Origin of the sequence: Duodenibacillus massiliensis, assembly GCF_928721995.1 — a bacterium.
In the GTDB taxonomy this organism is placed as follows: Bacteria; Pseudomonadota; Gammaproteobacteria; order Burkholderiales; family Burkholderiaceae_F; genus Duodenibacillus; species Duodenibacillus massiliensis.
Genome location: NZ_OV788642.1, coordinates 1,885,175 through 2,115,860, shown reverse-complemented (window position 1 = coordinate 2,115,860; position 230,686 = coordinate 1,885,175). Strand labels below are relative to the sequence as shown.

Sequence of the window (230,686 nt, the reverse complement as noted above, 5' to 3'; positions counted from 1 at the left end):
GCTCTTCATCGCTAACGAGCCCGAGGCCCGCGATTTCCTGTTCAGGCACGTAGGCGAGTTCCTCGAGGCTGTAGATGCCGTCCTCAAAGAGCGCGCGGGCCGTGTCTTCGGAAATACCGAGTTCGCTCACGAATTCCCCGGTCGCAGCCTGCATTTCGTCTTCACGCTTCTTGTCGGCTTCTTCTGCCGTCATGATGTTGATCTGCCAGCCGGTGAGTTCGCTCGCCAGACGCACGTTCTGACCGCCCTTACCGATCGCAACGGCGAGGTTGTCTTCGTCGACCGTCACATCCATGCTGTTGGCGTCTTCGTCGGCCAAAACCTTGCTCACCTTCGCGGGCTTTAAGGCTTCCACAATGTACTGCACGGGGTTTTCGTCCCAGCGCACAACGTCGATGTGTTCGCCGGCGAGCTCGTTGGTGACGGCGGTGACGCGCGAACCGTGAATACCGATGCAGGTCCCCACCGGGTCAATACGCTTGTCGCGGCTCATCACGGCAATCTTGGCGCGCATGCCGGGATCACGGGAAGAAGACTTGATTTCCACGACGCCTTCTTCGATTTCCGGCACTTCGAGCTCAAAGAGTTTGTTCAAAAACTGCGGGCAGGCACGCGACAGAATCACCTGACGGCCCTTGGTGTTTTCTTCGACCTTGAGCACAAAGGCACGCACGCGGTCACCGTTACGGAGGTTTTCGCGCGGAATCATTTCGCTGCGGGGCAGAAGCGCTTCAAGGCGGCCGATTTCAACAATGGCGCCGTCCTTCATCACGCGCTTGATCTGGCCGTTGATGATCTGCTCGTCGCGGGCGAGGAATTCCTTGAGGATCTGTTCGCGTTCGGCGTCCCTCAAACGCTGCAGAATGACCTGCTTGGCGTCCTGGGCAAAGCGGCGGCCGGAGCTGTTGATGTTTTCAATCGGCTTTTCGATGTAGTCGCCCACCTTGATCTCAGGATAGTCGTCGATCACGTCGGAGAGCATCTCCTCGCGGTCGGGCTGCTGCAGGCCTTCGTCGCCGCTCACCACAACCCAGCGGCGCTTGGCGGTCCAGTCACCGGTGCCGCGGTCAACGCTCACCACCACATCGGCGTCTTCACCCGGGAACTGCGCCTTTTTCACGGCGCTTGCCAGAGCCGTTTCAAGCACGCCGAACACGGCAGACTTTTCAACATTCTTTTCGTTGGCCAGTACATCGACCATCTCGAGCATATCTCGGCTCATTATTTCTTCCCTCTAAAATCGAGCTCAGCAATCAGATTGGCGCGGTCCACGTCAACCAGGTCAAATTCCACAACCACAGGCGCCGCTGCAGGCGTCTTCGCGGCCTTTTTCTTATCCCGCACGGCCTGCGAGGGCGTACGGGCGATATGAAGTTCCTCAAAGCTGAAGCGCACGCGGGCTTCACTGCCCTCGCCCTCAACGGCAAGGATCTTTCCGTCAAGTTTGCGGCGGCCGGCTTCAGGAAAGCCTTCGGCGTGCATGGGCTCGTAAAGTTCCACGTGCGCGGGCGACCCCACAAAACGCTTCCAGTCACGGGCGCGCTTTAAGGGGCGCTCCACGCCGGGGCTGCTTACTTCCAGGCGCTCGTAGTCGACGCCCTCAACGGTAAAAAGATGCGTGATCTGGTCGCTCACGGCTTCACAGTCGTCCACGGAAATACCGCCTTCGCGGTCCGTGTCGATCGTGATGCGCACAAGCCCCCTGGCGAGTCGCTCGAAGTCGACAAACTCGTAGCCGAGGCCCGTGACCGTGCTCTCGATCAGTTCAGTGATTTGCGCTGTGCTCTTAGGCATTGATGCGAATCTTGTGCGGGGGGATTCCCCGAAAAAACCAAAAAAAAATGGGCACACTGCCCATCCCTGTTCCTTTCCCGAAGAAAGGGGCCTCACGACAAAACTGCCTGCCGTCAGACCTGAGTGAGTAAAGCCCGCAAAAACCGTTTCACCGGGAAACGCCTCTTTGCGCCGCCGCGCGTCCCCTTAACGGGGCCACGTGCCGGACCGCTCAGCTTCTGAAAACCGAGCGGCGCTTTGTGAAGACCGCCGCGGCCGCATGAAAAATGCGCCCCGACGTCTCCGTGCGGGGCGCATTATACGGATTTTTGTTGTTTTTTCAACAGCGAAGCGCTGTTTTTCCGTGTTTTTCAGCCAACGCTTTCCGGTTAACCGCGGTTACGGAAATTGCGCCTTCCGCCCTGATGCTGGCCGGAGCGGTTGCCGCCGCGGTTTTTGTACTGCGACTGCGGCTGATCGCCGTAGGCCGAGGGACGCCCCGCAAAGCCGCGGGAATAAACGTTCTGCGCACCGTCGAGACGGCCGCTCGCTATATAGTCCACGGTACTGGTCATCGAATCGGGCTGCCAGCTTTTTCCCTTATTGCGGGGTTTGCCGCCGAAGGGTTTCTTTTTAAAGCCCCCGTTATTAAGGGGGTTGCCGCCCTTGGGTTTATTTCCCTTATGAAAGGGCTTGGCGCCCTGCCTGGGATTGGCCGTTGCGCCCTGCGCCTCAAGGTCGCTTACCCAGGCCTTCACCCAGTCGCCCGCAAGTTCTCGCGTAGCGCCCTTGGCAAGGTCCTTCGGCAACTGCACTGCGCCGTAACGCACGCGGATCAAGCGGCTCACCGTCAATCCCACCGCTTCAAACATGCGGCGCACTTCACGGTTGCGGCCTTCATTGATGCGCACAAGGTACCAGTGGTTGAGCCCTTCGCCGCCCTTGTCGGTCAATTCAGAAAATGCCGCGGGCCCGTCTTCGAGCTCCACGCCCGACAAAAGCGCCTCACGGCCTTCTTCAGTGAGTGTTCCCGCGGTGCGCACCGCGTATTCGCGTTCAATCGCGTAGCGCGGATGCATCAGACGGTTGGCAAGATCACCGCTGTTGGTAAAAAGCAACAGCCCCTCGGTATTAAAGTCCAGACGCCCCACCGCAATCCAGCGGCCGTGGCTGATCTTAGGAAGGTTGTCAAACACCGTGGGACGTCCCTGGGGATCGTCCATACTGACAATCTGACCGGTGGGCTTATGGTAGACAAGCACTCGCGGCACGCGCTTGCCGCCGCCTGCGCTTTCGGCCTTTTTCACAATACGGCCGTTCACGCGCACGATGTCGGCGGGAAGCACACGCTGTCCGAGATGGGCGGGTTCGCCGTTCACAGAAATCCGGCCCTCAAGAATTAACTGCTCCATGTCGCGGCGGCTTCCGAGACCGCAGTCGGCGAGAACCTTCTGCAGTTTTTCACTCTGCGCAATGAGCGCTTTTTTTGCCGCTGCCTTACCGCGCTTAAAAACGCGGGGGTCAAAGACATTGTCGGCCATCATGCCGCGGGTAAGCGTCTCTTCGTCAGAAGCGGCCGGCATTTGAAGGGCCTCAGCCGGAAGTTCAGCCTGAGGATCGTCCTCAGAAACCGCCTGGGGCGCTGCGGCCGCCGGGGAGACTTCCTCTTCAGAGGGCACGTCAGCAACCGCAACAGTTTTCTCCGTCTCCGTCACCGCCGCCTTTGTGCGGGGCTTACGGGTGCCGGTTGACGCAGCCTTTCGGAGCTTGCGGGCAACCGGCTTTACTTCCTCAGCCGCAACCGCTTCGGCGGCAGCCTCAGAAGGCGCGGCATCAGCCGGTGCTCCCCCGGCAGTCTCCGCCGCTACGGTCTCTGTCTTCTTACGGCGCACCGTGCGCTTTTTGGCGGCGGGCTTAACCTCTGCCGTTTCCGCCTCTGCCGGCACAGCTTCCGGGGCGTCCTTATCCGCTTCAGCCGCCTTCGTTTCCGCCGTCTTTTTCACGGACTTTCGGACCGTGCGCTTTTTGGGCGCGTTTTCAGGGGCCGCTTCGGGCACCCCGGCTTTTTTCACGGCCGTACGGCGGCGCCTCACGGGTTTTGCGGAGGCTTCGTCCGCTTCGGGCGTAACAGCCGCGGATGCGGCTTCAGAAACTTCGACTGACTTTTTAGATTCAGGCATCTTTTTTACCTTCGTCGGCTAAAAGCGGTTTCTCTTCGGCAAGCGGCAGTTCAGGCGTCTTTTGTTCGTCCGCCTTTTTATTCTTGTCCGAAAAGTCCAGTTCAAATTCTTCGACTTTGGGTTCTTCGCCCTGTAAGGGCGGCAACTGATCAAGGCTTTTTAAGCCGAGATCATTTAAAAACTGTGCGGTGGTGGCAAAAAGTGCCGGACGCCCCGGCGACTCTCTGTGGCCAATCACTTCAATCCAGCCGCGCTCTTCGAGCTGTCTCAAGGAATTGGGGTTCACGGTCACACCGCGGATTTCTTCAATATCACCGCGCGTGGCAGGCTGCCGGTAGGCAATGATCGCAAGCGTTTCCATCACCGCACGCGTGTACTTCGGCGCCTTTTCTTCAGAAAGCCTGACGAGATACTCGCCGACCTCCGGTGCACTCTGAAAACGCCAGCCCTCCGCCGTTTCAAGAAGGCGCAAGCCCCTGTCCTGCCAGAAAAGGGCAAGCTTACCCACCTCCGTCAGGATTCTGTCCTGCGTATAGCGGTTTTCAAACAAGCGGGCGAGCTCAGCCGTGCTGAGCGGCCTGGGGCTCGTCAGAAGCGCAGCTTCGATCACAAGCCCGGGATTATTTGCCGGATTCACGAAAACAAACGGTTGAGACTGCGCCGGGCGCAGTGTTTGCTCACAAAATAGGAAAGTGTGCGGAAAAATCTCAAGGGTTCCGCCGGATTTCGGCCTCATGCCGCAAGCACAGTGCGGTTTTCCCCGCAGCGGGGACGCAAAGCTGTGCATGACGGGAGCAGACTCTGCCGCCCGGCCGGCCCGACGTTTCTTTCAACGCAGGCGGACAGATTGTAGAGCAAAGGCGGCGTTACGCCAAACAGCGCGGTAGCATGCGGCCTGCCAAAAAGAAACCGGAGAAAAAGGCGCGTCTTTCTCCGGCTTTTCGTGTTAACTCAAGGAGAACACGGAGTTACTTTTTCGCAGCGGCCTTCTTGGCTGCGGGCTTTTTGGCTGCAGGCTTAGCGGCTTTCACGGAAGCCTTCTTGGCGGGGGCCTTGGCTGCGGGTTTTGCGGCGGGCTTAGCCTCTGCTTTCTTAGCGGGAGCCTTTACGGCCGGCTTCTTGGCAATCTCAGCCTTTTTGGCAGGAGCCTTTAACGCCGTTTTGGCTGCGGGCTTCTTTGCAGGAGCCGCTTTCTTGGCGGCGGGTTTTGCAGCAGGCGCCTTCTTCACCTCTGCCTTCTTGGCGGCCGGTTTGGCAGCAGGCTTTGCCGCGGGCTTTTTCGCGGCCTTTGCCGGTGCCGCCTTCACAGTCTTCGCGGCGGGCTTGGCAGCGGCTTTTTTGGCCGGGGTCTTGGCGGGGGCCTTCTTTGCGGCGGCCTTAGCTGCGGGCTTTACTGCAGCCTTCTTTGCCGGGGCCTTCACAGCCTTTTTCGCAGCGGGCTTTTCGGCTTCTTCTTTCTTGGGAGCAGATTTCACGGCAGCCTTTTTCACCGGAGCTTTCTTCGCCGGGGCAGCTTCCTTGGCTGCGGGCTTTTTGGCGGCAGCTGCCGGCTTTGCGGCTTTCTTCGCGGCGGGCTTTTTCGCGCCGGTTACTTCCGCAACGACGTCAGCGACCTTGGCCGTTGCTTCCTGTGCAAGCACCGCACCGGCTTCGAGCATCTGACGGGCCGTGTCGTAGATTTCCTGCGTAAGGATTGTGCCGACCTTACCGCCGGCACCTTCGGCCTGTGCCTGGAACTTCGTCACGGCCGCGCTCAACGTCGCGTATGCCTGCTTAAAACCTTCAAAACTTTTGTCCGAAATCTGGATCGACATAGCCCATCCCCACGGGAAATTGTTGTAACGCTTTCAACATTAACACTGAAAAGCAAAAAACATACAAAGAAAAGGGACAGAATTTCCTTTTTCAATCAACGGCGTGACTAAAGGGCAACACCAAAGCAAAAGCTAAAAAGCGCGGTCTCCGCTCCCGCGGCACTTTGCGCCGCTACAAAGGGGCGCTGCAGGTGTTCTCAGCACTCACGCTGAAGATGGTTTGATTTCTTTATTTTCCCTTCTTTTATCAATTGAGTATTAGTCATCCGACTTACACCGAAAGCGTGTTGCTTAAAGGCTCAATAGATTGGCGGATGCACAAGCTCTACGCAATGTTCTTTTTGTTGTGTTGTTGACAGGAACCGCTGTAGTGTCAAGCCTGTAACCAAGAACTTCAAGAGCTTCGGCGATTGTCTCAAACTTGGTCGGAGCTCGGGGAGAGAGGATTCTTGAGGCTTCCTGACGAGTGATGTGCATTGAGGTTGCCAAATCCACAGGCCGCCAATTCTTCTCCACCATCGCGTTAATCAATTGGACCTTGAGAGTTTGGAGATGAGAAAAGGTCACGACTTCCTCTTTCCTTTTTCCAGAAAGGGGAGCCGGTCCTGGGAATTTTTCGTGGAATTGAATGCAATCTCCCAGGATTAGCAAGAGCAAATCTTGCATTTCCTCTTTTGCTTTTTGCAACGTGTTCCCTTCGGCGACAGCCGACGGAGAATAACATGACAACACGTAGCGCCCGGTTTCCGAGTCAATTTCGCATTCACATGGGAACAAGTAGCGCATAGCAAAACCTTTTTCGATCTGTCGAGGCATGAATTGCGGGACGGGCGGGAGACCACCCCGCCCTAGCTACTTAAGAGTCAGAGATCCCTAGAGCCTTGAGCGTCTTTTTGACAGTCAAGTTTGAATACTCTTGAGTTGGATGACGCTTGAGAGTGGTCATAGAAATTCCGCGAGGAAACCCGCGTCTTCAGACGCGGGAGGAATCGCGGCCATCCTTTCTCAGTTCAGTTAAAAACATTTTTGACGGATACCTCACGGGCTCCGTCTGCTCGACCTTGCGGTCGGTGGTGATCCTTCGCCAATGTTGGAAGGGGTTTGTTGTCTGAAGAACCGCTCCTACCTCTCAGAGCTTTTAACCGCAGACCGCAGAGCGCGGGACTAGGATCGACATCCCACGGTGCCTGTTTGCGCCCCGTCTTGCGACGGAACGGATTCCCAACCAACGGAGTCCGTCCGAAAACGGACTGAGGCTAGTCAACCAAGACTTGTTGCCAAGCCTCTGACTTCAGTCAGGGGTAGTTGACCGAGCTCTCCTTTAGTAGCTGACTCGAAGCGTAAAACAATTTGCCTGCGTTGTCAACAAAAAATATTACACGCGTAATGATTTTGGAGGTGTCATGTTGTACTTGAAGTGGGCGGCCTTTTTTTGTTGCCGTCTTTTTTAATGGAAATCGTGGGCAAGGTCGGTGCGCCGATTCTTGCCTTTTTTGTGCGTTCAGACGGGTGGTTGCCGCATTGGCTGTGGTGGTTTCAGCCCCCCGACAACAGTTGCGACGGGGACGAAGGCCACCGCGCCCGATGGCCGCGAGACGGGTGGTTTTGGGCGTGGGCGAGACGGACGGCGTGGTTGTTCCGCAACACGGCGTACGGATTCCACATTTACGTGCTCGGCATCAGCGTAAAGGCGGCCGACTACGTGGCCATCTTCGGCGACCCGAAGATCGGGGATCGGACGGGCATCAGCGGGTGGTGTCGGTGGAATGTTTACCGTGGGGCGAAGTTGATCGCGTGGCAGTTCTACTTTGTGCACCACTACAAGATTTTCGGGGTATGGAAGTGTGTGCGACTTGGGATCGGTTGGAAGTGTTGGGGCGTCAAGCCGTTCAATGCTCAGCATTGGCTTTACTTTCACCCGCTCAAGGGCTCGGGCCGAAACGGGTGATCTATGCTGGAGAGGATGCACATGACGCCGGACTTTTTGCCTGATGGCACAGAGAAAATACTAGCCGCTGCCGTGGGCGCACTCACCGGCGGCCTTTCGTTTTTTTCGGGCTCGATACCAAGCCGCTCATCATTTGGCTCGCGATCTTTGTCGCCGCAGACCTCTTGACCGGCATGTCGGCCGCGTTCGTCAAACGCGACTTTGAGAGCCGGATCGTGTCGCATGGGCTTTTGAAAAAGGGCCTGATGTTTGTTGTCGTGGGCTTTGCGCACGGCCTTGACGTGCAGTTTGCCTACACGCTGGGCTATCTCGCCGTATTCCAGGGCATTGTCATCGCGGCCTACGTCTTCACCGAGCTCATGAGCATCATCGAGAACCTCGATCGGATGGATCTCGGCGGCTGCATCCCTCCGATCATCCGCAAGGCACTAAAACAGATCAACACTCGGCTGGACGAATCAGTTGAAAAGATCGGCGACAAGCCGAAAGAAGGACCTTTACAAAAATGAAAATCAGATACTTTGACACAAAGGAGCTCGCCAGCAAGGACGGCCAGCGCTCTCCGTTCGGGGAGCAGCAGGTCAGATCAGAACTGCTCTTTTTATTGAACCGGATCCGCACGGCATGGGGCCGCCCGATTATTGTCAACAGCGCTTATCGCTCGCCGGAGCACAACCGAGCCGTTGGCGGCGTGGAGAACTCTTACCACGTCCGGGGCCTCGCGGCTGACATCCGTCCGGAGCATCAGGAAGACCTCCCGGCACTTCAGGATCTCTGTTTAGAACTTAACGCTGACGGCGGAGTGGGGCTTTATGACAGCTTTGTCCATGTTGACGCGAGAGGCTTCAAAGCTCGCTGGGACAACTGCAAAAAATGACCACGGCTGAGATCCTCAAATACGTTTTTATTTTTTTCAAGGAGTACGCCATGCACAGCGAAGACTTTCAGAACTGGCTTAAGAAAATCGGCGTGAAGGCCGAAGACCTCACGCGTGACGCCTATGAAAAACTCAAGGCCGAGAAGGCAAAAATGGACACAGAGACGCGCCGGAAGTGCAGGCTCTTTTGGGCGACCGTGTCGGTCGTGACCTTCCTCATCGGCCTCTGGCTCGGTCATTTGTTCTTCTGATGACAAAGTGGCTCTACCTCGCTGCTGGCGTGGTCGTCTTCGGCGCCGGATACGTCTTTGCTGACGCTCTGCGCACAGCGGACATCGAGCGCCTTAAAGCCGATTACGCGCAGGCCGTGGTGGAGTGCCCGCCGGCGCCGGCAGTGCCTGCGTCTCTTGTGAGCGACAAGTCGCAGAATGTCGCCGGCTTCTTGCAGAGAGTGCAGGCCTTCTTGAAGAAGGCGGCCGCATGGTCGGAGGGCTCAACGCCGACCGGGCAGCCGTCCTGGAAGCGCTAAAACCCCGGGAGGGTTTTCTGAAAATACCTACCCTATTTTGCAAAAACCCCGCGGGCTTTATGCCTGCGGGGGACGATTTTTTTGTATCCGCTGGGGAAATCGACGGGGAAACTGTGTGGGGAAACCTCGCCGAAGGCGTCATTTCCACAGGGCTCGAATCCCTCCTTCTCCGCCGAATCCTGGTTCTGAAACAACCGGACTCTTGCCTCCTGCATCGGTCTCCCTGCGCAAAGACCACCCCCTCCGAAAACGGCGTTTCTCTTTTCGCCGCTCTTTTGCTATCATGCGCGTTCTGTCCTCTTTGGGACAACCACTGTGCGGAAGGGTGGCAGAGTGGTCGAATGCGCCGGACTCGAAATCCGGTATACGGTTATACCGTATCGAGGGTTCGAATCCCTCCCCTTCCGCCATCTAATGAAAAAGGCTCGCGACTCGCGGGCCTTTGTTTTATGCGCCTTCCGCGCCTTTTCCAACACCGGCGCACCTTCCGACGATTTTCCGATCTGTTTCGTCGTGTGTCATCGTGTCTCATAATCTCCCATAAAATAGACCTCGAATCCCAGTATTCCCCACGCGTTTGGGGAAACTTTTCCCACACTTTCCCCAAAAGTCAAAAAAGTGTGGGAAACCAAAACGCGTGGGAAACAGCGTCAGGAGCGCTCTTTTTGTGGGAAACCGTCCGGAGACACAGTCAACTACCCCTGACTGAAGTCAGAGGCTTGGCAACAAGTCTTGGTTGACTAGCCTCAGTCCGTTTTCGGACGGACTCCGTTGGTTGGGAATCCGTTCCGTCGCAAGACGGGACGCAAACAGGCACCGCGGGATGTCGATCCTAGTCCCGCGCTCTGCGGTCTGCGGTTAAAAGCTCTGAGAGGTAGGAGCGGTGCTTCAGACAACAAACCCCTTCCAACATTGGCGAAGGATCACCACCGACCGCAAGGTCGAGCAGACGGAGCCCGTGAGGTATCCGTCAATGGAGAACACTTTGAAAGTTTTTGTGTTGAATATGCGCGGGCAACCGCTCATGCCGTGCTCCCCGCCCAAGGCGCGTAAGCTCCTTCGGGCCGGGAAGGCCGTGCCTGTGCGCCGAACGCCCTTTGTGATTCAACTGACGGTGCCGACGGGCGAAACCAAGCAGCCGATCACCTTGGGTGTGGATGCGGGCTACAAGCACGTCGGCCTGAGCGCAACGACCGCCAAGGAAGAGTTGTTGGCTTCTGAGGTCGAACTGCGGCAGGACGTGACGGGCTTGCTCTCGGATCGCTTGGCACTTCGCCGCGCCCGACGCAACCGCAAGACGCGCTACCGCGCACCACGCTTCGACAACCGCGTTCGATCGAAGCACAAGGGCTGGCTTGCGCCGTCCGTGGAGAACCGCATTCAGGCGCACATATCGCGCATTGAAGCGGTTTGCCGAGTGCTTCCGATCACCAAAATCGTGATTGAAACCGCATCCTTCGACATTCAGAAGATCAAGGATCCCGAAGTCGAAGGCACGGACTATCAGCAGGGCGAGCAGCTTGGCTTTTGGAACGTACGCGAATATGTGCTGTTCCGCGACGGTCACGTTTGCCAAGCCTGCAAAGGCAGATCGAAAGATCTGATTCTCAACGTGCATCACATTGAGAGCCGGAAAACGGGAGGCGACGCGCCGGGCAATCTCATCACGCTGTGCGAGGCGTGCCACAAGGCGTATCACGCAGGCAAGTTGAAGCAGTTCAGTCCCCGGCGCGGCGCTTCTTTCAGGGCAGAGACTTTCATGGGCCTCATGCGTTGGACGGTGCTCAACCGCCTGCGCGAGCGCCATCCCGAATTACCTGTCACGAATACCTACGGGTATCTGACCAAACACAAGCGCATCGTCGCGGGCTTGCCGAAGACGCATTGCGCGGACGCTTTCTGCATTGCTGGCGTCCTCGACGCAAAACGTCGGGGCGAATACCTGTTTCAGAAACAGACACGCCGCCACAATCGCCAAATCCACAAGCTGACGATTCTCAAAGGCGGTGTGCGCAAGCGCCATCAGGCTCCGTACCTAGTGCACGGCTTCAGGCTCTTTGACAAGGTGCTGTGCAAAGGGGAAGTCGGCTTTATTTTTGGCAGACGCTCCTCGGGTGCATTCGAGGTGCGCCGTCTGGACGGTACAAAGATTTCTGCCGGTATTTCCTACAAGAAACTTTCGCTTCTTGAGAAGCGAAAGACGTTTTTAACCGAACTGAGAAAGGAGGACCGCGATTCCTCCCGCGTCTGAAGACGCGGGTTTCCTCGCGGAATTTCTATGAAATCAACCATTCCGAACCTTTGCATAAAGACGTCCAAGGGCAGGCAGTATTACGTCGCCCGGGTGACGATTGACGGCAAGCGCATCGACCGCAGGCTAGGGTTAAATACCCCAGTTAGCGAGGCAACAAGCTCAACCGCAAACCCGCGCTAGACACAAAAATCCACACACACCTGCGGTGGTAATGCGGTTGCATAATTTGAAGCTGTGTGATCAGTTGAGCGAGTAAAAGGTGCCCAAAAGGCACCTTTGGCATACCCGAAAGAAATACAGAAATGAAAAGCCCGATCCACCATGGATGCGGGCTTTTTTTGTTGATCCGGCTTACTCAACCGTCAGCGTGAAAGACTTCCCCAACTTGAGCATCGCGGCTTCCACGGCGTCCACACTGGCAACGTCGTTTACCAAGTCAACCAATCGCGACGCGGCCGTAAAGGATATTTCAAGTTTTTTTGCCACATCGGTAATGCGCAGGCCTTCGCTGACCATGTAGTTCCAGAGCAGGATTTTTGCCTGAACCTTGGCCGGCATGTAGTAAGGCTCCTCGCCTTTCCGAACCTTTGACGGCAGCGGGATGGCCTTCTTTTTACGACGATAGAACAGCATCATGCACGCGGGAACAAAGTCTGCAGCAAGTTTGTCGGCTTCTTCACGCGTCGCTGCTTCGGCCTTGTAATCGGGGATGTCACGGCAGGAAACCTCAAACGACCCGCCGGACAACTGTTTGATCGTGACACCGTAAAACATATAATCCTCCTTGGAGGCGATGATGTGCGTGTGGTAGGCCTCCCCCTTGCGGGGGAGGTGGTTTTATCGAGATTTCTTAGAGCGGTTACTCGGTTTCCGCTTTTTCTCCTTCACCTTGCGGCTAATCTTGAACTTGACAATCCCGAGATTAACCGTGGCTGAGAAGCTTTTAATTACCACTTGCACATGTCATCACCTCCTTTTGTTTATGGAATAATTACACAGCAACTGTTTTAAAAAATCAAACAGCCAGTGTATTTTTATTGTATTCGGGGCCTCTCAGGCGCTAGTCACCCGGACGCATACAGCCGCAGGAAAATCCTGCGGCTTTTTATTGGGTCTCGCAATGGCAACCGCAAAGAAGAAACCGGCCGCAAAGCGTAAGACCGGACGGCCCACCAAGTACACGAAAGAGCTCGCAGACAAGATCTGCATGTTGTATACGACCAACAGTATTGAGGCTCTCAACCGTGGCGTTCGGAAGGTAGTCAAAACTCGAACCTTGTTTCCGCATGAAGAATCCGCCAAGAAGCTGATTTACTTGGCACTTCAGCGCATTATGGAAAAATGGAAGCTGCCTGTTCGTGCTTGGAGTGAAGCCATGCCGGTGTTTGCAGCCATGTACGGTGAGTGATTTGCCGCTGGGCAGGCTTAATAGCCGCGGAGTACTGAAACAGTGTTTCAGCATAGCAGTTGCAGTGTTACAACTTAAGGAGGCGAAACTGCGATTTTTCCGGTAGCGGCGCGCCGCTGCATAGCCGCCCCCATGGGGGCGGCTTGACAGCCCCGAAGTACCTGGGGTTAAATACCCCTGTTAGCGAGCCAACAAGCTCAACCGTAAACCCGCGCTAGACACAAAAATCTACACACACCTGCGGTGGGTAATGCGGTTGCAAAATTTGAAGCTGTGTGATCAGTTGAGCGAGTTAAAGGTGCCCAAAAGGCACCTTTGGCATACCTGAAAGAAACAGCAAGAGAAAAGCCCGATCCACCAAGGAAGCGGGCTTTTTTGTTGGTCACGGCTCCTTTTCAAGCGTCAGCAACAATCGGAACCCGAGCTTGCTCATGGCCTCTTCTATCGCCTCTATGCTGGCCTTGTCTTTGGACAGATCAACATACCGCTGAGCCTGAGTCTGTGTGATGTTGTTCATGCGGGCGATGTCTGCGACCCGGTAACGGTTTTCGACCATGTAGTTCCAGAACAGAATTTTCGCCTGCACGCGAGCCGGGATGTAAACCGGCGTCTCCCCGTCCTGAAGCGGGCTAGGCAGCGGGATGGCGCGGCGCTTCTGACGGTACAGAAGCTCCATCACTCCCGGGACGCACTGAGCGGCCGCCGTGACAGCTCCTTCCAGTGTCGGATCCTCGTAAGTGCATTCAGGAAGATCGCGGCAGGTGACAACGAAAACATCCCGATCAGGGGACTTGACAACTTTGATGCCGTAATACATATACTTCTCCTTGGACGGTGAGGTTTGTGGATGCCTCCCGCTTTGGCTTTGGCTTTAGCTTGATTCTGATCTTGAGCCTGATAAACACGAGATTTAAATCAGCTTCGGCCGTTATGCCTTTTACTTTCAGATCCACATATCTCACCTCCTTTATGAGATAGTATTGTACATAAAGGGCTTAAAAAGCAAAGCAAATAATGTAAAATATAGACCGGTTTATCCGGCCTTTTTTATTGGGCTACGCAATGGCAACCGCAAAGAAGAAACCGGCCGCAAAGCGTAAGACCGGACGGCCCACCAAGTACACGAAAGAGCTCGCAGACAAGCTCTGCGAACTGCTTGCCGAAGGCAAGTCGATCAACCAGATCAGCAAGATGAGGGGAATGCCCCATCGAAGCACGGTCTGGGGATGGCAGGACGAGCATCCCGAGTGTTTCGACAAGACAGCGCGGGCGCGCGCGAGGTGCGGACGTCTACGATGAGAGACGGCGTCAGAGCGCCACCCGTCTCATCGACATTGTGGAGGCCGCAGTCAAGTCGGGCATCGAAATCCCTAAAGGCGTGGTCGAAGGTCTGAACGTCGCCATGAGAGAAGACACCCGCAGTGCCGCGAACCTCAACCCGCAACGCTTCTCAGAAAAGCAGAAGATCAACGTCAATTCGACGGTGACACAGCCTCAGACAGTGTCCATCGTCAACGACCTCAAAGAGTGAAGCATGGTAGCAGCCGGACGCGCTACCTGGTATGCAAAGGCTCGCGCGGCTCGAAGAAATCGAAGACAACCGCCCTGAGGTTGATCGTCAACCTCATGAGCCACCCGGAGGCGCATGCCCTTGTGATCCGGCGCTACGCCCGATCTCTCCGCGACTCGTGCTTTGCTGACCTTGAGTGGGCCATTCACCGACTCGGCTTTGACAGCGACTGGCGCGCGACTGTGAGCCCGCTTGAGATCGTCCGGATCAGCACCGGGCAGAAGATCCTTTTCCGGGGCCTCGACGACGGCCAGAAGGTGACGTCCGTCACGGTGGCCCAAGGCGTGCTCTGCTGGGTGTGGTGCGAAGAAGCCTCTCAGCTTGAGAGCGAAGCCGAATTTAATAAGCTCGATCTCAGCATCCGCGGCCAAGTGCCGGCGGGTCTGTGGAAAGAGATCGTCCTGACGCTCAATCCTTGGAGCGAGACGTGGTGGGGAAAACGCCGCTTTTTTGACAAGCCGAACCCCGAGGTGACGGCGCTCACGACCACGTACCTCTGCAATGAGTTTTTAGACGACAAGGACTGGGCGCTTTTTGAGGACCTCCGGGTCAACTTCCCTAGACGCTACCGGATCGAAGGTCTGGGCGAATGGGATATCGCGGAGGGCTTGATCTATCCGGATGCGAAGATCGTGAGCTTTGACCGCGAGGCCATGAAGAGCCGGCGCGACCTTAAAGCCTTTTACGGCGTGGACTTCGGCTTCACCGATCCGACTGCGTTTGTGGGCGGCTTCTACGATCCGGCCCCAAAGACCGTTTTTTTGGCCTGGGAGATTTACGAGCGCGGGCTCACGAATCAAGCGCTTGCCGCCCGGATCAAAGGCTTCGGCCTCAGACGCGAGAAGGTCACCTGCAACAGCGCAGAACCGAAAAGCATTGAGGAGCTCAGGTCTGCCGGCATCAATGCAGTGCCGGCCGCAAAGGGTCAGGACAGCGTGCGCTACGGCATTCAGCGGCTCCAAGGCGTGCACGTCGTGGTGCATCCGGACTGCGAGAACGTGGCGCACGAGATTCAGAACTATGCCTGGGCGAAGGATCGGGACGGACATCCGACCGACAAGCCCGAGCACGATTTCAGCCACAGTATGGACAGCCTGCGCTACGGCGTTGAGCCGTTGTTAACAGGAGCTAGCTCAGTATGGGAGCGAAAGATGTTTTAAACCGATTTCTCGGCCACGTGACCGCCAAGCGCGTCAATGCCGCGAGCTTCATGGCGTCTCTGCCCGGGGCGCCCGGCTCCACAATGGAGTCGCGCCAGCCGCTCTCGCAGGATCAGCTCAAAAAGCTCTACCGGACGAACTGGATCGCCCGCAAGGTCTGTGACCTCTACGCCGCCGACATGGTCTCGGCGGGCGTGGAGTGGGACATCGATGCCGACACCTCAGAGCTCTTGGAGAAAGAGTTTCGGCGGCTTCAGGTGTGGGGTGCGCTTGAGCAAGCGGTTAAGCTCGCGCGCCTTTACGGTAGGTCGATCATTCTGATGGGGACGGCCGCGCCGGACCCGATGAGCCGCTCAACACGGGCGAAGCCCTCCTCGGCCTGCGGGGCTTTGACCGCTACGAAGCAAAGCCGCCCCCGAAGGGACGGCCCGTAAGCCCGGCAACGCTCAGGCGTTATTTTGCCTGCGTTCTCTGCCGCACGGTCTCAAACAGGCAGATGCCGCTTGCCACCGAGACGTTGAGACTTTCCACGGTCCCCAGCATCGGGATTTTCGCAAGCTCATCGCACCTCTTGCGGGTGAGCTGTCGTAGCCCCTCGCCTTCGGCACCGAGCACCCAGGCAAAGGCGCGCTTCTGGTCAAAGTCATAAATCGACTTTTCCGCTTCTCCGGCCGTTCCCACCACCAGTACGCCCGCTTCCCGAAGTTCCACAATGCTTGCGGCAAGGTTGGTGACGCTTACAACGGGCACTGTTTCCCAGGCGCCTGCGGCAGCTTTGGCCGCTGCCGGCGAAAAAGAGGCCGAGCGGTCCTTGGGCGCCACAACCGCCTGCACACCCGCGGCGTCCGCGACACGCAGGCAGGCGCCGAAGTTACGGGGATCGGTGACGCCGTCAAGAATCAGAAGCAGTGTCTTATCGGTGATGCTGTCAAGCAGCTCATCAAAGGTGAGCGTATTGACGATTTCGTCCGCGAGAGCCACCACACCCTGATGCGGCAGATCAGGCGCAAGGCCGTCGAGCCTTCTGGCATCGGCCTGCACAACCTTGATGCCGGACTTATTGAGCCGCGCGCAGCACTCATGCATGCGCTTGTCGCGGCGCTGCGCGTCCACATAAACCACCTTCACACTCTCGGGCTTTAATCTCACCCGGGCATTAACGGCATGAAAACCTGCCAGAACGACCTGCTTACTCATGATTTTTTCTCGCTTTATTTAGCTACGGTTTTGTTTTTGTTCTTATTCTTTTTCTTGCGTTTTTTACGGGGCTTGGGAAAGTCCTCGTCAAAGTCGAAGTCTTCCCGAAAGCTTGACCAGTCGTCTCCGTCGTCGTCATCGTCGTCGAAATCCCAGTCGTCAAACCGACGGCGCCCGAATCCGCGCGAACCAAAGCCCTCTCTTTCCCCGGTATAGATCGTAAAGTCCACGCGCAGTGTTTCGGTGTCAGCGCTTTCGACCGTGGCCTTCACGCGTTTACCGATATAAAACTTCTCGCGCCCGCTGCGCCCGGTCATGGTGTTTTCCGAGGCATCAAACTCGTAGTAGTCGGGGCCGATCTTTGAGACGTGCACGAAGCCTTCGACGTAAGGATCATCAAGCGTCACATAAAGCCCTGCGGCAATAACGCCCGTGACGGTCCCTTCAAAGGACTTTCCGCAAAACTGCGAAATGTAGCGGCATTTAAGCCAGCTGACAACTTCGCGCGAAGCATCATCGGCACGGCGCTCGGCCGCAGAGCAGATGAGCCCCAACTCACGCCAGGCTTCAAGCTGCTTTACCTGGCGCGCAGCAACCGGTGTCTCACGGTTTTGGGCGCGCTCTGCATTTTCCCGCGTGAGTTTGCGGCCGTTAAAGCCGTCCATGAGCCGCGTGAAATCCCCTTCAAAGACGGGCGAATACTTGCGGCGCGACAAAAGCGCACGGATCGTGCGGTGCACGAGAAGGTCCGGATAGCGGCGAATGGGCGACGTAAAGTGCGTGTAGGCAGGGTAATTGAGACCGTAGTGTCCGCAGTTGTCGGGACTGTAGACCGCGCGCTGCATGGAGCGCAGCATGGCGGCCTGCACGACGTCGCTCACCGGGCTCTCCTTAAGGCTTGCAAGCACCTTTTCAAAGTCAGCCGCCCCGGGTTTATCGCCGCCCCCGAGCCTCAGATGCATCGAGGAAAGCGTCGCACGTAATGCCGCAAGCTTATCGGCGGCCGGCGGCTCATGAATCCGGAATAAGGACATCGCCTTTTTGCGGCCGATAAAGTCCGCGGCACAGACGTTGGCCGCGAGCATGCACTCTTCAATGAGGCGGTGCGCGTCGTTATGGTCTCTGCGGTGAATGGCTTTAATGAGGCCCTTTTCGTCGAGCTCAAACTGCGTTTCCGTCGTCTCAAAGTCAATTGCACCGCGTCTGACGCGCGCGGCACGAAAGGCCTTATAAAGGTCGTAAAGCGCCTTAATATCTTCAAGGCTTCCGCCGCGGCCGATGAGATCGTCACTTTTTCCCTGCAGTGCCGCCCACACGGCGGTGTAGGTGAGCCTTGCGTGCGAGTGAATGAGTGCCGGATAAAACTGATAAGCCGACACCAGGCCGTCCGTACCCACCATCATGTCGCAGACCAAAACCGCGCGGTCTACGCCGGGATTTAAGGAACACAACCCGTTACTTAACTTCTCGGGGAGCATCGGTATGACGCAGCTCGGAAAGTAGACGCTCGTGGCGCGTTTTAAGGCTTCTTTATTAAGGGCCGAGCCTTCAGTGACATAGTGACTGACGTCGGCAATTGCGACCAAAAGGCGCCAGCCCGATTTCTCCGGCGTACACCACACCGCATCGTCAAAGTCTCGGGAGTCTTCGCCGTCAATCGTCATAAAGCCGATGTCGCGCAGATCGATGCGCTCATCGGCCTCTTCGGCACCGGGGTCTGAGGGCAGAGCCTCGGCTTCCTTAACGACCGCCTCAGAAAAAATGTGCGGCAGATCGTATTTGGCAAGCGCCACCTCAAGCTCACCCGAAGACGTGTCCGCGTCTTCAATCACCTTCACCACGTGTCCGGTGGGTGTGCCGGTAAAACCCAGCGGTCGCGGATCGGTTTCAACCTGGATTTTTACGTCCCTGCCGCCCGGCACCTGCCAGGGTTTGTCCAGATCGATGGAAGCCATGGTGAAAAAACGGCTCACCGGTCTCAGGGACTTCAAGGCTTTTTTCCTGAGGTCCAGATAGTCCAGGGGGCAGATATAACGTCTTGCGGGCTGCTCAAGAAGGGCGGCAATCCAAACGGTATCCGTGCGTCCGTCAGCCTCACAGGCAAGTACCCTGTCGCCCGGCAGCATGTTCTCGCAAACGTCAAGGAGCGTCTCGCAGTCCACTCGCTCACCTCGGTCATTTTCAATGAGCACGTGGTCAGAAACGTTGCTCACCGTTGCGGTAAACCAGCGCCAGCCTTCTTTGCGGAAAAACTGATTCTTTTCCCGGTCGTAGCCCACAAAGGGCATGTCCATGTACCAGAGACCGTCTTTTTCAGTTGCAAATGTCTTAAGCGACTCGGCCTCAAACCCGGTCGTGCGGCTCATGTCCGCCAGAGTCACCCCGTCTTTTGCCTGCCAGAGCACAAAGCAGATACGCGAGACAATCAGAGCCTCATCGCTGCTGCCGCGTTGCTTGCGGGGTTTGATGATTTCGAGCCCGGCCGCCTGCGGCGTTTTCTTTTTCGTTTTTGTCTGAGCCATTCGTTTTTAATTTGACAATCGGAAAATCTTCGGCATAATACGCGTCTCAGGATTTTTGCCCAAGTGGCGAAATTGGTAGACGCACTGTGTTCAGGTCGCAGCGCCGTGAGGCATGCTGGTTCGAGTCCAGTCTTGGGCACCAAATCTCAAAAATCCTGTTCCGAATGAACCCTTGGCAACAAGGGTTTTTTCGTATCCGGCGTTTGTATCGACCCAAAAGCGCGGCTGCCGGTTTTTAAAGCCCTCAGCCGATTCCGTCAACCCCGACCTTTCTCACACGTAGCGCAGGTTAACACACATCGCTCTGCGTGTCTGTTTCATTAACCCGGGGCCGCGGGTACGTATGTCACCCTGAAGCCCCCTGACAGAGCCCGGCTCAGGATTGGCTTATATGCCGCAGATTTTCCGTGATCCCGATGCAACGCCCGAGGAGCGCCGCGCAGGCGTTGTTGAGGCTTTAAAGAGCATACTCGGGCGCTATGACGTCACGTTTTCTTTTTCGGAAAGCCCTAAGACCGACGGTAAAACCGTCTGGCTCGGAAACCTCGATCCCGATGATGAAAGCTTTGAAACCTTTGCGCTCGGCCACGGCATCCACGAGATGATGCACGTCACGCAGACGGATATGAGCGCTTTTGCCGCCAAAGAGAAAACAGAACTCACCGCCGGGCTTATCAACGTCCTGGAAGACGTCCGCATCGACACCTACGGCATGCGGCTTAACCGCCTCTACGGCGTCTGGCGCAATTGTCTCGCGGAAAAACTTGAGGAAAACGGGCGTCTGGCGGCCGCTTCCTACAAGGACCTGCCGCCCGCAGCGCTTTTCTGCACGTGGCTTCATGCCGAACTCATGGCCCGGGAAAAGATGGACTGGGCCGTGAAGTTCAAAGACCTTCTGAGGGCGGAAGTCGCAAAGCACCTGCCGTCCGCGCTTCTTGACCGCGTTCTCAATGAGGCGCAGGACGCCGGAAATCTTGCCGACACCGCCGCCGTCATGGCGCTTGCCGAGAGCATTGAAAAGACGGTGCGCGCTGAACTCACTGCGGCCCCGCAGGCAACTCAGGAAGGTGCCGCACAAAACCCCGCCAAGGCGCGGTTTACCAAAACACTGCTTACTGCACAGCACACCGGAAGCGGCCACACGCACTGTCTGGAAGGCGCAGCCTCTGAGGAGCCCGCGCGCGGCAGTCTGCCGCATGTGCAGGAGGCGCTTTACCGCGTGGCAGACCCCGACGCCGTTGAACCGGACGTGGACACCCCCGAGGAAAAGAAGCTTTTCACGGAAAGCTTTTACGGAAAATTTGAGGAAATTGAAAAGCTCAGAAACGCGTTTGAAGCGCTTTTTTCCGGGCCCGCGGAAACCGATGACACGGACGCCGCTTTGGACGGTGACGACCTCACCGAGGACGCGCCCGTTGACATCCTTTTAAAAGAACCCCGGCTTTTTGCCAAACGGGGAACGCCCGTAAAAAAGCCCTCGGGACACCTCATGATGCTTTTGGACCGCTCCGGTTCCATGGGTGTGGAGCGACTCTCCTCGGCCAAAGCGGCCGTCGCCCTCATTTACCGGTCCGCAAAAAAGGTGAACGGCATCACCGTCACTGCCGCAGCCTTTCCCGGCCCCAACAAAACGGACATTCTGCCGTTGACGGCTGACGCAGCCGTCACTGCCGAAGACTTTATCCGGCGCTTTGCACCGCTTTCCTCCTGGGGCGCAACGCCGATTGCTGAAGCGATTGACTGGGCCCGCGACCAGATGGACGCCGTGGAGAGCGAGAGAAAACTCCTTCTTATCATCACCGACGGCGACTTCCCTGAGGATTTCTTCATCCCTCACGAGAAAACGCTCACCGGGCACGGCATTGAATTGGCGGTCTTAGCAATTGCGAGCGACACCGAACCCGAAGGGATCAACGCCCTTGTGGTTGAAGAGGATGCCGCGATTGCCGACACACTCATTGCGCTTATTAAAAACACCGACTTCTCGCGGGAACTCACGCAGTAGACAAACAGCAAAAAGCCCTGCCGACGATCTCGAACAGGGCTTTTTTTTCAACCGAGCAACCGGTCAGAGCGCGTCGCCGAACTTGGCGCGGCAGTTGGCGAGGTGCTTTTCAATGCCGATGTCGTCGTAGCACTCAAAGGGCTGATGAATCCAGGGGCTGTCGGTGTACTGAACGACCGAGTAGTCCGGATGAAACACCGAGCAGGCCTTCACCCAAATGACGGCCACACGGATTTCGGTGATCTGCGGGTAGTTGCGCTTTAAGTGTTCCACCACCTTTTTAATCGTGGCGCCCGAGTCACAGAGGTCGTCGACCAAAAGAAGCTTTCCCTTTAACTCCGACACGCCCGTGATGTACTTGGCGATATCGAGATCCCCCTGCACGGTACCTGCGGCTTCACGGTAGGAACTCGTCGTCATGATCGCCAGGGGCTTACTGTAGACGCGGCTGAAGATGTCGCCAGGGCGCATGCCGCCGCGGGCCAGACACAGAAGCGAGTCAAACTCCCAGCCGCTTGCGCCCACACGGGCGACAAGACGTTCGCAGAGATCGCGGTATTGGTTCCAGTCAATATGATCGTGTTGCATAGTGCGTGCAGTCAAAAGAAAACAGGCGGCCCGCTATTGAAAAACAGGCGGTTCGACCAAAATCAGAACCGCCTGTGCGAGTCATAACTTAGTATTTTAGCTGAGTTACGCGAACGGGTTATCCAAGAGAATCGTCTGGCTTCTGTCGGGGCCCGTGGAAACAAGGGCAATCGGGCAGCCGGCGACTTCGGAGAGGCGCTTCAGATACCGGCGGGCCGATTCAGGGAGATCCTCCCAGCGCGTCACGCCGAACGTGCTTTCCTTCCAGCCCGGGAATTCTTCGTAAACCGGTTCGCAGCGGGCGGCAGCGTCAGCGCCGTAAGGCATGAGATCAACTTCCTGGCCGTCAACCTTGTAACCCACGGCAAGCTTTACCTTCTCCATACCGTCAAAGACGTCAAGCTTCATGACGGCAAGCCCCGTGAGACCGTTAATCTGCACGGCACGGCGCAGTGCGGCACCGTCAAACCAGCCGCAGCGGCGCGGACGCCCCGTCACGGCACCGAATTCGTTGCCCTTCTTGCGGAGTTCTTCTCCGACGGCGTCCTCAAGTTCCGTCGGGAAGGGGCCGCTGCCCACACGGGTGCAGTAGGCCTTGGTGATACCCAAAATGTAGTTGAGACGCTGAGGACCGACGCCCGCACCTGCGCTTGCCGAACCCGCCACCGTATTGGACGACGTAACGAAGGGATAGGTCCCGTGATCGATGTCAAGCATCGAACCCTGGGCGCCCTCAAAGAGGAACTGCTTACCGGCGTCCATGGCGCGGTTCAGTTCCGCTGAGACGTCTTTGACCATCGGAGCGAGACGGTCGGCGTAGGAAAGCGCGTCATCGATCACCTTCTGGGGATCAAGCGCTTCGGCCTTGAGGTAATTTTTCAGAACGAAGTTGTGCAGTTCGAGAATCGAACGGACACGCTCGGCAAACACGGCCGGCTGATAGAGGTCAGCGACACGCACGCTGCGGCGCGCGACCTTGTCTTCATAGGCCGGACCGATGCCGCGGCCCGTAGTGCCGATTTTCTTAGACCCGAGAGCCGCTTCACGCGCGTGATCGAGCGCAATATGGTACGGCATGATGAGCGGGCAGTTACCCGAGACATGCAGGCGGGGTTCGGCATCCACGCCGTGGCTCTTTAATTCATCGATTTCACGGAAGAAAGCTTCCGGGCTCAGAACAACACCGTTACCGAGGTAGCACTGAGACGTCGGATGCATGATGCCCGAGGGAATCAGACGCAAAATGGTCTTGTTGCCGTTGATGACAAGCGTATGGCCTGCGTTATGGCCGCCGTTAAAGCGAACAACGCCGTCCACCTTTTCGGTAAGCCAGTCGACAATCTTACCCTTACCCTCGTCACCCCACTGGGCGCCGACCACCACGACGTTCTTTGACATATTCAGTTGCTCCTAACGGCGGGGCTTGATGACCCTGAGCTCAACCGAGCCCTCACCCCGCACGAGTTCGTGCGTTAAAGTAAAACGTTCGGCCGCCGCCAAGGGGCTCTCCCTGGGCAACAGCGAAATCACAATTTTGCCGCAAGCGCGCAGTTTTTCAACCTCGCGCCGGTAGTCCTTGTCCGTAACCGTTGCATCCGCGAGCACTGCTTCGGGCCGAATGTCCTTTTCCGAGGCATTCAAAACGGCGGAAAGCTCCCGCAGATACACGGTAAAACCGCAGGCCGGCCGCGGCCGGCCGAACGCCAGACCGACTCCATCATAGCGCCCGCCTCTCAAAACCGCCTGAGCATATTGCGGTATGTTCACCGAGAAGGTGGCGCCGGTGAGGTACTGATAGCCGTGCACGTCGCAGAAGTCAAAACTCACTTCGTCCGCGCCGCACGTTTTCCCGAGTTCCCGTGCTTCGGCCAGGGCCTTTTGCACGGCCCCGGAGGCGGGCAGCAGTTTCTCGAGTTCATCAATGACGGAAGCGTCCCCGAAGTGCGTCAGAAGCGCAGAAAGCGCCGCGTGCGTCGCGGGCTTTAAAGTTGCGGCCGCACTTTCCAGAGCCGTCGGATCCTTCATACGGAGCGCGCGTAAAAGCGCATGCAGTTCTTCTTCGTTTAACGCGCGGTCAGCGGCTAAAAGCGCGCGGACAATCGCGGTGTGACCGATATCGACGTGGACCTTTTCCACCCCCAAAAGCCGCAGCGTCTTCACGGCAAGCCGGATCATGTAGCGGTCGGCTTCTTCGCCCGAGCAGCCGAAAAGTTCGGCCCCGGCCACAAAGGGTTCGCGGGACGCAAGCGGATGCAGAGGCCTGGCGTGCAGGCAGGTTGCGGCGTAGCAGAGGCGGCTCACCCCGGTGCTGTTCAGAATATGCGCGTCAATGCGCGCAATCTGCGGCGTGATGTCGGCTCTTAAGCCCACCATGCGGCCGTTGGCCTGGTCCATGAACTTAAAGGTGTTGTTGTCAAGGTCGCTGCCGCTTCCCGTCAAAAGCGACGAGACAAACTCAATCATCGGCGGCTCAACCTGCTCAAAGCCGTGAGACGCGAAAAGATCCAGACACGTCCTGCGCATTTTTTCGAGCACACGCATCTGCTGCGGCAGGATGTCTGCCATGTTGTCGGGCAAAAGCCAGGTAGCCATTTCAAGTAATCTCCGTCACGGTCCAGATGACTGTGAGTGCCGCCGCAAGAATCACCAAAGCAACGCGCCGCACAAACGCCTCATCGGCCTTTGAAAGTTCCGCTAGCGACCGCTTCCATAAGTGCGGAGCAATCACCGGAAAAAGGCTTTCAAAGACCGCGGCAAACGCAAGCGCCAAAACGATGACTTTCATGGGGTCGGCAACGGACGGTCGGTACCGTTACTTATTGTTTTTGTCGTTTTTGAAGTAACGGAAGAATTCACCGTTGGTGTCGGTGACCATCACGTCACCCTTTTTGCCGAAAGCTTCGCGGTAGGCTTCAACACTGCGGTAAAAGCGCGCGAATTCCGGATCCCGGCCGAAGGCTTCGGCGTAGATGCGGTTGGCTTCGGCGTCCCCCGCGCCCTTAATCTTCTGGGCGTCACGGTAGGCCTGCGCAAGAATCACTTCACGCTGACGGTCGGCGTCGGCCCGGATCTTTTCGGCTTCCGCGGCACCCGTGGAGCGTTCTTCACTGGCCACACGCTTACGTTCGGCTTCCATGCGGCGGTAGACGGACTCGGAAATTTCCGGCGTAAAGTCCACGCGCTTTAAGCGCACGTCAACGATTTCGATACCGACGTCCTTGACGCGGGCCTGCAGGCCCGTGCTGATGTCACGCATCGCCTGCTCGCGGCCGCGGGAGGTGATTTCGTTCACGGTACGGCGGTTCACGGTCTGGTTTAAGACGTCGCGCAAAAGGGCGGAGACACGGTCTTCGGCGGCGCGTTCACTGCCCTGAAAGGACACCCAGTAAAGGCGCGGATCGCCAATGCGCCACTTCACGAAGCTGTCGATGAGAAGGTTCTTTTTTTCGCTTGTCTGCACGAGGTCGGCCTGCGGCGTGTCAAGCGACAAAATGCGCTTATCAAGGTAAACCACGTTCTGCAGGGGCGCAGGCAGCTTCACGTACAGGCCCGGTTCAGCCTGAATGTGCTTAAGTTCCCCGAGGCCGAAGACAAGTGCGTACTCACGCTCGCCCACGGTATAAAGGCACAGACGCGCAAGGCCCGCGATCACGGCAACGGCCACCACGAGTGTTGTCAGTTTTTTCACTTTTCTCTCTCCCTACTCTCAGCGGCCGCGCAGACGCAGCATTTCACGCGGATCGATATCGCGGACAACCGGCTGCTGCACTGCAGCGGGTGCCTGCACGGCGGGCGTCGTTGTACTCTGAGGCGCGGTATCCGTCACCTTGGCTTCCGCCGCGGACTTTTCCATGAGCTTATCCAAAGGCAGATAGAGCAGATTGTTGTTGGTTTTGGTGTCAACGAGGATCTTGGAGGAGTTGGCGTAGAGCTCCTTCATGATGTCGACGTAGAGGCGGTCACGCGTCACCTCAGGCGCCTTTTCGTACTGCGCGAGAATCTTCTTGAAGCGCTCGGCGTCACCGCGGGCGGCCTCGGTCACGCGGGCCTTGTAGCCTTCGGCTTCTTGGTTGAGGCGCGAAGCCATACCGCGGGCCTTCGGGATGACGCCGTTGGCGTAGGCTTCACCTTCGTTGATCTGGCGCTCACGGTCCTGGCCGGCTTTGACCGCATCGTTAAAGGCAGCCTGCACCTGTTCCGGGGGCTGAGCGTTCTGGATCGCGACGCTCATCACCTCGATACCCGTGTTGTAGCGGTCAAGCATTGACTGCATGCCCGTTTTCACGCTCTCGGCAATTTCCTGCTTGCTTTCAAAAAGGACCGAATCCATGGTCTTGCGGCCCACGACTTCGCGCATGGCGCTTTCGGCGGCATGCACCACGGACTGATCTGGGTCACGGGTCTTAAAGAGGTAGTCCTTGGCGGCATTCGGGCGGATACGGTACTGCACGTTAAACTGCACGTCGACGATGTTTTCATCGTCGGTAAGCATCAGCGCTTCCCGTAAGCGGCTCGTCGTTCCGCGGATACCGATCTCAGCCTTTCGGACGCTTGAGACGTCCACGATTTCGGCCTCCTGAATGGGCCAGGGCATGCGCCAGTTAAAACCGGCGGAGGCGTCCTTGGTGTACTTGCCGAAGGTCGTCACGACACCCACCTGCCCTTCAGGGACGATGTAAAAGCCGCTTGCGGCCCACGCGACGACCGCAACGCAGGCAAGTACGGCAATGCCGCCCAAACCGAAACCCACGCCGTCGGGCACCTTCGGGAAACGCGAACGGTTGCCGCGGCCTGAGGGCGGGTTATTCGACGGGGGTTCGTCCCCGCCGTTATCGGGCCTGAAGTCGTTTAACCCGCGGTCATCAAAATTTTTTTCCTGCGGGTTTCTGCCGCGGTTAGCCTGCCCGCGGCCGCCCAAAAGGCCGCCCAAGGCACGGTTAAAGTCATCCCAGAGCTGATCAAGGTCCGCGGCGCCGTTTTGCTGCTGCCGGGGGCGGCTGTTATTGTCGGCGCGCGGCTCTTCAGCGCGCGGCATATCCCCGCGCGGCGCCTCGGCCTGAGGCGCACCGGTCCGGGGCGCATCGCTTCCTGCGGGCTGCGTGTTTTCCGCCTCATTTTTGGGCGTCTCGCCTCCGGTCTGCGCCGGTTTTGTCTGATCGTCGCCGGTACGGCCCCAGCGGGGGTCATTAAGGGACATATCAATTCCTCTCTGAGTTTATATTCAATCAGCGGGTCTGCCGGCACAACGCGTCTCCCCGGTGCCGTCAGCTTCCGCACATCAGTTTTTCGGGTCCGAAAGGTTGTCGTTGCCGTCCAAAATTTCCGCCGCCTCGCGCTCCCAGTCTTCGGGTTCCCGGGGCAACGATTTGTTTTCCTCGGCCCAGACGTGCTTAAACTCTGCCACGGCATGACGCAGATCGTCAATGCCCTCGCCCGTTAAGGCGCTCACCGTCACGGACTTCACCGTGCCGTCGTCGCGCCTGACAATCCCGGGCGTCATCCCCGAACGGTCGATTTTATTAAAGACTGTGATGACGGGGACGGTGTCGGCCTCAATTTCACGTAAAACTTCGTTAACCGAAGCAATCTGCTCGTCTTTGAAGGCCGAGCTTGAATCAACGACGTGTAAGAGAAGATCAGCATGCACCGTCTCATCAAGCGTTGACTTAAAGGCGTTCACAAGCTGATGCGGAAGCCCCCGGATAAAGCCCACGGTGTCGCTTGCGACAATCCAGTCTTCGCCCTCAAGCCAGCAGCGTCTTGCCGTTGTATCAAGCGTGGCAAAAAGCTGATCGGCCGCATAGGTTTCCGCGCGCGTCAAACGGTTAAAAAGCGTGGACTTTCCGGCATTGGTGTAGCCCACAAGGCTCACCGTCATCGTTTCGCCTTCGCTGCGGGATTTGCGCTGCGTGTCACGCTGCTTCTGCAGTTTTTTGAGCTGATCCCTGAGTTGCTTCACGCGGTTGGAAAGCAGACGCCTGTCCAACTCAATCTGCTTTTCACCGGGGCCGCCGGTCTTACCGAGCCCGCCTCTCTGGCGCTCCAGGTGCGTCCACCCGCGCACAAGGCGCGTGGCGAGGTGCTCAAGGCGCGCCAGCTCCACCTGCAGGCGCCCTTCCTTACTTTTGGCGCGCCGGCGGAAAATTTCAAGAATGAGTTCGGTTCTGTCCATCACCGCTATGCCGCAGGCCTGCGCGATGTTGCGCTCCTGGGCGGCCGAGAGCGCCGCATCAAAGACGACGATGCTTGCTTTTGCTGCCTGCGCGAGATTTTTGATCTCTTCGATTTTGCCGCTTCCTAAAAACGTTGCGGCATCGGGTTTGTCGCGGCGGGCGGCAAGATAACCTGCGGGGACAAGACCGTCGGAGCGCACGAGTTCCGCGAGCTCATCGCCCGCATCAGCCCAAACGGTGCGGCCGATGGCGGCCGTGACAAGAAACGCGCGGGTAGGTTCGGCCTCCCGCGCGCTTTCATAACGAAACTTGGTCAAATTACTCTTCCGGAATACTCGGCATGTTGACGGCGCGGGTCGGAACGACCGTGCTGATGGCGTGCTTGTAGACCATCTGCGTGACGGTGTTGCGTAAAAGCACCACGTACTGATCAAAGCTTTCCACCTGCCCCTGAAGCTTTATTCCGTTCACGAGGTAAATGGAAACCGGAATATGTTCCTTCCTGAGGATGTTGAGAAACGGGTCTTGTAACAGCTGCCCTTTGTTGATCGTGCTCATATTTTTTCTTCTCCGGCACGGGTTTAACGACCGCGCCTTGGCAATAGTTTTTGTTGTTGGTGCCTCGGGCATACGCCCAGAAAGAAACGGCAAAGGTCTGAAAATCCCCTTTGCCGGCTTACTTTCTGTCTGCGGACGTACGTGTCCGGGGAACGGATTGGGTTATCTTATCATCACTTCAGACGGCCGGTTGCGGTGAAACCACACGCCGGCCGGAAAAAATGTACGCATTTGTCACGCAAAGACTACTTTTTGCCCTCTTCCGCGTAAGGATTGCGGCCCGTGCGGAATTCAATCCTCAAGGGTGTCCCCGCGAGATCGAACTTCTCCCGGAAAAAACCTTCGAGGTAACGGCGGTAACTGTCGCTGACGGCCTGCAGGCTGTTGCCGTGCACCACAACCACCGGCGGATTCATGCCGCCCTGGTGCGCGTAGCGCATCTTCGGACGGATGCGGCCGTCGCGGGGCGGCTGCTGAATGCTCACGGCTTCAAGCAGCGCTCGCGTCAGTTTCGGGGTCGGGAGTTTCGCAAACGCCGCCTTATGCGCGTCCACCACCGCCTTCATGAGATGGTTCAGTCCGTTACGCTTTAAGGCCGAAATGTGAATAAAGCGCGCCCAGCGCAGGAAGTTGAACTTTCGTTCGATATCGACGTCCACCATCGAGCGTTTGTAGGAATCCACGCCGTCCCACTTGTTGATGGCCACCACCAAAGCGCGCCCTGCCTCCATTGCGTAACCGGCGATATGCGCGTCGTTCGCGGACACGCCGTCCATCGCGTCAATCACCAGTACCACGACGTTACTTTGCTCGATGGCCTGCAGCGTTTTGATGACGGAAAACTTTTCAACAGCTTCAAAAACACGGCCCTTTTTGCGCAGACCCGCCGTATCGACGAGCTCAAAAGGCCTGCCGTCATACTCAAACTCGGTTTTAATCGCGTCGCGCGTCGTGCCCGGCATATCGTAGGCAATGAGGCGCTCTTCCCCCAAAAGGGCGTTGATGAGCGTGGACTTACCGACATTGGGGCGACCTGCTACCGTCACCTTGATGCGCTTAGGGGCGTCAGGATCGGTCTCTTCGGTCTCTTCTTCGTCCTGAGCGTTCACGAAGGGCTCAAGCACGGTCTGCAAGAGGCCTGAGACCCCCTGCCCGTGCGCGGCGGAAATCCGCCAGGGGTCTCCGAGACCCAATTCGTGAAATTCCGCGACGTGGCTGTCGTCCAAGCCCTCAGACTTATTGACTGCGAGGAAAATCGGGCGGCCCGCGCTTCTTAAGTGCCGTGCGATGCGCTCATCGTGCGGCGTGAGCCCGCTTCTTGCGTCACAGACAAAGATCACGACGTCGGCTTCGGCAATCGCTGCTTCGGCTTGTCCGGCCATCTCCCGCACGATGCCTTCGCTTCTTACAGGTTCAAAGCCGCCCGTATCGACAACGATATAAGCGCAGGGCCCGACCTTACCCTGACCGTACTGACGGTCACGCGTAAGGCCCGGAAAATCCGCCACGATCGCGTCACGCGTTCTAGTGAGGCGGTTAAAAAGCGTGGATTTACCGACGTTGGGCCGTCCGACAAGTGCTACGACTGGAAGCATCACGTCACCCGTTTGTGTTTTTATTTCGTGTTATTCGGAAAGCGTCAGCGCGGCAATTTCGCCATCGGCCGTCTGCACGAGCACGCGGCCTTCGCCCAACACCAAGGGAGCCACATTCACGGCGCCGGAGACCGTGGTACGGCCCACGATTTCGCCCGTTGCCTGGTCAAGGGCGTGAATCACACCGTCGTAGTCACCGACCAGAATGACCTTATTCATGGGAACCGGCGCCGAGGGCGTACGCCACTTCAGATCCTTGTTGGTCCACACGGGCTTGCCGGTTTCGTAGTCAAAGGCCTGAATGTCGCCCTGAGCGGTCACAACGTAGACGTTATGCCCGTCACTTACCGGGCCCGTGACGGCGTCAACGGGCTGCGACCAGAGAAGCCTGCCGTTTTGAGAACTCATGCAGACGATATTGCCCTGAAACGCCGCCGCGCACATCATGCGGCCGTCCACAAAGGGCGAGCCCACGACGTCGACAAGCCGCTCGACTTCGGTGATGCCCTTGGGCTGCGCAATCACCGCATCGAAAACCATCTTCCCCTGGGCGTCCAGTGCAAGAAGCCTGCCGTTAGCCTGCCCGACGAGGATTCCGGCCGGGGAAAACTTCATCTGAGCCGCAGTGCGCACGGTAAGCGCCGGAACCTGCGACTGATAGCGCCAGCGGCGCTCGCCGGTTGCCGCATCAAAGGCAGTGACACGGGTGTCGGCGGTGCGCACGACGACAAAACCGGAGCCCACCAGGGGCGGCACGCTCATTTCGCCTGAGAGCTTTACCTGCCAGAGTTTCTTACCGGTTTCATCAAAGACTTCGAGTTCACCCGAGGCGGTACCCACGGCCACAAGACGCCCGTCGGTGCCCACACCCGCGGTGATTTCGCTTTCAGTCTCCGTCTCCCAGAGCTTTTTGCCGGTTGCCGGATCCAGGAGGTAAACACTTCTGTCGCCGGCAGCATAGATGCCGCGCTCGGTGACCGCAGGCGTTAAAAGCCCGGTAAGCGACTCACCCACGCCCGCCGTCCAGTCTTCCTTAATCTGCACGAGTTCGCGGTAGTCCTGCAGTTCCGCCGGTTCATGCGGGTCCGGAGAGCCGCAGCCCGACAAAACAAGTGCCGCCGCGGCAGCTGCCGCCCAAAGTGAAAGCGTACGTTTGATTTTCACGGTAAGGTTTCCTTTTACGGAAGTGTTGGGTTTGACGTCTGTCCGTTACTTTGTCTCAACGGGCAGCGACTGCAGTTTGATGTTAAGAAGCGGCGTGACGGTACCGTCAAAGGCGTCGGCCTTGAGGGCCTTTTCCCAGGCGGCCTTGGCTTCGCCGTAGCGCTTTAAGGCAAAGTAAACGTCTCCGAGACGGTCGTTAAAACTCACGGCATCGGCTTCCAGGGGCTTAGCTGCTGTTAAAACGGAAAGCGCCGCATCGGCCTTTCCGGCATCAAGTTCAATGCCTGCAAGACGCACGCGCGCCGCGGTTTCGTATTCCGGACGGCCGCTTTCGTTAATGATCCAGTTTAAGGCCTGACGCGCTTCATCGGGCTTTTTCTGCCGCTGGGCTTCGGCGGCGCGGTAAAAACCGGCAAGACCGGCAAAGACGTTGCCGGGATACTCCTTCATAAGGCCGTCGGCAATGGAAACAACGTTTTTGGCGTCGCCCTGCACGAAGGCGTTCTGCAGCTGCACGTAGGCGATCGTCGCCTTAGAGCCCTGATAACGCTGATACCAGTTCCAGCCGTTCCAGGCGGCAAAGGCAAGGCACCCCACGGTAATCACGGAGAGAACGGCTGTTCCCCACTTTTCCCACCAGGCTTTCAGTTGGTCAAGGGACTCTTGTTCTTCCAAATCGTATGCCATTTTTCAGTGTGTCCTTTGTTGTCTTTGCAAAAATTCCGATGACAGAGGGCTGAAAACAAATCAACCCTTGACAATCCGTTCAATCACTTCAGCTTCAGGCTGCGTCACCTGGTCCTCAAAAACCTGTTCGCCCGCAGTGTTTCTCAAGTGCTTCAGAGTGAGCTTACCTTCAGCGACTTCGCCTTCGCCCGCAATCACGCACCACTGCGCAAGCGACTGGTCTGCGCGCTTCATCTGCGTCTTAAAGGCGGTGCTGCCGGCGTGCACAACAACTCTGAGGCCCTTGTCGCGGAGTATCTCACCCAGGGCGACAGCCTTGCGTTCAGCCTCTCCCTCGTGGTGCACGATGTAGACGTCGCAGTCCGCGGCCTTCATCTCGCCCTTCACTTCCTTCATGAGTTCGATGACGCGTTCGGCGCCGATTGCAAAACCGGCTGCGGGCGTGGGTCTTCCCCCGAGCATTTCGATCAGAGGATCGTAGCGGCCGCCGCCGCAGATCGTCCCCTGGGAGCCGAGCTTATCAGTAATCCACTCAAAAACGGTGTGGTTATAGTAATCGAGCCCGCGCACAAGACGGGGGTTCACGGTGTAGCTGATCCCCAGGGCGGAAACACCGTCCTCAAGTTTTTTCAGAAACGCCAGGGACTTTTCACCGAGAAAATCAAGTAACTTCGGCGCGGCGTTCACCATCTCCTGCATGTCCGGATTTTTTGTATCCAGAATTCTCAGGGGGTTTGTGAGAAGCCGTCTCTTTGCGTCTTCGTCCAAAATATCGGCGTTTTGCTGAAAGTACGCAATGAGCGCCTCGCGGTGCTTGGCTCGCTCTTCGAGTTCTCCCAGGGTATTGAGTTCGAGGCGCGCTTCAATTCCGAGCGCTTTCCAGAGACGCGCGATCATCGCGAGAAGCTCGACATCGATGTCGGGACCGGCAAAACCGAGGGCTTCGCAGCCGAACTGATGGAACTGCCGGTAGCGGCCGCGCTGCGGGCGCTCGTGCCGGAACATCGGCCCGAAGTACCAGAGGCGCTGCGGGGCGTTGTAGGTGAGGCTGTGCTCAATGGCGCAGCGCACGACGGCGCTCGTATTTTCCGGACGCAGGGTGAGTTTTTCACCGTTCATGCTGTCTTCAAAGGAATACATTTCCTTTTCGACAATATCGGTCACTTCCCCGATACCGCGGGTAAAAAGCGCCGTCTGCTCAAGAATCGGCGTGCGGATCTGACGAAAACCGTAGAGCGACGCCATACGGCGGGCCGTATCGGTGAAAAACTCCCATACAGCGCTTTCTTCGGGGAGCATGTCGGGCATCCCCTTGATGCCGGCGATCTTAATCTTTGCCATTTTGCTTTTTCCTTTAATTCTTTTTGCCGGACCAGCGCTTCTCGACGTAGTCCTCAATCATCTGTTTAAATTCCCCGGCCATTGAGTCGCCCTTAAGGCCCGCAACCTTGGCGCCGTCCACAAAGACCTGCGCAACCGGCGACTCCCCGCGGCCGGGCAGGCTGATGCCGATGTCGGCTTCCTGGCTTTCGCCCGGGCCGTTCACAATGCAGCCCATCACCGCCACCTTCATCATTTCGCACCCCGGGCGCGTCTTGCGCCACTCGGGCATGCGGCTTCTTAAAAAATCTTCCGTTTCCTGTGCGAGCTGCTGAAAAAGCGTGCTCGAGGTGCGCCCGCACCCGGGGCACGATGTCACCTGCGGGGCAAAGTGGCGCATGCCCATCGACTGCAGAAGCTGCTGCGCGACAATCACTTCCTGCTCTCGCGCCTTACCCGGTTCCGGGGTAATGGAAATGCGGATCGTGTCACCGATCCCTTCGGCAAGCAAAACCGCAAGCGCCGCGGTACTGGCGACCACGCCCTTGGTGCCGATACCGGCTTCTGTAAGTCCCAGATGCAGCGCCCAGTTGCCGCGCTTGCTTAACGCGCGGTAAACCGTGATGAGCTCGGTGACGTCGCTTACCTTCGCGGAAAGCACAATGTGGTCAGCAGGGAGCCCGATTTTTTCAGCAGCCTCAGCGCTTTGCACGGCGCTTTCCACCATGGCGTCCAAAAGCACTTCCTGCGGCGTTTTGGGGTTGGCGAGCGCGCGGTTGGCGTCCATCATGCGGGCGAGAAGCTCTTTATCGATGCTGCCGCCGTTAACGCCAATCCGAACCGGCTTATCGTAGCGGCAGGCCGTTTCCACCATCACCGCAAAATTGTTGCCGTGGTTTTCTCCCTTACCGACGTTACCGGGGTTGATGCGGTACTTGGAAAGGGCCTTGGCACACTCAGGGACTTCGGTTAAAAGCTTGTGACCGTTATAGTGAAAGTCCCCCACAAGCGGCACAAAGCAGCCGCAGGCATCGAGCCGCTCGCGGATCGCGGCCACGGCCTTGGCGGCCGCCGGGGTATTGACCGTGAGACGCACGAGTTCAGAGCCGGTTGCGGCAAGCCGCACCGTCTGGCACACCGTGGCGTCAATGTCTTCGGTCGCGGTATTGGTCATGGACTGCACGACCACGGGGTGACCACCCCCGATCACCACGACGTTATCCGCATTTCTGACGCTTACCGCATGCGTTGCACGGCGTTCTTTGTAAACGCTCATCGTTTCAACCGTTACTCTCAGTGTGAGGCCGCCGCATCTTTGACAAGAAGATCACGGGCCTCTTCCTTTTGCTGCACGAGGCGGATCGCACGGCGCGTGCGGTCGCGCACTTCGCCTGCCAACTGCCCGCAGGCTGCGGCAATATCGTCGCCGCGCGTTTTGCGCACCGTCGTGACAATACCCGCGTCGTTCAAAATCTTTGCAAAAGCCAGAACCTTCTCGCGCTCTGGCTGCTTTAAGTCCGAGTCCGGGAAGGGATTAAAGGGAATGAGATTAAATTTGCAGGGCACGGTCTTCACAAGCTTCACCAGAGCCCTTGCCTGCTCGGGCGCGTCGTTGATGCCGCCCAAAAGCAGATACTCAAACGTGATGAAGTCCCGAGGCGCCACCTTCAGATAGCGCCGGCAGGCCGCAAGAAGCTCCTCGAGCGGGTGCTTCTTATTGACGGGCATCAACTTGTCGCGCAGCGCATCGTCGGGCGCATGCAGACTCACCGCAAGTGCCACGGGCACCGCTTCGCCCAACTTATCCATCTGGCGCACAAGGCCCGAGGTGGAAACCGTCACGCGGCGGCGCGAAAGCCCGTAGCCGTTGTCGTCCAGAAAAATTCTCAGGGCCGGAATGACGTTATCGAGGTTTTGCAGGGGCTCGCCCATCCCCATCAGCACAACATTGCTGATCACGCGGTCGTTGGGGTCGGTGATGCCGCCTTCGCGCCTTAATTCCCGCTCAGCGGTCCAAAGCTGCCCCACAATTTCACCGGTCGTGAGGTTGCGGTTAAAGCCCTGCTTACCCGTGGAGCAGAAAAGGCACCCCATGGCGCAGCCCGCCTGCGTTGAAATACAGAGCGTTCCGCGGTCGTCTTCCGGGATAAAAACCGCCTCGACGGCGTTGCCGTTACCCACATCAAAGAGCCATTTGCGCGTGCCGTCGGCGCTTTTGTGTTCCCTAATGATCGATGGCGCTTTGATGTAGGCCAGGTCCTTCAACCTGGCCCGGAACTCTTTGGCAAGGTTGGTCATGGCATCAAAATCATCGCAGCAGTAGCGGTGAATCCAGCGCGCAAGCTGCGTCGCACGGAAAGGCTTCTGGCCGATTGAGGCGCACCAGGCACGGATGCCTTCGGCGTCAAGGTCCAGAAGATTAATTTTTTCCTGCTGACTGCTCTCAGTTGTCGTCATGACCGTCCTGTGTCCTTCTTAGCGCTTGCAGATCGCAAGGGTCGGGAAGAAGTAAGCGATTTCCACAGCCGCCGTTTCCGGAGCGTCGGAGCCGTGCACCGCGTTGGCGTCGATGCTTTCGGCGAAGTCAGCGCGGATCGTCCCCTTTTCGGCCTTCTTCGGATCCGTGGCGCCCATGAGTTCACGGTTCTTGGCGATGGCGTTTTCACCTTCGAGAACCTGAATCATGACGGGACCGGAGATCATGAAGTCCACGAGCGCCTTAAAGAAGGGGCGTTCGCGGTGCACAGCGTAGAAGCCTTCGGCTTCGGCACGGGAGAGCTGACGCATCTGAGCGGCAACAATGCGCAGACCGTTGGTTTCGAAACGGGAGTAGATCTTGCCGATCACGTTCTTGGCGACGGCATCGGGCTTGATGATGGAAAGGGTACGCTGAATAGCCATTTCTTCTTTTCTCTTCTTTGAGAAGTATGCGAGTCTGCGGTTAAGTCCGCCGCAGCAGTCTTTGCCGCAGACACAAAAACACATCGGCTGCGCGCGTCCTAAAAAAACGCGCAGTCGATGCCTGAAAATTCAATCCCCGGCCCTTAAAGGCCAAGGGGCGGTTATTTTAGCATGGAGCCGGTTTTTAAACGCCGTCTTCAGGCACCTTAGAGGCGGCGTCTTTTGCCGTCGTTTCAGGCGTCTGCAGGCTCTCGGCCGCAACCGGCTCCTCCGGTTTTTTCTCAGGCTTGGGACCGGGCTCAAGCACCGCCATGCTTTCGACGTGTCCGGTGTGCGGGAACATGTTCATGACGCCCGCGGCACGGATGTGCCAGCCGCCTTCATGGTGCAGAATCGCACAGTCACGTGCAAGCGTTGCCGGGTTACAGGACACGTAGACCACACGCGCGGGACGCTTGTCGGTTTTCGCAAGCACCTGCGCCAAAGCCTGCGCGCCTTCTCTCGGGGGATCAATGAGCACGCGGTCAATGCCGCCCGACCTTTCCCAGAGCGCATTCCAGTCGTCTTCGCTCCAGGTAAAGAGGTTCCGCGCGATAAAGTCGGTTTTCTCAGCAAGGCCGTTCATTTCGGCGCCGGCCCGCGCCCGGGCCACAAGCCCATCACTGCCTTCTAAGCCCGTGACGTGCGCCGCGCACCGCGCCAGGGGGAGCGTAAAGTTACCCAAACCGCAGAAAAAGTCCGCGACCTTATGCCCGGGCTTTACACCCAGAAGATGCACGGCACGCGAAACCATCGTTTCATTTAAGGCGTGATTGACCTGCGTGAAGTCCGTGGGTTTAAAGACGATGTCAACGCCGAATTCCCCGAGGTGAAGTCTCAGCTTATCGGCGTCTTCCGGGTTCATGGGATAGGCGGTCTCAGGGCCCTTGGGCTGCAGCCAAATGTCGGCGCCCTTGTCTTTGCCGAACGCAAGAAGCCTTGCGGAATCGGCCTCCGTCACCGGCTCAAGATTGCGGAAAACGAGCGCCGTATGGCCGTCGCCTGCGACCGCCACTTCAATCTGGGGCATCCGGTCACGCATATCAAGGGAAGCGACGAGCTCACGCATCGCAGGGAGCATGTCGCTGATTTTCTTCGGCAGAATCAGGCACTCTTTCATATCCGCGACATAGCTGGAGCTTTTTTCGTGAAAGCCCACGAGCACGCCGCCCTTTTTCTCAACGTTTCGGACCGTCAGGCGCGCTCTGTGGCGGTAGTGCCAGAAGGGACCGTAAATGGGCGCAAGAAGCGACTCGGCCTTCAATTTTCCGATGTGCCAGAGCGCGTCGGTTAAAACCGCCTGCTTAAAGGCCACTTGGGCATTGGGTTCAAGGTGCTGCATGGCGCAGCCCCCGCAGCTGCCCGGGCCGATGCCGAAATTCGGGCATTTGGGCGTCACGCGCAGCGAAGACTCCTTGAGAATCGTCTTCACGCGCCCGATTTCAAAGTTGGGTTTATTGCGGAAACACTCGTAATCCACGGTTTCGCCGGGCAAAGCACCTTCGACAAACGCAACCTTCCCTTCGTGGTGCCCGACGCCGCGTCCCTCGCCGTCCAGGCGTTCAATCGCAATGCGGTAAACCGGATGTTCCTTGACTTTCTTTGCTCGGGCCATTTTTTTCTAATCTGTTCTCAGAGAAATTAATCAGCCCGGCCGGCATCGGATGACGCTCGACCGGGCACGGGGTGTTTTTTTGTACGCTCCGCGTTTAGGGTTCTTTACGCGGCTCAAGATACTTCATGGGATCAAGCGGCGGCCCCTGACGCACTTCAAAGCGCATCTTGGCGCCCGTGTCGCTGTCGGAATCCCCCATCAGGGCAATCGTCTGCCCCTTGCGCACGCTTTCATTGATGCGCACAAGGATTTTGGAGGTGTTGCCGTAAACCGTCACCAGGGGCATCGCGCTCTTACCGGGCAGACGCACGTTGTGGCGCACGATCACGAACTGACCGTAGCCCTTGACGTTCTGCCCCACGTACTGCACCGTACCGTCAAGCACGGCCTTAATGGGTTCGCCGATCGTGCCCGCGATATCAATCCCCATATTGCCGGTCTGCTCGTAGGTGGCGATCACCGCTCCGGGCACAGGCCACGGGAACTGAATTTCTCCGCGGGCGGCGGCTTCACGCATCGCCCTCTGGGCTTCAATTTCGCGCGTCGCGGCTTCATCCGGCGTCTCAGGGCGCTTGGCAACTTCAACCGCCGCACCCGCTGCGGGTGCTGTTGTTGTCGCAGTCACGGTTTCGCCCCCCGCCGCAGGAACCATTTCAATGGTCTCACCCATCACCGTCGTTTCGGCGGGCTCGGTCTGAGGGATTCTGAGTTCAGTTCCGATCGAAATCGTCGTCGGATCGGAAATACCGTTTAAGGCGGCGAGTTCCCTCGGGTTCACGCCGTAGCGCACGCCGATGTTGTAGAGCGTATCGCCGGCAACCACCACGTGCATGCGGCCGCTTGAAACCGGGGCTTTTTCTTTCGCGAGGTAGGGCGAAGCCGGCACCTGCGTTGAGGAACCTTCCTCAATGGGTACGGTCGTTGCCGCACTCTCACTGCCCCGCGCGTGGTTTTCAATCGGGGCCATCGTGGTCGTGGTGGAGCAGCCCACCAGGGTTGCCGCGGCCGCTGCGGCAAAAAGAAGTTTCAGCTGCATGAATTCAGTTGCTCACAAAAATAGGTTCGGGCCGAAAACTGCCGGATATTTTACTGAAGCCATTTGGCGGCATCAGCAACGCGGTTGTGGGCCGTGAGGTCAATCTGCAGGGGTGTTGCCGACACAAAGCCGTGGGACACCGCCCAAAAGTCCGTGCCCGGTCCGCAGTCACGGGGGTCGCCCGCTGCGCCCAAACGGTAAACCGCAGGCTGCTGCGTTCCCGGCTGCAGAATGAGCGGATACGCGTTGTGGCGTCTGCCGAGGCGCGTAGCCATAATGCCCTCAAATTCGTCGGCGGCAAGGTTGGGCATATTGACGTTTAAAAGCACGGGATCCGTTCCCGTTTTACGGCTTAAAAACCGTTCCACCACAACGCAGGCCATATCCACTGCGGCATCGAGATTTTTCCAGCCCTTTTCAATCTGGCTGAAGGCAATGGAGTCAATCCCGAAGACGTAGCCTTCGATCGCCGCAGCGACCGTGCCGGAATAAAGCGTGTCATCGCCCATATTGGCGCCGCAGTTAATCCCGGAAACAACAAGATCTGGCTTATCTTTGAGAAACCCGGTGAGCGCCGTATGCACACAGTCCGAAGGCGTTCCCTTCACCACAAACACGTTTTCCGCCGTCTGCATGACCGAAAGCGTTTTATTAAGCGTCAGGGCGTTACTCGCACCGCTTTGGTTGCACTCAGGCGCAAACACCGTCACGCGGCCAAAATTACTCATCGCGTGCGCGAGCTTCTGAATACCGGGCGCGCTGTAGCCGTCGTCATTACTCACCAGGATATGCATGGCTTTCAAAGAGAAAAACAATCCGAAAACGGCAGTGTACAAGAGGCCAGGCCAAAAGACGTGCCTTCCGGCACCGATTGTGTTTCTGACGCGCAGATGACAGTTCTGTCAGAGAGTTCGTCTTTCAGATTGGGTTCAGCCCGCTCGCGCACCATTGCGCACACCGTCGGTCGCTGACCGATCCCATTTTTTCCGGAAACCTTACAAAAAATGCTGAAAAATCTGTTTACCTCCCGCGCTCTCTGCGCCGACTTCGGGCTTCTTATCCTGCGCGCGGGCCTCACGCTTTCCCTGCGGGAAATTCTGTGATTTGGAGACTGAGAACCGGCCGGTTTGTGATTACTGCACACCGGCCGTTTTCTTATTCTGCGGAGAAAAACTGACTCGCTGTCTGGAGCCACGGACAGAAGAATGAAAAAAGGAGACAACTTTCGTCATCTCCTTTCCTGGAATTGGTCGGGGCGGCGGGATTCGAACTCGCGACCCCTTGCACCCCATGCAAGTGCGCTACCAGGCTGCGCTACGCCCCGAATGAGTTGCGCATTGTACAGAGTTCGGCGCCTGTCGGCAAGAAAAATCAGCAAGCAGGCGCCGTTAAACCGTCAACGCATTGAAATCAAAGACTTCTTTATTACTCCGCAGTTTTTGCCGGCATGAGACTTTTGAGTTCATTGACTGCTGCATTTAAAACCGTACGAAGCCGCTCACACTCAGCGCGGCTGACGCGCAGTTCCTCGTCTTTGCCGGCCAAGAGCGTGTCCACCGACTGCCTCTTCTGCGCCTCTTCACTTCGGACAGCTTCAATGCGGCTTACCTCTTCGCTCTTTTGAGCAACGGTCTTCTGCAACCCCTCGATTTCAGCCTTCAGTGCTTCAATCTGGCGGGCCTGCACCTGAGCCTCATTTTCTTTTTCCTGCGTTTCGTTGCGGGCCTTTGTGAGTTCCGCGCGCAGTGAGGTCATTTCACCGGCTCTCTGGCGGATTTCAGCAGTCTGTGCTTCAAGGCTCTCACGAACCTTGATGAGGTCAGCCTCAAAGGTTGCGGCGCGGCTCTGGGAAAGCGCAAGCGCCTCCGTTTTTTGCTGCAGCTCCTGCTTAGTCTGCACGAGGTCCGTGCCGCCCGCGGTGAGTTCCGTACGCATCGAAGCCACACGCTCTTCAGCAGCCGCAAGGCGCTCTTCAACGGAAGCCAGCGCCACTTCCTTTTCATTTAAGACGGCCTTGACGCGGCGCAACTCTTCAGTCATTGCCGTGCGGTTAAGACGCAGTTCGGAGAGTTCCGCATCACGCGCGGCCAACTGCTCCTTAAGCGAGGCAAACTGGCCGGAAACGGCATCGGCCTGAGCGCGCACCCGGGCGATTTCCCCGTCGCTCACCTTCTTTGCCTGCGCAAGCGCTTCGTTTACGGCCTTGCGGGAAGCCTGAGCCACCAGCACCGACACATCGGGCTGCACGGCAGAAGGCTCATAAACAGGGGCCTGCGGCGCCACGGCAGCCGGAGCGGGCTCAGGCTGAACGGGAGCTTGAACGGGCACTTCAGGCTCTGCGGCCTGCGGCACAGTCTCAGGTTCGGCGGGCGCTTGCGGGGCGGAAGCCTCAGCCTTCGCCGCCGCCTGCTCGGTCTGAGTCTTTACGCCCACATGCGGCGCCACGATCGGAAACTTAATCTCTTCAGCGATGCGGGCCTTCGTTTCCTCAATCGAGAGGTGATCGACGTAAAGGAACTTTTTGATGCGCATCACGAGCGCTTCGTCATTGACGGTGAACCGGGTCTTGGGTGACCCGTCGCTTTCCCTTAACTGCGGGAACTGAATCTGCCAGTAACGCAGGATATAAGAGGCCAGTCCGCAACGTGCGGAGAGCTCATCAACAGAATAGGTCTGTGGGTACATTGGACTATCAAACCGGTTGCAACAACATCAATACTCATTGTGCTCAGGGCAGAAAAAAACCGGACTCAGCCGATGATGTGCTGATTCCGGTTTTCTTATTTACACCCCACGCATCATCGTCTGCTGAGTTTAGAGCAAAAGCGGCGCGCGTGCGCAGGCAATTTTCGGACTTACTTAACCGATTCCATGCCTTCGGGTTCTTTAAAGGAGGCCACGCTGTCGCGCATGTGCGGCGCGGCAAGGAACGTCACCACGCTGCGGGCGCTGATTTCGTGCGCTTCGCCGGTCTTGGGGTTACGGCCCGGACGGGCCACCTTGTCGCGGGTGGAGAAGGTCCCGAAGTTGGCAAGCTTCACGTCACGGCGCTGCACGAGGGCACGCAGAATTTCGTCAAACACCGTTTCGACAACGGCGTTGGCTTCGGCGCGCGACAGCCCCATGCGGTCGCAGAGCACTTCAACGAAATTCATCTTCGTAAGCGTTGAGTGATTTGCAGGCCCCACCGGGTACTTACCCCGCGCGGCATCGATCTGAGTCACAGGTTCCATTTTTTCGTGTTTTAACTGAACGGTTGAATTCAATAAATTGGTTTTCGTTTAAGCACGCAGGCGGCAGCCGAGCACGGAAAGCGCATCGAGCACCGCGGTCACCACGGCGTCGGCGCTTTCGTCGGACAACGCCTCTTCGCTCTTTGACGACAACGTCAGGCGGAAGGCCATGCTCTTTTCGGCCGCAGCCGCATCGTCTTTGGGGCGGTAGACGTCAAAGAGACGGAAGTCGTCGATGACGCTGCCCAAGTTCGTCGCCTTGAGTTTTTCCACCGCGGCAAAAAGAGCCGACGCCTCCACAGCGGCAGGTACCGTCACGGAAATGTCGCGGTGCATCGGCTGGAACTTACTTACGGCAACCGGATGCGGCACCAGGATGGTGGTGAGCGCATCGACGTCAAGCTCAAAGACAACGGCGGGTTTCGGCAGTCCGTATTCGTGGCACAGACGCGGATGCAGTTCACCCATAAATCCCGCTTCGCGGCCGTTAATAAGGATGCGTGCGGAGCGCCCGGGGTGCAGTGCCGGATGCACGAGCTTTTCAAAGGTGGCCTTAAGCGGCGCAATCAGCGCCTCAACGTCGCCCTTCACGTCAAAGAAGTCGACGTTGCGGGCGGCTTCGCCCCACTGCAGCGTGTGCGCGTCACCGTAGGCAAGGCCTGCGATATGGTTGGGCTGGCACACGCCCTTCACGGTAAAGTCACCGTCTTCGACGGTTTCATCCGGGAAGAACACACGGCCCAATTCAAAAACGCGGACGTCTTCGGCCTTACGGTTTAAGTTAAAGCGCAGAATGTCCACGAGCCCTGAAATGAGCTGCGTGCGCATGACGGAAAGCTGGCTTGCGATGGGATTCAGAAGCCGGATGGGCTTGTCGTTCCCCGCAAAATCCTTTTCCCACTTCTCTTCAACGAAACTGAAGTTGATGAGTTCCTGATAGCCGCGCTCGGCGAGAGCCAGACGCAGCGCGTGCTTGCTGCGGCTTGCTTCCGGAGCGCAGCGCATGCCGATACGGGCCAGGGGCGGCCGGTCGGGGAGCTTTTCGTAGCCGTAAAGGCGCGCCACCTCTTCCACGAGATCTTCTTCGATCTCGATGTCAAAGCGGTACGTGGGCGACGTGACCACGAAGTCTTCGCCGTCACGGGTAAATTCAAACCCCAGACGCGTAAAGGCCTGCGCCATGAAGTCTGTCGGAATGTCGATGCCGACGAGCTTATTGCAGCGCGCCGGACGCATGCGGACCGTGCGGACCTTCGGCAGATTCACGCACTGATCGTCAACCGGACCCACCTTCGTTTCCGCCGTGCCGCAGATGTCGAGCACAAGCTGCGTGATGTAGTGCATGTGTTCGACATTGCTGCCGTAGTCCACACCGCGCTCAAAGCGGTGCGCGGCGTCCGTGGAGAAATTAAGCTTGCGGCAGCGGCCCTGGATCTTGACCGGATACCAGAAGGCGGCCTCAATGAAGATGTCGGTCGTCTCATCGCTGATTGCGGTGGCGTCGCCGCCCATGATGCCCGCGATCGCTTCCGGACCGTTTTCGTCACAGATCACACCGTAGTAGGGATCAAGTTTCACGGTTTCTTCGTTTAAAATCTTGATCGTTTCGCCGTCCTTGGCCCAGCGAACGGTGAGGTCGCCCTTCACTTTCTTGAGGTCAAAAAAGTGCGTGGGACGGCCGAGCTCGAGCATCACGTAGTTGGAGATGTCAACGAGCGCGGAGATCGAGCGCTGACCGCTTCTTTCAAGCCGGTCCTTCATCCACTGCGGTGTGGGGGCCTTCGCGTTTAAACCGCGGATGACGCGCCCCGTGAAGCGCCCGCAAAGTTCCGGCGCCTCAATGTGAACGGGTTCGGTGCAGCTGCAGGTGGCTTCCACCGCGGGCATCGCGGGGATCGTAAGGGGAGCACCGGTGACCGCGTGCAGGTCGCGCGCGACACCCACCACCGAGAGCGCGTCGCCGCGGTTGGGGGTGAGTTTGATTTCAAAGCGGCTGTCATCAAGGTGCAACACCTTGCGGACGTCTTCACCCACAGGGGCGTCGGCGGGAAGTTCCCAAATGCCGGTATGGTCGCTTGAAACCCCGAGTTCACGGGCCGAGCAAAGCATGCCGAAGCTTTCCACCCCGCGCATCTTGGCTTTCTTAATCTTAAATTCCGGAAGCACAGCACCGATCTTGGCGCAGGCCACCTTCAGTCCCGCACGCACGTTCGGAGCGCCGCAGACAATCTGCAGAATTTCGCCGTTACCGACATCAACCTTGGTGACGTGCAGGTGATCCGAATTTTCGTGATCCACACATTCCAGAACGTGGCCCACGACAACCCCGGTGAAATCCGGGGCGATCTTCTGGACTTCTTCAACTTCCAGACCTGCCATCGTGAGCGATTCCGCGAGTTCCTCCGTCGTCAGATCCGGATTGATGTAGCTTCTCAGCCAATCTTCAGAAAAAAGCATCTCAGTAAACTCCTAAATCCGACACGTATCAGTTGAACTGGCGCAAAAAGCGCAGATCGCCTTCAAAGAACAGACGCAGATCGTCCACGCCGTAGCGAAGCATCGTGAGGCGCTCAAGGCCCGAACCGAAGGCAAAGCCGATGTAGCGTTCGGGATCCAGGCCGTAATTGCGGATCACGTTGGGATGCACTTCACCGGCACCGGAAATTTCAAGCCAGCGGCCCTTCTTGGGGCCCGTTGTAAAGGCCATGTCCACTTCGACCGAGGGTTCCGTAAACGGGAAGTAGCTCGGACGGAAACGCACGATGAGGTCATCCGTTTCAAAGAAGCGGCGCAGGAAGTCGGTGTAAACGCCCTTTAAATCCGTAAAGGAGATGTCGTCTCCCACCCAGAGGCCTTCAACCTGATGAAACATGGGCGAGTGCGTGGCGTCGCTGTCCACACGGTACGTGCGCCCCGGGGCGATGACCTTAATGGGCGGCTGATGCGTGCGCGCATAGCGCACCTGCATGGGAGAGGTGTGAGGACGCAGCGGCAGCGGCAGCCCCTGCCCGTCGTTACGGTCCACGTAGAACGTATCCTGCATGGAGCGGGCCGGATGGTTCGGGGGGTTATTTAAAGCCGTGAAGCTGAACCAGTCGCTTTCGATTTCAGGGCCGTCTGCGACATCAAAACCGATCGAGCGGAAGATCTCCTCAACGCGCATCCAGGTGCGGATCACCGGATGCACGCCGCCCGCGGGCACAACGCGGCCCGGCAGCGTCACGTCGACGGCTTCGGTCGCCAGCTTCTTTTCGAGTTCGGCGTTGGCGAGCGCCTCGCGGCGGGCCGTAAGCGCAGCATCGATGGCCTGCTTGACCGCATTAATCGCCTTGCCGCGCTCCTTGCGCTCTTCGGGCGCGAGCGCACCGAGCCCCTTCATGAGCATCGTCACGGCGCCGGACTTACCGAGGTAACGGGCCTTTGCGTCTTCAAGGGCCGCAGGCTGCGTTGCGGCCGCAAAATCGGCCTTGGCCGATTCGATCAGTTGTGTCAGTTCATCCATCGTTCAACCATCAAGAGCGCTGTTGAGAGAGGCGTCACAGACAACGCCCAAAAAGCGCACTTTGCCTTTACAGTATCGGGGAGTCCGTGATTATAGAAAAATCTACCGAAAAATCAACGTGTTACAAAATTTTCAGGCATAAAAAAAGCCCGGCCCCCGTTACAGTTGTCTGTTTTCGGAGAACCGGCGCTTTTATCCGTGCGGGGAAACCCTTTCGGATTGTCCCGCACGCTGAGTCAGTGAAAACTCAGATTAAGCCAGGGCAGCCTTGGCCTGTTCGACGAGAGCGGCAAAACCGGTCTTGTCAAAAATCGCCATATCGGACAGAACCTTGCGGTCCAGAGCGATATCGGCCTTCTTGAGGCCGTTCATGAAGCGGCTGTAGGTCATGCCGTTCGCACGGGTTGCGGCGTTGATACGCGCAATCCAGAGGCGACGGAAGACGTGCTTCTTGTCGCGGCGGTCACGGTAAGCATACTGACCGGCACGCATGACGGCCTGCTTGGCAACACGGAAAACGTTGTTGCGGCGCAGACGGTAACCCTTGGCGAGGGCAATAATCTTCTTATGACGGGCACGGGCCGTCACACCACGCTTAACTCGAGGCATTGTTCTTCCCCTCCCTTCTTATGCGTAGGGCAACATACGGTGAATGGACTTGCTGTCAGACTCGTGAATGGTGACCATTCCGCGGAGGTGACGCTTGTTCTTCGTCGTACGGTGAGTCAGGATGTGGCGCTTGGTGGCGTGCGCACGCTTGATGGATCCGCCGGAACGGACCTTGAAGCGCTTCGCAGCAGCCTTCTTTGTCTTCATCTTCGGCATTTGCCGTTCTTCCTTCTGATTTATCGGAACATCAGGCGGACCGGACGTTGATTGACTCAACCGTGCCGGCCTCTTCGTTTTGCCCGCCCCGACTTTTAACCGCGGCCGAAAATTTTTCAGCCGTAGCGTTTTGAAAGTCCGTGATTATATACGAAAAATCACTTCTTTTTCTTCGGCGCCAGAACCATGATCATCTGGCGGCCTTCAAGCTTCGGATTCTGCTCGATCTGAGCCTCCTCAGCCAGATCCGTGCGGATGCGTTCCATGATCTGGGCACCCAAATCCTGGTGCGCCATTTCGCGGCCGCGGTAGCGGAGCGTCACCTTGGCCTTGTCGCCGTCTCCGAGGAAGCGGCGCAGGGCGCGCAATTTGGTCTGATAGTCGTTCTCGTCGGTGGCCGGGCGGAATTTGACTTCCTTGACCTGCACCACTTTCTGACGGGCCTTCATTTCCTGCGCCTTTTTCTGTTCCTGATAGCGGAACTTGCCGTAATCCATCAGGCGGCAGACAGGGGGCTGCGCGTTCGGTGCGATTTCCACCAAATCCACATCGGCCTCTTCGGCCATGCGCAACGCTTCGGCTGTACGGACAATACCGATCTGGGCGCCGTCGACGCCGGTCAGTCGGACCTCAGGAACCCGGATCTCGCCGTTGATCCGGTGATTGCGATCTTGAGCTATGACACTACTCCTCAATGTTTCTTCTGAATTTCCTCCGCAGACTCAGGAGGAAAGCCGCGGCGCCGGAAATTGCTTCCGGGGCACCGCAAGGAGCCACCCTTAACCGGGCGGCTCACGCACCGGCAGAAACGGTCTGCGCCTTATTCGTCCTTATTGAGACGACGGGCATTTTCATCGGCCACACGGGCGATGAAGTCAGCCACGGGCATCACACCGAGATTGCGGCCGCCGCGGGCACGGATGCTCACGGTACCGTTCTGCTTTTCCTTGTCGCCCACAACGGCGATATAGGGATGTTTCTGCATGGTAAGCTCGCGGATTTTATAGTTGATCTTTTCGCCGCGCAAATCAGTCGTGACGCGCAGGCCCGCGGCCTTCATCTGTTGGGCAACGCTCTTGGCGTAGTCAACCTGATCGTCCGTAATGGAAGCCACAGCCACCTGGAAGGGGCTCAGCCACACCGGCATCGCGCCCGCGTAGTGTTCGATGAGCATACCGATCCAGCGCTCCAGAGACCCGAGAATGGCGCGGTGCAGCATCACGGGCACCTTGCGGCTGTTGTCTTCGGCGACGTATTCGGCACCGAGGCGGCCGGGCATCTGGAAGTCAACCTGCACCGTACCGCACTGCCAGGAGCGGCCGAGGCAGTCCTTTAAGTGGTACTCGATCTTGGGACCGTAGAAGGCGCCTTCACCGGGGAGCACTTCATAGGGCACACCGATGCTGTCAAGACTGTGGAAAAGGGCTGCTTCAGCCTTATCCCACACGGCGTCTTCACCGATTCGCATTGCCGGGCGCGTTGCAACCTTAAAGGCGATGTCTTCAAAGCCGAAGGTGTGATAGACCTCACGCACGATGCGGGTAAATTCCACGCATTCCGAGAGAATCTGATCTTCCGTGCAGAAGATGTGACCGTCGTCCTGCGTGAAGCCTCTCACACGCATCATGCCGTGAAGCGACCCCGAGGGTTCGTTGCGGTGGCACTGACCGAATTCACCCAAGCGCATCGGAAGATCGCGGTAGCTTCTCAGATCCGCATTAAAGATCTGGATGTGGCCCGGGCAGTTCATGGGCTTTAAGGCGTAGTAGCGGTTTTCGCTTTCCGTCGTGAACATGTTCGCGCGGTACTTTGCCCAGTGACCGGATTTTTCCCAGAGGGTGCGGTCGATCACCTGCGGGGTCTTCACCTCGAGGTAGCCGTTATCCTGGTAGATGCGGCGCATGAACTGTTCAACAACCTGCCAGATCGTCCAGCCCTTGGCGTGCCAGAAGATCATGCCCGGGGCTTCGTCCTGCAGATGAAAGAGATCGAGCTCTTTACCGAGTCTGCGGTGATCGCGCTTTTCGGCTTCCGCGAGCATTTCAAGGTAGGCGTTCTGTTCTTTTTCCGTCGCCCAGGCCGTACCGTAGATGCGCTGCAGCATTTCGTTTTTGCTGTCGCCCCTCCAGTAGGCACCCGCGACCTTCATGAGCTTAAAGACCTTGAGTTTGCCGGTTGACGGCACGTGAGGCCCGCGGCAGAGGTCGGTGAAGTCGCCCTGGCGGTAGAGCGAAATCGTTTCACCCTGCGGGATACCGGCGATGATCTCGGCCTTGTAGTGTTCTCCGAGGCCCTTGAAGTACTTCACGGCTTCGTCACGGTCCATCACGAAACGTTCGACCGGAATATCCTTTTTCGCGAGTTCATGCATGCGCGCTTCGATCGCGGTGAGGTCTTCGGGCGTAAAAGGACGTTCGTACTTAAAGTCGTAGTAAAAGCCGTTTTCAATGGCGGGTCCGATCGTCACTTCCGCCGTCGGATACAGTTCTTTGACAGCCTGCGCCATGAGGTGGGCGGTCGAGTGGCGTAAAAGCTCAAGCCCTTCGGGGTCCTTGGCGGTGACAATCGCCACCGACGCATCCTTTTCAAGCTTATAGGACAGATCGACGAGCTTACCGTCAACCTTGCCGCAGAGGGCGGCCTTCGCGAGCCCTGCGCCGATTGACTGCGCCACATCGGCCACCGTCACGCCCGCTTCATACTCCCGGCGCGAGGCGTCGGGCAACGTCACCGTAATCATTTTGACTCCTTTATCCGTTGCGCCACGTGACGCAGCCGATAGTGTTTTTTCAGTCCAAAAAAAAGTGCGGCCCGTGAGCCGCACTTTTTGTAGAGAAGAAGGATTCGCGCCGCCCGCAGACTTAAAGCTTACGGGTGTTTGTTGTCTCAGATATCAACAAACTGTAGGACACTTTTCCTGTCTCCTGAAAATTCTGGTAGGCACGATTGGACTCGAACCAACGACCCCCACCATGTCAAGGTGATGCTCTAACCAACTGAGCTACGTGCCTGAGAGAGATGCGAACTATACAGAGGCAAAAACAAAATTGCAAACCCGCAAACCTGACATTTTACCTTGTTTTGTTTAACCCACTGATTTTGAATGCTTCTTAATTTTTGACCTCTTACGCGCGGCGCGCACTCATCACGCCCGGAAGTTCTCTTAAGGCGGCAAGCGAGCGCACGAGGTCACTTGAATCATGCACTTCCACCGAAAACCGCATGTGGGCGTCGCCCTTCACATTCATCGTGTTCATGCCGATGATGTTCTGCTTTTCGCGCATGAAGATTTCGGAAATGTCCTTAATAAGGCCCACGCGGTCCTGCGCTACCACGAAGATGTCAACGGGATAAACCGCCTCAGCCGAGTGCCCCCAGCTCACTTCAATCATGCGCTCGTGTTCGTTGGCGGACAGGTTTTTGACATTGGGGCAGTCCATGCGGTGAATCGTCACACCGCGCCCGCGCGTCACAAACCCGATGATTTCGTCCGGAGGCGCCGGATGGCAGCAGCGCGCAAGCTGCGTCATAAGTGACCCCACCCCCACAACGAGCACGTTGTCCTTGCCGCCCTTTTTGGCGTTACGCACAAGCACGTCGGGTTCGGGCTCATTGTTTGTTTTCTGCGGCTGCAGGGCCTGCTCGATTGAGCGGGGGCTGAGCTCCTCTTTCGCGAAGGCAATGCAGAGGTCATCGACCGAGTCAAACCCGAGGCGCTTTGCAAGATCCTCAAGCTTCACGGCGGTTTTCCCGAGGCGCGCGAGTTCCTTATCGAGCCTTTCGCGGCCCGCATCGGTCTGCTCCCGCAGTGTCTGCGCGTTAAACCACTGACGCACTTTGGTACGCGTTCTCGGGGAGACGGCAAATCCGAGTTCAGGGTTAAGCCAGTCGCGTGAGGGACCGCCCGTTTTCACCGCGATGATTTCCACGGTCTGCCCGGTCACAAGCTTCGTGTTTAAGGGGACCATGGCGCCGTTAACCTTGGCGCCCCTGCAGCGGTGACCGAGTTCGGTGTGCACCTGGTAGGCAAAGTCGATGGGCGTAGCGCCCGCCGGGAGTTCCACCACCCGCCCCTGCGGTGTTAAGGCGTAGACGTGGTCGTCAGCAAGGCCCTCGGCCTTCGGAGGCTCCACGTCACTGTGCCAGGCAAGAATCTGCCTCAGCCACGCCACACGCTGCTCTTCGGCTTCCGCGCCCTTATCCTTGTTGGAGTTTCCGGTTTCCTTGTATCGCCAGTGCGCGGCCACACCAAGTTCTGCAAATTCATGCATCGCACGCGTGCGGATCTGAATTTCGACCGGTTTTCCCGAGGGGTCAGTCACCACCGTATGCAGCGACTGGTACCCGTTGGGTTTCGGGTGCGCGATGTAGTCGTCATACTCTTTACTTAAAACCGTGAAGTGCTTCTGCACGATAGAGAGGACCTGATAGCAGTGCTCCACCGTGTCCACGATGATGCGCATGGCGCGGATATCAAAAAGCTGGTCAAAGCGCAGGTGCTTACGCACCATCTTTTTGTAAATCGAATAGATGTGCTTGGGGCGGCCGCTTACCTCGGCCTGAATTCCCTCTTCCCGCAAAAGAATCCGGATCTTGTCGACGCAGTCCTGCATGAACTTGAGGCGCTGCTCGCGGGTTTCATCAAGTTCCCGGGAGATTTCTTCGTAGATCTTGGGTTCGGTAAAGCGAAGCCCCAGGTCTTCAAGCTCCCACTTCATCTGCCAGATACCGAGGCGGTTTGCCAAGGGCGAATAAAGCGCGAGCGTTTCGCGCCCGTATTCGGCGGCCTGCGGTGCTCCGGACGCCGCAAACCACCGAAGCGTCTGCAGGCGGCTTGCAAGCCTCAGAATCACCACGCGCAGATCGTGGCACATCGCCAAAAGCATGCGTCTTAAGGCTTCGGGCTGATAGACGTCCCGTTTGTCGCTTCGCGCCCGCTGGCTTACGTTCACCAGGCGCTGCAGGTCAGTGACAAGCTGCAGCACCACCGGTCCGAACGTTTTTTCAATCCACTCTTCGGAGTCATGCACGCAGTCGGCGACGTCAAAGAGGTAAGCCGCACAGAGAAGCTCATCATCGTCGCGCACCCCGCGCAGAATGTCGGCCATGCCGTCGGCGTGCGTGAGGCGGTCTTCTCCCGTAAAGAGCTTTTGCTCACGGTAAAGGGGCTCCACCAGACGGCGCGCGAGACGCCAGTCAGGCGTCCCGGTCACTTCAGCTGCGGGGGTATCAGTGGTTTGCGTGACTTCAGACATCTTGAGACTCTAATCCGGGAAAAACGCGGGCGGCCCGGGAAAATGTCGGCCGCCTGCGGTCTTGGAAAACAGATTTTTTAATTGTACCGACTCAACCCGCAAAGCTTTACTTTCTTTGTGCCCGCAGTGTTGCCGAACGTATCGGGCACACCGGCCCCCTCGTCAGAAAAACGCCCGGTAGGTAAGCGCCGCCCAGACGCCCTTCATACCGTATTGAGCGACTTCACCTCCGGCCTTAACGCCCAGCGTCCAGTAAACAGGAATGAGGTTGCCGGTGGGTTTGGCGCCGAACCCGAAAATGCCGCCCTCGGTTTCTTCAATCTGCCGGGAAGTTGCAAGTTCAAATCCCGCCGAAGCGGCCAGCCGCCACTGCGGCACACCGTTAAAAGTAACGGACGAGGTGACGGTATCGTTGGCAAGGCGGCTCGTGATATTCCAGTCAGTGTCTCCGGTATTTATTTCGGCCAAAAGTTCCGCCGAGGGCGTGAGCGTAAAGTAGCTGTAGGACCAGCTCCCCGCAGCTTTAAGCCCTGCTCTGAAGCTCATCCACTGAAGTTTCTCCGTTTCCGTTTCAAAGGCGGTTCCCGAAACAGCGGTTCCGCCGTTAATCCGCACGGACCCGTCACTGACTTTGGCGGTGTTATAGGAAACAGACGCCGCAGGCTGCCACCACAAATCCGGCGTCCCGTACGGTACGGCCCGCCATTCAAATCCCGCCGTGAGGCTCTTTATTTCGGGTTCCGTGATAAAGCGGCGCTCCACTTCGACTTTTTTGGCTTCGCCCTGAGCGGCCGTATAGGTAACGGCTGCCGTCACCGTTCCCCAGGTTCCCGCATCATAAAAAAGCGCAGCACCGGCGCCGGCCGCGGTGTTCTCCGCAGTAAAGCCGTCAATCACAAAGCCGTTGTTGTCGATATCGGCCGTAGCCGCACTCATCGCGACGGTGACGGCCCATTTGTCGGAGAAATGCCAGTCCAGGCCGAGGATTCCGCTCGTGATGTCAGCCTCATACGTCCAGTCGTAGCCCGAAACCATGTCGCCCGAATCAAAGCGGCCGGTTCTCACGTCCGCCCACCAGTATTTGTTCGTTTCGGTAAGAAGCCCGTTTTGCCTCACGTCGTGGGAAAGCAACATGTCGTGCGCCGTTGTCTGCATGCGCTGCGCGGTCTGCACGAGGCCAAAGGCCGCGGGCATAAAAGCCGAGGAGTCAAGCGCCGCCGAAGCCGCGGTCTCAACACTGTGCCCTGTGGCGCCCTTACCGTCAAAAAGATCGTTGATGTAGCTGTGACCAGCACCGTAAAGCGCGAGGTTAGCCTCGAGCTTGGCGTCCAGAATCGTCTCCACGCGTCCCGCAAGCGCCCGGGCTTTTAACCCCGCCGCATCCTTCCAGTAGCGCCGTGTAACGGCAAGCGTGCCGTTTTCGATCGTGAAGTCACCCCAGAAACGCGTGCCCGTGATGGTCACCATATCATCGGTCCAGGACTGATCAAGCGTGAGGTTTAAGGGGTTTTTACCATCCCAGCCGGTGATCACAAGGTGCGCTCCGGTCAGAGCCGTCACGCTTTTTAGGTCAGCAGATGCCCGCGTTGTTGTTAGGCCCGAAGCGTCCAGAAGCCACCGTCCGGCTGAGCCGATGCGGATCCCGGTAAAGCCCGCGTCCGTTGCCGGGTCGGTTTCAGTGACACCGACCTCCAGCGCAACCCCTGCGTCTTTGATCTGAGATTCCGCGGTGCCGTCGCTCACAAACACCGCACGGGTGCCGGGTTTGGCGAGAGCCCCCTGCGCTAAAAGACTGTTGAGGCCCTTTTGATCTTTGCCGTAGGCTGAAAGAAGACGGTCGCCGATGACAAAGACGCTGTCGCCGGTGACCGTGAGAGCCGCCGGTGCGGCAGACGGCATTTCGCCCGAACTCACGCTGTAACCCAAATCCGGCCTAGCCAATTGTCCGACAAGGACCATGGCAGGCGCGTAAAGCTCTGACGTGCTGCTCCCGGCAACATGAACCGCCGCACCGGAGTCAACCTGCAGAGACGAAACGGAATAAAACCCCTGACCGAATGTCACTTTTCCGGGGGCTGCTTCTTCAACCGCTGCGTCATTCCACACTGTGATCGTTCCCAACAGTCCGTCGCCGGTGAGATCAAGTGAACCCGATATTTCCAGGCTCCCTTCTTCGAACTCAAACTTCCCTGCCACAGAATGCGCTCCCTGATTCAGCATCAGCTTGCCCGGCCCTTTCAATGCAACGTCTCCGTTGATCGTAAGAGGGGCATTTGCAACCAGAGCATAGGGCTGCTCACCTTCAGACGCCGACAGAAACTCAACCCCCGATGAATAATCGGAACAGGCGGCTTTACTTCCGCAACTGCTCGGCTCTTTTATCTGAACTGCCGCCGTCGCCGGCATTGTCGTCAAAATCGCGCACGCTGTGATCAACGCGGCCGTGTGCGGTTTGTACTGCATGACTTTGTCTCCTTGTGCCGACCAGGATCGCTGTATCGACACATTAAAATGAAGCGGCCGGCAGGTTAGTTACCCATCGGCCGCTGAAAAACTACGGAATTTTTGTTTTTATCCGGTGGTGCATCACAGGAAAATCATATCCACGATGAAAAAGACCGGGAAGAGAATCCCCACGGACCAAAGCATGTAACCGAAAAAGCTCGGCATCTTGATGCCGCGTTCGTGCACGATCGCCACCGTCATAAAGTTCGGGGCGTTGCCGATATAGGTGACGGCACCCATAAAGACCGCACCCATCGAAACGGCCGCCAGAGTCCTTGCGTGCTCAGTCATCAGGCTCATGGGATCGCCGCCCGCCAGGTTAAAGAAGGCGAGGTAGGTGGGCGCGTTATCCAGAAACGCCGACAGCGTACCCGTGAGCCAGAAGAACATGACGTTGTTGAAGTCACCGTTATCGTGCGTCACCAGAGAGACGAGCGCTGCAAACGCGCCGTCGTGACCGGCTCTCAGCATCTCAAGCACCGGCACGATGCAGATAAAGATACCGAAAAAGAGTTTGGCGACTTCGGCAATCGGCGCCCATGTGAACTGATTGGCCGTACGGGCAATCTTGGGCGTAGTGGCAAGCGACAAAACCGCAAAGAGGATAAAGAGCGCATCACGCACAAGACCGGGAAGGGTCAGATGCACCGTGAGCACTTCAAAGTGCACGTCGCTTTTCCAGAAGCCGCTCATCAGCACCGCACCGATAATGCCGGCAAGCCAGAGGAAATTGACGGCGCCGTCAATGCCGAAAGGCACGGACTGATCGTTATTCGGTACAAACGTTCCCTCACGGACTTCCTTACGGTAGCAATACACTTCAATGGCGAGGTACACCGCCATCAAAAGCGTCAGCGTCACAAGCAGAGGCGGCAGGAGGTGCACCGTCGTCCAGAAGAAGTCAACGCCGCGCAGGAACCCGAGGAACAACGGGGGGTCTCCCAGGGGCGTAAGGCACCCGCCCACGTTAGCCACAATGAAGATAAAGAAAATGAAGGTGTGCATCTTGAGACGCCGCCCTTCATTGGCCGCAATCAGGGGGCGAATGAGCAGCATCGCCGCGCCCGTTGTCCCCATGAGGTTTGCAAAAAACGCGCCGATCAGAAGAAACGCGGCGTTTACAAGGGGCTTACCGACGAAACTTCCCTTCACATGAATGCCGCCCGCGACCACAAAAAGTGCGCCTACAAAGAGCAGAAACGGGATGTAGTCACCGAGAATGGCGTGCGCCACGGCGCCCGTGGCGGTTGACGTGCCCGCATAGATAAAAAGCGGCACCGCGCAGCAAAGCGCCCAGAAAACGGCGACCTTACCGAAATGGTGGTGCCAGAAGGAAGGGGCTAAGAGCGGAAACAGGGCAATCGACAAAAGAATGCCCGCAAAAGGCACGGCCCACCACAAGGAGAGCTCGGCGCCGTTAAGTCCGGCAGCCTGCGTGAGTGCGGGAAGGCCCGTCAGGGCTGCCGCCGTCAAAATGCGTCGCAACAATCTGTACTCCCGTTTTTGAGAGAAAAAGTCGTGCCGACGGGCCAAAACCGCCCCGCCGGAACTTCGGAGGCTTGATTTTAGCTAAAGGATGGTGCGAAATTAACAAATTGTCGCATTCAGTCCGTAATTACCCGCACAAAAGTCGCATTACGGAACGCTTTTATCCGGCATACCGAAGACCTGCCGCAGGTACGCGAGATACGTCGGATCGTCGCACATCCCCTTGACGGGGTTATCGGAAATCTTCGCCACGGGCTGGCCGTTTGCCCTCACCATCTTCACGACGATGTTTAAGGGCTGCGGCCCCAGGTCATTCATGAGATTGGTGCCGATACCGAAACCGATGCCGATGCGGCGGTGAAATCTCCGGTAAAGCTCGATGATCCGCGGAACCGTGAGGCCGTCACTGAAAACGAGACTTTTGCCGCGGGGATCACACTTATTCGCCCTGTAGTGTTCGATCATCCGCTCGCCCCAGACAAAGGGGTCGCCCGAATCGTGCCTTGCCCCGTCAAAGAGCTTGCAGAAGTACATATCGAAGTCTTTGAGGAAGGGTTCAATCCCGTAGACGTCAGAAAGCGCAATGCCCAAGTCCCCGCGGTACTCTTTGGCCCACATCTCAAAGCCGAAGACCTGGCTGTCACGAAGGCGCGGGCCCAGGGCCTGACAGGCCTGCAGGTACTCGTGCGCCATGGTGCCGATTGAGACAAGCCCGTAGCGGCGCGCGAGATCAACGTTACTCGTGCCCGAAAAAATGGGGCTTCCGAGTTCATCAATCAAAACCCGCACCACCTTTTCCTGCCAGGCGCGCGAAAAGCGGCGGCGGGTGCCGAAGTCGCTTACGCGCAGATCAGCGTTGTCCGGTTCTTTTTTCAGAAGCGCAATCTTGGCTCGTAAGCGCCGCATCCCTTCGGCTTCATCGGGCACGGGCGCAATGTGCCGGAAATAGACTTCGTTCACAATCGCCAAAATCGGGATTTCAAAAAGAATCGTGTGCAGCCACGGCCCCGTGATTTCAATCGAAAGACCAAAGTCACAGGCAGGATCCTTCGTCACCCGGATGTACTTGTCTTTCAGGTGAAAAAGACTCAGAAAATCCACAAAGTCGCTTTTAATAAAGCGCAGCCCCCCTAAGTACGCAAGTTCCGCGTCCTTAAAAGTGAGCGTACAAAGATGCATGACCTCATCGCGGATCTCATCGGCATAGGGCGAAAGATCAACGCCGGGCGTGCGGCAGCGGAAGCGGTAACTCACCTCCGCCCCCGGAAACTGATGCAGCACACACTGCATCATTGTGAATTTGTAGAGGTCGGTGTCAAGAAGCGATTCGATAATCATCGGTTGCCTTTTAATCAGGCGGTTGCGTTACCTCCGTTTTACAGGAAACGGACGCGTTTTGCCTCAAGTGAAAGACCTATTCACGCATTTTTAGCAGACGCACAAAAACCGGCGGGCAAAATCCGGGCTCTCCCTTTGGCCTGGACGCCGCCCGCCGTTCACAGAATTTCCCGCAGGAAGCCCGGGGCTTAAGCCCCGGGAGGAATGCGGGCTTTCGAAATTTTTTAATCTTGGAGCAAACGCAGCCAAACCATGCACATAGTTTTCGCTTAAGGTATATTCAGCCGCTATGAAATCGCGCACACCGTCCTTTGTCATCGAGCTGGGCCTGAAAATCGGAGAGGATCAGGAAAGTGCACTGGAGACCTACTTCTCCGATGCACGCCAGCTCTTCAATGCTGTTCTCGGAACGGCAAAGAAACGCGTGCGCGCCAAGAAAAGCACTGAAGCATGAAAGCTCCCGGCCGCGATGCCCAAGGGCAAAGACCGCAACAAGCGGTTTAAGGAAATTCAGAAGTCCGCCCTCCTTTCCGAGTATGCCCTGCATGATGTCGTGAAAGAGCACCGTGCCAAGGGCGGCTTTACAAAGCGCATCGGCATCAACGAAGCGCAGAAAATTGCCACACGTGTCTGGCAGGGCATTGAGCGCCAGCTGTTGTGTGGTGGAAGTCAGTCCCCGCAAAACTGCGCCCGAGTCAGCACGATCCCGAAACGGGAACGTACCGTAAGAAGGCTCTTTGGGAGAGAAGTCATCAGTTGGGAGACACGGACTGGTACATGGACCGCGACCTTGCGGCAGCCATGAACCTGTATTTTGCGGATCCCGCCACTGACAGCGACGATCTGAAGGCTGAGCAATCAGCGCTTGCGAGGCTCAAACAAGTCTCAGGGAACGCCGGATCGATAGTGCAGTACAAACCAGCGAATCGGCAAGACGAAGCAGACCTTCGCCGGAACCGACGGATCGGGCTGATGAAGCCCGTACCCGTAGAGCGGTTGCGTTTTAAATGTTCCTGTGGTGCAGGGGACGCCCGGGCAGACAAGGCCTCAAACACCTTGCCTGTTACGGGAAAGCCTGCACCGTGTCAGCAAACCCCGCGCTTTCAAGCGCGGGTTGTTTAGATCCGTCAGAGCTTGCCGCCTTCAACGACAAGGTCATCGGGGTTAGAAGCCGCGCCGTAGACGGGCGCGAGCGTTTCCTTATAAGCCTTGTGGAAGAACTGTTCCTTACCGAGCTTCACGATTTCAGTGTTGATGAAGTCCAGAAGCGACTTGTTCCCTTTCTGCACAGCCGCGGCAATCGTGTCGAGGTTGCCGAGCTTAGTGATCCCGACGGTAAAGCCTTTGTTCACGAGCGCCCAGGCAAGGACTTCGGTGTTGTCGGTGGAAAACGCGTCACCGCGGCCGTCTAAGAGCGCGTTATAGGCGTCGGCGTACTGATCGTACTTCTGCTGACGCACTTCCGGATGATTTTCCTGGAAGTAGGTTTCAGCGGTTGTCCCTTTGGCGATGATGAGGGTCTTGCCTTTGAGCTGCTCAACCTTTGTGATCGGTGCGCTCTCGGGCGACACAACGCCCAGAGCCACCTTCATGTAGGGCAGCGCAAAGTCCACCTTTTCGGCGCGTTCTTTTGTTACGGTGAAATTGGCCAGAATGATGTCGACTTTATCGGTCACGAGAAATTCCACGCGGCTTGCCGGATCCACGGACACGTACTTCACCTTGACGCCCAAGTCCTTAGCGAGACGGTTACCGAAATAGACGTCGTAGCCTTGATAGTTCCCCTTGGCGTCAACGTAGCCGAACGGGGCCTTATCGGAAAAAACGCCGATTACGACTTCGCCGCTTTTCTGAATTGCATCAAGCGGTCGGGCTTCAACGGAAAACGAAGCGGCCGTAAAGGCGGTGGTAAGCGCTGCCGCAGTGGCGGCAAGGCGACGGATTAAAGAAGAAGACATTTTGTTTTTCCCTGTATGTGTCAATGAATGACGATTGTTTAAGAGTCCCGGCCGAGGGGCCGGGCGTAAGACACCAGCGTCGTCATCTGCCGTCGGTGTCCGCTGAAACCTTGGTTTTTCTTTCGTAATCGAAGGTGTGCAGAAACTCCCGCGCACGCTCGCTCCTTGGGTGCGTGAAGAACTCCTCAGGCCTTCCCTCTTCCACGATGTGGCCGCCGTCAAAAAAGACGATCCGGTCCGCAACAGAGCGCGCAAACTGCATTTCGTGCGTGACGATCACCATGCTTAAGCCTTCGTCGGCAAGTTCCAGGATCACCTGCAACACTTCGTGCACCATCTCCGGGTCCAATGCCGCCGTCACCTCGTCAAAAAGCATCACACTCGGATTCATTGCGAGCGCCCGCACGATGGCCACACGCTGCTTTTGGCCGCCCGAGAGTTCCCTGGGGTAAAAGTCCCGCTTTTCCCAAAGACCCACGCGCTTTAAAAGCGTCTCGGCCGTTTTCTGCGCCTCAACTTTGGTTTTTCCGGCGACCTGCACGGGAGCAAGCGTCACGTTTTCAAGGACTGTGAGATGCGGAAAAAGGTCGTAACTCTGAAACACCATTCCGAGGCCGTTACGCAACGTGCCCGCGTACGTGACGGGTTTACCCTTGAGAAGCACCTCCCCCGCGTCGATCGTTTCAAGGCCTATGAGGCACCGCAAAAACGTGGATTTTCCGCAGCCGCTCGGCCCCAGAATCACCGCGACTTCGCCTTTGGCAAGCGAAAAATCGATGCCGTCTAGAATCGTATTGGCTCCGAAGCGCTTCACCAGGCCCTTCGTCTGCAGTTCAGGTTGCGTCATGAACGACTCCATTTCTTCTCAAAGTGCCCTGCGGCAAGCGTGATCGGCCAGCAGGCAAAAAAGTACAAAAGAAAGACGGCGGCATAAATCCAAAGCGCCGCGGTCGGAAACTGAAAGCGGTTTGCGTCAATGATCTGCTGACCGACCTTGAGCACTTCAACGAGCCCGATCAACACCACGAGGCTTGTCGTCTTGATCATGCGCGTTACGAGATTGATCGCCGGAGGCACCAGGCGCTGCAGCGTCTGCGGAATGATCACAAACCGATAGGTCTGCAGAGGCGACAAACCCAGCACATGCGCGCTTTCGTACTGATGACGCGGGATGCTCCCGAGAGCGCCTCTCACGAGGTCCCCCATTTCCGCCGTTCCCCAGGCCGTAAAGACAATGATCGAACTCGTGTAGGCCGAGAGGTTCCAGCCGAAACTGCGCGTAAAACCGAAGTAGACGACAAAAAGAAGTACAAGCTGCGGCATGATCCGGATAAATTCCAGATACGTGCGGCTTGCGATTTTGGTGACCGGATTGTTGATGCGCATCACCATGCCGAAAAGAACGCCCAAGGGAAGCGACAAAGCCACACTCACAAGGCTCACGTTTAAGGTCATCAGAAGGCCTTCCAAAAGGCGCCTCACGTTGTCGACGTTAAGAAGTACCTCATACCCCGAAGCCTGCATGACGCATCCTCCTTTCAAGCCAGGAACCGAAAAGCGACACCGGCAGCAAAATAATGATGTAGGCCACGACGAGCATTAAGAGTGCCTCGTCGGTCTTGTAGTAGTTGCCGATCAGATCCTTTGTGACGTACATCAGGTCCGGCAGCGCAATGGCGCTTACAACCGAAATTTCTTTGATGAGGAAAATGACGTTTGCGACAAAACCGGGCATTGCGACGGCAAGCGCCTGCGGCAGCACCACAAAGCGCATGGTCTGCAGGGGCGAGAGACCCAACACACGCGCGGATTCCGTCTGAATTTTTTCTACGGCCGTAAGCCCGCTTCTTAAGGCTTCGGCCATGTAGCTTGCGCCTAAGAAAACAAGGCCTATGACGGCGCACCATTCGCCGGAAAGCCGCACCCCGATTTTGGGCAGTCCAAAGTACAGAAAAAAGAGCTGCACCAGAAGCGGCGTGTTGCGGGAGAGCTCCGTGTAGATGGCCGCGGTTTGCGCGAGCACCGGTATGCGGTAGTAGCGCACGACGGCGACCACAAGGCCCGCTGCGAGCGCGAGCACAATCCCGAGCGCGCCGACACGAAGCGTTAAAAGCGCCGCGTCGGTGTACCACGGGAGGTACTTCGCCATAAAGTCCAGATCAAGCAATTTGTGTTTATCCGGAAGGCAAGGCGCGCAGGCAACAAAAAAGGACCGCACGCATTGCCGCCGGTCCCCTGTTTCGTTATGTATGACGAGCCTTACTGCAGGCTCAGGCTAACCGGAGGCAGAAAACGCACACAACACGTACAGCAACAATTGCCGTGCATCGTCATCGCGCTCATCGTCCGCCTCCTCTGAAAAAAATGTTTGAGATGTCGGGGAGAATATGGGGGTTTGAAAGGCCTGTCAAAGGCTCTTCGGTAATACCTGAGTTATGTCAGCCCGTCTGCGCCCAACCTCCTAATTCCATTGACGGAGTCAGGCGCAGAAGCAGGCACTTTCTCTTAAGGCATCATCTGCTGCAGCGCCACTTTATAAAGCGCCGTGCACTTGAGTTCGTCGCGCGCAGGCGCCATGCCGCGGGGAACGATTCTCTGCCAGCGCTCGCGAAAGTCAGCGGTGGGCCTCCACTCCAATTTTGCCGTCAGCGTATCGGCTTCTTCCGGGGAATTGCAGACGATGAGCGCATCACACCCTGCCTTAAGCGCGGCTTTGGCGCGCTCCAAAATGTCGCCCCCGGTGCCCGCGCCCTTCATAGAAAGGTCGTCAGAGAACACCAGGCCCGTAAAGCGCAGTTCGTCGCGCAAAATGCCTTTCAAAATCTTTTCCGAGTACGTGGCGGGAACGCTGTCTAAAGCCGGATAAAGAATATGCGCGGTCATCACGGAACAAAGCCCCGCGCCCATCCAGCTGTAGGGCTTGGCGTCCGCGTGAAGGATCCGGTCGGCCTCACGGTCATCCACCGGCTGCTCCTTGTGGCTGTCCGCCGAAACAAAGCCGTGACCGGGGAAGTGTTTGCCGCAGTTGGCCATCCCTGCAATAAGCATCCCCTGGCTCAACGCTCGCGCGAGCCGCGTCACCACGCGCGGATCCAGAGAAAACGCGCGCTCGCCGATCACTTCGCACTTACCCCAGTCAAGGTCCAAAACCGGCGCAAACGTAAAGTCCACGCCGCAGGCTCTGAGTTCGCTTGCCATCACGTAGCCCGCTGCGGTGAGGCTGCGGGCGGCGGCTTCGGGGTCCGCTTTCCAGAGTTCCCCATAGGTGTGCATGCTCGGGATTTCGGTAAAGCCCTCGCGGAAGCGCTGAACGCGGCCCCCTTCGTGATCCACACCGATCAGCACGTCAGGTTTCACGGCATGGATGCTGTCGCAGAGTTTTTTAAGCTGCGCGGGATTTTTGTAGTTGCGGGTAAAAAGAATCACCATGCCCACCAGGGGACTTCTGATGCGGGCAACTTCGTGGTCGGTGAGTTCGGTGGAAGCAATGTCGCAGACAAGAGGACCGGGCATGGCAGATTTCCTTTTCGTGGTGTCTTTCTGACGGTTATTTTGCAAAACGAATACGGTCGTCGGCTCTGAGAATGATGCCGTTGTACCGCCCGACGGTTTCCGTCATCCCGTATTCCAGGGCTTCGGCAATGAGGGCGTGCCCGATCGAGACTTCATCAATGTAGCGGCAGGCAACAAGCAACTCTTCGAGGTTCGCAAGACTCAGATCGTGCCCGGCGTTAACGCCTAACCCCGCTTCGTGCGCCGCCTGCGCGGACTCCGCAAAGCGCGTAAGTTCCGCAGCCGCCGCTCCGGTGCCCCGCGTAGCGGCATAGCTTTCGGTATAAAGCTCGATGCGGTCAGCCCCCACATCTTTGGCAAGTTTCATATTTTCTGGCTCGGGGTCCATAAAAAGACTCACGCGAACGCCTAAGGCCTTGGCTTCGGCAACAACCTTTTCAAAGGCCGCGCCGTCTTTTTTGAGGTCACAGCCGTGATCGCTCGTTTTCTGCGCGAGGCTGTCCGGAACAAAGGTCGCCTGATCGGGGCGGACGTTTCGCACGTGCTCCATCAGGTTCATGAAGGGGTTGCCTTCGATATTAAATTCCCGGCCGGGCCAGGCCTTAAGTAAACGGGAAAGGGCCGTGACGTCGTCGGGCCTGATATGCCGCTCATCAGGCCGCGGATGGACCGTGAGGCCCGCGGCGCCCGCCTTGAGCGCCAGGGCCCCGAAGATCACGGGGTTCGGGGTGTTGCCGTCGCGGGAATTACGTAAAAGCGCAATCTTATTGAGATTAACCGAAAGCTTTGTCGTCATGAGAAATCAAAATCCGCCGTCAAATCACTGGAAAAAGCGCGTCAGAACTGCTGCCACTGAGCCATGGTTTTTCTGACGTTAAGGCCCTTTTGGCCCACATAGTAGCCGATCAGAAGCCGCAGCACATTGCGTGCGGCGACAAGAATCGTTTCGTCACTGAAGTCCTGTGTGAAGACCGCGTGTGCCACACGTGCGGGCACAAGGGGGAGCTCAGAGGCGCGCTGCCCCGCGTCACTGACCGGAACCAATTCGCCGCCCTCCACCACACAGTCTTCGTCTTCTTTACCGGCCCGGGCACTTTGCCCCCAGCCCAGAATCCGAAGCAGGTCCACTTCAAAGATCCTCAGCGCCTGCTGCACGGCCGTGCCTTCGGCAAGAGCCTTCAGGGTCCGCGTATAGGCGTCAAAAAGCGCTGGCTGTGGGTCCGCCGGTTCCGTGAGCTTTAAAACGAGTTCGTTGATGTAAAAACCCGAAAGAAGGGCGTCACCCGCAAGCGGCGTGAGGCCCCCGAGCCAGCGCGCCACCGTGAGGTTTTTCACCTCACCCGCGCCGTTATAGTTGATGATGAGAGGCGAAAAGGGATTGATGAGACCGCGAAAACGGCCCCCGGGGCGCTTGGCCCCCCTTACCGACATCACCTGACGCCCGTGGCGCTTGGTAAAGCATTCGGCAATAACGCTTGATTCCTTCCAGGGCCAGGTGCGAAGGACAAACGCGGGTTCGTCCCTCACCTTTAAAACCTTCGCAGGTTCACCAGCCTCTTTGGCAAAAGCCTTCAGAGCCATGAGCGAGGGCTCAGTGGGCTCCGGGAGCGTGTCACTGTCGTCCGAGACGTCTTTGGTATCAGTCATACCCGAGCGTTTTAAGGGCCTTTACGTCGTCGCTCCAGCCGCGCCGCACACGCACCCAGACCTGCAGATGCACGTGTTTGCCGAGCATCTTTTCAATATCGATGCGTGCAAGCCTTCCGATTTCGCGCAGTTTTGCGCCGCCCTCACCGATCACAATCGGTTTGTGGCTTTCGCGCTCAACAATAAGGCACGCGTCAATCTGCGCTTCCTTGTCGTCCTCCTGCCAGCGCTCGATCGTCACCGCGACGCCGTAGGGAAGTTCGTCCCCTAAAAGGCGAAACGCCTTTTCGCGGATCGTTTCGGCGGCGAGATACCGCGGCGACCGGTCGGTGTAGAGATCCGGATCAAAGTAAGGCACGGACTCAGGAAGCAGTTTTTTCACTTCGTCCACCACTTCATCGAGCCGCTTATTTTTTTCCGCCGACACCGGCACAATCGCCGCAAACGGAAACTTCTGCATCGATTCGGCCATCAGGGGCAGGAGCCTATCGCGGTCCTTGACCTGATCGATCTTGTTTAACACAAGAATGACGTTTGTCTGCTTGGGGTTTAAAAGCCGCAGGACGTTCACATCCTCGGCTTTCCAGCCCTGTGCGTCAATCACAAAGAGAACGGCGTCAACTTCCGAGAGGGTATTTCGCACCGTACGGTTCATGCGGCTTAAAAGCTGCGAGTTGTAGCGCGACTGAAACCCGGGCGTATCCATGAAGATTAACTGGGCATCGGGGTAGGTGACGACACCCAATACGCGGTCACGCGTGGTCTGCGGTTTTTTGCTCGTAATCGAGACCTTTTCACCGACGATCGCGTTAATTAATGTGGATTTACCGACGTTGGGACGCCCGATCACCGCCACATAGCCGCAGTGAAAGGCGGGCTTTGCGTCTGTTTCAGACACGGGATGATTGCTTTGCGTCATCGCACTCTCCTTACGATTTTATGGCCTGCAGTTTCGCGAGCACCGCCGCTGCCGCCATCTGCTCGGCGGCGCGCCGGCTCTTACCCTCACCCTCACAGGTCACCGCCGGATTTTCAATCACGCAGGCACAGCGAAACGTCTGATTGTGCGCTGCACCCGTCGTGGTGATCACGCGGTATTCAGGGAGCTTCATGTGCGCAGCCTGCAGAAATTCCTGCAGCTGCGTTTTGGCGTCTTTGGCAAAGCGCTCGGGTGTGACGTTCCCGGCCGCAAGAATCGGCTCATAAAGCCGCAGAATCACGCGCTGCGCGGCTTCAAAGCCGCCGTCCAGAAACACCGCGCCGAAAACCGCCTCACAGGCGTCCGCAAGAATCGAAGGGCGCTTGGCGCCCCCCGTTTTGAGTTCGCCTTCACCCAAGCGGATAAAGCTTCCGATATCAATTTCAGCGGCGATTTCGTCCAGCGTCTTTTCGCAGACGAAATTGGCGCGGGTGCGCGAGAGCACCCCTTCGGTGTAGTGCTTGTCTCTTAAAAAAAGCGCGTGCCCCACCACACAATTTAAAACCGAGTCCCCGAGAAACTCGAGCCGCTCGTTGTGTTCGGCACCGAAACTTCTGTGCGTGACCGCGCGCACCAAAAGCGCGCGCTTTTTAAACGTGTAGCCGATTCTCTCTTCCAGAACCGAGAGATCAAGAAGCACACGACGCGCAGGCATCGACATAAAACCTCCCCTTCTGCGGTTAACGGAAGAAACCGATACGGCTCATATCGCCGAAATTGGCCCAGATCAGAAACGCCCGGCCCACAAGGTAGCTGTCGGGCACCACACCCCAGTAGCGGCTGTCTTCGCTGTTGTCGCGGTTGTCGCCCATCATGAAGTAGTGGCCTTCGGGAACCTTGCAGACAAAGCCGTTGGAGTAGTACTTGCAGGACTCAAGCGCCCGGTCGTAAGGGGTGCCCCTTAAGCCCATCGGCGCGCGCTCGTCAACAGCCATGATGTGCGTGACGTCACCGAGCGTCTCCTCACGCTCAGAAAGCGTCACGAGCGTATCGGAATCGACCCAGTCGCCCAGGATCTTCTGCGGCATTTCCTTGCCGTTTACCATAATCTTTTTGTTCACGTAAGTCACGGTGTCACCGGGCAGGCCCACCACGCGCTTAATGTAGTCAACCTGCGTGTCCATCGGATAGCGGAAGACCACAACGTCACCGCGCTTGGGAGTCCCCACCTCGAGAACCTTGGTGCCGAGAACCGGGAGCCTTACGCCGTACTCGTACTTATTCACCAGAATAAAGTCGCCGATGTGAAGGGTCGGGAGCATCGAGCCCGAGGGAATGCGGAAGGGCTCAAACAAAAAGGAGCGCAGCAAAAAGACGATACAAATAACCGGGAAGAGACCGGCCGTGTAATCAATCCACCAGGGCTCACGCAGGGCGCCCGCCGCAATGCGGCTTCGCTCCTGCAGCACCACGGGTTCACCCCGATCCACAGCCTCGCGGTTGGCGGCATCAAAGTCGTCCGTAAGGCGCTTAGCTTCAGCCTTACGCTTTTTGGCCCAGACAAGTTTGTCGCAGACCCACATCACCCCGGTAAAGACCGTGAGCAGAAAAAGAATGAGAGCAAAGTTCATTGTCGTGGGTCCAAATTATTTCTTGTCATCAACCTGAAGGATGGCGAGGAAGGCTTCCTGCGGAATTTCCACGCTTCCCACCTGCTTCATGCGCTTTTTGCCGGCCTTTTGCTTTTCCAGAAGCTTCTTCTTACGCGTGATGTCGCCGCCGTAGCACTTCGCAAGCACATTCTTGCGCAAAGCCTTCACGTTTTCGCGGGCAATAATGTTTCCGCCGATTGCTGCCTGTATCGCCACGTCATACATCTGACGCGGGATGAGCCCGCGCAGACGCGTCACGATGTCACGGCCGCGGCTTACCGCATTGGTGCGGTGCACGATGGAACTTAAAGCGTCCACGCGGTCGCCGTTAATGAGCATGTCGACTTTGACGACGTCAGACGCCCGGTATTCCTTGAACTCATAGTCCATCGAGGCGTAACCGCGGGTGATGGACTTCATGCGGTCAAAGAAGTCAAGCACGATCTCCGCCAAGGGCAACTCGTAGGTGAGATGCACCTGGCGGCCGTGGTAGGCCATATTGATCTGAATACCGCGCTTTTCCTGACAAAGCTTCATCACCGCGCCCACGTAATCGTTGGGGACGAAAATCGTCACGGTGTCAATGGGCTCGCGGATTTCAGCAATTTTATCAACGGGCGGCAATTTACTCGGGTTTTCCACCCGAACGACTTCGCCGTTTGTCATCAGCACTTCGTACACAACGGACGGGGCCGTCGTGATGAGGTCCATGTCGTATTCGCGCTCAAGACGCTCCTGCACAATGTCCATGTGCAGTAAGCCCAGAAAGCCCGCGCGGAAACCAAAGCCCAAGGCCTGAGAGACTTCCGGCTCGAACTTCAAAGCCGCGTCGTTAAGCTGCAGCTTTAAAAGTGCCTCACGCAGCGCGTCGTACTGGTTGGACTCCACCGGGTAAAGACCAGCAAAGACCTGGGGCTTGACTTCCTTAAAGCCGGGCAGGGGTTCAGAGGCCGGTTTCTGAGCGCTTGTGATCGTGTCGCCGACGCGCGCGTCTTTGAGTTCCTTGATGCCCGAAACGACAAAGCCCACTTCGCCGGGTTTGAGGCACTCACGCTGCTTAGCTTTCGGTGTAAAGACACCGACCTGCTCCACAAGGTGCTGAGCGCCCGTTGCCATCAGCATCACCTTGTCCTTGGGACGGATGACGCCGTTTACCACACGCACCAGGGTCACGATACCGACGTAGTTATCAAACCAGCTGTCGATGATCAAGGCCTGCAGGGGCGCGTTTTCATCGCCCTTGGGGGGCGGAATATCCGAAACAATGCGCTCGAGGATGTCTTCCACACCCATGCCGGTTTTCGCTGAACAAGGAATGGCGTCGGTGGCATCAATCCCGATCACGTCCTCGATTTCTTCTTTGGCCGCGTCGGGATTGGCGCTGTTTAAGTCCATCTTGTTTAAAACAGGGACGACTTCAACACCCAAGTCAATCGCGGTGTAGCAGTTTGCAACCGTCTGGGCTTCCACGCCCTGGGTGGCGTCGACCACGAGAAGCGCCCCTTCGCAGGCCGAAAGCGAACGGCTTACCTCGTAGGAAAAGTCCACGTGCCCCGGGGTATCGATGAGGTTTAACTCATAGGTCTTGCCGTCTTTGGCACGGTACTTAAGGGAGGCCGTCTGCGCCTTAATCGTGATGCCGCGCTCGCGCTCGAGATCCATGCTGTCCAAAACCTGCTCGCTCATTTCACGGGCGGTCAAACCGCCGCAGGTTTGGATCAGGCGGTCGGCAAGCGTACTTTTGCCGTGGTCGATGTGCGCAATAATGGAAAAGTTACGGATATTGTCCATAGCAGAACGTGTCGGTACGACACCGTCTAAAAAGATACGGCCAAAGTCTCGTGCGAAAATCCTGAGCAAGTCAGGACAGCACTTCTCGCACCAAGCTTCGGCTACTGAAAACAACTTATTTTAGCAAAGGAAACAGACGTTTCCGCAGAATCTTTCTCTGTCAAAATTCTTCAGCACGCTGAAGAATTTTGCGTCATTTTTCTTCATCGTAATGAAGATTTTTGTCATCCGACAATCTCTTTCCTCCCTCATCGTCAAAGAGCGGACTTCTGATGTCTTTGGGTGTGACCAGATAGAGATTCGCGTCCTTAAAGGCACTCAAAAATTCACTCTTTCCCTTTACAGGTGCCGTGGGCGAGAGTTTGCACTCAAAAGCATTGATTTTCTTGGGACCCACCTCCACCAAATCGATCTCCCGGGGCGAGCGGCCGGTGGTACGCCAGAAATAAACCTCAGTGAGGTCCCTTAACTGGCTATGCAGCTTAATGCGCTCCATATAGAAGAAGTTTTCCCAAAGCGCCCCCGCATCTTCGCGTGAAGACAAAGGATCAAAGTTTTTGATGACGGCGTTACGGATCCCGGTGTCGCAGAAGTAGATCTTGCGCCCTTTTTTTAAGGCATTGCCGGGATTGCGTGAGTACGACGGACAAACCTTCACAATGAAACACTCTTCAAGCAGCCTCACATACTGTTCCACCGTGTTGCGGGCAAGTCCCACTTCGCGAGCGAGTCCGTCAAAGGAAACTTCAGATCCGATGTTTAATGCAAGGTGCTTGACGAGGTTTTCAAAAGGCAACGGCATTCTTACCCCCGCCAAAGCAAAAAGATCTTTAAAAAGGAGTGAGTCCACGTAATCCGTGAGCGTATCGGCCGCCTCCTCCGGCTTGTTGCAGACTTCCGGAAAGAGCCCGTAGACCATATGCCAGCCAAGATTCTGAATGGTCTTTCCTTTGCCGCGAGACTGCGCGAGCTCTCTTAAGGACAAAGGCCAGAGCTGCCGGTTCACGAGCCGCCCCATGGCAGATTCCTTGACGCCCGCGGCAAGCGTAAGCGCCGAAGACCCGGTGACGAATATCGCCGTGGGCTCCTTAAGCGTTTCGTTCATGTCCACGAGCCGCTTTAACGTGAGTCCGATATCGGGGATGCGCTGCGCCTCATCAATCACCAGAAAGCGGGTGCGCGTGAGAAGCGCCTTGACGTCAGCTGCGGAATTCAGACGCAGCATCTCGCGGTCATCGGGTTCGTCACCCGAATACCAAACCACGTCTTCGTCTTTGAGAAGCTCCCGCAGTACCGTTGTCTTACCGGTTCGGCGTGCGCCGTAAATCACCACGGCTTTGGGCGGCGTCTGCCGCATGAGATCCTCTTCAATTGTCCGCTTGATGTAAGTCATGTCAAAATTCTTCAGTACGATGAAGATATTTTACGCAATTTCTTTCATCGTATTGAAGATTTTTTACTCCGAACCGCATCGCCGTCCGGCATCGCCCCCGGTCATCCGGTTGGTCTCCGGCATCCAAAAAGCCACAAAACCGCCGATAAAACACATCAAAAGCTATGCTTCCCCTTTTGCGCGATCTAATCGAAAAGGATTAGTCTTTTTCAGAAATTAATCCTTTTTTAACGATCCCGCCCTATCCCATTGTGCGTACCACGCCGAAGGCCCTTTCGCGGCCGATTTTCAAAAAAGTCCCGCCGTTATTGCCTATTCGGGCATCCTCCTACTGAAAAGAACTAACGTTATTCATAAAAAGAATAGCGAAAATCCTTTTAAAACATGCTCCGTCAGAACGATTGACGCTCTTCTGAAATTTCTTGAAACTAGCCGCCGACACGCGAAAAAGGGCCTTGTCTGAAAGGTCCTTTCACGCCAAAACGAATAGTGCGGACAGGCGGGCTTAACGGCACCGACCTCAGGTCCGTGCAGTAACCCTTACCTGAATTCAGGAGAGATCCATGGAACTTTCACGCAGAAGTTTCCTCAAGCGCGGACTGGTGTTCGGCGGCGGTGCTGTCGGTGCCGCCTCGGGCACGGCCATTGCCGCTCAGGAACCGAAGAAACCCTACAAGCTGCGTAACGTCAAGGAAGTGACGAACATCTGCTGCTACTGCTCCGGCGGCTGCGGCACAATCTGCTCGTCGCGCGACGGCGAACTCATCAACCTCGAAGGCGACCCGGACCATCCGGTCAACCTCGGGGGCCTGTGCTCGAAGGGCGCCGCGATGTGGGGCCTGCGTAACGTCGTCACCGAAGACCGTAAGGCAAAACTTCATCCGGACCGTGTGCTCTATCCGCAGGTACGCCGCCCCGGGAGCAAAACCTGGGAACGCTTAAGCTGGGATCAGGCTGCTGAAGAAATCGCGCGCCACATCAAAAAGACCCGTGACGCGACCTTCGTTGAAAAAGAAGGTGATGTCACCGTAAACCGCTGCGACGGTATGGCAAGCTTGGGGGCCGCTCAGCTCAATAACGAAGAAGGGTGGCTTGTGCAGAAGTTTGCCCGTTCCATGGGTATCTGCGCCATTGATAACCAGACGCGCGTGTGCCACTCTTCGACCGTGTCGGGCCTGGCGCCCTCCTTTGGCCGCGGCTCCATGACGAGCCACTGGTGCGACTTTGCCAATTCCGACGTCATCATGTCGATCGGTTCGAACAACGTGGAAAACCACCCGTTGTCTTCGCGCTGGGTGGAACGCGCACAGGATAAGGGCGCGACCTGGATCGTTGTCGACCCCCGTTACTCCCGTTCGGCCGCACAGGCTGACATCTACGCCCGCATCCGTCCGGGTACCGACCTTGCCTTCTACGGCGGTCTCATCAATTACATTCTTTCGAACAACCTCTATCAGAAGGAATACATGCTGCATTACACCAATGCCGCGTGCCTGCTGACAGACGACTATAAGTTCGATCCTGAGAAGGGCCTTTTCTCCGGCTGGGATCCGGAAACGAAGACCTATTCCAACGCGAGCTGGGGCTACGATGTCGCGAAGCACCTGCAGTGGGACACGTCCGAGGGCTCGGCTTTTGCCTGGGTAAACCGCCCGGGTACGCCCGAATTTAAGACGCCGGATCTGAAGGTTTTAAAGCGCGACATGACGCTCACGGATCCCCATTGCGTTTTAAACATTCTCAAAAAGCACTACGCCCGCTACACGCCTGAGCTCGTGCAGCGCATCACCGGTATGGATCCGGACGTGATGAAGAAGGTCTGGGAGGTTTACGCTTCCACCGGGGCGCGCGACAAGGCCGGCTCCATTCTTTACGCCCTCGGCCAGACTCAGCACAGCTACGGCTCTCAGAACTGCCGTGCGATGTGCATGGTGCAGTTGCTTCTGGGTAACGTCGGCATCGCGGGCGGCGGCATCAATGCCCTGCGCGGTGAACCCAACGTTCAGGGTTCAACCGACGTGGGTGTGTCTTCGCACCAGGCGCCGGGTTACCTCTCCTGGCCCACCGGCAAATCCCATCCGACGCTTGCTGCGTACCTTTCCAAGGAAACGTATGCCGGGGGTTACTACTCCAACAAACCCAAGTTCTGGGTGTCGGCACTGAAGGAATGGTTTGGCGAAAACGCCACCAAGGAAAACGACTACTGCTACGATCTGCTGCCGAAAACGAGTCCCAAGCTCGACTACGGTGACTATTCCACGATCATGTCCTTTAACGACATGCGTGACAACAAGATCAAGGGCTACTTCTGCTGGGGCATGAACCCGGCGCACTCCACCCCCAACGCCAAGCACGCCCGTAAATCGATGGCGAAGCTTGACTGGCTCGTGGTGGCCGACTGGTTCCAGACGGAGACGTCGCTTTTCTGGGCGGCTCCCGACATGAAGGCAGAAGACGTCAAGACCGAGGTCTACTTCCTGCCGGCAGCCCTCCTCTACGAAAAGATCGGCTCCATCAACAACTCCGGCCGCTGGATCCAGTGGCGTGAGAAGGCGGTTGAACCGCCGGGAGAATGCCGCAACGACTTCGAGATGATGATGCTCATCTGGGACAAACTCCGTGCGCTTTACGAAAAGGAAGGCGGCGCCTGCCCCGATCAGATTCTCAAGGCCAATTTCAACTACCGTATCGACGGCAAACCGGACCTGCGTGCCCTTTGCTGGGCCCTTAACGGCTACACCATCAAGGACGGGAAACTCATCAAGGGCTACGGCGAACTGCAGGCTGACGGCACCACGGCCTGCGGCATCTGGATTTTCTCGGGCTACTACAACAACGAAGCCGACAAGATGGATCCCATGAAGCAGCCCATGACCCGCAGAAGTAAGGCTGACCCCACGGGGCTCGGGCTCTTTCCGGGGTGGTCGTTTGCGTGGCCCGCAAACCGCCGCATTCTCTATAACCGTGCGTCCGCCGACCCGCAGGGCAAACCCTGGGATCCCAAGCGTGTGCTCGTGGAATGGAAGGGCGATCATTGGCTGCAAAACGACGTTGGCGACTTCGTCACAGCCGCCAAACCCAACGACAATGCGTTCTTCATGAACTGGGAACAAAATGCGCGCCTCTTTGCCTATCCGATGGTAGACGGGCCCCTCCCTGAACACTTCGAACCGCATGAGTCTCCGGTAAAGAATCTGTTAAACGGCGCCCAGGGTAACCCCTGCATCCGTTTTGCCGATGACCCGTCGATAAAGCGCGGCAATGTGAAAGACTTCCCGTTTGTCGTGACGACTTACTCCGTCGTTGAACACTGGCAGTCTGGTACGCAGACCCGCAACATCCCGTGGCTCAACGAAATCAGCCCCTGCAACTTCATCGAAATTTCCGAAGAACTTGCCAAGGAAAAGGGCATCAAAAACGGTGACGCGGTGCGCGTGTGGAATAACCGCGGCGACGTCAAGGTTGCTGCGATGGTCACCAAGCGCATGAAGCCCATGATGATTGACGGCAAACTCACGCATGTCGTGGGTATGCCCCACCACTTCTCCTGGGCCACGAACCTCGCGCGGGGCGACAACATCAACGACCTGACTCCCAATGTGGGCGATCCCAATTCCTACATTCCCGAGTACAAGGCCTTCCTCGTGAACCTTGAGAAGGCGGCTTAAGTCCGCGCCGTGTCAACTAGGAGATAAAACAACATGGCTAAAGCAAAAGAAGTTGCCATTCTGTTTGATTCATCGCACTGCACCGGCTGCAAGGGCTGCCAGGTTGCCTGCAAACAGTGGAACATGCTCCCCTCGCCGATGGGGTTAAATGAAAACAAGTTCACGGGGTCGTATCAGAGCCCGATGGACTTAAACGGCAATACGCGCCTTATCATGACCTTTGACGAAAAGGAGTCGGGAAACAAATTCCAGCCTCTGAATTTCGCCATCGGCCGCCGCTCCTGCTACCACTGCACGGATGCTGCGTGTGTTGAGATCTGCTCTTCGGGCGCGCTCTACCACAAGGAAAACGGCGTTGTTGCGTTTGATACCGACAAGTGCAACGGCTGCACGTACTGCCAGTCGGCCTGCCCCTTTGATGTGCCGCGCTTCAGAAAAACAGACAGCAGGATCGATAAGTGCACCCTGTGCTTTGACCGTCTGGAAGAAGGCGGGGTTCCGGCCTGCGTCAAGACCTGCCAGCCCGAGGCTCTGAAGTTCGGGCCCCGTGAGGAAATGATCCGCATCGGTAAAGAGCGTGTTGAGTTCTTGAAGAAGAAGGGCTTTGACAAGGCGGAACTCTACGGTGAACATGAAATGGGGGGCTTACATACCCTCACGGTCTGCAAGTACGGTCACGAAGCCTACGGGCTTCCGACCGATCCCAAGCCCAACAGCATGATCGCCACCATGAAGACCATGAAGGCCGTCACCGGTATCGGTACCGCCGCAGTGGTCGCCGGCCTTGCCGCTTCCTTCGTTGCCGCCACCGGCTACCGCCGTAAGAAAGTGACGATTGAAGAGGCCAAGGAACACTGGACACCCGAACAGCGTGAAAAGGCTGACCGGGAAGTGAAAGAACTGCTTGGCCGTGAATCACGGCAGTAACACGATCAGGAGAAACAAATGACCCGCTATATTCAGCGTCACTCCCTTCTGACCCGCGTGACCCACGGTGTTGCGGCCGTCAGCTGCATCCTTCTTGCGATCACCGGTGTCTTCGTTTTCGTCCCGAGTCTCGGGGGCGGCATCATGGGCGGCGACTTCACGTACGCCATGCGCATGCTGCACCGGATCCTCGCGATTCCCTTTATCCTGATTCCTCTCTGGGCGATCATCAAGTCCCCCAAGGGCTTTGTGCATCTCTTTAAAGAGGACATCTTCGGTAAGTGGGACAAGGACGATTTTGCGTGGGCAATGAAGTTCCCGTTCTACCTCTTTGCCCCGGGCAAGGTCCACATGCCGCCGCAGCACCACGTGAAGTCGGCGCAGAGGCTCGCTGACGGCGCTCTCGTCTTCTTCTGCTTCTTCCTTGCCGTTTCCGGCATGGTTATGTGGCTTAACACGGGGCTCTTGCCTGACGGCAGCTGGAAGGTGGAATTCAGCCCGACGACGGTTCTCGTGGCACACCTCGTGCACGACGTCTTCTTCTTCCTCACGGTCTTTGTGGGTATTGCCCACATCTACCTCGGCGCGGGCATTTTCCAGCCCTACCGCGGTACCGCCCGGATTATGTTCGGTGACGGTAAGGTGAGTGAGTCGGACGCCGCCTATCACTGGGGTTACTGGGCCAATGAAGAAATTGCGCTCGGCAAGAACGTGACCACCGTGAACGACGAAAAAGACAAGAAGTCTGCTTAAATCGCCGTTATGAAGGTACAAGGGCCCTCAAACCCCTTGTACCTTACACTCCCCTTCTCAATCAACAACACTTAAAAAAGAGAACTTTCATGACAAGCCGTCTGTCTGTACGCAATGCCGTCAACCACCTCAATACGCTCAAGGATCCCCAGCTTGAAGCTCAGGCAAAGGAGGCCGCAAAGATCCTTCTGGAAGCCTGTGATCTTGCCGGGGATTTGAGCGCCGAGGCGCCCGAATGGACGGGCGACGATGTCCTGAAAGCTCTTACCGGGGTGAAGACCCTCTTGGCAGCCGCCGCTCCGAAATCCACCGCCGAAAATTTCGCAAAGATTGCAGCGGCCTTGACGGACACCTATCTTGCGGAAAGCAAGTTGTCGGACGACCTCAAAGCCAAATGCGCGGCCTGTGACTGGAAGACGGTCACGACGGATGAGGCGCTCAATAAAGGCTTGGTGAATCCCGAAAACTTCGCGGAAGGCTTGGTTGCCGGCATGAACCCGGAAATTGAGCCCTTCACGAGCCTCATCATTCATCTCACGCTTCGTGTGATCCTGCAGGATTCGGTGCGCGAAGCCGACCGCCGCATTGCCGACAACCAGAAAGACACGATTCACTTTAACCGGCCGTTAAAGTGCCCGGTGTGCGGCGGACTTCCGGCGATTGCGTGTGTGGCGGGCACCGCCTACCACGGTAATGTGAAGCAGCTTTTCTGCGGCACGTGCGGCGCGCACTGGCCCTTTGACCGCATCCGCTGCGCGGTGTGCGGGGATCAGGCTGTAAGCGACCTCTCCTATGTGCATGATTCGGGGGACGAGAGCCGGCGTCTGCACGTCTGCAAGTCCTGCCATGCGGCTTTCCCGACGGTTTTCGTGAACGACCTCGAAAACTTCGATCAGGATGTGGACGGTATCGCCATTTCCGGTCTTGCCGCCTACTACAGTGAAGAACAGGCCAAAAAGGCCAATGCCTGAGTCAGATTCCACACAAAGGAAATTCATCATGGCGTGCGACAGCGTAAATAAGGTTTTTCACGAGGGACTCGGGTCAGCGAAGTCTGACATTGAGACCGTGGCCGGTATCCGCCGCGTGACGGTGGATAAGTTGGACTGCGTTGAAAAGCTCGAAGACTGGGTCGCTGAAGAGGTCCCCGTGGCCCTCACCTATAACGGCATTTCGCACGCCGTCATGATGTGTACGCCTCTGATGCTCGAAGAGTTTGCGGTGGGCTTTACGCTCGCAGAGCGCATTGTCCCGACGCTTTCCGACATCTACGGCGTGGAAATCAAAGACGGCTGCCGCGGCGGCAAGGTCGCCGACATCAGGATCGCAAGCGAACACTTCTGGCACTTAAAGGAACGCCGCCGCTCGATGACGGGACGGACGGGCTGCGGGATCTGCGGCGTAGAGGATCTCGACTCCGCCGTACGGATTCCGGACACCGTCGCGCACACCCAGACCTTTGACATGCGCCACTTCAATAAAGGATTGGAATACTTAAGCCACATCGAGATGCTCGGCAACCTCACGGGTTGCACGCATGCGGCCGTTTGGGTGAACCCGGACGGCACGTCTGCCGGGGGCGCAGAGGACGTGGGGCGCCACGTGGCTTTGGATAAATTGCTGGGCCTCAGAGCAATGTCGGGGTGGACGGACGGTGCGCTTTTTGTGAGCTCACGCGCCTCCTACGAAATGGTGCAGAAAGCCGCCGCCTGCAACGTGGAGATTCTCTTTGCTGTATCGGCACCGACGGCTCTTGCGATTGACGTCGCCAACCAGTGTGGCGTGACGCTTGCGGCTTTCTGCCGCACCAACCGCGCCAACATCTACACGCACCCCGAGAGGCTCCAGGGCCTTTAAAATCCCCTCCCCGAGCTTAAGCAGCGCGGTAATACATCGGAAAAGGCGCTGATTTCGAGCCCTTAACTGTTCAAAGACGCCTTAAGCCATGTAGACTGCGCCCGCACGCACAATTTGCGGGCGCTTTGCTTTTTTCCCCACCGGTTTAAACCATGGCGAACAACTTTTCTTCTGATATCACGGATATGGATGAGGCTGCTTCTGAGCTCATCCGCTACGCGCGTTTGGCCACAGAAGCCACAAGCCGCTTTGAAGACGGCGTCGTGGACACGGGCTTTGAGTCCGCGGTACGTGCGCCCCTTGATAAGGGAGAAGATGCCGTCATTGAAACGGCCCTAAACCGCCTCAAAGAAGAAGAGTCCCCGGCCTACGAGGAACTCCTTTCGATGGCCGAAGACTGCGCCCAGACGCGCGTGGACGCGAAGGGCGTGCACCTTTTGGTGCTCATCCCCATTATGTGCTGGAGCCGGTATCTGATTCCGCACGGGAAGATTTCCAACGAAGCGCTCAAAGCCACCGCAGAACTCTTTCAGAAGGGTTGGGCCACTGAAAAAGCGACCGTGCAGATCGGGGACTGCCTCTTATCGGCCGATCACCTCCCCGAGGGCCTTGCGGACGTGAGGCACCTTCTTGACCGTCTTACCAAGAAAACGAAGACCGGGATTGTTGATATCGCCAAGGTTGTGACCACGACGCCTCCGCCCGATTTTGCGGATGTCAGGTACCTCGCTTTAGGCGTCTCTGCTCCCGATACAGCGTCGCTTTTTCATCCGCTCAATCAGTCTTATGAAGAGCGCGCCCGCACCGTGATGGATTTTTGTCTGGGGGTGCGGGAGATTCTTCAAAACGACTTTATCGGCACGATGATTGACGTGCAGCCGCCCGCGAGCTTTTTCTCGGGCTGGCGGCAGGCCGATGCCACGATGCGCATCTTTGCCGTACGGTCTTTGGTCGATTACGTCTGCTGCATGGGCTACAGCCCGGCTGACCTCATTGCCACGACTGCGGTCTTTACGAAGATGGGGGGCGAGACGCACGAAGGTGACGGGGACGAAATCCGCGTGAGTATTTCCGTAAAGGACCAGCCCTCAAAGGTGGTGGCGGGGGTTGTGGCGCCCTCGATGCCCGAAGACAACGACAACAATCAGACCTTTATCGGGGCGGTGCTTGATAACTGCCGCGTGGGGCGGATTATTCCCTTGACGCAGACCTTTCCGATGGAATGGTGTGAGGAGTGCGGCGCACCCTTGTACGCCAATCCCGAAGGGTATGTGTGCCACATTGAGCCGCCTGAGGGATTGGATGAATCGAAGTTTGCGCCGACGCTGAATTGATTCTTTTAGCTCGACAATGAAGGGGGTGTTGATAAAGTCGCCCCCGAGAAACTCGCCGCAACGCATTGATTATTCGTGCAGCGGCGGTTTTTTTTCGCGAAAAAGCTTCCAGCGGGTGCAAGAACTCCCGAACCTATGTGTAGCAAGATGCCTATCACGACAAGCTTGGGGTTCCGGGAATTCATAAATGTGCCAGACGTACCCCAAAACTTCGCTCGTTTAGCGATACGTCGGTCGAGACTTTCTAGAAAAAAACAAGGGGGGTTGTCTCATCGTCAACTGACGACTTTATCAACACCCCCTTTTTGCTGGCTGCAGAGTAGAGAAACATCTGTAGCACCCCGGTGAATCCCGCATGGGATCAGCGGCGGGAACCCGCCATTTGCTGGGGCAGAAGCCCCAACAAGCATGGAATCCCCCCGCTTGAGCGGGGGGAGGATGTTAATTTGCTTTCTTCACGTCAAAGACAAAGTGATCGTCCTTGCTGTCCACAACGACATGATCCTTCGGAGCGGCCTTGCCTTCAAGAAGCAACCGCGCCACTTCGTTTTCGATGTGTTCCTGCACGGCGCGCTTCAACGGCCGAGCGCCGTAAAGCGGATCAAAGCCGACCTTCGCAATTTCATCGAGTGCCGCATCCGTGACGTCAAGCACCACGTCCTGCGCCGCCACGCGTTTGGCGAGCTTATCGATCTGGATCTTCGCAATCGCGCGAATTGCTTTGGTATCGAGAGCATTAAAGACCACGATCTCATCAATACGGTTGATGAATTCGGGGCGGAAGTGTTGTTTCACTTCCTGCATCACGGCATCTTTCACTTTGTCATGAGGTTCACCCTGCATCGCCTGGATTTCCTGGCTGCCCAAGTTACTCGTCATGACAATCACGGTGTTCTTAAAGTCGACGGTGCGGCCCTGGCCGTCGGTCATGCGGCCGTCGTCCAAAACCTGTAAAAGGACATTAAAAACGTCGGGATGCGCTTTTTCCACTTCGTCGAGCAAAATGACGGAGTAGGGCTTACGGCGCACGGCTTCCGTGAGGTAGCCGCCCTCTTCGTAACCAACATATCCCGGAGGCGCACCGATCAAACGTGCGACAGAGTGCTTTTCCATGAATTCACTCATGTCGATACGAATCATCGCGTCATCGCTGTCAAAGAGGAATTCCGCAAGGGCCTTCGTAAGTTCCGTCTTACCGACACCCGTGGGTCCGAGGAAAAGGAACGAACCGTACGGACGGTTGGGATCCGAAAGACCTGCGCGGCTTCTCAGAATCGTTTCCGTCACGCGGCGCACAGCCTCAGGCTGCCCGATGACGCGCTTACTTAAGGCGTCAGCCATATGAAGAAGTTTCTGGCGTTCGCCTTCCATCATCTTTGCGACCGGAATACCGGTGGCACGGCTTACGACCTCCGCGATTTCCTCAGCGCCCACGCTTGTGCGCAAAAGCTTCGGACGGCCCTTGTCTTCAACCTTATCCTTCTTTTCAGTCTTTTTGAGTTTTTCTTCAAGCTTCGGAAGGACGGCGTACTGCAGCTCAGACAAGCGTTCGTACTTGGCTTCACGCCTGCAGGCTTCCATTTCCTGACGCACGCGGTCAATTTCGTTACGGATGTTCTTTTCACCGAGCGCTTCGCTCTTTTCAGCCTTCCAGATCTCTTCGAGGTCGGAGTACTTGCGCGACAGCGTCTCGATCTCCGCTTCAATTGCGGCGAGGCGCTTCTTACTTGCCTCATCCGTTTCCTTCTTCATCGCCTCACGTTCAATCTTTAACTGAATCAGACGGCGATCCAATTTATCCAATTCTTCCGGCTTGGAGTCAATCTCCATCTTCACACGGCTTGCGGCCTCATCAATGAGGTCAATGGCCTTATCCGGAAGGAACCGGTCCGTAATGTAGCGGTGCGACAGTTCCGCGGCCGCGACAATCGCGGGATCCGTAATTTCCACGCCGTGGTGCGCTTCGTACTTTTCCTGCAGACCACGCAGAATGGCGATTGTGTCTTCCACACTCGGCTCGTCCACAAGGACCTTCTGGAAGCGGCGTTCAAGTGCCGCATCCTTTTCAATGTACTTGCGGTATTCATCAAGCGTTGTTGCGCCGATCACATGCAGCTCGCCGCGGGCCAGAGCGGGTTTCAACATATTGCCCGCATCCATGCTGCCCTCGGTCTTACCGGCACCGACCACCGTGTGGATTTCATCAATAAAGAGAATGATCTTGCCGTTGGAAGCCGAAACTTCTTTCAGCAGTTTCTTTAAACGCTCTTCAAATTCACCGCGGTACTTGGCACCCGCGATGAGCCCTGCCATATCAAGGGACAGCACGGACTTACCGCGTAGCGTATCGGGCACTTCGTTATTGACGATACGCTGCGCAAGGCCTTCGACGACGGCGGTCTTACCCACACCGGGTTCACCGATCAGCACCGGGTTGTTCTTCGTGCGGCGCTGCAGAATCTGCATCGTGCGGCGGATTTCATCATCGCGCCCGATCACGGGATCGAGTTTCCCCATGCGGGCCCGTTCGGTAAGATCCACCGTGTACTTCTTGATGGCGTCGCGCCCGCTTTCGCCTTCGGCGTCATCGACCTTTTCGCCGCCGCGAACTTGCGCAATCGCGGCTTCGAGCATCTTGCGGGTAACGCCCGCCGAACCCAAAAGCCTGGAGGTGTCAAGCGTGTTGTCCGTCAAGGCGAGCAAAAACATTTCCGAAGAAATGAATTCGTCGCCGTGGGCCATCGCCTCTTTTTCAGTGAGGTTCAAAGCGCGGCCGAGGTCACGGCTTACCTGAACGTCGCCGCCCGTGCCGCTCACCTTCGGGAGGTTTTCAATTGCGGCATCGGCTTCGCGCTTGACCTGCTGGGCGTTGCCGCCCGAGCGTTCAATGAGGCTTACGGTGCCGCCCTCTTCGTCAGCAAGCATCGCCGCAAGCACATGCACCGGTTCGATGAACTGGTTGTCGTGCGCCAGGGCAATCGACTGCGCCTCAGAGAGCGCCTGCTGGAATTTGGTCGTGAGTTTATCTTGTCTCATGTGTCTGAATTCCCTTCGGTTGAGTCCTTATAGCGGACCCGAACCGACGTCTAAAAGCTGTTAACCGCTATATGCGGCCGACACATCCGCTTTTCAAGGAAAATCCGAATCTGACAATCCGAATAAAACGAGTCGGGAAAAGGCTTTGCGCCTGTATCGATACAGTCTGATACAAGATTCCTGGCCTCTTATATTCGTCACTACACCCGAGCCCGGACACCCCATTTTTTTCCTGCCGTACCACCCCCCGCCTCAGGCCCTGCAAATACAGCATTTTGCATAGGCGGAAATCCCCAACCAATCCTAGAATCAACGGCAGTTTTTCCAATTTGAACATCAAAACGCCGGCTCAATCGCGTCCACTGCGAGGGTGCCGGTGCAGTACGCACGAAAGGAAGATGAAGTGGTAAACAACAACCGTCGCGCCATTCTCGGCGCAGCCCTCGCGGCACCCGTTCTTTCCTGGGCCCCGGTGGCCCTGTCTCAAACCGGCACCGGCTCCAACCCGATCCGCATTGTGGTTCCCTATCCCCCCGGAGGTCCGCTTGACGTTTCGGCGCGCGCCATTGCCGAAGCCGTGCAGAAGTCTCTGGGTAACGTCATCGTCGACAACCGTCCCGGTGCGGGCGGCAACCGCGGCGTAAGCTACCTCGCTAAGCAGCCCGGTGACGGCATGACGCTCTGTGTGGGTGCTGTGGCCACGCACGCCATCAACCCGAACCTTTTTAAGAACCTTCCCTACGATCCGGTGAAGGACTTCCGCCCCGTCACGCTCATCGCACACGTTCCCAACGTGCTCGTTGTGACGCCTGAATTTGAAAAGCGGACCGGCATTAAGTCAGTGGCCGACCTCATTGCCTACTGCAAGAAAAACCCGGATAAGTTGAATTACGCTTCGGGCGGCAACGGTTCGGGCGGCCATATGGCTGGCGAACTTCTCAAAGCCAAGGCCGGCATCCGTATGGTGCATATCCCGTACGCGGGCGCAGCCGCCGCGCAGCTTTCTGTCCTCGCGGGCCAGACGGATCTTATTTTCGATAACCTCGCAAGCGCCACCGCGAACATCAAGTCCGGAAAACTCATTCCGCTTGCTGTCACGACCACGACGCGTGCCGCAGCACTTCCCAACGTCCCCACGATGGCGGAAGCGGGCGTCCCCGGTTTTGACATTTCCACCTGGTACGGTCTTTTTGTGCCGGCTTCTACGCCCGACAAGATCCTTAACCGCTTAAACAAAGTGATTACGGATGCTTTAAAGACCTCGGCCTTGAAGGAACGCCTTGCGCGTTTGGGCGGCGAAGCAGCCCCCTGCTCAAGCGCCGACTTCGCGAAACTCATCCAGAGTGAACTCACGAAGTACGCTGAGATCGTGAAGGTCTCCGGCGCCCGCGTGGATTAACGCATCAGGCGTCAAAACAAAGAAAGCGGTTTTTCGGCAGCCCTTTGCCGGAGAACCGCTTTTCGTACAATTTCCGTCTTTTTTACGGACGTTCTCGGATAAACTCCTCCCGCTTTTCCTGAAGAACCGTCCGCAGCAGAAGTTTCATTATGTCCTTGCGCAACGCCAAAGATTTTTGGGCCGGCATTTTGTTTGCCGTCACAGGCGTGCTTGCCATTGTCACCGTCCAGGAGCACAGTCTCGGATCCGCCGCCCGCATGGGCCCCGCGTACTTTCCGACGCTTTTGGGAGGCATTCTCACCGTACTCGGGGTGATTCTCTCTTTGCGCGGGCTTTTCTCGCGTGAAGCGCTTGTTGAGCCCGACGGCGGCCGCGTCGAACCCTTTCACTGGAAGATCTTCTTTCTGGTGCTGGGCTCCGTGCTCGCGTTTTCACTGCTTCTCGCAAGCTGCGGCCTCATGATTGCGATTGCCGCGATGGTGATGATTTCAGCGTTGGCAGACAAAAACTTTCGGTTAAAAGAAACCCTCATCGTGATTGTCGTTTTGGACGTCATCGCCTGGGTAATCTTTGTTTACGGCGTCGGAATGCTCATTCCGGTCTGGCCGGCATTTCTCTAAGGAGCCGGCACCATGGATCTTATTAATAACCTTCTGGTCGGTTTTGAAGCAGCGCTGTCGCTCCAAAACATCCTCTACTGCTTTTTCGGTGTCACGATCGGAACGCTTATCGGCGTGCTCCCGGGGATGGGCCCGGTGGCAACGGTTGCGATGCTTCTGCCCGCCACCTACGCGCTTGATCCCTCTTCGGCCCTCATTATGTTGGCCGGTATTTACTACGGCGCGCAGTACGGGGGCTCAACCACCGCCATTCTTGTGAATATTCCCGGCGAAGCCGCGGCGGTTGTGACCTGTATCGACGGCCACAAGATGGCTAAAAACGGCCGCGCAGGTGCGGCTTTGGGGATTGCAGCACTCGGGTCCTTCTTTGCCGGGTGCGTGGCAACACTACTTATTGCTGCCTTTGCGCCACCTTTGACCGCCATTGCCTTTGAGTTCGGGCCAGCGGAATACTTCAGTCTCATGGTGCTTGGCTTGATCGGTGCCGTGGTGCTTGCAACCGGGTCGCTTCTCAAAGCCGTCTGCATGATTTTGGTGGGGTTACTCCTGGGCCTTGTCGGTACCGACGTCAATTCCGGGGCCTTACGGTACACCTTCGGGTTTGACGAACTGCAGGAAGGCATCGATTTCGTTGCGCTTTCAATGGGCATTTACGGCTTTGCCGAAATCATGAGTAACCTCGAGCAAAACGAGCGCAGGACGTTGATCCCGGGCAAAGTCGGCTCCGTTCTTCCGACCAAAGCCGACCTCAAGGCAAGTTCCGGTCCGATTCTGCGCGGTACGGTCCTGGGGTCACTTCTCGGCGTGCTCCCCGGGGGAGGCGCACTGCTCTCGAGCTTTGCAAGCTACACCATCGAAAAGAAACTTGCGGGTACAAAGGCGAGTCCCGCTTTCGGCCAGGGCAACATCCGCGGCGTGGCGGGACCTGAGTCCGCCAATAACGCCGGTTCTCAGACCTCCTTTATTCCGATGCTGACACTCGGGATTCCGTCAAATGCCGTCATGGCCCTGATGATCGGCGCCATGATGATTCACGACATTGTGCCCGGACCTCAGGTGATGACCTCCAACCCCGCGCTTTTCTGGGGATTGATTGTCAGTATGTGGGTGGGTAACCTCATGCTCATCATTCTCAACCTCCCCATGATCGGCGTTTGGGTGCAGTTACTCAAGGTCCCCTACCGGTGGCTTTTCCCGGCGATTCTCGTTTTCTGCTGCATCGGCGTCTATTCGATCAACAACAATGTCTGGGACGTGTGGATGACGATTGCGTTCGGTGCCCTGGGGTATCTCTTTCATAAACTCGGGTGCGAAGCCGCTCCCTTGATCCTCGGCTTCATTCTGGGCCCCATGATGGAAGAAAACCTCAGACGCGCGCTTTTGATTTCCCGCGGTGACCCCATGGTCTTTTTCACGAGTCCCATTTCCTGCGGGCTTCTCCTCGTGTCGCTTTTGCTGCTCGTGGTGGTCGCAGCCCCCGCGATCCGCAAAAAACGTAACACGGCCTTCCGCGAAGACTGATAATGTTCGGACTCAGAAACGGTTAACGTTCTGAGCCCGATTTTTTTGCCCACATTCTTCCAATGTCCGAGACCTCCTCTTTTGACGCTTTCCCGGCGGTTATCCTCCCCTCAGACACTGCGCCCGCGGGCACCCTTCAGTGCCCGAGAACGCTGCCTCCGACCGCATGGGACCTAGCGGCGAAAAACGCAGCCCCGGATTTAGCCAAGGGCGGCTTCGGCCGCATGGGGGCACTGGTGACGATCGACAATGCCGGACGCGTCACCGCGCACTACGCCTTCACGTCCCACGCAGAGCGCGAGCGCACCGTGCCGGGACCGGGCAAAGCCCGAACCGACTGGCCGCGTTTGAACCGCACCGACGTTCCGGTGCTCTGCTTTACCGATGCCGCAGGCAACTCCTTTACGCTCGCGGAGCTCCTTACCGAACTCTTTGCGCCCTTCCCGGACAAAAATCCGCTGCAGGGCGGCGCGGAACAGGAGCTCAGACGTGCGCTCTGGCGGTTCACGACGCTTGCTTCAGCGACGTCCCCCCTGGTACGGCTCGTTGCGGCCCTTAACCGCACCCGGGCTGAAAACAGCACCCACGCTTCCCGCATCATCAGCATGACCGAATGGTGGGTGGGCACTTCGCCCGCGCACGACATCCGTTTTAACGGCACCTTTTACGGGCCTGAGAAGTCAGCCGTTTATCTTCTCGAACGCCTTTTAAAGGGCGGGGAAAGGTTGCCGGAACCCTTACCGCGCTGGGATCCGGCCGTCCCCGTCACTCCTCAAATCCTCTACGAAGACCGGGACCTCATTGTGGTCAACAAACCGTCGCGCCTTGCGTCCGTGCCCGGTATCCGCGAAAAGGTGAGCGCCAAAAGTGTGTTGGAAGAAACGGTCGGGGCCCTGCACGTCGTGCACCGGCTCGACGCCGACACCTCAGGTGTCTTACTTTTTGCTAAAAATAAAGAGGCGCTTGCCGTCATTAACGAAGACTTCCGCGCCCGGCGCGTGCATAAGCGCTATGCGGCGCTTTTGGAAGGCGACGTCGCCGAAGGCAGCGGAAGCGTCGCGCTGCCGCTCGCGCTAAACGTCTTTGACCGCCCTCGGCAGTGTGTGCTCCCCGTCGCAGCCGGCGGTTCTGAGGCCCTCACGCGCTTTGAGGTGGTGCGGCGCATCTCCGGGAAAGAGAGGACCTGCACACTCATCAATCTCTTCCCCGAAACCGGCCGCACCCATCAGCTGCGGATTCACTGTGCGCATCACCTGGGGCTTAATGCCCCGATTGCCGGCGACCCGTTTTACTCACATGCCGGGTTAAAAGCCGAGGCACCCGGAGTCCGTTTGTGCCTGCATGCGGCTGAGCTCACGTTTATCCATCCGATCACAAAAAAGACTATTTGCATCGTCAGTGCCCCGCCTTTTGGTTATGATTAGGAAATACGGCCGCAGAAACACACGTTTGCGGCACCACTCTTGACAGAACACAAATGCCGGACGAACAATCTAAGCCACCTCTTGCACCCTTTGTTTTCTTTCGGGGACATCGCCATGCGCGCTGAACTCGAAACGTGGCTTCACGCCCAGTGGGCCAAGCGCGGTCTTGCCGCCTGGCTTTTAAGTCCTTTAAGCCTCATTTACCTTGCCGCGGTACGCATGCGCGCACACCGCATCCGTGCTGAAAAGCTCCCCGTCCCGGTTTTGGTTGTCGGCAACATCTATGTCGGGGGCACCGGCAAAACCCCGGTCACGATTCAACTCGTGCGGACACTCAAAGCCGTGGGCTATAAGCCCGGCGTCATCAGCCGCGGTTTCGGCCGCAAGGGGGATACGCCGCAGTTGGTGACTCCGGAATCAGACGCCCGCGTCGTGGGCGACGAACCGCTTCTGATTGCCCAGCAAACCGGGTGCCCTGCAGCCGTGGGGCGCGATCGTGTGGCCGCAGGAAAACTTCTTCTTGCTTCGCACCCCGAGATCAATGTGATTGTGAGCGATGACGGTCTGCAGCATCTGCGCCTTGCGCGTGACTTTGAACTGGCCGTGATCGGCGCGCGCGGCATCGGTAACGGCTGGGTGCTCCCGGCGGGCCCCTTACGTGAACCGCCCTCAAGGCTTGACACCGTTGACGCATTGGTTTTAAACGCCACAACGGACACCATCGCAAGCAGAACGCCGCGCTTTGCCGCAACAAGCCAGATCGGCGCCGCGCATCAGCTCGCAACCGGGGCGACTGCCCATATTGACGACCTTTCGGACAAAATCAATAAGGCGAAATCGCGCGTTTTGGCCGCAGCCGGCATTGCCTCGCCCGAGCGCTTTTTTGCGATGCTCAGGGCCCACGATATCGCCTGCGCGGAACTGCGGCTCGGTGACCACTACAGCTTTGAAGTCAATCCCTTCGAGCACTGGGACACCGACTATATTTTCGTGACGGGTAAAGACGCCGTGAAGTGCCGGCAGATTCCGGAACTTGCCCAAGACCCCCGCATCTGGGCGGTGGACCTTGAGATGCATCTTGATCCCTATCTGATTGAACTTGTTCTGGGGCGCTTAAAAGAACTCACACAAACCGCACCAAAAAACCACTAAACCCTGAAACAAAAATGGATACCCGTTTAACCGATGTTCTCGTCTGCCCCGTCTGTAAGGGGCCGCTGCACTTTGATCACGCAACTTCGGAACTTCAGTGCGCCAAGTGCGCGCTTGCGTTTCCCGTCAAAGACGACATTCCGCAGATGCTGGTGAAAGACGCGCGCGAGCTCACCCCTGAAGAAATCGAAAAAGCCCGCGTCAAGCCCGCGGAGGCCTAGATCATGTCCTTTGCCGTCATCATTCCGGCGCGCATGCATTCAACGCGCCTTCCGAACAAACCCCTCATGGACATTGCCGGCAAACCCATGGTCGTGCGCGTTGCGGAGCGCGCGGCGCTTTCCGGTGCCTCGCGCGTTGCGGTGGCAACGGATCACGACGACATCGTAAAGGCCTGCACGGAAAACGGCATTGAAGCCGTTCTCACCAAAGAGACGCACCCCACGGGAACCGACCGGCTCTCGGAAGCCGCAACGCTCATGGGCCTCGCGGACGACACGATCGTTGTAAACGTCCAGGGTGATGAACCCTTGATTCCGCCGGAGGTTGTGGGGCGCGTTGCGAAAACGCTTGAAGAGGCGCCTGACTGTGCGATTGCCACGGCCGCGCACCCGATTGAGACGCTCGAGAGCTTTTTAAATCCCAATGTGGTGAAGGTGGAATTGGACGGCACAAACCGCGCAATGACCTTTTCGCGGGCCCCGATCCCCTGGCCGCGGGACGCTTTTAAAGACGGCCAGAAGGCGCTTCCCCAAGGCTTTACGGCCCTGCACCATATCGGAATCTACGCTTACCGCGTTGCGTTTTTAAAGCGCTTTCCGGCGCTCACCCGCGCGCCCATTGAAGCAGCAGAGTCGCTTGAGCAGCTTCGCGCCATGTGGCACGGCTACAAAATCGCCGTGACGGTACTTTCTGCCAACCTCCCCGCGGGCGTTGATACGGCAGAAGACCTTGAGCGCGTGCGGCGCCTCTGGCCCGCTGCGTAAAACGCATTTTCCGTCAAAACGGCCGCCCGTGATGAGCGGCCGTTTTTGTTGCGGGCGTCTTACGGGTAGTACCAGAGGCCATTATCGTCAGCTTTCAGGTACTCACGGAACTCCTTGGACTGGTACGCCTTCACGATGTCGGAAGGTAAACAATCCCCCGTCTGAAGACGGGGGCTTTATTGTAACCGCATCACACGGCCCAACATAAGGCTGGTTTACATCAGCCCCTGTGCTGACAGCTGTCGGCACAGACCCTGCAGGTTGCGGCTCGCATTCAAGTCGCTGTGCGCAAGGTGACCACATTGGCTGCATCGGAACCCGTGCTTATGGCGTTTGCCCGGTGCCCCGCACTGTGAGCATGTCTGGCTTGTATAGCGCGGATCCAGGAAAACACACCGGATTCCAGCGGCTGCCGCTTTGTAAACAATCATCTCCTGCAACTCACGGAAAGACCAGCGGTGCAGTCGGCTTCTGATGCGTTTCCCGGCCTTGATGTGATCCCGGATATGCGTCAGGTCTTCCAGGGCGATTAACTTGATACCCCGCTTTGCGGCTTCTTGCACAATCTCTTTGCTTACAACGTTATTGACATGCGTCACATGGCGTCTTTCTCGGCCTGAGGCTTTTTTCAGGTGCTGTCTGGCACTCTGAGAGCCGTTGCGCTGAAGACGCTTTCTCTGACTCATATATCGGTCTCTTTTATCCTTTAATGCTCCTGCTTTCCAAATACGGCCCGTGCTGACGGCCGCAATATTGTTCTCGCCGACATCAATACCCATGATCTCGTCGGCTTTCAGATTCTTTAAATGCTCTTCGCCCGAACAACCTTGGGACTCCACAGCGATGTGAAGCTCCCAAAACGCTTCTTTCCGGCCTCTCCGGGGATGCAGAACAAGGTTGCACTCCTTACGCTTTCCCGAAGCCAGCAACTCTTTTTGAAAAGGGCCGGGGCACAGACGTGCCCGAATCCGACCGCTGATGGTTGAAATTGAAACAGTGCCGTCAGGGAAAAATGTCAGCGTGTTCTTGTCGACGTGAACCGAGGGGTGCCTGAACACCAGCGTCTTGAGCTTCTTGTCCTCACTTTTGAGCTGTGCCGGATGATTGGCAAGCTCCGTCTTGTAGGCTGCCGACACCGAGCGGATGACGTTACAGGCATACTGGCTGCCGAGATCCGGAAATTTTGCCTTGATCTTGTCATAAACTGCGTGATGCAGCGTGAAACGCTGCCAGAGCCTCTTCGTGCGGTCCGCCGCTACTGTCGGAACTACATAGTTACACACCTGCGCATAGAGTCTCTGCGTCGCTGCGAGCTTTTCGTGTGCTGCCGGATCGAGTAGTTCCAGCCGAACGCAGGCTGTGCGGACACACTTGCCGCTCCCCTCAACGCGTCTAACGCCGTCCGCGGATGTGTTCAGTCCTTTCGATGTAGCTTTTGCTCGTTTCTGCACTGACACTGCCTGCTGTTCCGACGTAGTAAGAAAGCGACCAAAGATGGCCTGCCCAATGTTCATTTTTGAGTTCCGGATGCCGCATCAGCAGCATCCTTGCACTGGCACCCTTCAATACTCTCACCGCGTCGGCAATGCTGACGGACGGCGGAAAACTGACCAACAGGTGCAGGTGATCCGGCTGAATCTCCAAAGAAAGTATCTCATACTTTCTTTCAGCGCATATGCTTTCAAGCAACTCACGCAGAGACTGCGCAACACCACCCCTGAGAACGGATTTCCTGTACTGGGGGCACCATACCACATGGTAAGCTGTCTGATAGACGCAGTTTCTGCTGTAAACGACGTTTAGCATAGTGCGTATGGTACCAATTTTTTAAAATAAAAACAGCTGCGATTCCTCCCGCGTCTGAAGACGCGGGTTTCCTCGCGGAATTTCTATGAAAGGCACCGAGCGCACGACGTTAACCACGCTGTTAAGAGCCGCAAAGGCCTGAGGGACGTGTCGTCCTGAGTTTTTGCCAAGCTTCTGAGAAACACCGGCGGCACACGCCCCGCCCCCTCCTTTCGGCCCATGTTTTTGCCTGCTTCTTTGGGCTAGAATGCTTGGAATCGACTGTTCTCAACGCCGCAGCCCGAAGGGTTTTGCTAACCCGTTGTCGGACTATGCCGCAGACGGGCGTCGGAAAAGAAAAACAGACTAATTTTTGGAGACGATCAAATGCGTTTGATTCTCATCGGACCTCCCGGTGCCGGTAAGGGCACTCAGGCCGCTTTCATTAAGGAGCGCTTCGGCATTCCCCAGATTTCCACGGGCGACATGCTGCGCGCTGCTGTCAAGGCCGGCACCGAACTCGGCAAGGCCGCCAAGGTCATCATGGATCAGGGGGGACTTGTGAGCGACGACATCATCATCGGTCTTGTGAAGGAACGCCTCACGCAGGATGACTGCAAGAAGGGATTCCTCTTTGACGGGTTTCCGCGCACGATTCCCCAGGCGCAGGCCCTGCAGGCCGCCGGTGTGCCGATCGACTTCGTTCTGGAAATCGCGGTTCCCGATGCGGAAATCGTTGAACGCATGTCGGGCCGCCGCATTCACCCGGCTTCCGGCCGCAGCTACCACATCAAGTACAACCCCCCGAAGGTTGAGGGTAAGGACGATGTGACGGGCGAGCCCCTGGTGCAGCGCGACGACGACAAAGAAGAAGTCGTGATGAAGCGCCTTGCGGTCTACCATCAGCAGACAGAAGCTCTAGTGAAGTTCTACAGTGACCTCGCCAAGAGCGGCGCCAAGGGGGTTCCGCAGTACCGCGCGATTTCGGGCATCGGCTCGATCGACACGATCCGCGAACGCGTTTTTGAAGCGCTCAAATAAAGTTTTACCTGTAAGCCCACGGAAATTTCCCCGATTTTCGCGGGCTTATTCTTTAACAACCACTGGAAAATCACCGGCGTACGCCTTTCCTGCGATAAAAAGGGAAAGCGACACCAAAGGAAGGTTCTATGACTACAGCTTTGTGGCTTGCCATTGCCGCCGGCATCCTAGCCGTCATCTTCGGCCTTGTCACCCGCAGCTGGGTGCTTGCCAAAGACCCCGGCAATGCCCGCATGCAGGAAATTTCGTCCGCTATTCAGCAGGGCGCTCAGGCTTATCTCACCAAACAGTATTCGACCATTGCGGTCGTGGGCGTCATTCTTTTCGTTGTGATCGCCTTTGTTCCGGCTCTTGGCTGGAAGACCGCCGTTGGTTTTGCTTTGGGTGCCGTTCTCTCCGGCGCCTGCGGCTTTATCGGCATGAACGTTTCGGTTAAAGCCAACGTCCGTACCGCCCAGGCCGCGAGCATCGGCATGAAGGAAGCCCTTAACGTCGCCTTTAAAGGCGGCGCCATCACGGGTATGCTCGTGGTGGGTCTGGGCCTTTTGGGCGTTGCAGGCTACATGGCGTTTCTCACCCAGACCGCTCCGGCTGACGCCAACCTCTACGCCACGATCAAGCCCTTGATCGGTCTTGCCTTCGGTTCGTCTCTGATTTCAATCTTTGCGCGTCTTGGCGGCGGCATCTTCACGAAGGGCGCCGACGTCGGCGCTGACCTTGTGGGTAAGGTGGAAGCCGGCATTCCCGAAGACGACCCGCGTAACCCCGCCGTGATCGCCGATAACGTGGGCGACAACGTCGGTGACTGCGCCGGTATGGCCGCTGACCTTTTTGAAACGTACGCGGTGACCCTTATCGCGACGATGATGATCGGTGCGCTCGCCACAACGGGCGACGCCATGCGTCTCGTGGAATACCCCCTCATTCTCGGGGCCGTTTCCATCATCGCAAGCATCATCGGCACGTTCTTTGTGAACTACATCCCGGGTAAGAAGATCATGACGGCTCTCTACCGCGGCTTGATTGTCGCGGGCGTGATCGCCGCCGTTGCCTTCTGGTTTGTGGGCGACTTTGTCTTCTCCGATCCGGCAATGCTCCCTGAAGGCGTGACAACGGGTGCGCTTTTCGGTACCGCCATTGTGGGTCTGGTTCTCACGGGGCTGATGGTTGTCATCACCGAGTACTACACGGGTACCGAATATAAGCCCGTACAGGATGTGGCCAAAGCCTCCACGACCGGCCACGGCACGAACATCATCGCGGGTCTTGCGGTTTCCATGAAGGCCACCGCCATGCCCGTGATCTGCGTTGTGATCGCCATTATTGTGAGCTACTGGCTCGCAGGCCTCTACGGTATTGCCGTTGCCGCGACCTCGATGCTGACGATGGCCGGTATCGTTGTGGCGCTTGACGCCTACGGTCCGATCACCGATAACGCGGGCGGTATTGCTGAAATGAGCGAATTGGACGAAAAGGTCCGCGCCGTCACCGATCCCCTGGATGCCGTCGGTAATACCACCAAGGCCGTCACGAAGGGCTACGCCATCGGTTCCGCCGGTCTTGCGGCACTCGTCTTGTTTGCCGACTACACGCACGCTCTGAAGCAGTCCTTTAACGTCGACTTCACGTTTGACCTCTCCAACCCCTACGTGATCGCCGGGCTTATCATCGGCGGTCTGATTCCCTACCTCTTCGGTGCAATGGCGATGGAAGCCGTGGGCCGTGCCGCAGGGAGCGTGGTGATTGAAGTGCGCCGTCAGTTCAAGGAAATCGCGGGCATCATGGAAGGTAAGGCCAAGCCCGACTACTCCAAGGCTGTCGGAATGCTCACCGGCGCCGCCATTAAGGAAATGATCATTCCGTCGATTCTGCCGGTGATCGTTCCGATCGTGGTGGGCCTGGCTCTGGGCCCGCAGGCTCTGGGCGGTGTGCTGATGGGCACGATCGTTACCGGTATCTTCGTCGCAATCTCCATGACCACCGGCGGCGGTGCCTGGGATAACGCCAAGAAGTACATCGAAGACGGTCACTTCGGCGGCAAGGGTAGCGATGCCCACAAGGCTGCCGTCACGGGCGACACCGTGGGCGATCCGTACAAGGATACGGCTGGTCCCGCCGTGAACCCGTTGATTAAGATCATCAACATCGTGGCACTTCTCATCGTTCCGCTGCTCTAACCGGAACTGACTGAGTAAGTTAAAAGCCCCGGACGTCTTACGGATGCCGGGGCTTTTTCGTTGCCGTCTCAAACCATTGATCAGATCGACCAAACGTTTTGTACGACGACGTCAGGCGCCACTGCGTAAGCTCCCGGTGCCGTGCTAATGACGGCAGCCGGTCCCGTCTTTACGCCCAGCCGCGCGAGCTTCAGACTCCATTTGGAGTCCGCGGGCAGCGGATGCTGTTTTGTCGTCACGGCCACCGGAAAGTACTTTCCGCCGCTTCGAATCAAAAGAGCAATTTCCATCCCGCGGCTTTCTTTGAAAAAGCAAAAGTCAGGCGTGCGGCCGTTATGCACCCAGCTCTTGAGAATTTCGGTAACCACAAACGTCTCAAAAAACTTTTCGGCCAAAGGATGCTCGGCCATTGTCTGCGGCGAATCGATGCGCAGAAGGTGCGCAAGAAGCCCCGTGTCGATGAGGTAAATTTTCGGGCTTTTAACAAGCTGCCGTCCGATCCTGCCGTCAAAGGGCGGCAGCAGATAAATGAGGCCCGTCCTCTCAGCGACCGTCAACCACCGTTTCACGGTTGTCGTGTGAACGCCCGCAAAGCGGCTTATGACGTTAAAGCGGAGCTCCTCGCCGCTGACCATTGCCAGGGCCCGTAAAAACACGCGGAATTTATCGGGCTTGGCGAGATTAACCAAGGGCCGCACATCCCGCTCGACATAGCGCGCAACCAGCGCGTCGTAAAACGCCTTCCGGGCCAGCCCGTCAGCGTCAATGACCGCGGGCCAGGCGCCCTGCCAAATCATCGCCCAAAGAGACACCTCCCTGTGCGGTGTGTCAGCGGGCTTCAGTGCCCGCGTGTGATCCGGCAGAAACGGTGTCTGGGTGAGTCCCCCGCCCTTCTCGCTCAGCGAGCGACCACGGCAGCAGATCAAGCGGCAAAAGCCTTCCCGGAAGTTTGTCTTCCAGTTCCGTCATCAGTTCGATGCGCTGCGAAGACGTCACCCAGTACAGCCCTCTCTCGGGGCTGCGGTCCGCCACAGACTTAAGCGGCCGAAAATGTTCCGGCACACGGTCAATGCCTTCCACGACGGCCGGCGCCCTGAGCGATTCGAAAAAGCCCCGGGGATCGGCTTTGGCTTCCGGCATCAGTGCATCGTCGCCCGGGAGCACCACGCGGTTTCTATCCCCGGCCAAATGCATGAGAACCGTACGCTTTCCAGACGCGCGCACGCCCTGCAGCATCACGACTTTAAAGCGCGCTGATGCAAGCGGCAGGATTTTCTCAATCGTTCGCGGGTAATAACGCTGCATCCGTCGGCCTTCCCTTTTTTAACAAGACTTTTGCTTTCTGTCGCTTTTTATCCGGTATCTATATCTGCTTTTATGCAATAGTACGCTGTAGCGTTATGCGCATGCGCTCGGAAAACGCATGATCATCGAATTTGCCTGAGGCGGCTGCCTGCACTTTTTGGAGAAACTCTGTCGTGACACTCATTGAGGACCTTCGCGCGGCGATTGGCGACGCAGCCGTTATAACCGATCCGGCGCAGTTTGCGCCGATGCTCACCGACAACCGCCGCCGCTGGCACGGACAAGCAGTCTGCTGCGCACTGCCCGCCTCAACCGATGAGGTCTCACGCCTGATGGCGGTCTGCACCAAACATAAGGCCCTCGTTTTTACGCAAGGGGGCAACACCGGTAACGCCGCAGCCGCCACCCCAGTGGTTGCTGATGCCGATGTCGGCCGCACGGTGCTTGTCAATACCGCCCGCATGAACCGGATCGAGGCCATTGACCGCGTCAACGCCACCGCGGTTGTTCAAAGCGGCGTGATTCTCAAAAACCTTCAGGATGCGGCGGCCGAAGAGGGGCTTCTTTTTCCTGTGAGCCTTGCCGCCGAAGGCACCTGCACGGTGGGGGGAACCCTTTCCACGAACGCCGGAGGCGTGCACGTACTGCGCTACGGCAGCATGCGCGCGCAGTGCCTCGGTCTTGAAGTCGTGCTTCCTGACGGGCGGGTGCTTTCCATGTTAAGAAGCCTCAGAAAAGACAATACCGGGTACGACCTCAAGCACCTTTTTATCGGCGCAGAAGGAACGCTCGGCATCATCACGCGGGCAGCGCTGGCGTTTGCCGCACTTCCTGCCGCACGCACCGTGTTTGTGGCGGCCGTTGATTCACTGCAGGCTGCCGAAAAGCTTTTTGAGACGCTTTCGAAAAACTTTTCGGCAAGGCTCTCAGCCTTTGAACTCATGCACGCCGCAACGATTGCCAAGGTCCGAGAGCAATTGCCTGACATCCCCGTGGGTTTTGAGCTCAATCATCCCTGGTACGTCCTCGCGGAAATCCGTTACGACACCACCGAAGAGTCTGAGGCCACGCGCCCTCAGATTGAAAACCTGCTTGCCGCCCTTTTTGAGTCGGATACGGTGGCTGACGCCGTCATCGGTCAGAGCGAAACCCAGAACGAAGCCCTCTGGCGCGTGAGGGAATCCATTCCTTCAGCGCACAAAAAGTCCGGGGGTAACGTGAAACACGACATCAGTGTGCCCCGATCCTCCCTTGTTGCCTTCATCACCGAATGCACGGCAGAGCTTGGAAATCGCTTTTCCTGGATCGCCCCGAGCATTTTCGGGCACTTCGGCGACGGCAACCTTCACTACAACATGGGCGTCAAACCAGGGCTTGATCCCAGACTCTGCTTTACGCACGAAGAGGCAATTCACGCCGTTGTCTACGCGTATGTTCAAAGGTTCCGCGGGTCGGTCGCTGCCGAGCACGGCGTGGGACGCATCAAGACCGGGTGGCTGCGCGTCATGCGCAGTCCCGAAGAATACGAGGCAATGCGATCCGTCAAAACCCTCTTTGACCCCGAAAACCGGTTAAATCCCGGTGTACTTTTCGATTCTTAAGCAGACAATCCGCCGTTCTCGTCTATGATGCTCAGCCACTCCATGTTGCTGAGACTTCACTCATGACGTTTACCACGATTCGCACGACAGCCGCCGCAGCCGCTGCCGTTTTGTTTTTAGCGGGCTGCGCCACAGCGCCGCAGCCCCCCACGGCCAAAGCCGACTACAAGGAATTCACGGATGCCCGGTGGCTGCCGGAAACCGCGGTGCGCGCCCCGAAGGATGCCAAAGAAGCGGCCGTGACCACCGAAGAAGCGCTTAAAAACGGGATTCACGTTTTCTACGGGCCGCATGACACGCGCTTTGCCTTAAACGCGGAAGGTAACCGCCTGCGCGTCACCGAAAGCCAGACGGCAGACAAAGAGCCGTTTCTCTCCTGGGGCGCGGGTGCGCATACGCTTTTCCGCAACAGTAAACCGGTCGCGAACACCGGCGCCGAAGAAATCCGGTTTTTGGAGGACGGCCGCGCGCTTATCCGCTTTAAGGGTGACGCCAACTACTTCCTCGCGGTCGCCGTGCGCGCCTACGACGTCTCCGGCAAACCCGTGCGCCAGTACATGCGGGACGGCAATAACCTCCCGACAGCGCTTGCCTGGTACACCGATAAAAATGCCGTCTTCCCTGAGGGGAGCCTCGTTTACCAGACAACCCGGTGGCTCGGAGACGATGAGATCGTGATGCCCGCAAAGGCCGCCTTCACAGGGGCCTCGTCACTTGAGCGCCTCACCACGACCTTTACCCGCGGCAACCTCTTTTGCCTTCCCTACGTCAACCACCAGGGTGCCAATCCCTGGGGTGTGACCTTTGACCCCGTCAAACGCGGCCGCAGGGCCGCTGAAGGCGTCTTTCAGGTGCACCCCGCCAAACGAAGCGTCTTTTGTGAGCGCGATGACGCGGCCGAACGCACTGTGCCCGCCGAAGGCGGCAAATGGAAGGTACGCACTATCCGCGGTAACCGCGTGATGGAATTGATTCCGAACGACGCGGTGGCAGCCGCCGACATCGGAATTCAGCCGGTTAACGCGGGCTCCATGGCCGTGGGCTTTGCTGAAGTAGCCGCCACCGACCCCGTCGAATTCGCGCGCCAGAGCAAAACCGTGCGCCGCACGATGCGCGTGGTGCCGGTGCGGATTTTGAAGAGCAACCAGCCGATCACGGATTTCCGGCTGCGCTACAACGACACGGCGGCCGCTGCGGTAAAGGCGGCCTCGGACAAGGCCCTCGAAGCCAAGCAGTATTGGGAAGCTTCATCCAAAAAAGTCATTTTGAAGTAAGGAATCAACGTGACTCAGATTATTGACGGAAAGGCGCTTGCCGCCTCGATTCGCGCCGATCTTGCCAAGCGCACGACGGTACTCACCGAAAAAGGCCACCGGCCGGGCCTTGCGGTTGTCATCGTCGGGGACGACCCGGCAAGCCAGGTCTATGTCAGAAACAAAATCCGCGCCTGTGCCGACACCGGTATCGAAAGTATTGAATACCGGCTTGCCAAAGACACCCGCGAAGAAGAGCTTTTAAAGCTCATCGGGGAACTCAATAACGATAAGCGAGTCGACGGCATTCTCGTGCAGCTCCCTTTACCCGAGCAGATTGCTCCGGAAAAGGTAATTGCCGCCATTGCCCCGGAAAAGGACGTGGACGGCTTTCACGTGATGAATGCCGGGAAGCTTCTCACCGGGACCGGGGGCTTTATGCCCTGCACGCCCTACGGCGTCATGAAGATGATCGAAAGCGTGGGCTACGACTTAACCGGCAAAGAGGCCGTGGTGGTAGGCCGAAGCAACATCGTGGGTAAACCCCAGGCACTGATGCTTTTGGCCAAAAACGCCACCGTGACGGTCGCGCACAGCCGCACGGCTGATCTCGCGGACGTCACCCGCCGCGCCGACGTTTTGATCGCCGCCGTGGGGCGCGCGAAGATGATCACGGGCGACATGGTCAAACCCGGGGCCCTTGTGATTGACGTCGGCATGAACCGCGATGAAAACGGGAAACTCTGCGGGGACGTTGATACCGCGTCCGTGATGGGGATTGCCGGCTGGGTTTCGCCCGTTCCGGGCGGCGTGGGCCCCATGACGATTGCCATGCTCATGACCAATACCGTGGAAGCCGTTGAACGGCGAATGAACAAGTAACGAATATGACTGAAACCAATCCTTTGATTCACCAGGCGCATCTGCTTGACTTCGCGGCAATCCGCGCCGAGCACGTGTCACCGGCTTTGGACGTCCTTTTAAAGGACGCAGCTGACGCTTTAAAAAAGGCCACGGACCCGGCAACGGCCGCAGACTGGCAGCACGTGATTGATCCGCTTGACGCGGCCCTTGAAAAACTGTCGCGCGCCTGGGGTGCCGTCGGCCACTTAATGGGCGTGATGGATTCGCCTGAGCTGCGCGATGCGTTTAACGGGAACCTTCCCCGCATGACGCAGTTTTACATCGATCTCTCGCAAAACGAAGCGCTCTACGGCAAGTACAAGGCGATTGCTGCGGGCGCGGGCTACGCAGCGTTATCCGCACAGAAAAAGCGCCTGCTTGAGCACGAGATGCGGGACTTCCGTTTGTCGGGCGCCGACCTTCCCGCAGACAAAAAGACAGAACTGAAGGCCTGCGGCGAAAAGGCGGCAGCGCTCTCGCAGAAATTCAGTGAGAACCTTCTTGATGCCACAAACGCCTGGACGCTTGACATCACCGACGAAAAGGAACTCGAAGGAATCCCCTCGGGTGACAAGGCCCTGATGGCACAGACCGCCAAGGCCGCGGGCGTCGACGGCTGGCGCATCACGCTGCAGTACCCGATTTATCTGCCGGTGATGAAATATGCCGCAAACCGCACGCTCCGCGAAACGGTCTACCGCGCCTTTGTGACGCGGGCCTCTGAATTCGGTCCCAAGGAAAAAGACAACGGCCCTGTGATTCAGCAGTTGCTCGAGCTGCGTCAGAAAGAAGCCGAACTCCTCGGGTTTAAGAATTTTGCCGAAGTGTCGCTTGCCACCAAGATGGCGGAGACGCCCGCCGAAGTCATTCATTTTCTCCGTGACCTCGCGGCCCGCGCCAAACCCTGGGCACAAAAAGACGAAACGGAACTTGAAGCCTACGCGCGCGAGAAACTCGCGCTCACCGACATGCAGCCCTGGGATCAGGCCTGGGCCTCGGAAAAACTCCGTGAGGAGCGCTACAGTTTTTCTGACGAAGAGGTGAAGCAGTACTTCACGCTGCCTGCGGTCTTTAAGGGCCTTTTCGGGCTCGTTGAGCGGCTTTTTGACATCCGCATTACGCCGGACACTGCGCCCGTCTGGCACAAGGACGTGCGCTTCTGGCGCATCAGTGACGCAAAGGGCAACCTCATCGCGCAGTTTTACACCGACCTTTTTGCCCGTGCGAGCAAGCGGGGCGGCGCCTGGATGGACAACGACCTTACGGCCTGCACGCTTCCTGACGGCACGCACCGCACGCCCACCGCTTACCTGGTCTGTAACTTCGCCGAGCCCGTCGGGGACAAACCGTCTCTGTTGACGCACGACGATGTGCAGACGCTTTTTCATGAGTTCGGCCACGGCCTGCACCACATGTTGAGCCGCGTTGAAACCGCGGGACTTTCGGGGATTAACGGCGTTGAGTGGGACGCGGTTGAGATGCCGAGCCAGTTCATGGAAAACTGGGCCTGGCAGTACGACGTGATCAAAACGATCAGCGCGAAGGATGAAACCGGAGAGCCCCTGCCGAAGGCGCTTTTTGACAAGATGCTTGCCGCGAAAAACTTCCACGCGGGGCTTTTCTGCGTGCGCCAGCTTGAGTTTGCTTTGTTTGACATGCTGCTGCACGGCTGTGGGGACGGCAAAGCCGACTTCATGAAGGTTCTTTCTGACGTCCGAAAGGAAGTTGCCGTCACCCCTTCCGTTCCCTTTAACCGGTTCCCCCAGAGCTTCTCGCATATCTTTGCCGGGGGCTACGCCGCGGGCTACTACAGCTACAAGTGGGCTGAAGTGCTTTCCGCTGACGCCTTCAGCGCCTTTGAAGAGGAAGGGCTCTTTAATCCGGCCGTGGGTAAACGGTGGCTCGATGAAGTGATCAGCCGCGGCGCAAGCCGCAGCGCCATGGAAAACTTCGTTGCCTTCCGCGGCCGCAAGCCCACGCTTGACGCACTGATGCGTCACAGCGGCATGCAGGGCACACCCGCTTAAACAAACGGTACCTGCCGTGGGTCTTACAGCGTCACTTGCCTCGCTTGCTGCGTCAGCCTTTATTTCGGCAACGCTTTTTCCCGGAGCAAGCGAAGCGGTACTCACGGCAGTGTTCGCGAACTTTCGCGAGGCCTGGCCCGCGGCGCTTCTTACTGCCGCTGCCGCCAATACCCTGGGCGCCATGACGACCTACGCCGTCGGACGCCTCATTCCGCAAAAGAAACTTCCTCAAAAGGCGCTCACGCGCCTTCAGCACTACGGTTCCCCGCTTCTGATTCTTTCCTGGCTTCCGGTGGTTGGCGACGCTTTATCGCTTGCCGCGGGGTGGCTGAAACTTAACGTCTGGGCGGCGCTTTTTTGGACGGCGCTCGGGAAATTCCTGCGCTACGGGGTGATTACGCTCATCTTTTTCGGCGTTTGGCCACAGTGAGGCTGAGGAATCGGGATGTCACTCAGCGATACCGGAACTTAACGCACTGCTTGGCTGAAAACGGTTCTGCCCGCAGGCATCAACACCGTGCGGGCAGATTTTTAAGGACTCAAAAAGCCAGGCGGCAATCAGCCGACGTAGCGCAGTGCCATCGCTTCCAGAACCTTTGCGCCGTTAACAAGATACTTCGGATCAAAGTGCATGTTGCGGTCATGAAGGCCCGGCTCACACCCGACGCCCACACCGAAGTAAGCGCAGCGCAGTTCCGGCTTCATCTGTTTGTAGAAGTGGAAGTCCTCACCGCCGCCACCGCAGTCCTTATCGAGATGCTCCTTGCCCACAACCTTCTTGATTTCTTCAGCAACCTGGGCCGTCAGTTCGTCATCGTACTCAGCGGCGGGCAAAATTCCCTGGCAGTCGATTTCGGCTTCGGCGCCCACGGCCTTGGCGGCATAAATGCCGGCGTCCTTTAATTTGGCCTGCAGCTCCGTCATCAGGGGATTGGTTTGCGCACGGCAGTCGAGCCAGACTTCCGCATGGTCCGGAATGATGTTGTGCGCGCTTGCCATGGCGTTAATCCCCGTCACCTTCACCGACCAAGTCTTTGTGGGATCAAGCTTAATGGCGCAGACAGCGTTTGTGACCAAAGCCGCAGCCTCAGCACAGTTCACGCCGAGATGCGGGCGCGAGGCGTGCGCTCCGCGCCCCTTAATGCGGATGCAGACAACGGAGCTTGAGGTGTGGCGCACAGCCGCACACATGTCCCCGGCCTTTAAGTCCTGCACCGGGCGGATATGAAGCCCGAGCGCAATTTCAACGTCATCGAAAATCCCGCTCTTATAGGATTCCACCGCGCCTTTCAGGGTTTCTTCCGCGGGCTGAAAGAAGATTTTGAGTGTTCCCTTTTTCACCTTGTCAAAAAGTTCCGCGGCAGCTGTGAGAAGCATCGCACAGTGCCCGTCGTGCCCGCAGGCATGAAGGCAGATGGGGTTGCCGGCCTCATCCTTAAAGGGCAGCGCATCCATGTCGGCACGCAGCAGCATCACCGGACCCGGCTCCGTCCCCTTTTTCACAGCAAGCACACCGGTACCCGCAATGCCGCGCGTGACGGCGTAGCCCATCTTTTCCAGCGCCGCCGCAATGTAGGCGCTCGTTTTAAATTCCTGAAAACCCAGTTCCGGGGTTTTGTGCAGGTCATTCCAGACCGCAACGGTGTCTAATTTCATATTTTTTTCTTCCTAAACAACAACCCGAAATTTATTCACCAAAGAGGCTCTTCCAGAGCGTAAGCACCGCAGTGCGCTCAGGCTTAAGCTCCTCAAAAGGCACGCGCACGGGGCCTCCTTCAGCTCCGAGAGTGAGTCTCACCTCGCGCTGAATCGAACGATAGCGCCGGTAGGCGGCAACGGCAGCCAAGGCTGTGTCTTTCGCTACAAGCCCTAGGTCCGCCGCCATTTCAAGTAAGAGAATATTCCCGAAATTGTTCACAAGCTGGGGATAGCGGTGCGCGTAGGTGAGCACCAGCATCTGCACGATGAATTCCACGTCGACCATGCCGCCCCTGTCATGCTTGATGTCAAAAAGCTCCGTGGTGTTGGGGTGGCCTTCAAGCATTTTTGCGCGCATCGCGGCCACTTCTTTTGCGACCACCGCGGGATCGCGCTCGAGCATCAGAATGTGGCGGCGTTCTTCTTCAAAAGCGCGGCCCACGTCCGGGTCCCCGGCGCAAAAGCGCGCACGCGTTAAAGCCTGATGTTCCCAAAACCACGCGCCGTTACCGTCGTCGTTACGCTGGTAGCGCTTAAACATTTCAAGGGATGAGACCGTGAGGCCGTTTTGGCCGTTGGGGCGCAGGCGCATATCGATGTCAAAAAGAATGCCGGAACTTGTCTGTACGGTAAGCCAACTCAACATCCTGCGCACGAGCTTTGAGTAGTCGGCGTCCGCCGCGGGATCCGCGTCGTCGTAAAGAAAGATGAGGTCAAGGTCGGAGGCGTACCCGAGTTCCTTGCCGCCGAGTTTCCCGTAAGCAATCACCGCAAAATGCGGTTGCTCACAGTGGTGGTTGGGAACCGACTCCCAGGCAAATTCAAGGACGAGCTCAATGACGGCGTCCGCAAGCGCCGAGAGGTGGTCTGCGAGCCGCTCAATCGTGAGGCGCCCCGCGAGGTCCGCAAGGAGCAGGTGAAAAAGCGCCCCGTGATGCGTGTCACGCAGGAGGTTCATCTGCTGCTCACGGTCGTCTCCGAGTTCAAGGAGCCCGCTTCTTAACGTCTCACTCCACTGCGACCAGTCAACCGGCGTGTAGTTGTCGATACTCTGCCCACGGCCGTCCACGAGCTCATCCAGAAGAAGCGGATGCACCGTGAGGTAGTCTGCGGCCCAGCGGCTCACGGCAAGCAATTTTCCGACGCGCGCCGCCGCGCTCGGATACTGGTTTAAAAGCGCAATGTAGGTGGGACGCCCGAGAATGACTTCCAATAAACTCAGATAGCGCTGAAAGACTTCGTCGGCGGCGACCGCGGCGCGCTGACTTGTCGCCCACTCCGGACACTTTTCAGCCGTTGCCGCCATGAAATTTGCAAACTGCTCGCGCTGCTGCGGCGTGCGCGACGCAAGCCACCGGGAGTTAAGAAGCTTCATCATCCGAGCGGCAAGTGCGTCCGCGTCCTTATACCCCAGGCCCGTCAGTTTCTCAGCGACACTTTTCTGCGCTTCATTGTCCCCGGCTTCCCAACCCACGGGCCAGCCGCTTCGGGTTTTTATTCCGCTTTCGATATGGAAAATCCCGTCAAAGGTCTGCGCGGTGAAGTGCCGCACGTCGTCAAGCCTTGTATCCAGCGCTTCACGCGTCATCCCGAGCATCGCCGCGATTTTTTCATGCGTTTCGGCGTCATCCATCAGCATCTGCGTCTGGCGGTCATCTACATACTGCAGCGCGTGCTCGAGGTTTCGCAAAAACACATAGTCGCGCGAGAGTTTTTCCGCCGTCTCTTCCGTAACGGCGCCGTCTTCGGCAAGGGCTGCGAGCATCGGAAGCGTCGAGCGGCCTCTTAACTGCGGCTCGCGGCCGCCCCGCATGATCTGAAAGGTCTGCGTGATGAATTCAATTTCGCGGATCCCGCCGCGGCCAAGCTTGACGTTGATCCCGGGCTCTTTTCCGGCTTCGCGCCGCGCAGTTTCCGCACGGATCATCTCGTGCATGCGCGTCAACGAACTTAAGGCCGAAAAGTCGACGTACTTCCGGAAAACGAAAGGACGCACGAGGCTTCTTAAGCCCTTCGTGGCTTCGTCAAAGGCCTCCGCCGTCATAAAGACGGGGTCGTTTACAACGCGGCCCTTAAGCCACGCAAAGCGCTCCCAGTCGCGCCCTTCGGCATAGAGGTACTCTTCGAGCATGTCGCGGCTTACGACAATGGGGCCGCCGTCACCGAAGGGCCTTAAGCGCATGTCGACGCGAAACACAAAACCCACGCCCTCCACATCGTTAATTGCCGGAATCACGCGTTTGGCAAGGCGCTCGAAAAACTCGTGGTTGCTCACGCTTTTGCGGGCATCGGGAAATTCGGCCGTGGGTTTGGTGTCGCCCGCCTCATCGTAAACAAAGATGAGGTCAATATCAGAACTCACATTAAGTTCCCGACCGCCAAGTTTTCCCATGCCGACCACCAAGAGGTCCTGGGGCACGCCCTCAGCGCTTGTGGGCACCCCGTAGCGGCGGGCCAGATCCCGGCTGTGCACCCGCACGGCGGCGCTTACCGTCACCTCAGCTAAGTCTGACATCGTGCGCACGACTTCTTCGAAGTCCGCGAGCCCCGTCGTATCGCGCGCAATGAGCGCAATCATCACGTCGCGCCGTAAGCGGCGCATGGCGTCGGCTAAAAACTCACCGGTTTCGCACCCGGCAAGGCGCTCGACCATCATTTCGCGCGTCACCGGCGCTTTTGTGCGTTCTTCAAGCATCGCAAGCATCCGGGCGTCGTCTGCGCCGTAGTCAATCGCCTGAAGGCTCCTTTTCACGTAAAAGGAGTACCTGGGAACCTGAGAGAGTGTGATGCGTTCCATAAACGGTCTCACCCGCAGAGAAACTGAAAGATTCGGAAAAAGATTCCTGCCGTGCCCCGGGGCGCCTTATGCTAGAGTCCTTTTTTAAGGAATTGAAGCCCCGAGAGAGCCCGGCAGGGAACCGGTTTTGCCGCTGATTTTACAGCCCGCAGGCCGTCTTCTTCTGATTTTTGCGGGCCCGCACATACTGACGCCACCCCTATGCCATCGATCGGAAAACTGCTGCCTTTGCGCCTGAGGGCCTGGTTAAGGCACCCGCGCATCCGCGGCATTGTTGTGCTCACGGTTTGGTCGCTGGTGGCTGCGTACTTTCTTCTCGCGGCCCTTATTCTCACCACCCGCTGGTATCTGCTGCCGCATGTGGCGGACTTTAAGGACGACATTGCACGCGCAATCGGTGACGCCACGGGCACTGAAGTCACGATCGGCGTGGTGGAGCCGAGCTGGGAAAAATTCTGGCCGCAGCTGCACCTTGAGGACGTCCTTTTAAAGAAGGCCGACGCCCGGCATGACAAAGACGAAGTGCTTGAAATCGGGGAAGTCAACGCCACGCTTTACTGGTACAGCGTTTTCGGAACCCCTGCTTTTTACAACCTGTCGGTAAAAAACGTCGATCTCACGGTACGGCGCACCGGAAAATCCGCCTACGAGGTCGGAGGCTTCGGCTTTGACCTTGCCGCGGGTGAGAAGACCGAAAAGGACCGTGAGAACCCCGTCATTGCCTGGCTTTTAAAGCAGCGGCGCATCAACATTTCCGACTCCACCCTGCGGCTTATTGACCTCACAAACGACACGCCGGCGGAGAGCCGCTTCACGGACTTAAACCTCACCTTTGAGCGAAGGCTTACCGAATGGATTTTCGGCGCGCAGGCCGTGCAGGAAACCAACGCCAAAAATCCGGTGGACATCCGTGCCCGGTTTGAAACGTCACTTTTCAGTCCGTCGGCCGACTGGCGAACGTGGAAGGGCGAGGCCTACGCCGCCACCCCCAACTTTGACTTTGCGCGTTTTGCGCGCGGTACGCTTTTAGCGCCCGTCGTGGAGGAAGGCACGGGAAGCCTGCGGCTTTGGGTGGGGCTTGATGAAGGCAAACTCACCTCCGCCACCGCTGACGTCGGCGTCTCCCGCGCGCGGCTTAAATTTGCGCCGCAGCTTCAACCCATGGTGATTGATGACCTCTCAGCGCGCCTTACGCAGTCCTACGACGGCAAAGACCTCACAGTAAAGGCCGCAAACCTTACCTACACCAACGCCTTCAGGCGCCGCATCGGTCCCACGGACCTTGAGGCCACGATTGCCCTTACCGCGGACGGCATCAATACCGAACGCGTCACGGTGGCGGCGTCCGTCATTGAGCTTGAACCCCTGCTGCAGATGCTGCCGCGCCTGCCGGTACCGCGTCCCCTGGCGCAACTTATTATCAAGCACCGCCCCTCGGGGCACCTGACGCAGTCCGTCATTGCCTGGGACGGGCCCTTGGATAATCCCCACGACTGGCGCTTTTCCACACACTTTGAAAACCTGCGGATTGCCTCGGGCCTTTACGGCCCCGGCGGCAAGAAAAAAGAGGGGGTGGGCTTCGGGTTTTCCCGCATCTCGGGGCAGGCCGACATTTCGCAGAAAGGGGGCGAGATGCGGCTTACGAGCACCAACCCCCGTCTGGTTCTGCCGGGCGTTTACGCCGATCCGGTCTTTGAGTTTGACAAACTCACGGGGACCGTGAGCTGGCGAGGCGCCGACACCGCGGGGACCTCGGGCACGCCCTTGCCCTTTGAACTCACGCTTAAAGACGTGCGGGCAGAAAATGCGGACCTCGCGGTCACGGCTTCGGGCACCTGGCACGACACAGGGGAAGCGGGCACCGCGGCGCTTTCAGGGACGATTGAGCGCATGAAGGCTGAGCGCGCCTGGCGTTATATGCCGCTGGCGGTGGGAGAGGCTACCGCGAAGTGGCTGCAGGCAGGCCTTGTGGGGGGGACCGCGAAAAATGGGAAATGGGAACTCACCGGTGCCTTAAACGACTACCCGTGGACGGCGCCCGGAACCAAGGGAAAGTTTCTCATTGAAGGCAACGTGGAAAACGGGGCCGTTGACTACGTGCCCAATTACGTGAAGACCGCCGACGGCCGGTTTGAAACGGGATCGGAGTGGCCGATTTTGTCGGACATTCAGGGCACCATCCGCTTTGAGGGCGCTTCGATGACGGTTGTGGCGGACGCCTCCCGCACAATGGGCGTGCCGATTGAACACGCCACGGCCCGCATTCCGGATCTCGCAGCGGGAAACGATGTCCTTCTTGAAGTGCGGGGCCATGCCAAAGCCGATCTCGGCGCCATGTTGGGTTATGTGTCCGCCAGCCCCGTCCGCGGTTACTTGAAGGACAGCTTTGAGGGCAGTCAAGGTAGCGGCACGGCTGCCCTTGAACTCACCCTCGACATTCCGCTTCTGCACGCCCGCGACACCAAGGTGAAGGGAATCGTGACGCTGGAAGAAAACGTTCTTGCCATGCCCTGGCCCGTGCCGCCGGTGACCGACCTCACCGGACGCGTCACCTTTACCGAAAAAGGCGCCTGGGCTGAACGCGTGACCGCGAAGGCCTTCTCGCGCGATGCAACGCTCAACATGCACACCGAAGAAGACGGCACCATTTCCCTGGCGTTTTCAGGGCTTGCTCAACCCCGGTCCGTCAGCTACTTCAACAATAACCCGATTCTTGCTGAGGCGCTCACCCACGTAAAAGGCGAAACAAGTTACGTGGGTGCGGTCAGTATCTCTCCCGCAACCGGCGTCTCCGTGTCCGTGCAGTCGGACTTAAAAGGCGTTTCAACCGACCTCCCCTCGCCCTTAAATAAAAGCGCTGGGAGCGTCTGGCCCCTGACCTTTGCGTTTTCCAACGCCGGAAGCGGCAAAACGGCCCGCCACCGAATTGCCGTCAACGTTGCGAGAAACCGCTTCTCAGGCATTGTTGAAGTCCCGGCTGAGGGCTCTCGCGTGAGCCCCCGGGGCAGTTTTGCCGTGGGCCGCAGAACCTATCTGCCCCGCTCGGGCTTTACGCTGGAAATTACCGGGAAGACACTCGATGCCGACCGCTGGCAGACTGCGGGTGAAGCCTTGATTGCTGCGGCGAAGAAACTCGCCGTGACCGGCGACACCGAGGGCGGCGCAACGCTTGAGCGCGTGTCCGTTGACCTTGAGGAACTGAAATATTCCGGCATGAATCTCGGCGCTGTTGAAGCGCGCGCCGACCTTATGAGCGGGAGTGAATGGCGTGTCCGCGTGGGTGGCACGAACGCCGACGGCACCGTCACGATTGACACCGAAGGGGCCGGCCGGCTTCATGCCGACTTTAAAAAACTGCACCTGCCCGCCTATGACAGGTCAGGTATTCAGACCATTCTCACCGGTAACGGACGCCGCCTGATGCCGGAAGCTGACATAGACGTTGAAGACCTCCGTTATGGCGAGATGATTCTAGGGAAAGCCTCGGTAAAGGCCAACATTGAGAAAAAAGCCGACGGTGAGCGCGTCTGGAGGCTGTCGTCACTCACAATCGCCAACAGCGGCGGCACCCTCACGGGGCAAGGCGAATGGCACGAAAAAGGCGGCAAGAACACGCATTCGCTGCACGCCGACCTCAAGGTCCATGACGCGGGCGTGCTTCTTACCGAACTCGGCTACCCCAACGTGCTGCAGAAGGGGAACGGGGAAGCGAGCGTCTCGCTTACTTGGGACGGCACGCCCTGGTCGCCGGTTGTCTCCACCATTGAGGGCCCGGTGAAGGTGTCGCTTGCAAACGGCTCTTTCCAGCAGGTCAACACGGGCGTCGGGGGTGCAGTGCTGTCGCTTCTTTCCATGCAGTCCCTATTAAAGCGCCTGCAGCTTGATTTCAGCGACCTCGTGCAAAACGGCTTTTCCTTTGACACCCTGACAAGTGAATCCAAGGTCGTTAAAGGTGTTGCCTACACCGACGGCACCAAGGTGATCGGCAGTCATGCCTCAATCATTTCCTCGGGCAAGGCTGACTTCAACACGCGTACGATTGACTACGACGTGCTGGTGCTCCCCGACATCAATGCCGCGGGCGCTTCGATTGCGCTTGCGGTTGTGAATCCCGTCGCGGGGATCGGGTCGCTCGTGGCACAGCTTTTACTGAGAAACCCCTTGAGCAAAATCTTTTCGACCGAATACAAGGTGCAGGGCTCTTTTGACAACCCAACGATTGAAAAGAAGTCGGCGGCCTCGAAAACGCTTGAAGCGGCGGAGAAATGACAGTCCCCGACTCACGGGCAGCAGACCTGTGCCCGAACACCGAACCCCGGCTTCTCACGAACGCAGATGAGGACCGAAGGCGCCAACATCCCAACCCAAAGCGTAGCCAGCCAAACATTCATCTGTCGCCTCCATCCGAACTTGTTCCAAAATGGAACAAGTTGCCCGTTAACCATTAACGGACGGTCGAAGCTGCGCTTCAAAAGCCGCTGTATTCCGGCACTTTCGATTATCCCGCAGCAGTGTCTTCACTGCATGGTTTCTCAAAAAAACGCCGAAACCGGTCCGCCTGCGCCCTCCCCTTTTGTGTCGACCTTATGCAACACCGCCTTACCGACAGCACAAGGCTTTGTCACATTCCCGATTTAAAATGGCGGATACTGTATTTCTTTTAAGACCAGGGTGACGTTTTGTTCAAATTTCAGTTGATGACGCCGATTGTCTGGCTCACGCGGCTTTTGGTCGGCGCCTACCCGCAGTGGATGGGCTGCAACCCCTCGCACAAGCAGAGGATTTACTTTGCCAACCACACAAGCCACCTCGACACCGTTGTCATCTGGACAGCGCTGCCCGGGTTACTGCGGCGCGTCACGCGCCCGGTCGCTGCAAAGGACTACTGGGATCATGGGCTCTTCCGTAAACGCCTTGCGATGAAGGAATTAAACGTCGTTTTGATTGACCGCAAGGGCGCTGACCGCAGCGATCCGTTAAAGCCTCTGAAGGAAGCCCTGGCCGCGGGCGACTCCCTCATCATTTTCCCGGAAGGCACCCGTCGTCCGCAGCCGCTGCCGAGTGAATTTAAAAGCGGCCTGTGGCGTCTGATGCGCGACTTTCCGGACGTGGAACTCATCCCGGTTTATATCGAAAACCTCTACCGCGCGATGCCCAAGGGGGTTTTGATCCCGGTTCCGACGATCTGCTCGATCCGGTTCGGGGCGCCGCTGGAACACTCCCCGGACGAACCCAAGGAAGAGTTTTTAACCAAGGCCCGTCAGGCCGTTATCGATCTGGCCCAATCATCATGATGCGACTCGGAATCAGCCTGCAGTCAGGCTACCTCATCATTCTCGCCTCGCTCATCATTCTGATGGGCGCAGGCACCATTTACGGTCTCTGGGCACAGGGACGCGCAAAGAGCCCCGAGGCCGTACAGCGCCTGGCGGTTGTGAACGCCCGCACCCGCATGGGCTGGTGGCTTATCGCGATTTTTGCGATTGCCTGGTGGTTCGGACAGGGAACGCTCACGATTCTCTTTGCGGTCTTTTCCTTTTTCCTGCTGCGCGAATTTATTGCGCTCACCCCCATTAAGCACACGGACCACTGGGTGCTGGTGGTGGCGTTTTATCTCGCGATCCCCATTCAGTACCTCCTTGTGTACTTAGACCTCTCGGCGGTCTTTACGCTTTTTATTCCGGTCTATCTCTTCTTGCTGTTGCCGGTGATTGCAGCCTTAAGCCACGACACGGACCGGTATCTTGAGCGTGTCGCCAAGGTCCAGTGGGGCGTGATGATCTGCGTGTTCTGCGTGAGCCATGCGCCCGCGATTGCGACGCTTGACATGACGCGCTACGGGTCTTCCGGACCCCTGATGCTTCTCTTTTTCCTGCTGGTCATCTTCTCAGCGGATCTTTTCTCGGTGATTGCGAGTTCCGCACTGGGCGGCAAGCCCCTGAGAATGAACCCCAATAAGACGGTGAAGGGCATGTCGCTCGGGTGCTTTTTGGGGCTTTTGGTGGGCGTTGCGCTTTACTGGCTCACCCCCTTCCGTCTCTGGCAGGCGGCGCTTTATTCGCTTGCGATTGTTTTAGCTGGCGCCATGGGCGACATCGTCATCAATTCGGTGAAGCGCAGTCTCGGCTCACGTAGCTGGGAAGGGGAACTCTACATCGGCCGCGGGATTCTCGAGCGCTTTGCGCCGCTCACTTTTGCCGCGCCCGCTTTCTATCACCTCACGATCCTCTTCTTTAAGATTCTGAACCTCTGATTCTGTGACCGCCGAGAGCTGTTAGACTCTCCTTCAAGATTTTCCCTCCGGTACGCCCCAAGCGTACCGGTCGTTTTTTCAACCTGTTTGGAGCCCGAAGATGACGCCTGTAAGCAATCAGTACGAAACCCTTTTACGGCACGTTTTCGAAACGGGCACGCAAAAGACCGACCGCACGGGCGTGGGCACCCGCTCGGTCTTCGGCTACCAGATGCGGTTTGACCTGACCGAGAGTTTTCCGCTGGTGACCACCAAGAAACTTCACCTGCGCTCGATCATTCACGAGCTTTTGTGGTTTTTAAACGGTGACAGCAACGTCAAGTACCTCCACGACAACAAAGTGACGATCTGGGACGAATGGGCCGACAAAGACGGCAACCTCGGGCCCATCTACGGCGTGCAGTGGCGAAGCTGGCCCGCTCCGGACGGAGAGAAGATCGACCAGATCTCGCAGGCCCTGGATCTCATTCAGCACAACCCCGACAGCCGACGCATCATTGTGTGCGCCTGGAATGTCGCAGACATCGACAAAATGGCGCTGCCGCCGTGTCACTGTCTCTTTCAGTTTTATGTGGCTGACGGCAAACTCTCCTGCCAACTCTATCAGCGAAGCTGCGACATTTTTCTGGGCGTTCCCTTTAACATCGCGAGTTACGCACTTCTGACCTGCATGATGGCGCAGCAGTGTGACCTCACGCCAGGGGAATTCATCTGGACGGGCGGGGACTGCCACATCTACAACAACCACTTTGAGCAGGTCAAAGAACAGCTTTCCCGCACGCCGCGCCCCTATCCGAAGCTAGTGATTAAGCGCCGGCCGGCCTCGCTTTTTGACTACAAGTTTGATGACTTTGAGATCGTGGGCTACGACCCGTACCCGACGATTAAAGCCCCGATTGCCGTTTAAGGAGACGCCCGAATGTCCGCACCCTTGGAAATGATTGTGGCCCGTGCCGCAAACGGCGTCATCGGAAACGCCGGCACCATGCCCTGGCATATTCCGGAAGACCTCAGGCACTTTAAGACGGTGACGATGGGCGCTGCGGTCATCATGGGCCGTAAAACGCGCGAAAGCATCGGGCGCAACCTCCCGGGGCGCACCAACATTGTGATAAGCCGCAATGCAGCAACGCACTACGACGGAGCCCTTACCGTACCGTCGCTTGCTGACGCCTTAAAGGCCGCTCAAAACGAAGCCAAAGTCTTTGTGATCGGGGGCGGTCAGATTTACCGCGCAGCGCTCCCCCTCGCGCAGACCTGCTGGGTCACCGAAATTGCGGCGGAATGTGCGGGTGACACGACCTTTCCGGAACTGCCCGCGTCCGAATGGAAAAAAACGGTTTTACGGGAAGTTCCCGCAACGGACACGACCCCGATGTTGACCTTCTGCCGCTACGACAGAATCTAGTCACGAAGCGCTGGCAGCTGCGGCCGGCGCTTTTTCTTTAGCCGCCACGTCGATCACGTCGGCTGCCGCCTTGGTGCTTACGCGCTCAGCGGGAAACACCACGGTAAAGGTGGAGCCCTTCCCAAGCTCACTTTCAATTATCATCTGTGCGTTGTGGTGAAGGAGCACGTGCTTTACGATCGCAAGTCCGAGGCCCGTACCCCCGGTGTTTCGCGAGCGCGACTTATCCACGCGGTAAAAGCGTTCCGTAAGACGCGGCAGATCCTTCTTGTCAATGCCAATACCGTTATCTGAGACGCTCACCACAGCCTGCCCTTCGGGCGTTACGGCAACCGTTGCGTGGATATGGCCGCCCGGCGGCGTATAGCGCACGGCGTTTGTCATGAGGTTGACGACCACGCTGCGGATTTCATCGGAATACCCGTTAAGCCACACCGGCACCACCGAGCAATCCACCGTATGGCGGTTTTTCGCGACGACCTGCATCTCTTCCGTGACCGTTGAGACCAACTCATGCAGGGCCACGGTTTCGCTCTTTTTGTCCGTAGAGCCGCTCTCAAGGCGCGAAAGCGTCAGAAGATCGTCGATTAAGCGCTGCATCCTGAGCGCCTGCTCACGCATGAGTTCCAAGTGCTGCGGCTGCAGTTCGGCTTTACCCGAGACGCCGCTTACCGCCATATCAAGAAAGCCGTTAAGGACCGTGAGAGGGGTTCTCAATTCGTGCGAGACGTTCGCGACAAAGTCGCGCCGCATGGCATCGAGCTTTTCCTGTTCCGTCACATCCCGCGCAATTAAAAGGGCGTTTTTGCGGTCGGCAACGACCACGCGGATTTCGTAGGTTTTATCCGTCCCCACCTTGGGCCAGATCAAGGGCGTCTCATAGTGTCCGGCCTTAAGGTACGCCACGAGTGTCTCATCAGGCACAAGCGCAAAGACGTGCCGCCCCACATCGTTTTCACCGCTCACGCCGAAAATCGCTTCGGCGTTGGCGTTACACCAGGAAAGCACCCAGTCGCGCTTTAAAAGAAGGATGCCTTCCGGAAGCGCTCCGAGCGTTTTTTTGTAGCGCGCTTCACGCTCTTCCAGGCGTCGTGCGTTTTTATCAAAGGCCCGGCGGGTTTTATAAACCCGCGCAAAAATGTCGGCCCAAAGGCCCATTGCGGCATCGGGCACTTCGGCCGCGTCCGCGCGCGTCACCGACACCGAGTCATCGAGCCAGTGCGCCAGCCGCGCGATGTAATTTAAGTGCATCAGGATTTCGGCAAAAAATCCCAGAATCACCACGCCCATGCCCCAGTAGGGGTTGGTAAGCCCCGCACACGCAAGGCCCAGCACAATGATGAGAATGAGCCGGAAAAAGACCGGCCCCATGAGTTGGATCCGTTTCATCGCCAAAGTCCCCGAAGGTTTTTACGCTGCCGATTCCACCGCGCGGTACCCAAGCCCGCGCACCGTTTCCACAATGTTTTTGGCGTCCGTTGCCGCAAGCTGCTTTCTGAGTCTCAGAATATGCACGTCCACCGTGCGCTCATCAAAGCCGTCGGCATCGTCCCACACACGCTCCAAAAGCTGCGCGCGGGAGTAAACGCGCCCGGGGTTGGCGGCGAGCACCAACAGCATCTTGAATTCAATCACGCCCAAGCGCACTTCATTGCCGTTAACCTTACAGCTGAAGCGCGCTTCATTCATCGTGAGCGGCCCGCAGACGATGTTCTTTTCGGCTTCACTGTGCCCGCGGCGCAGAACCGCCCGCATGCGGGCAATTAATTCGCGCGGAGAGAAGGGTTTGACGATATAGTCGTCTGCGCCGGCCTCCAGCCCCGCCACCTTGTCGCTTTCCGTGCCGCGCGCGGTGAGCATGATGACGGGTAGCCCCTGGGTTTTCTCATCGCGCCGCAGTTGCTCAAGCCACTGCAGGCCCGAGAGGTCCGGCAGCATCCAGTCAAGCAGGATAAGGTCGGCGTGATCCGCGGCAAGCAAAGACTGTGCTTCCTTTACGGTTCCCGCACGAAAAACCTGAAAGCCTGCGGTTTCACAAGCAAATCCGATGAGTTCCCGAATGGCGGGCTCATCTTCCACAACCAAAACGCGTTCCGGCATAGCTCAAACTTCAAATTTAAGTTAAGCGCATCGTGCGCACCGAATATGACAGAAAAATGACAAAGACCCAGCCAATAAAAAAGCCTGCCCGGAAACTGCCTTAAATGCGCATCCCGGTACAGGCTCCTTTGGCGTTAATCCGCTCAGAAACGTCAGACGTACTTCACGGAAATAATCGCGTAGTGAATGAGACCCTTGGGGGCCGGGCACGTCACCTCATCGCCCTCGAACTTGCCGATAAGGCTGCGCGCGAGGGGACTTGAGATCGAAATGCGGTTTTCCTTGATGTCAGCCTCATCGTCTCCCACGATCTGGTAGGACTTCGTGTTGCCGGAATCCTCGTCTTCAAGCTCCACGGTCGCACCAAAGACGATGCGCTCCCCGGCCTGCAGCGTCTTCGGATCGATGATCTGCAGCATCGGGATCTTCCCTTCGAGTTCGGCAATACGCCCTTCGATGTGGCCCTGCATTTCCTTGGCCGCATCGTATTCGGCGTTTTCAGACAAGTCGCCCTTTTCGCGTGCTTCGGCAATTGCCTGCACGACGGCGGGGCGCTTGACGCGCTTTAACTCATCGAGCTCGCGGCGAAGCTTCTCGGCCCCGGCCACGGTAATCGGAATACGTTTATCCATTGCTACTTACTTCCAATAAATTCCCAACAGCAAGCCCGCCATTTTACTCGGCCGCGGCATGCATCTCCTGCAGCGAATAGACCTGCGCGTCCTCAAGGTGCTTGATGCCCTCAACGGCTGCGCGGCCCCCGGCGATCGTCGTAAAGTACGTGACGCGGTTTGCAAGCGCCGCCATGCGGATTGCGCGCGCGTCGCTGATCTCGCCGCGCGATTCGTTGCTCGTGGTGATCACAAGCTGAATCTCGTGGTTCTTGATCTTGTCCAAAACGTTCGGACGGCCGTCGCTCACCTTATTCACAACCTTGCAGTCGATGCCGGCTTTGGCAAGCGCAGCACCGGTGCCGCGGGTGGCAACGAGCTTGTAGCCTGCGTCCGCCAATTCCGCGGCCACGACAATCGCGCGCGGCTTATCTTCGTCACGCACGGAAATAAAGACCGTGGCGCCCGCCGGAGGCAGCATGTTGCCCGCCCCCAACTGGCTCTTAAAGAGCGCTTCGCCGAAGGTGCGGCCCACGCCCATCACTTCGCCCGTGGAGCGCATTTCCGGGCCGAGAACCGGGTCAACACCCAGGAACTTCGCAAAGGGGAAGACGGCTTCCTTCACGCAGACGTAGCTGGGTTTGACCTCAACCTTCACGCCCTGCTTTTCAAGGGAATCCCCCACCATGCAGCGCGCGGCGATCTTTGCAAGCGGCACGCCCGTGGCCTTCGAGACAAAGGGCACCGTGCGGCTGGCGCGGGGATTGACTTCCAAAACGTAAATCAAGGGATTTTCAGTGACGGCATTTTTCACCGCAAACTGCACGTTCATAAGGCCCACAACACCCAAAGCCTTTGCCATCACCACCGTCTGGCGGCGCACTTCCTGAAGGATGTCTTCACGAAGGCTGTACGGGGGCAGCGAGCAGGCCGAGTCACCGGAATGCACACCCGCGGCTTCCACGTGCTGCATGAGTCCGCCGATTTTCACTTCCTTGCCGTCACTTACCGCATCAACGTCCATTTCAACGGCGTCGTCCAAGAAGTGATCCAAAAGCACCGGGCTGTCTTCGCTCACCACAATGGCTTCGTGCATGTAGCGCATCAGTTCCTTACTGTTATGCACGATATCCATGGCGCGGCCGCCCAGAACGTAGCTCGGACGCACCACGATCGGGTAGCCGATTTCTTCGGCAAGTTTCAGAGCCGCTTCTTCGGTGTGCGCCGTGCGGTTGGGCGGCTGACGAAGGCCCAATTCATTGATGAGCTTCTGGAAGCGTTCACGGTCTTCGGCGCAGTCAATCGCATCCGTTGACGTACCGATGATGGGCACCCCCTCTTTTTCCAGAGCCCGGCAGATTTTCAAGGGCGTCTGCCCGCCGTACTGAACAATCACGCCCGCGGGTTTTTCGCTGTGGCAGATTTCCAGAACGTCTTCAAGCGTGACCGGTTCAAAGTAGAGGCGGTCGGAGGTGTCGTAGTCGGTCGAAACGGTCTCGGGGTTGCAGTTCACCATAATCGTTTCGTAACCGTCTTCGCGCATCGCAAGCGCCGCATGCACGCAGCAGTAGTCAAATTCGATACCCTGACCGATTCGGTTGGGGCCGCCGCCCAAAACGACGATCTTCTTTTTATCCGAGGGCTGCGATTCGTCTTCCGTCTGGTAGGTCGAATACATGTACGCGGTCTTCGTTTCAAATTCCGCGGCGCAGGTATCCACGCGCTTATAAACCGGGCGGATATTGAGGGCATGACGGCGGTTACGGACGTCGTCTTCATGGCACCCCGTGAGTTTGGCAAGGCGCTTGTCGGAAAAGCCCTTCTGCTTTAAAAAGAACAGATCTTCGCGGCTGATATCGGCAAGATTTACGCCTTCCACGCGCTTTTCGATGTCAATAAGCTCTCTCATCTGCGCGAGGAACCAGGGATCAATCGACGTCATCTCATGGATTTCGTCGTTGGTAAGCCCCAGACGCATGGCGTCAGCCACATAGAAAATGCGTTCCGGACCGGCTTCGCTGATTTCGTGAATGATTTCTTCGCGGTCCGTGGACAAGGGCGTCAAACCGTCCTTACCGGTTTCAAGACCGCGCAACGCCTTCTGGAGCGACTCCTGGAAGGACGACCCGATCGCCATCACTTCACCCACGGACTTCATCTGCGTGGTGAGACGGTCATCGGCCTGCGGGAACTTCTCAAAGGCAAAACGCGGGACCTTGGTGACAACGTAGTCAATCGTCGGCTCAAAGGACGCGGGCGTAGCGCCCCCGGTGATGTCGTTTTTGAGTTCGTCAAGCGTGTAGCCCACCGCAAGTTTGGCAGCGACCTTGGCAATCGGGAACCCCGTTGCCTTGGAGGCCAGGGCCGAGGAGCGCGAGACACGCGGATTCATTTCGATGACAATCAGACGCCCGTTTTTGGGGTTCACGGCAAACTGCACGTTGCTGCCGCCCGTATCCACACCGATTTCACGCAGCACCGCAATCGACGCGTCACGCATGATCTGGTACTCGCGGTCCGTGAGGGTCTGCGCCGGAGCCACCGTAATCGAGTCACCCGTATGAATGCCCATGGGGTCGAAGTTTTCGATGGAGCAGACGATGATGCAGTTATCCGCCTTATCGCGCACGACTTCCATCTCGTACTCTTTCCACCCGAGAAGCGACTCTTCAATGAGAAGTTCGTGCGTCGGGGAAAGCGCGAGACCACGCTCGCAGATTTCCACGAATTCCTGCATGTTGTAGGCAATGCCGCCGCCGGAGCCGCCGAGCGTAAAGGACGGGCGGATCACCGCGGGAAAGCCCACGCGCTGCTGAACAGCCAGCGCCTCCGACATGTTGTAGGCAATCCCCGAGCGCGCGGACTCAAGCCCGATGCGGGTCATCGCTTCCTTAAAGCGCTGACGGTCTTCGGCCTTATCGATCGCTTCGGGCGAAGCGCCGATGAGTTCCACATCGTACTTTTTAAGAATACCCTTTTCGTCCAATTCCATCGCGAGGTTTAAGGCCGTCTGCCCGCCCATCGTGGGGAGAATGGCGTCCGGTTTTTCGCGCGCGATGATGCGCTCCACCACCTTCACGTTTAAGGGTTCGATATAAGTGGCGTCCGCCGTATCCGGGTCGGTCATGATGGTGGCGGGGTTGGAGTTCACCAGAATCACGCGGTAACCCTCTTCCCGGAGCGCCTTACACGCCTGTGCGCCGGAATAGTCAAATTCGCAGGCTTGGCCGATCACAATCGGACCGGCCCCGAGAATCATGATGGATTTAATGTCGGTACGTTTAGGCATGTTCACTACCCGTCTGATAATTTTTGGGATCAAGCTCACGCTCAACGAGCTCAATCAGAATATGAATAACTTTAATGTGCAGTTCCTGCACGCGGTCGGCCCAGGCGCCGCCCGGGGTGACGACCGCGATGTCGGCCAGTTTCGTGATTTCTGAGCCGGCTTTCCCTGTAAGGGCAATCACCTTGACACCCTTTTCGCGCGCCGTACGCGCGGCCTTGACGACGTTTTTGCTCGTGCCTGAGGTCGTGATCGCCAAAAGCACATCGCCGGGCTTGCCGAAAGCCTCAACCCAGCGGGAAAAGACGTCTTCGTAGCCGAAGTCGTTTGCGACACAGGCAAGGTGCGAGGCGTCTGCGATCGCCTGCGCGCGGTAGGGACGGCGGTTTTGGCGGTAGCGCCCCGTCATCTCCTCGGCAAAGTGCATGGCGTCGCAGAGACTTCCGCCGTTGCCGCAGCTCATCACCGTACCGCCCGCCTTCTGGCTTTGAGCAATCAGGTGTCCGGCCGCAGCCACTGCCTCCAGCATCGCTTTGTCGGCGATCAGGGCGTCAAGGGCCTGTCTGGCTTCAGTCAAGTCCGCAAGGACTACGTCAGCGCCCGTCATCAGCGGCGGCTCCGCATGAGTTCGGCAAAGCGGTCAAACAAGGGGGCAATATCGTGCGGACCGGGGCTTGCTTCAGGGTGACCCTGAAAGCTGATTGCCGGGGCGTCGACAAACCGCAACCCCTGCAGCGACCCGTCAAAAAGGCTCTTGTGGCTTGCCTCAACCCCTTCCGGAAGCGTCGCCGCATCCACCGCAAACCCGTGGTTCTGGCTCGTGATGTAGACGCGCTTAGTCTTGAGATCCACCACCGGGTGGTTGCCGCCGTGGTGGCCGAATTTCATCTTGAGGGTCTTACCGCCGCAGGCAAGGCCCATGATCTGATGCCCGAGGCAGATACCGAAGAGGGGGATCTTCTTTTCAAGGCACACGCGCGCCGTTTCGATGGCGTAGGTGCAGGGCTCGGGGTCACCGGGCCCGTTGGAGAGGAAGACGCCGTCCGGATTCATCGCGAGAACCTCAGACACGGGCGTGGTCGCGGGCACCACGGTCACTTCCATGCCGCGCTCGGCCATCTCGCGCAAAATGTTGCGCTTGATGCCGAAGTCGTAGGCAACAACCTTGTACTTAAAGGTTTCGGGCTTATTAAAGCCGGGCTCGCCGTCAGCGGCCTTAAGGCCCCAGAGGCCTTCCTTCCATTCGTACGTCGTCTTCGTGGAGACTTCTGCCGCGAGATCGCGCCCCACCATCGAGCCCCAGGAGGCAGCCGCCTTTTTGGCCGCTTCAATGTCGGCGTCGGTTAAAGCTCCTTCCTTTGCGGCCACAAGGCAGCCCGCCTGTGCGCCGAACGTTCTCAGGCGCCGCACCAGAGCGCGGGTATCGATGTCGCTTACCGCAACCGTCCCGGCCTTTTTGAGGTAGGAAGACAAGTCGTCGGTCGCACGGAAGTTACTCACAACGGGGGAAGCGCAGCGCACGATAAGGCCCGCGGCGGCCACACGGGCGCTTTCTTCGTCAGAGGGGTTCACGCCCACGTTACCGATATGCGGATAGGTAAGCGTCACAATCTGGCCGGTGTAGCTCGGATCCGTGAGTATTTCCTGATACCCCGTCATCGAGGTGTTAAACACCACTTCGGCCGTCACGGTGCCCGCGGCACCCAGGCTGCGGCCGCGAAATACCGTACCGTCGGCAAGCACCAGCGCTGCCTGAGGGCGTGTATCGGTTTGAATGGATCTCAAGATAGTCTCCCGCACGAAAAAATCTTAACTGTCAGTCGTCAGCGGCGCCCGGTAAAACGGTCACTTCCCCGAGCGTCGGTAAAATCGACAAATTATAGCTTTCAGCCGCGCTTTCCTCTCTTCGGGATAAGCCGAATTTTCTAGGCCGATTTAAGTAGCTCACAGCCGCTATCCCGCAACAGTTCTGCAGCTTTTTCCCGATACCGTCTCTGCAGGATTTCGGTAGGATAAAGCGAAAACAGGGAGAGGCCCTGCCCGGCAGGGTCCGATACATCTTTTACAAAAGATAAAAATGACAGACACCAAGAGCGAGCTCTCGCAGCTAAAGACCTGGACCACGGTTGTGGCCGATACCGGCGACATTGATGAAATTGCGCGCGTGCGGCCCACGGAAGCCACCACCAACCCCTCGCTCATTCTCAAAGCCGCCATGACGCCGCGGGGCGAAGCGGTTTTGCGCGAAGCCCGCCGGGCCCCGGAATCGGCCTCTGACCGCATTGACCGGGTTTTGACCGCCTTCGGCGCTGAAATCCTGCAGCACATTCCGGGGCGCGTAAGTACCGAAGTCGACGCCCGCCTCTCCTTTAATCCGCGCGCCACGGTGGAAAAAGCCCGCCGCATCATTGCGCTTTATGAAGCGCTCGGCATTTCACGCGAACGGATTCTCATCAAGATTGCCTGCACGTGGGAAGGCACACAGGCTGCGCGCGTGCTGGAGCTTGAAGGCATTCACTGCAACATGACGCTTATCTTTGACCTGCCGCAGGCCATAGCCGCCTCGCAGGCCAGGGCAACGCTCATCAGCCCGTTTGTGGGCCGCATCTACGACTGGTACAAAGCCAAGGAAGGCGCCCTCTGGGACGAAACCGCGATGGCTGGCGTGAACGACCCGGGCGTACAGTCCGTCACACGGATCTGGAAGGCACTTAAAGCAAGCGGCAGCAAAACCCAGGTGATGGGAGCGAGTTTCCGCAACAAAGGGGAAATCACGGCGCTTGCCGGCTGCGACCTCCTCACGATTGCGCCGAAATTTATCGACGAACTCAACACAACCTTTGCCCCTCTGCCCCGCGTTTTGGACGCTGAGAAACTCAAGTCCGTTGAGCCCCTCACGATCTCAGAATGCGACTTTCGGTATGCGTTAAACGCTTCGCCCCTGGCTAGCGGCAAACTTGCCCAGGGGATCCGCAGCTTTGCCGCGGACACCGAAAAACTCGAAGGCCTGCTGCATTAAGGAAACAGGGCGATGACAACGGCGGCATGGCGGGTTCTCATTGTCGAACCGGACGAAATCCGGATGCGGCACTACATGCTTGAGCTCATGCAGGACTCGGCGTTTCATCTGGCGGCAACGGCCCCCAACAAACGTCGTGCAATGCCCCTGATTGACCGCACGCCCGTGGATCTGGCGGTCGTAAACGCCCGGCTTCCGGACGGGTGCGGCGCGGAAATCACGCGCGCGGTACTTAAAAAAAATCCGGATGCCCATATCCTCATTGCCACGGACGTGAGCGAAGAAAACACCGTCATGCAAAGCGTGGAAGCCGGAGCCGACGGCTACATTCTCGTCACGAACGATGCGCCGCGTATTGCTGACAGCCTTAAGGTGATGGCTGCGGGCGGGTCGCCCGTGAGCCCCCTCATCGCCCGTTCGGTTTTGCGCGCCCTGCACTCAAGAAACACCGCGGCGCCTGCGCCCGCAAGCGACATCCTCTCGCGCCGGGAGCTTGACATCATGGGGCTCCTCGCTAAGGGCCTCACGTTGACGGCAATTGCTGAGATTCTTTCGATCAGCGAACACACCGTCACCACGCACGTCAAGAAGATCTACAAAAAGCTTAACGTCCACTCGCGCGGCGAAGCCGTTTACGAAGCGCGGCAGCTGCACCTGATTCAGTAAACCAAAAAGCGTTTTAGGACGGCCGCACAGTCAAGGGCACCCGCCGCGGCTATCATTGCGTCCATGGTTCTGTGCTTCAGATGGTTTTTCTGCCGTACAGCCTCCTTAATCAACTTTCTGTTTTTCACCATGGCCACCACTACCGCCACCAAAGAAGCCGTCCGTGCGGCGCTTGCTCCCATTGCCGCCGATATGGCTGAAGTCGAACGCGTCATCGCCGAAGAGATGTCAAGTTCCGTTGCCCGCGTGCAGGAAATCGGGCGCTACATCACGCAGGCGGGCGGCAAACGCATGCGCCCGGCGCTTCTCATCCTGATGGCGCGCGCCATGGGAGAAAAGACAAAGGCGGCACCCTTTCTCGGTGCTGTGATTGAGATTCTTCACACCGCAACGCTCATGCACGACGATGTGGTCGATGAAGGCATGATGCGCCGGGGACGGGAAACCGCCAACGCCCGCTGGGGTAACGGCCCTGCGGTGCTCGTCGGGGACTTCCTCTACACGCGCTCATTTCAGATGATGGTGAGAGCCGGAAACCTTCGGGTGATGCAGGCGCTGGCCGATGCCGCCAACCGCTTAAGCGAGGGCGAAGTCCTGCAGATGGCCAATGCCCACGATCCGGATGTCGATGAAAAGCGCTACTTTGCCGTGATCGAACGCAAGACCGCGTGCCTTTTTGAAGCTGCGGCACACATGGCAGCAGCTTTAGCTGACGCCCCCAAGGCCTACGAAGACGCCTGTGCACAGTATGCCCTCTGCCTTGGTAACGCTTTCCAGATCGCTGACGACATCCTTGACTACAAGGGCGTGGCCGCCGACATCGGCAAAAACCTCGGAGCTGACCTTCGCGAAGGCAAGGTGACGCTTCCCGTGATCTACGCACTGCAGGCGACTTCTGACGCGGACAAGGAAATGATCCGCGCAGCCATCCGCGCCGGAGACGGTGACTTTGAGGCAATCAGCCGCATCGTTGTGGAAACCGGAGCCATCGAAAAGTGCCACGCACGGGCGCTTGAAGAGGCAAAAAAAGGCGTGGAAGCATTAAATTCTCTTCCGGCTGGACAATTCCGCGAATCTCTGATAAAGTTTCTGTCCTTCGCAGCGGAGCGGGACCGATAAAAAGTCCTGATGCCGTACGAAGTTTCGGGGTGTAGCTCAGCCTGGTAGAGTACTACGTTCGGGACGTAGGAGTCGGAGGTTCGAATCCTCTCACCCCGACCAGAATTTCGACAGGGAGATAACTTTTTAGTTGTCTCCCTGTTTTTATTTCCTGCCATGCCTGTCTTCCATCGAGAAAAAGCCATTGAGCTTGCAGCCCGTCTCCTTTGGCTCGCCGGTACGAGTGTTTCGGCCTTCAGCCTCTTGCTGCTCCTTTACCTCGCTGAAAGAGCCTTTTTACTTCGGCATGCCGAGCGATTTACCGGCAGCTCCGCAGAAGCCCTGCCCGACGGACCAATGCTTACCGACGTTGCGGCTCTTTTCTCCGGCGAAGCATCACCGGCCGCGGACGGCTTTGCCCGAGGCCCCCACGGGCTGAGACTTGCGACAACCTGCAAACCAAGTTTTGATCACCTTTCCGCCGCGGACATTGAGACGGCTGACAGCATCTGGGCACAATTCGGGAAACTCTCTGAAGCAGAACTCAAAGTTCTGCTTCAGAACGGGCTTTGCCCGGAGTGGCAATCAGGCGTGACTGCGACGATCACAGATACACAGATCCTGGTTGCCGGAGGAAAAACACCGCGGGAGATTGCGGCCTTCCTTGAAAATCTCAAGGAAGCGGATGACCTGGCAACGGTTCAGCAAAAGCTGATATAGCTTGCGGTCGAACCTGTTCGCAGTCAATTCTCCAAGCCATACACCTCCACAACTCGTGGAGGAACCTACAGAAATTTATCCGTTACAGTGCGTACTTTACCGAAAGGTCGTAGAGCTTTTGTACGTCTTCAGGCATCGCTTTGTACCCCGCAAGCTCAAAGGGCTGCTTTTTCAGGTAGTCAAGCGCAAAAACCTGCAGGCGGTCAAGATCGATAATGTCACCTGATCCGTTCACAACGCCCGCGTCCTGCAGTTCCGGGATATAAGAGCGGATGAGAAGCGGCGAAGTCTTCACCGCAAGTGCCCCCAGGGGCACAATGGTCATGGCCGTAATGCCGCCCTTTTCAAGTGCCATCGGTTTAAGCACCGTCTCGTAGAACTCGCCGATGACAAGAGGCATCTTGGATACAAGCATTTTCATTGCAGAAGCTCAATTTTCAGGCACGTCTTAAATTTGACCAAGAGAAAGCCGATGTTTTGCAATGTCCTTCTGTCACCTACCCGCGAGTGAACAAACTTCTGTTTTTGCATCAATCTCAGATCAACAGTTTCTGCAGGCCGTTGACAGTGGCAAAGAGCGATTCGGCAAAGGTGACGTTCTCGTAGTCGAACTCGAAACGATACAGGTTCTGAAGGACCGCAAAATTCAGACGCTGTGGGATATCAGAAAAGTGGTCGAACACAAGACCTCAGTTGAGTAGCTTTCACTGTTCTGACAATTTGTCTTGTTTATGCACCAAGAGAACGGCTCACATCCCGATGCTTTGGCAGGACAGTCAGAAAAAAATATGACTTAACTACAAGGAAAGGAAACAAGAGAACTTGCGGATGGTGCCCGAGAAGAGACTCGAACTCTTACGCTTATTAGGCGGAGGATTTTGAGTCCTCTGCGTCTACCATTCCGCCACTCGGGCACTTTGTCGGCCGGCGAAGAAACCGCCGGGAAACGACAGGTCGTGAATTATCCCGATTTTCGCGGGCAATTGCAACAGGTTGGGAAAAAAACGGCACTTCAAAAGTCATCCGATTATCCATACCCCAATTGATATAAAATCGATCATACATGTTTTAAATCATCAGCAGGCATCTTGTTTTACCGTTTATTTTCAATAAGTTAATCGATCAGATCGATGCGATCGATTGACAAACACTCAATTGCATAACTCTCGTCCTGCCGAAATTTGACACACTCACAACCGCTGTCCGGAAAACCTGGGACAAAGCGCCGGTCACTGAAACGCTGGTCGCCTTTGCCAACACCGCCGGAGGCGATCTCTACATCGGAGTGGATAATGACGGCCGTCCGGTCGGCGTGGACTGCCCTGAGCGAATCATCAGAAACATCGCCACCGCTGCCCGCCGCATCTGCCCCTCTATGATCGGGTGTATCTCCGCAGAGGTGCTGAGAGAAAACGAAATCGCTGTAGTGCATGTACATGTCACGGCGGGAAATCTGCGTCCTTACTCAATGATCCCCGATCGACCTGAGGGCGTCTACGTCCGCACGGAATCAGCCAGCGTCCCCGCATCCTTGGCCGATATCGCCCGGATCGTAAGAGACACACCTATCACTCCGTTTGAAGCGCAACCGTCCGCCGTCCAGACACTGAGCTTTAATGCCATGAACGCTTTCTGTGCGCAAGCCGGCGTCATCATTCCCCCGAAAAGAGAGCTGCGGTACGGACTTTGGAGCGGGACTCTCGGCTGCTGGACCAATCTAGCCCTACTTTGCTCCGATCAGAGCTCAACAGAGCTCATCCTTACGGAGTTCGCTGACGATGCGATGCACACGGTAGTCAGGACTTTAAAAATCAAAGGTTCGATTTTTAAGGCTCTTCGCGCATAGTTGTGGGTAAAAAAATCAAGCAACTCACCGGAAGGTTGTTGTTTAGCGGGCTTTCCGGAGACAGCATGGTTTGGCAAAGGGATCACCAAATTTGAGCAGCACAAAAGCACCATTGCCTCGAGATTTTCAACATTACGAAACCCTTCCCGGGCTCGATCAAGACTTGGTATTGGCCGGCATGATGACAAGACGAAACGAGCATCTGGAAGCGCTCAGTAACGGCGGGTGACGGCAGCGATTTTCGGCTGATTCGTTCTGCTTTTCCAGGCATGCTCGCAGATGACCTTCTGGAGATCGCTCCCAGGCGCTTTACAATCAAACTGCTGATGAGCCGCTCTGCTGCGGCGCTCCCGGACAATGCCGATGCCGGTACAGTACTTGAAGTACTTCAAAAGAAAGGTGCAGCCCGGTCCCGTATCCGGGAGCTGGACACCCATGGACTTATCGAGCAGGTCGGCAAGGGCCCCGCTTCCCGCCACAGGATCAAAACGCACCTGACTTAATAAAGAGCCTGCAGGCTGATGCCGGCGGTCAACACACTGCCGGCAGCCCAAGCACTTAAGCCGACCGGAAGATGAAATAGACCGCCCCCACCATGCAAAGCGCCGCCCAGACGTAATCCATCCGGAAAGGCTCCTTCATCACGAAAAGCGCAAAGGGGATAAAGACCGTGAGCGTGATCACCTCCTGCATGATCTTGAGCTGCGCCAAAGAGAGCTCCGAAAACCCGATGCGGTTTGCGGGCACCTGCAGAAGGTACTCAAACAGCGCAATGCTCCAGCTCACCACGGCTGCCACATACCAGGCGCTTCCCGAGAGGTACTTTAAGTGGCCGTACCAGGCAAAGGTCATGAAGCAGTTGGAAAGCACCAAAAGGCCCGCTGCCTGTACTGCTACAGGCAGCTGCGTAAAAAAATTCAGCATCGAAACGTATCTCAGAAAAAAGCCCGCCGGAAATCAGCGGGCCGCTCATTATGCAAGTTTTTCGATTCCCTGGTCAGCTACGGACGCAAGAAAGTCCTTCGCCTTCCCCACGCCAGGGATCTCAATCTCAGGGGCAATTTCACAAAGCGGAAAAAGCACAAACGCCCGCCCGTGCATTCTCGGGTGCGGCACGGTAAGGCGAGACGTGTGAATCACCGTATCCCCGTACAGAAGAACATCGAGGTCAAGCGTTCTCGGGGCATTGTGCACACCCGCGGGCCGCACACGCCCGTGCCGGTTTTCAATCGTCTGCAAAGCGCTCAAAAGCGCGTCAGCTGAAAGCGTCGTCTCCACTTTGCAGACCGCGTTGGTGTAGTCCGGGCCGCTTGAGTCAACGGGCGCCGTGCGGTAAAAGGACGAGGTCTTTACCACGCGGATACCGGGCACGGCATTGATGTCCGCAAGCGCCGCACGCAGTGTCGCGGGCGCCTCACCGAGATTAGCGCCCAAAGCCACATAAGCCGTTGTCATTTATGCCTCAGCCTCAACCGGTTTTTTGCGGCGCACAACACGCTTTTTGGGTGCGGCTTCACCGGTTTTTTCCGCATCGTCCGCAGTCTTCGTGCGGCGTTTGCGCACGGTCTTTGCGGGGGCCTCTTCGGCAGCTGTTGCTTCAGGCTGAGCTTCAGGCGTCTCCGCCTTTTTCACCGTACGGCGACGCTTGGGCTTTTCTTCGGCAACAGTGTCCGAAGTTTCCGGTTCGGTCTTTTTACGGCGGCGCACCGTCTTTTTCACAGCGGCTTCCGGTGCCGCTTCCTCAGAAGCCGGCGCCGCACCTGCCGCTTCGCCTTCGGTCTTTACGGTTTTACGGCGCACAGCGCGCTTTTTAACAGGTGCTTCCGGAGCAGGTTCTGCCGGCGTTCCGGCGGGCTTTTCTGCCACAGTGTCCGCCGCCGCCTCAACAGCCTTCTTACGGCGCACCACACGCTTTTTCGGCGCAGCCGGTTTTTCTGCCGGCGCTTCAGGCGCCGCAGCTTCCGGTGCGGCGGCAGGGGTTTCAGCAACCGGCGCTTTTTCGGAAAGTTCGGGTCCCTTCTCGGGCACCGCCGCTTTCACATCCGCCGCCTTCTTCATACGGCGCCGGCGCGCGGGCTTTACTTCATCTGTCTCGGCCGCATCCCGCCGCGTTTCCACCTGCACAAGCGTTTCGCCCTCAGAAGTTACTACCGTGCGTTCATGCGGCAGCATCGCGTGCGCTTCATGCGTAATCTTTTCGGGTTCGGGCTTTTTGGCAATGAGAAGCGGCTCTTCCGTCTTTGCCGCAGGAGACGTCACTGCCGGCACTTCAGACGTCTTCGGCGCTTCTTCAAAGCGCTCTGAGCCGCGGCAGCGTCGGCCGTTTTTCTTGCGGCGGCTGCCTTCGCGTGCGGCCTCCGCGGTCTGGCGCGCCTGCTGCTCCACGGCTCTTACCATCCGCACCTGCTCATCGGGCGTCGTGTAGGCAAAGGTGTCCCACCACTGCACGAGGTCCGCGGGCACGTGCCCCAAAAGCGATCTGAGCAGCAAAAAGTCGTACGCAGCCCGGTATTTGAGGTGCTTAACAAGCGTAAAGGGGTTCTTGCCGGTGCGGCGTTCAAAGCGAAGCTGCATCATCCAGATGAGCTTCATGTCTTCCACGAAGCGGTTGTGAATCGCAAGGCGGCTGCACTGCGTCGCAATCACGTCGTTACTGGCGGCAAAAAGGGCTTCGGCACGCTTCATGCCTTGCTTCACTTCGTAGGCTTCCCAGCGCTTCACAACCTGGGGCCACAAAAGTGTGCAGAACATAAAGGCCGGGGAAATCTTTTTGCCGGAGGCGATGCGCTCATCCGTGCGCTTTAACGCGAGCATCAGAAACTTTTCGCCGTCGGGCTCAGAGAGGATCACGTCAAGCATCGGCAGCAGCGACCGGTGCAGGCCCTCTTTTCGCAAACCGATCAGACACTCTTCGGCGTGCCCGCTCGTAAAAAGCTTCATCATCTCGTCAAAAAGGCGTGCTGCCGGGACGTTTGCCAAAAGCCCCGCCATCTTCGGAATCGCCTTTTCGGTCGCGGCTTCCATCGTAAAGCCCAACTTTGCGGCAATACGCACCGCACGCATCATGCGCACGGGGTCTTCACGGTAGCGCTCTTCGGGGTCCCCGATCATTCTGAGGCGCTTTCGCTGCAGATCTTCCCAGCCGTGGTGGTAGTCAAACACGTCGCCCTTCATGGGATCGTAGTAAAGGGCGTTTACCGTAAAGTCGCGGCGCGCAGCGTCTTCCCACATTTCGCCGAAAACGTTGTCACTTACCACCCGCCCCTGAGCATCTTTTCGGACGCCGTCGGCGTCCAGGGCTCTGAAAGTCGAGCACTCAATGATTTCCTGACCGAAAACAACGTGCACAAGGCGAAAGCGCTTACCGATGATGAAGGCGCGCCGCTGAATGCGCTTTACCTGCTGCGGTGTGGCGTCGGTTGCCACGTCAAAATCTTTGGGAGTTGCGCCCAACAGGAGGTCACGGACGGCTCCGCCCACGATATACGCCTTAAAGCCCCGGTTTTGCAGGAGTTCACAGGTGCGCTTCGCGCTGAAGGGCACAAGTTTCGGGTCAATGCCGTGCTCGGAGGCGGGAATCACGCGCGGGGTCTTGCTGAGCGTTCTGTCCGGCCCGCTCAGAAAGTCGGTCACCATACGACGGATACGATCAAACATGACGGAAAACCTCCGGATAAAACTGTGCGCCCATGTCGGGAATCATAGCCCGCGCGAGCATCTCCTCGGTATAAGTCGCGATTTTCTTCCAGCCGCGGCGGTCGGCTTCGGCCGCAAGTTCCGGCGACGCGTTCACCGCCACACACGTGCCGCCCGCGGCGTCCACAAAGTTAAAAAGCGGCATATCGACCATCGAGTCGGAATAAAAAACAACGTCGGCTGCGGTAAGTCCCCGGCATGTGTCGGTTGCGAGAAAATCCTTTACGTACGCAATCTTTGAGGGGCCGAAACTGTTTCTGCCGGCAAGCCGCCCCGTAAATTCACCCCGCTCATCCGTTTCCGCCCGGCACGCCAAAAGATGCTCGACGCCGAAAAGCCTGGCGGAAGGGGCGCTAGCAAAAGAGTACGTGGCCGTACAGACGGCGGTCACGTCGCCCACGGCGCGGTGGCTTTCAACGAGGTCGAGGGAGGCCTGCGGCACGTTGGGCGCGAGCCAGTACTTCGTGAAGGCTTCCCGCACGCGCTCCAGATGCGCCCGGCGAAACCTGGCGAGCCACTGCATCTGGGTTGCCATAAATTCGTCGATATCAAGGCACCCGGCGTCGTAATCGGCGTCAAACTTACGAACGGCGGCAAGGACCGGTTCAAGCCTTAAGCCTGAGGCAGCCGTCATCCAGATCACCCAGGAGCCGCTTGTGTCCATCGGCATCAGGGTGTGGTCGAGGTCAAAAACAGCGAGTTTCATAGAAATTCCGCGAGGAAACCCGCGTCTTCAGACGCGGGAGGAATCGCGGTCCTCCTTTCTCAGTTCGGTTAAAAACGTCTTTCGCTTCTCAAGAAGCGAAAGTTTCTTGTAGGAAATACCGGCAGAAATCTTTGTACCGTTCAGACGGCGCACATCGAATGCACCCGAGGAGCGTCTGCCAAAAATAAAGCCGACTTCCCCTTTGCACAGCACCTTGTCAAAGAGCCTGAAGCCGTGCACTAGGTACGGAGCCTGATGGCGCTTGCGCACACCTCCTTTGAGAATCGTCAGCTTGTGGATCTGGCGATTGTGGCGGCGCGTCTGTTTCTGAAACAGGTATTCGCCCCGACGTTTTGCGTCGAGGACGCCAGCAATGCAGAAAGCATCCGCGCAATGCGTCTTCGGCAAGCCCGCGACGATGCGCTTGTGTTTGGTCAGATACCCGTAGGTATTCGTGACAGGCAATTCGGGATGGCGCTCGCGCAGGCGGTTGAGCACCGTCCAACGCATGAGGCCCATGAAAGTCTCTGCCCTGAAAGAAGCGCCGCGCCGGGGACTGAACTGCTTCAACTTGCCTGCGTGATACGCCTTGTGGCACGCCTCGCAGAGCGTGATGAGATTGCCCGGCGCGTCGCCTCCCGTTTTCCGACTCTCAATGTGATGCAGGTTGAGAATCAGATCTTTCGATCTGCCTTTGCAGGCTTGGCAAACGTGACCGTCGCGGAACAGCACATATTCGCGCACGTTCCAAAAGCCAAGCTGCTCGCCTTGCTGATAGTCCGTGCCTTCGACTTCGGGATTCTTGATCTTCTGAATGTCGAAGGATGCGGTTTCAATCACGATTTTGGTGATCGGAAGCACTCGGCAAACCGCTTCAATGCGCGATATGTGCGCCTGAATGCGGTTTTCAACGGACGGCGCAAGCCAACCCTTGTGCTTTGATCGAACGCGATTATCAAAACGCGGCGCACGGTAGCGGGTCTTGTGGTTGCGTCGGGAGCGGCGAAGTGCCAAGCGATTCGAGAGCAAGCCCGTCACGTCCTGCCGCAGTTCGACCTCGGAAGCCAACAACTCTTCCTTGGCGGTCGTTGCGCTCAGGCCGACGTGCTTGTAGCCCGCATCCACACCCAAGGTGATCGGCTGCTTTGTTTCGCCCGTCGGCACCGTCAGTTGAATCACAAAGGGCGTTCGGCGCACAGGCACGGCCTTCCCGGCCCGAAGGAGCTTACGCGCCTTGGGCGGGGAGCACGGCATGAGCGGTTGCCCGCGCATATTCAACACAAAAACTTTCAAAGTGTTCTCCATTGACGGATACCTCACGGGCTCCGTCTGCTCGACCTTGCGGTCGGTGGTGATCCTTCGCCAATGTTGGAAGGGGTTTGTTGTCTGAAGCACCGCTCCTACCTCTCAGAGCTTTTAACCGCAGACCGCAGAGCGCGGGACTAGGATCGACATCCCGCGGTGCCTGTTTGCGTCCCGTCTTGCGACGGAACGGATTCCCAACCAACGGAGTCCGTCCGAAAACGGACTGAGGCTAGTCAACCAAGACTTGTTGCCAAGCCTCTGACTTCAGTCAGGGGTAGTTGACAGTTCTTATAAGGTTTCAAGAAGCTGCTGCATCAGAGGAATCGTGACGCGGCGCTTGCGCTGCAATGAATACACATCGGCGGCGTTTAAGAGCCGCATGAGCGTTTTCATGTCCCGCGGGCAGGTGGTCTCAATCCAGTGAAGCACTTCGGGACTGAGGTCAATGCCCCGCATCACGGCGCGGCGCTCAAATTCGGCCATTGCGTGCTCTGCGTTTAAGGGCCGGATTTCAAAGGTAAGGCCCCAGGCAAGGCGGCTACGGATATCTTCGCGCACGGCAAGCATCAGAGGGGGCCTGTCGACTGAGGTCACCAGGCGCGAGGCCGGGTGCGCCCTTACCTCATTCATGAGGATAAAAAGCCGCTCCATGTCTTCGGCGTCAAACGCTTCGACGTTATCCGCGGTGTAAAGCCGGATGCGCTCATCAAACTCCGGCACGCGCCGCGACTGCTGCGGCGTTAAAGCGCGCAGCAAATGTGTGCGGCCGCTTCCGGCCCGGCCCCAGAGGCAGATAAACTGCGGCCCCGTGCCCGCACGGCAGGCAGCCAGCGCAGCCACCGCCTCACGGTTACCGTCGGCGTCGAAATTTTCCAGTGTCGGCGCTTCGGTCTCGGTCAGATTGAGGGCTAATTGCTCAAAGGGCATGCAAAACCGCGGTTTCAAAGAAAAAAGTCAAAAAGTGAGCCACTCCCGCACAAAAAACGGGAACCCGGGGCGCCGCCTTCCGTTACAATAATCGTTTGCAGAGAATGCGGGCCGCGGCAAGTGTAGCGCGACTTCTTTCTATTCCCTATTTTTAGCGGTAATTTTTCCTATGACACAACTGTCTTACGCCGGCGCAGGCGTTTCCATTGAAGCCGGTGACGAACTCGTTGAACGCATTAAGCCCGCGGCAAAGCGAACCCTGATTCCCGGCGTCTTAAACGGCATCGGGGGGTTCGGCGCCCTCTTTGAAATCGGCCGCGAATACCGCAACCCGGTGCTCGTTTCCGGCACCGACGGCGTTGGCACCAAGCTGATGCTTGCCTTTAAGCTCGGCCGCCACGACACCGTGGGTCAGGACCTTGTGGCAATGAGCGTGAACGATATCCTCGTTCAGGGCGCAAAGAGCCTCTTTTTCCTTGACTACTACGGCTGCGGAAAACTGAACGTCGACATCGCCGAACGTGTTGTCAAAGGCATCGCCAAGGGCTGTGAACTTGCGGGCTGCGCCTTAATCGGCGGCGAAACCGCGGAAATGCCCGGCATGTACCCCGAGGGCGAATATGACCTCGCCGGTTTTGCCGTGGGCGTTGTGGAAAAAGACGAAATCATTGACGGTAAGACGATTGCCGCGGGCGACGTGGTCTTGGGTCTTGCCTCTTCCGGCCCCCACTCCAACGGCTTTTCCTTAATCCGCAAGGTCGTGGAAGTCGCCGGAGCCGACTGGAACATGCCTTTTGACGGCGCAACGCTTGCGGACCGCGCGATGGAACCCACCCGCATTTACGTCAAACAGGTCTTAAACGTCCTGCAGAAGGTGAAAATCAAGGGGATGGCCCACATCACCGGGGGCGGCCTCGTGGAAAACATTCCGCGCGTTCTGCCTGAAACCGTGAAGTGCGAAATCGACGCGGGCAGCTGGAAGCGCCCCGCCATCTTTGACTGGCTGCAGGAAAAGGGCGGCATCACCGACCACGAAATGCACCGCGTCTTTAATAACGGCATCGGCATGGCCGTGGTGGTCGCAGCCGAAGACGCTGAAAAAGCCGCGGAAGCCTTCCGCGCCGAAGGCGAAACGGTTTACCGCATCGGCACCATCACGCCGCGCGCTGAAGGTGAAGACGGCTGCATCGTCCGCTAAGCGGTTTTAATGGCGGTGAACGGGAGCGCTCGTATCTGAGTTGCTCCCGTTTTTGTTGCCCGCCTACATGATCATCAGGGCCACCGACATCGAGGCAATCGAAACCGCGACACACACGGAGCTTAAGTTTGCCGCCATCGCGAGGTCTAGCCCCAGGCTTGCCGTGTAGATAAGACTCATTGCGGGCATGGGCGCAAGACACGTTAAAACAAGCGCCTTTCGTACCTCGTCGTCTGCCGGAATGTAGTGGTAGGCAAACCAGGCCAAGGCAATGCAGGGGATAATGCGCAAAGCCACGATGCGCGCGACGATCAGAAACTTTTTCAGTGTCATCGAGAGGTCAATGCTCTCCCCGATCATGATCATGCACAAAAAGGCGTTCGCGGCCGCGCCGATCTTGGCAATCTCCACCACGCCCTGAGGAAGTTTCAGAGAAAACAGCGACAACACCACCATCACGGCAAAGGCAACCAGAGGGCCCGAGCGCACGAGTTTTGAGGCGATAAGTTTTACGGCCGCCCTGAAGGTTGTCTGTACGCGGCTGCCGGATATGAGCGCATACGTGCCGCCACCGCTCATAATGACGTTTCCGACGTCAAAAACACACGTTGCGAGCACCCCATGCGACGGATAAAAGGCCGAAACGTAGGGGACGGCAAAGGGCCCCACCGAAAAGCCCCCGAGGTTCAAACGGATAAAGTCCCGCATATCCCGGTCTTTCGTTCTCAGTGTCAGGATCCAGGCGTAGGTGAGAAGCAGGATGTTTGCGGCAAAGCCAAAAAGCGCGATCAGAAGCATCGTGCCTTCGATGCGGATGCCGTTAAGGTTTGCGGCAATGACGCAAGGGAGCGTCACATAGATCACCAGGCCGCTCACCGCGTGGAAAGTCTCCGCCTTTAAAACACCCGTGCGCCGAAGGATGTAGCCCAGGACGATAAAGGCCACAAACGAGAGAATTTTGGCAAGGCTCTCCTGCATACAGACTCCGGTCGGCACGATAGGCACGAAAAAAGGGATCCGTATTCTTTCACAAGCCTTCGGCGGCGTAAATAAGGAGGTACCTCCGGCCGCATGTAAAAGTCTGTTCGCATTGTTGAAAAAAAATGAGGCCTCTCAAGTCTCTCCCGTTATACTTGCGGCCATCATGAGAGAGGACGAAATCACAACGCTCACGTTAGCCGATGAAGCGGCCACGGCGCACCTCGCAGCCACACTCTGCGCGGCGCTTCTGGCACACGCACCCGCACTGCGGGAAACCGGTTTTAACCTGCGCCTTGAGGGAAACCTCGGCGCCGGAAAGACCACGTTTACCCGCGCGCTTTTGCGCGCTGCCGGTTTTGCCGGGCGCGTGAAAAGCCCCACGTTTGAGCTTGTGACCGATTACGACTTCACTGACGGCATCACGCTGCACCACTTTGATTTCTACCGGTTTGAAGACCCGCAGGAATTTGACGATGCGGGTTTCCGGGATCTTTTCGGTGCCGGCAACGTCTGCGTATCCGAATGGAGTGAAAAAGCAGAACCGTTACTGCCCGCGGCGGACCTTGTGATTGAACTCACGCCTGAGACGCCCCTTTCGCGCACCGCGAAAATGACGGCCACAACAGAGCTTGGCCGCCGCGTTTTAAAGAAGGTGCAAGTAACGCCATGACCTCCCGCCGCACACTTTTAGCGTCCATGCTCACGCTCGCCTACGGCGTGCCCGTTGTGACGCTTGCCGCTGCCGCCAGGCTTTCCGCCGACTACGATCGGACATCCTCTTACGGCGTGCTCACGGTCTCGGCGCCGGGGGCCTCAAAAATCCGCACGCATGTGTTGGGCGGCCGCAACCCCGTGCGCTACCTCATCGATATTGAGGGCGTGAAACTCACCGAGGAACTCTCGCGCGATATCCGGCGCATTGCCTCGGACCGCTTTGTCTCGGACGTACGCTGCGGGCAATATAAGCCCGACACTGTGCGTATCGTCGCGGAGATGAAGAAGGGCGTGGGCGGTGCCGTCCTTACCGGCAGTTCCCTCTCGCGTTTCCGCGTGCGCTTTGCCGAAGGAAAGTCCGCTCAGATCACGCAGACAGAAAGCACACCCCGGCAGACAGCGAAGGCCGCCGAGCACAAACCCGTGAAACAAAACACCGCCCGCAAAAAGGAAACAATCTGCGTGGTGATTGATGCCGGGCACGGCGGTGCCGACCCCGGTGCCGTGGGCCGCAAAAAGACCTACGAAAAGCACGTGGTTCTGGAGATTGCCAAAAAGCTCGCTAACCAGATTAACCGCACGCGCGGAATGCGCGCCGTTCTTACCCGTACGACCGACGTCTTTATCCCCTTACATAAACGCGCGCAGCGCGCGGTCACCGAAAAAGCGCATCTTTTTGTGAGCGTGCACGCCGACGCCTGGACCTCGTCCTCTGCGCACGGGGCCTCGGTCTTTACGTTAAGTACGACGGGGGCTTCGTCCCTGCAGGCCCGGTGGCTGGCGCAGACACAAAATAAGGTGGACGAAATCGGGGGCGTTGACTTTTCCACCGTCCCGCAGCAGGCGCGCCAGGCCGCAGTTGACATGCTCGCCGAATCCAAACTCATTGCGGGGCTACAGATCGGGCACGCGGTGCTTGCTGAAATGGGTAAAGTCGAATCGCTGCACAAAGACAGCGTGGAATCCGCCGAGTTTGCGGTTTTGAAAGCCCAGGGCATTCCCTCGATTCTCATTGAAACCGGATTTCTGAGTAACCCGAGCGACGAGAGCCGCTTGAGAAGCTCCCAGCACCAGACGCGTGTGGCGCAGGCCGTCTGCCGCGGCGTGGTGCGTGCCGTGCGCGAGTACCCGGGGTACTTCACGCCAAAAGGCTGATGCCTTTCCAACCAAAGCCCGCCCGTGAGTTTCCGGGCGGGCTCGTCATGCAGAGAACAAACAATCCCGCTACGATTGTGCGTATCAAAAATTTGTTTGTTCGGTAAGTCCTATGCCGCTTCCCTCTGCCCCCAAAGTTGAAGGCGATATCCTCGCCCGCCGTGAATACGGTGCCCGTGTCAAACCCGAAGACCTCAAAAAGGCTGCCAAACCCGTGAAGGCGAAAGCCCCGGCGGCTGTTAAGGCCAGAACCGCAAAAGAGGGCTCTAAGCCCGCAACCAAGACGCCCGACGCAAAGGCTCTGAAACACGAGAAACCCGCAAAGAGCCCCAGGCCCGCAGCGCCCGCCCTGAAGTTACCTGGAAAAGCCGCCAAAGAGGAGCGTTCGGTCCCCAAAGAGGCGGACGCGGGTGCCAGCCGCCTCAGAAAAGGGCGCGCTGCCAAAACCGCCGACAAACCGCGCGTTTTTGTGCTTGATACGAACGTCCTTTTGCACGACCCGATGTCGATTTTCCGGTTTGAGGAGCACGACGTGTTTCTCCCGATGACAACGCTTGAGGAACTCGACAACCACAAGACCGGTGTGAGCGACATTGCGCGTAACGCCCGACAGGTAAGCCGCAGCATCGATCAGCTGCTGGAAACCTCCGCGGGCGACATCACCGAGGGTGCGCCCCTAAATGCGCTCGGAAACCGCGAATGTAAGGGCCGGCTTTTCTTTGAGACGGAGGAACTGAGGGCCGAACTCCCCTCGGGACTTCCCGCGGGAAAAGCCGACAACATGATCCTTGCGACCGTAAAGGCGCTGCAGGCAAAACTTCCCCACAAGTCCGTGGTGCTTGTGAGTAAAGACATCAACATGCGCATCAAAGCGACGGCCCTGGGGATGGCCGCCGAAGACTACTTTAACGATAAGACGATCGACGACACGGACATTCTCTACACGGGCCGCACGGTTTTGCCTGAGAACTTTTGGGACCTCACCGCCAAAAGCCTTGAGTCCTGGCAGGCGGACGGCCGCACGTGGTACCGGTTTGCGGCACTGCCCGGCCTCACGTTTTACGTGAACGAATTTGTGGCCTCAAAAGACGCCGAGTTTCTTGCGCAGGTGCAAAGCGTTGAAAACGGCATCGTGACGCTTGCAACGCTTAAGGACTACATGCAGCCGCAAAATGCAGTTTGGGGCATTCACGCGCGTAACCCCGAGCAGAGCATGGCCTTAAACCTTTTGATGAACCCCGAGATCGACTTTGTGACGTTACTCGGGCAGGCCGGAACCGGCAAGACCCTTCTCACGCTTGCGGCGGCTCTCACGCAGACACTGGATATGCGCAAATTCAGCGAAATCATCTTTACGCGTGCGACCGTCTCTGTGGGCGAAGACATCGGGTTTCTGCCCGGCACTGAAGAAGAAAAGATGCAGCCCTGGATGGGGGCTCTGGAAGACAACCTCGAGGTTTTAAATAAGAGCGAGCGCGGCACAAGCGACTGGAGCCGCAACGCCGCCAATGATCTCATCCGCAGCCGCATCCGCGTCAAATCCATGAGCTTTATGCGCGGCAGAACGTTTTTAAATAAGCTTGTCATCATCGACGAAGCCCAGAACCTCTCGCCCAAGCAGATGAAAACGCTCATTACGCGTGCGGGTCCGGGATCAAAAATTGTGTGCCTCGGGAACATCGCGCAGATCGACACGCCCTACCTCACCGAAGGCTCCTCGGGCCTTACCTACGTCGTTGACCGCTTCAGAGGCTGGAAGCACGCAGGCCACATGACGCTTGAAAGGGGCGAGCGAAGCCGCCTCGCGGACTTTGCCGCTGAGGCGCTCTAAACCGCGTCTTTCAAGCACTCACGGGCGGAATTTCCGCCCGTTTTTTTTCGCGTCAAACAGCACTGCTGTCCAAAATAGACTCTACTACACTACTGTCCAAAACGGATTTGTGCATCAAAAAATAGTTTGTTGATTTAAAAGAGAAAACGCGAATTTTCGGTTTTAGGGGCCTACCCTACAACAACGCTCCCTCAGTTCAAACGGCACACCCCAAAAACAAAGGCCCGAAAGATCATAGCCTCCCGAGCCTCTGCGCTGTCCGGCAGTGCAGAACACACCGCCGGCACACCCCTAAAAATTCTCTATCAGAACCAAAGGGCAAAACAAATGATGCCGGTCATCATGAACGCCAGCGCAATCTTAAGTGCCGACCCCACCATCATGCCGATCCAGGTGGCAATGCCGACGTTGCCGGCCACCTTGAGGTTGCGCTGCGCAATGAATTCCCCGATAAAGGCGCCGATCAGGGGCATAAAAAGAATCCCGAAAATGCCCATAAATAGCCCGGCGATCGTGCCGATCAAAGCGCCCGCGGTACCGTACTTCGTGGCCCCGGCTTTCTGCGCGCCCATTGTCTGCGCGACCCAGTCAACGGCAAAGCCGATCACCGTGAGTACCCCCAGGATAACCAACGTCACCCAGCCGATTTCCTGATAGTCCCCGATCCAGGCGGCAAGCCACCCGCCCGCAAAAATCATGGGATGCCCGGGCAGCGCCGGCACAATCGTCCCGGCAATCCCCACAAGAATCAGAACAATGACCGCACACCACAGTGCAACGTCCCCCCAGTTAACTGAACTCAGACTCTCCCACATACATCTCTCCCAATCTTTACTGCGCCATCTCGGGCGGAACGTTTACGTCTTCGGCCAAGTTGTCAAAGCGCGTGAACATACCGTCAAAGCGCATGCGCACAATGCCCGTGGGGCCGTTACGCTGTTTGCCGATAATGATTTCCGCGACGTTCTTGTCGGGCGTTTCTTTGTTGTAGACCTCATCGCGGTAAATAAAGAGAATGACGTCGGCGTCCTGTTCGATAGCGCCGGATTCACGGAGGTCACTCATCACGGGGCGCTTGTCGGTACGCGCGTCCACGCCGCGGTTTAACTGCGAAAGCGCAATGACGGGGACGTCCATTTCCTTGGCGAGGCCCTTCAGTCCTCGGGAAATTTCCGAAATTTCGGCCGCACGGTTTTCGGCGGCAGCAGCGCGAGCCGACCCGCTCATGAGCTGCAGGTAGTCAACGACGATTAAAGACAAGGGCCCGGTCTTACGCACAAGGCGCCTTGCGCGGGCACGCAGTTCGTTTACCGTCAGGCCCTGCGTGTCGTCGATATAAAACGGGGCCTTTGCCATATTCGCGACCACTTCGGTGTAGTGCGACCAGTCGGTGTCATCAAACCGGGCGCGGCGCATTTTCTGCGCGTCGATGCGGCCCACGGAACTGATCAAGCGCTTCGCGAGCTGCACCGAGGTCATTTCCATGGAAAATACCGCCACGGGCATTTTGAGTGAAAGCCCCGCGTACTCTGCGATATTCAAGGCAAAAGACGTCTTACCCATGGAGGGACGCCCCGCGACGATGATGAGATCCCCCTTTTGCAGCCCCGAAGTCATGCGGTCCAATACCGTAAAGCCGGTGGGAAGCCCTGTGACGTCATCACTGCTTTTAATCTGGTAAAGGGCCTGCAGTTCGCGCGTGACGTCTGCGGCCAGTTCATTTAAGACGCGGAAACCCTTCTTACCCTTGTTGGACTTTTCGTCAATGGCAAAGACGACGCTCTGGGCCTGGTCAAGGAGCTGCGAGACGTCCCCGGTCTGAGGGGCAAGCGCTGAGGTGGCGATCTGGTCGCCCGCGGTCACCAGCTGCCGCAGAATCGAGCGGTCACGCACGATTTCAGCGTAGCGGCGAATGTTGGCCGCGGAGGGCGTGCCGGTCGCGAGGTTTGAAAGGTACGCCAAGCCCCCTGTTTCCTGGGCTTTGCCTTCGCTGTCTAAAGCCGTAAAGACGGTCACGACGTCGGCGGGCTGACCGGCCGTGCACATCTGCTGAATCTTTTCGTAGATGAGGCGGTGATCGTGCCGGTAGAAGTCGTCCGGGCCGATGACGTCGGCAACGAGGTCAAAGGCGTTGTTGTCAAGCAGAAGGCCCCCAAGAACACTCTGCTCGCTTTCAATTGACTGCGGGGGGCGGCGTACGGACGCTACTTCCGTATCCGCATTTTCAACGGGGATCGCCCCCAAATCCATATCGTCCATCATCACTCCAGACTCGGTCTTCTTTTCTTTTGAGGCCGCTATCTTATCCGACTCAAGGCCCCTGCTCAATCCGTATTTTTCCAATTTTTTCAAGGCAAAAGAAAACCGGTTCATTTCGCCGGGCCGTCAAAAAAAGACAGCCTGCAAAACAAACCGGTTTGCAGTGCCGGGGCACGTCTGAGACGCGCCCCACACTAAGCAAGAACCCCGAGGGCTTCTTACTCTTCGGCCACCACCTGGACGGTGACGTCGGCGGTGATGTCGGTCATCAGACCGATGGTGATCGTGAAGTCGCCCACGGCCTTGATGGCGCCGAGCGGCGTACGGACCTGGCTCTTCTTGATCTGGAAGCCGAGCTTGTCAACCGCTTCAGCGATGTCGGCGTTCGTGACGGAACCGAACAGACGGCCGTCAACACCGGCCTTGCTCTTAATCACAACGGTCTGACCGTTGAGCTTGGAGGCCACGTCCTGAGCCGCAGCGATGCGTTCAGCCTGGGCCTTTTCGAGTTCGGCACGGCGGGCTTCGAATTCAGCGATGGCGGCCTTGGTGGCGCGCTTGGCGTGCCCCTGAGGAATCAGGAAGTTACGGGCGTAGCCGTCCTTGACCTTAACGACAGCGCCGAGTTCACCGAGGTGAGTAATTTTTTCGAGAAGAATGACCTGCATGATTAACGCGTCCCCTGGTTATCGGTGTAGGGCAACAGAGCGAGGAAGCGGGCACGCTTGATCGCGGTGTCGAGCTGACGCTGATAGTGCGCCTTGGTTCCGGTCAGGCGGGCCGGCATGATCTTGCCGTTTTCCTGAATGAAATCACGCAACGTATCGATGTCCTTGTAGTCGATCATTTCGACGTGTTCGGCCGTGAAGCGGCAGAACTTCTTGCGCTTAAAGAGAGCGCTCTGCTGGTTGCTGCGGCGGGGCTTGCCCTTACCTTTTGCACCAAATGCCATTTTTCAACTCCTAGTTTTTGAATTCCGTTATGTGAACAACGAGTCTTTGTGTCCTGACCGACCGCGGCGAAAGAAACCCTTTGATTTGAATTGCCTTACCTGTTGCTGTCTTTGCCAGGGCAAGAGCCGCTTCGGCAAAGGCAATCGCGGGAAAGTCAAATTCGAGCTTTCTCACCGCTCCGGCCTCGAAAACCTCGGCCGTGTGATGCAGGCGCCCTTCCCAAACGGGGATACCGCCCGGCGTGTAGCGCAGCTCGCGGGCTTCGACGACAACACCGGAAATTGCAAGGGTGTTGATGCCGCAGGCCTTGGTGGTTTCAGTCACTGAGCCTCTTTGTTCTTAATCCGTTATCAGGCCTCGGTTGCGGCGGCTTCGGCAGCCGGAGCAGCTTCAGTTTCGCGGGCAGCGGCGGCTTCAGCAGCAGCGGCAGCCTTGCGGGCCTCATCCTTCTCAACCGTCTTCATCATGACGGAGGGAGCCGTTTCGGCCTTCTTCATCTTGACGGTGAGGTGACGCAGAATCGCGTCGTTGAAGCGGAATCCGTTTTCGATCTCAGCAAGCGTTTCGCTCGTGCACTCAATGTTCATGAGCACGTAGTGAGCCTTCACGAGCTTCTGGATCGGATAAGCGAGTTGACGACGGCCCCAGTCTTCGATGCGGTGAACCTTACCGCCCTGTTCGAGGATGAGGGACTTGTAGCGCTCGATCATCGCGGGGACCTGTTCGGACTGATCCGGGTGCACGATGACGCACAGTTCATAATGACGCATTGATTCCTCCTTACGGAAATAAGCTGCCCGAGCGTCGTATCGGTGCAGCAAGGATGCGAAAACGCGATATTGTAGACAGGTTTAACCCGAAAAACAAGCGTCTAAACCCTGTTTTTCTTTGCTTTTGCTTCTTTCTCCGTCTGCGTCAACACAGCCGCAGATCGCCCGCCGCACGCGCCCGGCGCGCGGATTATGATTTTTAGGTAAGCATCTTTACCGAGGGACTGCGGCGGCACGTATGCCGCCCGTACTCCCCTTTTTCGCAAAGTAAGGAGAATCCATGTTGTTTCGTCAAACTCTTTTAGCTGCCGCCGTCGGTCTTATGTCCGCCGCTGCCGTTGCCGCTCCCGTCACCACGCAGGGTACGGGCGTCGGTAAACACGGTGACATGACGGTTGCCGTCACCTTTGATAACGGCCGCATTCAGGCGATCGAGATCGTGAAGGAAGCCGAAAACCCGGTGCTGGCCAAGAAGGTCTACACCGACCTGAAGGCAGCTGTGATCGCCTCAAACAGCGCCGACCTGGATGCAATCTCCGGCGCCACCTTCTCCTCGAAGGGCTTTCTTGATGCCGTCAAAGACGCCGCCAAAAAAGCCGGCGTGACGCTCTCCAAAGCCGACGCCAAGGCCATTAAAAAGGTTGTCAAAAACATCCCCGCCGTCAGTAACTACGACGTCGTCGTGATCGGCGCGGGCGGCGCCGGGTTCTCCGCCGCCATTGAAGCAAAGAACGCCGGTGCCAACGTTGTGCTTCTGGAAAAGATGCCGGCCGTGGGCGGCAACTCCCTCATTTCGGGCGCCGAAATGAATGCCGCGCGCAACTGGGTGCAGCCCAAACTCGGGATCCTGGACGACAGCGCCGAGCGGCACGCCGCCGACACCTTTAAGGGCGGTGACAAAAAGGGCGACATGAAGGTCATTAACGTCATGACTGCCAACGCCCTTGACGCCGCCAAGTGGTGCCGCGACTACCTGGGCGTGCGTTTTGAAGACGACAACCTCTTTTTCTTCGGCGGCCACAGCCGCAAGCGTGCGCTGATTCCGGTGGGCCACACGGGCACGGAATTCATTGCGAAATTCCAGGCCAAGGCCGATGAACTCGGGATCCCGGTGATCACCGACATGAAGGCCGAAGAACTCATCAAGGATAAGACCGGGCGCGTGGTGGGCGTAAAGGCCACCTCGCACGGCGCAACCTACACCTTTAACGCCAAGGGCGGCGTGGTGCTGGCTACCGGCGGCTTTGGTGCCAACAAGGCAATGGTCAAGAAGTACAACCCCAAGATTGATGAACGCTTTAAGACCACAGACGCCCCCGGCACGACCGGTGAAGCGCTTTATATGGCCAAGCGCGCCGGCGCCCAGCTCGTGAACATGGGCTACATCCAGACCTACCCGATCTGCGACCCGATCTCTGGCGTCATTGAATTGATTGCCGACAGCCGCTTTGACGGCGCGATTATGCTGAACCAAGAAGGCAAGCGCTTCGTGGAAGAGCTCGAACGCCGCGACGTGTTGTCTGAAGCCATTTTGAAGCAGACCGGCAACTACTGCTGGGTGCTCTGGAACGACAACATCGGCAAGATCTCCAATACCGTCAAGGAACACCCGACCGAATACGAAGCCTTCACGAAGCAAGACATCATGGCCACGTGCCCGGACTTAAAGTGCATCGCCGACTTCACAAAGATGCCCTTAAAACAGCTTGAGAGCACCGTCAAACGTGTCTCCTCGATGGCCGGCAAAGGTAACGACAAGGACTTCCATCACAGAGGCGGCTTGATGGACATGAGTGAGGGCCAGTACTACGTGATTAAGGCCGTTCCCTCCACCCACCACACGATGGGCGGCGTGAGAATCAACGAAAAGGCACAGGCTCTCACCGCCAAGGGCCAGGTGATTCCGGGCCTTTGGGCGGCCGGTGAAGTCACGGGCGTCACCCACGGCACGAACCGCTTGGGCGGCAATGCCTACACCGACATCATCGTCTTCGGACGTATTGCCGGTGAAGCCGCGGCCTTTGAAGCGGCGGCACGTTCCGCCAAGTAATGCGGCACATGTAACGCGGGGCTAACGTCCCGCACGAACCCGGCAACCGGACATTTTCGGCTGCCGGGTTTTTCTTTGCGTTTTCTCTTTGTGTTGATTTTTTCCGCGGCTACTTAGTGGTGCTTCGGCAGAAAAATTCCGGTCAGTAAGAAAAAACGGCCGGAAAGGAATCACCGAACACGAATGATTTCCGGCAACGAAACACAGGAGAAAACACCATGGCTCAAAAAGTCACCGTCTCGCGCCGCACACTGCTTCAGGGCACGGCCGCCGCTGCCGCGGTCTCTGCGCTCCCCCACGCTGCCGCAACGGCTGAGGCCTCCGAAGACACGGCCCACATCCGCGACTTTGCAATGATCAAAAAGTTCTACGCGGAGTTCCCCAAGCGCATGGCGCGCGTGCGTGCGGTTTTAAACCGCCCGTTGACGCTCACGGAAAAGATCATCTACACGCACCTTTACCATCAGGATGCGATGAAGGACTTTGCCCGCGGCAAGGACTACATTGAACTGCGTCCGGACCGCGCGGGCACGCACGACATCGGCGGCCCGATGGCGATCATTCAGTTTCTGACCTCGAAGAAAGAACGCATTGCGCTTCCCGCGGCCATGGTGTGCGACCATCTCGTGCAGGCTAACCGCGGCGCCATTCCGGACCTGAAGGTTGCCGACAAGGGTAACTGGGAAACGTACTCTTTCCTGCGCACGGTTTCGGGCCGCTACGGCTTTGACTTCTGGCCCGCGGGCTCCGGCATCTGCCACCAGGTGTTTCTGGAAAACTACGACTTCCCGGGCGGCATGATGCTTGTCACGGACAGCCACACACCCACGGCCTGTGGTCTCGGGATGCTCGCCATCGGTGTGGGCGGCGCCGACCTCGTTGATGCTCTGATGGGCATGGAATGGGAACTCAAGATGCCGAAAATCATCGGCGTCAAGCTCACCGGCAAATTAAACGGCTGGGCTTCTCCCAAAGACGTGATTCTGAAGGTCGCCGGGATCCTCACCACCAAGGGCGGCACGAACTGCGTGATTGAATACTTCGGCGACGGCTGCAAGAACTTGTCTGCCACCGGCAAAGCCACGATCGGCAACATGGGTGCGGAAGTGGGCGCCACGACCACGGTCTTCGGTTACGACGACGCGATGAAGCGCTACCTCACCGCCACGGGCCGCGCGGCGGTTGCTGCAATGGCAGATAAAGTCGCCAAGGACCTGCAGGCTGATGACGCCGTTGTCGCCAACCCCGAGAAGTACTACGACCGCGTGATCGAAATTGATCTCTCGACGCTTGAACCCTACATCAACGGACCGTTCTCGCCGGATGCGAAGATGCCTTTGTCGACGGTCGCTCAAACCGTGCGTGAAAAGGGGTATCCGCAGAAACTCGAGGTGGCCCTCATCGGCTCCTGCACGAACTCGTCTTATGAAGACATCACGCGTGCGGCAAGCGTTGCCAAGCAGGTTTTGGATAACGGCCTCACCTTAAAGACGCCCCTCATGGTTGTGCCGGGCTCTGTACGGATTTTTGAAACGTTAAAGCGCGACGGCGTGCTTGACGTCTTTGAAAAATTGAACGCCACGGTTTTGGCAACCGCCTGCGGTCCCTGCATCGGCCAGTGGCACCGCACGACCGGCAACCCCAAGGTTCCGAATTCCATCATCGAGTCCTTTAACCGTAACTTCGCCGGCCGCAATGACGGGAGCAAAAAGACAAACGCGTTCCTCGCGTCCCCCGAAATCGTGATGGCGATGGCCGTTGAGGGTGACCTCACCTTTAATCCCCTGAAGGACTCTGTGCGCGGCAAAAACGGCATGAACTACACCCTCAAAGTCCCGCAGGGAGAAGAGCTCCCCGTGAAGGGCTTTGTGAAGGAAGTGAAGGGCTGCATTCTCCCCGACTACAAGAAGGTGGAAATCAAGGTGAGCCCCGATGCTGAACGCATCCGCCTGCTTGATCCCTTCCCCGCCTGGGACGGCAAGGACATGACGGCGCTGCCGCTTCTCATTAAAGCCAAGGGTAAGTGCACGACCGACCACATCTCCCCGGGGGGCAAGTGGCTTCCGTACCGCGGCAACATTGACCGGATTTCGGATAACCTCCTTGAACGTGCCGTAAACGCCTTTAACGGCGAAACCGGCAAGGTCTGGAATACGGCCACGAAGAGCTACGATACGCCCGCCAAGGTCGCGCGCTACTACAAGAACCACAAGATTGCGTCCGTGATTGTGGGCGACGACAACTACGGCGAAGGCTCAAGCCGCGAACACGCCGCCATGGAGCCGCGCTACCTGGGCGTTGAAGTGGTGCTCGCGAAGAGCCTTGCGCGAATCCATGAATCCAACCTCAAAAAGCAGGGTGTGCTTGCATTGACCTTCGTGAACCCGGCCGACTACGACAAGATCCGTGAAAAGGACCGCATCTCGGTGCTGGGGCTTAAGAACCTCGCTCCCGGGAAGACCGTCACCGTGGAACTCACCCACGAAGACGGAACAAAAGAACGTTTTGAAGCCGCGCACTCCTATAACGCCAAGCAGCTGACGTGGTTCCGTGCGGGCTCGGCCTTAAACGCTCTTCGCGCATAAAAAGAGAGAAAAGCTCCTCCACAAAAATCCCGTGCTCTGACAAAGACTTCTCCTGCCGGTACGGGATTTTTCTTCAGGCAGGTCTTTACCGTTTAAAAGTAAAGACCTGCCTCTTTTTATGCCTGAAGAAAGAACAAAAGCCGATACTTCGCGCCGCAAGGAGGATGTAAGGTTTTTTGTGTCCAGGCGACAATAGCGATTCCGACGACGGTTGGTGCCTTGACGTCTGCGGCTCGCGGTGCGGCGTCTCAGACGATGGCTTCCATCGAGTCTCAGGCGAATGCGGCAATCACGGGCTTGTGGGCCGATGCGAGCTACGGCAAGACCGATTTTGATGCATATCGCACTGATCGTAGCGGCCTGCTCTTCGGCGTTCAGGGGTCAACTGAAACCCTCACGCTCGGTGCGGTTCTGAGCGCAGGTACGGGCAATGTCAAGAGCGACAGTCTTGTTTCTCAGGACTGGAACGACGTTGGCGGCCCGGTTTACGGTGCTTATCGCTTCGGCCCTGCGGCTCTCACGGCCTCGGCTTTGTACGAACGCCACGAGGGCAAGGCACAGGGACAGAAGCGTCATGCAGACGTTCTTGGCGCATCGCTGAAGGTGCCCGCTGATGCGGCGCTTGGCGGCATGACCGTGACGCCGTATGCGGGCTGGCATTCGGATTTAACTACAGCGGTGCGACGGGCGACAGCGGCCTTCGCAGCCACAGCGTTCAGGCCACCGTGCGACTTGCCTTCTAACCTGTCTTAATCTCAAGTAAACAATCCCCCGTCTGAAGACGGGGGATTTATTGTAACCGCATCACACGGCCCAACATAAGGCTGGTTTACATCAGCCCCTGTGCTGACAGCTGTCGGCACAGACCCTGCAGGTTGCGGCTCGCATTCAAGTCGCTGTGCGCAAGGTGACCACATTGGCTGCAGCGGAATCCGTGCTTATGGCGTTTGCCCGGTGCCCCGCACTGTGAGCATGTCTGGCTTGTATAGCGCGGATCCAGGAAAACACACCGGATTCCAGCGGCTGCCGCTTTGTAAACAATCATCTCCTGCAACTCACGGAAAGACCAGCGGTGCAGTCGGCTTCTGATGCGTTTCCCGGCCTTGATGTGATCCCGGATATGCGTCAGGTCTTCCAGGGCGATTAACTTGATACCCCGCTTTGCGGCTTCCTGCACAATCTCTTTGCTTACAACGTTATTGACATGCGTCACATGGCGTCTTTCTCGGCCTGAGGCTTTTTTCAGGTGCTGTCTGGCACTCTGAGAGCCGTTGCGCTGAAGACGCTTTCTCTGACTCATATATCGGTCTCTTTTATCCTTTAATGCTCCTGCTTTCCAAATACGGCCCGTGCTGACGGCCGCAATATTGTTCTCGCCGACATCAATACCCATGATCTCGTCGGCTTTCAGATTCTTTAAATGCTCTTCGCCCGAACAACCTTGGGACTCCACTGCGATGTGAAGCTCCCAAAACGCTTCTTTCCGGCCTCTCCGGGGATGCAGAACAAGGTTGCACTCCTTACGCTTTCCAGAAGCCAGCAACTCTTTTTGAAAAGGGCCGGGGCACAGACGTGCCCGAATCCGACCGCTGATGGTTGAAATTGAAACAGTGCCGTCAGGGAAAAATGTCAGCGTGTTCTTGTCGACGTGAACCGAGGGGTGCCTGAACACCAGCGTCTTGAGCTTCTTGTCCTCACTTTTGAGCTGTGCCGGATGCTTGGCAAGCTCCGTCTTGTAGGCTGCCGACACCGAGCGGATGACGTTACAGGCATACTGGCTGCCGAGATCCGGAAATTTTGCCTTGATCTTGTCATAAACTGCGTGATGCAGCGTGAAACGCTGCCAGAGCCTCTTCGTGCGGTCCGCCGCTACTGTCGGAACTACAAAGTTACACACCTGCGCATAGAGTCTCTGCGTCGCTGCGAGCTTTTCGTGTGCTGCCGGATCGAGTAGTTCCAGCCGAACGCAGGCTGTGCGGACACACTTGCCGCTCCCCTCAACGCGTCTAACGCCGTCTGCGGATGTGTTCAGTCCTTTCGATGTAGCTTTTGATCGTTTCCGCACTGACACTGCCTGCTGTTCCGACGTAGTAAGAAGGCGACCAAAGATGGCCTGCCCAAAGTTCATTTTTGAGTTCCGGATGCCGCATCAGCAGCATCCTTGCACTGGCACCCTTCAATACTCTCACCGCGTCGGCAATGCTGACGGACGGCGGAAAACTGACAAACAGGTGCAGGTGATCCGGCTGAATTTCCAAAGAAAGTATCTCATACTTTCTTTCAGCGCATATACTTTCAAGCAACTCACGCAGAGACTGCGCAACACCACCCCTGAGAACGGATTTCCTGTACTGGGGGCACCATACCATATGGTAAGCTGTCTGATAGACGCAGTTTCTGCTGTAAACGATGTTTAGCATAGTGCGTATGGTACCAATTTTTTAAAATAAAAACAGCCGCGATTCCTCCCGCGTCTGAAGACGCGGGTTTCCTCGCGGAATTTCTATGAAAAAGCCTCGCCACCTTTGATTGTGGTCGAGGCTTTTTCTTATTTGACGCCGTTCAAAACCCAATATTTGTTCTTGCCCGAATTTTTTTCATTCTTCACTTCAAGAAGTGCTTTTGTTTGGGTTTCACTTGTCTCGAAGGTGGCTTTGCCGTTGGCATCGTAAATCACGGTCAACGAGAACTTGGTCGCGTCGATGCGATGGTCCTTGTTGGATACATTGACATCCGCCTTGTCTGCGAGGAGGATGTCGATTGTTCCGCGACAGCTCTTGCCGTATCGGCATCCACGCCATCCTTCTCGGCTGATGCGCCAAATGACGTTGCTGACGTCAAGACCTGCATTGGCCATGGCACCGGCAACGACGGCGGTAAGGGTGGTCGTGTAGTTTCCTGCTTCCGAATCCAACTCAGCGCCTGTGCCTCTGACAAAGAGATCGGTCAGGCTCTTGTATGAGCCCAAATCCATCGGGTCATGGAACGCAGCCTTGAACCAATCCACGAAGGCCATGCCGTCCGTGCGCGTGACGATCATTGAGCCCGGCGCATGAATGGAGCAGGCGGCAGTGAAGTAGAAGCCCTTGTCGTTTCCTGCGGGAGTCGTTTTGATGGTAACGATGCCGCCGCTCGGGCAAGCGGTTTCCTTTTGACCTGCCGGATACATGTCATTGAGGATGTGTTGAGCCGAAGCAGCCGCACCCGTCTGGGACTTGTAGTCGAAGATGCCGACATCCTTGCTGTAGCGGGCGAGCGTTTCCTGTTTTTCGATGGTGCTGACAATGACCGCACGGTTGTGCTCGCATACCTTGACCCGTCCTGATTCCTGAAGGTCGAAATATTTCGGGATGGCGACGGCTGCGAGAATGCCAAGCAGAACGAGCACCAGAACGATTTCAATCATCGTGAAGCCCTGCTTGCGGGGCTGAGGAAGGAGGGTGGTAGCGGGAGGTTTTGTTGGAATAGAAATGGCCGACATGGAGTGGAGCGGGCATGAGAGTTGCAATCCTTTGAGGATACGCAATTTTGGTCTCGAATGCTCTCCCAGTGAGGCGGTTTTGATGGATTTTTTTAGATGCTGCCTGCTCTGTTCCTCCTGGACGGCACTTCTTCCAAGTCAGAATCACAGGGGCTCGGTTTCGGATGTGCTTCCTCTTTGCAAACACGGAATCCCCGGGCGGGGGAACGGGAGATTTCCAGAAAGCAGGATTTGCTTTCTAGCGCGTCGGAGGGGCGTTGTAAGACTTTCCTTCCTGATTACCGTAAAGATCAACATGCGTGGAGTCGACATCAATGATCAGTGCCGGAGTCTTCCTGGCCCCGCCCTGGAAAAGATGCGATGCTTTCGGTTGGCCCGAAGCAGTGCGTCCAAAAAACAGCAGTTGAGGCGATCAAGATCGTGTCGGGTTATTGAGTTTTCAAATCTGCAGAGGGTTGAGCTGCCTGCAGCATCATTAACCCCGAGTGCGGAAAGAAAGCCTTCGTCTTCTGTGATGACGTCGTGGTCAGCCAAATCCTCAAATCCGCAGATCGGCGACGGGCAGCAGCCCCGTCATCATGGTGGCGACAAACCGCCCGTTGGTGATCTGCACGCTGCGGCCGACCCCATCAGTTGTTGCTGTTTGAGTAGAATTCATGAAAAGGTCTTTTGTTTTGTTTTTGTGGTAGAAAAATATTAACAAAAAGACCTTTTTTCTTTATTAAAATCAGGATTTAAGCAACAAAATGAGCGCCGTTTTTTCAGCGCTCATGCAAAATTCAGGTTAGCGTGTTCCGTTATATACCGTTTGACGGTCTCTGTATCAGCGGGGACTTCAACAGAATGCTGAGGCTTATCAAAAAGCCCGCGGTAACTTGCCGGAATTTCCGGTTCAAACCCAACGGCTTCTTTAATTGTTGCCGCAAACTTTGCGGGAAGCGCCGTTTCCAGGGTCATCATGGGGATACCCGCCCTCTGATGTTCGCGTGCGGCTTTGAGACCGTCCGCGGTATGCGGATCGATGAGGACCTTGTCACTCTTCCAGAGCCCGGCGATTGTCGCGAGGCGGTCGGCGTGCGTGCTTTTGCCGGAAACAAAGCCTGAGGCCTTCACGCGGGCAAATTCTTCAGCGGTCAGCGTAAAGCCGCCTTTTTCGGCCACATCGCGCCAGAGTTCCTTCACGCGCGCGGGATTGCGCACGACAATATCGAAGATATAGCGCTCGAAGTTACTCGCCTTTGAGATATCCATCGACGGGGAACTCGTCACATAGGTGTGCGCACTGTCACGCACGCGGTAGGTGCCGGTTTTAAAGAATTCATCGAGGACATCGTTTTCGTTCGTGGCCACCACAAGCTGCCCCAGAGGCAATCCCATTTGCTTCGCAATCCACCCGGCAAGGATATTTCCGAAGTTACCCGACGGCACCGTCACGTCCACCGTGTCACCGGGTTTAGCGGCCACCTGCAGGTAACCCGCAAAGTAGTAGACGACCTGAGCGGCCACACGCGCCCAGTTGATGGAATTCACGGTCCCGATACTGTGCGCGGCCTTATAGGCGTGATCGTTACTCACGGCCTTCACAATGTCCTGCGCATCATCAAATGTGCCTTTGACGGCAATATTGAAGATGTTTTTGTCCGCAAGCGTATACATCTGCGCGCGCTGAAAGGCGCTCATGCGGCCCGCGGGCGACAGCATAAAGACGCGGATTCCTTTCCTGCCGCGCATCGCGTATTCGGCGGCAGACCCCGTGTCGCCTGACGTTGCTCCGAGAATATTGAGCTCCTGCCCGGTCTTTGCGAGCAAATACTCAAAAAGGGCGCCGAGGTACTGCATCGCCATGTCTTTAAAGGCAAGCGTGGGGCCGTCGGAGAGTTCCAGAAGCCAGAGGTTCTCGGCGAGTTTTTTGACGGGCGTAATGCGCGCCGCATCCTCCCCCTCCCGGACGTTACAGTAGACGTCGGCGCGGTACACGGACGCCGTGAGTTTTTTAAGATCCGCCGCCGGAATATCATCCGCAAAGCGCGAAAGGATTTCGTACGCGAGTTCCGCGTACGTAAGTTCCTTAAAGCGCGCAAGATCTTCAACCGTCACTTGGGGGTACGTGGCTGGCATAAAAAGTCCGCCGTCCGCAGCCAGTCCCTTTAAAACAATCGAAGCATAGGTCGCGCCGTCGTTTTCACCGCGCGTGGAAAGGTAGGTCATCGCCATGGGTGTTTACCAGCCAATCAGTTGAGTTCTTCTTTACGCAAAAGGACAATGCGCGCGCAGACGCTCTCAAGCGCTTCAATCGCCGCCACGGCCTTACGCACGTTCCCCTCACGGGCCGAATGTGTCATCAGAACCACGTCGGTACGGTCTTCTCCGATCACCGCTTCCCGCTGCACGAGGCATTCAATCGAAATCGCGTTGTCGGCAAAGATGCGGGAGACTTCGGCCAAGACCCCGGGGCGGTCAACGACAGTGATTCTTAAGTAATAGGAACTCACCGTCTCGTCCATATCAAGCCACGCCACCGACGTGTCGGGCTCTGAAAACCCAAGCACCGGCACCTGGTGCTCTCGTCCGGCGTCAAGCATCCGCACGACGTCGAGCAAATCCGCGATCACCGCAGACGCCGTTGCCCGGCCGCCTGCGCCCGGGCCGTAGTAGAGGGTGCTTCCGACCGCGTCGCCCTTTACAACCACGGCGTTCATGACGCCGTCGACGTTTGCGAGGAGCCTGCGCATCGGAACGAGCGTCGGATGCACGCGCTGTTCAATGCCTTTGGCGGTACGCTTGGCAATCCCGAGAAGCTTGATGCGGTAGCCGAAGTTTTCAGCGTAGGCAATGTCTTCCTGCGAGAGCGTGCTGATGCCTTCCTCACTCACCTTTTCAAAGTTAATGGGGGTACCGAAAGCAATGGAGGAAATGAGCGACAACTTGTGCGCCGCATCCACCCCTTCCACGTCAAACGTGGGGTCAGCCTCGGCGTAGCCCGCCGCCTGTGCGGCGGCCAGGGCTTCGGCAAAACTCACCCTCTTTTCCCGCATCATCGTGAGAATGAAGTTACTCGTGCCGTTGATGATCCCGACCACCCACTCGATGCGGTTGGCGGCAAGACCTTCGCGCAGGGCCTTAATGATCGGAACGCCCCCGGCCACGGCCGCTTCATAGGCAACAATGACGCCCTTGGCGCGGGCGGCGGCGAAGATTTCGTTGCCGTGGTGCGCCAAAAGCGCTTTGTTGGCGGTAATGACGTGCTTTCCGGCGGCAATCGCGGCCAAGATGTAGCTTTTGGCCGGTTCAATGCCGCCCATGAGTTCGACCGCAACGTCAATTTCGGGGTCGTTTACGACCGCATGCCAGTCACCGGTCACGGTGGTTTCGGGGCCCACCTTGGCGCGGGCCTTCTCGAGACTGCGGCACACCACGGTCTTCACGCGAAACTGCACGCCGCTTCGCTGCGTCAAAACCGCCGCGTTTTCCTTTAAGACATCGTAGACGGCGCCGCCGACCGTGCCGAAACCGGCCAGACCGATCACCACGGAGCGCTTGGCTTCGTTTGCTTCACTCATCACAAAAACTCCTCGTCATTACCTTTGGCGGGGGTGCCGCCCGTGCGTGTTATTCGGCCTTGGCTTTTTTAAGCTGCGGATTAAACGCGTCCGGGTCAATAAGCCCGTCCTTACGGAACATCTGCTTGATGCCGTGCAGGGCCTGACGCGTACGGTATTCGTTTTCGATCAAGGCAAAGCGCACGTGATCGTCGCCGTACTCGCCGAACCCGATTCCGGGGCTCACGGCGACCTTGGCGTCTTCAAGAAGGCGCTTGGAGAATTCCAGGGACCCCAAATGCAGGTACGGTTCCGGGATCTTGGCCCAGATGTACATCGAGGCCTTCGGGCACTCCACGGGCCAGCCGATTTCGTTTAAGCCCTTCACAAGGAGATCACGGCGCTTCTGATACTTTTCGCGCACTTCCTCCACGCACGTCTGATCGCCTTCAAGCGCTTCAATGGCAGCGACCTGCAACGGCGTAAAGGTGCCGTAGTCGTGGTAACTCTTAATCCGCGCAAGGGCATGCACGAGATCCGGGTTACCGACCATGTACCCAAGGCGCCAGCCCGCCATGTTGTAGCTCTTACTCATCGTGAAGAACTCAACGGCAACGTCCTTGGCGCCCGGCACCTGAAGAATCGAAGGCGCCTTATAGCCGTCAAAGCAGATGTCGGCGTACGCAAGATCGTGCACGACCCAGACGCCGTAACGCTTGGCGAGCGCCACCACTTTTTCAAAAAATTCCAGATCCACGCACTGCGCGGTGGGGTTCGAAGGGAACCCCAGAATCATCATCTTCGGGCGCGGCACGGTTTCCACGATGGCGCGCTCCAGTTCCTGCAGGAAATCCACGCCCGGAATCATTTTCACGGACCGGATGTCGGCGCCCGCGATAATGGCGCCGTAAATGTGGATGGGATACGAGGGGTTCGGAACAAGGACCGTATCGCCGCGGTCGCAGCAGGCCAGCATCAGATGCGCGAGCCCCTCTTTGGAGCCGATCGTGACGATTGCTTCCTTATCCGGATCGAGGTCAACGTCATAGCGCCGTTTATACCAGTTGCACATCGCCTTTCTGAGGCGCCAGATCCCTTTGGAGACAGAGTAGCCGTGGGTGTTTTCTTTTCTCGCCGACTCAATCATCTTGTCGACGATGTGCTGCGGTGTGGGACCATCAGGATTACCCATGGAAAAATCGATGATGTCCTCACCGCGGTGACGTGCTGCCATCTTGAGTTCGCCGGTGATGTTGAACACATAAGGGGGCAACCGTTTAATGCGCGGAAATTCGGTATTCATGATTTTTCCTTTTCTCAAAAAGTTCTGCTTAATCTCGTTGATTGGTGCGGGACAGGTGATCCCGTCCCGTGCAGCTCTTAATCTACAGATTTTTAGACGTCTCGGGCGCGTGTTTTCTAAGTCAAAGTGCCTAAAAATCAGCATCTTCTGGCTTTCGGGCCGAAAAATATCTGTCTCTTTCCCTTGGCCGCCCGCTTTTGTTGTGCCGCAAAACCGTGCCGCTCCCGCCCAATTGAGGCAAAATCCGTCTCAAAGCGGGTATTAAAGGCCCGCGCTGATGACAAAATTGGCGGAGACTAAAAAATGAATGTCGGAGATAACCTCCTTCCCCTGACTGCCCCGAGCACCGCGGGCACCTTTGATTTGGCTGAGCACAAGGGCCGCTGGGTTGTGTTCTACTTTTACCCCAAGGACAACACCTCGGCCTGTACGCTGGAAGCGCGGACCTTTTCCTCAGCCAAAGACGAATTCGCCGCTGAGGGCTGCGACATCGTGGGCATCTCGCGCGACACCGTGGGCGTGCATCAGGGCTTTTGCAAACGCCAGGACCTCACCATTGAACTCGCAAGCGACAAGGAAGAAGTCCTCTGCAACCGTTTCGGCGTGATTAAAGACAAGATCATGTACGGAAAACCCTGCCGCGGCATTGTGCGCTCGACCTTTCTCATTGCCCCGGACGGGACGCTTGCCCGCGAGTGGAGAGGCGTGAAGGTCCCGGGCCACATCGAAGCGGTGCTTGCGGCCCTCAAGGATGCCAAAAAAGCCGCGAAGTAACGCGGACATACTTTTCACAACAAACCGGTAAACACCCGTCAACTACCCCTGACTGAAGTCAGAGGCTTGGCAACAAGTCTTGGTTGACTAGCCTCAGTCCGTTTTCGGACGGACTCCGTTGGTTGGGAATCCGTTCCGTCGCAAGACGGGACGCAAACAGGCACCGCGGGATGTCGATCCTAGTCCCGCGCTCTGCGGTCTGCGGTTAAAAGCTCTGAGAGGTAGGAGCGGTGCTTCAGACAACAAACCCCTTCCAACATTGGCGAAGGATCACCACCGACCGCAAGGTCGTGCAGACGGAGCCCGTGAGGTATCCGTCAATGGAGAACACTTTGAAAGTTTTTGTGTTGAATATGCGCGGGCAACCGCTCATGCCGTGCTCCCCGCCCAAGGCGCGTAAGCTCCTTCGGGCCGGGAAGGCCGTGCCTGTGCGCCGAACGCCCTTCGTGATTCAACTGACGGTGCCGATGGGCGAAACCAAGCAGCCGATCACCTTGGGTGTGGATGCGGGCTACAAGCACGTCGGCATGAGCGCAACGACCGCCAAGGAAGAGTTGTTGGCTTCCGAGGTCGAACTGCGGCAGGACGTGACGGGCTTGCTCTCGAATCGCTTGGCACTTCGCCGCGCCCGACGCAACCGCAAGAGCCGCTACCGTGCGCCGCGGTGCGCCGTCTGGACGGTACAAAGATTTCTGCCGGTATTTCCTACAAGAAACTTTCGCTTCTTGAGAAGCGAAAGATGTTTTTAACTGAACTGAGAAAGGAGGACCGCGATTCCTCCCGCGTCTGAAGACGCGGGTTTCCTCGCGGAATTTCTATGAGCGTTTTTCTCTCCCAGATCCCCTGCTACGGCATCACGGCTGAAATGACCGAAGCGGGCGCGGACCTTGTCCGCAAGGCGTCCGTCGTTATCCGCAGCTACTATCCGGCCCCGATCGGAGAGAAACTTCTCAAGGCCAAGAAACTGCGCATCGTGCATCACTTTGATGCGCTTCCGGCACGCATTAAGTACGCCGCCGACAGTTCGGGCTTTGATCACGCCGCCTGGTTTGATGAGGAGGAAGACGCCGTGTGGGTGGATGCCCGTCACGCCGACGCCCCGGACTTTATGGCCGAAATCACGGCGTGCGCGGCCTTTGCCCGAAGCGAGCCCGATGATCCGGAACTCTCCGAGAGCCTCACCCGGCATCTCACAACGGCCGATCTTCTCGACATTGAAGGAACCGGTACCAAAGAGGTCACGGTCTTTCATCAGGTGGAAAAAACGCTTGCGGCCCTGGAAGGCCTCACGCCCGCAGATGCCCCTTACTATCAGACGCTCAGAGTTTACCGGCTCGCGTTGATCGGCCTCACGGACTTTCAGATTCCGATCGCGGAACTCTTGTCCGACAAAAAAGCGGCTGCCTGGATTAAGTCCCGCAAGCCCCCGAAACTCTCTGTTTTTGAAGAACTGCGGTTTTCTGCGGCCCTGGCGCTCATGCGCGTTAAGACTTGGGCAAAAGCTAAGGACGATGATGCCCCGGTCTTTATTCACCGCCAAAAGGTGAGGCCCGATCCCCTGGCGATTCCGGGTGTCCCCGCCCGCAACGTCGCAAGCTTCACCCAATCCGTCTTTCCGGCGCCCGAAGCCTTTTTTGGCGAAAAAGCCGCGGAAGAAATCGCCCGGACCACGGACTTTGTGGCGCCCGGCATCCGTATGGGTGACCCGGTGAATCACTGTCTTGACGTGAGTGACGTCGACCTTGAGCCCGCCGAGATCACGGAAGCAAGTAAACCCCTTGCGGCTTTTGACGTGCGGCCCTGGGCCTACTTTAAGGGCGAGTGCTGCCGCGGAGAGAAACTTGCGAAGGACTCGTTTTTAGCAGCCCTTTTCGGGCGCTTTTACGCGCCGCAGCTCAATGAATACGCCGACGGCGTCATCATTCCGAGAGCCACCGCCAAAGTCAGACGCAAGGCCGTTTTGACCCACGTGCAGGTGGCGCCGCGCCTGGACTGGGCGGAACTCACCTTCAGCTCCGGCAGCAAAAAAAGTGCGGCTGGGTGCTTTTTCACCGCGTTTGCGGGCCTTTGGTGCATGCAGGCCGGGAAATTAAGAGCCCGCACACCGGTAAACCTTGACCTCATTGTCTGGGCTGAAAAAGTTGAGGCGGTTTCCTCTGAAACGGGACTGAAGGCCTTTGCCCCCGCTGCAGGCGGCAAAACGTCGGATGCGTACGTTGCGGGCATTGCTGAGGTCACCGCCAGCAGCACGGAAGGCATTTTGGGCGGCGAAAAGTACCTGAGGCTGACCTGTAAGACGCACGCGACGGGGCGTCCCGCCATGATTGACGTCCTCGTGCGAGAAAGCCTTTTTGCTGCGCCGGTGACAGAAAAGATGCGCGTGAAAATCACGGGGTGGCTCATTGCCGGGGAAATGGAACTCATCGACGCCGTGCCCGCTCAACTGCGTGACTTTCCGGAAAAAGACGACATGGTTGCGGAAGGCCTCTCGCATCCGGGCGTGCGGCGCAGACTACGCTTAAGAGGCACAACGCTTGATGTTCTGAAACTCGCCGCCTCAACGTCCGCACGCAATGTGCTTCTCCGCAGAAAGGTTTACGAAGGGCTCACGCACATTGCGCAGAAGTCGCCCGCGGCCCTGGCGATGGCCGCCATCATGAACCACAAGCACCACATTGATACGCTCATTGAGGATGAGTTTCATTCTTACCGGGAACTGGGTCGTGCGGTACTTGCCGCGGTCCCGCAGGCCGCGGGGCTCCTGGGCTTTGCCCCGGACGTAAAACTCGGATTAAAGCGCCTTATCGGCGCAAATCTTGAGCGGCAGCTTTTCCTCTGGACCCGCATGCCCAAGGCACTCCTTAAGTATTCCATCCCCTTTAAGGACTATGCGCCCGGCACGATGAGTAAAGAGGCACAGATTGAACTTAATGTTCTCACGACTGCCGCGGGCCTGGGCGACATGTTTGTGCCGCGGGAAACCGCGCGCCGCATTGCGCTCGGAATCGGCACGCAGGCCGACAACGATCTTGCGCTTGAGATTTTGTCGCTTGCCGTTGAAACGCCCTCGGGGATGTTGGACGCCACAGCCTTTTCGACCCTGGGACCCGAAAGCCTCTCAATGAGCGACACGGAGCTTGTGAAGCGCTTTAAGGCGCTCTGCCGGGAAGACGCTTCACCCAGGAATCTTCTGACGCTCGTTTTGGCGCTTGCGCGCGGCGGCCGTGAGGCCGATCCTCAGGCGATGCTTCTGGGGCTCAAAATCATTGAGTTCGTTTCGGAAAAAACGGCGCTTCCCGTGCTGCAGGACATCCGCTCGATCTTTGAAACGGGACTGACGCCCGAAGAGAAAAAAGAGTTCCCGACCTTTGACATCAAAGCGGCGTTAAATCTTGAGAGCCTGCCGGAACTTAGCTTTGACAGCTTCACGACAACAGTGAGCGACCCCGCAGAGAGCATGCTCTTCAGTTACGCGGGGTTTGTCAAGGAACTCACGCAGGGGCGCGATGAGGCGGCGCTTTTTCAGTATCTCGACTTCATGATGGAGAACGCGGCTGCCTTTTCCGATCCCGTGATCCGACTGCAAAAAGAAGCCGAAGACTCTCCCTATGAATTCTGGCAGTGGGTGGACGCTGATACCGCGGAACATCCTGCGCCCGTGCCGCGGCTTTTGGTCGTGGCCGATAAGGTGCAGGGAGCTCACGCGCAAACCGGCGTCAAGGGCGCCATGCGCGGCATGTACCCCTTCTTTGCCGCGGGCACCGGGGCGCTCATCAAACCCATGAAAGCGATACAGACCGAAAACGAGGCAATGGGACAGTTTGTCACGGAACTCATGAGTCCCGCGGCCGATTCCGGCGCCGTGATCGTGCACGCTGTGGACGCCCTCTGGGCCGCCAACCGCCCGACCTATAAGCCCGGGACCTGGTGGCAGGCTCAGGTCGCGGGCATTGTCATGGACCTTGGCGCAGGGGCGGATGCCGCCGCCCGCAAAATGGCGGTGCAGGTCCCGAACTTCACGGAACTGATGCCCGGGATGCTCTTTCTGACGGGCCGCATCCTTGAAGTGAACGAACACTGGGCAAGCATTGCGGGTGTGGCGTTTGCGCGCATTTTGATGAAGCTTGAGGGAGAGCTCGCGTTTGACACCTTCCCCCTTTACTGCCCGCAGGCGATGTTTGATGAAAGCAGCAAAGTCGTCAAAGTCGCACCGGGCGAAATGTTCACCGCCGTCGCGATGCTGCAGCTTTATGTCACGCAGGAAGCCTATGCCGTTACCGATGCGAAGAAAACGCTGCATTAAGGCGCTTTCCGCGGTGCTTCTCACAGCGTTTGCCGCAGGTAGCGCTTCAGCAATCGAAAGCCGCCTCACTGAAGCCTTAAGCGCACCGAAGCCGCTGACGGTTTCTGCGGCAGCTCAAGACGCTGCCGCGCTGGTGGGGGCGGCGCTTGCCTCCTCGGGCGAAGCCCTCTGGCGCCGTAACCTCGCGTCCTTTTTATCGGGGCGCCCCGCAGACGGCACAGCAGGCGGCATTGCCGCGCTGCGCACGGGGCTCACGACCTTCGGGTTTTCGCCCTCAGCCTTAACGCCCCTGCCGCAAACACTTAAGTCTGAGGACAAAGCAGGAACCCCGGTTTTGGCACTTCAAAACGGCGTCTGCGTGCGGCGGCCGGGAAAGCTCTCTGACGCCCCTGCCCTTTTGATTTCCGTTCCCGTGCGGCCCGGAACAGAAGCCGCGCAGGCCCTCTTATTGTCCCTTGCGCACGTCTGGCACGAAAAGAGGGCGGCCGTGACCGCCTCACCCGTCTTCTTTTGCGGGTTTAAAGCCTCGGGCGACGCGGGCACGGCGGCCGCGCAGGAATTTGCGGAGGCAGCACAAAAAGCCCTCCCTGCGGGGCTTGCCGCACACATTGAACTCGCGGGCGACCCCCGCTGCTCATACGTGAACTTTTTGGGCTCTCATACGGTGACACTCACCCTTACCGACCGCAGGCTTCACTGGCAGGGGCGGGACACGGGTAAATCAACGGCCGCAGAGGCTCTGAAAAACCTCAAGACAACGCTTGCCTCCGTCACAACACCGTGGAGTGAAAACCGTGATACGCCGCGCGTGGAAGTGAGGACCGGCGACGTGTCCTGCGCCGCAGGCGTCACGCAGTTTGTAAGGCCCGTCTGTTCCCTCCCCGTGACGATTCTGTCGCGCTCGCGCGTTGCAACGGACAAAACCCGCGAAAAGCTCCTCGCCGCCGCCTTTGCCGCCGTGGAAAAAATGAACGAGATCCGCGCGGGACGCAGCGACTTTGTGCTCGGGTTTGACAATGTTTCGCGCACCCTTCCCTCGGCCGGCGATCCCGCGGGGCCCGCACTTACTGCCTGGCAGGCGGCCTTTGCCGCCGTTTCACAAAGCGTGGTGTCAACGCGCTTTGTGACAGGCGCTGCGGGTCAGAGCGCCCATCAGGGGATAGCGTCGATAAAGCTCGGGGATGCTGCCCATCCCTTAAAAGACACCGCGGCCGATGACGCTTCGCTTCTCAAAGCCCTCACCGAAACCGTGACGGGACTTGACGTCCTTTTGACCGCGGAGAAAGCCCCATGAAGCTTTTTATCGCGGAAAAGCCGTCGCTTGCGAAAGCCATTGCCGAAGAGATCGGCGTGAAAAGCCGCTCCGGGGGTTCGATTTCCTGCAATAACGACACCGTCGTCACCTGGTGCTTCGGTCATCTTTTGGAGCAGGCTGAGCCCGATGAGTACCTCCCCGACGGCATTCCGCTTACGAGCAAAGGGAAAAAACGCTGGCGGCTCAAGGACCTCCCGATATTTCCGAAAGAATGGGTGGTGGAACCCAAAAACGATGCGGGCGTCACGCGCCAGTTAAAGCTGATCGGGGAGTTGATCGGACGGGCTGAAACGGTTGTGAACGCGGGCGACCCGGACCGCGAGGGGCAGCTTCTCGTTGATGAAGTGATTGAGCATTTCGGCTGCACAAAACCGGTGGAGCGCTTCTGGGTTTCCGCCGTTGACCCGGCGTCAATCCGCAAGGGCCTCAAAGACCTCCGGGAAAACGCGCGCTACGCCGGCATGCGCGACGCGGCACGGGCGCGCTCCAGAGCCGACTGGCTTCTCGGGATGAATCTTTCGCGCGCCTATACGCTTTTAAATAAGGTCCCCCAGGGGGAAAACAACCTCATCACCGTGGGGCGCGTGCAGACGCCGACGCTCACCATGGTCGCGCGCCGCGACTATGCCGTCCGTAACTTCAAACCCATCCCCTACCTCGTGATCGGCGTGGTCCTCACGGCCAAAGACCGCACCTTTACCGCGCGCCACAAACCCCGTGACGACCAGAAAGGTTTGGACGCGGAAGGCAAGTACTTCATTAATCTCGATCTGGCCCGGGCACTTGCGGAAAAACTCAGGATCGAAACCACCGCTACGGTAGTCTCTGCTGAAACCAAACGCCGGAAACTGCAGCCCCCCAAAGCTTATTCGCTTGCCGACATCCAGGTCGAAGCCAACCGGACTCTGGGGCTTTCCGCCGAAGACACCCTTAACATCTGTCAATCGCTTTATGAAGTGCATAAGATCACGAGTTACCCCCGTACCGACTGCGGGTACCTGCCGGAATCCCAGCACGCCGAGGCCCCGGACGTTTTAAAGGCGATTGCAGCGACCTTCCCGGCGGCAGCCGCAGCCTGCGCCAAAGCTGATCCGAAATTGAAAAGCCAGACCTTTAACGACAAAAAGATCTCGGCCCACCACGGCATTGTGCCTGTAGCCAACACCGCGGACTGGTCGCGCCTTAACGACCGGGAAAAAGCGGTGTACCGGTTAATCGCCAAGCGCTACATCGCGCAGTTTTATCCGGTGCACACCTATGACGCCACCGAAATCGTCTTTACGATCGGCGGCGAAACTTTTACTTCCAAAGGCAAAGTCATTATCGACAAGGGCTGGAAGCTTCTTTACGAAAAGCCCGAAAAACCGGTGAAGGCCGAGGAGCCCAAAGACGCGGGTAAGACAGAATCCGCCGAAGACGATCAGACGCTTCCCAAACTCAAAAAGGGGGAAACGGCTCAAGTGAACGAAATCACCACGCGCGAAGACAAAACCAAGCCCCCGCTTTACTTTACGGAAGGTACGCTCATTGCCGCAATGGAAAACATCTGGCGCGCCTTTGAAGACGAAAATCTGCAAAAGCAGCTCAAAGACGCCGGAGGCATCGGGACACCCGCGACACGCGCCGCGATCATCTCAGAACTCAAACGCCGCGGGTTTCTCGAGACCGAAGGCAAAAAACTGCACTGCTCCACGGTAGGACGCAACCTTCTTTTAAAGGTAAGTCCCAAGATCCGCAGTGCGGTGATGACCGCGCGGTTTGAGGAAATGCTCAAAGAAGTTGAGGCCGGGAAGGCCGGTGTAAACGACTTTGTCGCACAGTACGAGGCCTTTATCCTCACGGAAATCAATGAGGCCAAACGGCAGGCCTGGGGTGATCCTTTTTAAAGGCGAATTCAGGCACGGCTTCCCGGCTTTTGTTCCTTTGAATTGCCTTGATTTTCCGTACGGCAGAATTTGCCCCGGACTGCATCTTTCCACTCTTCCGGATTGCTCGGAGCAACATCGGAATAGTCAATGTCTTCATCGCGTATGCTCTCAAGGCGCATACGCTCTTCCTTCGTCATGGGCTTGAGATTTCCTTTGTTGGGAAGCGTGCCGCAGACTGCTTGCTCTCTGGCAATCCTGAGCCAGTACGAGATCGTTGATTTGCCGATCGAGTACTGCTCCACGGCTTCAGAGATGCTGAGCTCCTTGCTCAGCAGGCGCGCTACGACGTTGTCTTTGAACTCCTGCGAATATCGCATGTTTTGCCACTCCATGAAAGGTTGAAGGGGTGGCGAAAGGTAGTATGACATCTAATGGTTACACGGCACGCGTTGCACGGGTGATTGCTGCCTCGACCGGCGCGGACGTCTTTGAAGTGGAAACGGCGGAACCCTATCCGGCCGGCTACAGCAAAACAACGGATGTCGTGCAGGAAGAGTTTGACCGCAAGATTTACCGTGTCCTCAAAAAGCCGCTTCCGGACCTCTCCGCTTACGACACGGTCTTTATCGGGCACCCGATCTGGTGGGGGCGTATTCCGCCGTTTTTATACAAGGCACTGTCAGAGGCAGATCTCTCCGGCAAAACCGTCGTGCACTTCGTAACGCACGGCGGCAGCGGCTTCGGAAGTTCAGACCGGGAACTGCGTGAGATTGCCCCAAAAGCCCTGTTTTTAAAAGGCCTCGCGCTTTACGGAGAAGAAGTCGAAAGCTCAGAAGCCGAAATCAAAACCTGGCTCAAAGAACTGAAATTCATAAAGTAAGCCCGGCCGCAGGCATGAAAAAAGCAGGAACAACGCCTGTTTTTTTCGCCCTTTAAGAACGCATCAGTCCGGAAGAAGTTTTCCGGGATTGAGAATCCCCTTGGGATCAAGCGCCTTTTTGATTTTCACCATCACCGCGACTTCCGCGGGGTTTTTAAGTTCAAGAAAGTGCGCGCGCTTTAACTGCCCGATCCCGTGTTCAGCTGAAATCGAGCCGTTATGCGCCGCAACGCGCTCGTAGACCGTTTCCCGGATCCCCTCTTCGTTTTCAAAGGCAAGCGGCGCGGGAACCGAGCCCACGTTAAAGTGCAGGTTTCCGTCCCCGAGGTGCCCGAAGACCGACGGATCCACCCACGCAAAGCGCTTTTGCAGTGCCGTGAGCGTCTCTTCCACAAAATCCGGAATCTCACTGATCTCAAGACTCACGTCGTTATGGAGGTTTCCGCCGACGTGGGCGTCTGCGCTCGGAATGGACTCGCGGATTGCCCAGAAGCTCTTGCTTTCCTTTTCGGACTGCGCAAGAAACGCGTCCACCGCAACGCCGTCTTCAAAGGCTTTTTCCAGCACGCTTTCCAGGGGATGGCCCTCGGGCTCACGGCTGTAACTTAATTCAATAAGACTCCACCAGGGAGCGCCCGAGACGTCCCCGGGAACCGTCACGGCGTCAATTTCTTTGCCGACGCGCTCAATGCATTTGGCCTGCATGAGTTCAAACCCGGTCAAAGCCGGGCCCGCGGCTTCTTTGACGCGCTTTAAGAGTTCACAGGCAGAACGCACGTCGGGCGTCCCCGCGAGCGCCGTAAAGCGAACCTTCGGGAGCGGAAAGAGCTTCACAACCGCGCGGGTAATAACACCCAAGGTCCCTTCGCTTGCCATGAAAAGGTGCTTTAAGTCGTAGCCGGTGTTGTCTTTTCTCAAGCCCCGGAGCATGTTCAAAACCGTGCCGTCCGCAAGCACCACTTCGATCCCGAGCACCAGGTCACGGGTGTTGCCGTAACGGAGCACCGCCGTACCCCCCGCGTTCGTTGCGAGGCACCCGCCGATACAGGCCGAGCCCTCAGAAGCAAAACTCAGGGGGAAAAGCCGCCCGTGCGCGCGCGCCGCTTCCTGGGCCTTCTGCAAAATGACGCCCGCGTCCACGACCATCGTATCATTGACGGCATCGATTCTCTCGACCTTATTCATGCGCTGCAGCGACAGCAAGACGGCCTTGCCGTCAGCCGTCGGAGTGCCGCCCCCCACAAGACTCGTGTTTCCTGACTGCGCCACCACCGGGACATTGTTGTCGTTAGCCCACTTTAAAACCGCAGAGACTTCGGCGGTATCAGCCGGTTTCACAATCGCCAGGGGCCTGCCGTGAAAGCGGTTGGTCCAGTCCGACAGAAGGTTTACGGAGGCAAAGGGCTCAACTTCCACCCATTTTTCACCCACGATTTCAGAAAGCGCAAGGCGCGCAGCATCAGCGGACATGGTCAACCCCATCCTGATTGAGTAAGTATTGAGAGAAAATCTGACGGTGAGCGGCACCCGCCGCCCACGACTGAGACGGGCAACTTAAACGTAGTTGCCCGAAAGCATGGCGAGCACGCGGTCGCAGTGCGACACGCGCGCGGTCTCCTGACGGCTGCAGGCCTTTGCCTGCACCTGACCTGTGGCACGAACACGGCTCTTACCGGCGGCCTTACGAACCTTGACGCTGCCGTCGGCATCGATATAAAACTCGACGGCACTTGACCCCATCGTCAGGCCAAGGAAATCACGCACGTTCTTCGGAATAGTGACCTGGCCTTTGATTGTCAGACGATTGCTCATTTTGATGTTCACCTCTTTTAGCCTTGTTCGCCGACACGGCAGGTCAGGCAATTTGTGAGTTAAATCCACCTGCGGCACTTTGTCCTCTCCCGGCGACCGCCCGCCGATTTTTCTTCACTTCGAAAGTCAAAAAAACCGTCCGATCCATTTCGATACCGGACGGTCTCATCGACCCGCTTGGTTGTTTTCCGGCCGCGCCGGAAAGCCGCATCCGCTTGAGCGTTTCCACCTTGCCCGGGTAAGGCAGGTTGGCGTGAGAATCACTCTCACCTCGAAATGTCCGCTTATTGTGACAGGGACAAAGTGAAAACGCAATAAGGCAATGCGCCTAGCGAAAAAGCTTATTTGCCTTCGGGAACGAGTTTTTCAACACCGTTCATGTAGGGGCGCAGCGCCTCGGGCACCGTGACCGAGCCGTCGGCGTTCTGGTAGTTTTCCAGAACCGCAACGAGCGTGCGGCCGACGGCGAGCCCTGAGCCGTTTAACGTGTGCACGTACTGGGGCTTACCGTTTTCATCCTTAAAGCGCGTGCCCATGCGGCGGGCCTGGAAACCCTCGCAGTTGGAGCACGAACTGATTTCACGGTACGTGTTCTGTGCAGGAAGCCACACTTCAAGGTCATAGGTCTTCGCAGAGGAAAAGCCCATGTCCCCGGTGCAAAGGAGCACCACACGGTAGGGAAGCCCCAGGCGCTGAAGAATGTCTTCGGCGTTTGCGGTGAGTTCCTCAAGGTGCTTGTAGCTGTCTTCTGGACGGACGATTCTCACCATTTCGACCTTATCAAACTGGTGCTGACGGATCATGCCGCGGGTGTCGCGCCCGTAGGCACCGGCTTCACTTCTAAAGCACGGCGTGTGCGCCGTCACAAGAATCGGCAGGTCCGAGGCCTTCAGCATCTGCCCGGACACCGAGTTCGTCAGCGTCACTTCGGCGGTCGGAATGAGGTACAGCGGATCGCCCTTACCCTGCTGACCGCCCTTTTTGGCGGCAAAGAGGTCTTCTTCAAACTTCGGCAGCTGCCCGGTGCCGCGCATCGTGTCGGCCGTGACGATATAGGGCGTGTAGCACTCGGTGTAGCCGTGGTCGCGGGTGTGGACGTCCAGCATGAACTGCGCAATGGCGCGGTGCAGATGCGCGACCTGCCCCTTCATGAAACAGAAACGTGTGCCGGAAAGTTTCGCGGCCGTATCAAAGTCCATCCCGAGGGGAGCGCCCACATCGACGTGGTCCTTGATCGGGAAGTCAAACGTGCGGGGCGTACCCCAGCGGCGCTGCTCCACATTGTCGCGATCATCGCGCCCCGTCGGAACGGATTCGTGCGGCAGATTGGGGATACTCATGAGGAGCTCATTTAACTGATCGCGAATCGTACCGAGACGTTCCTGCAGTTCGTTTAACTTTTCAGGAATCGCAGCGGCTTCGGCCATCAGATGCGAAGCATCCCCGCCGCTTTTCTTGGCGTTGCCGATTTCCTTGGAAAGCTGATTTCTCAGAGCCTGCAGCTCTTCGGTCTGCGTCTGCACGGCCTTGCGTTCGTTTTCGAGCGCATTGAATTCTTTTTCCGGAAATGCAAAGGGACGCGTTGCAAGGCGTGCAATCACGTCCGGGAGCTGCTTGCGCAGCATATTGATGTCGAGCATGGTCTTCCCTTCTGAGCTCAGTAATTCTTTTTTGTTGAGACGCCGCGCAGGCGCTCAAACACAGTGAAACTGAAATTTTTGCGCGTTTAGCCTAAAAGTGCAACAAAAACGGGCAATATCCGTTGGTTATGAGCGCGCCTTGAGCGCTTTTTTTCGGGCTTCATCGTTAAGTGCCTTTAGTCGGTCCATCTTTTCTTTAATCTTGAGTTCCAGGCCCCGGTTCGTGGGCTCGTACCAGTGCATGTCCGCGATCTCAGGCGGCAGATACACTTCGCCCGCGGCAAACGCTCCCTCTTCGTCGTGCGCGTAGCGGTAGCCCTTGTGATACCCCAATTCCTTCATAAGTTTTGTGGGAGCGTTTCTTAAGTGCATCGGCACGGGGCGCGTGCCGTCTTCCTTCACGAAACTTCTCACCGCGTTATAGGCCGAATAAACCGCGTTACTCTTGGGGGCGACCGCGAGATACACCACGGCCTGCGCGATCGCAAGTTCACCTTCCGGAGACCCCAGGCGCTCATAAATGTCTGCGGCTTCAAGGGCCAGCTGCGTCCCTCTGGGATCAGCCAGCGAAATGTCTTCAATCGCCATCCTCACCACGCGCCGCGCGATGTAGCGGGGGTCGCAGCCGCCGTCCAACATCCGGCACATCCAGTAAAGGGCGGCGTCGGGGTCGCTGCCGCGTACGCTTTTATGCAGCGCACTGATCTGGTCGTAAAAGTTCTCCCCACCCTTATCAAAGCGCCGTACGGTTGACGGAAGCGTCTTACGCAGAAAGTCCGCGTCCACGGTTTCCATGTGGCGGTCTTTGGCCATGCCGGTCGCAACGTCAAGGGCATTTAAGAGCCTTCTGGCGTCACCGTCCGCGAGATCAATCAGAATCTCCCGGGCTTCGGGCGTAATCGACACCCCCTTAACGACTTCATTAAGCGCCCGGTCGATGAGCTCATTTAACTCATCGTGCGAGAGGCTCTCCAAGACATAAACCGCGGAGCGTGACAAAAGAGCGGAGTTCACTTCAAAGGAAGGGTTCTCTGTCGTTGCGCCCACAAACACAAAAAGCCCGCTTTCCACGTGCGGCAAAAACGCATCCTGCTGGCTTTTATTAAAGCGGTGCACCTCGTCGACAAACACAAGCGTGGGTTTGCCGGTTGCAGTCATATGGGCTTTGGCAGCCTCCACGGCCTCACGGATTTCTTTGACGCCGGAGAGTACCGCGCTGATCGCGATAAAAGGGAGCCCAAAGGCATCGGCCATCAGGCGCGCCAGCGTCGTCTTTCCCACCCCGGGCGGCCCCCAGAGAATCATCGAGTGCGGCCGGTGCGTTTCAAACGCCACTCTCAGAGGCTGCCCCGGCCCCAGAAGTTTCTTCTGACCGATCACCTCATCAATCGTACGGGGCCGCAGACGCTCTGCCAAAGGCATCATCGTATTTTCTACGGACGCTTTTGTACTCCGCGGAGCTGTCACCGCAGGCATTGCGTCATCGCCAAAAAGATCACCGGTCGTCATAAGAAAAGAAAGTTACTCGCGCTGAGACTGAGCATCTTAACGAAAAGGCGGGCCGTGCGCCTGCCTCTAAAACTTTCAGGCATAGAAAAACCCCCGAGACCGTTTTGATCCCGAGGGTTTTAAATGGTAAAGCCCGGCAGTGTCCTACTTTCACTGGAAATACAACCAACTATCATCGGCCCAGAAGCGTTTCACTGTCCTGTTCGGAATGGGAAGGAGTGGTACCGCCACGGTATGGCCGCCGGGCAAAGCCTGTTGTCTCAGAAGTTCATCAATTGAACTCCCGTGACGAAGTCTTTGCAAAAAGAAGTAAGCGTCGGAATGCGATTATTTGCATTCACTGCGCTTCAAAATCCATTGTCCGTTTCTCAACTGCCTTACATTAGGCTAGGCAGCACGGTTATAGGATCAAGCCTCACGAGCAATTAGTATCAGTCAGCTCAACGCCTCACAGCGCTTGCACTCCTGACCTATCAACGTCCTGGTCTCGAACGACTCTTCTGGGAGGTCTAGCCTCCGGGAAGACTTATCTTCAGGCAAGTTTCCCGCTTAGATGCTTTCAGCGGTTATCTCTTCCGCACATAGCTACCCGGCTGTGCCACTGGCGTGACAACCGGTACACCAGAGGTGCGTCCACTCCGGTCCTCTCGTACTAGGAGCAGCCCCCGTCAATCTTCCAGCGCCCGCGGCAGATAGGGACCAAACTGTCTCACGACGTTTTAAACCCAGCTCACGTACCTCTTTAAATGGCGAACAGCCATACCCTTGGGACCGGCTACAGCCCCAGGATGAGATGAGCCGACATCGAGGTGCCAAACACCGCCGTCGATATGAACTCTTGGGCGGTATCAGCCTGTTATCCCCAGAGTACCTTTTATCCGTTGAGCGATGGCCCTTCCATTCAGTGCCACCGGATCACTATGACCTGCTTTCGCATCTGCTCGACTTGTCGGTCTCGCAGTCAAGCACGCTTGCGCCATTGCACTATCAGCACGATTTCCGACCGTACCTAGCGTACCTTTGTACTCCTCCGTTACCCTTTAGGAGGAGACCGCCCCAGTCAAACTGCCTACCATGCACGGTCCCGGAACAGGTTTACTGTCCGCGGTTAGAACCTCAAACAAATCAGGGCGGTATTTCAACGTCGGCTCCCCAAAGACTGGCGTCCTCGGTTCTCTGCCTCCCGCCTATCCTACACAGATCGGTTCAAAGTCCAATGCAAAGCTGCAGTAAAGGTTCATGGGGTCTTTCCGTCTAGCCGCGGGGAGATTGCATCATCACAAACATTTCAACTTCACTGAGTCTCGGGAGGAGACAGTGTGGCCATCATTATGCCATTCGTGCAGGTCGGAACTTACCCGACAAGGAATTTCGCTACCTTAGGACCGTTATAGTTACGGCCGCCGTTTACCGGGACTTCGATCAGGAGCTCTCACCCCATCACTTAATCTTCCGGCACCGGGCAGGCATCACACCCTATACGTCGACTTTCGTCTTTGCAGAGTGCTGTGTTTTTAGTAAACAGTTGCAGCCACCTATTCTCTGTGACCTCTTCATGCTCGGAGTGTTTCACTCTTCACACTACAAAGGCACACCTTATCCCGAAGTTACGGTGTCAATTTGCCGAGTTCCTTCTCCCGAGTTCTCTCAAGCGCCTGAGTATATTCAACTCGCCCACCTGTGTCGGTTTACGGTACGGTCGACATTAAGCTATAGCTTAGAGGCTTTTCCTGGAAGTTCATCCCATCACTTCACTGCAAAATGCAGCTCGATGCTTTGTCTCGGAGATATGCCGGCGGATTTGCCTGCCGGCCTCCTACACGCACAAACCGGGACATCCAACACCCGGATGATGCTCAAAACTCCGTCCCCCCTTCGCACTTAACGTCGGTGCAGAAATCTTAATCTGCTTCCCATCAGCTACGCTTCTCAGCCTGGCCTTAGGGGCCGACTCACCCTGCTCCGATGAACGTAGAGCAGGAAACCTTGGGCTTACGGCGAGCGGGCTTTTCACCCGCTTTATCGTTACTCATGTCAGCATTCGCACTTCTGATACCTCCGGCATGCGTTACCACACACCTTCGCAGGCTTACAGAACGCTCCCCTACCACTTGCACTTGCGTGCAAATCCGCGCTTTCGGTTACAGACTTAGCCCCGTTACATCTTCCGCGCATGAGGACTCGATCAGTGAGCTATTACGCTTTCTTTGAAGGATGGCTGCTTCTAAGCCAACTTCCTGACTGTCTTAGCCTTCACACTTCGTTTTCCACTTAGCCTGTATTTGGGACCTTAAACGGCGGTCTGGGTTGTTTCCCTTTTGAGTCCGGACGTTAGCACCCGGTGCTCTGTCTCCCGTGATTCAACTTCCGGGTATTCGGAGTTTGCCATGGTTTGGTAAGACGCCATGTCCCCCTAGCCATAACAGTGCTCTACCCCCCGGAGTCAGTCACGAGGCACTACCTCAATAGTTTTCGGGGAGAACCAGCTATCTCCAGATTTGTTAAGCCTTTCACCCCTAACCACAGCTCATCCGCCGGTTTTGCAACACCGGTCGGTTCGGTCCTCCAGTGTGTGTTACCACACCTTCAACCTGGCCATGGTTAGCTCATCTGGTTTCGGGTCTACGCCTTACGACTCTATCGCTCTGTTCGAACTCGCTTTCGCTGCGCCTCCCCTACTCGGTTAAGCTTGCCGCAAAACGTAAGTCGCTGACCCATTATGCAAAAGGTACGCAGTCACCCCGTAGGGCTCCTACTGTTTGTATGTATGCGGTTTCAGGTTCTATTTCACTCCCCTCCCGGGGTTCTTTTCGCCTTTCCTTCACAGTACTGGTTCGCTATCGGTCGATCATGAGTATTTAGCCTTGGAGGATGGTCCCCCCATCTTCGGACAGGATGTCACGTGTCCCGCCCTACTTATCGTCTTTTTAGTACCATGCACCGGACTTCGCATACGGGGCTGTCACCCACTATGGCCGGCCTTTCCAGACCGTTCTGCTGTCACCATGCATTATCAAAGACTAGGCTGTTGCGGTTTCGCTCGCCGCTACTGCCGCAATCTCGGTTGATTTCTTTTCCTGCAGTTACTTAGATGTTTCAGTTCACTGCGTTCGCCTCACAAACCTATGTATTCAGTTTGTGATACCGGTTACCCGGTGAGTTTCCTCATTCGGACATCTGCGGATCAAAGTCTTTTTGCCGACTCCCCGCAGCTTTTCGCAGGCTTACACGTCCTTCATCGCCTATGATCGCCAAGGCATCCACCACATACACTTAGTCACTTGATCCTATAACCCTGCAGCCTTTTGCCCGCAGAGTATTCACGTGACTGATTTCGTAACGTGCTGTTCTCTTGGTTATTTCGTTGAGATTCTCGTTCAATGAAGATTTGAAACTCAGTTCAAATGCAATCACATCCCGTTTCAGCGTCTCATCAACGCTGAAATTGAACGCTTTACTTCTTTTTCCAAATTTTTAAAGAGCTTCATGCTCAATCTGTTCACAGAACAAACTGATAAGTGTGGGAACTTCCTTCTTTTACTGCAGTTCCTTTTCAGAAACATTCTCTAGAAAGGAGGTGATCCAGTCGCACCTTCCGGTACGACTACCTTGTTACGACTTCACCCCAGTCATGAAACCCACCGTGGGCGCCGCCTTCCTTGCGGTTGGGCAAACGTCTTCTGGTGAACCCCACTCCCATGGTGTGACGGGCGGTGTGTACAAGACCCGGGAACGTATTCACCGCGGCATGCTGATCCGCGATTACTAGCGATTCCGACTTCATGCAGTCGAGTTGCAGACTGCAATCCGGACTACGATCGGTTTTCTGGGATTGGCTTCACCTCGCGGCTTCGCTGCCCTCTGTTCCGACCATTGTATGACGTGTGAGGCCCCAGCCATAAGGGCCATGAGGACTTGACGTCATCCCCACCTTCCTCCGGTTTGTCACCGGCAGTCTCATCAGAGTGCCCTTTCGTAGCAACTGATGACAAGGGTTGCGCTCGTTGCGGGACTTAACCCAACATCTCACGACACGAGCTGACGACAGCCATGCAGCACCTGTGCTCAGGTTCCCTTGCGGGCACTGCCTCATCTCCGAGGCATTCCTGACATGTCAAGGCTGGGTAAGGTTTTTCGCGTTGCATCGAATTAATCCACATCATCCACCGCTTGTGCGGGTCCCCGTCAATTCCTTTGAGTTTTAATCTTGCGACCGTACTCCCCAGGCGGTCTGCTTCACGCGTTGGCTTCGTTACTGAGAATTAAATTCCCAACAACCAGCAGACATCGTTTAGGGCGTGGACTACCAGGGTATCTAATCCTGTTTGCTCCCCACGCTTTCGTGCATGAGCGTCAGTTGCGTCCCAGGGGGCTGCCTTCGCCATCGGTGTTCTTCCACATATCTACGCATTTCACTGCTACACGTGGAATTCCACCCCCCTCTGACGTACTCCAGTCGGACAGTCACAAATGCAGTTCCCAGGTTAAGCCCGGGGATTTCACATCTGTCTTACCCAACCGCCTGCGCACGCTTTACGCCCAGTAATTCCGATTAACGCTCGCACCCTACGTATTACCGCGGCTGCTGGCACGTAGTTAGCCGGTGCTTATTCTTCAGGTACCGTCAGCACTCCGGCATATTACTCCGGAGCTTTTCGTCCCTGACAAAAGCGGTTTACAACCCGAAGGCCTTCTTCCCGCACGCGGCATGGCTGGATCAGGGTTGCCCCCATTGTCCAAAATTCCCCACTGCTGCCTCCCGTAGGAGTCTGGACCGTGTCTCAGTTCCAGTGTGGCTGGTCGTCCTCTCAGACCAGCTATTGATCGTCGCCTTGGTGAGCCTTTACCTCCCCAACTAGCTAATCAATCATCGGCCGCTCCGTCTGCGCCGGGCCTTGCGGTCCCCGGCTTTCACCCTCAGGTCTTATGCGGTATTAGCCATCCTTTCGGACGGTTGTCCCCCACAAACGGACACGTTCCGATGTATTACTCACCCGTTCGCCACTCGCCATCAGAGAGCAAGCTCTCCATGCTGCCGTTCGACTTGCATGTGTAAGGCATGCCGCCAGCGTTCAATCTGAGCCAGGATCAAACTCTTCACTTGAATCCTGCTTTTTTTGGTCGTACTCAAATCACTCGCAGAAACCGACTGAGATAAATCTCAATCATTTCTTTGGCTTAAAGTCTGAGTACTTCCGATTTTTTTGCGTTTCCATGAAGAAACTGCATTTTTCAGAAGCACCCACACTTATCGGTTCGTCTGTTTCAGATTTTTAAAGAGCGTTTGTTGCCGTTTCGTCGGCGACAAGGTTGCGTATATTACACAACCGTTTTTCGTTTTGCAAGTCCGTCGGAAAATTTTTTTGTTTTCTTTCGGCTTTGCGCCTTCGTCTTAACGGCGAAGGGTGCGCATTATGAGAGCCTTTTTTACGCTTGTCAAGAGGCTGACGCGAAAAATTTTAAGGCCCGGATTTCCGCTTTTCGCCCTCTTTCCCAAGTGTTGTATTTCTGCTGCACCTCTTACACAAGACGTTGATGTGCGGCCGCAAGTTCCTCTGGCGTATTGATGTTGGCAAAGGCTTGCAAATCCCCAAAATCAACCCAGACGCAGCCCGCGCTCTCAAGCCACCCCCGCACGCGGTGCTCCCCCTTTGCAAGGTACTGAGCGAGCGAACTGCGGGCCGTTCGCCGCATCATCGCAGCCGTGGGTTGCGGAAATCCCCCCGCACGGACGGCCGCACAGGCTTTGTCCGGACGAGCAACAAGCGCCGCGTAGAATTTTTCAACCATATCCGCCGGAAAAAAAGGCACGTCGCACGGGATACTGACGACATAGTCGGTGGTGAGCGCGTCCATTGCCGAGAGCCACCCGGCCAAAGGCCCCGGAAAATTCTCCAAGCTGTCGGTAACGACCGTCAGGCCCAGTGCGCGGTAAGCCGCGAGATTGCGGTTGGCGCTTACGACGACATGAGCGCACACGGGCATTAATTTCTCTGCCGCCCGGCAGACCAAAGGCTTACCCTTTAAGCAAACGAGGCCCTTGTCTTCACCGCCCATCCGGGTGGCGCGGCCTCCCGCAAGAATCACGGCTCCCACATTGTCCAGATGCACTTACTCACTCCTTGGTTTACGGCAGAACGTGCAAAGCATACCTGCCGAAATCAGATGTGTTATTGTGGCAAAAAACAGCGCACAGGACCTGCAGCATGTCAGTCGCCCTGTGCCCGTCACAACGCCACGAGTTTGTCAGAGCAGAGGTTGTTCACATGCCTTCAGATACTGTCAGCATCACCGTCGAGGAAGCTCGCAAAGATATCCTCAAAAAGGTTTCACGCAACATCTCCGCGGTGCAGAAACCCTTAAGAGACATTGTGGGATGCATTCTTGCTCAGGATGTCGCAAGCCCCATTGCCGTTCCCGCCTACACCAATTCCGCCATGGACGGCTTTGCCTTTAAGGCCAGTGACCTGCGGGGTAAAAAAGAACTGACGCTCACCGTTGCCGGCACGTCCTATCCCGGCCACCCTTATAAGGAACGCATCAAGACCGGCCAGTGCGTGAAAATCACCACCGGAGGCGCCGTGCCCGCGGGGTGCGACACCGTGATTGCCTTTGAGAAGGTGACCGATAAGGGAGACACCGTTACGTTTGACACGGCGGTGGTGCGCAAAGGCGACAATTTGAGGCTTAAAGGCGAAGAAGTCACGGTCGGGCAGACCGTGCTTGCCAAAGGCATCCGCATTAATCCCGCGCACGTTGCGGTGCTTGCCTCCCTCGGGTATTCGGAAGCCATGATTTATGAGCCCTTCCGCGTGGGGCTCATTGCCACCGGCGACGAACTCATCTCCCCGGGGCGTCCCTGTCCGCCTGAGAGGCTTTATAACGCCAACAGCCATTTCCTCGCGGCGCTTCTGAGAAACCTCGGCGTTGAAGTCACCGACTTCGGCATCATCCGCGATGACCCCAACGCCATCCGCCAGGCCATTCTCTACGTCAAGCAAAACTGCTCTCTCATTATCTGCACCGGGGGCGCTGCGGCGTCCGCAACGGACTTCACGCACCAGGTCGTCGAGTCTCTCGGAAAAATCTGCCGCTGGACCGTCAATATGCGCCCCGGGCGTCCGATGCGTTTTGCGGTGGTGGAAAGAAGGCCGCTTTTCATGCTCCCGGGTAATCCCGTCGCCGCCTTTGTGACATTTCTGGAATTTGTGCGGGGCACGATTCTTTACATGCAGGGGCAGGATGCCCCCGACTGCTGGCCGCACAGCATCACGGCGCGCGCGGGCTGCGACATTAAAAAGAAACCGGGCCGCGCGGAATTTATGCGCGCCAAACTGGCGATCAACGCCAAGGGCGTTCTCACGGCAACCCCGCTGAAAAACCAGGGCTCAGCCGCCACCACGGTATTAACGGAGGCTGACGGCCTGATTGCGCTGCCTCATGAAACGGACTTCGTGAAAAAGGGCGAACCCGTGACGGTGCATCAGCTCACGCTTCTGATGAACTGACGGCTTTAACCCTCACACACAAAAATCCCGCCCCCGGCAACAAGCGCCTCGGGCGGGATTGTTTTATTGCTGGTTTTCTTTGGGCCCGTTTTTCCCTTGGGGCCTTAAGAAAAAGCGCCGCGGCTGGTGGTTTTTGCGGCGAGCGCCGCCCCGCCTTCCTTCCCGCGCGGGCGGAAAGCAGTCCTGGCACGTCGGCACGCACTTGGGGTCGCCCTCCTTAAAGTCCGTGGGCAGAATCGGCGCCGTATCAAGAATTTCGGGCGCGGGCTCTTCGCCGGCTTCCTGCATCGCGAGCATATCCCGCGGATCCATCTGCGAGGGAACGATCACGCGCCCCTCCAGGTCAACGATGCCGCGGTAGCCCACCCCCCGGACAATCATCCCTTTGTAGCGCCCGTACTCATGGTCTTCGTGCTGATGTCCGTGAAAGAGCCACCGCACGTGAAGCCCCTGCCCGAGCCGGTCAATCGCCGCAAAACCCTTTTTATGGCAGCCCGCGGCTTCATGCGTCACAAGGACGTCGGCTCTCTGACGCAGGAGGTTGTCGTAAACCGACGGGAAGATTGACGTTCTGTGGCGTCTCGGAAGTCCCCCGTGCCAAAGCGTGCCGTGCCCGGCGCGGCGCACGAAACTTGCGGCCGACCGGTAATGGGGATCACCCTCAGGCATCCAGATCTGCCCGCGGAAAACGCCGCCCAGACCGGCAATACGAATCCCGGCGACATTGGCTACGCGCCCGTGGAGATTGTGTTCTGCCAGGGGCCCTTTCCAGAGTCGCTCGTAATACTCTTCGGAGTCGGAATCGTGGTTACCCGGAATCCACCAGACTTCGGTGAGTTCCATCGCGTCTTTGAGCACCACATCCATCGGCGCATAAGGCTGCATGTCACCCAAAAGCACGATCGCCTTGGGGTGCCACTTTTTCACCGCTTCGTTGATGTGATCAAAGCTGCCGTGCGGGTCGCCGCAGAAGAAAATCAGCGGCGTTTCCTTCTTTCCTGCGGGTGAGCGCACGTACCGCCGTCTGCGGTTACTGCTGATGTTGCCTGTCATCGCTCACCCCTTAGACGCCGCCCGCACGGTCGGCACTGTAGGCGGCAAGCGCCGCTTCCAGTTCCCGCAGCACGCTCTTTTTAAGGCTTTCCGGGGCCATCACACGGGCGTGCGCCCCATAGTGCAGAATCTGCGCAACAAGCTCGGTTTCGTTGGTGTAGGGAACCCGCAGCTCCACCGTGCCGTCTTCGGCGGTCAGAACCTGCTGATCAGGGTGCCAAATTTCGTCGCGCACGTAGGCGCCCATCTGCGCGTCAAAGTGAATAACCGCAACCTGGACTTTTCCGCCGGAAAAAATGCCGAAGCCGCTGTCCAAAGCTTCAAGGTCCTTCATCGGCACGGCGCGACAGTTTTTGGCGCAGGGCTCCGCCGCGAGAATGTACTCAAGACTGAAGGTCCGAAGCTCATCGGTGAGATGGCACCAGGCCTGCAGATACCAGCGGTTTTTGTAGTTCACAAGCCGCACGGGCGAAATCTCACGCATCTTTTCGGTCTGCGAGGATTTGGTCCAGTAGGTGATGCGAAGCCGCGTCTTGTGCGCAAGCGCGTTGCCGATCATCTCGAAAAAGGGCGAGCGGTGTTCAATCACCGAGGGCAGAATCACCCGCACGCGCTTTAGGAGTTCACGCGCGGAAATGCGCTCTTCCTGCACAAGCGACAGCAGGCGCGACTTCATCGCCTTCATGTCAGGGGCCAAAAGCCCGGACTTTTCGTTTTCCACCCGGTCAAAAAGCTGCAGCGCCGTCATCAGGGCCGTAATTTCAACGGGGGAATACCAGGCTGAGGGAAGCGCCACCTTGCGGGCTTCTTCGCGCGCCTCTTTTTCCAGCCCCAGCGCCCTTTCGCGCACGTAGCTGTAGGAATTGGTCTTACGGCTGTAGACAATCGGGGCCTTGAGTTTTTCGCGCAGATAACGGAGGTCACGCTTTAGGGTCGGAACCGAACAGCGCAGTGCCGCCACCATTTCCGGTAGCGACACCTGCCCTCTTTCATGGATGAGCTGATCGATGCGGAACAACCGCATCTTAAAGTTCATGTGGGTATACATTGACAATTGCGGACTTTGGCCGGACCGCAATTGTCGGGAGTCAGGGCAAAGCCGATAAATAACTAAGGTCTTCTGATTATACCTTTAGTCGACCGGCCCGCCCGAAGAAATCCCGCGGCCCTCAGAAAAGTGCCGTACGGTCTTCAAGCACCGTCGTCTCAGGCCCGGTTTTCACCGTAAAGATCCCTTCGGGCAGCGCGTGATTCGTGACAACGTCGGTGAGCACAAGCTGCGTTCTTCCGCCAAACGCATCGGTGAGAACCAAAACCGCCGGAAGGCCTGCAGCATCAAACCCCACCACGGCGCTTACGAAGGCAGCGTCCTGAGTCTTTGGTTCGGCCTTTACTGCCGTCACGGCGCCCTCGGGCGCCTTGACTTCCGTGAGCGTGAAATTTTCAAGTGCCTCAGCGCGTCCGAAAAGAAGCGCCGCAGGCGCCCCGGAGACCATTGTTTCAGCCGACTTTACGGTGAGCTGATCTAGGTCCTTGTCGTAGAGGCGGATGGTTTTCCCGTCACTTACGATGTCCTGCACGTAGGGCTTTTCCGTCTTCCAGGCAAAGCGTGAGGGCCGCTCAAAGGCAAAGCGCCCGGTACTCGGCCCGTCAATCACCTGCCCGGCCTTATCGGTCACGGTCTGCGTAAAGCGCCCCGAAGCGGTTTTAGCCTCCGTCACAAACCGCCGCAGTGCGTCACGGGCCGCTGTTTTCTGTGCAAATGCCGGAAGCACCACCGCGCAAAGCGCGGCCGCGGCAAGCGTTCTGCGGGAAAAAAGCACGGTCATAAACCCTCCCTGTTTTTCACGAGAATTTCACGCTTACCCGCGGCATTGGGCTGACTGACGATTCCGGCCTGCTCCATCGTTTCGATGAGGTTTGCGGCACGGTTGTAGCCGATATTGAGCCGCCGCTGAATAAAGCTTGAGGTCGGGCGGTTCGTTTCCAGCACGAGCTTTACGGCCGCGTCGTACAGGGGATCTTTTTCCCCCGAGCCGCCCCCGGCGCCCTCACCGAACCCGCCGGCACCGGTTTCAGCGGCATCGCACACGCCTTCGATGTACTGGGGTTCGCCCTGCGCCTTTAAGGCGTCGACCACACGGAGCACTTCGTCTTCGTTCACCATACAGCCCTGAATGCGCACAAGGGCTGAGGTCCCCGGCTGCTTAAAGAGCATGTCGCCGTGCCCCAAAAGATCCTGCGCACCGTTTTCATCCAGCACGACCGAACTGTCAAAGCGGCTTGCCACGGCAAAACAGGCGCGCGCCACGACGTTCGCTTTAATAAGTGGCGTCACAATATCCACGCTCGGGCGCTGCGTGGCAAGCACCAGGTGAATGCCCGCGGCACGGGCTTTCTGCGCCAGACGCACGATCAGGAGTTCAATCTGCTTGCGGTTAACGAGAATGAGGTCCGCCAATTCATCAATAAAGCAGACGATGTAGGGGAGTTTTTCAAGCACCACATGCGGGTCGGGATTGTCGGGCGAGACCTGGAAGGGATCCATCAGGGGCTTTCCTTCCTTTTGCGCCGCCTCCACCTTTTCGTTATAGGAAAGGAAACTGCGCACCCCGAGGTGACTCATGAGGTTGTAGCGCCGGTCCATTTCCTGCACAAGCCAATTGAGGGCATTTGCCGCCTTATTCATGTCGATCACGACCGGGCAAAGGAGGTGCGGAATATCCCGGTACATCGAAAATTCGACGGTCTTGGGGTCAATGAGAACGAGCCTTAACTGCGTGGGATCGCACTTATAAAGAAGCGACAGAATCATCGCGTTGATGGCAACGGACTTACCCGAACCCGTGGTACCGCCCACCAGGAGATGCGGCAGACGCGCGAGATCCGCGACCGCCGGCTGCCCGGCGATGTCTTTACCGAGCGCGAGCGTCAGGGGCGACGTACTTTCCGTAAAGGCTTTGCTGGTGATGAGTTCTTTCAGGTACACCGCAAGGCGCTGCTGCTTGTTGTTGGGGATTTCAAGCCCCATGTAGGGCGTACCGGGAATTGCGGAAACGACGCGCACGGAGTGAACCGCGAGCGCGCGCGTTAAGTCCTTGCGGATACTTTCAATGGTGCTGCCCTTCACGCCTTCGGCGAGATCCAGCCAGTACTGCGTGATCACCGGTCCCACGCGGGCACCGACGACCTTGGCCTGAATCTTGTAGGTTTTGAGTTTGCTTTCAATGAGGCGGCTTGTCATCTTGACGGTGTCTTCGCGCACGCCGTTACGTTCCGCGGGCGGGGCATCCAGAAGCATCGTATCGGGCGCAATGCGGCCGCCGGCGGCTTTGGCAGCAGCGGGCTTGGCGGCAACCTTCACGGTCTTCGCGGGCTTACCTTCAATTACCGCTTCCTCCGTGAGTTCCCCGTTATCGGGCACACCCGCATCGCTTTCAAGCGAGGCTTCCGGGGCCGGGGCGGGCGCGTCTTCGGTGAGCATCACGTCCCCGGGCTTGGCCTCATCTTCCTCATGCGTCTCTTTTTTCACCGGACGGGCGCGCTGCACAAATGTCCAGAAGGCGTCCATCGCCGCCCCGAGCGCTTCAGCGAGCTTAAACCATGAAAAGCAAAAGGCCATCGCGGCCGCACAAGCGGTCAATACCACCAAAATGACGGTTGTGCCCCAGACGCCGAGCCACGGGGTGATGTTGCTTGCGACGTACTGTCCCACAAGGCCCCCTGCTCCCATCGGAATGCCTTTACCGAGGTAGCCCAGCTGCAGCGTTTCAAGGCCGCTTGAAAGAAACAAAAGAAGGATGAAACCGCAGGCAGCGGTCACCGGCGCAAAACGCGCTCTCTGCGGCGAGACAAGCGCATTTTTAAGCGACACAAGCCCGAACACGATAAGCGCCGCCGGCACCCACCAGACAGACCGCCCAAAAAACCAGAAACCGGCGTCAGCAAACCACGCGCCCGCCAGGCCGCAGAGGTTCGCGGGAAGTTTGGTGCCGGTCACTGAAAACCCTGGATCGGTCGGACTGTAGGTAAGAAGCGCCGCAGCGGCAAGAACGCCCGCGGTTAACGCAACCACCCAGCCCACCTTGAGCACCAGCCCCTTAATCAACGCCGAAACGGCGGCAAAAAGCCGGGCCCGTGCTGCGCGCGCCGCCTCCCGGTCGACCTCACGCTGCGCACGTTCCTGTGCCTCTTTGTTTTCACGCCATTCGCTGGCAATTGCGGGTTTTTTCGTCTTTCGCATGATGCGCTGATTATAGGGGTGCGGTTTTCCGTCTTCACGGTTCAAAGACCGCTTGAAGCGCGGGATTTTTTTCTCAATTCGTTTCAGTGTCCGGCGTCGTGCCGGACTTCGTCAATGAGCGCCTGCACATCGTCATCGTTTCTGAGGCCCATTTCTGCGGCCACACCACGGAAAGCCTTCTGTGCGCGCTTAAGCGCCGCAGCCGAAGCGTTGCAGATCACGGTTTCACCGCGGTCATTTTCGGTAAAAAGGATTTTGTCGCCGGGTTTGAGTCCGAGGCTTTTTCTCTCCTCAGCAGGCACCGTAATCTGACCGTTTGCAAAAACGCGGGCAAGATTCATTTACAAAATCTCAAGACTTCTTGGAATCCTTGAATTTCATCGAAAGCCTCAGAGCGGCTACACTCGGAAGGAAGAGTTTTCCGGCTGTCGGAAAACTTCCTGTTAAATTGGAATTTAAAACATGACCGAAAATCTCATCACCAACGTCACCGACGCCACCTACGGCGAAATCGTCGAAAAGTCTGAACTCCCCGTGTGCTTCATCGTGGGCGCACCCTGGTGCCAGGACTGCCGCCGCATTGCCCCGCTCGTGAACGAATTTGCCCAGCGCTACGCCGGACGCGTTCTCTTTGCGTACGCCTACTTTGATGAAAATCCGTCGATTAAGGCGCGCTTTGAGGTGCAGCACATTCCGAGCATCTTCATCATCAAAAAGGGCGTGATCGAAGACCGCCTCATTGAACCGAAGGCCATTGCCCCCTTCCGCGACTTCATTGAGTCGCATCTGAAGTAATTTTTGCGGGACACGGGTCGTGCTCAGAGGCCACAGCGGCGCCTTCACCCTCGCCGGCTTTTTACTGACGCTTGCAGGGACGGCGTTTGCGCAAAACGCGGGCACGGCCGCTCCGGCTCACGCCGACGGAATTTTAAATGTCGGCATCGTGCGCTACATCCGGCCCTCGCCGCACGAGGCGGTGATCGAACCCACGATTGCGGCTTTAAAAGCCCGCTTTGGTGCGGCCAATGTCGCAACCGTGACTCTCACAATGGATGAGCTCACGCGCGCTATCCGCGACAAAAAAGTCGACGTCTTTATCGCGAGTGCCGGTTTTTACCGCTTTAACGTCATCCACGGCGCGCGCGACCTCGTCACGCTCGCAAGCCGCGCCTACCCTGATCCCAACCACGGCGACGGCTCGGTTTTTGTGACGCTTGCGTCCACCCCTTTTGACACGATTGAGTCCCTCAAGGGAAACCGCCTGGTTGCTGCCACACCCACAGGGTTTACGTCTCTGAGAATCGCTCAGGGGGAACTCGCCGCCCGGGGCTACAACCCGGAAAAATTCTTCCGGCAGAGTTTTTTCACGGGACCGGGAAACACCGAGGCAGCCGTTGAGATGCTCAAAAGCTACAAAGCCGACACCGCGGTCTTTCGCCTCTGCTGGCTTGAAGACTACCTCAAAGCCCACCCGGAAGAAAAAAAACTCTGGCGCGTCGTGGAACCCAAACCCGATTCCGGACGGTGCCTTGCCTCCACCGATCTTTACCCCTCCTGGATTGTGGCAACGACGCCCGCCACGCCCCCTGCGGTCTCGCGCATTGTGACGGAAACACTTCTTGCGATGCCCGAAACCCGAGAGGGGCAGTACTGGAGTGTGGCCACGGACTTCAGCACGATCGACAACCTCTATAAAACGCTAAAAATCGGTCCGTACCAGTTTCTGCGCGAGTGGTCGGTGACGCGCTTCTGGGAAACGTTCAGGCTCCCGATCTTTCTGGTCATAGGCCTTATCGTGGGCCTCATTTTCCACAGTGTGCGCGTCACGCAGCTCGTGCACCGTAAAACGCGCGAACTCACCGAGGCCCTTGCGCGCGAAACCGAACTCAAGCAGGAAGCGCAGCAGGCGGGCGAGCGCATTGCCCTTTTGCAGCGCTCAGGCATCATCGGGCAGATGTCTTCCATGATTGCGCATGAGCTGCGGCAGCCCTTAGCCGCCCAGGATCTTTTCGGAAAGTCACTCGAAAAGATTCTCACGCGCGCCGGAGCCGGTGAGCAAACGCTCTCGGTTTTGGCCCGCATGATGAAGCAGACCGAGCGTATTGCGGCGATCGTGGAAAACGTCAGAAACTACGCCAAAGTCAAAACCGTCAAACGGACCCGCATTGATTTACGCAGTGTGGTTGAGCGGGGCATCGCCTCGTGGCGGGCCTCCGGCAGAAGCGACAAAGTCACCGTGAAACTCACGGCACTTGAACCCGTGATGATTGACGCCAATGCCCTTGAATGGGAACTTGTGGTGTTAAATCTCATCAAAAATGCCGCAGAAGCCCTTGCCACCACCAAGGACCCCACGGTTTCGGTGTCGCTGCTGCGTAACGACGCCGGAAACTTCGTACTGACCGTGGCCGACAACGGCCCGGGCGTCCCTGAAGAAAAGCTCAAGGCCTTCGGCAGCCCCGTTACGTCCGGGAAAACGAATGGCCTGGGCCTGGGCTTAAGCATTGTGAAAAGCATCGTCGAAAATCACGGGGCCGCGATTCGTTTCCGCAACCACCCGTTAGGCGGCCTTGAAGTGGCCGTCATTATTCCCGCAACCGACACCGAAAGCGCAAAGGACACCGCATGACAACCGACATCACTGCCGTAAAGGAAGCCGCCCTTGTGAGAATCTGTGACGATGACACGGATCTGGCGGCGGCGCTTGAGCTTTACCTCACGCTGGAGGGCTGGAAAACGGCGGTTTATCACGACGCCAAAAGTTTTTTGACCGGTGACAGACCGTCGGTGCCGGGGTGCCTCATCCTTGACGTCCGCATGCCCGGGCTCACCGGCATCGAATGTCAGCGCGTCATGAAGGAGCACGGGGTGGATCTGCCCGTCATCTTTATCACCGGGCACGGCGACATCGATATGGCCGTGCAGGCCGTTTTGGAAGGCGCCGTGGATTTCATCCAGAAACCCGTTGATGAAGAGCGGCTTTTAAAGGACATCACCAAGGCCAGTGAGCGGTCCGTGCAGAAAGTAACGGGCTCGGTGTCAGCCGACACCGCACGCGAGCGGCTTGCGGCATTGACGGCCCGTGAAACGGAAATTGTGCGTCTTATTGCGCAGGGGCTCGTCTCACGCGAAATCGCCGAGCGCCTCGGCATTGCCTTAAGAACCGTGGAAGTGCACCGGGCATCGGCCCTGAAAAAAATCGGCACGCACGATCCGGCCGTGATCCGCCGCATTCTCGTGGCGGCCGGAGCGTAATCATCATGAAAACGACGGCCGACGTTTTGGTCACCGAAGAAAACCGTACGGGCGGCATTCTCGTTGTGACCGGCGCAGAAACGGTGCCGGCGAACCCCGTCACGCGCCTTGCGTTTTTCTCTGACGCCGCATGTGACCGGGGACCCGTTATCCGCCGCTTTGTCGAGTGGTTCAACCTCTGGGGGATGCCTCTCATTGAGACCCGCGGCAAAGAAGGCGCCTTTGAACGGGCCTTTACGATGACGGTGTGGCCTGCGGTGAAACCCAAGGGCCACGGCCCGCAGACCGTGCCCGAAACAGCGCGTGAGATTGCGGCTCTCACAGAGGTTTTAAACGAGCGCAAACCGCGCCTCATCATCTTTCTCTCCTGCTACCTCTGGCAGGCTGTGAACACTGAAGCGGCGCTTCCCCTGGTTGAAAAAAGTCTCGGGCGAAGGCTTGATGCCGGCCGAAGAATCAGTTCGACGCGGCTGGCTGCCTACGAGCAGCACTTTGAGCGCGCCCGGATTCTTGCCCTGCCCCTGCCTTCCAAAAACACGACGGACGCCTTTGTCACGGCGCTGGCGCAGCCCGTGCAGCGCTTTTTTAAGGCCGCGGGCCTAGCGTCCGTGATGAAGACTGATGCGGACGCCGAGCGCGCTGCTGAGTTTCTTGTGCTTGACCGTGAGGCAAGCATTCAGTGCATCAGGGCGGGCCTGCACATTTCAGTCGAAAAAGCCGCGGCGCTTTTTGAGAGTCTCGCGGGCGACGTGTGGGAAAAGGACGCCGCCGGGCGCCTGCTTTTAAAACGCCGGTCTCAGTAACGCCAAAGGCTCCCGAAGGAGCCTTTGTTTACCGGTATTTCACCGAATTAATACCCGAGCTTACGCAGCGCGGCGATACGGTCTTCGCACGAGGGGTGCGAGGCAAAGAGGCTGCCGATACCGCCTGAGATACCGAAGCCCTTCACAGACCCCGGCAGTTCCGCAGGCGTCATCGTTTCAAGGCGCTGCAGTGCGGCAATCATCGGTTCAGACGAACCCAAGAGTTTTGCGGAGCCTGCATCGGCGTGGTATTCACGCCAGCGGCTGAAGGCCGCGACAACGATACCGGCAAGAAAACCCAGGACGATATCCATCACAATGCTCGTGATGAAGTAGCCGATACCGGGACCTTCTTCTTCGTTACGCAGAATCTGACGGTCAACGACCCAGCCCACAATGCGGGAAATGAAGACCACAAAGGTGTTCATCACGCCCTGCACCAGCGTCATCGTCACCATGTCGCCGTTGGCGGCATGGCTGATTTCGTGACCGAGAACGGCTTCGACTTCCTTCTGATTCATGAGGCGCAAGAGGCCCGTGGAGACGCAGACCATGGAGCTGTTTTTTGTGGCGCCCGTGGCAAAAGCGTTGGGTTCACCCTCGTAGATACCGACTTCGGGCATCTTGATGCCGGCCTTATCCGACAACTGACGGATCACGCCCACAAGCCACGTTTCAAGCCCGGGCTGGGGATTGTCCGTGTCAATCATCTGCACGCCCATGCTCATCTTGGCCATGGACTTACTCATCAGAAGCGAAATGATCGATCCGGCAAAGCCCACGACAAAGGCAAAGACCAAAAGCGACGTGATGTTCAGGCTCTTCCCGGCCATCTGGCCGAAGTTAATCCCGGTCAGAAGGCTCACCACATTGAGCACAATGCCGAGCATCACCACAATGGCAATGTTGGTCAGAATAAGAAGTGCAATACGCTTCATAGTGAAAAAGGAAATTCCTCAAATAAAAGCTCCGGGCGACACACCCGAAACTCCCGTTGTTCTGATAACGCGCGGACAAAGGCCCGCACTCACCGGACACTTACCGTACCGGTTGATGCCGCTAAGTGTAACGGCAGGGCAGCCGTGCAAAGTTTTCACCGGTGCCTTTTTATTAACAAATTGTGTTTCAGCCCGGACCAAGGTTTACCGCTGCGCCCAGCCTTTCTTTCGCAGGAACTCAAGCACAAAGGGGCGGCGCTCTTTCCCGAGAATGGCGGGAAGCGTCTCAGCCCAGCTCACGTCCTTGCTGCCCGCCGTGCGGTTTTTGTAGTAGGCGCGCGAAACGGCGTCGTAGGCGACCATCACGGCCGGGTCCGGCTCACTGTAGCTGTTTTCCATGACGGTGACTTCCAGAGGCAGGCGCGGCTTCAATTCATTCTTTTCCGCAGGGTACCCGAAGGCAAGCCCCACAACCGGAAAGACGTTTTGAGGCAGCGCGAGAACGTCGTCCGCGCGGGCTATGCCGTTGCGGATGCCGCCCACAAAGACACCCCCGAGCCCGAAGCTCTCCAAAGCGGTCATCGCGCTTTGCGCGACAATCCCTGTGTCGACGCACCCGAGGATCAATTGCTCCGTCCAGCCGAGGTCGGCTCCCGCCACCAGTTCAGCATTTCGGTACATGTCCGCGCAGAACACCCAGAATTCGGGCGCCGTGAGCACGTGCTTTTGGTTGCCGGAGAGTTCATAAAAGGCTTGGCGCTTGGCGGCATCCGTCACGCGGATCACGGTCACAAGCTGCAGAAAGCTTGAGCTTGATGCCGCAAAGGCCGCTTCAAGGATTGCTTTTCTCACATCCTCAGAAACAGTTTTGTCTTCGTAGGCACGCACCGAGCGGTGCACCTTCATCAAATCCACGGTTGCATTGGTCATTTTTCTCTCCCGAAAGCCTTACGGCAGGGCCGTTTTAACGGTCTCAAAGCAAAATAGTGCCGGCCGATTCCGTTATTATTGCCGCACTATGGCAAAGAAACCTTTTTACGATACACGCGCCTGGGCTGACGAAGACGATGACGAAGGGTACGACCGGCCGTCAAAGTCTCAGCGCAAACGCGACTGCGATGAACTGCAAAGCCTCGGCAAGGACCTCACGGGCTTAACCGACGAGCAGCTCTCCTTAATCGATCTTCCCGAAGACACGGCGCTTGCAATCCGCGACTTTCGCGCGATGAAAAGCTTCGGAGCACAGCGGCGTCAACTGCAGTTAATCGGCAAACTCATGCGGCAGCTCGATGCCGAGGCCGTTAAAGAAGCCATTGCCCGCGCTACCGGCGACTCCCGAGCGGCGGCTGCCGCGCACAAACGCGCGGAAAAAGCCCGCGAAGAGCTTCTCACGAAAGACGAAGCGCTCACCGCCTACGCTCAACTCCATCCGGCACTGGAAATTCAGCGCCTGAGGCAACTCATCCGTCAGGCCCGAAAGGAGCGCGATGCCGGCAAACCCGCCAAGGCCTTCCGCGAGGTCTACCGCGTCTGCTACGCCGAGGAGCTCCCGCCCCTCACGCTTGAAGCGCGCAGTGAAGAAGACGAAGAAAACTGATTTTTTCCTTTGGGACGCATTTCAATGTCTGTGAAACGCACAACGGAAAACGAGCTCATTGTCGGGCTCGTTTCGATTTCTGACCGGGCCAGTGCCGGCATCTACCGTGACGAGGGGATTCCGGCTCTGGAAGCCTGGCTTACCGACGCCGTCACAACGCCTCTCTCCCTTCATAAGCGCCTCATCGCCGATGAGCGCTACGTGATTGAAAACACCCTGCGTGACCTCGTTGATAACGAAGGCTGTGACCTCGTTCTCACCACGGGCGGCACGGGTCCGGCCCTACGGGACGTGACGCCCGAGGCAACGCTCGCCGTCGCCACCCGCGAAATGCCGGGATTCGGCGAACAGATGCGGCGCATTTCGCTGCACTTTGTTCCCACGGCCATTCTCTCGCGCCAGGTGGCGGTCCTTCGTGAAATTCCGGGGCACGCGGCGCTGATCATCAATCTCCCGGGCCAGCCAAAGGCGATTTCCGAGACGCTCGGGGGCTTTTATGACGATGACGGGCACGTCATTGAACCCGGTATTTTTGCCGCAGTCCCCTACTGCATTGATCTGATCGGCGGCCCCTACATCGAAACGGATCCGGACGTTGTGAAGGCCTTTCGCCCCAAGAGCGCCCGTAAGCCCGAAGCGGCGCCTGCGAAAGAACCCCCTGCGGCGGTTTCCGAGACACCTGCCGCACCGCAGGAAGCACCGCAGCACGCGCCTCAAATGCCGCAGGCAGACTCCGCCGCTGCCGCCGCCGGCCACGTCCCGGGTTTCCGCGGGCCTGAAGCGGGTTTAACGCCCCCTGAACAGGCACCCCGCGCGCCGCAGAGCGCGCAGAATCCGGCGCACGAAGCCCCTGTGCACGAGCGGCGCGATGACCGGCCGCGCATGAGCCCTGAAGCCATTGCCCGCCGCTCCGTGCAGCGCGGCGTGCCGCTTTTTAACGAGCGCCCCCAGCGCCCTGCGGTGCAGCCTCTCAAAGTTTTTGTAAAAGACTCGACCTCTGACGGCGACATTCCCTGCACCGTGATTTGGCTCCACGGCATGGGTACCGACGCGCATGACTTTGAGCCGTTTGCGCAGGAACTCATTGACTTCGGGGGGCCGGCAGCCCGGTTTTTGTTCCCGCAGGCGCCTGTGACTCCCATTACGGCGCATCAGGGCTGGCGGGGTACCGCCTGGTTTGACGTGCTCTCCATGGATTTTGAAGGACCGGAAGATGAGCGCGGGATCCGCGCCATGCACCAGAAGGTGACGCAGGTCATCAACGAAGTGCTCTCCACGGGGCAGGATCCGCAGCGGCTCTTTATCGGGGGCTTTTCGCAGGGCGCGGCGATGGCGCTTTACAGCGGCCTGAGGCAAACGCGGCCCCTCGCCGGAATCATTGCGCTTTCGGGCTTTTTGCCGCTCGCGCAGACGTTGCCCGCTGAAATCACGGCCGCGGGCCGCGCGACACCGGTCTTTATGGCGCACGGCGCCTTTGACAGCATCGTAAACCCCATGGTCGCCCGCAAGAGCGCCGATGTGGTAGAAAACTGCGTGCAGACCCTCATCTGGCGCGAGTACAACATGGACCATGAACTCTGCCCCGATGAACTCACGCACATCGCGCAGTTTATGAATACGGCTTTAGAAGGCTGATACGCCTTTTTGCCGTCTTCTCTTCCCGCCTTTTCCTCCAAGGAAAAACGGCGGGAAATTTTTGCTCAGCGTTTGCCGGGCGCGTCTTTTGTCTTTTTGCCGGCCGGGTTCTTCTGCTTTTGATCCTTGCCGTCCGTGGCACGGTCATGGGCGGCCTTGGCCGCATCAGTGTACGGGTTTTTAACGGCATCGGAAAAGTCGTATTCGTCGCGCATGATGTTCGTTGTCCTTGCGGGATACGTTGTCGGGTAATCTTTGGGGGCTGTGCTTTTTAACAGCGGGAATTCATCGTCCGGCATCGGAAAGTCCAGAAAGTCTGCACCGTAAAAAGGCTACGAGCGCAGTGACACCATCGCCTTGGCAGCGGCTTTTGACGAACTGACACCCAAAATGCGCAGATACGTCCCGCCTGCGTTGTCAGGGCGGAGATCCGCCCAATCGCGTGCTGCCTTGAGGTTCTTTAAAAGAACAAGCCCCGCCTTTGACGGGAAGAGCTTTTCGACGGCGTCGATGATGAGAACGGCATTCATCCCGGTTTGCGTGATGACCTCAGCAAAAGCCTCTGCGAGCGAAACACCGTTTCTGCGGCCCGCTTTGACCGGATCAAAACTGAGTCCCGGACTTTTGCCGGACACGGAGCTCAAAAGTCTCTCAACGGCGGCCCCGCCGGTTTTTGCGGTTTCCAGATCCGCGTACACCACGAGCGCTTTTCCCGAAAGCACCGCAATGAGATCCTCCCGGAGAAACGTTGTCTAGCCTGCGCCCCTCGGAGCAACGAGAAAGAGTCCGGCGCGTGAGGTGAGAATGTCAGGCTCAAAAAAGCGCCGGGCCAAAGCCAGGGCCAATTCGGGACGGTGAGAAACCGGCATTACGCAAGCCGCACGGACCAGAAAAAATTCAGAACCCCCGATTCTACGAAACCGCTTGCCCGCCTACACGGTTTTGCGGACCGTACTTTCAGACCATGCCCAGCTCTTCGTCAAGTCTCCTCTCTTTGACATGAGTACGGGGTACTTAGTGGGTTTACCCCTGCATAATCCCAACGTTAAGTTTCGCATCAGCTCACAATCGGGTTAAGTCCCTGAAAAGAAGGACTTTCCCCTTTGAGGGCGACACAAACACAAGAACTGCCTGATACACAAAGGCATCAGTCAAAGCAGGAGAATGAAGATGTCCAATACGGATCTCACCCGCCGCGGGCTCTTAAAGAGCTCGATTCTCGGAGCAGCCGCCGCGGGCGCTGCCGGTTTCGGCATGACCGCCACCGCGGAAGCGGCCCCGGCCAAAAAAATGAGCGGCACCTATGACGCGATCGTTCTGGGTGCCGGCCCCGCAGGCCTTATTGCCGCCATTACCGCGCACGACATGGGCGCCAAGGTCTGCGTCATGGAAAAGTGCGACCGTCCCGACGGCAACGCCATTTACGCCCTAGGGTCAGTCTGCGGCTGGGGTACGCGTCATCAGAAGGAACAGGGTATCACCGATACGGCCGACGCCTTCTACGCGATGATGATGGACATCAGCAAGCAGATGGGTGATCCGGCCTTAAACCGCACCTACACCGACAACATTTCCGCGGGCATTGACTGGCTCGAAAAGGATATCGGCGTTAAGTTCGGCAAGATCCGTCCGATGCCTTATCCGCGTCTCGGCCGCACCTGCCGCGTGGTGGGTGATAAGAGCAAGGGCATGACCGGGGGCGCTGCGCTCGTTCAAAAGCTCCTGGAAGCCTGCGCCAAGCGCGGCATTGAAATCAAGTACCAGCATAAGGCCGTGGAACTTCTCACGAACGAAGCCCTGCAGGTCACGGGCGTCAAGGTTCAGACCCCGACGCGCCAGCTCTACTTCCGTTCACGCGGCGGCGTTCTGATTGCAACGGGCGGCTTTTCCGCCAACCCCGGCCTCGTTGACCAGTACATCGGCGGCTGGGCCACACGCATGGTGCTTCGCGGTTCCCGCCACACCACGGGCGAAAACATTACGCTCACGGCTCCGCTTTTCACGAAGTTTGTGAACATGGATCAGTTCCACTCCGGCCCGATCCTTGGGAAAACCCACGTGAACCCCGCCGATGTTCTCAATTCCGGCTACGGCGTGCAGGTGAACACTTCGGGCGTGCGTTACATGGATGAAAACAACACGTACGTCATTAAGGCCCGTACGACGGCGCAGAAGACTTTGGACAACTACGCCTGGGTGATCGTTGACAGCGACTGCTCGGTGCTGGACCGCGTCATTCCGAAGTTTGATACCTTGAACAACCCCTACGGCAAGGCCGATACGATTGAAGAGCTCTGCAAGCAGGTGAACCTCCCGGTTGCCAAGGTCAAGAAGGTTGTGGACCAGTATAACGAAGCACTTAAAGCCAACAAGCTCGACGAGATGGTTCCGCCCTGCACCTACAAGAAGCCCCATCCGATTGCCAAGGCCCCGTTCTACGCCGTTCCATTCCAGGGCGGCATGACCGCGACCTTCGGCGGTCCCTTGATCAACACCAAGGCTGAAGTGCAGAACTTGGACGGCGAAAGCATCAAGGGCCTGTACGCTGCGGGTAACTCCGCGGGCGGCATCTTCTTTCACAACTACGCGGGCGGCGCTCAGCTCGGTGCCGCGACCGTGTTCGGCCGCATTGCGGGCGCTGAGATGGTGAAGCGCGCCAAGGCTGCCAAGGCTAAGAAGATCTAACCCAGGGGAGAATTTGAAATGATGATGAAGACTTTTGCTGCCGCTCTCGCCCTTGCTGCGGGTCTTATGCTCGCCGACGGCTCTGCCGTTGCCGCTGAACAGACCCTCCAGCAGTTTCACGGCAAAAACTGGCCCGTTGCCAAAGACGGTTTCGTTCAGAAGAACCAGTGCCTGAAGTGCCACGTTTCCTACGAAGCGCTGGCAGAACAGACAAAGAACGTCACCCCCAACCCCCATGTGTCGCATCAGGGTGCGGTGGACTGCCAGGAATGCCATCAGGCCAATAAGCCCTTTAAGGACGTGAAGCTCATGTGCAACGACTGCCACAACTTCACGCTGAAAAAGAAGTAATCGGCATGAATCACCGGCCGGAGGACACTAATCCGGCCGGCCGAAGAAAAACCCGGAGCGCTTTTTACGGCGTTTCCGGGTTTTTTGTCGGTCTTTAAAAACGCGGCTTACGCGTTTTTAAAGTCAACGAGGATTCTCAGCATCCGGCGCAGGGGCTCTGCGGCGCCCCAAAGGAGCTGATCGCCCACCGTAAAGGCGCTGATAAATTCCGGGCCCATCGCGAGCTTACGGATGCGGCCGATCGGAATACGGCGGGTGCCGGAAACCTTAGCAGGCGACAATTCCGCAATCGACTCTTCCTTACGGTTGGGAACCACGTAAGCCCATTCATTGGCGTTATCAAGCAACTTTTCGATTTCCGCCGTGTCAAGGTTCTTTTTGAGCTTGATGGTGAGAGCCTGGCTGTGGCAGCGCATGCTTCCCACGCGCACGCAAAGACCGTCAACGATCAGAGACCCGGCGTCTCCCATGGCAGGAAGCCCCAGGATTTTGTTCGCTTCAGCGCCGCCTTTCCACTCTTCGCGGGACTGACCGTTACCGAGATCCTTGTCAATCCAGGGAATCAGCGACCCGGCCAAGGGGGCGCCGAACGCCTTCTGCGGGAAATCGGGCTTTAAAAAGGCCTGGGTTACGCGGCGGTCGATCTCAAGAATCGAAGAGCCCGGGTGCGCAAGCTGCTCGGAAACGGAGGCATTGAGGTAACCCATCTGCGCGAGAAGCTCACGCATATTCTGGGCGCCGGCGCCGCTTGCGGCCTGATAAGTCATGGAGGTGACCCAGTCCACAAGCCCCTCACGGATGAGGCCGTCCAGAGCCAAAAGCATCAGAGAAACCGTGCAGTTGCCGCCGATGTAGTCTTTAATCCCGGCCTTGAGGCTCTTTTCAATGACCGGCATATTGACGGGATCGAGAATGATCACCGCATCTTTTTCCATTCTGAGGCTTGACGCCGCATCAATCCAATAACCCGTCCAGCCCTCAGAGCGCAATTTCGGGTGAACGCTCTTTGTGTAATCGCCGCCCTGGCAGGAAATGATGACGTCGCATTTGGCAAGCGCCTGAGTGTCGTTGGCGTCAGAGAGCACGGGCTCGGCGCCCGCGACTTCAGGAGCGGGTTGCCCGGCCTGCGACGTCGAAAAGAACACCGTTTTTTCGACGTGCCGGAAGTCGCCCTCTTCGAGCATGCGGCCCATGAGGACGCTGCCCACCATACCGCGCCAGCCCACCATACCGAGAATCATGATTGTTTCTCCCTTTTTTGAGTACCAAGTTTGCGTGTGTGAGGGCACCCCGCAGGCTTTAAAGCCCTGCCGCAGACATCTCCCAAAAAAATCTGCGGCAGCACCCGCGGGATATGCCCCGGTGAAAAAATTATTTCAGTGCGTCGCGCACGGCGTCGCCCATTTCCGAGCAGGAGACCTTGCGGCAGCCTTCGCTCATGATGTCGCCCGTGCGAAGCCCCGAAGCGAGGACCGCTTCCACCGCCCGCTCGATCCGGTCGGCGTTTTCGGCCATCCCGAGGCTGTAGCGGAGCATCATCGCAGCGGAAAGAATCGTCGCAATGGGGTTCGCGATATTCTTGCCCGCAATGTCCGGAGCCGACCCGTGGGAGGGTTCAAAAAGGCCCTGGCCCTTGTCGTTGAGGCTCGCGGAGGCAAGCATCCCGATCGAACCCGTGAGCATCGAGGCTTCATCACTCAGAATGTCGCCGAAGATGTTGCCGGTGAGAACGACGTCAAGGGCCTTGGGAGCACGCACGAGCTGCATGGCGGCATTGTCCACGTACATATGTTCAAGCGTCACATCGGCAAACTCTTTGTCGTGCACGGCAATCACCGTGTCGCGCCAGAGCTGGCTCGTTTCAAGGACGTTGGCTTTATCAACGCTTGTGACCTTGCCGCGGCGCTTGCGGGCCGCTTCAAAGGCGACGCGCGCAATGCGTTCAATCTCAGGCACGCTGTAGCGCATCGTGTCAAAGGCTTCAGGGGTACCGGGGAACTGGCCGTCCACCGCCGTGCGGCGGCCGCGGGGCGTACCGAAATAAATGTCGCCGGTCAATTCGCGAACGATCAGAAGGTCCAGGCCGCTTACAACCTCAGGACGCAGGGTTGAGGCGCCCACAAGTTCCTTAAAGCACTTGGCGGGCCGAAGGTTTGCAAAAAGCCCGAGGTTCTTGCGTAACCCCAGAATCGCCTGCTCGGGACGCAGACGGCGCTCCAAGGTGTCGTACTTAAAGTCACCCACGGCGCCGAACAAGACGGCGTCGCTTTCCTTGGCAAGTTTGAGCGTTGCTTCCGGCAGCGGATGCCCGTGGTGCGCGTAGGCGACGCCGCCCACATCCGCCGTTTCCATTTCAAAGTTTTCGCCGAGGGCCTTTAAGACCTTGACGGCCTGATCCACAATTTCCGGACCGATCCCGTCACCGGGGAGCACTGCAATCTTTTTCGTCATTTTTTATCTGTCTTTACGTCAAAAGTTCTTTACTGATTCAGCATCTTTGCAAGCCACGGCTTTTCGGCAAGGCGCTTATCCTCAAACGCACGGATCTTGTCCTGGCGCGTGGAAAGCGTGATCCCGATGTCGTCAAACCCGTTCATGATCGCCCAGCGGCGGAAAGCCGAGATTTCAAAGGGCGTGACGGTGCCGTCGGGTTCCGTCACGGTCTGCTTGTCAAGATCGACCGTCAGACGGTACCCCTCGGTCTTTTCGCAGTCGCGGAACAGACGGTCAATCACATCTTCAGAAAGCACCACGGGCACGAGGCCGTTTTTGAGCGAATTGGAATAGAAAATATCGGCAAAGCTCGGCGCAATCACGCAGCGGAACCCATACTGCAGCAGGGCCCAGGGCGCATGCTCGCGGCTTGAGCCGCAGCCGAAGTTTTTACGCGCGAGAAGAATCTCGGCGCCCTTGTAGCGCGGGAAGTTGAGCACAAAGTCGGGATTGACAGGGCGCTTACTGTTGTCCATCCCGGGCTCGCCCTTATCGAGGTAGCGCCACTCGTCAAAGCAGTTGGGGCCGTAGCCGGTGCGGTAGATCGACTTTAAAAACTGCTTGGGGATGATGGCGTCGGTATCAACGTTGCTGCGGTCAAGCGGAACCACAAGCCCCGTGAGAGTCGTAAATTTTTCCATGATGAATCGTATCCTTACCGGGGCTTAAAAGAGTTTACTCACGTCCACGAAGTGGCCCATCACCGCCGCGGCGGCTGCCATCGCGGGACTCACCAGATGCGTTCTTCCGCCCTTACCCTGACGGCCCTCAAAGTTGCGGTTGGAGGTTGAGGCGCAGCGGTCCCCGGGATTGAGGCGGTCTGCGTTCATCGCAAGGCACATCGAGCAGCCCGGTTCACGCCACTCAAAACCGGCTTTCTTAAAGATCTGATCAAGCCCTTCTTTTTCTGCCTGCAGGCGCACAAGGCCCGAGCCCTGCACAACGAGAGCCTGCTTCACGCCCGGCGCGACGTTGCGGCCGAGTTTGGCGACAACCGCGGCGGCCATTCTGAGGTCTTCAATGCGGGAATTGGTGCAGGAACCGATAAAGACATGGTCCGGCGCAATGTCGGTGATCTTGGTGCCGGGCTTTAAGTCCATGTATTTAAGGGCCCGCTCCCAGCCTTCGCGCTTCACCGGATCGGGCTGGTCCTTGGGATCGGGCACCACGCCGTCAATTGAGGTGACCATCTCAGGCGACGTCCCCCACGTGACCATCGGGCGGATGTCTTCGGCCTTCATTTCAACGACGACGTCAAAGTGGGCGTCTGCGTCACTCACGAGGGTCTTCCAGTAGCTAACGGCCTTGTCCCAATCTTCGCCCGTGGGCGCAAGCGGTTTGCCGCGCATATATTCAATCGTCTTTTCATCGACGGCAACAAGGCCGCTTCGGGCACCGGCTTCAATCGCCATATTGCAAAGCGTCATGCGCTCTTCCATCGAAAGCGAGCGGATGGCGCTGCCGGCAAATTCAATCGTGCAGCCCGTGCCGCCTGCGGTACCGATTTTGCCGATGACGGCAAGCGCAACGTCCTTACCGGTGATGCCCGCGCCGAGCTTACCTTCCACGCGCACGAGCATGTTGCGGTTTTTCTTCGTAAGAAGCGTCTGGGTGGCAAGCACGTGCTCGACTTCCGAGGTGCCGATCCCGAACGCGAGCGCCGCGCAGGCGCCGTGGGTGGACGTGTGGCTGTCGCCGCACACCACGGTCATGCCGGGGAGCGTCGCGCCCTCCTCGGGCCCCATGACGTGAATGATGCCCTGACCCTTATCCATGAAGGGGAAGTAGGCGGCACAGCCGTACGTGTGAATGTTCTTGTCGAGCGTTTCCACCTGAAGGCGCGCAATCGGATCGGTGATGCCGTCCATACCCTTCTCCCACCCCGTGGTGGGCGTATTGTGATCGGCCGTTGCCACGATCGAAGAAATACGCCAGGGTTTGCGGTTTGCCAGGCGCAGACCTTCAAAGGCCTGGGGACTTGTGACCTCGTGCATCAGGTGGCGGTCAATGTAAAGCGTCGTCGTGCCGTCGTCTTCACAGTCAACGACATGTTCATCCCAAAGTTTGTCGTACAATGTTTTTGCCATGGGGTTTTCTTGTTTTTTGTTGGGTTAATTCGGCGGTCACTCCGAGAATGTCCGCTTTTTTCGGGAACGCAAACTGAGGCTTGCGCCAAGGGAGTTTCAGAAGGCCGTCTCCGCAGTATGCACTTTAGGCGCAAAGCGCGCAAACATTCAGTGTCCGCAGGAGTTTTTCGCCTCTCAAAAATACTAAAAACTACCTAAAAACAGCCCCGAAAACAGCCCGGGGCCTGTACTTTCAGACGTGTTATCCGGGCTGACTGCTCCGCCGGATGCCGGAAACCAATCGGAAACAAATTGCTCACAAATCTTCTGAGCCCGCCCGCGTAAAATCGAATCAACAGGATGCCCGGGCATCTTCCGACCCATTTACTGCCGGAGACAGTCGTGAAACTACATTCAGCAGCGGCCGCTGCCGCCCTCGCCCTTGTTCTCACCGGCTGCTCCACGGTCGTGGAATTCGCAAGCGACATCGAAGGGGCCCGTGTCACCCGTGCCGACGGCACAACCGCGGGCATCACGCCCGTGCAGGTCACCTACGACAACGATGCGCTCGATGCCGCGCGCGGCGCCGACGGCTGTGCGGCGATTGCCGGCGTCACCTACACGTGGCCCTCGGGTGCAAAAGCAACGAGCGCCACCCCCATCCGGCTTTGCGGAGAGCAGTCAACGTTTCGCGTGCATCTGGAGCGCCCCAAGGACGCACCGGGCCTTGAAACAGACCTTAAAAATGCGCTCACCCGGGCGCAGCAGAGAGAGGCGGCACTTAAGGCCGCATTGGCTAGAGAACAGGCCGAGCGCGACTTCTACTTTATGAACCGCATGATGTGGGCGCCGATGATGATGCCACCGCCGCCTCCCCCACCGCCGCCACCGCCACCGCCCCGTCCGCCGCGTCGGTAAAGCTTTGCGCCGTTAAAATACGGGACTTCCTTCTTTTTGACGGCTTTTCAAAGAAGACCATGATTGTTCTCGGCATTGAAAGTTCCTGCGACGAAACCGGTGCAGCGCTCATTAACGATAAGCACGAACTGCTCGCGCAGGCCATTCACACGCAGATTGACATGCACCGCGCCTACGGCGGCGTCGTGCCGGAACTCGCTAGCCGCGACCATATCCGCCGCGCGATTGCCCTGATGGATCAGGTGCTTTCTGACGCGCACCTCACAAAAAAAGACATTGACGCGATTGCCGTCACTGAAGGCCCGGGGCTTGCCGGTGCCCTTTTGGTAGGGTCCTCCGTTGCGCATGCCGCGGGCTACGCCCTGGGCGTACCTGTAATCGGCGTGCATCACTTGGAAGGCCATCTGCTTTCAGCGCTATTGAGCCCCGAAAAACCGAAGTTTCCGTTTTTGGCGCTTCTCGTTTCCGGAGGCCACACGCAGTTTATGAAGGTGACGTCCTTCGGGCACTATGAGCTTCTCGGGGAGACGCTTGATGATGCCGCGGGCGAAGCCTTTGATAAGACCGCGCAGCTTTTGGGCGAATGCTATCCGGGGGGACCCGCGGTGTCGCGCCTCGCGGAAAACGGCACTCCCGGCGCCATTGAACTGCCGCGGCCGATGCTGCACTCGCCGGACCTCAACTTAAGTTTTGCAGGGCTTAAAACCGCGGTCTTAACGACCGTGCAGAAGGCCCCGGATCCCAAAGACGAAACCTTCCGCTCTAATCTCGCGCGTGGCTTTGTGGACGCCGTGGTTGAGGTGCTTACCGCCAAAGCCGCCAAAGCCATGAAGAAAACCGGCATCAAGGATCTGGTGGTCGCGGGCGGCGTCTCCGCGAACAAGCAGCTTCGGGAAGGCCTTATCAAAACGGCCGCCAAACTCAAGGGCCGTGTGTACTTTCCGCCGCTTGCGCTTTGCACCGATAACGGCGCCATGATTGCCGTTGCCGGCATGATGAGGCTTGAAGCAATGACGCCCGAAGAACGCGCCAAGGCGCTTCACCGCTGGGCGTTTTCCGCCAAGCCCCGCTGGAAACTCTCGGAAGCTGCCCGGCCGGATAAAGCGTAAGTACCAAAAGCCGCTTTCCGGGCCGCGTTTGCGATTTGCTTTTTTTCAAAATCTCCGTAAAATGCGCAACTCCGATTCAGAGCGGTTCGCCGCAAAGAAGCGGAGACAATTTGGGAAATGCCGGTGTAGCTCAGCTGGTAGAGCAGCGCATTCGTAATGCGAAGGTCGGATGTTCGATTCCTCTCACCGGCACCATTTCCTCTTCCCTTACGGGAAGACAAGAAGCCTTGGCGAAAGCCGAAGGCTTTTTTGTTATCCGCTGCAGTCACCCCGACATCAGCCGCGGATCCTTTGCCGCAGCGGCCGGCAAGCCGTTGAGCTTCCGTTTTGCAGGGATTCGAACCGTCACGGTCTTCATCGTCAGCCGCCGCACCGTCTGACGTTTTGCAGATTGCTGCCTCAGTCCGAGACATACACTCAGACATACATTCGCACCCGCAGGTCATATCAGCCGAAAAGGCTCTTCAACTTACGGCTCAGTTAATCTGCCGGAAATCCCGCTGCTTCACAAATCCGGACAAATTTTTTGCTTTCCGTGCCGGCTCTTGCGAGATTACTTTTTGCTGGAGTCCCTGCTGTCAAGCCACTTGAGATACAGTCCGAACGCTGTAACACCGCACCCAACCAAAAGCACAAGCCAATACGTAAGACTCATCTCTGCCTCTCTGTTAATTCAGAACCCGAAAGCACAAACACAGCAGCTCTCCGGCATCAGCCCCGTTCGGCGTCCGTCAACTGCATCAGCTTGCCGGCCAGAGCCCCTGCTTCTTCAGCATACGGATCAAAAACGGTCACGGCCTTCATCGAGCGCAGCCACGTCATCTGGCGCTTCGCGAGCTGCCGCGTTGCGGCCTTGGCGCGATCGAGAAACGCTTCCCTCGTGCACTCCCCGAGAAGATAATCCACAGCCTGCCGGTAACCCACACAGCGCATGGCCGGGGACTCCCGGATAAAGCGCGGCGACTTCATGAGGTTCTCAACTTCATCCAAAAGGCCTGAAGCCACCATGGCGTCAAAACGCCCGCCGATCACCCGATGCAGGTGCGCTCTGTCGCCGGGCACAAGGCCCACGGTCACAATCGTCGGGTCGGGTTGAGCCTCCCCCTTTTGATAATCCGAAATCGCCCGCCCCGTCTGACAGTAAATCTCCAGCGCCCGGCTGATGCGCTGGCTGTCGTTAACCGCGAGCCGCGCGGCGGTCACGGGATCGACCTCCGCAAGTTTTTCGTGCATCGCGGGCCACCCGAAGGTTTTGCCCTCTTTTAAGACGGCAGCCCTTACCCCGGGGTCAGCCGAAGGCAGTTCGTCAATCCCTTCCCGTAAGGCTTTGGCGTAAAGCATCGTTCCCCCGACAATAAGGGGAAACCGACCGCGCGCGTGAATTTCATCAATAAGCCGCAGGGCGTCGGTGCGAAAGTCGGCCGCACTGTAACTTTCATCGATTTCACGGATGTCAATCAGGTGGTGCGGACAGAGGGCAAGTTCTTCGCGCGTGGGTTTGGCCGAGCCTATGTCCATGCCGCGGTAGATAAGGGCTGAGTCAACCGAAATGATTTCAACGGGGAGCTTGCGGGCCAGGGTCAGGGCAAGCGCGGTTTTGCCGCTTGCCGTGGGCCCGAGAATCATGAGCGCACGCGGCTGCATCACTGACCCCGCAGGAAAAACTTATCAAGCTCTTCAATCGTGATTTCGCGCCAGGTAGGCCGCCCATGATTGCACTGATCCGCCCGCTCCGTCATTTCCATCTGCCGCAAAAGCGCCTGCATTTCCGGCAACGTCAGAATCCTGTGCGCCCTCACCGACCCGTGGCAGGCCATGGTGGAGAGGCACTTGTTGCGAAGCTCTTCTGTGAGCGACGTGACGCCAAACTCCGCCAGATCCTGCAGCACGCCCCGAACGAGCCCCTCGGCGTCGGCGCGGCCGTCCGCGAACACCGCCGGGATACTGCGCAGCGCAAGCGCGTCTTCGCCGGAGCGGCTCACCTCAAGCCCGAGCTTTGTGAGCGTGTCGCCCGCTTCTTCAAACGCGGCCATTTCCGCGGCCGTCACCCGAAAGACCACAGGGACCAGGAGCGCCTGCGTGGAAATCGATGTTTTGGCTTCGCGCTTTAAGCGCTCGTAGTTGATGCGCTCGTGCGCGGCATGCATGTCGACAATCACGAGTCCCCGGTCGTTTTCAGCGAGGATATAAATCCCCGCAAGCTGCGCCAGGGCCTTGCCGAGCCGGTAGTGGGGGAGCGCTTTTTCCGCCTGAGGTTCGTCCATTGCCAAAGGCACGTTCCCGGCGTAGGCGGGAGGCTCGGGGACTGACTGCTGCTGAGGCACCGTAAGCATGTCTGCGGCCGTGGTCTCAGTGACAACGGGCGCTGCCGGACGCTCTAAAGGCGCCGGTGCGGCGGGCTTCTCAGTCTGCGCTTCTTTCGGTTTGGTCGCAAAGACGTTAAGCCACTCCGAAGCGGACAGGGGCTTGGGCTTCGTACCGAAACTCTGTCCTGTCTTTGCGCGGAAATTTTTCGGGAAAGAGGCTTCGCGCAGGGCGGCGGCCGACGGTTCATTAATCTGAGGACTTCCGCTCTCTGCCTGCGGTAAGAGTGATGCACCGCTCTCCCCGGTTTCACAGCTTCTGGCAAGCGCCTCGGAAATCGCGCGGCTCACGAAACTGTGCACCTGCGCGCTGTCACGGAACCGCACCTCGGACTTTTGCGGGTGAACGTTGACGTCCACCTTCACCGGGTTGATTTCAAGCATGAGGCAATAGAGGGGCTGCACGGCGCCGTGCAGGACGTCCGCGTAAGCGGTTCTCACCGCGTGCTGCAGGACCTTGTCCCTCACAAAGCGGCCGTTTACGAAAAAGTACTGATCGGCCGTGCGGGCTTTGGCCGCGCGCGGCAGCCCGGCAAACCCCGTGATGCGCATGTCAAAACCTTCGGCGGCAACCGCGCGGCTATTGACCTTAAAGTCCTGGGGCATCACGGCAAAGATGCGTTCTTCCTGCGTTTGTGCTGGAAGAATCAGGGCGCTTTTACCGTCGACCGTCACCCGGAATTCAACCTCGGGGCTTGAAAGCGCCATGCGCTCGATCTGTTCCACAACGTGTGCGCTCTCGGTTCTCACCGCCTTTAAAAACTTACGGCGTGCCGGGGTTTTGTAAAAGAGGTCTTCGACTTCCACGGTAGTGCCGGTGTCCCCGGGCGCCACCGTAATTTCACCGGCAGGCGTGATGCGCTGCGCGGTGCTCATGCCGGCCGTACGGCTTGTCAACGTAACGTCAGCCACCGAGGCAATCGACGCAAGCGCCTCACCGCGGAAACCAAAACTCGCGACCTTCTCAAGGTCCAGGAGATTACTGATCTTACTGGTCGCGTGACGCGTGAGCGCGAGGCCCAGCTCCTCGGGCGGAATCCCGCAGCCGTCGTCTGTGACACTGATCCGTTTGATGCCGCCCTCTTCCAAGCGCACCTGCACGGTTTTGGCACCCGCGTCCACCGCGTTTTCAACGAGTTCTTTAACGACCGACGACGGGCGTTCAATAACTTCGCCCGCGGCGATTTGGCTGATGAGCTGATCAGGCAGTGCGTGAATATGGCGCACTTCTAGGTTTTCCGTGGTCATGAGGGATGAGTCTTAACGTTCGTTCGGACGATTATACGGGCGCGGGTGTGAGCGGTTGATACGGTCTTTCGATACCTTGGTCAGAGTGCCCGCTGCTGTTTATTTCTTTGTGCAACAAAGTACCGTCAGGCGTGAGCCGTAACGGTATGATTACGGACATTCGATTAAACAAACGCCCTGTCTGCGCAATGGATTTCCTCTCCCTCGTTACCGAGCTTTTCACGAACGCCGATCATTTTCTGGTGACGCTCGCCACCGAATACGGCTGGCTTGTTTATGCCGCCATGTTCCTTATTTTCTTTCTGGAAACCGGCATTGTGGTGATGGCGTTTCTGCCGGGGGATTCACTGCTTTTTGTGGCGGGGACCGTTGCGGCTGCAGGCACCATGAGCCCCTGGGGGCTGATGCTTGCGGTCATTCTCGGAGCGTGCCTCGGCAATACGCTCGGCTTTCACACCGGGCGCTGGCTCGGTAACCGCATCTACGACGGGTCAATTCGCTGGATTGATGCGAAGAAACTCCAGAAAACGCAGGTTTTCTACGAAAAGCACGGCGGCAAAACTATTATTCTCGCGCGTTTCGTGCCGATCGTGCGTGCCTTTGCGCCGCTTGTGGCCGGTGCCGCCAAGATGAGCATAGGCCGGTTTGAACTTTATTCGGGCCTGGGGGCCGTCATCTGGGCCGTGGGTCTGATCGGCCTCGGGTACCTCTTCGGCAACATCCCGATTGTGAAGAACAACCTTTCGATGATTCTGCTTCTGGGCGTAATTTCCGCGGCTTCAGGGCCCGTGATCGTGGCCCTGGCCTGGAAGTATCTGCATACGCTAAAGATCTTTCAGCAGAAAAAAAACGCATCAGAGCACTGATTGAGCAAGACTCAGAGCTGACTCAATCGCCTTATCCATATCGTAGTAGCGGTACTGTCCCATGCGTCCGCCGAAAAGCACCTTGGACTGCTCTGCGGCTTTTGCCTGATACTTCTGATAAAGCGCCGAATTACGTGCATCGTTGACTGGATAGTAAGGCTCTGCGCCCGGTGTCCAGGTCATCGGATATTCACGGGTGATAATGGTCTCTGGTTGCGTACCGTGCACAAAATGCTTGTGCTCAATGATGCGCGTGTAAGGTGTTTCACGGTCTGTGAAGTTCATCACCGCGACGCCCTGATAATTATCCGTTGCCAGCAACTCATCCTCAAAGCGCAGACTACGGTACTCCAGATGGCCGAGCTCGTAGTCAAAAAATGCATCAATCGGCCCGGTGAAAAGCACTCGCTCGGCCGAAGCATTGAGCACCTCCCGATCTTTCAGGTAATCAATGCCCAGTTCAACCTCAATCCCTTCGAGCATTCTCTCCACGAGCTTTGTGTAGCCCTCAACCGGAATTCCCTGGTAAGCATCATTAAAGTAGTTGTTGTCAAAGGTCATCCGCACCGGAAGACGCCGGATGATGGAAGCAGGCAGCTCCGTGCATTCACGCCCCCACTGCTTCTCGGTATACCCCTTGATGAGTTTACGGTAGATGTCCGGCCCCACCAGACTCACGGCCTGTTCTTCAAGATTGCGGGGCGTTGTGATCGTTTTACCGGCTTCAGCTTTTTGATCTTCAATCTTTCGGCGGGCCTCCTGCGGTGTTTTCACACCCCACATTTGGTAGAACGTGTTCATGTTAAAAGGCAGGTTAAAGAGCTCACCCTTAAAGTTGGCCACCGGAGAATTGACGAAATTATTAAAGGCTCCGAACGCATTGATGTAATCCCACACGGCTTTGTTACTGGTGTGGAAAATATGAGCGCCGTACCTGTGAACCATGATGCCGTGCTGCTCTTCGGTGTAAATGTTCCCGGCTAGGTGATTGCGGACATCGATCACTTTGACCTTTTTTCCGGCAGCACGTTTGGCTTCATGTGCAAACACAGCTCCGAAAAGGCCGGCTCCGACAACAAGAAAATCGTACATACGATGTGTCCTCTGCAAAAATCTCAGTTCTGGTTTTTCTGTTTAAATTTGCGTGTGAAATACCAGCGCGCTAAAGCCGGACAATAAAGCAGCAGCAACGCGTAAAGTTTTTTGGAACCCCGCAGGACGCTCACCAAACTCACTTCTTTGTTCCATGTCAGCCAATCCGTGCGCCAGCGCTCGAAAAACCGCATGGCAGCATCATGGCTTAAACGCGCAAAATTCCAACGGTAACCATAAAACGAAACCCGCGGAATGAGTGTTTTGAGGGTAATCCAGTCATCTCTTTCTCTGCAGAAGCGGATGATCTCGGCCCATTCGTCCGCGACGCAGAAAATCTTCTTATCCGACTTAACGGAATTATTGGCATGCTGTCTGTAATGCAGGAATAAGTCCGGCAGAAGCATGAAACGCCGGCAGCAGACAAATGTCTTGAATGCAAATCCCGTATCCTGAAAACTTGCTCCGGGCGTAGGCAAAAACGCAATACCGTTTTCGATCAGCATGGAACGACGGTAAATTGAAGTCCAAATTGCGGGCGGAGCAAAAATAACCTCGGTCTCGCGAAGAGGCGTGAACACAGTATTGAAAAGAACCTTGCGGATTTCACAAGGTGTGTCAACGCCGTCCTTGTAAGACCAATATTGAGACCGGCAGATATCGAGGTCATTGGCCTTGGCTGCGCTGTAGAGCTTTTCAAACATCCCGGGTTCAACAAAGTCATCCGACTCCACAATGCCGATGTACTCACCGCGAGCCATTTCCAGGCCCTTATTCATGGAGTCACCATACCCGGAATTCTTTTTATCAAGCACACGGATACGGCTGTCGCGCGCGGCAAACTCCTGAATGATGTCAAGCGTATTGTCAGTTGAACCGCCGTTAATACAGATAATTTCAATCTCTTTGAGTGTCTGGCCGACAATACTTTCTAAACACTCCCGGACAAAGGCCGAAACGTTGCAGCACGGCACCAAAACCGACACCTTGACGGTGTCTGCTCTTTTTTCAGACATACATTCCTCGGGACTTAAGGTTTCAGGCAACATTATCCCAAAAGCATCGCGTCTCCGACAGCCACGTCCTTGCCGGCCCGCTTTTCAAAGAGATCCAGAAGATCAGGCACGGCGAGCGTCTTTTTCACATCCCCCGGAATATCTTCCACCACGCGTCCGGCATGCATCATGATGAGGCGGTTTCCAAAGCGCAGTGCGTCACGCATATTGTGCGTGATCATGAGGGTGGTGAGGTTGTGCTGACGGACGATGCGGTCAGTGAGCTGCAGCACTTTTTCCGCAGTCTTGGGGTCAAGCGCGGCGGTGTGTTCGTCAAGCAGTAAAAGTTCGGGGCGCACAAGCGTAGCCATCAGAAGCGTCACCGCCTGACGCTGGCCGCCCGAAAGCAACCCCACGTGCGCGGTCATCCGGTCCTCAAGCCCCAGGTCGAGTTCTCTCAACATCGCCTTAAAGCGCTCGGTCTGTTCGCCCTGAGAGCTCCAGCGCAGCCCCGGGCGCTTGCCTCGGCGCGCGGCCATCGCGAGGTTTTCCTCAATCATCATGCCCGCGGCCGTTCCCTTCATCGGATCCTGAAAAACGCGGCCGATAAAGCGGGCCCGCTGGTATTCCGGCATCTTCGTAACGTCGGTGCCGCTGATTTCAATGCGGCCCGTGTCAATCGGAAAGACGCCTGCCACAGCGTTTAAAAGCGTTGACTTACCGGCGCCGTTGGAACCGATCACGGTCACAAAGTCGCCGTCTTTGAGCGTCAGATCCACGCCCTGCAGGGCCTTTTTCTCGTTGACGCTGCCCGGGAAAAATGTTTTATGAACGTCTTTAACGATGAGCATTTTCTTTTTTTCCCGGAAGTTACTTCACGATGCGGCGCAGTTTCAGTTTGCCTTTTAACATCGGCATGGAAAGCGCAACGGCCACCAGTACGGCGGTAAAGAGCTTGAGGTCGTTCGGTGGCATCCCGAGCTGTAGCACCACGGCAATCACAAGGCGGTAGACGATCGAGCCGAGAATCACGGCAATGAGGCAGTTTTTAAAGCTTCGGGTGCCGAAGAGCACCTCACCGATAATGACGGAAGCAAGCCCGATCACAATCGTGCCGGTTCCCATACCGACGTCGGCAAAACCGTTGGACTGCGCAACAAGCGCGCCTGAAAGCGCCACGAGAAGGTTGCTGATCAAAAGCCCCAGGATCACCATGGTGTCGGTGTTAATCCCCTGCGCCCGGGCCATCTGGGGATTAAAGCCCGTTGCGCGGATGCTTGTGCCCAATTCCGTACCAAAGAACCAGTAGATGGCGCAGCCCACCAGAATGACGGCAACAAGGCCCACAATGAAAGTGGCCTGAGCGTCCGTGAGCCCCCAGTCCCTCACGAAACTAAAGACCGTGTCAACGCGAAGAAGCGAGACGTTGGCTTTCCCCATCACATGCAGATTAATCGAGTAAAGCCCGATCATCGTGAGGATACCGGCCAAGAGAGCCGGGATCTTGAGTTTGGTGGTTAAAAGCGCCGTAATGACGCCCGCAAGGGCCCCTGCGACCGCCGCGAAGATAAAGGCGGTGCCTATGCCGTAGCCTGAAGCGAGCACGGTGGACGCTACCGCTGCTCCCAGCGGAAACGTGCCTTCAACCGAAAGGTCGGCAATATCGAGCACCCGAAACGTGATGTAGACACCCAGGGCCATCAGGGCCCACAAAAGCCCCTGCGCTACGGTCGGAATCAGTAAGTCAAGCATCGCTTTAGCTTCACTTCAAAAAGAAAGAGTCCCGCTTCCCGCACGCCGGAAAACGGGACGGAGTCAATAATTATTGAACGGTTTTGGCGGTCTTTGCGATCGCTTCAGGAATGGTGATGCCGAGTTCCTTCGCGACCGTCGGGTTTACCACAGCCGTAAATTCCGTCTGGTACTGAATCGGCATGGTTTCGGGCTTGCCCTTCCCTTCCAGAATATCGGCGCCCATGTTGCCTGCGAGTTTTCCGATCGTGTAGTAGTCAATACCGACCGTGGCAAGCGCGCCGTTTTTAAGAAGCGCGGCTTCCCCCGGAATCACGGGGATCTTGGCTTCCTTGGTGATGCGGTAGAGCGTCGGCATCGCTGAGGCCATCACGTTATCAGTGGGCAGATAAATCGCCTGCACCTTACCCACAAGGCTTTGCGCGGTCTGCTGCACGTCGTTTACGCTGGAAACCGTGGCTTCCACGAGTTCAATGCCCTTCTTTGCGAGTTCTTTTTTCGCAAGTTCCACCTGAAACTGCGAATTGATTTCCGAGCTGTTGTAGATCGTGCCGACGGTCTTCGCGCCCGGCACAAGCTGCGTGAGAAGTTCAATCTGCGCCGCAATCGGGTTCTTGTCGGAGGACCCCGTCACGTTCGTGCCGGGCTTGGCGTTGTCTTTGACGAGCTTTGCAACCGCAAAGTCCGTCACCGCCGTTGCCACAATCGGAATCGTTGTGGTGGCGTTGGCGGCGGTCTGAGCCGCAGGCGTTGCAATCGCGAAAATCAGGGGGTAGTTGTGCGAAACGAAGCGCTGGGCGATGTTTCTAAGGTTCGACTGATCAGCCTGCGCGTTTTGCTGGTCGATTGCAAGCTTGATGCCGCGCGCCTTTAAGGCGTCGACAATGCCGCGGTTGGCGTCATCCAGTGCCGAATGCTCCACAAGCTGCACGATGCCGATCGTCTGTTCGGCGGGTTTTGCCACCTCCTGCGTCTTTTTATCCCCGCAGCCGGAAAGAACCGCCGCTGCGGCAGCCACTAGAACCGCCGCTTTCTGCCAGCGCTTGAAATGCATGTGTTTCTCCCTCAGAAATTGTTGCAGCGGTTCTCTTGCCCCGCACAAAGGGGCTGAAAGCCCCTGATTATCTCATTATGCCCAAATCTTGGGAAAAGATGGGGAGCATAAGAAGCCCGGCAGGCCGAGAAAGCAGAAGTTGGAGTTTGTGGGACCGAAACGCCCGCGCGGGCGTCCCCGTAAAGTTACACCGGCCGCCAGCTCTGCTGCGACGCCTGCCTAAGCGGCTATAGTTCCACAGGTTGGGAAACTTTTAGTGATGGAAGTTCCTTTATCAAGACAATTATTATTGATTTCGTGTTTTTTTCAATTTTCTCAGGGAGTCAATTTTATCAACCTCCCACGGAAGGCACGTGTCCGTAAAAAGCGAGGCCTCCGACAAGCACCTTCCTATGATGACGATAAAACCCGAACGTCAGTTGCAACGATCTGTGTGAATTTTCCTTTATTTGAAAGGGCCCTTTCGTATAATCACCGCAACACATGGTGACTGCAGCCGCTTCAAATTCTCGGTCTTGAAGCAGCGCTTTTTGTGCAGACACCCCTTTGAAATTTGGAGTTACTGTAATGTCTGATGTGATTCACGCCCCGGTTCTCATCCTGGGTTCCGGCCCTGCCGGTTATACCGCTGCAGTTTACGCAGCCCGCGCTAATTTGAAGCCCGTCATCATCACCGGTATGGAACAGGGCGGTCAGCTCATGACCACCACTGAAGTTGACAACTGGCCCGGCGCCCAAAACGGCATCGAAGGCCCGCAGCTGATGGCAAACCTTCAGGCTCACGCCGAACGTTTCCAGACGAAGATCGTCTTTGACACGATTCACACGACGCATTTGAACGAAAAGCCGATCCGCCTGGAAGGTGACCTCAACAACTACACCTGCGATGCCCTCATCATCGCGACCGGTGCTTCCGCGAAGTACCTGGGGCTTGAGAGCGAAACCAAGTATCGCGGCCGCGGCGTCTCGGCCTGCGCAACCTGCGACGGCTTTTTCTACAAAGGTAAGCCGGTTGCGGTCGTGGGCGGCGGCAATGCCGCGCTTGAAGAAGCCCTCTACCTCTCGCAGATTGCCTCGATCGTGCACCTCGTGCACCGCCGTGACACCTTCCGCGCCGAACCCATCATGGTTGACCGCCTGATGGATGCGGTCAACGAAGGCAAGATCGTGCTGCACACCCCCTACGAAGTGAAGGAAGTGCTCGGTAACGACAATGCCGTGAACGCCCTTGCAATCCGCAACACCGAAAACGACACGGTTGACACGATTACCGTGGACGGCGTCTTTATCGCGATCGGCCACAGCCCCAACACCAAGATCTTTGACGGCCAGGTCACGATGCAGGACGGCTACATCGTCACCGAAACCGATCCGAGAGCGCGTACTGCGACTAACATTAAGGGCGTCTTTGCCGCGGGCGACTGCGCTGACCCGATCTACCGTCAGGCAGTCACCAGCGCCGCTTCGGGCTGCAAGGCCGCGCTTGACGCGCAGCGCTACCTGGAGTCGCTCGGCAAGTAATTCATTGAAAATGAAGGTGTACCTATGGGAAATGCATTTGACGCTTTAAAACCGATGGCTGCGGAACTCAAAGCCCGCCATCGTGAACGAGCTGAAGAAAAACTTCGGCAGGAAAAAGTAGAGCAACGCATTGCCCAGGGTACACTGGAATTTTTAAAGGAAATGAACCGTACGGGCGTGCGCGCCGCGCAGGGCGTAAAGCTCTCCGCAGCGAGTAAAAACGCCGACATCAGCTTTGCCGCCGCGATGAAAAAAGCGGGAGTTGAGCCGCTCGGAAATGACAAACGCGCCCAGCACGAAAAGAAAAAGCCCGCTCCGGTGCCGCAGCAGACAATTGCCGACAACAAAGCGGTGCTTGCCGAATCCTTAAGCGACGAAGCTGATTCGATCGAGTTTCTCGAAAGCGAAGACGGCCTTTCCTTCCGGCGTCCTGAAGTGGGGCCGGATGTGCCGCGCGACCTCAGACGCGGCCGCTGGTGCGTTGTGGGGCAACTCGACCTTCACGGGATGTTTGTGGAAGAAGCCCGCGAAGCCGTGATCGACTTTATCCGCAAGTCACAGACAAACGAACGTCTCTGCGTGCGCATCATCCACGGTAAGGGCAACAGCAACCCGGACCGTCAGTCCATTCTCAAGGAAAAAGTGCGCCGGTGGCTCAAGCAGTTTGACGCCGTCGTTGCGTTTGCCGAACCCTATGAAAGAGACGGCGGCGCGGGCGCGACCATTGTACGCCTCAAGCCCCTGCCGCACCCGAGCGTACGTAACGCCCGGCAAAACGGTTAAAAGGGGTCAGATCCCTTCACCGGAATTTCCGGAAAATCCGGATACCCCACTCCCACGAGATATAGCCCTGCAGCGTCAAAAGTGGGCGCTGCAGCGGCTCTTTCCTTCGCTTCAAGCACTTCTTTCATCCACTCAGGCTTCTCGCGTCCCACGCCCACGTAAATAAGCGACCCCACGATATTTCGCACCATGTGCTGCAAAAAGGCGTTTGCGGTGAGTTCAATGCCGATATAACGGCCTCGACGCACAATATTGATTGCCGTCATCGTGCGCACCGGGGTTGCCGCCTGACAGTCCGCTGCACGGAAACTTGAGAAGTCGTGTTCCCCGATAAGGCAGGCCGCGGCCTCGCGCATCCTCTCTTCATCACACGGCCGCCACACCCAGCCCGTGCGCCCGAAATTAACGGCCGAGCGGATCCGGTCGTTCAGAATCCAGTACTGATACGTCCGGCTGCGCGCGGAAAAACGCGCATGAAAACGGTCGTTTACGGGCACAGCCCAGCGGACCGCGATATCGTCGGGCAAAAAGGTGTTAAGTGCCCTCACCCAGGAAGTGACCGAACGCTCACAGTCCGTATCAACGTGCACCACCTGGCCCGTGGCATGCACACCGCCGTCCGTGCGGCCCGCGCAGATGGTGCCTGCGGGCTTCGTGAGAAACCGCTTTATGGCGCGTTCCAGCACGTCCTGCACCGTACGGCCGTCAGGCTGCGTCTGCCAGCCGTTATAGTGCGTGCCCGTGTATTCAATACCGAGCGCCGTGCGGAAAGCCGCCCCCGGCGCGTAGGGAAAGCGTTCCTGCATCCGGCTTAAACGCGGCGCACGGCGTCAAGAAGGCGCTCTGCGGCGGCTCTCTGCTCGTCCGTGCCGAAGAGCTTTACTTCACGCAGAAGTTTCTCGGCATCGTCCGGGAACCCCGCATCAATCTTTTGCTGGGCAGCGGCGAGCTTCACGGCCATCGCTTCGGGGCTGTGACCGTCCTCTGCCGTTACCGGGGTTTCCGCGGAAAAAGCCTCGGGCGGCTGAATCTGCATCCCCGAAGACGTGCTCGTGAGCGTAAAGGGACGGGGCTCTTCTTCAGGCGCCTGAGCCTTCACTTCGGGCCTAACTTCGGCAGCAGGCTGCGGAGCCGCAGTTTCAGGTGCCTTCGTCTCAGAAGCCGTCACCGTTGCCGCTGCGGCAGCGGTTGCGGTCGCTGTTGCGGCGGGCGCTGCGTCAAAGCCGCGCTTTGCCGCAGCGTCAGCTTCCATGCGCTTCGTGAGCAACTCATCCATGTTCCGCACCTGCTGCGGCGTGGTCGGTTCCGGCCTCAGAAAGCGGATGGTGCGCTCGGTGCGTTCAAACTCTTCCTTTTCCTTCTTGCGGCGCCAGACAAACCAGCCGCCTGCGGCAGCAGCGATGAGAATAATCAAGAGGCCCCAGAGCCAGGCGCTGCTCCCTTCTTCCTCGGTCTTTTCTTCAACCGCGGGCTGCGCCGTCATTTCGGGCTGCGTGTCGGCCGCGGGTTCGGTCTTGGTTGCCTGCGTTTGAGCGGGTTTTGTTTCTTCAGGTGCTGCTGCGGGCGTCAGAGCTTCAGTCGTTGCTGCCGCTGTCGCAGCGGCAGCCGCAGCAGCTACGGCCGGAGCCGCCGTTTCAGGCTTTGCTTCAGGCGCCGCGGGCTTCATGGGCTCAGCGGGTTTGACAGCGGGCTTTTGAACCTCAGCCGCCGGTTTCTTCGGCGTCCAGGCAATGCGGGCTTGCTTCATGCGCTGATGCGCACGGTTCAAGTTTCGTGCCGAGGGGGCCTTACGCATATCTGCATTAGGCGTCACATGCACAAGGCACCAGGCAACGTCGGTGCCGACGGCATCGACCTGCGCCTGTGTGGGCGCATTTAAGCGGGCACCGGGTTTAAGCCCGCTGATACGGCCGTTTTTAAAGGCAGCAGGGTTGCGGCGGATCAAAGCCACCAGCACTTCTTCGGTACGCGCCCCCTCATAGCGCGGCACCAAGAGGTTGGCAATCGACCACATCGTCATGCCGGGCTTCACGATAATGGGATCAGCGAGCGTGTACTGCGGCTTATTGGTTGTGGTCTTCGCGGAAGCGGGTTTCACCTGAGGCTTTGCCTTCACCGTTTCGCGCTTAGCGGGTGCGGGTTTTGCGGCAGGTTCTGCCTTCTTCGTTTCAACCGAGGGCATGGCGGCCGTTGACGGGAGTTTCCCTGCCGAGGGAGCAGCCTGCTTTGTCTGTGCCTGAACTGTCGCCTTGGGCGCTGCGGCCGGAGCCGGCGCAACTGCCGGTTCCAGGCGGATGCGGTAGTACTTGGCGGAGAGTTTGCCGCCGTCGTTAAGTTCCACAATGAGCGGGAAGTCCCGTGAGGTCACGGGCTTTTCGCTTTTAATGCGGACAACCCAAGGGGACTTACTTTCAAGCGTCAGTTCCAGGCCCGTGTCGGCCGCAAGCGGCTTCTTGCCGATGCGGTCATAAGTTGCTTCGGGCGCAAGACGGACCACCAGGGGCTCGACCTTGGGATCGACATTGTTGACGGTAAGCCGCGCCGACAGGGGCTCATTTAAACGGGAAGTCACGGAAAGCGTGCCGAGGTCTGCGGCCTGAGCCGAAAAACCGATCGCCGCCAGAAGTGCTGCTGCAGCCGTCAATCGCATATCAATCAATCCTGCTGTGGAAACCAAAGTTCAAAGGGTTACTGCCCAATTTGCGTATTATGCACTGCCGACACGGCTGAAGGCATATTTTTTCAAGTGCTGTCCGCCGCTGTCGTTTCGTTTTCCTCTCCTTCGTTTTTGCTGAAAAACGCCGCACACAGTGCCGCCTTACATTGTTCGGCAAAAAGTTTCTTCCACAGAAGAATTTCGTCCGCTTTTCTGCGCGAAATTCTTTTATAAAAGAATTTCAGGCGGTTTCAGCCCAAAGATTCTTCCATACAAGAATTTCAGACAACAGACGCAAAAGAAAACGGCTCCCGAAGTTTTTCCCCGAAGGGAATCTTCGAAAGCCGTTTTGTGCGAATGAGCGCAGTATTCGCGAACTGTGTCAGGTGTTACTTCAGAGGAGTCACACCTGCTCTGCCGTTCATCGCGTCACGGATTTCTTTGCCTGCACGGAAGTGCGGAACAAATTTGGCCGGGACTTCGACGGTGGCCCCCGTCCGGGGGTTGCGGCCCGTGCGCGCTGCACGGTGCTTCAGACTGAAGCTGCCGAAACCGCGGACTTCGACGCGAACGCCGTGGCTCATCGCGCTGATGATCGTTTTGAGGATCTCGTTGACCGCCTCGTCGGCCTCGCGGTTGGTGAGGCTGCCGTGGCGGGCAAAGACCTTGTCGATCAGTTCAGACTTGGTAAGAGCCCGCATAGACACCACCCTGATTACTTCTGTTCAAGCTTAGCCTTGAGCAGAGCACCAAGGTTGGTGGTACCGGCGGAAGCGTCGCTGTTGACGCGGTCAAGCGCTTCGCGGGTCTGCGCGGCATCCTTAGCCTTGATGGAGAGCTGGATGGAGCGGTTCTTACGGTCAACGCTGATGATGAGGGCTTCAACCGTGTCACCGACCTTGAGCTGCGTCGTGGCGTCTTCCACGCGTTCGCTCGAGATTTCGGAAGCACGCAGATACCCTTCGGTATCGTCACCGAGGTCGATCGTGGCGCCCTTGGCGTCAACGGCCTTCACCGTGCCTTTGACGAGCGTACCCTTTTCATGGGTGCCGGCAAAGGAAGAGAACGGATCACCGCCCAGCTGCTTGATGCCGAGGCTGATACGTTCGCGGTCGGTGTCGATTGCGAGAACCATGGCTTCGACTTCGTCGCCCTTCTTGTACTTACGGACGGCTTCTTCGCCCGGTTCGTTCCAGGAGAGGTCAGAGAGGTGCACGAGGCCGTCAATGCCGCCGGGCAGTCCGATGAACACACCGAAGTCGGTGATGGACTTGATCTGGCCCTTCACCTTGTCGCCCTTCTTGTGGCTCTGGTTGAATTCCTGCCAGGGGTTGGCCTTGCACTGCTTCATGCCGAGAGAAATACGGCGGCGTTCTTCGTCGATGTCAAGAACCATGACTTCGACTTCGTCACCCAACTGCACAACCTTCTTCGGATCGACGTTCTTGTTGGTCCAGTCCATTTCGGAGACGTGCACCAAGCCCTCGATGCCGCTTTCGATTTCAACGAAAGCACCGTAGTCGGTGATGTTGGTGACCTTGCCGAAGAGACGGGTGCCCTGCGGATAGCGGCGGGCAATGCCGATCCACGGATCTTCGCCCAACTGCTTGAGGCCCAGAGAAACACGGTTCTTTTCCTTGTCGAACTTAAGAACCTTGGCTTCGATTTCCTGGCCGACCTGAACGACTTCGCTCGGGTGACGCACGCGGCGCCAGGCGAGGTCGGTGATGTGCAGAAGGCCGTCGATGCCGCCCAAATCAACGAACGCACCGTAGTCGGTGATGTTCTTGACGATACCCTTGACAACGGCGCCTTCGGCGAGCGTTTCAAGGAGCTTGGCGCGTTCTTCGCCCATGCTCGCTTCCACAACGGCGCGGCGGGAGACAACAACGTTGTTGCGCTTACGGTCAAGCTTGATGACCTTGAATTCGAGGGTCTTGCCTTCGTACGGGGTCGTATCCTTCACAGGACGCGTATCGACCAAGGAGCCCGGCAGGAACGCGCGGATGCCGTTGGTCATGACGGTGAGGCCGCCCTTCACCTTCCCGGTGATGGTGCCGGTGACGAGTTCGCCGGATTCCAGAGCCTTTTCGAGGTTCATCCAGGCCGCAAGGCGCTTAGCCTTGTCGCGGGAGAGGATCGTATCGCCGTAGCCGTTTTCAACCGATTCAATTGCCACGGAAACGAAGTCGCCGGGCTGCACGGTCACTTCACCGCGGTCATCCTTGAATTCTTCGATGGGCACATAAGCTTCAGACTTAAGGCCGGCGTTCACGACAACGTAGTTGTAGTCAACGCGGACAACTTCAGCGGTGATGACTTCGCCCTGGCGCATTTCCTGCTTGGCAAGGCTCTCTTCAAAGAGCTGGGCAAAAGATTCGGTATTGGTATTGTTGGACATGTAGTTAAATCGTTAATGATCTCGCCCGTCCGGGAGTCTGAAATGTCAGACCGATGGGGCGGTGTTGCTTTAAATTTCCCTAAAAGCCCCCGGCGGCCTTTAAGGCTGAAAAACGGTTCTTTACCGGGGAAGCTTCCGCCACCACGCCATGATCTGATCCACGGTCTCTTCAATCGTGAGATCCGAGCTGTCTAGGACGTGCGCATCCGCTGCCGGCACGCAGGGCGCAACCGCGCGTTCGCGGTCCCGACGGTCACGTTCGGCCAAATCCCGGGTAAGATTTGAAAGGTTAGCAGAAATTCCTTTTTCAATCAACTGGTTATATCTGCGCATTGCGCGCGCTTCAGGCGTAGCCGTCAAAAAGACCTTTAAAGGGGCATCAGGAAACACCACGGAAGCCATGTCGCGGCCGTCCGCCACCAGGCCCGGGGCCTGTGCGTAGCGCCTCTGAAGGTCAAGTAACTCAGCCCGTACCGAGGGGTAGGCCGCCACAACGCTTGCGGCAAGCCCCACCTCTTCGGTGCGGATGGCTTCGGTCACATCCGCGCCGTCCAAAACAATTCGGCCGTCATTAAAGACGGGATGCATGGTTCGGGCCTCTTCAGCGCAGACCGCCTCGTTTTTCAGGTCGCCCCCCGACTTCATGGTTCTTAAGGCGCAGAGGCGGTAAAGCGCGCCGCTGTCGAGATAATGAAACCCGAGCTTTGCGGCAACACGCGCTGACACGGTGCCCTTGCCGCTTGCCGTAGGTCCGTCGATTGCAATAACGTCAACCATCGTTTTTACTACCCGATGCCCCACGGGCATCACTTTGAGTGAATTAACCGGAAAAAATCAGTGAAATAGGCCGGATAGGTCTTTGCGGTGCAGCCCGGATCGAGAATCACGGTTGTGACACCCACCGTCGCCGCCAGCGAAAAGCTCATCGCCATGCGGTGGTCATCATAGGTGGCAACCGTCACTTTTTCGGGAAGGGGCTTCACGCCGCGGCTCACTTCAAGCCAGTCCGGGCCTTCGGTGACTTCAGCGCCGAATTTGCGCATTTCGGTTGCCATCGCGTGAATGCGGTCCGTTTCCTTCACGCGCCAGGAGCCGATGCCGGTCAACCGCACCTTCCCCCGCGTTTTCAGCGCCATCGGCACGAGCGTCATGGCGGCGTCCGGGATGAGCGTACAGTCCGCGTCAATCCCCTTGAGAACGCCGTCCGCCGGGGCCGAGGCCTCAATGAAGTTTTCGCCCTTCACAATCCGCGCGCCCATCATTTTCAATAGGTCCGCAAAAGCCGCGTCCCCCTGAAGCGCATTTTGGCCTACCCCGACAACGCGCACGGGGCCGCCCGCCAAGGCGCCTAAAGCGAGGAAGTAACTTGCGCCCGAGGCATCGCCCTCCACGGCGTACTGTTCTACCGCACGGTATTGCCCCGGCGTCACGAGAAAGCCGTCGGGCAGTTCCGTCACCCTGACGCCGAACGCGGCCATCATGGTGGTCGTGATTTTGATGTAGGGGCGGCTGATGAGCTCTCCCTCAATCACGATTTTGAGGCCTTCGGCAGGGGCTATCAGCGGCGAAATAATGAGGAGCGCCGTCAGATACTGGCTTGAGACGTTGCCCCGGATATGCACCACGTTGCCGCGCGGCTTCACCGGAGAAAACCGAAGCGGCAGAAAGCCCTCATTTTGTTCACAGGTGATCTCAGCACCAAGTTCCCGCAGGGCTGCCAGGAGGTCGGCAATCGGGCGCTCGCGCATGCGCTCGATTCCGTCAATACGGTAGTTGCCTTCACTGAAAGCCAATGCTGCCGTCAGAGTTCTTGCCGCAGTGCCCGCGTTTCCGATAAAAAGATCCGCGGACTTCACCAGAAAAAAACCCCCGCAGCCCGTGACGGTGCAGGCATCGTCCTTCACATCCACCGCAACGCCCAAAAGCCTCAGGCTTTCGATCATGCGTTCCGTATCGTCGGCCCGCAACAGCCCCGTAAGCGTTGTTCTCCCGTGCGCGAGCGCCGCAAGGATGAGCGCCCGGTTGGAAATGGACTTGCTTCCGGGGAGCCGCACGGTGCCCGAGGCGGCGGTGACGGCCGGTACGATGAGTTCAGGCGGAAAATCTTTCATGGCTCTCCTTTACTTCTTGGCGGGCACTTGCACCGTACGGCGGATGTGACTTGCGCGCGAGAAGATTTCAGTGAGCGTTTCGGCGTCCCCGGTGCGGATTGCTTCGTGAAGAAGTGCAAGTTCGGCCTGAACGTTTTCCAGGCTCTCAAGGAGCGCCCGTCGGTTGGCCAGACAAATATCACGCCACATCACGGGGCTTGAAGCCGCAATGCGCGTGAAGTCTCTGAAGCCAGCGCCCACAAAACGGAATTTTTCATCAGCTTCCGGGGTTTTGGCCATCGCGTCCACGAGCGCATAGGCCAATACGTGCGGCAGGTGACTTACCGCCGCAAAAATCCGGTCGTGCGTTTCAGGCGTCATCCGGAATAGTTTCGCCCCTACGGCTTCCCAGGCTTTTTCCCAGAATGCCACGGCCTCTAAATTCATGTCATCCGTGGGCGTTGAAATCACCTTGGCCCCCGAAAAGAGCGCGCTGTCGGCGTATTCAACACCGGGCATTTCGCCCCCAGCAATCGGATGCACCGGCGCGTAGCGCGAGAACCGTTCTCCCAAGGCTTTCCGGGCCGCGGCAATCACACCGCACCGGGTGGAGCCGACATCGGTCACCCAGGCCTCCTGCCGCATGGCTTCGGTAATCTCAGCAAACACCCCTTCCATCGCGAGAACCGGAACGGCAACCAAAATGCAGTCGGCATCAGACACAGCGTCGGCCACTTTTGCCGTTGCTCGGTCAGCAATCCCGAGGCTCACCGCTTTTTCTGCGGCACCCATGGAAATATCACAAGCCGTGACGGCGTCAACGACACCGGCCTTTTGAAAAGCCCAGGCGGCCGATCCCCCGATTAAACCCGTTCCGATTAACGCAAGACGCATCGCCCGTCTCCGCCTTAAATAAGCCCGAGCGCTTTGCGCGCGGCCTGAAAGGCTTCAATAAAGCGCGCGTTTTCCCGGGCGGTTCCCACGGACACCCTGAGCCAGTCAGGAAGCCCATAGCTTTTCACCGGCCGCACGATCACACCGCGCTTTAAAAGTTCGGTATTAAGTTCCGCGGTTTTGGGACCGGTCTGCGCAAGCACAAAGTTGGCGGTTGTCGGCAGGTAACGGATCTCCTGCTCCTTAAAGAAGGTTTCAAGCGTTTCTACGCCCGCGCGGTTTTCCTTGTAGACGCGCTCCAAAAACGCGGCGTCGTCAATGCAGGCCGCGGCCGCAGCCTGCGCGGCCGTATTCATGTTAAAGGGCGGCCGGATGCGGTTAAGCATTTCAATGAGCGCGGGCTGCGCAAGCGCAAAGCCGGATCTCAGGCCGGCAAGCCCATAGGCCTTTGAGAACGTCCGCGTCACAACGACGTTTGCATACTCTTTCACCCATTTCAGAGAATCAGTTCTCTCTTCAGGCGCGAGGTAATGGCAGTAGGCTTCGTCCAAAACCACAATGCAGTCGCGCGGGATCTTTGCCAAAAACGCATCAATCGCGCTTTCGGTTAAGGCAAGCCCCGTGGGATTGTTGGGATTGGTGATAAACACGAGCCGCGTTGTCGCGTCAACGGCTGCGGCAATGGCGTCTAAATCCACTGCAAAGTCTTTGGCAGGCACGCACACGCAGCGTGCACCGTTTTCCTGTGCGGAAAGCTCATAAACGGAAAAAGAGTACTGCGAGTAGACGCAGCTTGTTTCAGGCGTGAGCACCAGACGGGCAATGAGGCCCAGGATCTCGTCTGATCCGTTACCGCCGATCACCCAGTCGGGCGTGAGGCCAAAGTGCTTTGCCACCGCCTCACGAAACACACGGGCGTTCCCGTCGGGGTAGCGGGAGACTGACGTCATCACCGCTTCCACGGCTTTTCGCGCGCTCTCGGGCATCCCCAGGGGATTTTCGTTACTCGCAAGCTTCACAATTTCGTTGAGTTTGAGACCGTATTCCTTGGCGGTCTCTTCGATGGGTTTGCCCGCCACATACGGGGAAATCGCGGCAATGTAGGGCTTTACTTTCAATGCGTCATTCATGTTCTTTCTCCCTGATTTTTTTCCTGTTGCCGGACTTAATAATCTTTGGCCTGCGGGTAGGAGCCGAGCACCTTAAAGAAACTCGAAACTTCCTTCATTTCCGCCAGAGCCTGCGCGACCTTGGCGTCTGTAGCGTGTCCTTCCACATCCACAAAGAAGTTGTAGTCCCAGGCGCCGTTTCTTGCTGGGCGGCTCTCAAGCCGCATCATCGATACGCCGTTTTTCTCCAGGGGCTCGAGCGCATGAAAGAGTTGCCCCGCGCGGTTGGGAACCGAAAAGACGACACTCGTTTTGTCGCTCCCGGCACTTCCCTTAGCCGCCACCGCGTGCCCGAGCACCAGAAACCGCGTGCGGTTGCGGGGATCGTCCTGAATACCGGCCGAAACAATCTGTAGCCCATAGAGTTCCGCGGCGCGCGTTGCGGCAATCGCCGCCATCTTCGGTTTTTTGGAGGCCTCAAGCGCGGCTTCCGCATTACTTGCAGCCGGAATGGTTTTAACGCCCGGCAGGTGCGTGCCGAGCCACGCGCGGCACTGCGCCAAAGCCTGCGGGTGCGCCGAGACCACTTCAATGTCCTCTTTTTTCCCTGTGAAATTCATGAGGTTGTGCGCAATCGGAATGTGCACTTCCCCGATAATGGATAGGGGTGAGGAAAACAGAAGGTCCATCGTGCGCGTTACGGTCCCCTGGGAACTGTTTTCCACGGGGACGACCGCGTAAAGCGTACGGCCGGATTCGGCCGAATGAAAGACTTCGTCAATACTTTCGCAGGGGCGCGCCTCGATGTTGCTTCCGAACTGCTTTAACACCGCCATTTCGGTGAAGGTCCCCTGGGGACCCAGATAAGCAACCGACGGCCGGGCTTCGAGCGCCCGGCACGCCGACACAATCTCAAGGTAAAGCGTTGAGAGAACGGAGTCTGGCAAAAGGCCGCCCAGCCGGCGGTTTTCCGCGAGAGCCCGCTCCACCACCTCACGCTCACGTTCGGGGCGGTAGACGGGGGCCGTTCCCTTGGCTTTACCGACGGATTGCGCCAACTGCGAGCGCCGCACGATGCAGCCGACGATTTCGCGGTCCACGGCGTCGATTTCTTTTCTCAGGCGCTCAATTTCCTGTGTGTTTTCTGCTGTCATCGGCTGCTGTCCCTTGGTCTTGGATTATCCGTGCCGCGCGGCAAAGACGGTCATGAAATTGGCAAGAGCCTGCGCTGCCTCCTTGGGCTGCGCGTTGTAGAGCGACGCGCGGATGCCGCCCGCAAGGCGGTGGCCCTTAAGGTTGGTGAGCCCGGCGTCCGCTGCCTCTTTCACAAAAAGCTCCGTGAGCGCTTCTTCCGCGAGCGTAAAGACCACATTCATGCGGCTTCTTGCCTGCGGGGCAATGGTGTTGATATAAAAGCCGTCACTCTTGTCGATCACGTCATAAATGAGGCCTGAGCGCTCTTTGGCGCGGCGGTCCATTTCGGCAATGCCGCCTTCTTTTTTGAGCCACCGCGTCACAAGACACGCCATGTAAACCGCAAAGACGGGCGGCGTGTTGTAGAGGGAATCGGCCTTGGCGTGCACGGCGTAGTTGAGCATCGTGGGACAGGATTCCGGGGCGAGGCCCAGAAGATTTTTACGGACAATGACAACAGTAAGGCCCGCCGGACCGAAGTTTTTCTGGGCGCCCGCAAAGACCAGAGCGTGCTTGGCAAAGTCAATCGGGCGCGACAGGAAATTGGAACTCACGTCGCTTACCAGAGGCACACAGTCCGGCACCGGCGGAATGTAGTTAAATTCCAGGCCGTTTACGGTCTCGTTCTGGCAGTAGTAGAGGTAGGCCGCGTCGTTGGGAACCTTCACGACGTCCGCGGGCGGCACGCCGTGACCGTAGTCACTCGTGATCACATCCACGTGGCAGAACTTGGCGGCTTCGGTGGCGGCCTTCTTGGACCAGACGCCGTTAACGATATAAGTGGCTTCCGCAGCGGCTCCGAGAAGATTCAGAGGAACCATTGCAAACTGCAGGTGACCGCCCCCCTGCAGAAACAAAATATCGTGCGTTTCAGGGATTGCGAGGAGCTCTCTGAGGTTCGTCCGGGCTTCTTCATGAATCGCCGAATAGGTGGCCCCGCGGTGACTCATTTCGAGAATACTCATCCCCTGCCCGTGAAAGTTCGGCAGTTCACGCGAGGCTTCTTCCAGAACCTCCAGCGGCAGCACCGCCGGGCCCGCTGAGAAGTTATACACACGGTTCATAGAAATTCCGCGAGGAAACCCGCGTCTTCAGACGCGGGAGGAATCGCGGCCCTCCTTTCTCAGTTCAGTTAAAAACATCTTTCGCTTCTCAAGAAGCGAAAGTTTCTTGTAGGAAATACCGGCAGAAATCTTTGTACCGTTCAGACGGCGCACATCGAATGCACCCGAGGAGCGTCTGCCAAAAATAAAGCCGACTTCCCCTTTGCTCAGCACCTTGTCAAAGAGCCTGAAGCCGTGCACTAGGTACGGAGCCTGATGGCGCTTGCGCACACCGCCTTTGAGAATCGTCAGCTTGTGGATCTGGCGATTGTGGCGGCGCATCTGTTTCTGAAACAGGTATTCGCCCCGACGTTTTGCGTCGAGGACGCCAGCAATGCAGAAAGCGTCCGCGCAATGCGTCTTCGGCAAGCCCGCGACGATGCGCTTGTGTTTGGTCAGATACCCGTAGGTATTCGTGACAGGCAATTCGGGATGGCGCTCGCGCAGGCGGTTGAGCACCGTCCAACGCATGATGCCCATGAAAGTCTCTGCCCTGAAAGAAGCGCCGCGCCGGGGACTGAACTGCTTCAACTTGCCTGCGTGATACGCCTTGTGGCACGCCTCGCACAGCGTGATGAGGTTGCCCGGCGCGTCGCCTCCCGTTTTCCGACTCTCAATGTGATGCACGTTGAGAATCAGATCTTTCGATCTGCCTTTGCAGGCTTGGCAAACGTGACCGTCGCGGAAAAGAACGTACTCGCGCACGTTCCAGAATCCGAGCTGCTCGCCCTGCTGATAGTCCGCGCCTTCGACTTCGGGATTCTTGATCTTCTGAATGTCGAAGGATGCGGTTTCAATCACGATTTTGGTGATCGGAAGCACTCGGCAAACCGCTTCAATGCGCGATATGTGCGCCTGAATGCGGTTCTCCACGGACGGCGCAAGCCAACCCTTGTGCTTCGATCGAACGCGATTATCAAAACGCGGCGCACGGCAGCGGGTCTTGCGGTTGCGTCGGGCGCGGCGAAGTGCCAAGCGATCCGAGAGCAAGCCCGTCACGTCCTGCCGCAGTTCGACCTCGGAAGCCAACAACTCTTCCTTGGCGGTCGTTGCGCTCAGGCCGACGTGCTTGTAGCCCGCATCCACACCCAAGGTGATCGGCTGCTTGGTTTCGCCCGTCGGCACCGTCAGTTGAATCACAAAGGGCGTTCGGCGCACAGGCACGGCCTTCCCGGCCCGAAGGAGCTTACGCGCCTTGGGCGGGGAGCACGGCATGAGCGGTTGCCCGCGCATATTCAACACAAAAACTTTCAAAGTGTTCTCCATTGACGGATACCTCACGGGCTCCGTCTGCTCGACCTTGCGGTCGGTGGTGATCCTTCGCCAATGTTGGAAGGGGTTTGTTGTCTGAAGCACCGCTCCTACCTCTCAGAGCTTTTAACCGCAGACCGCAGAGCGCGGGACTAGGATCGACATCCCGCGGTGCCTGTTTGCGTCCCGTCTTGCGACGGAACGGATTCCCAACCAACGGAGTCCGTCCGAAAACGGACTGAGGCTAGTCAACCAAGACTTGTTGCCAAGCCTCTGACTTCAGTCAGGGGTAGTTGACGAGGTTTCTCCCTTCACGTTTACTCTGACTGACTGCCGCGGGTTAAAGCGTGACGTCCGCCCTGCAGTCGGCAAGCCGGCCTTTCGCCATGAAAGACCGGCTTTGGGGTTTACTTAGTTGTTGTCGGTAGTGTCTGACGGTGTGTCAGGTGCGGTCGTTTCGTTCTCCGCCGTTTCCTGATCCTCAGCACCCGTCTGAGCGGCTCCCCCTTCACCGTCACCCTCGCCGCCTTCGCCCTCGTTATCGAGGTCGTCTTCGGCCACGCGCACGATGTGAATGAGCCGGTCATCGCCCCTCACATCCATGAGCGTCACGCCCTGTGCGGCGCGCCCGGTGACACGCACGTCGGAGACGGGACTCCTCACGATGTTGCCCGACTCCGACAAGAACATCACGGAGTCATTTTCGTGCACGAGCACTGCCCCGATCACGCGGCCGTTACGTTCCGTCGTGGCAATCGCGATCATGCCCTTGGTGTTTCTGGCGTGACGCGTGTATTCGCTGATCGGCGTGCACTTGCCGTAACCGTTTTCGCAGGCTGTGAGCACCATCTGCGTGTCGTCTTCAGCGACCAAAAGGGCAATCACACGGTCTTCGCCCTCAAGCCTCATGCCGCCCATACCGCGGGCCGTACGGCCGAGGCTTCTCACGCAGGCTTCATCAAAGCGCACGGCCTTGCCGGCGTCCGAAAAGAGCATCACATCGTGCTTACCGTCGGTGATGGCAACCCCTATCAGGCTGTCACCTTCATCGAGACTGATCGCAGCCTTGCCGGCGCGCTTCACCTGCTCGAACTCGGTAAGCGGTGTCTTCTTCACAACGCCCTTGGCGGTTGCCATAAAGACGAAGTGATCAGCCTCAAAGGCGGTCACAGGAAGCGCAATCGTGATCTTTTCTTCGGGCATCAACTGCAGAAGGTTCACGATCGCCTTGCCTTTACTCGCGCGGGCGCCTTCCGGAATGAGGTAGACGTCAAGCGAATAAACGCGGCCGAGGTTACTGAAGCAGAGCACCTTACCGTGGGTGTTGGCGACAAACACCTGTTCAATGACATCGCCTTCCTTCATCTTCGCAGCGCGCTTACCCGTGCCGCCGCGCTTTTGTTCACGGTATTCGGCGAGCGCCAAGCGCTTGATGTAGCCCTCACGCGAGAGCGTCACAACGACGTTTTCGTTGGCGACAAAATCGAGGGGATTGAAGTTCGGGTCGCTTGAATTATCGATTTCAGAGCGGCGCGCGTCGCCCCACTTCGTCTTCAACTCTTCAAGTTCCGCGTCCATGATCGCCATCACGCGCTCGGGGCGCGCGAGGATATCCAGAAGATCCGCAATCTGAGCGTGGCATTCGCGGTATTCGTCGTTTAATTTGTCCTGCTCAAGGCCCGTCAATTTCTGCAGCGCCATCTGCAGAATCTTGTCGGTCTGAACGCCGCTTAAGTGGTAGCGCCCGTCCTTATCAAGCCCGCAACCGGCTTCCGCGTCTTCGGGCATATAGGCCGACGGGTCACCAACACCGGTGAGAAGCGACGTGACGAGCGCCGATTCCCAGGCGCGCGCCATGAGCTGCTGCTTGGCAATTGCAGGGGTCGGCGCCGTCTTAATGACGTTTAAGAACTCATCGATGTTGGACAAAGCCACCGCCTGGCCTTCCAAAATGTGGCCCCTCATACGGTTTTTGTTGAGCCTGAAGATCGTGCGGCGGTTTACAACCTCGCGGCGGTGTCTCAAAAACGACTCAATGATCTGACGGAGGTTTAATAGGCGCGGCTGGCCGTCCACGAGCGCCACCATGTTCATGCCGAACGAGGTCTGCAGCATCGTGAGCTTATAGAGCTGGTTGAGGATCACCTCACCAAAAGCGCCCTGCTTAAGTTCCATCACGATGCGCACGTTCTGCGACGACTCGTCACGAAGTTCCGAAATCCCTTCGATCTTCTTGTCGTGCATCAGGCGGGCGATGGTTTCAACGAGCACCTTCTTATTGACCTGATACGGGATGTCGTCAACGACCAGAACCTGGCGCCCGGTCTTCGTTTCTTCGTAGTGCGTGTGCGAGCGGATCACAACGCGCCCGCGCCCGGTGCGGTAGCCCTCGTGCACGCCCTTGAGACCAAAGATGATGCCCCCCGTGGGAAAGTCTGGAGCGGGCATCTTGGCAATCAGTTCGTCAACACCGGCGTCCGGGTGGTGCAGAAGATGGCGGCACGCGTCCACGGTTTCTCCGAGGTTGTGCGGCGGGATGTTCGTTGCCATACCGACCGCAATACCCGCAGAACCGTTTACCAACAGGTTCGGAAGTTTCGCAGGGAGCACCACCGGTTCTTTTTCGGAGTTATCAAAGTTCGGGACAAAGTCGACGGTGTCTTCCTCAAGGTCGTCCAGCATGGAGTCCGCAATCTGCGCAAGACGGCACTCCGTGTAACGCATGGCCGCCGCCCCGTCGCCGTCAATGGAACCGAAGTTACCCTGACCGGAAACGAGCGGATAGCGCATCGAAAAGTCCTGCGCGAGGCGCACCAAGGTCTGGTACGCGGCCTGGTCGCCGTGCGGGTGGTACTTACCGATCACGTCACCCACAACACGCGCGCACTTTTTAGTGGGGTTATTGAAGGTGTTGTTGAGCTGGTGCATCGCGTACAGAACGCGGCGGTGCACGGGCTTAAAGCCGTCACGCACATCAGGAAGAGCACGGCCCACGATCACACTCATGGCGTAATCGAGGTAAGCCTGCTTCATTTCCGTTTCCAGCGTCACGGGAAGCGTTTCAAGGGAATAGGAAATCGGCATGCCGTTGGCTTCGCCGTCGTTGATCGATCCGCTTTCGTCGTGATTCTGATTGTCGTTGGTGTCCTGATCCATACTGAGCTCTGTTTGTGTCTGACAACCCTAAAAATGCCGGAAAAGATTCTTTGCCGGCGGAAAACGATTCATTTTACCGTTTTAGCCCGCGTTTCTCCTCACCCGTTTCCGCGTCCGTAAGGCCCTCAAACAGGGCTTCACCGTTGAAAAGTGAGACACGCAGACTGTGCCGACACACAAATCAGGCCGATTTCTACCACATTGGCCATTTTTTAGGGCACAATGGCATAAGTCAGAACTATATCTGCCGCAAGCGTAGCACTGCGCCCGCGGCTCATCTTCCCGTTTTTCGGGTCCGGCGGCCGTATTTCCCGCCGGTGTGTGGACGCTGCAAACAGTGCCTATTTTTTGAAGGAAAAGGAAATGAAAACTTCTGTCAAGATCGGCGGTCTGATTGCCGCGGCTTTGATTGCGACGACCGGTGTTAGCACGGCTGCTCCCGTGAACCCCTACGTTGTCAATTCCACCAACGCCACCGTCATGAATCCGTTCGGCCTTTGCTGGCGTACAGGTTTCTGGACTCCGGCTCTGGCTGAACAGGCCGGTCCCGAAGGCGCCGGCTGCACCTGCGACAAGGACATCCTCTCCGCGGAAGCCTGCGGCAAGACCGCTGCGGCTCCGGTGACCGCTCCCACAACCGCCAAGGTGACGCTTTCCGCCGATATGCTCTTTGGCTTTGACAGCGTGAACCTCTCCGCTGCCGGTCAGGTTCTTCTTGACCAGCTCGTGAGCCGTATGGCCGGCATGGACCTCGAAGTCGTGCTTGCCACCGGTTACGCTGACCGCCTGGGCTCCGAAGCCTACAACCAGAAGATCTCCCTCGCACGCGCCGAATCCGTGCGTGACTACCTCGGCATGAAGGGCGTTGACACGACCCGCATCCAGACCGAAGGCCGCGGCACCGCTGATCCGGTTGTTGACTGCCCGAATCCCAGCAAGGCCGGCGACATCAAGACGAAGGCTGATCTCATTGACTGCCTCGCCCCGAACCGCCGCGCTGTGATCGAAGTGATCGGTACGCGTACTGTTGAATAAGAGACTGTTTCAGTTCTCTAAACAGTAGAATTCAAGCCTGCCCCGGGCGCGTCCTGCGGCGGGCTTTTCTTTTATCAGCATTTAACCCTTCGGCAACACTATGCGAATCGGCGTCACCTGTAATTGCTTTGCACGATCCGGCGGAATGGAGCAGTACGCTCTGAACCTGATTGAAGCCTGATCCGAAAAGGGCATACACCGGTCATTTTCACCATGTCGGCCGATCCGACGCTGCCGGCGTACCCGCATTGCGAAGTTCACGTCTGCCCGATGAACTGGCGATGGCTGCCAAACAAACTCCATGTCGCGTACTTAATTCCTGGCTTCGTAAGGAAAAAGAACGGACTGAAGTCGCCTTTACCATCGCCTGCTGCCTTTCGGGCTCGGCTGAGATCGTTGTCTGCGGGGGCAACCACATCGGCTTTTTAAAAGCGATGGGCCGCACGCCCTCTTTCTGGGACAAATGGATCATTAATCTCGAAAAACGGGAATACGCCGAATGTAAGTTTGTCGTGGCGCACGCCAACACGATGAATATTGAACTGCAGAAGTACTACGGGCTGCCCGCAGAGAAAATTGCCGTCATCTATCCGCCCCAGACCTTTAAGCCCTTGACTGCTTCCATGGATAAAGCAGCCTTAAGGGAAGAGTTCGGGCTCCCGAAAGACAGAACCCTCTTTCTCTTTCCCTCCTCAAGCCACAAACGCAAGGGCTTTGAACTGCTGAAAACCTACTTTGAAAAAACGGAATATCCGGAAACGCTCATCGTTGCCGGGCGGCCTGTGAAGGGCGAGTACAAAAACGTCAAGTACATTGGTTTTTGCAAAGAAATGCAGAAGCTCTACCAGGCCTGCGACTACACCATTCTTGCGAGCTTTTACGATCCTCTGGGAACGGCGGGGCTTGAAAGCGTCTGGAACGGCACGCCCTCCATCATGGGCAACACCATCGGGTGCTGCGAGGTTTTGGACAGCCGGTCGCTGAGAAGCTTTGACGTGCATTCGCTCAAAGCCTTAAGCGACGTGATGGAAGACGTAAGAAAAAATCCCATCAGACTTGAGCCGCCCTATCAGCAGTACATTGATCCGGTCTGCATGCAGACCATTGATCAGCATGTTGACCAGCTCGTCCAAATCGGCGAGCGACTTCTTAAGGGCGAGACTCACCCCGGGCATTAACACGCCCTTATAAATGAGGGGCCCGAAGTACTCAGCGGGCCCCTTAGAACAATTAAACAGCCGCTTCGCCCGTTTCACCGGTGCGGATACGGATCACCTGCTCCACATCAAACACAAAGATCTTGCCGTCACCGATCTTGCCGGTGCGGGCGCTCTTTTGGATGGCTTCAAGGCACCGCTCGACGAGGTCATCGGCGACAGCGGCTTCAATCTTTACCTTGGGCAGAAAATCCACCACGTATTCGGCGCCGCGGTAAAGCTCCGTGTGCCCCTTCTGACGGCCAAAGCCCTTCACTTCCGTCACGGTAAGGCCGTTCACACCGATGTCAGCGAGTGCCTCACGCACTTCATCGAGCTTAAAAGGTTTGACGATAGCGACAACGAGTTTCATTTTTTATGTCCTCAAGGAAAATTAAATCTTTGCTGTAATCGGAAAGCGCCAGTCGCGGCCGAAGGCAAGCGCTGAAACTTTGGGGCCCGGCGGGCTCTGGCGCCGTTTGTATTCATTTCTGTGAATCAATGTCACGATGCGGT

The 230,686-nt window shown here is 57.5% G+C and carries 198 protein-coding genes, 7 tRNA genes, 3 rRNA genes and 2 pseudogenes (2 of these 210 cut by a window edge); 77 read left to right on the top strand and 133 right to left on the bottom strand.

From position 1 onward, the window contains the following. The 6 genes from nusA to NXF97_RS09710 all read right to left on the bottom strand — a co-directional run. Positions 1-1,222, bottom strand: partial view of a transcription termination factor NusA gene (gene nusA, locus NXF97_RS09735; RefSeq protein WP_274955841.1) — the 5' portion only. It extends 263 nt beyond the left edge of the window; 1,222 of the gene's 1,485 nt are visible here — the first part of the coding sequence; the start codon lies at positions 1,220-1,222; its stop codon lies beyond the left edge, outside the window. Beyond that, positions 1,222-1,794 carry a ribosome maturation factor RimP gene (gene rimP / locus NXF97_RS09730; RefSeq protein ID WP_022373708.1) on the bottom strand — a complete coding sequence of 191 codons (573 nt, stop codon included), beginning with the start codon at positions 1,792-1,794 and terminating at the stop codon, positions 1,222-1,224. Before rimP ends, nusA begins: the two co-directional genes overlap by 1 nt. A 368-nt stretch (positions 1,795-2,162) precedes the next feature. Continuing rightward, positions 2,163-3,953, bottom strand: a complete 1,791-nt coding sequence (rluB, locus tag NXF97_RS09725; RefSeq protein WP_274955840.1) for a 23S rRNA pseudouridine(2605) synthase RluB — start codon at positions 3,951-3,953, stop codon at positions 2,163-2,165. Continuing rightward, complete coding sequence (scpB, locus tag NXF97_RS09720; protein WP_235836722.1) at positions 3,946-4,590, bottom strand: SMC-Scp complex subunit ScpB; 645 nt, start codon at positions 4,588-4,590, stop codon at positions 3,946-3,948. The genes rluB and scpB overlap by 8 nt, the downstream gene beginning before the upstream one ends. 331 nt (positions 4,591-4,921) lie before the next feature. Then, complete coding sequence (locus tag NXF97_RS09715) at positions 4,922-5,767, bottom strand: hypothetical protein (protein ID WP_274955839.1); 846 nt, start codon at positions 5,765-5,767, stop codon at positions 4,922-4,924. A gap of 291 nt (positions 5,768-6,058) precedes the next feature. Continuing rightward, a complete protein-coding gene (locus tag NXF97_RS09710; protein WP_274955838.1) occupies positions 6,059-6,553 on the bottom strand; it encodes a hypothetical protein in 495 nt (164 codons plus the stop codon). A gap of 631 nt (positions 6,554-7,184) precedes the next feature. On the opposite strand from NXF97_RS09710, the gene NXF97_RS10825 reads away from it, so the two are divergent. The 7 genes and pseudogenes from NXF97_RS10825 (at position 7,185) to iscB (NXF97_RS09680) (ending at position 11,372) form a co-directional block, all read left to right on the top strand. Then, positions 7,185-7,715, top strand: a complete 531-nt coding sequence (locus NXF97_RS10825; RefSeq protein WP_423767301.1) for a DUF7338 family protein — start codon at positions 7,185-7,187, stop codon at positions 7,713-7,715. A gap of 116 nt (positions 7,716-7,831) precedes the next feature. Next, positions 7,832-8,224, top strand: a pseudogene (locus NXF97_RS09705) (phage holin family protein); the annotation flags it as partial. Continuing rightward, complete coding sequence (locus NXF97_RS09700; RefSeq protein WP_274955837.1) at positions 8,221-8,592, top strand: YcbK family protein; 372 nt, start codon at positions 8,221-8,223, stop codon at positions 8,590-8,592. The pseudogene NXF97_RS09705 and the gene NXF97_RS09700, both read left to right, overlap by 4 nt. Next, positions 8,589-8,843 (top strand): hypothetical protein, encoded by a 255-nt coding sequence (locus NXF97_RS09695; protein WP_274955836.1) that lies wholly within the window; start codon positions 8,589-8,591, stop codon positions 8,841-8,843. Before NXF97_RS09700 ends, NXF97_RS09695 begins: the two co-directional genes overlap by 4 nt. Beyond that, positions 8,843-9,121, top strand: a complete 279-nt coding sequence (locus NXF97_RS09690; protein WP_274955835.1) for a hypothetical protein — start codon at positions 8,843-8,845, stop codon at positions 9,119-9,121. Before NXF97_RS09695 ends, NXF97_RS09690 begins: the two co-directional genes overlap by 1 nt. Positions 9,122-9,440: 319 nt before the next feature. Beyond that, a tRNA-Ser gene (locus NXF97_RS09685) sits at positions 9,441-9,531 on the top strand. 563 nt (positions 9,532-10,094) lie between these two features. Then, the gene (gene iscB / locus NXF97_RS09680) at positions 10,095-11,372 is read left to right on the top strand and encodes an RNA-guided endonuclease IscB (protein ID WP_274955834.1); all 1,278 of its coding nucleotides are present in this window, start codon (positions 10,095-10,097) and stop codon (positions 11,370-11,372) included. Positions 11,373-11,726: 354 nt separating this feature from the next. Here iscB (NXF97_RS09680) and NXF97_RS09675 read toward each other — a convergent pair whose 3' ends face one another. Beyond that, a complete protein-coding gene (locus tag NXF97_RS09675) occupies positions 11,727-12,149 on the bottom strand; it encodes a type II toxin-antitoxin system HicB family antitoxin (RefSeq protein WP_274955833.1) in 423 nt (140 codons plus the stop codon). A 433-nt stretch (positions 12,150-12,582) separates the two neighbouring features. Here NXF97_RS09675 and NXF97_RS09670 point away from each other — a divergent pair. Next, a pseudogene (locus NXF97_RS09670) lies at positions 12,583-12,783 on the top strand (transposase); the annotation flags it as partial. Between the two features lie 382 nt (positions 12,784-13,165). Here the strand turns inward: NXF97_RS09670 and NXF97_RS09665 are convergent. Next, positions 13,166-13,600 (bottom strand): hypothetical protein, encoded by a 435-nt coding sequence (locus NXF97_RS09665; RefSeq protein WP_274955831.1) that lies wholly within the window; start codon positions 13,598-13,600, stop codon positions 13,166-13,168. A 245-nt stretch (positions 13,601-13,845) separates the two neighbouring features. Between NXF97_RS09665 and NXF97_RS09660 the strand changes: the two genes are divergently transcribed. The 4 genes from NXF97_RS09660 to NXF97_RS09645 all read left to right on the top strand — a co-directional run bounded on the left by NXF97_RS09660 (position 13,846) and on the right by NXF97_RS09645 (position 15,947). Continuing rightward, complete coding sequence (locus NXF97_RS09660) at positions 13,846-14,082, top strand: hypothetical protein (RefSeq protein ID WP_274955830.1); 237 nt, start codon at positions 13,846-13,848, stop codon at positions 14,080-14,082. Between the two features lie 103 nt (positions 14,083-14,185). Continuing rightward, positions 14,186-14,314, top strand: a complete 129-nt coding sequence (locus tag NXF97_RS09655; protein ID WP_274955829.1) for a hypothetical protein — start codon at positions 14,186-14,188, stop codon at positions 14,312-14,314. Then, entirely contained in the window at positions 14,311-15,513 is a 1,203-nt protein-coding gene (locus NXF97_RS09650; RefSeq protein ID WP_274955828.1) for a PBSX family phage terminase large subunit, read from the top strand. Before NXF97_RS09655 ends, NXF97_RS09650 begins: the two co-directional genes overlap by 4 nt. Next, positions 15,492-15,947 (top strand): anti-CBASS protein Acb1 family protein, encoded by a 456-nt coding sequence (locus tag NXF97_RS09645; protein ID WP_274955827.1) that lies wholly within the window; start codon positions 15,492-15,494, stop codon positions 15,945-15,947. The genes NXF97_RS09650 and NXF97_RS09645 overlap by 22 nt, the downstream gene beginning before the upstream one ends. 19 nt (positions 15,948-15,966) lie before the next feature. On the opposite strand, the gene rlmB is transcribed toward NXF97_RS09645, so the two are convergent. After that, the gene (rlmB, locus tag NXF97_RS09640; RefSeq protein ID WP_074009031.1) at positions 15,967-16,710 is read right to left on the bottom strand and encodes a 23S rRNA (guanosine(2251)-2'-O)-methyltransferase RlmB; all 744 of its coding nucleotides are present in this window, start codon (positions 16,708-16,710) and stop codon (positions 15,967-15,969) included. Between the two features lie 14 nt (positions 16,711-16,724). Continuing rightward, positions 16,725-19,232, bottom strand: a complete 2,508-nt coding sequence (locus NXF97_RS09635; RefSeq protein WP_274955826.1) for a ribonuclease R family protein — start codon at positions 19,230-19,232, stop codon at positions 16,725-16,727. A 57-nt stretch (positions 19,233-19,289) separates the two neighbouring features. Here NXF97_RS09635 and NXF97_RS09630 point away from each other — a divergent pair. Beyond that, a tRNA-Leu gene (locus NXF97_RS09630) sits at positions 19,290-19,374 on the top strand. Between the two features lie 249 nt (positions 19,375-19,623). After that, positions 19,624-21,237, top strand: coding sequence for a vWA domain-containing protein (locus NXF97_RS09625; protein WP_274955825.1), 1,614 nt, complete (start codon positions 19,624-19,626; stop codon positions 21,235-21,237). 63 nt (positions 21,238-21,300) lie between these two features. Here NXF97_RS09625 and NXF97_RS09620 read toward each other — a convergent pair whose 3' ends face one another. The 32 genes from NXF97_RS09620 to pncB all read right to left on the bottom strand — a co-directional run bounded on the left by NXF97_RS09620 (position 21,301) and on the right by pncB (position 57,059). Continuing rightward, complete coding sequence (locus NXF97_RS09620) at positions 21,301-21,825, bottom strand: phosphoribosyltransferase (protein WP_022373715.1); 525 nt, start codon at positions 21,823-21,825, stop codon at positions 21,301-21,303. Positions 21,826-21,930: 105 nt separating this feature from the next. Continuing rightward, the gene (locus tag NXF97_RS09615) at positions 21,931-23,223 is read right to left on the bottom strand and encodes an adenylosuccinate synthase (protein WP_022373716.1); all 1,293 of its coding nucleotides are present in this window, start codon (positions 23,221-23,223) and stop codon (positions 21,931-21,933) included. Between the two features lie 12 nt (positions 23,224-23,235). Then, entirely contained in the window at positions 23,236-24,417 is a 1,182-nt protein-coding gene (locus NXF97_RS09610) for an ATP phosphoribosyltransferase regulatory subunit (RefSeq protein ID WP_274955824.1), read from the bottom strand. 1 nt (position 24,418) lies between these two features. Further along, positions 24,419-24,610 (bottom strand): DUF2065 domain-containing protein, encoded by a 192-nt coding sequence (locus NXF97_RS09605; RefSeq protein WP_074009036.1) that lies wholly within the window; start codon positions 24,608-24,610, stop codon positions 24,419-24,421. 27 nt (positions 24,611-24,637) lie between these two features. Beyond that, a complete protein-coding gene (hflC, locus tag NXF97_RS09600) occupies positions 24,638-25,513 on the bottom strand; it encodes a protease modulator HflC (RefSeq protein WP_022373719.1) in 876 nt (291 codons plus the stop codon). Positions 25,514-25,531: 18 nt separating this feature from the next. Continuing rightward, complete coding sequence (hflK, locus tag NXF97_RS09595; protein ID WP_274955823.1) at positions 25,532-27,022, bottom strand: FtsH protease activity modulator HflK; 1,491 nt, start codon at positions 27,020-27,022, stop codon at positions 25,532-25,534. Positions 27,023-27,103: 81 nt separating this feature from the next. Beyond that, positions 27,104-28,315 carry a GTPase HflX gene (hflX, locus tag NXF97_RS09590; protein ID WP_274955822.1) on the bottom strand — a complete coding sequence of 404 codons (1,212 nt, stop codon included), beginning with the start codon at positions 28,313-28,315 and terminating at the stop codon, positions 27,104-27,106. A 1-nt stretch (position 28,316) separates the two neighbouring features. Then, on the bottom strand, positions 28,317-28,556 hold the full coding sequence (hfq, locus tag NXF97_RS09585) for an RNA chaperone Hfq (protein ID WP_022373722.1): 240 nt from the start codon (positions 28,554-28,556) through the stop codon (positions 28,317-28,319). Between the two features lie 245 nt (positions 28,557-28,801). Next, positions 28,802-30,151, bottom strand: coding sequence for a ribosome biogenesis GTPase Der (gene der / locus NXF97_RS09580; RefSeq protein ID WP_274955821.1), 1,350 nt, complete (start codon positions 30,149-30,151; stop codon positions 28,802-28,804). Positions 30,152-30,181: 30 nt separating this feature from the next. Then, positions 30,182-31,315, bottom strand: coding sequence for an outer membrane protein assembly factor BamB (gene bamB, locus NXF97_RS09575; RefSeq protein ID WP_274955820.1), 1,134 nt, complete (start codon positions 31,313-31,315; stop codon positions 30,182-30,184). A gap of 45 nt (positions 31,316-31,360) precedes the next feature. Next, positions 31,361-32,002: a YfgM family protein gene (locus NXF97_RS09570; RefSeq protein ID WP_022373725.1), complete on the bottom strand. Its 642-nt coding sequence runs from the start codon at positions 32,000-32,002 to the stop codon at positions 31,361-31,363. Positions 32,003-32,062: 60 nt separating this feature from the next. Continuing rightward, positions 32,063-33,343, bottom strand: a complete 1,281-nt coding sequence (hisS, locus tag NXF97_RS09565; protein WP_274955819.1) for a histidine--tRNA ligase — start codon at positions 33,341-33,343, stop codon at positions 32,063-32,065. Positions 33,344-33,356: 13 nt separating this feature from the next. Further along, on the bottom strand, positions 33,357-34,598 hold the full coding sequence (gene ispG / locus NXF97_RS09560; RefSeq protein ID WP_274955818.1) for a flavodoxin-dependent (E)-4-hydroxy-3-methylbut-2-enyl-diphosphate synthase: 1,242 nt from the start codon (positions 34,596-34,598) through the stop codon (positions 33,357-33,359). A gap of 17 nt (positions 34,599-34,615) precedes the next feature. Then, a complete protein-coding gene (rlmN, locus tag NXF97_RS09555; protein ID WP_274955817.1) occupies positions 34,616-35,779 on the bottom strand; it encodes a 23S rRNA (adenine(2503)-C(2))-methyltransferase RlmN in 1,164 nt (387 codons plus the stop codon). An 18-nt stretch (positions 35,780-35,797) separates the two neighbouring features. Next, a complete protein-coding gene (gene ndk / locus NXF97_RS09550; RefSeq protein ID WP_074009236.1) occupies positions 35,798-36,223 on the bottom strand; it encodes a nucleoside-diphosphate kinase in 426 nt (141 codons plus the stop codon). 184 nt (positions 36,224-36,407) lie between these two features. Continuing rightward, positions 36,408-37,877, bottom strand: a complete 1,470-nt coding sequence (gene rlmD / locus NXF97_RS09545; protein ID WP_074009042.1) for a 23S rRNA (uracil(1939)-C(5))-methyltransferase RlmD — start codon at positions 37,875-37,877, stop codon at positions 36,408-36,410. A gap of 94 nt (positions 37,878-37,971) precedes the next feature. Further along, on the bottom strand, positions 37,972-38,913 hold the full coding sequence (locus NXF97_RS09540; RefSeq protein WP_022373731.1) for a M23 family metallopeptidase: 942 nt from the start codon (positions 38,911-38,913) through the stop codon (positions 37,972-37,974). Between the two features lie 50 nt (positions 38,914-38,963). Next, entirely contained in the window at positions 38,964-39,707 is a 744-nt protein-coding gene (gene surE / locus NXF97_RS09535; protein ID WP_022373732.1) for a 5'/3'-nucleotidase SurE, read from the bottom strand. 453 nt (positions 39,708-40,160) lie between these two features. Next, positions 40,161-40,237: transfer RNA gene (locus NXF97_RS09530), tRNA-Pro, on the bottom strand. A gap of 101 nt (positions 40,238-40,338) precedes the next feature. Continuing rightward, positions 40,339-41,598, bottom strand: coding sequence for a MerR family transcriptional regulator (locus NXF97_RS09525; RefSeq protein WP_022373733.1), 1,260 nt, complete (start codon positions 41,596-41,598; stop codon positions 40,339-40,341). Between the two features lie 170 nt (positions 41,599-41,768). Continuing rightward, complete coding sequence (locus NXF97_RS09520; RefSeq protein WP_022373734.1) at positions 41,769-42,146, bottom strand: integration host factor subunit alpha; 378 nt, start codon at positions 42,144-42,146, stop codon at positions 41,769-41,771. 48 nt (positions 42,147-42,194) lie between these two features. Beyond that, positions 42,195-44,603: a phenylalanine--tRNA ligase subunit beta gene (gene pheT / locus NXF97_RS09515; protein ID WP_274955816.1), complete on the bottom strand. Its 2,409-nt coding sequence runs from the start codon at positions 44,601-44,603 to the stop codon at positions 42,195-42,197. A 28-nt stretch (positions 44,604-44,631) separates the two neighbouring features. Continuing rightward, positions 44,632-45,648, bottom strand: coding sequence for a phenylalanine--tRNA ligase subunit alpha (gene pheS, locus NXF97_RS09510; RefSeq protein WP_022373736.1), 1,017 nt, complete (start codon positions 45,646-45,648; stop codon positions 44,632-44,634). A 252-nt stretch (positions 45,649-45,900) separates the two neighbouring features. After that, the gene (rplT, locus tag NXF97_RS09505; RefSeq protein ID WP_022373737.1) at positions 45,901-46,257 is read right to left on the bottom strand and encodes a 50S ribosomal protein L20; all 357 of its coding nucleotides are present in this window, start codon (positions 46,255-46,257) and stop codon (positions 45,901-45,903) included. 18 nt (positions 46,258-46,275) lie between these two features. Next, positions 46,276-46,473, bottom strand: coding sequence for a 50S ribosomal protein L35 (rpmI, locus tag NXF97_RS09500; RefSeq protein ID WP_022373738.1), 198 nt, complete (start codon positions 46,471-46,473; stop codon positions 46,276-46,278). Between the two features lie 158 nt (positions 46,474-46,631). Further along, positions 46,632-47,168 carry a translation initiation factor IF-3 gene (gene infC, locus NXF97_RS09495; RefSeq protein WP_022373739.1) on the bottom strand — a complete coding sequence of 179 codons (537 nt, stop codon included), beginning with the start codon at positions 47,166-47,168 and terminating at the stop codon, positions 46,632-46,634. Between the two features lie 125 nt (positions 47,169-47,293). Continuing rightward, positions 47,294-49,213: a threonine--tRNA ligase gene (thrS, locus tag NXF97_RS09490; protein ID WP_074009238.1), complete on the bottom strand. Its 1,920-nt coding sequence runs from the start codon at positions 49,211-49,213 to the stop codon at positions 47,294-47,296. Positions 49,214-49,407: 194 nt separating this feature from the next. Further along, a tRNA-Val gene (locus NXF97_RS09485) sits at positions 49,408-49,484 on the bottom strand. A 114-nt stretch (positions 49,485-49,598) separates the two neighbouring features. Then, complete coding sequence (locus tag NXF97_RS09480; RefSeq protein ID WP_274955815.1) at positions 49,599-51,728, bottom strand: RelA/SpoT family protein; 2,130 nt, start codon at positions 51,726-51,728, stop codon at positions 49,599-49,601. 162 nt (positions 51,729-51,890) lie between these two features. Continuing rightward, positions 51,891-53,924, bottom strand: a complete 2,034-nt coding sequence (locus tag NXF97_RS09475) for an autotransporter outer membrane beta-barrel domain-containing protein (protein WP_274955814.1) — start codon at positions 53,922-53,924, stop codon at positions 51,891-51,893. Between the two features lie 390 nt (positions 53,925-54,314). Continuing rightward, positions 54,315-55,718 (bottom strand): sodium:proton antiporter, encoded by a 1,404-nt coding sequence (locus NXF97_RS09470; RefSeq protein WP_022373743.1) that lies wholly within the window; start codon positions 55,716-55,718, stop codon positions 54,315-54,317. A 150-nt stretch (positions 55,719-55,868) separates the two neighbouring features. Further along, positions 55,869-57,059 (bottom strand): nicotinate phosphoribosyltransferase, encoded by a 1,191-nt coding sequence (gene pncB / locus NXF97_RS09465; protein ID WP_274955812.1) that lies wholly within the window; start codon positions 57,057-57,059, stop codon positions 55,869-55,871. Positions 57,060-57,348: 289 nt separating this feature from the next. On the opposite strand from pncB, the gene NXF97_RS09460 reads away from it, so the two are divergent. Both NXF97_RS09460 and NXF97_RS09455 read left to right on the top strand, forming a co-directional pair. Beyond that, positions 57,349-57,513: a hypothetical protein gene (locus tag NXF97_RS09460; protein WP_274955811.1), complete on the top strand. Its 165-nt coding sequence runs from the start codon at positions 57,349-57,351 to the stop codon at positions 57,511-57,513. A 203-nt stretch (positions 57,514-57,716) separates the two neighbouring features. Further along, a complete protein-coding gene (locus tag NXF97_RS09455; protein WP_274955810.1) occupies positions 57,717-58,181 on the top strand; it encodes a hypothetical protein in 465 nt (154 codons plus the stop codon). A gap of 5 nt (positions 58,182-58,186) precedes the next feature. On the opposite strand, the gene NXF97_RS09450 is transcribed toward NXF97_RS09455, so the two are convergent. From NXF97_RS09450 to NXF97_RS09395, 12 genes are all read right to left on the bottom strand, one after another. Next, on the bottom strand, positions 58,187-59,017 hold the full coding sequence (locus tag NXF97_RS09450) for a cysteine ABC transporter substrate-binding protein (protein ID WP_074009048.1): 831 nt from the start codon (positions 59,015-59,017) through the stop codon (positions 58,187-58,189). Between the two features lie 82 nt (positions 59,018-59,099). Further along, the gene (locus tag NXF97_RS09445; RefSeq protein WP_022372569.1) at positions 59,100-59,864 is read right to left on the bottom strand and encodes an amino acid ABC transporter ATP-binding protein; all 765 of its coding nucleotides are present in this window, start codon (positions 59,862-59,864) and stop codon (positions 59,100-59,102) included. After that, positions 59,861-60,541, bottom strand: a complete 681-nt coding sequence (locus NXF97_RS09440) for an amino acid ABC transporter permease (protein ID WP_074009050.1) — start codon at positions 60,539-60,541, stop codon at positions 59,861-59,863. The genes NXF97_RS09445 and NXF97_RS09440 overlap by 4 nt, the downstream gene beginning before the upstream one ends. Then, positions 60,522-61,184 (bottom strand): amino acid ABC transporter permease, encoded by a 663-nt coding sequence (locus NXF97_RS09435; RefSeq protein ID WP_204206988.1) that lies wholly within the window; start codon positions 61,182-61,184, stop codon positions 60,522-60,524. Before NXF97_RS09435 ends, NXF97_RS09440 begins: the two co-directional genes overlap by 20 nt. A gap of 338 nt (positions 61,185-61,522) precedes the next feature. Next, positions 61,523-62,530: a beta-N-acetylhexosaminidase gene (gene nagZ, locus NXF97_RS09430; protein ID WP_274955809.1), complete on the bottom strand. Its 1,008-nt coding sequence runs from the start codon at positions 62,528-62,530 to the stop codon at positions 61,523-61,525. Positions 62,531-62,564: 34 nt separating this feature from the next. Next, positions 62,565-63,326 carry a pyridoxine 5'-phosphate synthase gene (locus tag NXF97_RS09425; RefSeq protein ID WP_022372565.1) on the bottom strand — a complete coding sequence of 254 codons (762 nt, stop codon included), beginning with the start codon at positions 63,324-63,326 and terminating at the stop codon, positions 62,565-62,567. A gap of 41 nt (positions 63,327-63,367) precedes the next feature. Continuing rightward, complete coding sequence (gene recO, locus NXF97_RS09420; protein WP_074009051.1) at positions 63,368-64,177, bottom strand: DNA repair protein RecO; 810 nt, start codon at positions 64,175-64,177, stop codon at positions 63,368-63,370. Continuing rightward, on the bottom strand, positions 64,170-65,096 hold the full coding sequence (gene era, locus NXF97_RS09415; protein WP_074009052.1) for a GTPase Era: 927 nt from the start codon (positions 65,094-65,096) through the stop codon (positions 64,170-64,172). The genes recO and era overlap by 8 nt, the downstream gene beginning before the upstream one ends. A gap of 10 nt (positions 65,097-65,106) precedes the next feature. Continuing rightward, positions 65,107-65,811 (bottom strand): ribonuclease III, encoded by a 705-nt coding sequence (gene rnc / locus NXF97_RS09410; protein ID WP_274955808.1) that lies wholly within the window; start codon positions 65,809-65,811, stop codon positions 65,107-65,109. A gap of 25 nt (positions 65,812-65,836) precedes the next feature. Then, positions 65,837-66,727, bottom strand: a complete 891-nt coding sequence (lepB, locus tag NXF97_RS09405; protein ID WP_022372561.1) for a signal peptidase I — start codon at positions 66,725-66,727, stop codon at positions 65,837-65,839. Between the two features lie 15 nt (positions 66,728-66,742). Further along, a complete protein-coding gene (gene lepA / locus NXF97_RS09400; protein WP_022372560.1) occupies positions 66,743-68,539 on the bottom strand; it encodes a translation elongation factor 4 in 1,797 nt (598 codons plus the stop codon). Positions 68,540-68,732: 193 nt separating this feature from the next. Continuing rightward, entirely contained in the window at positions 68,733-69,932 is a 1,200-nt protein-coding gene (locus NXF97_RS09395; protein WP_274955807.1) for an ATP-binding protein, read from the bottom strand. A 563-nt stretch (positions 69,933-70,495) separates the two neighbouring features. Here NXF97_RS09395 and NXF97_RS09390 point away from each other — a divergent pair. The 6 genes from NXF97_RS09390 to NXF97_RS09365 all read left to right on the top strand — a co-directional run bounded on the left by NXF97_RS09390 (position 70,496) and on the right by NXF97_RS09365 (position 78,471). Further along, positions 70,496-73,600 (top strand): molybdopterin-dependent oxidoreductase, encoded by a 3,105-nt coding sequence (locus NXF97_RS09390; protein ID WP_274955806.1) that lies wholly within the window; start codon positions 70,496-70,498, stop codon positions 73,598-73,600. Between the two features lie 33 nt (positions 73,601-73,633). Then, a complete protein-coding gene (locus tag NXF97_RS09385; protein WP_074009057.1) occupies positions 73,634-74,527 on the top strand; it encodes a 4Fe-4S dicluster domain-containing protein in 894 nt (297 codons plus the stop codon). Between the two features lie 18 nt (positions 74,528-74,545). Further along, positions 74,546-75,280: a cytochrome b/b6 domain-containing protein gene (locus NXF97_RS09380; protein WP_022372557.1), complete on the top strand. Its 735-nt coding sequence runs from the start codon at positions 74,546-74,548 to the stop codon at positions 75,278-75,280. An 89-nt stretch (positions 75,281-75,369) separates the two neighbouring features. Next, complete coding sequence (locus tag NXF97_RS09375; protein ID WP_274955805.1) at positions 75,370-76,251, top strand: formate dehydrogenase accessory protein FdhE; 882 nt, start codon at positions 75,370-75,372, stop codon at positions 76,249-76,251. 28 nt (positions 76,252-76,279) lie between these two features. Beyond that, on the top strand, positions 76,280-77,137 hold the full coding sequence (gene fdhD, locus NXF97_RS09370) for a formate dehydrogenase accessory sulfurtransferase FdhD (RefSeq protein ID WP_274955804.1): 858 nt from the start codon (positions 76,280-76,282) through the stop codon (positions 77,135-77,137). Between the two features lie 152 nt (positions 77,138-77,289). Then, positions 77,290-78,471: a DUF2863 family protein gene (locus NXF97_RS09365; RefSeq protein ID WP_274955803.1), complete on the top strand. Its 1,182-nt coding sequence runs from the start codon at positions 77,290-77,292 to the stop codon at positions 78,469-78,471. A gap of 441 nt (positions 78,472-78,912) precedes the next feature. On the opposite strand, the gene clpB is transcribed toward NXF97_RS09365, so the two are convergent. Further along, positions 78,913-81,507: an ATP-dependent chaperone ClpB gene (gene clpB / locus NXF97_RS09360; protein ID WP_022373117.1), complete on the bottom strand. Its 2,595-nt coding sequence runs from the start codon at positions 81,505-81,507 to the stop codon at positions 78,913-78,915. Positions 81,508-81,910: 403 nt separating this feature from the next. On the opposite strand from clpB, the gene NXF97_RS09355 reads away from it, so the two are divergent. From NXF97_RS09355 to kdsB, 7 genes are all read left to right on the top strand, one after another. Then, positions 81,911-82,906 carry a Bug family tripartite tricarboxylate transporter substrate binding protein gene (locus NXF97_RS09355; protein WP_074009243.1) on the top strand — a complete coding sequence of 332 codons (996 nt, stop codon included), beginning with the start codon at positions 81,911-81,913 and terminating at the stop codon, positions 82,904-82,906. Positions 82,907-83,055: 149 nt separating this feature from the next. Continuing rightward, positions 83,056-83,526 carry a tripartite tricarboxylate transporter TctB family protein gene (locus tag NXF97_RS09350; protein ID WP_022373119.1) on the top strand — a complete coding sequence of 157 codons (471 nt, stop codon included), beginning with the start codon at positions 83,056-83,058 and terminating at the stop codon, positions 83,524-83,526. 12 nt (positions 83,527-83,538) lie between these two features. Beyond that, a complete protein-coding gene (locus tag NXF97_RS09345; protein WP_074009063.1) occupies positions 83,539-85,047 on the top strand; it encodes a tripartite tricarboxylate transporter permease in 1,509 nt (502 codons plus the stop codon). A gap of 62 nt (positions 85,048-85,109) precedes the next feature. Then, a complete protein-coding gene (locus tag NXF97_RS09340) occupies positions 85,110-86,471 on the top strand; it encodes an RluA family pseudouridine synthase (protein WP_274955802.1) in 1,362 nt (453 codons plus the stop codon). Positions 86,472-86,585: 114 nt separating this feature from the next. Then, a complete protein-coding gene (gene lpxK, locus NXF97_RS09335; protein ID WP_022373122.1) occupies positions 86,586-87,623 on the top strand; it encodes a tetraacyldisaccharide 4'-kinase in 1,038 nt (345 codons plus the stop codon). Between the two features lie 14 nt (positions 87,624-87,637). Beyond that, on the top strand, positions 87,638-87,844 hold the full coding sequence (locus NXF97_RS09330) for a Trm112 family protein (RefSeq protein ID WP_022373123.1): 207 nt from the start codon (positions 87,638-87,640) through the stop codon (positions 87,842-87,844). Between the two features lie 3 nt (positions 87,845-87,847). Next, positions 87,848-88,609: a 3-deoxy-manno-octulosonate cytidylyltransferase gene (gene kdsB, locus NXF97_RS09325; RefSeq protein ID WP_022373124.1), complete on the top strand. Its 762-nt coding sequence runs from the start codon at positions 87,848-87,850 to the stop codon at positions 88,607-88,609. 215 nt (positions 88,610-88,824) lie between these two features. Here the strand turns inward: kdsB and NXF97_RS09320 are convergent, their stop codons facing one another. Then, positions 88,825-90,060 carry an RNA-guided endonuclease InsQ/TnpB family protein gene (locus NXF97_RS09320; RefSeq protein ID WP_274955801.1) on the bottom strand — a complete coding sequence of 412 codons (1,236 nt, stop codon included), beginning with the start codon at positions 90,058-90,060 and terminating at the stop codon, positions 88,825-88,827. Further along, the gene (tnpA, locus tag NXF97_RS09315) at positions 90,002-90,415 is read right to left on the bottom strand and encodes an IS200/IS605 family transposase (RefSeq protein WP_274955800.1); all 414 of its coding nucleotides are present in this window, start codon (positions 90,413-90,415) and stop codon (positions 90,002-90,004) included. Before tnpA (NXF97_RS09315) ends, NXF97_RS09320 begins: the two co-directional genes overlap by 59 nt. Positions 90,416-90,781: 366 nt before the next feature. On the opposite strand from tnpA (NXF97_RS09315), the gene adk reads away from it, so the two are divergent. After that, positions 90,782-91,435 carry an adenylate kinase gene (adk, locus tag NXF97_RS09310; protein ID WP_074009068.1) on the top strand — a complete coding sequence of 218 codons (654 nt, stop codon included), beginning with the start codon at positions 90,782-90,784 and terminating at the stop codon, positions 91,433-91,435. A gap of 128 nt (positions 91,436-91,563) precedes the next feature. Further along, complete coding sequence (locus NXF97_RS09305) at positions 91,564-93,612, top strand: sodium-translocating pyrophosphatase (RefSeq protein WP_022373126.1); 2,049 nt, start codon at positions 91,564-91,566, stop codon at positions 93,610-93,612. 80 nt (positions 93,613-93,692) lie between these two features. Here NXF97_RS09305 and NXF97_RS09300 read toward each other — a convergent pair whose 3' ends face one another. Both NXF97_RS09300 and NXF97_RS09295 read right to left on the bottom strand, forming a co-directional pair. Further along, positions 93,693-94,409, bottom strand: a complete 717-nt coding sequence (locus NXF97_RS09300) for an ATP-binding protein (RefSeq protein ID WP_274955799.1) — start codon at positions 94,407-94,409, stop codon at positions 93,693-93,695. 31 nt (positions 94,410-94,440) lie between these two features. After that, complete coding sequence (locus NXF97_RS09295) at positions 94,441-94,917, bottom strand: AAA family ATPase (RefSeq protein WP_274955798.1); 477 nt, start codon at positions 94,915-94,917, stop codon at positions 94,441-94,443. 173 nt (positions 94,918-95,090) lie between these two features. On the opposite strand from NXF97_RS09295, the gene NXF97_RS09290 reads away from it, so the two are divergent. The 5 genes from NXF97_RS09290 (at position 95,091) to NXF97_RS09270 (ending at position 101,131) form a co-directional block, all read left to right on the top strand. Next, a complete protein-coding gene (locus tag NXF97_RS09290; protein WP_274955797.1) occupies positions 95,091-96,518 on the top strand; it encodes an FAD-binding oxidoreductase in 1,428 nt (475 codons plus the stop codon). 62 nt (positions 96,519-96,580) lie between these two features. Next, complete coding sequence (locus tag NXF97_RS09285) at positions 96,581-97,792, top strand: hypothetical protein (protein ID WP_274955796.1); 1,212 nt, start codon at positions 96,581-96,583, stop codon at positions 97,790-97,792. A gap of 9 nt (positions 97,793-97,801) precedes the next feature. Next, positions 97,802-98,653: a bifunctional methylenetetrahydrofolate dehydrogenase/methenyltetrahydrofolate cyclohydrolase FolD gene (folD, locus tag NXF97_RS09280; RefSeq protein ID WP_274955795.1), complete on the top strand. Its 852-nt coding sequence runs from the start codon at positions 97,802-97,804 to the stop codon at positions 98,651-98,653. Positions 98,654-98,658: 5 nt separating this feature from the next. Then, entirely contained in the window at positions 98,659-100,701 is a 2,043-nt protein-coding gene (locus NXF97_RS09275) for a M3 family metallopeptidase (protein WP_274955794.1), read from the top strand. A 16-nt stretch (positions 100,702-100,717) separates the two neighbouring features. After that, complete coding sequence (locus NXF97_RS09270) at positions 100,718-101,131, top strand: YqaA family protein (RefSeq protein ID WP_274955793.1); 414 nt, start codon at positions 100,718-100,720, stop codon at positions 101,129-101,131. A gap of 128 nt (positions 101,132-101,259) precedes the next feature. Here the strand turns inward: NXF97_RS09270 and NXF97_RS09265 are convergent, their stop codons facing one another. Together NXF97_RS09265 and glnE are read right to left on the bottom strand one after the other, a co-directional pair. Continuing rightward, a complete protein-coding gene (locus NXF97_RS09265; protein WP_022373377.1) occupies positions 101,260-102,357 on the bottom strand; it encodes an amidohydrolase in 1,098 nt (365 codons plus the stop codon). 31 nt (positions 102,358-102,388) lie between these two features. After that, positions 102,389-105,196 (bottom strand): bifunctional [glutamate--ammonia ligase]-adenylyl-L-tyrosine phosphorylase/[glutamate--ammonia-ligase] adenylyltransferase, encoded by a 2,808-nt coding sequence (gene glnE, locus NXF97_RS09260; protein ID WP_274955792.1) that lies wholly within the window; start codon positions 105,194-105,196, stop codon positions 102,389-102,391. A 201-nt stretch (positions 105,197-105,397) separates the two neighbouring features. Between glnE and NXF97_RS09255 the strand changes: the two genes are divergently transcribed. The 5 genes from NXF97_RS09255 to NXF97_RS09235 all read left to right on the top strand — a co-directional run bounded on the left by NXF97_RS09255 (position 105,398) and on the right by NXF97_RS09235 (position 112,857). Next, the gene (locus NXF97_RS09255) at positions 105,398-109,465 is read left to right on the top strand and encodes a YhdP family protein (RefSeq protein ID WP_274955791.1); all 4,068 of its coding nucleotides are present in this window, start codon (positions 105,398-105,400) and stop codon (positions 109,463-109,465) included. A 410-nt stretch (positions 109,466-109,875) separates the two neighbouring features. Continuing rightward, positions 109,876-110,490 (top strand): lysophospholipid acyltransferase family protein, encoded by a 615-nt coding sequence (locus NXF97_RS09250; protein WP_022373380.1) that lies wholly within the window; start codon positions 109,876-109,878, stop codon positions 110,488-110,490. After that, positions 110,487-111,449, top strand: a complete 963-nt coding sequence (locus tag NXF97_RS09245) for a phosphatidate cytidylyltransferase (protein ID WP_022373381.1) — start codon at positions 110,487-110,489, stop codon at positions 111,447-111,449. Before NXF97_RS09250 ends, NXF97_RS09245 begins: the two co-directional genes overlap by 4 nt. Positions 111,450-111,549: 100 nt before the next feature. Next, positions 111,550-112,356 carry a thymidylate synthase gene (locus tag NXF97_RS09240; protein ID WP_022373382.1) on the top strand — a complete coding sequence of 269 codons (807 nt, stop codon included), beginning with the start codon at positions 111,550-111,552 and terminating at the stop codon, positions 112,354-112,356. A 12-nt stretch (positions 112,357-112,368) separates the two neighbouring features. Beyond that, a complete protein-coding gene (locus NXF97_RS09235) occupies positions 112,369-112,857 on the top strand; it encodes a dihydrofolate reductase (protein WP_022373383.1) in 489 nt (162 codons plus the stop codon). Here the strand turns inward: NXF97_RS09235 and phoR are convergent, their stop codons facing one another. The 6 genes from phoR to carA form a co-directional block, all read right to left on the bottom strand. Beyond that, positions 112,858-114,246, bottom strand: a complete 1,389-nt coding sequence (gene phoR, locus NXF97_RS09230; RefSeq protein ID WP_274955790.1) for a phosphate regulon sensor histidine kinase PhoR — start codon at positions 114,244-114,246, stop codon at positions 112,858-112,860. Positions 114,247-114,267: 21 nt separating this feature from the next. Beyond that, positions 114,268-114,957 carry a response regulator gene (locus tag NXF97_RS09225; RefSeq protein ID WP_022373385.1) on the bottom strand — a complete coding sequence of 230 codons (690 nt, stop codon included), beginning with the start codon at positions 114,955-114,957 and terminating at the stop codon, positions 114,268-114,270. A gap of 152 nt (positions 114,958-115,109) precedes the next feature. Further along, positions 115,110-115,589, bottom strand: a complete 480-nt coding sequence (greA, locus tag NXF97_RS09220) for a transcription elongation factor GreA (RefSeq protein ID WP_022373386.1) — start codon at positions 115,587-115,589, stop codon at positions 115,110-115,112. Between the two features lie 43 nt (positions 115,590-115,632). Further along, positions 115,633-118,857, bottom strand: coding sequence for a carbamoyl-phosphate synthase large subunit (gene carB, locus NXF97_RS09215; RefSeq protein ID WP_022373387.1), 3,225 nt, complete (start codon positions 118,855-118,857; stop codon positions 115,633-115,635). Then, complete coding sequence (gene gmhA, locus NXF97_RS09210; protein WP_022373388.1) at positions 118,850-119,461, bottom strand: D-sedoheptulose 7-phosphate isomerase; 612 nt, start codon at positions 119,459-119,461, stop codon at positions 118,850-118,852. Before gmhA ends, carB begins: the two co-directional genes overlap by 8 nt. Next, positions 119,461-120,639: a glutamine-hydrolyzing carbamoyl-phosphate synthase small subunit gene (gene carA, locus NXF97_RS09205; protein ID WP_074009081.1), complete on the bottom strand. Its 1,179-nt coding sequence runs from the start codon at positions 120,637-120,639 to the stop codon at positions 119,461-119,463. Before carA ends, gmhA begins: the two co-directional genes overlap by 1 nt. A 292-nt stretch (positions 120,640-120,931) precedes the next feature. Here carA and NXF97_RS09200 point away from each other — a divergent pair, with 292 nt between their 5' ends. The 5 genes from NXF97_RS09200 (at position 120,932) to NXF97_RS09180 (ending at position 124,357) form a co-directional block, all read left to right on the top strand. Then, a complete protein-coding gene (locus tag NXF97_RS09200) occupies positions 120,932-121,873 on the top strand; it encodes a transaldolase (protein WP_274955789.1) in 942 nt (313 codons plus the stop codon). A gap of 12 nt (positions 121,874-121,885) precedes the next feature. Continuing rightward, complete coding sequence (locus NXF97_RS09195) at positions 121,886-122,539, top strand: LuxR C-terminal-related transcriptional regulator (protein WP_022373391.1); 654 nt, start codon at positions 121,886-121,888, stop codon at positions 122,537-122,539. A gap of 129 nt (positions 122,540-122,668) precedes the next feature. Beyond that, the gene (locus NXF97_RS09190) at positions 122,669-123,658 is read left to right on the top strand and encodes a polyprenyl synthetase family protein (RefSeq protein ID WP_022373392.1); all 990 of its coding nucleotides are present in this window, start codon (positions 122,669-122,671) and stop codon (positions 123,656-123,658) included. Positions 123,659-123,683: 25 nt separating this feature from the next. Then, positions 123,684-123,760: transfer RNA gene (locus tag NXF97_RS09185), tRNA-Pro, on the top strand. 54 nt (positions 123,761-123,814) lie between these two features. Continuing rightward, positions 123,815-124,357 carry a type II toxin-antitoxin system antitoxin SocA domain-containing protein gene (locus tag NXF97_RS09180; RefSeq protein WP_022373393.1) on the top strand — a complete coding sequence of 181 codons (543 nt, stop codon included), beginning with the start codon at positions 123,815-123,817 and terminating at the stop codon, positions 124,355-124,357. A gap of 82 nt (positions 124,358-124,439) precedes the next feature. Here the strand turns inward: NXF97_RS09180 and NXF97_RS09175 are convergent, their stop codons facing one another. Further along, the gene (locus NXF97_RS09175; RefSeq protein ID WP_022373394.1) at positions 124,440-124,778 is read right to left on the bottom strand and encodes a hypothetical protein; all 339 of its coding nucleotides are present in this window, start codon (positions 124,776-124,778) and stop codon (positions 124,440-124,442) included. A 408-nt stretch (positions 124,779-125,186) separates the two neighbouring features. Then, a tRNA-Leu gene (locus tag NXF97_RS09170) sits at positions 125,187-125,271 on the bottom strand. A 245-nt stretch (positions 125,272-125,516) separates the two neighbouring features. On the opposite strand from NXF97_RS09170, the gene NXF97_RS10820 reads away from it, so the two are divergent. Beyond that, positions 125,517-126,203: a helix-turn-helix domain-containing protein gene (locus NXF97_RS10820; protein WP_353885207.1), complete on the top strand. Its 687-nt coding sequence runs from the start codon at positions 125,517-125,519 to the stop codon at positions 126,201-126,203. Positions 126,204-126,415: 212 nt separating this feature from the next. Here NXF97_RS10820 and NXF97_RS09160 read toward each other — a convergent pair whose 3' ends face one another. From NXF97_RS09160 to NXF97_RS09130, 7 genes are all read right to left on the bottom strand, one after another. Continuing rightward, the gene (locus NXF97_RS09160) at positions 126,416-126,697 is read right to left on the bottom strand and encodes a hypothetical protein (RefSeq protein ID WP_143183038.1); all 282 of its coding nucleotides are present in this window, start codon (positions 126,695-126,697) and stop codon (positions 126,416-126,418) included. Positions 126,698-126,761: 64 nt separating this feature from the next. Further along, a complete protein-coding gene (locus tag NXF97_RS09155) occupies positions 126,762-127,127 on the bottom strand; it encodes a DMT family protein (RefSeq protein ID WP_022373397.1) in 366 nt (121 codons plus the stop codon). Between the two features lie 48 nt (positions 127,128-127,175). Then, positions 127,176-127,658, bottom strand: a complete 483-nt coding sequence (gene folK / locus NXF97_RS09150; protein ID WP_022373398.1) for a 2-amino-4-hydroxy-6-hydroxymethyldihydropteridine diphosphokinase — start codon at positions 127,656-127,658, stop codon at positions 127,176-127,178. Next, positions 127,659-129,860 (bottom strand): polynucleotide adenylyltransferase PcnB, encoded by a 2,202-nt coding sequence (pcnB, locus tag NXF97_RS09145; protein WP_274955788.1) that lies wholly within the window; start codon positions 129,858-129,860, stop codon positions 127,659-127,661. It abuts the gene before it with no gap. Then, positions 129,853-130,605: an HAD family hydrolase gene (locus NXF97_RS09140; protein ID WP_274955787.1), complete on the bottom strand. Its 753-nt coding sequence runs from the start codon at positions 130,603-130,605 to the stop codon at positions 129,853-129,855. Before NXF97_RS09140 ends, pcnB begins: the two co-directional genes overlap by 8 nt. Before the next feature lie 27 nt (positions 130,606-130,632). Next, positions 130,633-131,910, bottom strand: coding sequence for an RNA-guided endonuclease IscB (gene iscB / locus NXF97_RS09135; protein WP_274955786.1), 1,278 nt, complete (start codon positions 131,908-131,910; stop codon positions 130,633-130,635). 288 nt (positions 131,911-132,198) lie between these two features. Continuing rightward, complete coding sequence (locus NXF97_RS09130; RefSeq protein ID WP_022372514.1) at positions 132,199-132,837, bottom strand: HdaA/DnaA family protein; 639 nt, start codon at positions 132,835-132,837, stop codon at positions 132,199-132,201. A 169-nt stretch (positions 132,838-133,006) separates the two neighbouring features. Here NXF97_RS09130 and purM point away from each other — a divergent pair, with 169 nt between their 5' ends. Further along, positions 133,007-134,035 (top strand): phosphoribosylformylglycinamidine cyclo-ligase, encoded by a 1,029-nt coding sequence (gene purM / locus NXF97_RS09125; RefSeq protein WP_022372513.1) that lies wholly within the window; start codon positions 133,007-133,009, stop codon positions 134,033-134,035. 63 nt (positions 134,036-134,098) lie between these two features. Here the strand turns inward: purM and NXF97_RS09120 are convergent, their stop codons facing one another. Next, entirely contained in the window at positions 134,099-135,013 is a 915-nt protein-coding gene (locus NXF97_RS09120; RefSeq protein WP_022372512.1) for an AEC family transporter, read from the bottom strand. Between the two features lie 166 nt (positions 135,014-135,179). On the opposite strand from NXF97_RS09120, the gene tsaE reads away from it, so the two are divergent. The 3 genes from tsaE to NXF97_RS09105 all read left to right on the top strand — a co-directional run bounded on the left by tsaE (position 135,180) and on the right by NXF97_RS09105 (position 138,716). Then, positions 135,180-135,686, top strand: a complete 507-nt coding sequence (tsaE, locus tag NXF97_RS09115; protein ID WP_022372511.1) for a tRNA (adenosine(37)-N6)-threonylcarbamoyltransferase complex ATPase subunit type 1 TsaE — start codon at positions 135,180-135,182, stop codon at positions 135,684-135,686. Further along, positions 135,683-136,885 (top strand): N-acetylmuramoyl-L-alanine amidase, encoded by a 1,203-nt coding sequence (locus NXF97_RS09110; protein WP_274955785.1) that lies wholly within the window; start codon positions 135,683-135,685, stop codon positions 136,883-136,885. The genes tsaE and NXF97_RS09110 overlap by 4 nt, the downstream gene beginning before the upstream one ends. Before the next feature lie 112 nt (positions 136,886-136,997). After that, a complete protein-coding gene (locus tag NXF97_RS09105; RefSeq protein WP_074009091.1) occupies positions 136,998-138,716 on the top strand; it encodes a PhoH family protein in 1,719 nt (572 codons plus the stop codon). A gap of 305 nt (positions 138,717-139,021) precedes the next feature. Here the strand turns inward: NXF97_RS09105 and NXF97_RS09100 are convergent, their stop codons facing one another. From NXF97_RS09100 to rpsF, 6 genes are all read right to left on the bottom strand, one after another. After that, a complete protein-coding gene (locus tag NXF97_RS09100) occupies positions 139,022-139,531 on the bottom strand; it encodes a DUF456 domain-containing protein (protein ID WP_274955784.1) in 510 nt (169 codons plus the stop codon). Positions 139,532-139,547: 16 nt separating this feature from the next. Beyond that, positions 139,548-140,978: a replicative DNA helicase gene (gene dnaB / locus NXF97_RS09095; RefSeq protein WP_235836727.1), complete on the bottom strand. Its 1,431-nt coding sequence runs from the start codon at positions 140,976-140,978 to the stop codon at positions 139,548-139,550. Between the two features lie 215 nt (positions 140,979-141,193). Beyond that, on the bottom strand, positions 141,194-141,643 hold the full coding sequence (gene rplI, locus NXF97_RS09090) for a 50S ribosomal protein L9 (RefSeq protein WP_022372506.1): 450 nt from the start codon (positions 141,641-141,643) through the stop codon (positions 141,194-141,196). Between the two features lie 2 nt (positions 141,644-141,645). Next, on the bottom strand, positions 141,646-141,927 hold the full coding sequence (gene rpsR, locus NXF97_RS09085; protein WP_022372505.1) for a 30S ribosomal protein S18: 282 nt from the start codon (positions 141,925-141,927) through the stop codon (positions 141,646-141,648). Positions 141,928-141,937: 10 nt separating this feature from the next. After that, a complete protein-coding gene (gene priB / locus NXF97_RS09080) occupies positions 141,938-142,252 on the bottom strand; it encodes a primosomal replication protein N (protein WP_235836728.1) in 315 nt (104 codons plus the stop codon). A gap of 26 nt (positions 142,253-142,278) precedes the next feature. After that, on the bottom strand, positions 142,279-142,698 hold the full coding sequence (rpsF, locus tag NXF97_RS09075; RefSeq protein WP_022372503.1) for a 30S ribosomal protein S6: 420 nt from the start codon (positions 142,696-142,698) through the stop codon (positions 142,279-142,281). 280 nt (positions 142,699-142,978) lie between these two features. On the opposite strand from rpsF, the gene NXF97_RS09070 reads away from it, so the two are divergent. The 3 genes from NXF97_RS09070 to NXF97_RS09060 all read left to right on the top strand — a co-directional run bounded on the left by NXF97_RS09070 (position 142,979) and on the right by NXF97_RS09060 (position 148,086). Then, positions 142,979-144,748, top strand: a complete 1,770-nt coding sequence (locus NXF97_RS09070; protein ID WP_274955783.1) for a flavocytochrome c — start codon at positions 142,979-142,981, stop codon at positions 144,746-144,748. A gap of 218 nt (positions 144,749-144,966) precedes the next feature. Next, positions 144,967-147,333, top strand: a complete 2,367-nt coding sequence (locus NXF97_RS09065) for an aconitate hydratase (RefSeq protein WP_274955782.1) — start codon at positions 144,967-144,969, stop codon at positions 147,331-147,333. Between the two features lie 219 nt (positions 147,334-147,552). Beyond that, positions 147,553-148,086 carry a hypothetical protein gene (locus NXF97_RS09060; protein ID WP_274955781.1) on the top strand — a complete coding sequence of 178 codons (534 nt, stop codon included), beginning with the start codon at positions 147,553-147,555 and terminating at the stop codon, positions 148,084-148,086. 76 nt (positions 148,087-148,162) lie between these two features. Here NXF97_RS09060 and NXF97_RS09055 read toward each other — a convergent pair whose 3' ends face one another. The 7 genes from NXF97_RS09055 to alaC all read right to left on the bottom strand — a co-directional run bounded on the left by NXF97_RS09055 (position 148,163) and on the right by alaC (position 155,656). Next, on the bottom strand, positions 148,163-149,230 hold the full coding sequence (locus NXF97_RS09055; protein ID WP_235836729.1) for an RNA-guided endonuclease InsQ/TnpB family protein: 1,068 nt from the start codon (positions 149,228-149,230) through the stop codon (positions 148,163-148,165). A 109-nt stretch (positions 149,231-149,339) separates the two neighbouring features. After that, the gene (tnpA, locus tag NXF97_RS09050) at positions 149,340-149,753 is read right to left on the bottom strand and encodes an IS200/IS605 family transposase (protein ID WP_274955780.1); all 414 of its coding nucleotides are present in this window, start codon (positions 149,751-149,753) and stop codon (positions 149,340-149,342) included. A gap of 128 nt (positions 149,754-149,881) precedes the next feature. After that, positions 149,882-150,814 (bottom strand): prepilin-type N-terminal cleavage/methylation domain-containing protein, encoded by a 933-nt coding sequence (locus NXF97_RS09045; RefSeq protein WP_274955779.1) that lies wholly within the window; start codon positions 150,812-150,814, stop codon positions 149,882-149,884. A 318-nt stretch (positions 150,815-151,132) separates the two neighbouring features. Beyond that, positions 151,133-151,348 carry a hypothetical protein gene (locus NXF97_RS10815; protein WP_423767300.1) on the bottom strand — a complete coding sequence of 72 codons (216 nt, stop codon included), beginning with the start codon at positions 151,346-151,348 and terminating at the stop codon, positions 151,133-151,135. Between the two features lie 234 nt (positions 151,349-151,582). Next, positions 151,583-153,022 carry a threonine synthase gene (gene thrC / locus NXF97_RS09040; RefSeq protein ID WP_274956741.1) on the bottom strand — a complete coding sequence of 480 codons (1,440 nt, stop codon included), beginning with the start codon at positions 153,020-153,022 and terminating at the stop codon, positions 151,583-151,585. Between the two features lie 23 nt (positions 153,023-153,045). Then, on the bottom strand, positions 153,046-154,374 hold the full coding sequence (locus NXF97_RS09035) for a homoserine dehydrogenase (protein WP_022372634.1): 1,329 nt from the start codon (positions 154,372-154,374) through the stop codon (positions 153,046-153,048). 49 nt (positions 154,375-154,423) lie between these two features. Continuing rightward, positions 154,424-155,656, bottom strand: coding sequence for an alanine transaminase (gene alaC, locus NXF97_RS09030; protein ID WP_022372635.1), 1,233 nt, complete (start codon positions 155,654-155,656; stop codon positions 154,424-154,426). Between the two features lie 303 nt (positions 155,657-155,959). On the opposite strand from alaC, the gene NXF97_RS09025 reads away from it, so the two are divergent. The 5 genes from NXF97_RS09025 (at position 155,960) to NXF97_RS09005 (ending at position 163,934) form a co-directional block, all read left to right on the top strand. Beyond that, the gene (locus NXF97_RS09025) at positions 155,960-156,430 is read left to right on the top strand and encodes a peroxiredoxin (RefSeq protein ID WP_022372636.1); all 471 of its coding nucleotides are present in this window, start codon (positions 155,960-155,962) and stop codon (positions 156,428-156,430) included. Between the two features lie 320 nt (positions 156,431-156,750). Then, positions 156,751-157,179 (top strand): RRXRR domain-containing protein, encoded by a 429-nt coding sequence (locus NXF97_RS09020; protein WP_274955778.1) that lies wholly within the window; start codon positions 156,751-156,753, stop codon positions 157,177-157,179. A gap of 68 nt (positions 157,180-157,247) precedes the next feature. Then, complete coding sequence (locus NXF97_RS09015; RefSeq protein WP_274955777.1) at positions 157,248-160,733, top strand: hypothetical protein; 3,486 nt, start codon at positions 157,248-157,250, stop codon at positions 160,731-160,733. Further along, the gene (locus NXF97_RS09010; protein WP_274955776.1) at positions 160,699-162,027 is read left to right on the top strand and encodes a hypothetical protein; all 1,329 of its coding nucleotides are present in this window, start codon (positions 160,699-160,701) and stop codon (positions 162,025-162,027) included. Before NXF97_RS09015 ends, NXF97_RS09010 begins: the two co-directional genes overlap by 35 nt. Further along, complete coding sequence (locus NXF97_RS09005; RefSeq protein WP_274955775.1) at positions 162,024-163,934, top strand: DNA topoisomerase 3; 1,911 nt, start codon at positions 162,024-162,026, stop codon at positions 163,932-163,934. The genes NXF97_RS09010 and NXF97_RS09005 overlap by 4 nt, the downstream gene beginning before the upstream one ends. 8 nt (positions 163,935-163,942) lie before the next feature. Here NXF97_RS09005 and NXF97_RS09000 read toward each other — a convergent pair whose 3' ends face one another. Beyond that, positions 163,943-164,293, bottom strand: a complete 351-nt coding sequence (locus NXF97_RS09000) for a hypothetical protein (protein ID WP_274955774.1) — start codon at positions 164,291-164,293, stop codon at positions 163,943-163,945. Between the two features lie 44 nt (positions 164,294-164,337). Between NXF97_RS09000 and NXF97_RS08995 the strand changes: the two genes are divergently transcribed. Beyond that, the gene (locus NXF97_RS08995) at positions 164,338-164,796 is read left to right on the top strand and encodes a flavodoxin (protein ID WP_274955773.1); all 459 of its coding nucleotides are present in this window, start codon (positions 164,338-164,340) and stop codon (positions 164,794-164,796) included. A 63-nt stretch (positions 164,797-164,859) separates the two neighbouring features. Here NXF97_RS08995 and NXF97_RS08990 read toward each other — a convergent pair whose 3' ends face one another. The 8 genes from NXF97_RS08990 to mobA all read right to left on the bottom strand — a co-directional run bounded on the left by NXF97_RS08990 (position 164,860) and on the right by mobA (position 175,868). Then, positions 164,860-166,266, bottom strand: coding sequence for an FAD-binding oxidoreductase (locus NXF97_RS08990; RefSeq protein WP_274955772.1), 1,407 nt, complete (start codon positions 166,264-166,266; stop codon positions 164,860-164,862). Between the two features lie 84 nt (positions 166,267-166,350). Further along, positions 166,351-166,608 carry an AbrB/MazE/SpoVT family DNA-binding domain-containing protein gene (locus NXF97_RS08985; RefSeq protein ID WP_022372401.1) on the bottom strand — a complete coding sequence of 86 codons (258 nt, stop codon included), beginning with the start codon at positions 166,606-166,608 and terminating at the stop codon, positions 166,351-166,353. Between the two features lie 341 nt (positions 166,609-166,949). Continuing rightward, the gene (gene serS / locus NXF97_RS08980; RefSeq protein ID WP_274955771.1) at positions 166,950-168,248 is read right to left on the bottom strand and encodes a serine--tRNA ligase; all 1,299 of its coding nucleotides are present in this window, start codon (positions 168,246-168,248) and stop codon (positions 166,950-166,952) included. Positions 168,249-168,374: 126 nt separating this feature from the next. Further along, positions 168,375-169,724, bottom strand: a complete 1,350-nt coding sequence (locus NXF97_RS08975) for a replication-associated recombination protein A (protein ID WP_274956740.1) — start codon at positions 169,722-169,724, stop codon at positions 168,375-168,377. 164 nt (positions 169,725-169,888) lie between these two features. Then, positions 169,889-170,003, bottom strand: a 5S ribosomal RNA gene (gene rrf / locus NXF97_RS08970). Positions 170,004-170,161: 158 nt separating this feature from the next. Next, positions 170,162-173,044, bottom strand: a 23S ribosomal RNA gene (locus NXF97_RS08965). 283 nt (positions 173,045-173,327) lie between these two features. Continuing rightward, a 16S ribosomal RNA gene (locus NXF97_RS08960) occupies positions 173,328-174,861 on the bottom strand. The 16S, 23S and 5S rRNA genes sit together here, the layout of an rRNA operon. A 416-nt stretch (positions 174,862-175,277) precedes the next feature. Then, positions 175,278-175,868: a molybdenum cofactor guanylyltransferase MobA gene (mobA, locus tag NXF97_RS08955; protein ID WP_274955770.1), complete on the bottom strand. Its 591-nt coding sequence runs from the start codon at positions 175,866-175,868 to the stop codon at positions 175,278-175,280. Between the two features lie 155 nt (positions 175,869-176,023). On the opposite strand from mobA, the gene glp reads away from it, so the two are divergent. Continuing rightward, a complete protein-coding gene (gene glp, locus NXF97_RS08950) occupies positions 176,024-177,265 on the top strand; it encodes a gephyrin-like molybdotransferase Glp (RefSeq protein ID WP_274955769.1) in 1,242 nt (413 codons plus the stop codon). A 63-nt stretch (positions 177,266-177,328) separates the two neighbouring features. On the opposite strand, the gene NXF97_RS08945 is transcribed toward glp, so the two are convergent. The 5 genes from NXF97_RS08945 to NXF97_RS08925 all read right to left on the bottom strand — a co-directional run bounded on the left by NXF97_RS08945 (position 177,329) and on the right by NXF97_RS08925 (position 182,902). Further along, on the bottom strand, positions 177,329-178,318 hold the full coding sequence (locus NXF97_RS08945) for a metallophosphoesterase family protein (protein WP_074009105.1): 990 nt from the start codon (positions 178,316-178,318) through the stop codon (positions 177,329-177,331). Between the two features lie 10 nt (positions 178,319-178,328). After that, a complete protein-coding gene (locus NXF97_RS08940; RefSeq protein ID WP_022373598.1) occupies positions 178,329-179,366 on the bottom strand; it encodes a helix-turn-helix transcriptional regulator in 1,038 nt (345 codons plus the stop codon). A gap of 121 nt (positions 179,367-179,487) precedes the next feature. After that, positions 179,488-180,147 (bottom strand): LolA family protein, encoded by a 660-nt coding sequence (locus NXF97_RS08935; RefSeq protein WP_074009107.1) that lies wholly within the window; start codon positions 180,145-180,147, stop codon positions 179,488-179,490. Next, entirely contained in the window at positions 180,144-182,561 is a 2,418-nt protein-coding gene (locus tag NXF97_RS08930) for a DNA translocase FtsK (protein WP_274955768.1), read from the bottom strand. Before NXF97_RS08930 ends, NXF97_RS08935 begins: the two co-directional genes overlap by 4 nt. A gap of 83 nt (positions 182,562-182,644) precedes the next feature. After that, a complete protein-coding gene (locus NXF97_RS08925) occupies positions 182,645-182,902 on the bottom strand; it encodes an AbrB/MazE/SpoVT family DNA-binding domain-containing protein (protein WP_274955767.1) in 258 nt (85 codons plus the stop codon). A 121-nt stretch (positions 182,903-183,023) separates the two neighbouring features. Here NXF97_RS08925 and NXF97_RS08920 point away from each other — a divergent pair, with 121 nt between their 5' ends. Genes NXF97_RS08920 through NXF97_RS08905 form a run of 4 tightly spaced genes read left to right on the top strand, consistent with a single transcriptional unit; the run spans position 183,024 to position 186,619 of the window. Then, positions 183,024-183,356, top strand: a complete 333-nt coding sequence (locus NXF97_RS08920) for a thioredoxin family protein (protein WP_274955766.1) — start codon at positions 183,024-183,026, stop codon at positions 183,354-183,356. A 19-nt stretch (positions 183,357-183,375) separates the two neighbouring features. Further along, positions 183,376-185,190: a sensor histidine kinase gene (locus NXF97_RS08915; RefSeq protein ID WP_274955765.1), complete on the top strand. Its 1,815-nt coding sequence runs from the start codon at positions 183,376-183,378 to the stop codon at positions 185,188-185,190. Next, positions 185,187-185,816, top strand: coding sequence for a response regulator transcription factor (locus NXF97_RS08910; RefSeq protein ID WP_274955764.1), 630 nt, complete (start codon positions 185,187-185,189; stop codon positions 185,814-185,816). The genes NXF97_RS08915 and NXF97_RS08910 overlap by 4 nt, the downstream gene beginning before the upstream one ends. Before the next feature lie 5 nt (positions 185,817-185,821). Next, positions 185,822-186,619: a hypothetical protein gene (locus NXF97_RS08905; protein ID WP_074009111.1), complete on the top strand. Its 798-nt coding sequence runs from the start codon at positions 185,822-185,824 to the stop codon at positions 186,617-186,619. A gap of 47 nt (positions 186,620-186,666) precedes the next feature. Here the strand turns inward: NXF97_RS08905 and htpX are convergent, their stop codons facing one another. Beyond that, on the bottom strand, positions 186,667-187,557 hold the full coding sequence (htpX, locus tag NXF97_RS08900; protein WP_074009112.1) for a protease HtpX: 891 nt from the start codon (positions 187,555-187,557) through the stop codon (positions 186,667-186,669). Positions 187,558-187,761: 204 nt separating this feature from the next. After that, complete coding sequence (gene nfsA / locus NXF97_RS08895) at positions 187,762-188,487, bottom strand: oxygen-insensitive NADPH nitroreductase (RefSeq protein ID WP_274955763.1); 726 nt, start codon at positions 188,485-188,487, stop codon at positions 187,762-187,764. A gap of 88 nt (positions 188,488-188,575) precedes the next feature. Between nfsA and yjgA the strand changes: the two genes are divergently transcribed. Further along, positions 188,576-189,154: a ribosome biogenesis factor YjgA gene (gene yjgA, locus NXF97_RS08890; protein WP_022373609.1), complete on the top strand. Its 579-nt coding sequence runs from the start codon at positions 188,576-188,578 to the stop codon at positions 189,152-189,154. Between the two features lie 24 nt (positions 189,155-189,178). After that, positions 189,179-190,789, top strand: a complete 1,611-nt coding sequence (mog, locus tag NXF97_RS08885) for a molybdopterin adenylyltransferase (protein ID WP_274955762.1) — start codon at positions 189,179-189,181, stop codon at positions 190,787-190,789. A 65-nt stretch (positions 190,790-190,854) separates the two neighbouring features. On the opposite strand, the gene NXF97_RS08880 is transcribed toward mog, so the two are convergent. Next, positions 190,855-191,088, bottom strand: coding sequence for a hypothetical protein (locus tag NXF97_RS08880; RefSeq protein ID WP_274955761.1), 234 nt, complete (start codon positions 191,086-191,088; stop codon positions 190,855-190,857). Between the two features lie 33 nt (positions 191,089-191,121). Continuing rightward, positions 191,122-191,511 carry a hypothetical protein gene (locus NXF97_RS08875; protein ID WP_274955760.1) on the bottom strand — a complete coding sequence of 130 codons (390 nt, stop codon included), beginning with the start codon at positions 191,509-191,511 and terminating at the stop codon, positions 191,122-191,124. A gap of 448 nt (positions 191,512-191,959) precedes the next feature. Between NXF97_RS08875 and NXF97_RS08870 the strand changes: the two genes are divergently transcribed. Together NXF97_RS08870 and NXF97_RS08865 are read left to right on the top strand one after the other, a co-directional pair. Further along, a complete protein-coding gene (locus NXF97_RS08870) occupies positions 191,960-193,474 on the top strand; it encodes an FAD-dependent oxidoreductase (RefSeq protein WP_274955759.1) in 1,515 nt (504 codons plus the stop codon). Between the two features lie 18 nt (positions 193,475-193,492). Further along, positions 193,493-193,825 (top strand): cytochrome c3 family protein, encoded by a 333-nt coding sequence (locus NXF97_RS08865; protein WP_022373615.1) that lies wholly within the window; start codon positions 193,493-193,495, stop codon positions 193,823-193,825. Between the two features lie 107 nt (positions 193,826-193,932). On the opposite strand, the gene asd is transcribed toward NXF97_RS08865, so the two are convergent. The 4 genes from asd to leuC form a co-directional block, all read right to left on the bottom strand. Then, entirely contained in the window at positions 193,933-195,066 is a 1,134-nt protein-coding gene (asd, locus tag NXF97_RS08860; protein ID WP_074009255.1) for an aspartate-semialdehyde dehydrogenase, read from the bottom strand. A gap of 130 nt (positions 195,067-195,196) precedes the next feature. Beyond that, positions 195,197-196,276 (bottom strand): 3-isopropylmalate dehydrogenase, encoded by a 1,080-nt coding sequence (gene leuB, locus NXF97_RS08855; RefSeq protein ID WP_274955758.1) that lies wholly within the window; start codon positions 196,274-196,276, stop codon positions 195,197-195,199. Positions 196,277-196,305: 29 nt separating this feature from the next. Next, positions 196,306-196,959 (bottom strand): 3-isopropylmalate dehydratase small subunit, encoded by a 654-nt coding sequence (gene leuD / locus NXF97_RS08850; protein WP_022373618.1) that lies wholly within the window; start codon positions 196,957-196,959, stop codon positions 196,306-196,308. A gap of 24 nt (positions 196,960-196,983) precedes the next feature. Next, on the bottom strand, positions 196,984-198,405 hold the full coding sequence (gene leuC / locus NXF97_RS08845; protein WP_274955757.1) for a 3-isopropylmalate dehydratase large subunit: 1,422 nt from the start codon (positions 198,403-198,405) through the stop codon (positions 196,984-196,986). Positions 198,406-198,786: 381 nt separating this feature from the next. Between leuC and NXF97_RS08840 the strand changes: the two genes are divergently transcribed. The 3 genes from NXF97_RS08840 to NXF97_RS08830 all read left to right on the top strand — a co-directional run bounded on the left by NXF97_RS08840 (position 198,787) and on the right by NXF97_RS08830 (position 200,606). Then, entirely contained in the window at positions 198,787-199,302 is a 516-nt protein-coding gene (locus tag NXF97_RS08840) for a hypothetical protein (protein ID WP_274955756.1), read from the top strand. Between the two features lie 59 nt (positions 199,303-199,361). Then, positions 199,362-200,411, top strand: a complete 1,050-nt coding sequence (gene tsaD / locus NXF97_RS08835) for a tRNA (adenosine(37)-N6)-threonylcarbamoyltransferase complex transferase subunit TsaD (RefSeq protein WP_074009256.1) — start codon at positions 199,362-199,364, stop codon at positions 200,409-200,411. Between the two features lie 119 nt (positions 200,412-200,530). After that, positions 200,531-200,606 (top strand) — tRNA-Thr (locus NXF97_RS08830). 516 nt (positions 200,607-201,122) lie between these two features. On the opposite strand, the gene miaA is transcribed toward NXF97_RS08830, so the two are convergent. Then, a complete protein-coding gene (miaA, locus tag NXF97_RS08825) occupies positions 201,123-202,055 on the bottom strand; it encodes a tRNA (adenosine(37)-N6)-dimethylallyltransferase MiaA (RefSeq protein WP_274955755.1) in 933 nt (310 codons plus the stop codon). Then, complete coding sequence (mutL, locus tag NXF97_RS08820; protein ID WP_274955754.1) at positions 202,055-204,022, bottom strand: DNA mismatch repair endonuclease MutL; 1,968 nt, start codon at positions 204,020-204,022, stop codon at positions 202,055-202,057. Before mutL ends, miaA begins: the two co-directional genes overlap by 1 nt. Positions 204,023-204,210: 188 nt before the next feature. Between mutL and NXF97_RS08815 the strand changes: the two genes are divergently transcribed. Next, the gene (locus tag NXF97_RS08815; protein WP_274956739.1) at positions 204,211-204,888 is read left to right on the top strand and encodes a VTT domain-containing protein; all 678 of its coding nucleotides are present in this window, start codon (positions 204,211-204,213) and stop codon (positions 204,886-204,888) included. On the opposite strand, the gene glf is transcribed toward NXF97_RS08815, so the two are convergent. The 5 genes from glf to NXF97_RS08790 form a co-directional block, all read right to left on the bottom strand. Then, complete coding sequence (glf, locus tag NXF97_RS08810) at positions 204,877-205,980, bottom strand: UDP-galactopyranose mutase (RefSeq protein ID WP_074009123.1); 1,104 nt, start codon at positions 205,978-205,980, stop codon at positions 204,877-204,879. The genes NXF97_RS08815 and glf overlap by 12 nt on opposite strands. A 23-nt stretch (positions 205,981-206,003) precedes the next feature. Continuing rightward, entirely contained in the window at positions 206,004-206,996 is a 993-nt protein-coding gene (locus tag NXF97_RS08805) for a glycosyltransferase family 2 protein (RefSeq protein ID WP_274955753.1), read from the bottom strand. Between the two features lie 32 nt (positions 206,997-207,028). Beyond that, entirely contained in the window at positions 207,029-207,826 is a 798-nt protein-coding gene (locus tag NXF97_RS08800) for an ABC transporter ATP-binding protein (RefSeq protein ID WP_022373333.1), read from the bottom strand. Between the two features lie 19 nt (positions 207,827-207,845). Beyond that, a complete protein-coding gene (locus tag NXF97_RS08795) occupies positions 207,846-208,727 on the bottom strand; it encodes an ABC transporter permease (RefSeq protein WP_074009125.1) in 882 nt (293 codons plus the stop codon). Positions 208,728-208,797: 70 nt separating this feature from the next. Beyond that, complete coding sequence (locus tag NXF97_RS08790; protein ID WP_274955752.1) at positions 208,798-209,781, bottom strand: ABC transporter substrate-binding protein; 984 nt, start codon at positions 209,779-209,781, stop codon at positions 208,798-208,800. A 567-nt stretch (positions 209,782-210,348) separates the two neighbouring features. Between NXF97_RS08790 and trxB the strand changes: the two genes are divergently transcribed. Both trxB and NXF97_RS08780 read left to right on the top strand, forming a co-directional pair. Beyond that, complete coding sequence (trxB, locus tag NXF97_RS08785) at positions 210,349-211,302, top strand: thioredoxin-disulfide reductase (protein WP_022374056.1); 954 nt, start codon at positions 210,349-210,351, stop codon at positions 211,300-211,302. A 24-nt stretch (positions 211,303-211,326) separates the two neighbouring features. Continuing rightward, positions 211,327-212,085, top strand: a complete 759-nt coding sequence (locus tag NXF97_RS08780) for a Smr/MutS family protein (RefSeq protein ID WP_274955751.1) — start codon at positions 211,327-211,329, stop codon at positions 212,083-212,085. On the opposite strand, the gene truA is transcribed toward NXF97_RS08780, so the two are convergent. From truA to gyrA, 12 genes are all read right to left on the bottom strand, one after another. Continuing rightward, complete coding sequence (gene truA / locus NXF97_RS08775; RefSeq protein WP_274955750.1) at positions 212,082-212,891, bottom strand: tRNA pseudouridine(38-40) synthase TruA; 810 nt, start codon at positions 212,889-212,891, stop codon at positions 212,082-212,084. The genes NXF97_RS08780 and truA overlap by 4 nt on opposite strands. 5 nt (positions 212,892-212,896) lie before the next feature. Continuing rightward, entirely contained in the window at positions 212,897-214,735 is a 1,839-nt protein-coding gene (locus tag NXF97_RS08770; RefSeq protein WP_274955749.1) for a type IV pilus assembly protein FimV, read from the bottom strand. A gap of 395 nt (positions 214,736-215,130) precedes the next feature. Next, positions 215,131-215,442, bottom strand: coding sequence for an integration host factor subunit beta (locus tag NXF97_RS08765; protein WP_022374052.1), 312 nt, complete (start codon positions 215,440-215,442; stop codon positions 215,131-215,133). Between the two features lie 14 nt (positions 215,443-215,456). Beyond that, positions 215,457-217,142 carry a 30S ribosomal protein S1 gene (rpsA, locus tag NXF97_RS08760; RefSeq protein ID WP_022374051.1) on the bottom strand — a complete coding sequence of 562 codons (1,686 nt, stop codon included), beginning with the start codon at positions 217,140-217,142 and terminating at the stop codon, positions 215,457-215,459. A gap of 120 nt (positions 217,143-217,262) precedes the next feature. Next, positions 217,263-217,919: a (d)CMP kinase gene (gene cmk / locus NXF97_RS08755; RefSeq protein WP_274955748.1), complete on the bottom strand. Its 657-nt coding sequence runs from the start codon at positions 217,917-217,919 to the stop codon at positions 217,263-217,265. A 29-nt stretch (positions 217,920-217,948) separates the two neighbouring features. Beyond that, a complete protein-coding gene (aroA, locus tag NXF97_RS08750) occupies positions 217,949-219,253 on the bottom strand; it encodes a 3-phosphoshikimate 1-carboxyvinyltransferase (RefSeq protein ID WP_274955747.1) in 1,305 nt (434 codons plus the stop codon). A 9-nt stretch (positions 219,254-219,262) separates the two neighbouring features. Continuing rightward, the gene (locus NXF97_RS08745) at positions 219,263-220,126 is read right to left on the bottom strand and encodes a prephenate dehydrogenase (RefSeq protein ID WP_022374048.1); all 864 of its coding nucleotides are present in this window, start codon (positions 220,124-220,126) and stop codon (positions 219,263-219,265) included. Positions 220,127-220,140: 14 nt separating this feature from the next. Then, on the bottom strand, positions 220,141-221,256 hold the full coding sequence (gene hisC, locus NXF97_RS08740; RefSeq protein ID WP_274955746.1) for a histidinol-phosphate transaminase: 1,116 nt from the start codon (positions 221,254-221,256) through the stop codon (positions 220,141-220,143). Between the two features lie 35 nt (positions 221,257-221,291). Continuing rightward, positions 221,292-222,389: a prephenate dehydratase gene (gene pheA / locus NXF97_RS08735; protein ID WP_274955745.1), complete on the bottom strand. Its 1,098-nt coding sequence runs from the start codon at positions 222,387-222,389 to the stop codon at positions 221,292-221,294. Positions 222,390-222,413: 24 nt separating this feature from the next. Next, the gene (gene serC, locus NXF97_RS08730; RefSeq protein WP_022374044.1) at positions 222,414-223,493 is read right to left on the bottom strand and encodes a 3-phosphoserine/phosphohydroxythreonine transaminase; all 1,080 of its coding nucleotides are present in this window, start codon (positions 223,491-223,493) and stop codon (positions 222,414-222,416) included. A gap of 27 nt (positions 223,494-223,520) precedes the next feature. Next, entirely contained in the window at positions 223,521-224,798 is a 1,278-nt protein-coding gene (gene iscB / locus NXF97_RS08725) for an RNA-guided endonuclease IscB (protein ID WP_274955744.1), read from the bottom strand. 396 nt (positions 224,799-225,194) lie between these two features. Further along, a complete protein-coding gene (gene gyrA / locus NXF97_RS08720; RefSeq protein ID WP_274956738.1) occupies positions 225,195-227,867 on the bottom strand; it encodes a DNA gyrase subunit A in 2,673 nt (890 codons plus the stop codon). 435 nt (positions 227,868-228,302) lie between these two features. On the opposite strand from gyrA, the gene NXF97_RS08715 reads away from it, so the two are divergent. Both NXF97_RS08715 and NXF97_RS08710 read left to right on the top strand, forming a co-directional pair. Continuing rightward, on the top strand, positions 228,303-228,974 hold the full coding sequence (locus NXF97_RS08715) for an OmpA family protein (RefSeq protein ID WP_022374042.1): 672 nt from the start codon (positions 228,303-228,305) through the stop codon (positions 228,972-228,974). 281 nt (positions 228,975-229,255) lie between these two features. Further along, the gene (locus NXF97_RS08710; RefSeq protein ID WP_274955743.1) at positions 229,256-230,152 is read left to right on the top strand and encodes a glycosyltransferase; all 897 of its coding nucleotides are present in this window, start codon (positions 229,256-229,258) and stop codon (positions 230,150-230,152) included. 52 nt (positions 230,153-230,204) lie between these two features. On the opposite strand, the gene glnK is transcribed toward NXF97_RS08710, so the two are convergent. Next, positions 230,205-230,543 carry a P-II family nitrogen regulator gene (gene glnK, locus NXF97_RS08705; protein ID WP_022374040.1) on the bottom strand — a complete coding sequence of 113 codons (339 nt, stop codon included), beginning with the start codon at positions 230,541-230,543 and terminating at the stop codon, positions 230,205-230,207. A 21-nt stretch (positions 230,544-230,564) separates the two neighbouring features. Further along, positions 230,565-230,686 carry the end of an NAD+ synthase gene (locus NXF97_RS08700; protein WP_274955742.1) on the bottom strand. The gene runs 1,501 nt beyond the window's last position, so only the last 122 of its 1,623 coding nucleotides appear in the window; its start codon lies off the right edge, out of view; its stop codon occupies positions 230,565-230,567.

Coding starts and splice junctions, on each gene's coding strand:
- NXF97_RS09395 (WP_274955807.1), bottom strand. CDS start 69,932: ATGACTTACATCAAGCGGACAATTGAAGAGGATCTCATGCGGCAGACG.
- NXF97_RS08995 (WP_274955773.1), top strand. CDS start 164,338: ATGACATCTAATGGTTACACGGCACGCGTTGCACGGGTGATTGCTGCC.
- clpB (WP_022373117.1), bottom strand. CDS start 81,507: ATGAGACAAGATAAACTCACGACCAAATTCCAGCAGGCGCTCTCTGAG.
- NXF97_RS09065 (WP_274955782.1), top strand. CDS start 144,967: ATGGCTCAAAAAGTCACCGTCTCGCGCCGCACACTGCTTCAGGGCACG.
- lepB (WP_022372561.1), bottom strand. CDS start 66,727: ATGAACTTTGCTCTCATTCTTTTTCTGCTCACGGTCTTTACCGGGGTG.
- rlmD (WP_074009042.1), bottom strand. CDS start 37,877: ATGGCCCGAGCAAAGAAAGTCAAGGAACATCCGGTTTACCGCATTGCG.
- miaA (WP_274955755.1), bottom strand. CDS start 202,055: ATGCAGCCGCGTGCGCTCATGATTCTCGGGCCCACGGCAAGCGGCAAA.
- NXF97_RS09245 (WP_022373381.1), top strand. CDS start 110,487: ATGATGCGACTCGGAATCAGCCTGCAGTCAGGCTACCTCATCATTCTC.
- asd (WP_074009255.1), bottom strand. CDS start 195,066: ATGATTCTCGGTATGGTGGGCTGGCGCGGTATGGTGGGCAGCGTCCTC.
- NXF97_RS08945 (WP_074009105.1), bottom strand. CDS start 178,318: ATGACAGGCAACATCAGCAGTAACCGCAGACGGCGGTACGTGCGCTCA.
- aroA (WP_274955747.1), bottom strand. CDS start 219,253: ATGAAAGATTTTCCGCCTGAACTCATCGTACCGGCCGTCACCGCCGCC.
- NXF97_RS08920 (WP_274955766.1), top strand. CDS start 183,024: ATGACCGAAAATCTCATCACCAACGTCACCGACGCCACCTACGGCGAA.
- NXF97_RS09675 (WP_274955833.1), bottom strand. CDS start 12,149: ATGTTTTACGGTGTCACGATCAAACAGTTGTCCGGCGGGTCGTTTGAG.
- surE (WP_022373732.1), bottom strand. CDS start 39,707: ATGCATATCCTGGTGAGTAATGACGACGGCTACAGCGCGCCCGGTATT.
- NXF97_RS09700 (WP_274955837.1), top strand. CDS start 8,221: ATGAAAATCAGATACTTTGACACAAAGGAGCTCGCCAGCAAGGACGGC.
- glnE (WP_274955792.1), bottom strand. CDS start 105,196: ATGGAACGCATCACACTCTCTCAGGTTCCCAGGTACTCCTTTTACGTG.
- NXF97_RS09265 (WP_022373377.1), bottom strand. CDS start 102,357: ATGAAATTAGACACCGTTGCGGTCTGGAATGACCTGCACAAAACCCCG.
- NXF97_RS08800 (WP_022373333.1), bottom strand. CDS start 207,826: ATGCTCATCGTTAAAGACGTTCATAAAACATTTTTCCCGGGCAGCGTC.
- NXF97_RS09010 (WP_274955776.1), top strand. CDS start 160,699: ATGCCGTTACCGATGCGAAGAAAACGCTGCATTAAGGCGCTTTCCGCG.
- rnc (WP_274955808.1), bottom strand. CDS start 65,811: ATGCCTGCGCGTCGTGTGCTTCTTGATCTCTCGGTTCTGGAAGAGAGA.
- NXF97_RS08865 (WP_022373615.1), top strand. CDS start 193,493: ATGATGATGAAGACTTTTGCTGCCGCTCTCGCCCTTGCTGCGGGTCTT.
- cmk (WP_274955748.1), bottom strand. CDS start 217,919: ATGGTTGACGTTATTGCAATCGACGGACCTACGGCAAGCGGCAAGGGC.
- gmhA (WP_022373388.1), bottom strand. CDS start 119,461: ATGACGGGCGCTGACGTAGTCCTTGCGGACTTGACTGAAGCCAGACAG.
- NXF97_RS09190 (WP_022373392.1), top strand. CDS start 122,669: ATGGCCACCACTACCGCCACCAAAGAAGCCGTCCGTGCGGCGCTTGCT.
- NXF97_RS09520 (WP_022373734.1), bottom strand. CDS start 42,146: ATGGAACCTGTGACTCAGATCGATGCCGCGCGGGGTAAGTACCCGGTG.
- hflK (WP_274955823.1), bottom strand. CDS start 27,022: ATGTCCCTTAATGACCCCCGCTGGGGCCGTACCGGCGACGATCAGACA.
- gyrA (WP_274956738.1), bottom strand. CDS start 227,867: ATGCCGATTTCCTATTCCCTTGAAACGCTTCCCGTGACGCTGGAAACG.
- NXF97_RS09015 (WP_274955777.1), top strand. CDS start 157,248: ATGAGCGTTTTTCTCTCCCAGATCCCCTGCTACGGCATCACGGCTGAA.
- mutL (WP_274955754.1), bottom strand. CDS start 204,022: ATGACCACGGAAAACCTAGAAGTGCGCCATATTCACGCACTGCCTGAT.
- NXF97_RS09460 (WP_274955811.1), top strand. CDS start 57,349: ATGAAATCGCGCACACCGTCCTTTGTCATCGAGCTGGGCCTGAAAATC.
- NXF97_RS09100 (WP_274955784.1), bottom strand. CDS start 139,531: ATGTGGGAGAGTCTGAGTTCAGTTAACTGGGGGGACGTTGCACTGTGG.
- NXF97_RS08805 (WP_274955753.1), bottom strand. CDS start 206,996: ATGTCTGAAAAAAGAGCAGACACCGTCAAGGTGTCGGTTTTGGTGCCG.
- rpsA (WP_022374051.1), bottom strand. CDS start 217,142: ATGTCCAACAATACCAATACCGAATCTTTTGCCCAGCTCTTTGAAGAG.
- rplT (WP_022373737.1), bottom strand. CDS start 46,257: ATGCCTCGAGTTAAGCGTGGTGTGACGGCCCGTGCCCGTCATAAGAAG.
- NXF97_RS09610 (WP_274955824.1), bottom strand. CDS start 24,417: ATGGCTACCTGGCTTTTGCCCGACAACATGGCAGACATCCTGCCGCAG.
- NXF97_RS09200 (WP_274955789.1), top strand. CDS start 120,932: ATGACAGACACCAAGAGCGAGCTCTCGCAGCTAAAGACCTGGACCACG.
- htpX (WP_074009112.1), bottom strand. CDS start 187,557: ATGAAGCGTATTGCACTTCTTATTCTGACCAACATTGCCATTGTGGTG.
- NXF97_RS08745 (WP_022374048.1), bottom strand. CDS start 220,126: ATGCGTCTTGCGTTAATCGGAACGGGTTTAATCGGGGGATCGGCCGCC.
- NXF97_RS09350 (WP_022373119.1), top strand. CDS start 83,056: ATGTCCTTGCGCAACGCCAAAGATTTTTGGGCCGGCATTTTGTTTGCC.
- NXF97_RS09045 (WP_274955779.1), bottom strand. CDS start 150,814: ATGTCGGCCATTTCTATTCCAACAAAACCTCCCGCTACCACCCTCCTT.
- NXF97_RS09625 (WP_274955825.1), top strand. CDS start 19,624: ATGCCGCAGATTTTCCGTGATCCCGATGCAACGCCCGAGGAGCGCCGC.
- rluB (WP_274955840.1), bottom strand. CDS start 3,953: ATGCCTGAATCTAAAAAGTCAGTCGAAGTTTCTGAAGCCGCATCCGCG.
- truA (WP_274955750.1), bottom strand. CDS start 212,891: ATGCAGGAACGCTTTCCCTACGCGCCGGGGGCGGCTTTCCGCACGGCG.
- era (WP_074009052.1), bottom strand. CDS start 65,096: ATGACGCAAAGCAATCATCCCGTGTCTGAAACAGACGCAAAGCCCGCC.
- kdsB (WP_022373124.1), top strand. CDS start 87,848: ATGTCCTTTGCCGTCATCATTCCGGCGCGCATGCATTCAACGCGCCTT.
- NXF97_RS09105 (WP_074009091.1), top strand. CDS start 136,998: ATGCCGCTTCCCTCTGCCCCCAAAGTTGAAGGCGATATCCTCGCCCGC.
- NXF97_RS09195 (WP_022373391.1), top strand. CDS start 121,886: ATGACAACGGCGGCATGGCGGGTTCTCATTGTCGAACCGGACGAAATC.
- NXF97_RS08990 (WP_274955772.1), bottom strand. CDS start 166,266: ATGTCCGCTGATGCTGCGCGCCTTGCGCTTTCTGAAATCGTGGGTGAA.
- NXF97_RS08880 (WP_274955761.1), bottom strand. CDS start 191,088: ATGCCGGACGATGAATTCCCGCTGTTAAAAAGCACAGCCCCCAAAGAT.
- rpsF (WP_022372503.1), bottom strand. CDS start 142,698: ATGCGTCATTATGAACTGTGCGTCATCGTGCACCCGGATCAGTCCGAA.
- recO (WP_074009051.1), bottom strand. CDS start 64,177: ATGACTGATACCAAAGACGTCTCGGACGACAGTGACACGCTCCCGGAG.
- NXF97_RS09385 (WP_074009057.1), top strand. CDS start 73,634: ATGGCTAAAGCAAAAGAAGTTGCCATTCTGTTTGATTCATCGCACTGC.
- NXF97_RS09365 (WP_274955803.1), top strand. CDS start 77,290: ATGGCGAACAACTTTTCTTCTGATATCACGGATATGGATGAGGCTGCT.
- trxB (WP_022374056.1), top strand. CDS start 210,349: ATGTCTGATGTGATTCACGCCCCGGTTCTCATCCTGGGTTCCGGCCCT.
- thrS (WP_074009238.1), bottom strand. CDS start 49,213: ATGATTACGGTGACGTTGCCCGACGCCTCGCGCCGGGAGTATGAAGCG.
- NXF97_RS09120 (WP_022372512.1), bottom strand. CDS start 135,013: ATGCAGGAGAGCCTTGCCAAAATTCTCTCGTTTGTGGCCTTTATCGTC.
- NXF97_RS09345 (WP_074009063.1), top strand. CDS start 83,539: ATGGATCTTATTAATAACCTTCTGGTCGGTTTTGAAGCAGCGCTGTCG.
- NXF97_RS09035 (WP_022372634.1), bottom strand. CDS start 154,374: ATGAGTGAAGCAAACGAAGCCAAGCGCTCCGTGGTGATCGGTCTGGCC.
- NXF97_RS09305 (WP_022373126.1), top strand. CDS start 91,564: ATGACTACAGCTTTGTGGCTTGCCATTGCCGCCGGCATCCTAGCCGTC.
- leuD (WP_022373618.1), bottom strand. CDS start 196,959: ATGGAAAAATTTACGACTCTCACGGGGCTTGTGGTTCCGCTTGACCGC.
- NXF97_RS08930 (WP_274955768.1), bottom strand. CDS start 182,561: ATGCGAAAGACGAAAAAACCCGCAATTGCCAGCGAATGGCGTGAAAAC.
- lepA (WP_022372560.1), bottom strand. CDS start 68,539: ATGGACAATATCCGTAACTTTTCCATTATTGCGCACATCGACCACGGC.
- NXF97_RS09660 (WP_274955830.1), top strand. CDS start 13,846: ATGGCAACCGCAAAGAAGAAACCGGCCGCAAAGCGTAAGACCGGACGG.
- iscB (WP_274955834.1), top strand. CDS start 10,095: ATGGAGAACACTTTGAAAGTTTTTGTGTTGAATATGCGCGGGCAACCG.
- iscB (WP_274955786.1), bottom strand. CDS start 131,910: ATGGAGAACACTTTGAAAGTTTTTGTGTTGAATATGCGCGGGCAACCG.
- NXF97_RS09615 (WP_022373716.1), bottom strand. CDS start 23,223: ATGTCAAAGAACGTCGTGGTGGTCGGCGCCCAGTGGGGTGACGAGGGT.
- NXF97_RS08935 (WP_074009107.1), bottom strand. CDS start 180,147: ATGACCGTGCTTTTTTCCCGCAGAACGCTTGCCGCGGCCGCGCTTTGC.
- greA (WP_022373386.1), bottom strand. CDS start 115,589: ATGGATAAACGTATTCCGATTACCGTGGCCGGGGCCGAGAAGCTTCGC.
- NXF97_RS09440 (WP_074009050.1), bottom strand. CDS start 60,541: ATGCAGGCTTCGGGGTATGAGGTACTTCTTAACGTCGACAACGTGAGG.
- NXF97_RS09390 (WP_274955806.1), top strand. CDS start 70,496: ATGGAACTTTCACGCAGAAGTTTCCTCAAGCGCGGACTGGTGTTCGGC.
- NXF97_RS08795 (WP_074009125.1), bottom strand. CDS start 208,727: ATGCTTGACTTACTGATTCCGACCGTAGCGCAGGGGCTTTTGTGGGCC.
- NXF97_RS09605 (WP_074009036.1), bottom strand. CDS start 24,610: ATGAAAGTCATCGTTTTGGCGCTTGCGTTTGCCGCGGTCTTTGAAAGC.
- rplI (WP_022372506.1), bottom strand. CDS start 141,643: ATGCAGGTCATTCTTCTCGAAAAAATTACTCACCTCGGTGAACTCGGC.
- NXF97_RS08940 (WP_022373598.1), bottom strand. CDS start 179,366: ATGTATACCCACATGAACTTTAAGATGCGGTTGTTCCGCATCGATCAG.
- rimP (WP_022373708.1), bottom strand. CDS start 1,794: ATGCCTAAGAGCACAGCGCAAATCACTGAACTGATCGAGAGCACGGTC.
- NXF97_RS08925 (WP_274955767.1), bottom strand. CDS start 182,902: ATGAATCTTGCCCGCGTTTTTGCAAACGGTCAGATTACGGTGCCTGCT.
- hisC (WP_274955746.1), bottom strand. CDS start 221,256: ATGAATGACGCATTGAAAGTAAAGCCCTACATTGCCGCGATTTCCCCG.
- nfsA (WP_274955763.1), bottom strand. CDS start 188,487: ATGACCAATGCAACCGTGGATTTGATGAAGGTGCACCGCTCGGTGCGT.
- pcnB (WP_274955788.1), bottom strand. CDS start 129,860: ATGTTTGATCGTATCCGTCGTATGGTGACCGACTTTCTGAGCGGGCCG.
- NXF97_RS09025 (WP_022372636.1), top strand. CDS start 155,960: ATGAATGTCGGAGATAACCTCCTTCCCCTGACTGCCCCGAGCACCGCG.
- phoR (WP_274955790.1), bottom strand. CDS start 114,246: ATGAAACGGATCCAACTCATGGGGCCGGTCTTTTTCCGGCTCATTCTC.
- nagZ (WP_274955809.1), bottom strand. CDS start 62,530: ATGCCCGGTCCTCTTGTCTGCGACATTGCTTCCACCGAACTCACCGAC.
- tnpA (WP_274955800.1), bottom strand. CDS start 90,415: ATGCTAAACGTCGTTTACAGCAGAAACTGCGTCTATCAGACAGCTTAC.
- NXF97_RS08770 (WP_274955749.1), bottom strand. CDS start 214,735: ATGCGATTGACGGCTGCAGCAGCACTTCTGGCGGCGATCGGTTTTTCG.
- NXF97_RS08975 (WP_274956740.1), bottom strand. CDS start 169,724: ATGCCTGCGGTGACAGCTCCGCGGAGTACAAAAGCGTCCGTAGAAAAT.
- NXF97_RS09425 (WP_022372565.1), bottom strand. CDS start 63,326: ATGACGACAAAGCTTTCGGTTAATCTCAATAAGATTGCGCTTTTACGT.
- NXF97_RS09330 (WP_022373123.1), top strand. CDS start 87,638: ATGGATACCCGTTTAACCGATGTTCTCGTCTGCCCCGTCTGTAAGGGG.
- NXF97_RS08710 (WP_274955743.1), top strand. CDS start 229,256: ATGGCTGCCAAACAAACTCCATGTCGCGTACTTAATTCCTGGCTTCGT.
- NXF97_RS09175 (WP_022373394.1), bottom strand. CDS start 124,778: ATGAAAATGCTTGTATCCAAGATGCCTCTTGTCATCGGCGAGTTCTAC.
- dnaB (WP_235836727.1), bottom strand. CDS start 140,978: ATGATGGACGATATGGATTTGGGGGCGATCCCCGTTGAAAATGCGGAT.
- pheS (WP_022373736.1), bottom strand. CDS start 45,648: ATGGATGAACTGACACAACTGATCGAATCGGCCAAGGCCGATTTTGCG.
- NXF97_RS09635 (WP_274955826.1), bottom strand. CDS start 19,232: ATGGCTCAGACAAAAACGAAAAAGAAAACGCCGCAGGCGGCCGGGCTC.
- NXF97_RS09690 (WP_274955835.1), top strand. CDS start 8,843: ATGACAAAGTGGCTCTACCTCGCTGCTGGCGTGGTCGTCTTCGGCGCC.
- glp (WP_274955769.1), top strand. CDS start 176,024: ATGCCTTCAGATACTGTCAGCATCACCGTCGAGGAAGCTCGCAAAGAT.
- ndk (WP_074009236.1), bottom strand. CDS start 36,223: ATGGCTATTCAGCGTACCCTTTCCATCATCAAGCCCGATGCCGTCGCC.
- rpsR (WP_022372505.1), bottom strand. CDS start 141,927: ATGGCATTTGGTGCAAAAGGTAAGGGCAAGCCCCGCCGCAGCAACCAG.
- NXF97_RS09445 (WP_022372569.1), bottom strand. CDS start 59,864: ATGACGCAACCTGAACTGCAGACGAAGGGCCTGGTGAAGCGCTTCGGA.
- hfq (WP_022373722.1), bottom strand. CDS start 28,556: ATGAGCACGATCAACAAAGGGCAGCTGTTACAAGACCCGTTTCTCAAC.
- NXF97_RS08765 (WP_022374052.1), bottom strand. CDS start 215,442: ATGCGGGCTCTTACCAAGTCTGAACTGATCGACAAGGTCTTTGCCCGC.
- NXF97_RS09665 (WP_274955831.1), bottom strand. CDS start 13,600: ATGTATTACGGCATCAAAGTTGTCAAGTCCCCTGATCGGGATGTTTTC.
- pheT (WP_274955816.1), bottom strand. CDS start 44,603: ATGCTTTTTTCTGAAGATTGGCTGAGAAGCTACATCAATCCGGATCTG.
- carB (WP_022373387.1), bottom strand. CDS start 118,857: ATGCCTAAACGTACCGACATTAAATCCATCATGATTCTCGGGGCCGGT.
- adk (WP_074009068.1), top strand. CDS start 90,782: ATGCGTTTGATTCTCATCGGACCTCCCGGTGCCGGTAAGGGCACTCAG.
- NXF97_RS08715 (WP_022374042.1), top strand. CDS start 228,303: ATGAAAACTTCTGTCAAGATCGGCGGTCTGATTGCCGCGGCTTTGATT.
- tsaD (WP_074009256.1), top strand. CDS start 199,362: ATGATTGTTCTCGGCATTGAAAGTTCCTGCGACGAAACCGGTGCAGCG.
- NXF97_RS09000 (WP_274955774.1), bottom strand. CDS start 164,293: ATGCGATATTCGCAGGAGTTCAAAGACAACGTCGTAGCGCGCCTGCTG.
- NXF97_RS09235 (WP_022373383.1), top strand. CDS start 112,369: ATGTCCGCACCCTTGGAAATGATTGTGGCCCGTGCCGCAAACGGCGTC.
- purM (WP_022372513.1), top strand. CDS start 133,007: ATGACACAACTGTCTTACGCCGGCGCAGGCGTTTCCATTGAAGCCGGT.
- folK (WP_022373398.1), bottom strand. CDS start 127,658: ATGACAACGGCTTATGTGGCTTTGGGCGCTAATCTCGGTGAGGCGCCC.
- NXF97_RS09020 (WP_274955778.1), top strand. CDS start 156,751: ATGGAGAACACTTTGAAAGTTTTTGTGTTGAATATGCGCGGGCAACCG.
- NXF97_RS09295 (WP_274955798.1), bottom strand. CDS start 94,917: ATGCAGCGTTATTACCCGCGAACGATTGAGAAAATCCTGCCGCTTGCA.
- alaC (WP_022372635.1), bottom strand. CDS start 155,656: ATGAATACCGAATTTCCGCGCATTAAACGGTTGCCCCCTTATGTGTTC.
- rlmN (WP_274955817.1), bottom strand. CDS start 35,779: ATGACGACAACTGAGAGCAGTCAGCAGGAAAAAATTAATCTTCTGGAC.
- NXF97_RS09240 (WP_022373382.1), top strand. CDS start 111,550: ATGACGCCTGTAAGCAATCAGTACGAAACCCTTTTACGGCACGTTTTC.
- NXF97_RS09620 (WP_022373715.1), bottom strand. CDS start 21,825: ATGCAACACGATCATATTGACTGGAACCAATACCGCGATCTCTGCGAA.
- iscB (WP_274955744.1), bottom strand. CDS start 224,798: ATGGAGAACACTTTGAAAGTTTTTGTGTTGAATATGCGCGGGCAACCG.
- NXF97_RS08790 (WP_274955752.1), bottom strand. CDS start 209,781: ATGCATTTCAAGCGCTGGCAGAAAGCGGCGGTTCTAGTGGCTGCCGCA.
- NXF97_RS09450 (WP_074009048.1), bottom strand. CDS start 59,017: ATGTCTTCTTCTTTAATCCGTCGCCTTGCCGCCACTGCGGCAGCGCTT.
- NXF97_RS09710 (WP_274955838.1), bottom strand. CDS start 6,553: ATGCGCTACTTGTTCCCATGTGAATGCGAAATTGACTCGGAAACCGGG.
- NXF97_RS09130 (WP_022372514.1), bottom strand. CDS start 132,837: ATGCCCTTTGAGCAATTAGCCCTCAATCTGACCGAGACCGAAGCGCCG.
- NXF97_RS08905 (WP_074009111.1), top strand. CDS start 185,822: ATGAAAACGACGGCCGACGTTTTGGTCACCGAAGAAAACCGTACGGGC.
- tnpA (WP_274955780.1), bottom strand. CDS start 149,753: ATGCTAAACATCGTTTACAGCAGAAACTGCGTCTATCAGACAGCTTAC.
- NXF97_RS08910 (WP_274955764.1), top strand. CDS start 185,187: ATGACAACCGACATCACTGCCGTAAAGGAAGCCGCCCTTGTGAGAATC.
- serS (WP_274955771.1), bottom strand. CDS start 168,248: ATGCTCGACATCAATATGCTGCGCAAGCAGCTCCCGGACGTGATTGCA.
- glf (WP_074009123.1), bottom strand. CDS start 205,980: ATGTACGATTTTCTTGTTGTCGGAGCCGGCCTTTTCGGAGCTGTGTTT.
- rpmI (WP_022373738.1), bottom strand. CDS start 46,473: ATGCCGAAGATGAAGACAAAGAAGGCTGCTGCGAAGCGCTTCAAGGTC.
- rlmB (WP_074009031.1), bottom strand. CDS start 16,710: ATGAGTAAGCAGGTCGTTCTGGCAGGTTTTCATGCCGTTAATGCCCGG.
- glnK (WP_022374040.1), bottom strand. CDS start 230,543: ATGAAACTCGTTGTCGCTATCGTCAAACCTTTTAAGCTCGATGAAGTG.
- ispG (WP_274955818.1), bottom strand. CDS start 34,598: ATGAGCGTTTACAAAGAACGCCGTGCAACGCATGCGGTAAGCGTCAGA.
- NXF97_RS09180 (WP_022373393.1), top strand. CDS start 123,815: ATGCCTGTCTTCCATCGAGAAAAAGCCATTGAGCTTGCAGCCCGTCTC.
- NXF97_RS09570 (WP_022373725.1), bottom strand. CDS start 32,002: ATGGCATACGATTTGGAAGAACAAGAGTCCCTTGACCAACTGAAAGCC.
- NXF97_RS09525 (WP_022373733.1), bottom strand. CDS start 41,598: ATGTACCCACAGACCTATTCTGTTGATGAGCTCTCCGCACGTTGCGGA.
- NXF97_RS09375 (WP_274955805.1), top strand. CDS start 75,370: ATGACAAGCCGTCTGTCTGTACGCAATGCCGTCAACCACCTCAATACG.
- tsaE (WP_022372511.1), top strand. CDS start 135,180: ATGAGAGAGGACGAAATCACAACGCTCACGTTAGCCGATGAAGCGGCC.
- NXF97_RS08815 (WP_274956739.1), top strand. CDS start 204,211: ATGGATTTCCTCTCCCTCGTTACCGAGCTTTTCACGAACGCCGATCAT.
- NXF97_RS09380 (WP_022372557.1), top strand. CDS start 74,546: ATGACCCGCTATATTCAGCGTCACTCCCTTCTGACCCGCGTGACCCAC.
- NXF97_RS09285 (WP_274955796.1), top strand. CDS start 96,581: ATGACGTTTACCACGATTCGCACGACAGCCGCCGCAGCCGCTGCCGTT.
- NXF97_RS09655 (WP_274955829.1), top strand. CDS start 14,186: ATGAGAGAAGACACCCGCAGTGCCGCGAACCTCAACCCGCAACGCTTC.
- NXF97_RS09070 (WP_274955783.1), top strand. CDS start 142,979: ATGTTGTTTCGTCAAACTCTTTTAGCTGCCGCCGTCGGTCTTATGTCC.
- leuC (WP_274955757.1), bottom strand. CDS start 198,405: ATGGCAAAAACATTGTACGACAAACTTTGGGATGAACATGTCGTTGAC.
- NXF97_RS09715 (WP_274955839.1), bottom strand. CDS start 5,767: ATGTCGATCCAGATTTCGGACAAAAGTTTTGAAGGTTTTAAGCAGGCA.
- NXF97_RS09110 (WP_274955785.1), top strand. CDS start 135,683: ATGACCTCCCGCCGCACACTTTTAGCGTCCATGCTCACGCTCGCCTAC.
- NXF97_RS09340 (WP_274955802.1), top strand. CDS start 85,110: ATGTCCGAGACCTCCTCTTTTGACGCTTTCCCGGCGGTTATCCTCCCC.
- mog (WP_274955762.1), top strand. CDS start 189,179: ATGTCTGTGAAACGCACAACGGAAAACGAGCTCATTGTCGGGCTCGTT.
- NXF97_RS09300 (WP_274955799.1), bottom strand. CDS start 94,409: ATGATTTGGCAGGGCGCCTGGCCCGCGGTCATTGACGCTGACGGGCTG.
- pheA (WP_274955745.1), bottom strand. CDS start 222,389: ATGACAGCAGAAAACACACAGGAAATTGAGCGCCTGAGAAAAGAAATC.
- lpxK (WP_022373122.1), top strand. CDS start 86,586: ATGCGCGCTGAACTCGAAACGTGGCTTCACGCCCAGTGGGCCAAGCGC.
- thrC (WP_274956741.1), bottom strand. CDS start 153,022: ATGACCTACCTTTCCACGCGCGGTGAAAACGACGGCGCGACCTATGCT.
- NXF97_RS09155 (WP_022373397.1), bottom strand. CDS start 127,127: ATGCTGAATTTTTTTACGCAGCTGCCTGTAGCAGTACAGGCAGCGGGC.
- NXF97_RS09225 (WP_022373385.1), bottom strand. CDS start 114,957: ATGCCGGAACGCGTTTTGGTTGTGGAAGATGAGCCCGCCATTCGGGAA.
- NXF97_RS09255 (WP_274955791.1), top strand. CDS start 105,398: ATGCCATCGATCGGAAAACTGCTGCCTTTGCGCCTGAGGGCCTGGTTA.
- NXF97_RS08985 (WP_022372401.1), bottom strand. CDS start 166,608: ATGAGCAATCGTCTGACAATCAAAGGCCAGGTCACTATTCCGAAGAAC.
- NXF97_RS08780 (WP_274955751.1), top strand. CDS start 211,327: ATGGGAAATGCATTTGACGCTTTAAAACCGATGGCTGCGGAACTCAAA.
- NXF97_RS09005 (WP_274955775.1), top strand. CDS start 162,024: ATGAAGCTTTTTATCGCGGAAAAGCCGTCGCTTGCGAAAGCCATTGCC.
- fdhD (WP_274955804.1), top strand. CDS start 76,280: ATGGCGTGCGACAGCGTAAATAAGGTTTTTCACGAGGGACTCGGGTCA.
- NXF97_RS09540 (WP_022373731.1), bottom strand. CDS start 38,913: ATGCAGCTGAAACTTCTTTTTGCCGCAGCGGCCGCGGCAACCCTGGTG.
- NXF97_RS08870 (WP_274955759.1), top strand. CDS start 191,960: ATGTCCAATACGGATCTCACCCGCCGCGGGCTCTTAAAGAGCTCGATT.
- hisS (WP_274955819.1), bottom strand. CDS start 33,343: ATGGCAAAGATTAAGATCGCCGGCATCAAGGGGATGCCCGACATGCTC.
- pncB (WP_274955812.1), bottom strand. CDS start 57,059: ATGATTATCGAATCGCTTCTTGACACCGACCTCTACAAATTCACAATG.
- yjgA (WP_022373609.1), top strand. CDS start 188,576: ATGGCAAAGAAACCTTTTTACGATACACGCGCCTGGGCTGACGAAGAC.
- NXF97_RS09695 (WP_274955836.1), top strand. CDS start 8,589: ATGACCACGGCTGAGATCCTCAAATACGTTTTTATTTTTTTCAAGGAG.
- NXF97_RS09140 (WP_274955787.1), bottom strand. CDS start 130,605: ATGAAACTCGCTGTTTTTGACCTCGACCACACCCTGATGCCGATGGAC.
- leuB (WP_274955758.1), bottom strand. CDS start 196,276: ATGACGAAAAAGATTGCAGTGCTCCCCGGTGACGGGATCGGTCCGGAA.
- der (WP_274955821.1), bottom strand. CDS start 30,151: ATGCTTCCAGTCGTAGCACTTGTCGGACGGCCCAACGTCGGTAAATCC.
- NXF97_RS09275 (WP_274955794.1), top strand. CDS start 98,659: ATGACTGAAACCAATCCTTTGATTCACCAGGCGCATCTGCTTGACTTC.
- NXF97_RS09645 (WP_274955827.1), top strand. CDS start 15,492: ATGGGAGCGAAAGATGTTTTAAACCGATTTCTCGGCCACGTGACCGCC.
- NXF97_RS09480 (WP_274955815.1), bottom strand. CDS start 51,728: ATGTCTGAAGTCACGCAAACCACTGATACCCCCGCAGCTGAAGTGACC.
- serC (WP_022374044.1), bottom strand. CDS start 223,493: ATGAACCGTGTGTATAACTTCTCAGCGGGCCCGGCGGTGCTGCCGCTG.